The organism is Pseudonocardia sp. Ae331_Ps2 (assembly GCF_001932405.1).
In the GTDB taxonomy this organism is placed as follows: Bacteria; Actinomycetota; Actinomycetes; order Mycobacteriales; family Pseudonocardiaceae; genus Pseudonocardia.
The window spans coordinates 2,061,717-2,287,305 of the sequence record NZ_MCIM01000001.1 but is presented as its reverse complement, the minus strand read 5'-3'; the positions used below and the strand labels follow the sequence as shown (position 1 = coordinate 2,287,305).

The window sequence follows — 225,589 nt, the reverse complement described above, 5'->3', positions numbered from 1 at the left end:
GGGCGGCGCGGTGCCCGGGTGGGCAGCGCGGGCGCCGGGACGGCGATCGGGTCGGCCGGAGCCGGCTCGGACGCCGGGGCGGTGGGCTCGGGCTCGGCGACCGGCGCGGACGGGGCCGCGACGGGCCGGACGAGCGGCATGGCCGCGGTGCGCGCGTCGTCGGCCGGGTCCTGCTCCGCAGGTGTGGTGGGCGTCCAGCCCGACGTCGTGGCGACGGCGGGGCCCGCCGAGCGGCGGCGGACCACCGGCAGCGCCTCGGTCACCGGCGGCACGTCGCCGGGCTCGTCCCCGGCCACCGGCCGGCCCGGGACGACCGGCTGCTCCCCGGTGCGGGGCCGAGCGGCGACCTGCTGCTCCCCGGGGCCGGGCCGAGCGGCGACCTGCTGCTCTCCGGCGCCGGGCCGAGCGGCGACCGGCTGCGGCCGGGCGGGCTGCGGCACGGCGGGCTGCGACGAGGCGGGCCGCTGCACGGCGCCCTGCTCGGACGACGAGCTCTGCTGCGTCGGCACGTTCTGCGCTGCGCCCTGGTGCGTCGGCGTGCCCTGGTGCGTCGGCGTGCCCTGGTGCATCGGTGCGCCCTGTGAAGGGGCACCCTGCGTCGGCGCGCCCTGCGCAGGTGCGCCGTGCGTCGGCGCGAACGCCCGCGACGGGGCGGGTTCCGGCGCCGTCCGCCGGGTAGCTGCAGCCGGGGCGGGGTCCGCGGCCGGTCCGGCCGACACAACGGGCAGCACCGAGGTCACCGGCTCGTCGGTGACCACCGCCAGCACGGAGGTCTCCGGGTCACGGCGCGCCGCGTCGTTGTCCACGACGCGACGGGCGGCGGGGACCGGGTCGGGGGCGACGACCGCCTCGACCGCCTCGGGGGCGGGCCGGGTACGGCCCCGCATCCACCGGCGCGCGGGACGTTCGACGAGCGAGTACAGCAGGTGTGCCACGGGCAGAGTCCCCACGAAGACGGTGAGCGCGATCAGATGCCCCGTCTCCCCGCCGCGGGGGAGGACACCGGAGTCGCTCAGGAACCAGAAGATCTCGAACATCGGGATGTGGACCAGGTAGAGGGCGTAGGAGATCCGCCCTCCGTGCACCACCGGGCCACGGGTCAGCAGGTGGTGCACCGGTCCGCGGTCGGCGAGCGCGAGTGCCCCGACCAGGATCGGGAAGGCGACGACGGCCAGGCCGTGCAGCCCGCCGCCGAGGACCGACCCCGCCAGCAGGACGAACGGGACCGCGGCGACGGTGAACGTCGCCGTCGTCGAGGCTGCGGAGCGGGTCCGCTCGGTGGTGCGCAGCCGCCGCACGGCCAGCATCGCCAGGACGCCCGCGGAGAACCCGCCGAGGACCCGGACCAGCCAGCTGTACGGGTAGTACGGCGACCCGACCACGAGGAACGCGGCCGCCATCGGTGCGGTGCAGAGCAGCGACCCTGCCGCCAGCACCGCGAACGGCAGGTTCCGCAGCCGGAAGAAGCCGAGGGCCAGCAGCGGGAACAGCAGGTAGGCGAGCCACTCGGCGCTGATCGACCACGTCGGGCCGACCCAGGACGCGCCGTCGAGGTACTGCTCGTCCCACATCTGTACGCCGAACAGCTGCTCCAACCACGCGCCGACGGTGAACGACGGCTGCACCGACTGGTAGACGACGTCGGTCGTCGACCCGAACACCAGCCGCGCCACGAGCCACACGCCGAAGAGGTGGAGGACCACCACGTAGGCGGGCCACATCCGCGCCGCACGGGCCCACACGAACCCGCCGGCCTCGCGCAGCCGCAGCCGCGGGCCCAGCTGGTCGAGGTAGGTCCAGGCGATCACGAAACCGCTCAGGACGAAGAAGAGGTCGACGCCGAGCGCGCCCTGCGTGATCAGCGGTCCGAGCCAGTCGTTCACCGTCTCCACACCCGCCATCGGGGTGAAGTGGAAGTGGAACGCGACGCCCCAGAGCGCGGCGACGATCCGCAGACCGGTCAGCGCGAGCACCTCACCGCCGCCGTCTCCTCCACTTCGGACGGACGGAGCACCCTGTTCGGGCGCGGTGCCGCCGACGGCGGACGCGACGCCGGCCGGGTCGTCGGCCGTCGTGCGCGAATCGGTGCAGATGCTCACACCCGACCCAACGAGAGTCGATCACCACCGTCACCGGTGACACCCGAACAGTGCCCGATCGTCCGCAGTTCATCACGCTGCGTCATGGAAACAGGGTGCAGTCGACCTTGAGCACCCAGCCGAGTGGACTAGGCCGACCGGTCCAACGGTGACGGGTCACGGGGGTGTCACGGATGATCACGGGGTGGCGTCTAGCCTCGTCCGGGTGCTGACCGCCGCAACGGAGGCCGATCCCCGCCCGGGATCGGGCTCCACCGACCGCCGGTCGCGTCCGACCGACCGCCTCCTCGCCGCCGCGCTGGGCCTGCTGTCGGCGGTGCTGGCGCTGGCGATCCCGTTCCTGCCGGTCGTGCAGAACACGGCGACCGTCACCTGGCCGAACGCCACGACCGGCACCGCGCCGCTGAACGCCCCGCTGGTCGCGTACCGGCCGGAGAGCCTGACCGCGACGATCGGCTGCGACGCGATCCGCAGCCTCGACGACCGGTCCCCCGGCCGCGCGACCGTCCTGTCCACGACGCCCACCGACGCCCCGGACGGCGACACGGTCGGTCTGCGCGTCGCCGTCGCCGACGGGGTGGTCACCCTCGACAACCGCGGCCAGCGCATCGCCACCGCGCCGCTCCCCCTGCCGGGCGGGCCCTGCGCCCTCACGTTCACCTCGGACTTCGACGCGACGACGGCGACGCTGGGCGGCGCCACGCTGTACGAGTTCGCCGGTGACGGCCGCCCGCAGCTCACCGGGATCCACTCCGACCTCGACGCGGGCCGTGACCCGATGGGCGGCACGAGCGTCCGGTTCGACACCGACAACCGCTACGACTCCGACGCCTCGACGCTCAAGCTCGTCGCGGGGGGCGTCGCGATCGTCGCGCTGTTCGGCGCGCTGTTCTTCCTGCGCCGGATCGACGACGCCGACGCCCGCCGCGTCGTGCACGGCCGCCGGCTGGCCCGGCGGCTGCGCGGGCAGGACGACCTGCGGGACGCCGTCGTCGTCGGCGTCCTGGTCGTGTGGGCCCTCATCGGGTCGATGACCAGCGACGACGGGTACATCCTCGACATCTCCCGGGGCAACGACACCGCCGGCTACATCGGCAACTACCACCGCTGGTTCGACGTCCCCGAGGCGCCGTTCGGCTGGTTCTACCAGCTGTACTCGCTGTGGAGCGGGGTCTCGGAGTCGGTGCTGTGGCTGCGGGTCCCGGCGCTGGCGATGGGCGTCGCGTCCTGGTTCCTGATCAGCCGGGCACTGCTGCCCCGCCTCGGCGCCCAGGTCCGGCGCAGCCGGTCCGCGGGATGGGCCGCGGCCGGGGTGTTCCTCTGCTTCTGGCTGCCGTTCAACAACGGGCTGCGCCCGGAGACGGTCGTCGTGATCGCGGCGCTGGTGTCGTTCGTGATGCTGGAGCGCGCGCTGGCCACCCGGCGGCTGCTGCCGGTCGCGGGGGCGCTCGTCGCGGGGGCGTTCGCCGTCGCGGCGACGCCGACCGGCCTCATCGCGCTGGCCCCGTTCCTGGCCGCGGCCCGCCCCCTGCTGCGGCTGTTCACCGAACGGATCCGCACCACCGGCTGGGCGGCGACCTTCGGGCCGCTGCTCGCGGCCGGGCTGATCGTGCTCACCGCCGTGTTCGGCGACCAGACCCTCGCCACCGTCGCCGAGGCCACCCGGGTCCGACAGGACATCGGCCCGAACCTGCCCTGGTACCAGGAGCTCGCCCGCTACGACCTGCTGTTCAGCGACAGCCGCGACGGCTCGCTGCAGCGTCGCTTCCCGGTCCTGCTGCTGTGGCTGTGCATGACCGTCTCGACGGTCGTGCTGCTGCGCCGGGGCCGCATCCCCGGCGCCGCACTCGGGTTCTCGCGGCGGCTGCTCGCGAGCACCGCGCTGTCGTTCGCCGTGCTGGCCCTCACCCCGACGAAGTGGACCCACCACTTCGGCGCGTTCGCCGCGCTCGCCTCGGGTGTCGCGGCGCTGGCCGCGCTCGCGACGAGCACCGGGGTCCTGCGCTCGCGACGCAACCAGGCGCTGTTCCTGGCCGCGGTGCTCGCGGTGACGGCGCTGGCGTTCCGCGGTCCGAACACCTGGTGGTACGTCTCGAACTGGGGCGTGCCGTGGTTCGACAAGCCGGTGTCGGTGAGCGGGATCCAGGCGACGACGGTGCTGCTGGTCCTGGCGTTCCTGTCGCTCGTCGTCGCCGGGGTGGAGCATCTGCGCTCGACCTCCGGGGTGCCGCGCCCGGTGCGACGGACCCTCGGTCGCCGGCGCGGCCGCATCGGCACCGTCCAGGCCGTCCGCCTCGGGTCGGCGCCGCTCGCGGTGATCTGCGCGCTCATGGTCCTGTTCCAGGTCGCCTCGATGGCCAAGGGCATGGAGAAGCAGGCCGGTTCGTACTCCCTGGGTGCCGACGTGCTGACCGACCCCACCGGGTCGCGCTGCGGGCTCGCCGGGCGCATCCAGGTGGAGACCGACCCGGCCGCGAACGTGCTGCCGACCGCGCCGGAACCGGCGGGCGTCGCGGACCCGGGCCCGCTGGCCGAGGGCTTCACGCCCGAGGGTCTGCCGCCGACCGGACCGGGATCACTGCGCGACAACACCGGCGACGGCGACGACCGCCCCGGCGTCACCGGCACCGGCCCGCTGGGCGGACCGGTCATGGGCAGCTGGTCGCCGGACCCGGAGAACGTCGGCGACTACCGCTCGGCGTGGCACACGCTGCCCGCCGCGGCCCGCGACGGCTCCGCACCGCTGGTCCTCGGCGTCGCCGGGACGATCGGCGGCGGCAACACCGTGACCCTGCAGTTCGCCCGCGACGGCGCCGTCGTCGACGAGATCGAGCCCGGCGGGGCCGTCAGCAGCACCTCGGACTACTCCGGCGGCGCCTCGGGCGGCCAGGCGTGGCGGGACCTGCGCGTCGACCTCGCGGGCCGGCCGGCCGCCGACGCCGACCGGGTGCGGGTGATCGTGTCCGACCGCGGCATCGGCACCGGGGCGTGGGTCGCCGTCGCGCAGCCCCGGGTGCCGCGGCTGACCCCGCTGACGACGATCGCCGCCCGCGGCACCGCGTACCTGGACTGGGCGACGTCGTTCGTGCATCCCTGTGTGACGCGCTTCGGCGTGCACCGGGGCATCGCCGACGTGCCGGTGTTCCGGATGCTCGCCGACCCGCAGCAGCGCACCGTCGCCGACGAGTGGGGCCGCAGCCGGTTCGGCGGCCCGCAGGGCTGGCTGGTCCGGACCGCCGCCCAGCGCTACGTCCCGACCTACCTACCCGGCGCCTGGGACTTCGACTGGGGCCAGATCCGGCTCGTCGAGCCCTACGACCCGCGGGCGGTCCCCGCCCCGGTGCAGGACGGCGAGCGGACCCTGTGGGGCTGGCAGCAGGTCGGGCAGGCCGGGGCACCCTCGCCGGACCCGACGCCACTGCCGGACTGAGGCCCCGGCAGACTTCGTCCTGTCCGATCCGAGATGTGAGGCGAGAGCGAGAGCGAGAGCCATGCTGGACACCGCCCGGCCCCTCCGCGGGGGCGAGCCCGCCCCGGCCGACGACACCGCCGGTGGGGCCCGCCCCGGACGGCTGGTCGTACAGCGTGGCCCCTTCACCGGGCCGACGCACCTGGTGCCCGAGGACCTCTACGCCGAGGTCCTGCGCGGCGCCGCCCGCCGCGAGCGGGGCCTGATCGAGCTGGTCCCGGCCACCCACGTCACCACCAACACCTACTGGGGGCGGCTGCACGCCACCTACTGGCAGCGCTGGACCGCGGTACCCGAGGTGCGGGTGTCCCTGCGCGCCGCGGGTCGCGGCCGGGTGTGGCTGATGGCCTCGGACACGAACAAGGTCGCCCGCGCCGTCGCCACCACGGGCGTCGACGGCGGCGGCGTCGTCGAGCTGACCGGGGCGATCGACCGCTTCGTCGACGGCGGCGGGCTCTGGCTGGAGTTCGCGACCGACACCGGCACGCTGACCGTGTCCGACGTCGAGTGGACGGTCGCGGTGCCCCGCCCGCCGCGGCCCACCTCGATCACGATCTGCACCCACAACCGCGTCGAGGACTGCCTGAACACGCTGCAGGCGCTGCTCGACGACCCGGCTGCGCTGGCCCGCGTGGCGACCGTCCGGGTGGTCGACCAGGGCAGCGACCCGCTGGAGTCGCGCGACCGGTTCGCGCCGCTGGCCGCGGCGTTCGGCGACCGGCTCGCCTACCAGCGCCAGCCCAACCTGGGCGGCGCGGGCGGCTTCACCCGCGGGCTCTACGAGGCGACCGCAGGCGACCCGGCCGACGACCACGACGTCCTGCTCATGGACGACGACGTGCTGCTCGACCCGGAGATCGTCGTCCGGCTGACCGGGTTCGCCGCGTGCACCACCGCGCCGACGATCGTCGGCGGGCAGATGCTGAACCTGCTCCACCCGGGGCACGTCCACATCACCGCCGAGTACGCCGTGCCCGAGAAGCTGCGGGTGGGCATGCCCGTCCCCGGCGCCCTGGAGGAGGGCTTCCTCCTCGGCCGCGACGAGCGGCTGCTGCCGATCGTGCAGGAGCAGCGGGTCGACACCGAGTACAACGGCTGGTGGTCCTGCCTGATCCCCGCACCGGTCGTGCGGGCCATCGGCTACCCGCTGCCGCTGTTCTTCCAGTGGGACGACGTCGAGTTCGGCTACCGCGCCCGCGAGCGCGGCTTCGCCACGGTGTCGCTGCCCGGTGCCGCCGTGTGGCACGCCGACTTCGGCTGGAAGGACTGGGACGAGTGGCACCGCTACTTCAACCAGCGCAACGGCCTGATCACCGCCGCCCTGCGCACCGGCTTCGACCGGCGCACGGTGACCACGACGATCGTCGAGCTGCTGGCCCAGTACCTGGTCGCGATGCAGTACGGGCTGGCGGCGACGCTGCTGACCGCCGTCGACGACTTCCTGCGCGGCCCCTCGGTGCTCGACGACGGCTCCGCCGCCGCGGCGGCGGAGATCCGCCGGATCCGGGCCGCCTACCCCGAGACGACGGCGGTGCCGCTGGCCCAGGCCGGGCTCGACGTGCGCGAGTCCGTCGTGCACCTGGCCGGGCACAAGCCGTCGAAGGTCGTGCGGACCTGGGTGAAGCGCGCCGTGCTGCAGGCCACCGGGCGGGTGCCGTTCCGCTCCGGGATGGTCCCGGCCGGTGAGGCGCACTGGTGGCACGTGTCGCTGTTCGAGCGCGCGATCGTCACCGACATGGCCGAGACCGGTGTCCGGATCCGGACCCGCGACCGGGAGCGGCTGCGCGAACTCACCACGCGCGGGGTGCAGACGGTGCGCCGGCTCTGGAACGAGGGCCCGCAGGCCGCCAGGGAGTGGAAGGCCGCCGAGCCGCGGCTCACCTCGCGGGAGACCTGGGCGCGGCTCTACGACGCCGGCTGAGCCCACCAGGCTCCGCGGCATCCACACCCCTCCGCAGGTGTCCACACCGGTCGTGACCGGTGTGGACGCCGGAGAACGGGTGTGGACACCGGCGACGGACGGGCGTGCGCCGCTCAGCCCAGGAAGTCCCGGCCGGTGTAGTCGCGGGTGGCCAGGGTCGGCAGCCGCTCCCACCCCCACCGCCGCTGGGTGCCCACGGTGAGGTCGTAGCCGTCGGTCGGGTGCTCGTAGCGCACCCGCTCGACGTGCGCCGGCGCGAACATGGCGCGCCCGGCCGGCGGGTCGAGCCGCGAGGGCAGCTCGTCGAAGGTCGCGGTGCGGTCGATGCCGGCGAGCGTCCCGCCGTTCGCCGCGAAGAACGCGGTGGACTCGGTCGCGCCCTCCAGATTGTCGCCGGTGCGCAGCCGCCACTGCGGGGCCTGCGCGATGCCGTGGCGTACCGCGATCTGGTCCTGGCAGGGCCACAGCACCGCCGAGGCCTGGTCGGCGAACACCGGGGCGTCGCCGAGCACCGCGCGGGCGGGCAGCTCGCGGGCGGGCAGCGGGGCGCCGACGGCGAGCCAGGTGTCCGGACCGTCCGTCCGGTCGTCGACGACGAGCCGGACCCGGTCGGCCGGGCCGGGCAGGTCGACCGCCACGTCCCGCCAGTCGCCGAGCTTCTCCCCGGGCAGGTCGACCGTGACCGCGCCCGCGCCGGTGTCGATCCGGACGCTCTGGTCGCTCCGCAGGTCCCCGGTCAGCGGCAGGAGCAGCCGCGTGGTCCCGGCCGGGACGGCGAACCAGCCGGCGTCGAGGGTGCCGGTGCCGGCGTCCTCGGTGTGCCAGACGGGGCCGGGGATCGACGGCCGGTCGGGCGGCGGGCCCTCCCGCATCACCCCGGTGAGGCGGGGCGGCGCGCTCGGGGGCGGGGGCGGGGACGTCGCCTCGTCGGGGACGGTGACGGCCAGTGCGTCGGCCAGCCCGCAGCCGTCGCCGGTCAGCATGGCCAGGTTCATCGAGGCCACCGACGCGCCGGGGGCCTGTTGCACCGGAGCCACGCCGAACACGACGAGCATCAGCGCGACGCCGCCCGCCGTGGCGACGCGCAGCACCGCCCGGTCCGGCCGGGGAGTCCGCCCCCGCCGCCCGGCCCACCACAGCGCGGCGGCGGCCACGAGCAGCCACAGCAGCGGGCTGCGCAGGTACAGCGGCCCGAGGTGCGGGGCCAGGACCTGCTGGTTGATCGGCGCGTCGAGGACCGAGTGGTTGCCGAAGGGCTGGCCCCAGTCGGAGAACGGGCGCCACAGGTTCGGCCCGGCGTAGACCACCGCGGCGACGACGCCGAGCACGGCCGTCCCCACCGCGACGAGCCGGAGCGGGGCGTGGCGCGGCAGCGGGCCGCGGGCGAGCGCGATGCCGAGCAGCAGCGTCGCGGGTGCGGCGACGGCACCGAAGTGGTTCACCCACTTGGTCGGGCTGACCGCGACGGCGACGAGGCCGAGCGCGGTCGCCGCGAGCGCGAACCCGAGTGCCCGGCCGAGCGGGCCGCCGGTGCCGCGCCGCGTCGCGAGCCGCACCGCGCCCAGCGCGAGGACGGCGACGGTCAGCAGGACCGGCAGGCGTCGCCCCCAGGTGCCCTGGTCGTCGGGGCCGAGCAGGTTCGCGTAGTGGACGAACTCGGAGTACCACTGGTACTGGAAGTAGTACCAGCGGTGCACGGCGACGGACTCGCGCACGTCGGCGAGGCTCTGGTCGGCCAGCCCGAGCGGTACGACGGCGCTCGCGGCGGCGAACGCGACAGCGACCGTCGCGAGCCGGGTCGCCCACCGCGCGTGCACGAGGTGCCACCACACCAGCGGCAGCGCGAGCAGCAACGGCACCGCGGCGACCAGCGCGGTCGGCGCGGTCGTCATCCCCACCACCGCGACGACGACGGCCGGCGCCAGCAGCCCGACCGCCCCGGTGCGGCAGGCGGCGGCGACGAGCAGCAGCACCCCGGCGGCGGCCGCGGTCCCGGCGGGCTCGGGGCGCAGGGAGATGCCGTAGGGCAGGAACCAGGCCAGGTGCGCGACGGCGAGCGCGGCGACCACCCCGGGCCGGACCCCGACCCGACCCGCGAGCGCGGCGAGGGTGTACCGCAGCAGCACCCAGGTCAGCAGGCCCAGCACGACCGGCACCACGCGCAGCGGTCCGAGGCCCCAGCCGACCAGCGACCCCCACCACTGCAGCAGGTACTGGCTGGTCGTGAACGGTGCCTCGGTGACGTCGAACTGGTAGATCGCGTTGCCGATCGTCCCGGTCTCCGCACCCTGGCGGGCCATCAGCGCGTACCAGGAGTCGTCGATGTTGAGCGGCCCGAGCACCGCCCAGGCGCAGCTCACGACGAGCACGACGAGGTCGGCGACCCCCGGGCGGACCGGCGCGTCGAACACCCGGCGGGTGCCGGTCCAGGTCCGCACGGCGACGGCGAGGGTGGCGGCCAGGGCGAGCAGGTGCGCGACCAGCAGCGCCACCTTCAGCGGCGACGGCGACGACGCGTAGCGCGCATCGGTGTACAGGGTGACCGCGAGCCCGGCCGCGGCGGGCCCGGTGACGTCGGTGGCGAGCTCGGCGACCTGCGGCGGGGCGACGTCGAGGCGCTCGGCGAGGACCGCCCCGTCGCGGGTGACGACGGTGCCGCCGTCGGCGGAGGTCACCTCGAACACACAGCCCGACGCGGCGGGTGCGGTGGCGAGCACCCGGTCGCCGGTGCGCAGCGTGAGCGTCCCGCCGGACACGCTCGCGACGAAGCCCGGCGCCGTCACCGGGTTCTCCTGCGCGGCGGGCATCGTCCGCAGCACGTCGCCCTCGCCGAGAGCGGCCGCCGCGGCGCACGGGACGGTCGCGGAGAACTCCAGCGGCCGGTACGGCGCGAGCGGCAGCACCGTGCTCTCCGGTGCCTGGCCGGCCCGGGGCCAGGTGACGACCGGGTCCTCGGCGTCGACCGGGGCGAGCGCGGCGGCGAGGCCGAGCAGACAGGTGACGACGCCGAGCAGGAGCAGCAGCGGCCCCCGGCGGGCGGGGCTCACTCGAAGATCTGCTTCCAACCGTCCTTGCCGGTCAGCACGGGCGCCGCCGCCCGGTAACGGGCGCGCAGGCCCTCCCAGTCCGCGGCGACGGCGCGGTGCAGCCGGAACGACTCCGCGACCATCTCCTTGAACATCGCCGGGTCACGACGGCGGAAGGTGACCCCGCGGCCGTCCGGGGTGGACACCGTCGCGGAGTCCAGGCCGGCCAGCACGAACCACTGGGCGTTGCGCCACGGCACGTTGCGCTGCGGGCGCTCGCGCAGCGCCGGGTCCGGGGTGCGCAGGTTGCGCAGCACCCCGCGGGCGAGACCGACCGCGGCCTTCGCCCGGCCCACCGGGGGCTTCGGGAACAGCTGCGCGCCGAGCGCGTCGAGCTCGGCCGGCGGCACCTCGGTGGCGGACTCGAGCGGGCGGCCGTCGTCGTACTGCGCGCGCAGGGCCCGGATCTCGTCGAGCACCACGGGCAGCTTCGGGAACAGCGCCTCGGGGCCCGCGAGAAAGTCGGTGAAGCCCTTGATCTGCAGCGCGACCGCCGAGTACTCCATGAGCATCAGGTGGCGCAGGGTGCGCTTGAAGGTCTCCTTCAGCATCGCGCGCGGGTCGTCGGGGCCGTGCAGGGCCGCGGCGACGAGCCGGTTGCGGTAGTGGAAGTAGGCCTGCCAGTCCGAGGAGTCGTCCTTCTCGATGAAGGACATGTGCCAGATCGCGACGCCCGGGACGGTCGCGGTGCGGAAGCCGGCGGCGCGGGCGCGCAGGCCGTACTCGGCGTCGTCCCACTTGATGAACAGCGGCAGCGGCAGGCCCAGCTGCTCCGCGGCGCGGCGCGGGATCAGGCACATCCACCAGGCGTTGTAGTCGACGTCGACGCGGCGGTGCAGCCAGCGGGTCTGGCGCAGGGTGCGGGCGGCGAGGTCGTGGTGGGCCTCGGTCTCCGGGGCGGGGCGCCACAGGAACTGGTTGCGGTCGACGACCTCGCCCATCGTGGACAGCTGCGAGCGCGCCTGCAGCGACAGCATCTGCCCGCCGACGAGCATCGGCTCGCGGGCGAACCGGCTGAACGCGATCGCGCGCAGCACCGACTCGGGCTCCAGCAGGATGTCGTCGTCCATGTAGAGGATCTGCTCGCAGTCGATCCCGCCCGCGTGCGGGCCGGTGCCGTGCAGGACCTCGTACATGATCCGGGCGTAGCCGCCGGAGCCGCCCAGGTTGGGCTGGTCGATGATCCGCAGCCGGTCCCCGAGCGCGGCCGCGGCCTGCTCGTAGCCGGCCTCGTCGCGGACCTTGCGGGTGCCCTGGTCCGGGAGGATCACCGCGGTGATCGCGTCCCGCACCTGCGGGTCGGAACCGAGCGCGGTGAGGGTGGCGACGCAGTCGGCGGGCCGGTTGAACGTCGGCATCCCGACGACGACGGCCGCGCGCCCCGGCGCGTCGTGCGGGGCGTGCCAGCCGCCGCCGTGCAGGGTGAGGTCGGCGTCGTCGGTGGACAGGTCGAACCAGTACCAGCCGCCGTCCTCGAAGGGGCGCAGGTCCAGCTCGAGGGTGACCCGGCGACGGCCCTCGACGACCTCACCCGCGACGACGATCTGCGACCCGTCGGCCTTGGTCCGGTACACGTCGACGCGGCCCGAGCCCTCCAGGTCCAGCCGCAGCTCGATGCTGGTGAGCGTCGACCAGGCCCGCCAGTAGCCCGCGGCGAAGGCGTTGAAGTAGGCGCCGAAGGAGACCTCGGTGGCCGCGGGGACGGTGGCGCCGGTGCGGTCGAGGATGCGGGTGCGGCGGCCGCCGATGGTCGACACGGTCAGCGAGAGCGGACGCGCGCGCTCGTCGGCGAGCGGCTCGACCGGGGTGAGCGTGGTGCCGGGGCGCTCGTCGAGGTAGAGCGCGCGGACGGCGGTGGGGTCGGCGGGCCTGGGCAGGACCACCCGCTGCAGCAGCGTCTCGCCGCTGGTCGTGGCCGGGGTGGTGGGGGACACCTGACCTCGCTGGTCCGTCGTGGTCATCGCAGGAGCTGCCTCTGTCGTCGCGGGGGCGCTGGGGTCCCGGGCGGCGGCGCTGCCGGTCCGCCCGGGTCCGGGTGGAGTCGTGCGCGAGCGTAGCCGCGCACGGTGCGGGAGCCGGGAGGCGGGCGGGCGCGGCGGGTGAGCGGTGTGGATCGTCCGGGTCACCGACCGTGCCGGACCGGCGACATGGACGGACCGGCCCTGCGCGCGGAGGCCGCCGCCGTGCTGCGCTCCCGCGGTGCGCGGTTCGGGTTCGTCCACGGCAGCCGGGCGGTGGGCGGCCGGGCGCGGGTGGCCCGGTTGCTCCGGTCGGTGGCGGCGCGGCTCTGAGTCACCAGGCCGCGTCGAGGATCTCCCGCACGTCGTCCTCGGTCGGTGTCCGCGGCGCGTTGGCCGTCACCGGGTCCACGACGGCGGCGGCCGCCAGCACCGGCAGCAGCTCCCGGTCCACGCCGAGCTCGTGGAGCGGGCGCCGGACACCGATGCCCTCGACGAGCGCGGCGATCCCGGCCACGGCGTCGCCGGTCCCCAGCGCGGCTCCGGCCCGGGAGTACGCCTGCGCCGCGGCGTCGGCGCTCCAGCGCATGACCTGCTCGTTCACCGACGCGAGCGCGATCCCGTGCGGGGTGCCCGTGTGCGCGGTGACCGCGTGCGCGATGCCGTGGACCAGACCGAGCCCGGAGACGGTCAGCGCCTGGCCCGCCAGGTGCGCGCCGAGCAGCAGCTGCGCGCGGGCCTCCAAGTCGGTGCCGTCGTCGACGGCGACGGGCAGCCACCGGCCCACCAGCGCGACGGCCTGCGCCGCGGCGGCGTCGGAGACCGGGTTGGCGCCGCGGGAGGCGAGCGACTCGACGCCGTGGACGAGCGCGTCGAAGCCGGTCGCGGCCGTCGCCGCGGGTGGCAGGCCGACGGTCAGCTCCGGGTCGAGGACGACGACGCGGGGCCGGACCGAGGCGTGGCCCAGGTAGACCTTCCGCTTGGCGCAGGTGTCCTCGACGACGCCGAACCCGTTGGTCTCCGCGCCCGTCCCGGCCGTGGTGGGGACCGCGACCAGCGGCAGCCCGGAGGTCGGGGAGGACCACAGGTCGTCGGTGGCGCGGGCGCCGTGGTGGGTGGCGAGCAGCGCGATGCCCTTGGCCGCGTCGAGCACCGAGCCGCCGCCGATCGCGACGACCACGCAGGAGCCGAACGCGCGCAGCGTCGTCGCGCCGTGCTCGACGGCCGTCGTCGACGGGTTGGGGCCGATGCCGTCGAACACCTCGGTCCGCAGCCCGGCCGCGGTGAGGTCGCCGACGACCCGGTCGACGATGCCGGTGGCGCGCAGCCCCGCGTCGGTGACGACGAACGCCGCCGCTCCGCCGAGGCCGTCGACCAGCGCGGGGACCCGGGCGACCGCGCCGGGACCGAACTCCAGGGCGCAGGTCGCCTCGACCGTGAACCCGTTCACCGGACCCGCCACCGTGCGATCGCCTCCTCGTCGAGGGTGAACCCGAGGCCGGGGGTGCTCGGGACCGCCAGCATGCCGTCGTCGCCGACGGTCAGGGGCTGCGCCAGTGGGAAGTCGCGACGCGCCGGTGTCCAGTCCGGCGGGTCGTAGGGGAACTCGAAGTACGGTCCGCCGCCGACGCCGGCGCTGACGTGCAGGTTCGCGAGCACGCCGATCCCGTTGGTCCAGCTGTGCGGGGTGAACGCGCGGTGGCGCAGCAACGCGAGCTCGGCCAGCGTGCGGACCCGGCTCATCCCGGCCGCCAGGACGACGTCGGGCTGGTACACGTCGAGCGCGTCGCCGTCGAGCAGGCGCAGCAGCTCGCCGAACGAGCGCTGCATCTCCCCCGCCGCGATCCGCAGTCCCGGGTTGTCGGCGCGCAGGGTGCGCATGCCGTCGGCGTCGGCGTAGGGCAGGGGCTCCTCGACCCAGAACACGTCCAGCTCGGCGAGCCGCCGGACGAGGCGCCGGGTCGCGGCGAGGTCGGTGGCGGGGGCGACGTCGCCGGCCATCCGCCACGCCTGGTTGAGGTCCACCATGATCGCGAAATCCGTGCCGAGCGCCTCCCGCACCGCGGCGACGGCGGCGACGCCCTCGTCGGCGCGGTCCCGGTCGACCCGGATCTTGACCGCGCGGAATCCCTCCTCGGCGACCCGGTGCGCCACCTCGGCGCGCTCGGCGGGCGGGCGCAGCACGCAGAACGACGCGTAGGCGGGGACGGCCTCGTACGTGCCGCCGAACAGGGTCGCGACGGGCAGGCCCGCGACCTTGCCCGCGAGGTCCCACAGCGCCGCCTCCAGTGGCCAGTAGTGACCGCCGTGCAGCGCGCAGGTCTCGATCGCGCGGACGTGCCGGGCGATCGCGAGCGGGTCGGTGCCGACGAAGAGGTGCCGGTAGGCGTCGAAGCCGTCCATCGTGTCGCCGGAACCGATGCCGACGACGCCGTCGTCGGTGTGGACGCGGACGATCGTCGCGTCGAACACGGTGCGGGGATCGGGGTCCCAGGCGGCGCGCAGCGGCGGGTCCAGCGGGAGCCGAACCCGGTCCAGCGTGATGTCGGTGATCTTCATCAGGTTCGGGATCGTGTCGGGAGCTGGTTCCGGCTCGGGGCGCGATCGGGGGCGGTGCGCCCCGAGCCGGTTGAGCGCAGAATCTCCGACGGCCGCGCGGCCGCGCCAGGTCCGGCCGGGAATCGAGATCATCGTTGCGCTCAGGGCAACCGGTACTAGCGTGGCCGGGGTGCACAACGGCTACGGGCTCGGCCGCGACGTCGCGCTGCTGGAGGCACTGGCGTCGGACGAGGCCGTGCGCACCGACGGGCTGGGCGTCACCGCCGTCGCCCGGCTGACCGGGCGGGAGAAGAGCCAGGTCTCGCGCGCGCTGCGGGCCCTCGCCGACGCGGGACTGGTCGAGCGGGACGAGGACACGCTCGTCTACCGGCTGGGATGGCGGCTGTTCTCCCTGGCCGCGCGGGGGACGGACAGCCGGCTGACGGCCGTCGCCGAACCGGTGATGCACCGGCTGGCCGCCGCGACCGAGGAGACCGTGCACCTGTGCGTGCTGCGCGACGACGCGCTGCTGACGGCGCGGACGGTGTCCGGGCACTCGTTCCGCACGACCGGCTGGGAGGGCAGGCGCGCGCCGCTGCCGTGCACCTCGGCGGGCCGGGTGCTGCTCTCCGACGCCACCCCCGACGAGCTGTTCGTACGCTTCGGCGCCGTCGAGGACCTGGTGCCGGACTACCCGCGCTCGCGGGTGCGGACGGTCCCGCAGCTGTGGCGCGCGATCCGGGAGGCCGCCGAGCACGGCTGGGCCGAGTCGCACGAGGAGTTCGAGCCGGGCGTGGCCGGGGTGTCGGCACCGGTGCGCGACTTCCGCGGCCGGGTGGTCGCCGCACTCAACGTGTCCGGGCCGGTCACGCGCCTGGACGGCCGGTTCGACGAGGTGGGCCGGGCGACCGCGGCCGCCGCCGCGGCGGTGTCGGCGGAGCTGGGGTGGACACCGGGCTCCCGTCCCGGACACCACCGGTGAACGCTCAGGGCCGGCGGGGCCCGGTCGAGCCCCGGACCACCAGGTCGGTGGGCAGGACCACGGGGTCCTTCCGGACGGGGCCCGGCAGCAGCATCGACGCGGCCGCCCGGCCCTTCTCCCGGTGCGGCTGCCGGACGGTCGTCAGTGCCGGCCGCGCGAGGGCCGCGCCCGGGACGTCGTCGAAACCGACCACCGACAGGTCCCCCGGCACGTCCAGCCCGAGCGACAGGGCCGCGTCGAGCACTCCGAGGGCGAGCTCGTCGCTCATCGCCAGCACCGCGGTCGGCCGGGGGTCGCGCGCGAGCAGCGCGTGGGCGGCCCGCCGGCCCGCGTCCCGGCCGTAGGGGGCCCGCTCCTCCACGACCGCCGCGTCGTGACCGAGGCCGGCCTCGGCGAGCGCGTCCCGGTACCCGGCCAGCCGTCGACGGGTGCCCAGGAAGTGGGCGGTGGCCTCCCGCTCGGGCGACGGCCGACCCTCCCACCCGTCGGGGTGCATCGGCATGGCGACGACGCCGAACCGGCGGTGCCCGAGGTCAAGCAGGTGACGTGCGGCGGCCCGGGCCGCGGTCCGGTCGTCGATGCCCACGTGCCCGGCGCCGTCGTGCGTGGGGCCGTCCACGACGACGAACGGGAGCCTGCGTTCCCGGATCGTCTCCAGCGCGGCCCCGTCGGGCAGGTCGCAGTAGCAGATGACCCCGTCCACCAGGGCGACCCGCGCGATCGGCCCGCTCGGGCCGGGGATCAGGACCAGCGCGGAGTCCTGCTGCCCGCAGACCTCGCTGATGCCCTGCAGCAACAGGGAGGCCGCGGGGTCGGCGAAGGTGAACGACATCGGGTCCTCCAGGACGACGCCGATCGCCGCGATCCGCCCCCGCGCGAGGGTCGCCGCGACCGGGTCCGGCCCGGCGTAGCCCAGCTCGTGGGCGGTGCGGAGCACCTGTGCCCGCAGCTGGGCACTGAGCCTGTCCGGCCGGTTGTAGGCGTTCGACACCGTCGCCCGGGAGACACCGAGCGCCTCGGCGATCGTTGCCAGCGTGACCCGGCCGGCCCCCGTCTCGTTCCTGCCCACCCGACCAGTCTCCCGCGTGCGGTCCGCCCGACCCGGACGGGTCCCATGAGGTGAAGCGGTTCACTTCCCGATTCACCAGGAGGGCCGCGGCCTCTTGTGATCCGTAAGGTTAACCGGTTTAGTAGACGAATGCGATGGTGGCGACGGAGCACGACGACACCGACCGGGACCGCCGCGTCGGACGACGACCGGGAAGCCCGGATCCGGCGACGGCTGCACGCGGTCGAGACCGAGCGGCTCGAGATCCTGCTGGACGAACGGGTCCCGGGCCGCCGGCACCGGCTCGACGCGCTGGCCCTCGCCCGCGCCGACCTGCTCGACGACCTCACGGCACTGGGGGCCGACCCGCCCCCGGCGGCCGTCAGTCAGCGGACACCGTGCCCGGAGGCGGACAGCTGCCGATGACCCCCGGGCCACCCGGCCGGGCGATCAGTCCTCCGAGTCGGTGCCCGCCAGCGGGCGTCCCTCGGTGAAGTGCGGGACGAGCCGGTTCTCGTACATCGTCAGCGCCGATCCGATGGCCATGTGCATGTCGAGGTACTTGTAGGTCCCGAGCCGCCCGCCGAACAGCACGTTCCGGTTCGCGGTCTCCTTGCGCGCCAGCTCGCGGTAGCGCTCCAGCTTCGCCCGGTCGTCGGGGGTGTTGATCGGGTAGTACGGCTCGTCCCCGGACTCGGCGAAGCGCGAGTACTCGCGCACGATCACCGTCTTGTCCTTCGGGTAGTCCCGCTCCGGGTGCATGTGCCGGAACTCGAGGATGCGGGTGAAGGGGACCTCGGCGTCGTTGTAGTTGATCACCGAGGTGCCCTGGAAGTCGCCGGTCGGCTCGACCGACATCTCGAAGTCCAGGGTGCGCCAGCCGAGCTCGCCCTCGGCGTGGTCGAAGTAGCGGTCCAGCGGGCCGGTGTAGACGACCGGGACGTCGGCGGGCAGCTGCTCGCGCACCGCGAAGAAGTCGGTGTCGAGGACGACGTCGATGTTGTCGTGCGCCGCCATCCGCTCCAGCCACGCGGTGTAGCCGTCGGTCGGCAGTCCCTCGTGGGTGTCGTTGAAGTACCGGTTGTCGTAGGTGTAGCGGACCGGGAGCCGGGTGATGATCGAGGCGTCCAGCTCGGTGGGGTCGGTCTGCCACTGCTTGGCGGTGTACCCCTTGACGAAGGCCTCGTAGAGCGGGCGGCCGACCAGCGAGATCGCCTTCTCCTCCAGGTTCGTCGCCTGCCCGGTCTCGACCTCGGAGGACTGCTCGGCGATCAGCGCGCGCGCCTGGTCCGGGGTGTGCGCCTTCCCGAAGAACTGGTTGATCAGCGCGAGGTTCATCGGGAACGCGTAGACCTGCTCGCCGACCCGGGCGAACACGCGGTGCTGGTAGTTCGTGAAGCTCGTGAACCGGTTGACGTAGGCCCACACGCGCTCGTTCGAGGTGTGGAACAGGTGCGCGCCGTACCGGTGGATCTCGATGCCGGTCTCCGGCTCGGCCTCGGAGTAGGCGTTGCCCCCGATGTGGTTCCGGCGCTCCAGGACCAGGACGCGCTTGCCGAGGCCCTCGGCGACCCGCTCGGCCACCGTGAGTCCGAAGAACCCGGACCCGACGACGATCAGGTCGTAGCTGCTCAGGTCGTAACCGTTCAGGTCGGCACTGTCGACGCTCACGGCCATCAAGGGTAGGGCAGGCGTGATCCGGGGCACCCGGCGGCTTCGGTACCCTCGCAGGCAGGTCGGAGAAGCGGACGTATCCGGCACCGTCGTGGCCCGAGGAGAAGATGGCGTGAGCTGGTCGTCCGCCATCCCCCTGGTGGTCCTGGCCGCCGCCTGGGTCACGCTCCCGGGCCTGGTGGTCGGCCTCGCCGCCGGTCTGCGCGGGATCGCCGCCTGGGGCGCGGCCCCGATGCTGTCGGTCGGCGTGATCGCCGGTTCCGCGGTCGGCGCGAGCATGCTGGGCGTGCCCTGGAGCGGGGCCGCCCCGGCCATCGCGGCGGCGGCGTTCGCGCTGCTCGTGGTCGGTGTGCGACGGCTGGTGCTCGGCCTCCCGCTGCTGCCGCGACCCACCGTGGTGCGGGCCGCGGCGGCGGAGTCGGTCCGGACGCTGCTCCGCGGTGGACCCGACCGGCGCTGGACCGGGCTCGCGGCACTGACCGGGGTGGTGACCGCCGGCGCGCTGGGGTTCAGCGCGGCCGTCCGCGGGATGGCCCGGCCCGACGCGCTGTCGCAGACGTTCGACGCGAACTTCCACTACAACGCCGTCGCCCGGATCCTCGGGACGCACGACGCCTCGTCGCTCACCGTCGGCGGCCTGGTCAACTCCCCCGGCTTCTACCCCGCGGCCTGGCACGACGTCGTCTCGCTGGTGGCGCCGCTGGCCCCCGGCCCCGGCGAGATCGTCGTCGCGTCGAACGTGGTCGCGCTGGTCACCACGCTGCTGGTCTGGCCGCTGTCGATGCTGTTCCTCGTGCGGACGCTCGTCGGGCGCTCGGCCGGTGCGGCGCTCGCCGCCCCGGTGCTGGCGCTCGGCTTCGTCGCGTTCCCGTGGACGCTGGTCACCTACGGCGCGCTGTGGCCGAACCTGCTGGGCGTCTCGCTGGTCCCGGCCGCGCTGGCGGCGACGGCGCTCGCCGCGCGTCCGGGACTCGGGCCGGACCCAGTGTCCCCCGCCCGGCCGGGCCCGTTCCCCCCGGGGCGGGTGGCGCGCTGGTTCCCGGCGGTGGCCGCCATCGTCGCGCTGGGGTTCGCCCACCCGAACGCGTTGTTCGGCGCGGTGGTCGTCGCGGTGCCGCCGATCCTGTGGGGACTCGTGGGCGCGGTGCGCCGCGGGCTGCGCGGCGGCACGTGGCCGACCGTGCGCGCGGCCACGGCGGTGCCGGTCGTACTCGCCGCGCTCGGCGGCGTCGGCTGGTTCATGTTCGCCTCCCCCGCCCTCGACGGGATCCGCGGCTACTACTGGGAACCGGAGTTCTCGGTCACCGACGCCGTGTGGAACGCGGTGCTGCACAGCCCGGAGGACAACGCCCCGGCCTGGTCGATCGCGGTGCTCACGGTGGCCGGCGCGGTGTGGGCGCTGCGCCGGGCCCGGACGTCCTGGCTGGTCCCGGCGCACCTGATGGTCTGCACGCTCTACGTCGTCGGCGCCACCACGTGGTCCTCGGTGTGGACCGGGGTCTGGTACAACGACTCGCCCCGGATCGCGGCGCTCGTCCCGGTCACCGCGGCCCCGCTCGCCGCGCTCGGACTGGTCGCGCTGTGCTCGCTGGCCCGGAGCCTCGCCTGCCTGGTCCGCGACCGCCTCACCCGGGCCGCACCCGCCGTCGCCGGGCTGCCCCGGCCGCGGGCCGCGGTGCTCGTCGCGATCGGCGTGATCGCGGTCGTCGTCACCTCGGGTGGACTCTACCAGCGCTCGCACGTCGACTCGCTCGCCGCGATCTACCAGACGCCGGAGGAGGTACTGGTCGGCCCGGAGCAGGCGCAGTTCCTGCGCGAGGCGGGTGAGCTGCTGCCCTCGGACGCGGTGGTGGCGCAGAACCCGTGGGCCGGTACCGCGATGCTGTGGCCGCTCACCGACCGGCAGGTGCTGTTCCCGCACCTCACCGGGGTGTGGTCGCCGGACCAGCAGGTCATCGCCGAGCGGCTGCGCGACGCGTCGAACGACCCCGCGGTGTGCGCGGCCGTCGCCGAGACCGGGACCGGGTACGTGATCACGGCGCCGCCGACGTTCTGGCAGCCGGACCCGCTGGCGCTGCAGTGGCCCGGCCTCGACGACCTCGCCGACGCCGACGGGTTCGAGCTGCTCGCCCGCGACGGCGACAACGCGCTCTGGCGCATCACCGCCTGCGACGCCGGCCGGGTCGTCGGCTCCTGATCACCCGGTCGGGCACGGGACCGGCAGGGCCGCACGGCCGCCGGTAGTCTCCGAGACCGGCCAGCGCCGGGAATCGGGTCCGGTGGGTCGTCGACGGCTCCGGGACCGGCGCCGGGAGAGGAGCCGCGACCTCGATGGCCGGACCCACCTGGCTGTCCGCGCTGCCCACCGCGCTCGTCGCGGTGTTCTGGGTGGTCGGGCCCGGTCTGCTCGTGCTGCGGGCGTGCGGGGTCCGGGGCGTCACGGCATGGGGTCTCGCACCGGTCGTGTCGACCGCGGTGATCTCGTCCACGGCCGTGCTGGGCACCCTCGCCGGGGTGCGCTGGGGGCCGTGGGTGCCGCTGGGCGTCGCGGTCGTGCTCGCACTGCTCGGCGGTCTGTTCCGGGTCTTCGTCGCCCGGCGCCCGCCCGGCAGCGCGCTGCACCGTGGCTGGCGGACGGCGCTGCGGTCGTGGGCCCCGGGCCGGCGGCTCCGGGCCGCGCTGGACCGCGTCCGCACCCCGAGGGGCCGGTTCGCCAAGCGCCCCGAACCGATGACGGCCGCGATGCCCCAGGTGTGGCGGACCTCGGCCCAGCGGGCGGGCGCCGACGGCCGCCGGGCGGGGATCGCCGCCGCGGCGGGCGTCGTCGTCGCGGCCGGGCTGGCGTGGTGGACGGTGGTGCTCGGCTTCGGCCCGGTGGACGGCCTGTCCTCGACCTACGACGGCGTCTTCCACTACAACGCCGTCGCCCACATCCTGCAGTCCGGCGACGCGTCGTCGCTGACGCTGGGGTCGCTGACGAACCCGTCGTCGGCGGTGGCGCTGTACCCGGCGGGCTGGCACGACCTGGTGTCGCTGGTCGCGATGCTGTCCGGCAGCGGGGTCCCGGTCGCGACCAACCTGACGGCCTGGGTCGTGGCGGGGGTGGTGTTCCCGCTGTCCGTGGCGGCGCTGACCCGTCAGGTCATGGGCCCCTCGTCCGGTGCCGCGCTGGCCGCGCCGGTGCTCGCGACCGGGTTCACCGCGCTGCCGTGGGCGCTCATGTCGTTCGGGGTGCTGTGGCCGAACCTGCTCGGGGTGGCGCTGCTGCCCGGGTACCTGACGCTGCTGCTGGCCGTCGTCGGGGTGGCCGAGCGCAGCGTGATCGGCGCGGGCGGGGCGGCGTTCACCCTGGTCCTGACACTCCCCGCGCTCGGTCTCGCCCACCCGAACGCGTTGTTCAGCCTCGCGGTGCTCGGCCTCTTCCCGGTGCTGTGGGGCATCGGCGTGCTCGCCCGGCGACGGCTGCTCACCCGCCGGTTCTGGCAGCCGGTGCTGGCCGCGGTCGGCGTCGCCGGGATCGTCGCCGCCGTCCTGTGGTTCATGACGGCCTCGCCGCTGACCGCCGGGGTCCGCAGCTTCGACTGGCCCGCGTTCACCGACGTGCCGACGGCGATCGGGCAGGTGCTGTTCAACTCCCCCAACGGCCGTCCCGAGCTCGTCGTGCTGTCGGTGCTGGTCGTCGTCGGCGCGGTGGCCGCGCTGCGGCACGTCGCGACCTCGTGGCTGGTACCCGCGCACCTCGCCTCCGGCGCGCTCTACGTGCTGGCCGCGGCCGACGACGGGAAGACCTCCGCCGCCCTCACCGGTGCCTGGTACAACGACTCCTACCGGCTGGCGGCGATGGTGCCCGTCACCGGGGCCGTGCTGGCCGTGGTCGGGCTGTGCGCCCTCGCGTCGGTCCTGCGCCACGTGCTGCTGCGGATCCCGCGCACCGCGACCCTGGCGCGGCGCCGGGTGGTCGCGCCCGCGCTCGCGGCGGCGCTGCTCGCGGTCGTCGTCGCCACGACCGGCGGGATGTCGGTGGCGACGCACGCCGACGTCCTGGCCGGGCCGTACCAGCAGCCCTCCGACCCGCTCCTCGAACCGGGGCAGCGCGAGTTCCTCGACGAGGTCGGCCGGATCGTCGGCCCCGACGACGTCGTGGCCGCGGACCCGTTCACCGGCGACGCACTGCTGTTCCCGCTGACCGGCCGCCGGGTCCTGTTCCCGCACCTCATCGGCAACTGGACCCCGGAGCAGACACTGCTGGCGACGCGGTTCCGCGACGTCGGGACCGACCCGGCCGTCTGCACGGCGGCCGCCGACCTGGGCGTCGACTGGCTGTTGACGGGGCCGATCACGTTCTGGCCGAACCACGGCGGCGCCCGCTGGTACCCGGGTCTGCACGACATCGCACCGGTGCCCGGGTTCGAGCTCGTCGCGACGGGCGGAGGCCAGGAACTCTGGCGGCTGACGGCCTGCACACCGGGCGCGCCGGCCACCCCGCAGGCCCAGGCGTTCGCCCCGCCCGGTCCCGACGCCCCGTCCCCGTCCCCGTACGGTGGGTGACCCCCCGACGCCCTCGACGGAGCCCACGTGACCGAACTCCCCGAGTACGAACGCTCCCTGCGGATGGTCGAGCGCCGCAGGCTCGCGACCGGCTTCGCGAAGCAGATCGCCATCACCACCGAACCCGCTCTCGACGTGCCGTTCCGTGACGCACGGGTGGTCGATCTCGGCTGCGGGTACGGCTACACCGCACTCGAGCTCGCGGGCCTGTGCCGGGAGGTCGTCGGCATCGAGCCGAACGGTGCTCTGGCCGCCGAGGCGACCCGCCTGGCCGCCGAGGGCGGCCGCGAGAACTTCACGTTCCGTGTCCAGGGCATCGGCGACTTCGGCCACGGCGACGACGCCGGGGCCTTCGACGTGGCCGTGCTCGACAACGTCCTGGAGCACCTCGACGACCAGCCCGACGCGCTGGAGCGGATCGCGTCCTGCCTGCGGCCCGGCGGCGTCGCCTACATCCTGGTGCCGAACCGGTGGTGGCCGATCGAGGCGCACTACTCGCTGCCGTTCCTCGCGTGGCTGCCGCTGCCGCTGGCGACCCGCTACCTGCGCTGGTCGGGACGCGGCAGCGACTACACCGACGCCAGCTACGCCCCGAGCTACCTGCGGATGCGCCGGCTCCTCGCGCAGCGACCCGACCTCGACGCGCGGTTCACCGTGCCCGGCGACGTGAGCCTCGCCGAGGGCGGCGGATCCCGGCTGTACTCGCTCGGGGTGGCGGCGCTGCGCCGGTTCCCGCCGCTGTGGGCGATCTCGAAGGCGTTCCTCGTCGTCGCCGTGAAGAAGAAGCAGCACTGACCGTGGCGCGACGGCTCCTCGCCGCGGCCGACCTGGTCGTCGGCCCGGTCGTCGCCGTCGGGGTGGTGGCCGTCGGGCTGCTGGTCGCCGACCGGATCACCGTCCCGGCCGGGTCGAACGTGGGCCTGGCGCTCACCGCGACCGGCGGGGCGCTCGTCGCGGCGGTGCTCGCGGCCGCGGTGTGGGTCCGGTCCCCGCTGGTCGCCGCGCCGCTGGCGTGGGTGGGGCTGGCGGCACTGCCCACGGTGCCGCTGACGCTGTTCCTGGCGAACACCCCGCACTACCTGTTCGGGGTCGGCGGCGACCAGCAGTTCCGGGTCGCGTTCCTGACCCGGTTCGCGGACTCGGCGCGGCTCGCGGACTTCGCCTACGCGGACATGCCGCCGTACTACCCGGCCGCGTGGTTCTGGCTCGGGGGGCGGGCGGCGGCGCTGCTGGGCGTCGACGCCTGGGCGTTCCACAAGCCGTACTCGATCGCGACGCTGGCGGTCACCGCCGTGCTGACCTACGCGTTGTGGGCGCTGGTGACGTCCCGGCCGCGGGCGGTCGGGGCCGCCGTCGCCACCACCCTGGCCGGGTTCGTAACGCTGGCCGCGTACTCGCCGTACTCGTGGCTGACCGCGGCACTCGTCCCGCCGCTGGCCGTGCTCGGGCTGCGGCTGGTGCGGCGGCGCGGGGCCTGGGTCCGCACCGCACTCCTGGTCGGCCTCGTACTCGGCCTGGCCGCCGTCACCCACACCCAGATCCTGGCCTTCGCGGGATTCGTCCTGGCCGTGCTCGCGGTGGACGGCCTCGTCACCCGCACGACCGGCCCGGCCGGGCTCGGCACGACCGTGGCGGTGGTCCTCGCCGCGGCGCTGCCACCGGCCATGGTGCACTGGCTGCCCTACGTGCTCGCCTCGTCCGGGAGGCCCACCTACAGCGCGGGCCAGCACTTCCTCGCCGAGGCGGGCGCCCAGTGGCCGCTGCCGATGCTGGAGGCGACCCCCGTCGGCGCGCTGTGCCTGGTCGGGACGGTGTGGATCGTGGTCCGCGCCCGCACCTCGACGGTGGCCAGGGCGCTGGCGGTCACCGCGCTCTGCGGCTACGCCTGGTACCTGCTCTCGACGGTCGCGCTCGCCGCCGGGACGACGCTGCTGGCCTTCCGGATCCAGCCGATCCTGACCGCGGCGCTGGCCTGCGGAGCGGTGTGGGCCGTCGCCGAGGTGGTCGGGCGGCTGCGCGCGGGCGGGGCACGGGTGGGGGCCACGGCGACGGTCGTGACCGTGCTGGGCGCGGCGGTCGTCGTCGGGCAGGTGCAGTCGGTCCCGCAGGACTACGCGTGGACCGGGACGGCACAGGACTACCGCCCCGACGGGACGCGGCCCGACGGCTCGCGGGACCCGGCCGACGCGAACGCCTGGCTCGGGGACCTGCGCACCACGATCGACGGTCTCACCGGTCGCCCGCCGCGGGAGGTCGTCGTCGCGAGCGCGAACGCGACCCTGCTCAGCTACACGCCGTACTTCGCGTTCCAGGCCTCGCAGCCGCAGTACGCGAACCCGCTCGCCGACTACCCGGCCCGCACCGACGAGCTCCGCCGGTGGGCGGCCGCGACCGACCCGGGCCGACTGCTCGCCGCGCTGGACCGCGGCCCGGTGCGGGCGCCGTCGGTGTTCGTGCTGGAACGGGCCGCCGACGGGACGCTGCGGCTGCCGCTGGCGCAGGACCGCTTCCCCGACCCCCGCCAGGGTGCCGACCCCGCGGTGTTCGCACCGCAGCTGTTCGACGACCCGGCCTGGCAGCGGCGCGACGTCGGCCCGTACGCGGTGCTGGTGCGGGCCGGCGTCCCCGCGGTGCCCTGAGGCCGCGATCTCGTCGGTGCGCGAGAATCGCGCACATGTCGACCGCGACCGACGACCGCGACACCGCGGACACCCCGTCCGAGGGGTGGCCGACGGGGCGCCGCCGCGACCCGGCCGCGCGCGCCCGCCGGTGGCCGACCGACCGGCCGGTGCTGCTGGCCGCCGCGATCGTCGCGCTCGCGGTCGGGGTGTGGGCGTGCTGGTCGGTGACCGTCGACGACGCGTACATCACCTACCGCTACAGCGCGAAACTCGCGCACGGCTCCGGCCCGACCTGGAACCCCGGCCAGGACCCGGTGGAGGGGTTCACGAACTTCACCTGGATGGTGTGGCACGCACCGTGGGTGTGGCTCGGCGTGCCGCTGCCGGTGGTCTCGAAGCTGACCGCGGCCGCGTGTGCCGCGGCGATCGTGTGGGTACTAATCACCGAGCCGCGGACCCGCTCGGGTGCGGTGCTCGCGGCCGGCTCGTTCGTGCTGTTCCTGCCGACCTGGGTGCACGTCGACTCCGGCCTTGAGACCGCGCCGTTCGCACTGGTCGTGCTGCGCGCGACGGTGCTGGCGGCCCGGCTGCTGCGCGACCGGGACGCGGCGGTGCGGAGCTGGGAGATCCCGGCCCTGCTGCTGCTCGCGGGGACGCTGCGCCCGGACGGCGTGCTCGGCGTGCTGCCCGCCCTGTCGGTGCTCCTGTGGGTGCGGCGCACCGACCGGTCGGTGTGGGTCGCGACAGCGGGCGCCGCGGTGGTCGGCGGTGTCTACCTGGCCGCGCGATGGACGTACTTCGGGCACCTGCTGCCGAACACGTTCTACGTGAAGGTCGGGGTGGAGGCCGCCACCGACGGCCGCTGGATCCAGACGACGGCGGCCACCCTGCTCCCGCTGCTCGCGCTCGCCGTCGCGGCACTGCTGCGGCCGCGCACCGCGGCCCCGGCCGCGCTGGTGCTGGCGAGCTGCACCGCGCTGTGGATCATCCCGGCGCTGTCGGCGCCCGCGATGGACTACCTGTCCCGGTTCGCCTGGCACGGGTTCCCGATGCTCTGCCTGGCCGCGGCGTGGGCACTGGACACCGTCGAGGTCCGGCGGGTCGCGGCCGGTGCCGCCGCGGTCGGGGTCGTGTGGACGGCGGCGGCGGGCGTCCTCGCCCCGGACGCCCGGACCATGGTCAACTACGGCGACGACCTGCGTCGCTCCCACATCGCGATCGGGCTCGCCCTCGCCGACACCGACCTCCCGGCCGGCGAGCGGACCCTCGCGGTGTCCGACGCCGGCGCGATGCCGTACTTCTCCGGTTGGCGGACCACGGACTACATCGGACTCAACGACGAACGGATCGCGCACGGCGCGAACCCCACCGACGTGCTGCTGGCCGACGACCCGCAGGTCGTGGTGGTCACCAGCTCCTCGCCGGTGCCGCCGCCGGGGTCGTGGCGCACCGACCTCACACGGGTGCTCGCCGGCCGCGAGCTCGTCGGCGTCGCGCAGATGCGCCCCGAGTACTTCCAGCTCGTGTTCGCGAAGCCGGACGTCGCCCCGCAGGTGAGGGCGGCGCTGGACCGGCGCCTCGCCGAGGGTCGCGCGGTCACCGACGCCCGCCTCGACCCCGGCTACTCCCGCTGGCTGGAGCGGATCCTCGGCATCAGCTGAGGCCGAGGGTGTGCCCGGCCAGGGCACGCAGCGCGGCGGCGTCGCGGCGCAGCACCGCCCCGGGCAGCTGGACGGCGGCGTTGAGCCGCGACGACACGTGCGCGCGGGCGGCACGGGCGGCACGGGGCAGACCCCGGGCCTCCATCCGGTCCGCCTCCGCCGCGAAGTAGCGGCGCTCCTCGGCGAACCGGTTCCCGGCGACCGCACCCGATCCCGAGTCGCTGGAGCGGTGCCGCCGGTAGCGGAAGCAGACGTGGTCGTCGACGACCATCGTCCCGCCGTCGGCGATCACCGCGACCGGCAGCGCCAGGTCGAACACGTCCGCGGACTCCGGAAGCGCGACCTGCGCCACCGCGTCGGTCCGCCAGCACAGCGACGGGTTGTACAGCCAGTTCCCCCGCAGCAGGCTCACCAGAAGGTCCTCGCCGCCGACCGCCCGCGGGCCGGATCCGGACGGCGCGAGCAGCGCCTTGACCCGGTCGGCGAGCGGGCGAACCGGACGGTCGTCGGCGTCCATCACGGCCACGCCCGGCTGCACCACCGCGGCGTCCGGCCAGCGCTCGTGCAGCGCCAGGACGGTGTCGAGGTAGTCGGGCTCCATCAGGTCGTCGGCGCCCATCATCACGAAGTACGGCAGCTCGACCGCCTCGATGCAGTACCGGTTGTTCGGCTGCGCGCCGAGCCGCGTCGCGTTGCGGCGGTACCGGATCCGGTCGTCGCCCAGGCCCGCGAACCAGGGCCCGATCGAGTCGTCGGGGTAGCCGTCGTCGACGACGGTGAGCCGCCAGTCGGTGCGGCGCTGGGCCTGCACGCTGCGGACCGCGCGGCGCAGGAGCTCCGGGTCGCCGTAGAAGGGGAGCATCACGTCGACGGGCACGCGCCCGACGGTAGCGAGCCGCACCCTGGCTAGGATCACCCGGCCTCACCGGCCACGACACCAGCCACGACCCGGAGCACGGCGATGGACATCCAGAACCACTACTACGGCCACTCGGCCGTCCTCGCCGCCTACGCCGGACTGTCCCGGCCCCGGCACATCGCCGGTCTGCTGCAGCACGGCTGGACCGCGGTCTCCCCCGTCGCCGCGCACTTCGCGGACTTCCCGACGGTCGGCACCGACCCCCGCCGGCGACGGCTGCTGGTGTGGTCGCACGGCTGCCGCGGCTGGTCCCCCGCCGACGAGGACCGCGAGACCACGCCGATCGGTGCCCCGGTGCTCTACCTGGAGGCGCTGCTGCGCGCGCAGGGCTGGACGCCGTCGGACCGGCTCGGGCCGGTGTTCGTCCCGTTCCACGGCACCCGGCTCGTCCGCGTGACCGGCACGCACGCCGACCTCGCTCGTCAGGTCGCGAGGGTCGACGGCCCGTCGACGGTGTGCCTGCACCACGAGGACATGACCGACCCGGAGATCACCACCGCCTGGCGCGACGCCGGGCACACCCTGGTCACCGCCGGGCGGCGCGACGACCCGCACTTCCTGCTGCGGATCATGCACCTGGTCGGGAACGCGAGCCGGGTCTCGTCGAACCGGCTGTCGACGGCCGTGCTGTACGCGGCCGCCGTCGGCACCCCCGCCGGGGTGTGGGGTGACCCGCTGACGTTCGGGGCCCAGTCGTCGTCGGCGGTGGACGAGCTGCGCGCGACCTGGCCGGAGTTCCACACGGTCGATCCCACCGACGGGGCCCGCCCGGAGTCCGGCGCCGCGGAGGCCGACGCCGCCGCGACCGCGCTCGCCCGCCGCGAGCTCGGCGCCGAGCACCTGCTCGACCCGGACGCGCTGCGCACCGTGCTCGGCTGGGGCCGCACCCCGAGCGTCGGGCCCGGCCTGCAGTACTACGCGGCGTCGCCGCTGGCGAAGGCCGCGATGGTGCTCGGGCTGACCCAGCGCTCCGCGGCCAGCACGCAGGCCATGTCGGCGGGCAGCTCGAACCCGCTGCTGTGGCTGCGCCACCCGCTGGCCGCGCTGCCGAAGCCGCTGCCGCGCGGACTGCCCACGCCGATCGCGACCGAGGAGCCCCTCGACGCCTGACCATGATCGCCGGGAGCGGAGCGGAGGACGCAGCCGACTGCTCCCCGCGCTCCACTCCCGGCGATCATGACGGTCGGAAGATCCGGCGGACCAGCACCAGCAGGGCCACCCCGAGCAGCGCGGCCAGTACGAACCGCACCGACAGCCACAGCGCGCCGTCGGACGGCAGCAGCACCCCGGCCCCGCACACGACGACGCCGACGGCCAGCGGCCCGGCCAGCACCGCCTCCCGCCAGCGGGTCGGTGACACCCGCCGACGCAGCAGCGACGTCCCGGCCGCCAGGGCCAGATAGATCAGCGGGAACCCGGCGGCGACCGCGGTCAGCGACCCGGTCCGGGCGAGCAGCACCGCCGCGACCACCCCGAGCACCAGGCTGACCGGGCTCGCGATGGCGAGCCCGCCGCTGCGGCCGGACGCGAACACCAGGTGCACGTTGGCCAGGTAGACGACGCTCACCACGGCGCCGAGCGTCGCGACCGCGGTGACCGGCACCAGCTGCTCGGGGGCGAACGAGGCCGGGGCGAGGATCCGCAGCAGGAACGGGGCGAGCAGCGCGACCCCGCCGGCCAGTGCGGCGGTGACGACGCCGACGTCGCGGGCGGTGCATTCCAGCGCGGCGCCGCGGGCATCGGGGGCGGTCCGGTAGATGACCGGCGCCCAGGCGTTGTTCAGCGCGGAGACGATCATGGCGGGGGCGGAGCCGAGGAGCAGCGCGATCTGCATGCGGCCGCCGTCGGCGACCCCGAAGTAACGACTCACGATCAGCACGAGCGCGTTCTGCACGAGCAGCAGCGCGACCAGGTGCGGGACGGCGGGCAGCCCGATCCGCAGCGCCCGGCCGAAGTCGCCCCGCGCGGTGCGCGGGCGGCCGCCGCGCAGCGCGAGCACGAGCCCGATCACCGCGGCCGCGAGGTAGCCGAGCAGCAGGCCGAACAGGTAGTCGTCGGCGTCGCTCGCCCGCCACGCGACGAGCGCGAGCCCGGCGAGCGGTCCGCCGAGCGACGCCACCCCGGACATGACGACGAACGGCACCGGCCGGTCCTGCACCCGCAGGAACGCCTGGGCGTTGAGCACCACCACGAAACCGGCCGCGGCCAGCCCGGCGAAGACCAGGCCGGCCCGCCAGGGCACCGACAGCACCGGGAGGCTCCACCAGGGACCGGCCAGCACCGCGACGACGACCACCACCAGCGACAGCGCGCTGCCCTGCAGCACCAGGGCGCGTGCGCCGTCGGCGCCGGAGCTCTCCAGGATCCCGTGCCGGGTGATCGACGACGCCAGCCCGAACCCGACGACCATCGCGCCGACCTGCACGAGGATCAGCCCGACCGCGACGACGCCGTACTCGGCGTCGCCGAGCAGCCGGGTCACGAACGGGGTGACAACGACGTTGGCGAGGATCGGTGCGACGCTGCCGAGGGTGTAGAGCGAGCCGCGCCCCAGCACCTCGCGACTCGCGTCCACCGAGGTCACCCGCTGTGTCCGAAGAAGGTGCGCACCAGACCGGCGACCCGGTCGACGTCGGCGTCGGCGAGATCGGGGAACAACGGCAGCGAGATCTGCTGGGAGTAGTACTCCTCGGCGTTCGGGCACAGGCCGCGGCGATGGCCGAGGTCGGCGAAGACCGGGTGCCAGTAGGCGGGGATGTAGTTGACCTGCACCCCGATGCCGTGCTCGCGCAGGTACTCGAACAGCGCGCGGCGGCGGCCGTCGAGCACGCGCAGCGGGTAGAGGTGCCAGGCGGGCTCGGCGCCGTTGCGACGGACCGGGGTGCGGACCTCGGGCACGTCGGCGAGCGCGGCGTCGTAGCGGGCGTGGATCTCCCTGCGCCGCGCGGTGAACGCGGCCAGCCGGGTGAGCTGGGAGGATCCGAGCGCGGCGAGCAGGTCGGGCAGCCGGTAGTTCAGCCCGAACGCGTGCACCTCCTGGTGCCACGGGCCCTCGTCGGGGAAGCGCTGCGCGTCCTTGTCGCGGACGAGGCCGTGGTTGCGGAACGACCGGGCACCCGCCACGAGGTCCTCGCGCGGGGACACGACCGCGCCGCCCTCGGCGGTGGTGAGGTTCTTGGTCGGGAAGAAGCTCAGCGTGGTCAGGTCGGCCAGGTCACCGACCGGGCGGCCGTGCCAGGTGCCGCCCACGGAGTGCGCGGCGTCCTCCAGCAGCAGGGCGCCGGCGTCGTGTGCCAGCGACCGCAGCGGTCCCGTGTCGATCGGGTGGCCGGCGTAGTCGACCCCGGCCACGACGGTCGTGTTCGGTGTCAGCGCGGCCTTCGCCGCGTCCGGGTCGAGGTTCCCGGTGTCCGGGCTGACGTCGGCGAACACGACGTTCGCGCCGAGCAGGGCCGCGGCGCTCGCCGTCGCGACGAAGGTCAGCGGGGCGACCACCACGTCCTGGCCCGGGCCGACCCCGGCCGCGGCGTAGGCGACGTGCAGCGCCGCGGTCCCGCTGGTCACGGCCACCGCGGGGTTCCCGCAGACGGCCGCGAGGTCGTCCTCGAACCGGGTCACGGCCGGGCCGGTGGTCAACCAGTCGGTCCCGAGGACCGCCGTGACCGCCTCGACGTCCTCCGACGAGATCGACTGCCGGCCGTAGGGGAGCATCAGGCGCCGCCCATCAGTCGAGCGCCTCGACCATCGCGCGCAGCTGCTCGGGGGACAGCCACAGGTCGTTGGTGTCCGACCGGTACGCCTGCCCGTCCGGGACCGGTTCGCCGTCGGCCGGGGAGGTGTAGCCCCAGCCGGCGATGTAGGGCTCGACGACGTAGCGGTCGGCCAGCTTGAGGGTCCGCCGCGAGTCGTCCGCGGCGATCATCTCCTCGTGCAGCTTCTCGCCCGGTCGGATCCCGATCTCGTGGGTCGCGGCGCCGGGGGCGATGGCCTCGGCGAGGTCGGTCATCCGCATCGACGGGATGCGCGGCACGTACAGCTCGCCGCCCTGCATCGCGTCGAAGGAGTCGATGACGAACTGCACCGCGTCCGGCAGGGTGATCCAGAACCGGGTCATCCGCTTGTCGGTGATCGGCAGCGACTGGCCGTCGGCGGCGAGCTTCTTGAACAGCGGGACGACCGACCCGCGGCTGCCGAGCACGTTGCCGTAGCGGACCACGGCGAACCGGGTCTCGTAGGCGGCGGCGTAGTGGTTCGCGCTCACGAACAGCCGGTCCGCGCACAGCTTGGTGGCGCCGTAGAGGTTGATCGGGCTCGACGCCTTGTCCGTGGACAGCGCGACGACCTTCTTCACCCCGGCGTCGATCGCGGCCTCGACGACGTTCTGCGAGCCCTCGACGTTGGTCCGGATGAACTCGAACGGGTTGTACTCGGCCGTGTCCACCTGCTTGAGCGCGGCGGCGTGCACGACGTAGTCGACGCCGTGCATCGCGCGGCGCAGGCGCGGCTGGTCCCGGACGTCACCGAGGAACCAGCGCAGCCGCGGGTCGTTGTCGAACAGCGACCGGCACTCGTACTGCTTGAGCTCGTCGCGCGAGAGGATCACCAGCCGGCGCGGCTCGTAACGGTCGAGCAGGGTGCGGACGAAGGCCTTCCCGAAGGACCCCGTCCCGCCCGTGACCAGGACCGACGAGCCCTTGAGTACCGACATCACGCCTCCAGATCTGCGGAATTTCGTCCGCCCGGCATGATGGCACGCGATCGATCGGACGAATCGAAGCAGGTACGGGTGCGGGTCAACGCGGTCATCCAGGCGCGGACGGGGTCGACGCGGCTCCCGGGCAAGGTGCTCACCGATCTCGGCGGCACACCGGTGCTCGACCGGGTGGTAGCGGCCGCCCGCGCCGCCTCCGGCGTCGACCGGGTCGTGGTCGCGACCTCGACCGCCCCGGGCGACGACGCCGTGGCCGAGCGCGCCGCGACGATCGGCGTCCCGGCGGTGCGCGGCTCCGAGGACGACGTGCTGGCCCGCTTCGTGCAGGCCGTCGACGAGCACCCCTGCGACGCCGTGGTGCGCCTGACGGCGGACTGCCCGCTGCTCGACCCGGCGCTGGTGTCGCTGGTCGCCGCGGCCTGGCGGTCCGCGCCGGAGCAGGACTACGTCGCCACCACCCTGGTGCGCACCCTGCCGCGCGGCCTGGACGTCGAGCTCGCCCGCGTCGACGCGCTGCGCGCGCTGGCCGGCACCGCGACCGGGTACGACCGGATCCACGTGACCTCCGGCCTCTACGGAGACCCGGACCGGTTCCGCTGCCTCGGGCTCGTCGTCGCCCCGGCCGCCGACGACCTGCGCGTCACCCTGGACACCGTCGACGACCTGCACGCCCTGACCGGGCTGGTCGAGGCCCTGGACGGGCGCACCGGGTGGCGGACGGTCGTCGATGTGCTGCGGTCGCGGCCGGACCTGGTGGAGCGCAACGCGCACGTCCGTCAGAAGTCCCTCGCCGAGGGGTGAGCGGGATGCGTCTGCTGCTGCGCTGCGACGCCGGACCGTCGACGGGGGTGGGGCACGCGGTGCGGTGTGCCGCGGTCGCCGAGGCGGCGCTGCTGTCCGGGCACGAGGTGTTCTGGTCGGGCCGGCTCGACGGGCTGGGCTGGCTGTGGTCCGGGCTGGTCCGGGAGCCCGGCCCCGTCCTGCCCCCGGCCGACACCGCCGGCGGGCTCGCGGCGCTGGCCCGTGAGCACCGGATCGACGCCGTGCACGTCGACCACTACCTGCTCGGCGACGACCTGCGTCCGGCCCTGAACGACGCCGGGGTCGTGCTGTCCACCGTGGAGGACTTCGCGACCGGCCGGCGTCCCGGTGACGTGGTGGTCGACCCGAACATGGGAGCCGAGGACCACCCCCGCCCCGACGACGGCTCCCCCGTCCTGCTCCGCGGCCCCGGCTACGCCCCGCTGCGGCTGACCGCCCGCCGTGCCCGCACCCGGCGGGCCCTGCGCGCCGCCGACGCCCCCGGCGCCGGGCCGCCCCGCGTGCTGGTCGTCATGGGCGGGACCGACGCCGCCGGGCTGCTGCCCCGGGTGGTCGCCGCCCTCGCCGCCGCGGACGTCGCCGCCGAGGTCGACGTCGTCGTCCCCGGTGGGCGGCCCCTCGACCTGCCCGCCGACGGGCCGGCCACGTTCCGGGCGGTGCCGCCGCTGCCCGACCTGCCCGCCGCGATGGCCGAGGCCGACCTCGTCGTCAGCGCGGCCGGGACGACGGTGTGGGAGCTGTGCTGCGTGGGTGTCCCGATGGCGCTGGTCCGGGCCGCGGACAACCAGACCGAGGGCTACCGGACCGTCGTCGACGCCGGGGCCGCCGCCGGGCTGGGCGGGACCGCGGACCTCGTCGACCCGGCCGCCGCCGCGGCCGTGCTGCGTGCCCTGCTGACCAGCCCGGGCGACCGCGCCGCGCTCGCCGACCGGGCCGCGACCGTCGTCGACGGCGAGGGCACGGGCCGGGTCGTCGACGCCGTGGCCACCGCGGTGGGCACGTCCGGCGGCCGGGAGGCACGCGTCGCCGCCGAGGGCCGGGTGCTCGCCCGGGTGGTCCGGGCCCGCCCCGCCCGTCCCGGCGACGCCGAGCTGCTGCTGGCCTGGCGCAACGACCCCGACACCCGTCGCTGGTCACGCAGCCACGACGCGGTCGACCTCGCCACCCACCGCCGCTGGCTCGCCAGCTCGCTGGACCGCGACGACCGGCTGCTCCTGGTCGTCGCCGACGCCAGGGGGCCGGTCGGCACCGTCCGCTGGGACCGGGACGGGAGCGGCTGGGAGGTCTCGATCACCGTCGCCCCGGAGCGTCGTGGCGAGGGGCTGGCCCTGCCCATGCTGCGGGCCGGGGAGGACGCGCTGCGGGCCTGTACCGGCGCCGGGACCGCGGTGACCGCCGTCGTGCACACTGGCAACGACGCCTCGGCCCGGCTGTTCGCCCGCGCGGGCTACGGCGAGCCCGGCGCCCCCGACGCCGACGGATTCCGGACACTCCACCGCGTGCTCTGACAGGTCGGAGCCGTGATGCAACCCGCACGACGCACCTCCGGCACGCCGACGTGACCTACCCTTCGCGCGTGTCCGGATCCCGTCCTGCGCTCCCCGCGGCCGATCTCGCCCGCGTGGTCGTGTTCGCCGCGTTCATCGCCGTCCTCGGGCTGTTCCCCGGCTTCGCCGGAGTGGCCGGGGTGCCGATCGTCCTGCAGAACGTCGGCCCGATCCTGGCCGGCGTGATCCTCGGGTGGCGGCTCGGCACGGCGTCGGTCGCGCTGCTCCTGGTGCTCACCGCGGTCGGGCTCCCGCTGCTGTCGGGCGGCCGCAACGGCGCCGCGTTCTTCGGACCCAGCGGCGGGTTCCTCGTCGGCTGGCTGCTGTCCGCGCTGGTCGCGGGCCTGGTCGTGACGCGGTTCCGGTCGCGGTCGCTGCCCGTGCTGCTGCTGGCCTGCGTGGCCGGGCTGCTCGCCGACTACGTGATCGGCATGCCCTGGCTGGGCGTCTACATCGGGGACGTCACCGGCGGGATCGTGCAGTCCCTGGTCTTCGTGCCCGGTGACCTGGTCAAGATCGTGCTGGCCGCGCTGGTCGCGTCGCTGGTGCACCGGGCCCTGCCGGACCTGCTGCCGGTCCGGTCCGCGTCGTCCGAGCCCCGGGTCCGGTGAGCGGGACCGGCATCGACTCCCCCGGCGTCGACCCCCCCGACCACGACGACGGCTCCGCGCCCGTCGTCCCCGCTCCGTGGCTGCCCCGGGGGCTGGCCGACGCCGTCGCCGTCGCCGGGGAGCGCCTGGCCCGGCTCGGCGTGCGGGCCGGGGAACGCGTCGTGCTCGACACCCCCACCCGGGCCCGGTGGGCGGTCCTGCCCCACCTGCTCGCCGCGGACCGGCTGGGCGCGGCGTCGCTGCTGGCCGACACCGGCTGGACCGTCCGGGAACGCGCCGCGGTGCTGGCCGACGCCGCGCCGCACCACGTCGTCGGTACCGACGGCCGGGCCGCGACCGCCGAGGGGGGACCGCGGACACCGGGGCTGTTCCTGCTCCCGACGACCTCGGGGAGCACGGGTGTCCCCAGCGTGCTCGGCCGCGACCGGCGCTCCTGGCGGATCGGGTTCGACCTCCTCGGCGGGCTGCCGGGCCCGGTCCTCGTGCCGGGGCCACCGTCGTCGACGCTGTACCTGTTCGGGGCGCTGCACGCCCTGCACCACGGCCTGGGCCTGGTCACCCGCGGCCGGCTCGACCCGACCGACCTGCCCGACGGCGGTTCGGTCCACCTCGTCCCCGCCCAGCTCAGCGCGCTGCTCGACGAGCGGGAGCGCCGTCCGGGCGGTCCGGTGCCGCGGGTCGTGGTGTGCGGCGGCGCGCACGTCGCGCCCGGGGTCCGGGAGCGGTGCGCGCGGCTGCTGCCCACCACCACGCTGCTGGAGTACTACGGCTCGGCCGAGCACTCGCTGATCGCCACCCGCCGCGACGACGGCCCGCTGCGCCCGGTCGAGGGCGTGCGGCTCGCCGTGCACGACGGCGTGCTGTGGGTGGACAGCCCGCAGTCGGTGCGCGGCCGGTTCACCCGCGGCGTGCTCGAACCGGCCGCCCCCGGACCGACGACCGTCGCGGACCGTGCCGAGCTCACCGCCGACGGCGGTCTGACCGTCCTCGGCCGCGCCGCCACCACCATCTCCTCCGGCGGGACGCTGGTCGCCGCCGAGGAGGTCGAGCAGGTGCTGCGGGGAGTCCCGGGGGTGGACGACGTCGTCGTGGCCGGGACCCCGCACGCGTCCCTGGGCATGGTGGTCACCGCCGTGGTCGAGGCCCGCGACGACGTCCCGGACCGGCGCGCCCTGCGGGCCGCGGCCCGGACCGCCCTGTCCCCCGCGAAGCGCCCGCGTCGCTGGCTGGTCACCCGCGCACTGCCCCGGCTGGGATCGGGCAAGCCCGCCCGCGCCGCCGTCGACGCCGCCCTGCGCGACGGCAGCCTGGACGCCGTACCGCTCGGGGACCCGGAGTGAGCGGCCCCGACGACGCCACCCCGGTCGTCGTCGCCGCGCGACGCACCCCGATCGGCACCGCGGGCGGGTCGCTGCGGGCGGTGACCGTCGACGCGCTCGCGGCCCCCGTCCTCGCGGCGCTGGCCGGGACCCTCGGCGGCCACGTCGACGACGTGCTCCTCGGCAACGTCTTCGGCCCCGGCGGCAACCCGGCCCGGGTCGCGGCGCTGGCCGCCGGGCTCGGCGACGACGTGCCCGGCATGACCGTGGACCGGCAGTGCGCGAGCGGGCTGTCCGCGATCCTCGCCGCCGCCGCGGCCGTCCGCGCCGGCGACGGTGTCGGGTACCTGGCGGGCGGTGCCGAGTCCCCGTCGACCGCGCCCACCCGGACCCGGGCCGACGGCACCGTCTACACCCGTGCGCCGTTCGCCCCGGCAGGCGACCCGGACCCGGACATGGGTCCGGCCGCCGACGACGTCGCCGCCCGGGCGGGTCTGTCCCGCGCCCGGCTCGACGCGTTCGCCGCCCGCAGCCACGCCCGCGCCGTCGACGCGCAGCGGGCGGGCCGCTTCGACGACGAGCTCGTCCCGGTCGCGTCCCGCACCGCCGACGAGCGTCCCCGCGAGCGCTTCACCGCCGACCGCATGGCCCGGTTCCGGCCCGCGTTCACCCCCGGCGGCGCCCACACCGCCGCGAACTCCTGCGGGGTGAACGACGGGGCCGCCGCCGTCGCCCTGGTGCCCGAGTGGCGGCGGCGGGAGCTGGGCGTGCCCGGGCTCGCGCTGGTCTCGGCCGCCACCCGCGGCTGCCCGCCCGCCGACCTCGGCCTCGGCGCCGTCCCGGCGCTCGCCGCACTGCGCGACCGACCGGCCGCCCCGGACGCCGTCGAGTTCACCGAGGCCTTCGCCGGACAGGCCCTGGCCTGTCTCGACGCCGCCGGGATCGACGAGCACCGGGCGAGCCCGGACGGGGGCGCGATCGCCCTGGGCCATCCCTGGGGCGCCTCGGGCGCGGTGCTGGTCGTCCGGCTGTTCCACCGGCTCGTCGTGCAGGGCCGCGGCGAGACCGGGCTGGCCGCGCTGTCCTCGGGCGGCGGCCTCGGCGTCGCGACGAGCTGGCGGGTGGTCCGGTGATCGGGTTCTCGGGCGTCGGGCACCGCTACGGCGAGCGCACCGTGCTGCGGGAGGTGACCCTCGCCCTGCCCGAACGCCGGATCGGGCTGGTCGGCGCGAACGGCTCCGGCAAGTCCACCCTGGCCCGCACCGTCAACGGCCTGGTCACCCCGACCGAGGGCACCGTGACCGTCGACGGCCGCGACCCCGCCCGCGAGGGCGCCGCCGTCCGCCGCCGGGTCGGGTTCGTCTTCTCCGACCCGGACTCCCAGATCGTCATGCCGACCGCGGGCGAGGACGTCGCGTTCTCGCTGCGCCGTACCGTGCGCGACCGCGCCGAACGCGCCCGGCGGGCCGAGGCGACGCTCGCGGAGTTCGGGCTCGGCGACCACGTCGAGCACCCCGCCCACCAGCTCTCCGGCGGCCAGAAGCAGCTGCTCGCGCTGGCCGCGGTGCTGGTGCTCGACCCGGACGTACTGGTCTGCGACGAGCCGACCACCCTGCTCGACCTGCGCAACCAGCGGGCCTTCGCCGACCGCCTCGCCGGGCTGCGCCAGCAGGTCCTGCTCGCCACCCACGACCTGGACCTGCTGACGGGGTTCGACCGCGTCGTCGTCCTCGACGGGGGCCGGGTCGTCGCCGACGACGAGCCGGGCCCGGCCGTGGCGTACTACCGCAGGCTCTGCGGCTCGTGACCCCGCTCGGTCTCTACTCACCGGGCACCAGCCCGCTGCACCGGGCGCCGGCCGGGCCGTCACTGCTCGTGGTGCTGGCGCTCGCGGCCGGGACGGTGCTCACCGGCGACCCGCGGGTGCTCGGCGCGCTGTGCGCCCTCGTCGCCGCCGGGTACCTGCTCGCCCGCATCCCGTGGCACCGGGTCCGGCCGGTGCTGCGCACGCTGGCGCTGCTGGCACTGCTGCTCGGCGCGGTGCAGTGGTGGCTGATCGGCCCGGAACGGACGCTGGTGGTGGTCCTGCGTCTGGTCGCCGCGCTGGGTGCGGCGACCCTGTTCACCCTCACCACCCGGGTGGACGACCTGGTCGGCGCCGTGGAACGCGGGCTCGGGCCGCTGCGCCGGTTCGGGGTGGCGCCGGAGCGCCTCGGCCTTCTCGTCGGACTGACGCTCCAGTCGATCGCCACGCTGTCCGGCATCGCCGGGCAGGTCCGGGAGGCGGCGAGGGCCCGTGGGGCGGAGCGGTCGCCGACGGCGTTCGCGGTGCCCTTCCTGGTGCGCACGCTGCGGCACGCCGACGCACTCGGGGAGGCACTGGCCGCACGCGGGTGGGGCGACGAGGATGACGACCGATGACCGACCTGCGCGACCACGTGATCCCCCGTCCCGAGGGCGACCTGCACGTCCACCTCGCCGGCGACGCCGGCCCGCCGGTGCTGCTGCTCTCCGGCGCCGGCCTGGACAACGCGCTGCTCAGCTGGCGCCACCTGATCCCCGACCTCGCGCGCGAGCACCGCGTCGTCGCCCCCGACTGGCCGAAGCAGGGGCGCAGCCGACCGTGGCACGGCCGGGCGACCCACGAGGTGCTGCTGCGCACGCTCGTCGACGTGCTGGACGACCTCGGCATCGAGCGCGCCGCCGTCGTCGGGCTGTCCCAGGGCGGCGCCCTCGCGCTGGCGACCGCGATCGAGCACCCCGACCGGGTGGAACGGGTCGTCGCGCTGGCCCCGGCCGGGACGCTGAGCTTCCCGCCCGGGCTGCACCAGCTGCTGTGGCTGACCGCGCGGGTGCCCCTGCTGTCGCGGACCCTGCCGAACCTGGCCTTCCGCAGCCGGGCCGCGGTCACCGCGTTCGCCCGCCGTGCCCTGTTCGGCGACGCCGGCCGCGTGCCCGACCTGGACGAGATCGTCGACGCCGTCCTCGCCGAGGCCCGGTCCGGGAACGCGGGCAGCTCGGACTGGCAGAACGGCTCGATCGGGTTCCGCCGGATGCGGGTCGACCTGCGCCCCCGGCTGTCGGAGATCCGCTGCCCCGCGCTGTTCGTGCAGGGCGACCGGGACGCCGGCGTCCCCGTGGCGACCACGCGCGCGGCCGCCGAGGCCGTGCCCGGCGCCCGGTTCGTGCTGCTGCCCGGGCGGGGCCACTGGTCGAACCGGGAGTCCCCGGACGAGGTGAACGCCCTGGTCAGGGACTTTCTGGACGGTTAGCGCGGCACGCTTTCCAGATCCCGCATCTCGCGCAGCGCGTCGGCCAGCGTCCGCCCCTCCAGCGACGCCTGCACCGCCTGCTCCACGTCGGCGGTCAGCCCGGCGAAGTACGCCGCGGCGTGCGGCGTGACCGGGCAGACGTGCTCGGTCTCCGGGCTGCACGCCCAGAGCGGCTTCTCCCCGACCGCGCAGCGGTGGATCTCGGCGAGGGTGATCTCCCCGGCCGGCCGGGCCAGCCGGGCACCACCGCTGCGCCCCCTCGTCGACTCGACCAGGCCCGCGGCCCCGAGCGGTACGAGCAGCCTGCGTACGAGGCTCGGGTTCGTCCCGAGGGCCTCGGCGAGCCGCCCGGAGCTGACCGTCGACCCGTCGCCCTCCGCGGCCGCGGCGAGGTAGAGCATCGCCTGCAGGGCACGGGAGAACCGAATGTCCAGCACGACGTCACCTCCCCGGTCAGAGCCCCAGACTACCCGCCCGGACGAAAAGGCGATGGTCACTGTTGCAGTTCGCCGGCCCATCTGTATCTTTGACAGGAACCATTTGACGCCTCCGCCCGGACCCGCCGACGTGCCTGGACGGCTCATCCCCCTGGAGTGCCTCGTGTCCACCCGCGCCGCACGGCTGCTCGGCCGTCCGTACTCGCTCGGCTCCGCACAGCTGTCCAACCGCATCGTCATGGCCCCGATGACCCGGTACTTCTCCCCCGGTGGTGTCCCCGGCGACGACGTCGCGGCCTACTACGCCCGCCGGGCTGCCGCCGGGACCGGCCTGATCATCACCGAGGGGACCTACATCGACGACCCGTCCGCGGGCGACTCCGCCGACGTCCCGCGTTTCCACGGCGAGGCGTCGCTGGCCGGGTGGGCGACGGTCGTCGAGGCGGTGCACGGCGCGGGCGGCCGGATCATGCCGCAGCTCTGGCACGTCGGCATCACCCGCGAGGCCGGGAAGCCGCCGTTCCCCGAGGCCCCGTCCGTCGGCCCGTCGGGCGTCGCGCTCGACGGCACCGAGGGCGCGGGGCAGGCGCTGGACCTCGCCGGGATCGACCGAATCGTCGGCGCGTTCGCCGAGGCCGCGGCGCAGGCCGAGCGGATCGGCTTCGACGGCGTCGAGCTGCACGGCGCGCACGGCTACCTGATCGACGAGTTCCTCTGGGAGCGCACCAACCGCCGCGCCGACGGCTACGCGGGCGGCCGGGCCGAGCGCGCCCGCTTCGCCGCCGAGATCGTCGCCGCGGTCCGCGAACGCGTCGCGCCCGACTACCCGGTCGTGTTCCGCTTCTCCCAGTGGAAGGGCAACCACTACGACGCGCGTCTCGCCGCCACCCCCGACGAGCTGACCGAGGTGCTGACCCCGCTCGCCGACGCCGGGGTGACCGCGTTCCACGCGTCCGGGCGCCGCTACTGGGAGCCGGAGTTCCCCGACGCCGACGCCGAGCTCAACATCGCCGGGTGGGCCCGCAAGGTCACCGGGCTGCCGACGATCACCGTCGGCTCGGTCGGCCTGGACCAGGTCTTCGACCCGGCGATGTTCGCCGGCGCCGACGCCCGCGCCGACGTGAGCGGTGTCGAGAAGCTCCTCGACCGGCTGGAGGACGACGAGTTCGACCTCGTCGCCGTCGGCCGGGCGCTGCTCGCCGACCCCGAGTGGGGCAGCAAGGTCCTGGACGGCCGCGAGTCCGAGCTGGTGCCCTTCACCAAGGCGGCGCTGGGCACCCTGCACTGAGCGGTCGGCTCAGATCAGGTCCCAGGTCAGCGGGGTGCCGCGGGCGACGTCGCGGGTGAAGGTCCGGCCCAGGACGGTGCCGATCGTGTCGGTGTGCAGACCACCCGCCGGGCGGATCGACCGGACGTTGTCCGCGGTCACCTTCTCGCCCGCGGCGACGTCGGCGACCACCCACAGCGAGCGGCGCAGCGCGAGGGTGTCGCGCTCGGACTCGCGGGGGCCGAACCGGGCCGGGCCCATCGCGCGGCGCGCCATGTCGGTCTCGGTGACCAGCGACGCCAGCTCGGCGGGCTCCAGGGAGAAGTCGGAGTCGACGCCGCCGTCGTCACGCCGCAGCGTCACGTGCTTCTCGATCGCGACCGCGCCGAGCGCGACGGCGGCGACCGGCACCCCGATGCCCGGGGTGTGGTCGGACAGCCCGATCGGCACGCCGAACGCCTCGCGCAACGCGGGGATCGTCTGCAGGTTGGCGTCGACCGGGTCCGCCGGGTAGGAGGCGGTGCAGGCCAGCAGCACGATCTGCGTCGCACCGCCCTCGCGGGCGGCGGCGACGGCGGCGTCGATCTCGGCCAGCGTCGCCATCCCGGTGGAGATCACCATCGGCTTGCCGGTCGCGGCCATCGCCCGGATCAGCGGCAGGTCGACCAGCTCGGCCGAGGCCACCTTGTACGCCGGCGCGTCGAGGGACTCCAGCAGCTCGATCGCCGTCGGGTCGAACGGGCTGGAGAACGGCACCAGGCCGTGCTCCCGCGCACGGGCGAACAGCGGCTCGTGCCACTCCCAGGGCGTGTGCGCCTGCTCGTAGAGCTGGTAGAGGTTCCGCCCGCCCCACAGACCGTGGTCGTCACGGATCCGGAAGGCCGGGCCGTCGGCGTCGATGGTGATCGTGTCGGCCCGGTAGGTCTGGAGCTTCACCGCCTGCGCCCCGGTCCCGGCGATCGCGTCGACGATCTCCAGCGCCCGGTCCAGCGAGCCGTTGTGGTTGCCGGAGACCTCCGCGATGACGAACGGCCGTTCGCCGGGTCCCACGAGGTGGCCGCCGATCTCGATCGGGTCCGGGGTGCGCATGCGCGCCACCCTACGAGCGCCGCGCGAGCACCATCACCTCGGACACCGTGCCCTCGGAGTCCTGGCCGTAGAGCCCGGCGTCGGAGTCGACGAGCTCGAACCGGTCGAACATCTCCAGGTAGTGGCGCCGCAGCATGGGCTCGCGCACTCCTGGCTTGCCGGTCGGGGAGTTGCGCAGCAGCAGCCAGCGGGCGCCCAGGTCGGTGACCAGGTTCGCGTAGTTCGCCACCACCTCGGGCTCCATCTCCTGGAAGGAGATGAAGTTGGCGAACAGGTCGACGGTCCCGGTGAGCCGGGGCAGCTGCCAGGAGCACAGCACGGTCGCCGGGTGCTCCAGCTCGTCGATCACGATCTTCTCGCGCTCGCGGGTGGCCGCGTAGTCGCCGACCTTCTCCGGCCCGAGCGCCTCGCGCAGGTAGTGCGTGGCGACGGCGGCGACCGGCGGGATGTCGACGTCGATGTAGCGCAGTCCGGGGTTGCCCGACAGCAGGATCTCCCCGAGCGTGCCGAACCCGCCGCCGATCTCCAGGACCGTCGAGACGTCGAGGTCGGGCACGGCCCGCTTGAGCATGACCAGCCCGCGCAGGTAGTTCAGCGACGACCGGCTGAACCGGCGGCCGTCGAACTCGAGCTGCTCGGCGGGGGCGCCGGCGGTCGACTCGCTGAACCCGGCGAGCGACGGCGACCGGTCGGCGGGGTCGAGGGCGGTCACCGTGGCGTGGTGGGCCCGGGCGACGGGAACCTGGTCGATCCGCCCGCGCAGCAGCGTGCCGGGGCCGCCCAGCATCCCGAACGCTCGCGACAGCATCGCCGCCGGCCTGGACACCGGCGCGTACTGCGGGGCGTAGAAGAACGTGGCCGACGGGTGCCTGCGGAACTCCGTGAACCCGCGTTCCCGCAGGTCGGCGACCACCTTCTCGAGCCCGGTCCGCCAGAAGTCCGTCGGCCGGTACAGCTCCGGCGCGCTGTCCAGATCGGCCAGCATCACCTCGAGCAGGGTTCTCGGGTCCATGTCACGAACGGTACGGAACATCACCTTCGCCCCGATCGTGACCCACCGTCGCACGGCTCGGATACCCGGACCGATAGCCTCTGCGGTGCGGCCGTGAACGGCCGCCGGTCAGTGACGAGGGAGTGGGACGTGGTCGCCGACACCGGCACCTGGGTGGTGGTCCCCGTGTACAACGAGGACACCGTCATCGCCGAGGTCGTCGCGGAGATCCGCACGGCCTTCCCGAACGTCGTGTGTGTCGACGACGGCAGCCGGGACTCCTCCGCCGAACGCATCGCCGGCACCGAGGCGCACCTCGTGCGGCACCCGATCAACCTCGGGCAGGGCGCGTCGCTGCAGACCGGGATCGACTACGCCCTGCTCCGCGGGGCGGAGCGGATCGTCACCTTCGACGCCGACGGCCAGCACGACGTCGCCGACGCCGTCCGGATGGCCGCGATCCTGCGCGGCGGCGAGGCCGACGTCGTCCTCGGCTCGCGCTTCCTCGAGTCGACCGAGCCGGTCCCGCCGCTCAAGCGGCTGGTGCTGCGCACCGTCGCGGCGCTGTCGCCGGCCAGCCGCAAGCTCAAGCTCACCGACGCCCACAACGGGCTGCGGGCCATGAACCGGGCGGTCGCGGAGGACCTGCGGATCACCATGAACGGGATGGCGCACGCGTCGGAGATCGTCGCGTCGCTGGCCCGGTCGTCGTGGCGGATCCGCGAGGTCCCGGTCACGATCCGCTACACCGAGTACTCACGATCCAAGGGCCAGTCGCTGTTCAACGGGGTGAACATCCTGTTCGACCTGTCGGTACGGCAGCGATGACCCAGGAGGCGAACACCGTGATCCTGCAGATCCTGCTCCTGGCCGCCGCGGTCGGCGCGCTCGTCTACTTCGTGCGCAGCGGCCAGAGCGTCGGCGTGCGGGCGAGCAAGCGGATCGCCTTCGGCGCGTTCATCGTGCTGAACATCTACGCGGTCCTGCGCCCGAACGACCTGACCTACCTGGCCCGGGCGGTGGGCATCGGCCGCGGCACGGACCTGCTGGTCTACCTGCTCGTCGTCGCCTTCGTGTTCGGGATGCTGAACACCTACCTGCGGGACCGGGAGATCAGCCAGCACCTGACGAACCTGGCCCGCCAGATCGCCGTCCGGGACGCGGAGCTGACCCGGCGGGAGAGCGAGCTGGAGCAGCGGCTGACCGCCCTGGAGGAGCGCGCTGCGGGGACCAACGGGCACCGGGCGGCCGTCACCGAGCCCGCCGCCGACGAGGTGGGGACGGCCCGCTCCACCAGGAGCTGAGCGGCGATCCGCACGGGACACGATCCGGTCGCGGACGGTGACACGGCGACCGCGCGTCCCGCCGCGCGGCACGACGCTCGTAGGGTGCGCCGGATGCGGCTGCCGATCGACGACGCGCGGAGCCGGGGATGACGTGGGCACAGGCCGTCCCCGTGGCCCTGGTGACCGCGGCCTGGTGCGTCCTGCCCGGGGCGCTCGTCGCCCGCGCCGCGGGACTGCGCGGAGCGGTCTGCTGGGGCGCCGGGCCGCTGGTGTCGGTCGCGCTGATCGCGACCACCGCCGTGCTGGCCGGGCGGGCCGGGGTGCCGTGGGGACCGTGGCCGGTGCTGGGTGTCACCGCGGTGCTCGCGCTGCTGTGCGCCGCGGTGACCGCGGGGCTCCGGCGGCGGGCGGGCCGGTCCCGGTCCGGACCGGGTGACGACGCGGGCGATCCCGCCGGCCGTCCGCCGTTCCTGCTGCGCACGGGACCCGACGGCCCCCTCGGCGGGATCGCGCTGGCGGTCGGCGTGGCCGTCACCGTCGCGATCGGCTGGCTGACCGTGGTGCTCGCGTTCGGCCCCGTCGACGCGGTCTCCCCGACCTACGACGCGATCTACCACTACAGCGCGGTCGCCCGGATCCTGCAGACCGGCGACGCGTCGTCACTGACGCTGGGCGAGCTGAACAGCCCCGGCGTGCCGTCGGCCTACCCCGCCGCCTGGCACGACGTCGTCTCGCTCGTCGTGGCGAGCACCGGCGCGTCGATCCCGGCCGCGTCGAACCTCGCCGCGTTCGCCGCCGCGGCCGTCGTGTGGCCGCTGTCCTGCACGCTGCTCGTCCGCCAGATCGTCGGGCGCCGGGCCGGTGCCCTGCTGGTCACCCCGGTGCTCGCGACGGCGTTCACCGCGATGCCGTGGCTGCTGATGAACTGGGGCGTCCTGTGGCCCAACCTGCTCGGGCTGGCGCTGGTGCCCGCCGGGCTGGCCGCCGTGGTGACCGTGCTGGGTCTGACCCGGGACAGCGTGGTCGGCCGGGCCCGGGCGCTGCTGCTCGGTGCGACGACCGTCCCGGCGCTGGCGCTCGCCCATCCGAACGCCGCGGTCAGCCTGCTCGTGCTGGGCCTGTCCCCGGTGGCGGTCGCGGCCGGGGTCAGCGCGGTCCGGCACGTGCGCGAGCGCCGGTTCGCCACGGCGGCCCTCGGCCCGGCGGGTGCGCTCGCCGCGGTCGCCGCCGTGGTGTGGCTGCTGGCGTGGTCGCCCTTCCTCGCCAGCGTCCGGATGTTCGACTGGCAGGCCTCGATGGGGGCTCGCGAGGCGTTGACCGGTGTGCTGTGGAACGGGACGAACAAGCGGCCCGAGCTGGTCGTGGTGTCGGTGCTGGTCGTGGTCGGCGCCGTCCTGGCGCTGCGGCAGGCCCGCACCGCGTGGCTGGTGCCGGCCCACCTGACCTCGGCGCTGCTCTACACCCTCGCCGTCGCCCGGGAGGGCGACCTGGTCACCGCGCTGACCGGAGCCTGGTACAACGACTCGCACCGGCTCGCCGCGATGGTCCCGATCACCGGGGTGCCGCTGGCGACGCTGGGTGTGCTCGGCGCGGCGGGCCTGGTGGTCCGTGCGGTGACCGCGGTGCGGCAGGCGGAGACCACCCCGGAGCGACGACAGCTGACGGCCGTCCCGGTCGTCGCCGTCCTCGCCGCGGCGCTGGTCCTGCTCACCGACGGGTTCCGCATCGGCGTGCACGCCGCCGTGATCGCCGACGCCTACCGCTACGAGACCGGCCGGGTGCTGCAGCCCGGCCAGCGGGAGTTCCTGGAGGCGGCGGGCCGGGCGACCGAACCGGGCGCCATCGTCGCGGCGAACCCGTGGACCGGCAACGGCCTGCTCTACCCGCTGACCGGGCGCGGGGTGCTCTTCCCGCACCTATCCGGGACCTGGACGCCCGACCAGGAGCTGATCCGGCTGCGGCTGCACGACGCCGCCCGCGACCCCGTCGTCTGTCCCGCGGTGCGGGCCACCGGCGTCGGCTACGTCATCGACGGCCCGGTCACCTGGTGGCCGTGGGACGCGCGGGCCGACACCTATCCCGGGCTGTCCGAGATCGACCGTGCACCCGGGTTCGAGTCCGTCCTCTCCGGCGGCGGCAGCACGCTCTACCGGATCACCGCCTGCGGCACGGAGCCCGCCCGCTCCACCGGCTGAGGCGCCCGGGGCACCCGCGGTTACCGTGTGCCGCAGCCGGGTGCACACACCGTCCGCCCCGGAGGAAGGCAGGTATGCGCGCGCTCGTCACCGGCGGAGCCGGCTTCATCGGCTCCACCCTGGTCGAGTCCCTGCTCGCCCGCGGCGACGACGTCCTCGTCGTCGACGACCTCTCCGCCGGGACGCGGGACAACCTCGCCCCGGGCGTCACGGTGGCCGAGCTCGACATCCGCGACACCGCCGCGCTCACCGCGCTCGGCGCGCAGTACCGCCCGCACGCGGTGTTCCACCTGGCCGCCCAGATCGACGTGCGCCGCTCGATGGCGGACCCGGCGCACGACGCCTCGGTCAACGTCCTCGGCACCCTGAGCGTGCTGCAGGCCGCCCGCGACGCGGGTGCGGGCGCGGTCGTCGTGTGCTCCACCGGCGGAGCCATCTACGGCGACGGCGCCCCCCTGCCGACGACCGAGGCGGAGCCGGCCGAGCCGGAGTCGCCGTACGGCATGAGCAAGCTGGCCGCGGAGCGCTACACCCGGTTCTTCGTCCGGACGCACGGTCTGCCGGCACTGGTGCTGCGGTTCGCGAACGTCTACGGGCCGCGCCAGCACCCGGCCGGCGGCGCCGGTGTGGTCTCGCTGTTCTGCGACCGGGCCCGCACCGGGTCCCGGCCGACCGTGTTCGGCGACGGCGGTCAGACCCGCGACTTCCTCTACGTCGGCGACGTCGCGCGGGCGGCGCTCGCGTCGGCCGACCGGCTCGCGGCCGGGGAGCTGGCCGGTGAGGTGTTCAACGTCGGCACCGGCACCGAGTCCACGATCGTCGAGCTGGCCGCGACGATCGGGACGATCGCCGGCCTCACGCCGGAGGAGTTCGCCCCCGAGTTCCTGCCGGCCCGGCCCGGGGAGCTGCGCCGCAGCTGCCTCGACCCGTCGCGCGGGATCGCCGCGCTCGGCCTGCCCGCACCGACCCCGCTGGCCGAGGGCCTCGCGCACACCTGGTCCTGGCACACCGGGCGCCGACACCCCGCGTACTGACGCACCGCGGGCCCGGCCCCCGTGCGGGGAACCGGGCCCGGGAGGCGTCGGCGTCAGCTGTAGACGGCCAGGGTGAGCATCGCGATCCAGGCCAGCGCCAGGACCTGCAACGCCCGGTCCGCGAGCGCGATCTCCTCCGGCTCGCCGCCGGTCCCCCGGTCGACGTCCACGGAGTAGCGCAGCACCGCGACCACGAACGGCACGATCGACAGCACCGACCAGACCGAGTTGTGGTCCTCGCGGATCTCGAACGCCCACAGCCCGTACATCACGATCATGACGGTGGCCGAGAGCGACCAGATGTAGCGCAGGTAGGACGCCGTGTAGTTCTCCAGCGACTTGCGGATCTTCGCGCCGGTGCGCTCGGCGAGGTTGATCTCGGCGTAGCGCTTGCCGGCGACCATGAACAGCGACCCGAACCCGGTGACCAGCAGGAACCACTGCGACAGCGGGATCCCGGTGGCGACACCACCGGCGATGGACCGCATCAGGAAGCCGGAGGCCACGATGCAGATGTCGAGCACCGGCTGGTGCTTGAGCCACAGGCAGTACGACAGCTGCACCGCCACGTAGACGGCGAGCACGATGATCAGCTGCCAGGTCACCGCGAACGACAGCGCGATCGAGCCGGCGAACAGCACACCCGCCGCGACGAAGGCCAGCGGCACCGGGACGATGCCGGACGCGATCGGGCGGCGGCGCTTGGTCGGGTGCGCGCGGTCGGCCTCGACGTCGAGCGCGTCGTTGACCAGGTACACGCCGGACGCGGCCAGCGAGAACGCGACGAAGGCGATCAGGCAGTCGACGAGGACCGGCACGTCGAAGAGCTGGCCGCTGACGAACGGTGCGGCGAAGACCAGGACGTTCTTCACCCACTGGCGCGGGCGCATCGTCTTCAGCAGGCCGCGGGCGACCATCGCGGTGGTCCGCTCGGACGGGTCCATCGGCACGTGCGGGGCGTGCTCGGCGGCGACGGCGGTCGGGGCCGCCTCGTCCTCGTGACCCTCCGGCGCGCCCGCGTCGTCGGGGGCGTCCGGGACGACGGGGGTCTGCGGGTCGGCGGCCCGGGCGACCTTCTCCTTCTCGGAGTCGTCGTGGTCGACCTTCGTGGGGTCGGTGCTGGTCATGCGCTCACCCTCCGGTGGTGGGGTTGCGTGAGATCACGCGTCGCGCGGTACCGGCGACGGCCGCGCCGAGCGCGGTGCCGGTGGCGACGTCGGTCGGGTAGTGCACGCCGAGGACCAGGCGCGACAGCGCCATCAGGCCCACACCCGCCGCGGCCACCGGGCGGGAGCGCCTGCCCAGCAGGCCGCCGTAGAGCACGGCGGCGGCGGTGGTGGACGTGGCGTGCGAGGACGGGAAGCTCAGCCGGCTCGGGGTGCCCACCAGGACCCGGACCGCGGGGTGGTCGGGTCGGCGGCGCCGGACGACGCGCTTGATCCCGATCGAGGCGCCGTGGGCGAACGCGACGGCGGCGGCGGAGCCGAGCCACTCGCGACGGCGGGGACGGTCCAGCGCGGCACCCAGGACGCCGATCGCCAGCCAGCCGGCGGCGTGCTCGCCGAACAGCGACATCCCGCGGGCGACCCGCACGGTGGTGTCGTTCGCAAGAACGCCCTGCACGGACGCCAGCACGGCGACCTCGCCGGTGGGCGGGACGTCGGCGGGCGGTTGCGGACCGGACCGGTCCAGGGTGTCTGCCGTGTCAGCCACGGGTGGGGGCCTCCTGGCGCGGGCGCTGGCACCCGGCTCGCGGGCGATGACAGCCGGTGATGGTACGCGCGGGCGGGGTGGTGGGACGGGCCGGGGCGGGGTGGCGGACCGCGCATGACCGCTCGTCGACAGGCAGGTGAACGCCGCCGGGTGCGCTCAGAACCAGCGTTCCAGGATCTCGGCGAGCCCGTCGTGGGTGTGCGAGGCGGTCACCTCGTCGGCGAGGCCGGCCAGGTCGGGGTGGGCGTTGCCCATCGCGACGCCGAGCCCGGCCCAGCGCAGCATCTCCCGGTCGTTGGGCATGTCGCCGAACGCGACGGTGTCCGCCGCGGTCACGCCGAGCCGGCGGGCGACCTCGGCCAGGCCGGTCGCCTTGGTGACCCCGGGCGCGGAGGCCTCGATCAGCCCGGACGGGTGCGAGAACGTCAGGTCGGCCAGCCCGCCCGCCTTCGGCGCGAGTGCGGTCATCATCTGCTCGCTGGTCAGCTCCGGGGAGCGGATCAGCACCTTCGTCGCCGGGTGCCCGAGCAGGTCCTCGCGGCTGGTGGAGCCGCCGTCGTGCTCGCCCCAGGCGTGCACGTAGCCGGGGTCGGTGAGGAACTGGTCGACGACGCCCCGAACGCCGTCGTCACCCTCGGCGTTCGCGACGCGCTCGACGCCGAACCCGCATCCGGGGAACAGCTCCGCGGCGAGGGCGGCGAGCTCGCCGATCGCGGCCGGATCCAGGGTGTGCGTGCCGAGCACGACGTCGTCGACGGCGTCGTAGAGCACCGCGCCGTTCGCGCACACGCACAGCCGCACCAGGCCCTCGGGCAGCCGCGCGAGCACCGGCGGGATCCAGCGCGGCGGGCGGCCGGTCACCAGCACGAACCCGGCGCCGGCGGCGACCGCCCGCTCCAGCACGGCGACGGTGCGCGGGGTGACCACGCCGCCGTCGTCGAGGAGGGTCCCGTCGACGTCGGTGGCGACGAGCCGGGGCGCGTTCTCGACGATCACACCCAGAGCGTACGGAACCGCCCGGAGACGGCCCCCGGACGACCGCGTGGCGGTTACCCTCGGACGGTGCGTGTTCTGGTGGTGGCGGCCCCGCTGTCGGGGCATCTGACACCGCTGTTGCCGCTCGCCCACGCGCTCTGGGACTCCGGGCACGAGGTGCTGCTCGCCGGCGGCGGCGACGCGCACCCGCTCCCCGGGGCGGACCCGCTGCCGTTCATCGACGTCGCCCGCAGCCTGCGGGTGGGCAGGCTCGCCGCACGCTCGCTCGTCGCGCACCCGGTGACCGCGCGGGCCGAGCTGGCCGGGCGCGGCGGCGACGCCGGGGTGCGTTCGCTGTTCGGCCCGGTGAACGAGGAGCTGACCGACGCGCTGGTGACCGTCGCCGAGCAGTGGCGGCCCGACGTCGTGGTCTACGAGCCCCTCGCCGTCGCGGGGGCGCTCGCGGCCGCCCGGCACGACGTCCCCGCGGTGCTGCACGAGAACGGTCTGCTCGACGGGTTCGCGCTGGTCCGCACGCTGCTGGACTCCCGACCGCTGCAGCGGGCCCGGCTGCGGCACGGGCTGCGCGGGGTCCCGCCGCCGGCGATCGCCCTGACCATCGCCCCGTCGAGCCTGGTCGGCGCGCGCGACGCGCTGGCCGTGCGGCCGGGCCGGGCCCGCGGCTCGGCCCGGTCGGCGCTGCCGGCGTGGCTGAGCGGCCCCTCGGTGCGGCCGCGGGTGCTGGTGCTGCGCGGCGGCGGGCCGCTGCGGGGCGATCTGCAGGCCTCGGCGGTCCGCGCGCTGGACGACCTGCGCGACGACGGGCCGGACTGCGAGCTCGTGCTCGTCCGGCCCCCGGCGCGGCTGCTGCGCCACGGCCGACGCGGTGTGCGCACGGTCGGGCGGGTCCCGCTCGACGAGCTGCTGCCCGCCTGCGCCGCGGTGCTGCACGACGGCAGCGCCGCGCACGTGCTGGCCGCGCTGGCGGCGGGCGTCCCGCAGCTCGCGCTGCCCGGTCCGGGCGACCGACGGCACAACGCGGAGCTGGTCGCGGCCCGCGGCGCCGGGCTGGGCGGCCCGTTCACCGCCGACGCGCTGCGCAGGCTGCTGCACGACGGCGAGCTCGCCGCCGCCGCCCGCGACGTGCGCGCGGAGATCGCCGCGATGCCGCCGCCGCAGGCCAGGGTCGAAGTGCTGACCGCCCTGGCCTGAGCGGCGCCGGGACGCGGGCCCGGCCGGGACGGGCGTCTAGAAGACCGCGACCGCGACGATCAGGCCGAGCGCGACGTGCGCGGCCGCGACGACCTTCGCGACCGCCCGCGGCTCGTCGGACTGGATGACCTCGCCGATGTCGATGCCGGTCACCCACTCCAGCAGCCGCACCGCGGCGACCTGGGCGACGATCCCGATCAGGCCGAACACCAGTGACGACACGACACCCTGCAGCAGCGAGCCGTAGGAGCCGTAGATCGCGGTGACGATGATGAACGCCATCGACAGCATGCCGGCCGAGGTGATGGTCACCGCGTTCGGCAGGCCGCCGCGCACCATCGCCGGGAGCTTGCCGGGCGTGGTGAGGTCGATGGCCCAGAAGCCGATCAGCATGAGCAGGGTGCCGATCACGGCGTAGAGCAGGATCGCGCCGACACCGCGGCCGAGGAAGCCCCAGTACGTGGCGTCGAACGCCTGGGCGAGGATCACGGGAGGTACCTCCGGGAGCGGGGGTGTGCAGGGAGCGGAGCAGAGCGGAACGGTCAGGACTCGGGGATGCGGTGCGGCACGAAGGCCGCACCGTCGTCGGTGATCAGGCCGGCGGTCTCTCGGATGCCGAGCCCGGCGGCGGTGTCACCGACCAGCCAGGCGCCCAGGCAGGGCCGGAACCCGTCGAACTCGGGCAGCGGGTCGAACATCTGGTAGACGAAGCCCTCGTCGCCGTAGACGCCGCCGGTGGCGGTCTCGTAGCCGGGGGCGACGATCGCGATGTTGGCGCCCTCGCGCCCCAGCAGGGGCTTGCGGACGTACTCGGTGAGGATCCCGGGGTTGCCGAGCGAGGCGGGCAGCAGGTTCGGGTGCCCGGGGTACATCTCCCAGAGCACCGCGAGCAGCGCCTTGTTCGACAGCAGGGTCTTCCACAGCGGCTCGAGCCACAGTGTCTCGGGGAGGCTGCGGGTGACGTGCTTGCCGAACTCGTCGGTCAGCATCCACTCCCACGGGTAGAGCTTGAAGACCGTCGACATCGGAGCTTCCTCGAGGTCGACGAAGCGGTCCAGAGCGGAGTCCCAGCCGATGTCCTCGATGGACAGTCCGACGGTGTCCAGGCCCGCCTCGGCGGCGGTCTCCTGGAGGTAGCCGACGGTGATGTGGTCCTCGCCGGTGGACTCGGCGCCGGACCAGGTGACGTGCACCTCCGACGACGGCAGCAGCCCCTTCAGCTCGCCCCAGCGTTCGACGAGCTTCTCGTGCAGGGAGTTCCACTGGTCGTCGCCGGGGTGGACGTCCTGCAGCCAGTGCCACTGCAGGATCGAGGCCTCCAGCAGCGACGTGGGGGTGTCGGCGTTGTACTCCAGCAGCTTGGCCGGTCCGGAGCCGTCGTAGCGCAGGTCGAAGCGGCCGTAGAGGTGCGGGTCCGAGCGGCGCCAGGACTGCGCGACCTGCTCCCAGCACCACTCGGGCAGCGCGAAGTCCCGGAACCGCTCGGTGGTGACGACGTGGTCGACGGCCGACAGGCACATCGACTGGAGCACCTCGACGTCGGCCTCGAGGGACAGGATCTCGTCCATCTCGAAGACGTAGTGCACCGACTCGTCCCAGTAGGGCCGCTCGTTGCCCGAGCCGTCCCGGCCGGGGGTACCGAAGGCGAGCCCCTGCTCGGCGACGGTGCGCTGCCAGTCCGGGCGGGGGGTGCCGCGTTCGCGTCGCACGCCCTCAGCTCCCGCTGGACGAGCCGGACCCGCCCGAGGACGACGACGATCCGCCGCCCACGCCGAGACCGCCCCGGGAGATCGTGCCGCTGCGGGTCGCCGAGCCGATGGTCGAGCCGGTCGTGCCGCTGCGGACCGTGGTGCCACTGGGCGGCGGGGAGACGGTCCCTCCGGTCGCGACCTGCCCGACTCCGCCGGCGCCGCCGTAGTTGTAGTGGTACTGACGGCCGCCGCCCAGGAAGATCGGCACGAAGGCGAAACCGCCGCCACCGGTGGACACCTGCCCCTGGCTCTGGGTGCCAGAGCAGTTCTCGTCCGGCACGACGACGCCCTGGTCGTCGACGCAGCGCGCGTCGGCGACCCGCTCATCCTCCGAGGCCCCACCTGAGCCCGCGTAGACCGCTGCGATCAGGGCGACGACACCGACGGTCGCGCCGGCGCCGATCAGCACCCGCTTGGTGGTCTTGGAGCGGGCCTCCTTCAGCCGCACCGCCTCGCGGTCCGCGCGCAGCTTCTGCTCGCGGGCCCGCTTCTCGGCGAGCGTGGGCTCGCGGGGCGTGGTGCTGCCGTCCTGCTGCCGGATCCGGCCGCGCGGGGCCTCGGCGGGCTGCTCGGCGGGCGGGTTCGCCCACGGCGCCGGCGCCGATCCGTCGGTCTGCGGTGCCGGCGCCGGCTGCGAGCCCGACGGCTGCGCGCCGCCCGGTGTCGCACTCGGCGTACCGGCGGGCGGCGTGCTGTCGTCCGGGCCGCCGGCGGTGCGCGGTCCGTCGGTCATCGCTGGTCCCCCATCGTCACTCCTGTCCCCCCGCGCGCACCGTACCGGGACCGACCGACGACCACCGGTCGTTCCCGGATGACGATTCGGCGGCGGTTCGCCCACGACCACCCGGACGAGTGGTCGCGCCACCCCGTCGCACCGGACGGACCTGCTCGTTCACAGCATCCGGCCGACCGACCGCCGCGCCGGGGCACCGGCCGGGTGAAGCCGGACCGACCCCGGCTGCATGATGGGGACGTCATGGATTCCCGCTCCCCCGCCGGCTCCGACCGGCCCGACGCGACCGGCCGCACCGCCGTCCACGGCGGGCAGGGCACGACCTCGGTGCTGTCCCGGCCGTCGGCCACCCCGGTGGTCCCGACCCGTCGGCGACGGTCGTCGGACGCCTCCGGAGGGGCGGGCACCGGGCGGAGCGGGTTCCTCGGGGCCCGCCGGGTCGGGATCGGGATCCTCGTCGGCGCGCTGCTGATGCTGACCGTCGCGTCGGTCGACTCGCTGCTCGGCGCCGAGGTGCCGGTCCTGGGGTCGTTCGCGTCCTCCGGGGTCCCGAAGGTGGAGGAGCCGCCGCCGCTGCCGTCCCCACCGGACACCCCGGGCACCTGCCTCAACTGGACCCGGTCCGACGCGACCGACACCGCCGCCGTCGACTGTGCCCGGCCGCACCTGTTCGAGCAGGCGGGGCGGGTCGTGCTGACCGACCAGCCGACGTTCCCGGCCGACGGGGCCTGGCAGAAGCTCGTCGCCGACCGCTGCACCCCGGTGGTCACGAAGTACCTGAACGGCAAGTTCGACCCGGACGGGAAGTTCCGGGTGGGCGCGCTCAAGCCGTCGCAGCAGCGCTGGGACGGCGGCGACAAGGGCATGCGCTGCGGCCTGCAGATGGCCTCGCGCAGCGGGGAGATGTTCCCGATCACCGGGAAGGTCGCCGCGCAGGACCAGTCCGCGGTCCAGCCGGTGGGCACCTGCCTGGCCATCGACGGCCGCACCGTCGGGGACCCGACCGACTGCGCCGGTCCGCACGCCGCCGAGGCCGTCGGGCTGGTCGACCTGGGCACCCAGTTCCCGGACGCCTGGCCCACCGTCGAGGACCAGGACAAGTTCCTCCAGCCCGCCTGCACCACCGCCGCCAACACCTTCGCCGGAAACGACACCGTGATCGACGCCAAGGGGCTCATCGTCTACTGGGGCAACCTCTCCGAGGAGTCCTGGAAGGCGGGCAGCCGCAAGGTCAACTGCAACATCGGCACCCTGCTGCCGGACAAGAGCGGCTTCGCCTCGATCACCGGCTCGGTGAAGGGCAACCTGGTCGTGTCCGGGCAGCCCGCCGGCCCGGCGCCGTCCACGCCCGGCACCCCGGGGGGCGCACCCACCGACGGTGCGGCCACTCCGGCCCCCGGCTCGCAGGCCCCGGTCCAGCAGCCCGACGCCGAACAGCCCGCCGCGCCCGACAGCGGTGCCGGGCGGCCCGACCTCGACATCCCACCCGGCCTGCCCGGGCTGTCGGACAACTGACGTGCCGGTGGTGATGCCCGCCGACCGGTTCGACGAACTGGTCGGCGAGGCGCTGGACCTCGTGCCCGCCGAGCTCGCCGCGGCGATGGACAACGTCGTGGTGCTGGTGGAGCCGCGCCACCCCGACGAGCCGGACCTGCTCGGGCTCTACGAGGGCGTCGCGCTGACCGAGCGCACGGCGGACTACGCCGGCGAGCTCCCGGACCGGATCACCGTCTACCGCGACGCCGTCCTCGACTTCTGCGACGACGAGGAGCAGGTCGTCGACGAGGTCGCGATCACCGTCGTCCACGAGATCGCGCACCACTTCGGCATCTCCGAGGAGAAGCTGCACGAGCTCGGCTGGGGCTGAGCCGCCCGGCCGCTACCGGTGGGTGGCGCGCCGCCCGCCGGGCATCGCGTCCCACAGCTCCGGGACCCAGCCGTCGGGGTCGCGACGCAGCACGACCCGGCCGGTGTTGGGGACGGGGCGCTCGCGGCCGTAGGTGACGTCGGAGTGGCCGGGCCCGGAGCCGTCGTGCCCGCCGAGCAGCGCCAGCGACAGGACCCGGATCGCCGCCCCGTGGCTGACGACGACGACCGCGCCCTCCGACACGCCGGAGGTCACCGCGGCGAGGTCGGGCAGCGCCCGGTCCCACACGTCGCGGGCGGACTCGCCGCCGGGCATGGCGCGGTCGACGTCGCCGTCCCACCAGGCCTCGAAGACCTCGTCGAACGCGGCGCGGGCGTCGTCGTCCTCCCGGCCCTCGAGGTCTCCGACCGACACCTCGTGCAGGCCCTTCAGCAGGGTGACCCCGCGGCCGAGCGCGCGCCCGATCGGGGCGGCGGTCTCCTGCGCGCGGGTCGCCCGTGACGCGTACAGGCCCCGGACGGGCCAGCCGGCGAGCAGGCCGGCGACCTCCTCGGCCTGGGCGCGGCCCAGCTCGTCGAGCGAGGGGCCGGGCAGCGCGGTGTCGAGGCGGTGCCGCACGTTGGACGGGGTGCGGCCGTGCCGGACCAGCACCAGGCGCAGCGTGCCGTCGTCCGGCGGGACCTGTGCGGTCCGGCTGCCGGTGCCGACGGCGGCGAAGGAGGCGGCGCCGTCGTGCTCGTCGTCGGTCGGGTGGCTCACGTGTCGGCTCCCCGTCGGACCGCGGCGAGCCAGCGCTCGGACGCGGCGTAGTCGTCGGTGGTGGCGACGCCGAGCGCCGCCACGGGGCTCCCCACCCCGGCCGCGGGGGCGGCCGGTGCGGGATCGGATCGCGGGAACGACCCGAGGTAGATGAGCCGGTCGCAGCGACGGTGCAGCGCGGCCAGGGCCTCCCCCATCGCCGGGTCGGCGACGTGGCCCGAACAGTCGAGGTGGAACCAGTACTCGGCGTGGCGGTCCTTCACCGGGCGGGACTCGATCCGGGTCAGGTCGATCCCGCGGACCGCGATCTCGGTGAGCAGGCCGCGCAGGGTTCCGGGCCGGTTCGTGGTCGTCGCGGCGATGGTGGTGCGGTCCCAGCCGGTCGGCGGCGGCGGCGGGCCGGGGCGGGTGAGCAGCACGAACCGGGTGACGGCGCCCGCGTTGTCGGCGATGTCGTCGGCCAGCACCTCCAGCCCGTGCTGGGTGGCGGCGAGCGGGGCGGCGACGGCGGCGTCGACCTCGCCCCGGGCGGCCTGGGCCGCGGCCTCCGCCGTGGAGGAGCTGACCCGGACCTCGGCGCCGGGCAGGTGCTCGGCGAGCCAGCCGCGGGTCTGGGCGATGCCGTGGCCGTGGGAGGCGACCGAGCGGATCGCGTCCCGCGTGGTGCCCGTGCGGCCCATCAGGCAGAACCGGACCGCGATCCGGGCCTCGCGGGCGAGCACCAGCGGCGGGTCGGCCACGAGCCCGTCGAGCACCGGCGGGACGGCGCCCTCGACGGTGTTCTCGATCGGCACGCAGCCGGCGTCGACGGAGCCGTCGCGGACGGCCGCCAGCACCGCGGGGGCGCCGGGCAGCGGCACCAGCTCGGCGCCACGGGACTCGGGCAGCGTCAGCAGGGCCTGCTCGGTGAACGTGGCGTGCGGCCCCAGGAATCCGATCCGCATCCGATGCGTCCTGATCAGTCCAGCAGCCCGAGGGCGACGAGGTCGGCGATCGGGACCGGATCGGGGTCGACCCCGCAGCGCGGCAGGACGGTGCGGACCTGCTCGACGGCGGCCTCGGGCAGCTCGTCGAGCTCCCGGGCGAGCTTCTCGCCGTCGGTGCAGGACAGGGCGTCCTCGGCCGGGTCGGGCGAGGCGCTGACCCCGGTCATCCGCGCGACGGCGGCGATCAGGTTCAGCAGGCCGTGGCGGCCGCGGGGCGTCGAGGCGGACGGGTCCTCGCGGACGATCCGGTCGATGCCCTGCGCGGAGATCCCGCCGGTGCCGCTCTCCAGGCCCGCCAGCAGGAACTTGTGCACGTCGACGATCTCCGGCACGTCGGAGGCGCGCGGCCCGCCGAGGCGGATCTTCGGGGTGCAGCCGTGCTCGGCGACCTTGCGGACGGCGGCGAGCCAGGCGAGCGTGCCGTCGGCGTCGCCCTCGACGGGGCGGCGCGGCTCGACGACCGGGGTCACCTCGTCCGGCACGAACTCCGACACGCGCTCGAGCCAGACCCCGTCGACGTCCGGCGGCGCGACGCACTCGACGGTGCTCGGGGTGAGCAGGCTGGAGCGCGAGAACACCGTCGACAGTGCCTTCGGCACCGCGCCCAGCCCGGTGTCGACGACGAGGGCCATCTCCGCGGGCCGGCTCGGCGCGGAACGGGCGAGCTCGGTGACGACGGCGGGCAGCTGCGACGCGGGGCAGACCAGCCGTCCGACGAGGCCTCCGTAGTGGCCGTCGCGGGCGGCGAGATAGCGCGACACGACGGCGTCGACGCCCGGTGCGACGGTCCTCGGCTGCAGCAGGCTGGTGTCGTCGACCAGCGCGGCGAGCAGCGGACGGATCGGCCACGGGTCGGCTGAGGAACCCGAGGGCACGGTCATCACGTCGACAGACGCTAACGGTCGGGTCACGGAGCGCACGCAGAGGGGGTTGTCCCCCTGTGTCACGCGGCACTGGACAGGCGACACTTCCTCCTGCTTAGGTAAGGGTTACCTAATCGGAGGTGAGAGTGGGAACGACCCGAGTGCGCCGCCCCCCGACGCCCGCCGTCGCCGAGCGAGCCCGCAGCCTCGTCACCCGTGGTGGCCGCGCGGCACTCGTCGGCACCGGTGAGCCGGAACCGTGTGCGCCGCTGATGCACTACACCTGGCCGGACGGCACGACCGACCTGCTGCTGCCCGACGACCACGTGCTCCGCGAGCGCACCCGGCTCACCGCGGGCGGGCTCCCGGTGATGCTCGAGCTGACCGGCAGCACGCCGGTTCCGCTCGACGAGCCGGTCCGGGAGCTGCTGTGGCTGGTCGGGACGCTGCACGAGCCGGACCCGACGACCGGCCGGGAGCGGGCCCTGCGGCTCGCCGAGAAGGCTCCGCACCCCAACCTCCTCGACGCCGGGCGCGGCGCGACCCTGCTGCGGCTGCGCCCGTCATCGGCGGTGTACTCCGACGCCGAGGGCTGCGCACCGGTCTCGCCGGCCGAGCTCGCGGCGGCCGAGCCCGACCCGTTCTGCCGGGTCGAGCAGGCATGGCTGGAGCACCTGGACCGGGCCCACCCGGAGATGCTGTGCGCGCTGCGCCGTCACCTGCCCGACGGGCTGGGGTTCGTCGGCGGCCGGATCCGTCCGGTCGGCGTGGACCGATTCGGGCTCCGCGTGCGGGTGCCCACCGCGACCGGCACCCAGGACGTGCGGCTGGCGTTCTCCGCGCCCGCCGACACCCCCGAGGAGCTGCAACGCCGGTTCGCCGAGCTGGTGGGCTGCCCGGCCGGGGGCCGCTGAGCCGGACTCAGGGCCCGGCGGGTGCCAGGTGCTCGGCCTGCACCTTCCGGGTCACCTTGCGCTCGGCGACGAACGAGGCGACCGGGATCGTGCCCGCGGCCAGGATGACGACGGCGAACACCGGCTTCCAGCGGCAACGCTCGGCCAGGATCAGCGTGCACACGATGTAGATCATGTACAGGAACCCGTGCACCATCCCGATCAGCGCGACCGGGCGCGGATCGCCGAACAAGTACTTCGCCGGCATCGCGTAGAAGGTCAGCAGCAGCAGGCCGACGCCGGTGACCCAGGCGGAGATCCGGTAGGCCTTCAGGGCGGTCGCGACGGTCACGGGGTGGACTCCTCCCGGTGCCGGGCCGCCAGGCGGGCCAGCTCCTCGTTGTAGGCCCGCAGCTGCGGGTCGGTGCTGCGGGGCGGGACGGCGTTCGCCGGGCGGGACGTGAACGGCGACGGCCCGGCCGGGGCGGCCGTCGTCCCGGCCGGTTCGGCGGCGGCCGTCGTCCCGTCGGGGGTCGTCCCGTCGGGGGTCGTAGCCGTCGGCGCGGCGGGCGTGCTGGCCGGTGTGGTGGCTGTCGTCGCGGCCGGTGTCGTAGCCGTCGGCGCAGCGGGCGTCGTCCTGGCCGTCGTCCTGGCCGTCGTCGTGAGCGCGGAGGGGGTGGTCCCGGCGACCGGCGACGGGGCCGCGCCTGCGGCCTGCTGCGCCGGATCCGTGTCCGCCGCCCCCGCGGAGCCGCCGGAGGCCGCGCGCAGGTCGGCGATCTCCATGCTCAGGAAGCGCCACCACATGACGCCGAAGAAGACGGCGAACAGCGGCCACTGCAGGCCGTAGCCCACGTTGAGGGCCGAGCCCATCGCCGAACCCGCTCGTCCCCACTGCCAGATGGCCAGCCAGGTGCAGGTGACCATCGCGCCGAGTGTGAGGACGTGCCAGACCATCCACCTCGGGGACAGCAGCAGCCGCATCACGCGGACCAGGGTACGCACCCCGGCATGGCCACGGCCGGGCCCCGACGAGCGCCCGGTCACGCCGCCCGCCACCCGCCCGCGGTCCCCGGCCGCGCAGTGATCCGCAGCCCGCGGTGATCCGCGGGGCGCGCGCTGATCCGCAGGGCGCGCAGTGATCCGCAGCCCGCGCAGTGATCCGCAGGGCGCGCGCTGATTCGCGGCCCGCGCGCGTCCGGACACGCGCGAACAACGGATCACCGCGCGCGGAGTGGATCACGGGCCATCGATCACCGCGCGCACCGTGCGTCGCCGGGCTGCGGCACGCACCGACCGCCGCCCGACGGCTCGGCCCCCGGAGCCGTCCGGCACCCGGTGCGATGATCGGCCCATGACGAGCGGACCGGCCCCGGCACGACCGCGTGGGTCCCTGCGGGACTGGCTCAGCCCGGCGCCCCCGTCCTTCCCGGGCGTCGCCACCGACCCCCGCGAGCGACGGCTGATCGGCCTGGAGATCGCCGTCGTCCTGACCGTGACGCTGGGCCTTTCCGCGGTGCGCAGCGCGCTGTCGCTGCTCGAGGCCCTCCTGAACCCCGCCCCGCTCGCCGACCAGCAGGTCACCCTGAACGCGCCGGCGTCCACCGACGCGTGGATCGACCTCGCGTTCCAGCTGGTCCGCGCGCTGCAGCTGGCCGGATGGGGCGCGCTGGCCGCGTACCTGCTGCTGCGGGCGGGCATCGCGCTGGGCCGGGTCGGGCTCGACGGGCGGCGGCCGTGGCGCGACGCGGCGCACTCCGCGGGCCTCGCCGCGCTGATCGGCATCCCCGGGCTGGGGCTCTACCTGGTCGGACGGCTCGCCGGGATCACCCCGGACGTCGCGCCCAGCACGCTGACCGACCAGTGGTGGCGGATCCCGGTGCTGGTGCTGTCCGCGACGGCGAACTCCTGGGCGGAGGAGGTCGTCATGATCGGCTACCTGCTCACCCGGCTGCGGCGGCTCGGCTGGTCGGAGAACCGCTCGGCGTTCGCGGCCGCCGTCCTGCGCGGGTGCTACCACCTGTACCAGGGGATCGGCGCGTTCGTCGGCAACCTGGTCATGGGCCTGGTGTTCGCCCGCTACTGGCAGCGGACGAACCGGCTGTGGCCGCTCGTCGGCGCCCATCTGCTGATCGACGTCGTGGCGTTCGTGGGGTACGCGCTGCTGGGTGGCGTCCTCCCGTTCTGACTCAGGAAAGCGGCCCTCACCAGGGGAAAGGTGACCCTGTCCAACTGAGACGGACGCCCTTTCTGGAGCCGTTCCAGGAAACGCCGACGGTCGGTAACCTGGATGTCATGACCGACGAATCGAAGTTCCACGCCCTGCTGCGCGACCAGGTCCGCAGCGAGTTCACCGCGAGCCAGCAGTACCTGGCCATCGCCGTCTGGCTCGACGACGCCGACCTCCCGCAGCTCGCCGCGCACTTCTACGCGCAGTCGCTCGAGGAGCGCAACCACGCGCTGATGATGGTCCAGTACCAGATGGACAACGACCTCACCCCGACCATCCCACCGGTCGGTGAGGTGCAGAACGAGTTCTCCTCCGTCGAGGAGCTCGTCTCGCTCGCGCTGACCCAGGAGAAGCAGGTCACCGAGCAGATCACCACGCTGGCCCGTACCGCCCGCGACGAGGGCGACTACCTCGGCGAGCAGTTCCTGCAGTGGTTCCTCAAGGAGCAGGTCGAGGAGGTCGCCTCGATGACGACGCTGCTCACCATCGTCCGCCGCGCCGGGGACGACCTCTTCCACGTGGAGGACTTCGTCGCCCGCGAGATGACGAACGGCGGGGGCGGCGACCCGGCCACCCCGCCGGTCGCCGGCGGCGCCCTGTAAGCGCCCGTCCGTCGGTCCGCAGCGCCGCTCCGGCGCCCCCGAGCAGGGGGGCGCCGGAGCGTCCGCACGACTACCGCAGGGTGATCTGCTTGCCCGCGAGCACGTCGCGCGCCCGGTGCTCGGACTCGGTGAGCGGCGTGGCGTCCAGCCCGGCCACCGCCTCGTCGAGTCGCTTCGCGAACTCCGCGGCGGGACCCGCCCACTCCGAGGAGTGCATCTCCCGGTCGACGTCCCAGACCGGGACGAGCAGCCCGTGCGCCCGGAACGACCCGGCGTAGCGGGAACCCTCGCCCAGCTCCAGGCCGCCCTCGCCGGACAGCCGCGCCAGCGCCGCCATCAGGGTCGTCTCGTCCTCGGTCCGTACCCAGCGCACGTGCGCCTTCGAGCCGGTGTCGACCCAGTACGCCCCACGCACGCCGTCTGCGGTCACCGCCTCGGTCGGCATGATCACCGAGTTGGCGCGCTCCAGCATCGCCTGCGCCTCGGGGTCAGGGCTCTCCGACGGCAGCCACCACGCGAAGTCGGCGTGCACCGTCGGCTCCAGCGGCGTGCCGGGCTCCAGCACGTCCTGCAGCCGCTCACCGGTGTGGCGCCCGGCGCCGACGACCGGCAGCGACGATCCCGGCTCGGCCGAGCGCGCCCAGGCGAGCGCCCCGGCCAGGTCGGCCGAGAGGTCACCGGAGCGGGTCTGGACCTGCATGCCGAGCAGGACCTCGCCGTTGTCGCGCACGATCGCGGCGGACGCGCCCGGCAGCACCGAGGCCAGCGTGACCGGCCCGCCGGTACGGACCGGGAGGGGCGCCGTCGCCGACGGGAGGAACTCCCGCATGGCGACGAGGTCGGGCTCTGCCGCGAGGCCCTCGAACGGCCGGATGACGATCACGTCGTCACCGGCGCCGTGGCAGGCCTTGTACCGCTTGCCGGAGCCGCAGGGGCACGGCCGGCGGGGGTTGTCCCCCGCGTCGGCGGTGCTGGCACGGTTGCGCGTCTTCTTACCCATCGCCGGGCAAGGTAGCGGGTCGTGCATGCCTTCGATCCGGCCGACCCCGGTTTCCTCGCCGACCCCTACCCCACCTACGCGGCCCTGCGCGCCGCCGGACCGGTCCACGACCACCCCGGTCTGGGCGTTCCGGTCGCGGTGACGCACGCGGCCTGTTCGGCCGTGCTGCGCGACCGCGGGCTGGGCCGGATCTGGTCCGACGCCGAGCCCGCGGCCGAGCTGGCCGCGTTCAACCTGCTGCACCGCAACTCGCTGCTGGAGCGGGAGGGCGAGCCGCACACCCGGCTGCGGCGCCTGGTGGCCTCGGCGTTCGCCCGCGGCCACACCGAGCGGTTGGCCCCGCTGGTGCGGGCGCGGGCCGGCGCCCTGGTCGACGATCTGGTGGCCCGCGTCCGGGACGGCGCCCCCGCCGACCTGGTCGAGCTCGTCGCCGCCCCGCTGCCGGTGGCCGTGATCGCCGACCTGCTCGGTGTACCGGAGGACCGCCGGGCGCCGCTGCGGGACTGGTCCGACGCGATCGTGCGGATGTACGAGCCCGACCCCGGCGACGACGGCCGGCGCGCGGCCGAGCAGGCGTCGGCCGACTTCACGGCCCTGCTGCGGGAGCTGGTCGAGGAGCGCCGCTCCGGGCGGATCGCCACCGACCCGGCCGGTCGCCGCGACCTGCTCGCCGACCTGCTGGCGGTGCGCGACGACGAGACCGGCGAGCGGACCCGGCTCGACGAGGACGAACTGGTCGGCACCGCGGTGCTGCTCCTGATGGCCGGCCACGAGGCGACGGTCAACGTCGTCGGGAACGGCGTGCACGCCCTGCTCCGGCACCCGGACCAGTGGCGACGGCTGCTCGACGACCCAGGACTGGTCGGAACGGCCGTCGAGGAGCTGATCCGCTTCGACGCCCCGCTGCAGCTGTTCGAGCGGACCGCCGTCGTCGACACCACGATCGCCGGCCACGTGGTCCCCGCGGGCACCCGGATCGCGACGCTGCTCGGCGCGGCCGGGCGCGACCCGTCGGTCTTCGGCGACGACGCCGACCGCCTCGACGTCGGCCGTTCCCCCAACCCCCACCTGGGCTTCGGGGCCGGGGTGCACTACTGCCTGGGCGCCCCGCTGGCCCGGCTGGAGATCGCCGAGGTGCTGCGCGCGCTGCTGGAACGCCTGCCCGACGCCGCCGTCGACGGCGAGCCGGTCCGGCGCCCGCGGTTCGTCATGCGCGGCTGGGCGGAGCTGCGGCTGACCACGGGCAGCACCCGGTGAACCGAATGCCGTAACAATTCCAGAGCCGAACGGTCCATTCCTGGAAGCCGTCGGATCGTTGTCGACGGCGCCGCGCAATCACGGACGGGAAGGTGCATCGGAAAAGACGCGCACCGCCGTCGACGGCCACCCGCGGACGTGGTGGAATCGTCGGCAATGGAATCGTGGTCGGAACTTCTGCGCACCGTTCTCGGCGTGCCGGGGACGGGCTACGCCTGCGTCGCCGACCCCGCCACGGGGGAGCTCGTCGCGGCCGCGGGCGAGCGGGCCGTGCCCGGCCTCGCGGAGGTGCTCGACTGGGGCGCCGCGCAGGTCGGCGGACCGGGACCGGTGTTCGAGGACGCGGTGGTCACCACCCGGGAGGGCGATCACCACCTCCTGCGGGCGCTGCCCCGCGACGGCGCGGCCCCGCTGCTCGCCTACGCCCACCTCGACCGGTCCGGCAGCCCGGTCGCGCTGGCCCGCCGGGCCCTGCGTCCGGCCGGCGCGACACCGGCACGAACGCCGGAACCGACACCGACAGCGACATCGACTGATCAGCAGGTCAAAGCCACCATCGGGGCGCCGGTCGCGACCCGCCCGGTGATGCGGGTCCGGCCGGTCACCCCCGCCACGTCACCTCCCGGGCGGGTGGACACCCCACCGGCGACGATCGCGGTGCCGTCGCCCACGCCGGTGCCGGGCGCCGAGCGCACCCCGGCTCCGGCCGTCCCGCTCCCCCGGCGCGCGCCCGGACCCGCCGAGACCTCCGACGCGGCAGATCCCCCCGACACGGCCGACGGTGACGACGCGCACGCCGGAGCCACCCCCGAGGGCGGCAGGTGGGCCGACGACCTGGGCACCATGTCCCGGATCCTCGCCGCGCTGCGCCGGCTGGACCCGTCGTCGGCGTCGGGGTGTTGACGCTCCGGAATTGCGCGTTATCGTTGTCGGCCCCGGCGCCGGAAAGATCCGAGATCATTCTTCGTGAAATGCGGAACGGATCGCGGCGCAGACTCCCCCGAGATCGTCGCGGCGATTGCCGCGCGGAAGGCTCCTGACATGAACAACATCGATCGTTCCCTCGACATGGCCGCCAACATCAAGGGCGCGTTCGCGGTCGCGATCGTCGACTTCGAGAGCGGGATGACGCTGGGATCGCGCGGGGGAAGCCCCGAGTTCGACCTCGACGTCGCCGCGCCCGGGAACTCCGAGGTCGTCCGCACGAAGCTCGAGGTCATGCAGAAGCTGGGTCTGCGCGAGAACATCGAGGACATCCTGATCACCCTCGACACCCAGTACCACCTGATCCGGATCATCCGCGGCACCGACGAGCAGCTGTTCTTCTACCTCGTGCTCAACCGTGCCCAGGCCAATCTGGCGATGGCCCGCCGCGACCTGCGCGTCATCGAGCAGCAGTTCGCGATGACCTCGCCGCAGGCCGGGGCGCCGCAGCCGCAGGGCCAGGCGTTCTTCCCCGCCCAGCAGCGCTGAGGCCCCCGCGACCACGCCTCCCATGGGACGTCACCGGCACGCCGTCGCCGTGCGCACCGACGGGCTGGCCGCCGTGCTGGGTCCGCTGTTCTTCGACCCGCGGATCCGCTCGGCGGCCCTGCTCGACGTGGACAGCGGAATGGTGCTCGACGTCTGCGGGCCCGACACCGCCGTCGGGCGGACGGGCCGGGGTGTCCCCGCGGCTCACGACCACCGCGACGAGGTCCGCGGCGCGGCGCACGCCGAGCTCGTCAGGATCGCGCTGGCCCTCGCCCCCAACGCGGGCGGGCGGCTCGGGCTCGTCCTGGAGGCCGGCCCGGACCGGCACGTGCTGCGGACCGTCGCCGACCCGCACGGCGGGCGGCTGGCCCTGTCGGTGGTCGTGCGCGGCCCCGACCGGGCCGTGCGGCGGGTGCGCAAGCTGCTGGAGGAGGTCTCCGACGCGGCGCTGACCGCGGGCCCGTCGACGGCGGTCCGCCCCGGATCCGCGGGCTGGGCGGCCACGCCGACCACCTCCGCGCCCGCGCCGGACCACCCGGCACCGGTTCCGTCGCCCACTCCTGCGGTCCGGCCGGACGCCGCCCCGGCGTCGGGTCCGCCGGGGTTCGGCCCGCCGGGCCCGTCCGGGTTCGGTCCGCCGGGCCCGCCCGGGTTCAGCCCGCCGGGTCCGCCGCCCCGGTCGGGCCCGATGCCGCCGTCGGCGCTGCCTGCGGGGCCGCCGTCCCAATCGGGACCGCCGTCGCCGCGCCCGCCGTTCCCGCCGGCACCGACACCAGCAGCTGCCGGGGACCCTGCGGCCGCGTCTCCAGCAGAGCGGTGAGCATGCGGACGACCCGGATCGTGCGCCACGCCGTGACCGCGGCGAGCACGTCGGCCCAGGCGTGCAGGACGACCCCGTCGGCCAGCGCCTGCGTGCCGGTGCGGAACCGCCAGACCAGGACCACCGCGCCGAGCACGACGCACGCCGCCCACAGCGCCCACCAGACCAGCAGCTCCCGCGACGGCGACGGCCGCCGTTCCGGTGGCAGGTCCAGTGCGGCGTGCTCGGTCTCGGCCAGCAGCGAACCGGGCGCGACCAGGTTCCAGCCGGGCACCACCCAGCCCGCGACGACCCACCGGCGGCTCCGCCAGGCGCGCGTCCCCGCACGGTCCGCGGCCGCCCGGTAGGTCCACAGGCTCCACGAGATCATCAACACCCCGGCGGCGATCGTCGCCACCACCGAGGACCAGCCGCCGAACCACACCAGCGCGTCGGACACTCCGACGGCCTCCGGGGACAACGCGTCGGACCGGCTGAACAGCAGCAGCACGTACCGCCACACCTCGGCGACGGCGGCGATCCCCGACACGACGACCACCACCCACAGCACGGGTACCAGCTGCGCGGCCAGCGCGCGGGCCCGGTCGACCGGCCGGAGCGGGCCCTCACCGGGTACCGGCGCGATCCGCCAGGGCCCCACCGGGAGGCCCCAGCGCGGGACGGCGCGGTAGCGGGGCGGACCGGTGTAGCGGTCCCGACGGGCGGCGGGCTCGGCGGCCGGGCCACCGGGCGTCGTCGCGACCCAGTCGAGGGCGGCCAGGTAGCGACCGCACCACGGGCAGAACGCGCCCCCACCGGGGGGAGCCGTCCGGCCGCAGCGTGGGCACGGCGGGCCCGGCCGTCGGGGCGCCGGCGCGGACACGGGTCAGGCGATCCGGGGGGCGCTGCCGTCGTCGGTCACGATCGTGCGGCCCTGGGCGGCCCAGTCCTGCATGCCGCCCTCGACGTTCACCGCCGGGAAGCCCTGCTGGGTCAGGTAGGCGACGACCCGGGCCGACCGGCCGCCGGAGCGGCAGACGACGTAGAGCGGGTCGTCGGTGGGGACCTCGCCCATCCGGGCGGCCAGCTCGGACATCGGCAGGTGACGGGCGTGCGGGGCGTGCCCGGCGGTCCACTCGTCGAGCTCGCGGACGTCCAGCATCGGGGCGTCGGCGGGGAGAGCGGACACGCTCACGGCGGGAACCGGGTCGGACATGGCGCCATCCTGCCACGCCACCCCGTCAACCCGCCGTGAGCGGCGTGGCTCAGCGGCCGTCGTCGCGGTAGAGCGACCCGTGCGGGATCGTCACCTCGTTCGGGTCCAGCGGCGGCTGCGCGGCCCGGTACCCGCCGGTGGCCTGCGCGGGCCGGTACCCGCCGGTGCCCTGCGGTCCCGGCGGGCGGCCCGTCCCGTACCGGTCCGGACGTCCGTCGGCGCCGACCACGGGCTGGACACCGGTCAGACCGGTGTTGCCGAACAGCTCGCCGGCCTGGCGGCTGGTCTGCGGCCGTTGCCCCGGGTTCGGCCGGGGCTGCGGACGCGGCTGCGAGCGGTGCCGACCGGAGCCCTCGGTCTCGCGCCGCGGGATCCCGATGAGGTCCTCGGCGGGGACCGCGGTCGGCTTCGGCGCCTCCTTCGGCGCGGTGGTCGCGCGGACCGCACCGGCACCGGTGAGCGAGCGGACCTCCATCTCAGCGAAGCGGGCGGCGTTGAAGCGCTCGCGGCCGCCGAGGAAGGTGCCGATGATGCCCAGCGCGAACGACACCGGGATCGACACCAGGCCGGGGTTGGACAGCGGGAAGAACGCGAAGTCCACGTTCGGCACCATCGAGGTCGGGGACCCGGACACGGCCGGGGAGATCACGATGAGGCCGACGCAGACGATCACGCCGCCGTAGATGCTGCACAGCGCGCCGGTCGTGTTGAACCGCTTCCAGAACAGCGAGAACAGGATCGTCGGCAGGTTCGCCGACGCGGCGACGGCGAACGCCAGCGCCACCAGGAACGCGACGTTCTGCCCGTTGGCGACGATCCCGCCGCCGATCGCGACCAGGCCGATGACCAGCGCGGTCGTGCGGGCGACCTTCACCTCGGCGTCCGGCGTGGCGGTGCCACGGCGCAGCACGTTGGCGTAGACGTCGTGGGCGAACGAGGCCGATGCGGTGATCGTCAGACCGGCGACGACGGCGAGGATCGTCGCGAACGCCACCGCGGAGATCAGGCCGAGCATGATCTCGCCGCCGAGCGCGTAGGCCAGCAGCGGCGCGGCGTCGTTCTGGTTCGCGCGGGTGATCGTCCCCGGCGGCAGCAGCGCCGTCGCGCCGTAGCCGAGCACCAGCGTGAACAGGTAGAAGATGCCGATCAGCCAGATCGCCCAGACCACCGAGCGGCGGGCCTCCTTGGCCGAAGGCACGGTGTAGAAGCGCATCAGGATGTGCGGCAGGCCCGCCGTACCGAGCACCAGCGCGAGACCGAGCGAGATGAAGTCGATCTTGTTCGTGTACTGCAGGCCCGGGTTGAGGATGGCCTCGCCGCGCTCGGAGTTCCGGGTGGCCTGTTCCAGCACCGCGGACAGGTTGAACCCGTAGCGGCCGAGCACCCAGGTGGTCAGCACCGCGGCGCCGGTGAGCAGCAGGCCGGCCTTGATGATCTGCACCCAGGTGGTGCCCTTCATCCCGCCGAACAGCACGTAGACGACCATGAGGCCGCCGACGACGACGATCACCAGCGCCTGCGAGAGCTTGTCGGTCTTCGGGATCTGCAGCAGCAGCGAGATCAGCCCGCCGGCCCCGGCCATCTGCGCGATCAGGTAGAAGAGCGAGACGACCAGCGTCGAGGTCGCGGCGGCCGCGCGGACCGGGCGCTGACGCATCCGGAACGCCAGGACGTCGCCCATCGTGAAGCGGCCGGTGTTGCGCAGCAGCTCCGCGACGAGCAGGAGCGCCATCAGCCAGCCGACGAGGAAGCCGACGGAGTAGAGGAAGCCGTCGTAGCCGTAGAGGGCGATGGCCCCGGCGATGCCGAGGAATGAGGCCGCGGACAGGAAGTCACCGGCGATCGCGGTGCCGTTCTGCGGGCCGGTGAAGGCGTGCCCACCGGTGTAGTAGTCGGCGCGGGTGGCGTTGGTGCGGCTCACCCGCAGCACGATCATCAGCGTCACGATCACGAACAGCAGGAAGAACCCGAGGTTCGCGGTGACCGAGCCGACCGACTCGGCCTGGGCCAGTACGGACGTGGTCATGCGCGCACCTCCGCCTGCTCGACCCGAGCGCGCAGTTCGGCGCTCGGGCCGTCGATCTCACGCTCGGCGAACCGGACGTACAGGGTCGTGATCAGGAAGGTGGAGACGAACTGGCCGAGGCCGACGAGCAGCCCGACCGTGATCGTGCCGACGACCCGGATGGACATGAACTCGGGGGCGTAGCTGGCGAGACCGACGTAGGCGAGGTACCAGGCGAGGAAGATCGCGGTCATCGGGAACACGTAGCGCCGGAGGCGGCTGCGGTACGCCCGGAACTCGGGACTCGCCTGGACCTGCTGGTAGATCGTGCCGGCCGAGCGCTCTGCAGGGCTGCTCATGGCGCCGGTTCCTTTCGGGTCGTGCTGCGGGGAGCCGGGCCGCGTCGTGGCCGGGGGACCGCGGCGCGTCCCCGGGGGACACACTTCACCCGGAACAACGACCGGGTATCGCGTCGGGGAACGTCGTTGCGTGCCGATACCGACGAGAACCCCGGTCCGGACGAACCCACCCGTCCGAACGGTGACGCTGTGTAGACCCGTTCGGCGGAGACCCGTCAGGCCCTGTCGTCCAATCGGTCCCGCATGAGACCCAGCCGTTCGGGTGCGTGCAGGCGCAGGAGCACCTGGCCCGCGTCGACGGGGCGGCGCGCCCGGGTGAACCGGGACACCAGCGCCATCGTCGCGAACGCCAGCGGCACGCTGACGATCGCCGGCCGGTACAGCAGGACCCCGATCCAGTCGGCCTGCGGACCAAGCCCGGAGACGTCGACCCCGGCGAGCGCCGCGACGACCGCACCGGCCGACACCACCCCGCCGACGACCACCCCGGCGATCGCGCCGACATCGGTCAGCCCGCGCCACCAGATGCCCAGGACGAGCAGCGGACAGAACGTGGACGCGGCGACGGCGAACACCAGCGCGACGGCCTCGGCGAAGTTCAGGCCGGTCGGCACGAGTGCGACGATCGTCGGCGGCACCCCGGCGAGCACCGTCGCCAGCGGGAAGCGCCGGGTCATCCGGCCGTGCCGGGGCAGCACGTCGGTGGACACGACGCTGGCCAGGCTGACCAGCAGGCCCGACGCCGTCGACAGGAACGCGGCCCACGCCCCCGCCGCGACGAGGCCGCCCACCAGCGCGCCGAGCAGCCCGCTGCCCAGGATCGCGGTCGGGAGCAGCAGGACCGCCGCGTCGGTGCGGCCGGTGACCAGCAGCTGCGGGGTGTAGACCCGCGACAGCACGCCGAGCAGCGTCACCAGGACGTAGAAGCCGCCCAGCATCGCCAGGACGAGCACGGCGCTGCGACGCGCCGCCCGGCCGTCGGAGTTGGTGTAGAAGCGGCCGAGCACGTGCGGCAGGCCCATGGTCCCGAGGAACGTGGCGAGGATCAGCGAGTAGGTCGCGAGCAGCTGGTGCTGATCGGAGCCGGCGAACGGGCGCAGCCCGCTCTCGTCGTCGGTCGGGGCACCGCGTGTGACCGGCACCGGGGCGCCCGCGGCGAACCGCAGCTCGGTCCCGGCGGTGACCTCGTGGGTGGATCCGGCGACCCAGCGCAGCGGGCCGTCGACCGGCTGCCCGTCGACGGTGCCGCGGGCGACGACGTCGACGGCCAGCCGCGCCTCGAGCGTCACCGGGGTGGCGACCGAGACGGTCGTGGGCTCGCGGAACTCCGGCGGCTCGTCGCGGGCGAAGGTGTGGCCGTCGCCGAGCCAGACGGCCAGGCCGATCACGGCCGGCACGGCGAGCGCGGTCAGCTTGAACCAGTACTGGAACGCCTGCACGAACGTCACCGAGCGCATCCCGCCGAGCGCGACGGTGGCGACCACGATCACCCCGGCCGCGCCGGAGCCGATCCAGTCGGGCAGGCCGGTGACGATGCCGACGGTCAGCCCGGCGCCCTGCAGCTGCGGCAGCAGGTAGAGCCAGCAGATGACGATGACGACGGCCGCGCAGACCTTGCGCAGCATCGGCGAGGCGAGCCGGGCATCGGCGAAGTCGGGGACGGTGTAGGCGCCCGATCGGCGTAGCGGCGCGGCGACGAACAGGAGCAGGAACAGGTAACCGGCGGTGTAGCCGACGGCGTACCAGAGCGCGTCGACACCCTGGACGAGGATCAGCCCCGCGATGCCGAGGAACGAGGCCGCCGACAGGTACTCGCCGGAGATCGCGCCGGCGTTGAGCCGCGACGGCACCGACCGGGACGCGACGAGGAAGTCCGAGGTCAGCCTGGTCCGGTGGGCGATGGAGCCGATCACGGAGGACGCGACCGCCACCAGGACGATCGCGACCAGCGACAGGATCGCGGTCAGGCTCATCGATCGGCCACGTCGTCGGCGAAGTCCTGTTCCGCCGCCTCCGCGGAGCTCACGTACCACCAGCCCAGGCCCAGCAGGAACGGGTAGACGAGCACGCCGAGCAGCAGCCACGGCAGCCGGATGCCCAGCACCTCGATCTGGCCGAGGACCGGGACCGCGATGAACAGGGCGGGCAGTACACCCAGCCCGATCAGCGCGACGACGCTGACCCGCAGCGCGAGCAGCAGCTGGGTGCGGACCAGGGAGTTGCGCAGCAGGGTGCCGACGGCGCCCGGGTCCTGCACGTCGGACAGCCCGCGCGAGGACTGCGCGGGCGAGCGGCGCTCGGAGAGCACGATGCGGACGCGCCCGGCGCCGAGCTCGTCGTCGCCGGGCTCCTCGGCGGCCGCCGGCGGGTCGGTGGGCTCGGCGGAGAACGGGCGGGGGCGGGCGCCGGTGTAGGGCGCCGCGGCGACCGGGGCGAACGGCTGGGGACCGGGCTCGACCGACGGCTCGGGAGCCGGGGCGACGTCGACCTCGGGGGCGCGCCAGATGACCTCGGTGCGTTCGAGGGGGCCGCCGCGCAGCTCGTCGAGCTCCTCGTCGAGCTCGTCCTCGTCCGGGAGGTCGTCGTCGTCCAGCTCGTCGTCGGTGCGGTAGTCGGCGCGGTAGTCGGTGCCGTGGTCGCCGTGGTCGGTGCGGCCGGCCGCGGGGCCGAACCGGTCGGCGGGGTCCGGGCGGAACGGCGTCGGGGCGACGGGATCGCGTCGTCCCGCCGCGGACCAGCGGGTGGGGACCGGGCGGGTCTCGGTGGATCCCTCGGGACCCGGCCGGTCGGCCGGTGCGGCGACGGTCGTGTCCCCGGTCGCGTCCTCGGTCCCGTCTGCGCGCTCGTCCGCGCTGCCGGGGCGGGCCGGGAGCCCGGTGCCGTCCGTGCCGCGCGGGTCCGCCGTGTCCGTGTCCCGGGCCGTGTCGGCGACGGTCGCGCCGTCCGTTGCCCCGGTCGCGCCTGTCGCGCCGGTCGCGTCCGCCGTGTCGGCAGCACTCGCGGTGTCGGCAGCTCTCGCGGTGTCGGGGGTGCCCGCCAGGAGCGCGCTGCGGTCGGGGGACCAGGTGCTCGACCACGACGTCGCGCCCGGGACGCGCTGGGGAAGGCCGGAGCCGCCGCCGGTCGGGGGCCACTGCTTCCCGCTGTCGGTGACGTCCGGAGCCGGGGTCGGCGCACCGCTGTCGGCGACGTCCGGTGCCGGGGTCGCGGCGGGGGCCGGCGGCCAGCCGGGGCCGGGGCGCACACCCTCCGGGGCGTACGGGTCCGGCACGAGGTTGGCGCGCGGCCGAGCCGGGCGGGCGCGGGTGGGGTGGACCGGCGGGCCGTAGGTCTCGCGCGCGTCGAGGTCACGGTCCTCGGGGTCGCCGTCGTCCGGGGCGCCGTCGTCCGGGGCGTAGCCGCCGTCGCGCGGCGTCGCGTCATGCGGGGTCGCACCGCGCGGGCTCGGGGCTGGCGGAGTCGGGGCAGGCTGCGGCGCGGTGGGTACGGCAGGCGGCGTGGCGGTCCCGGCCCCGGTCGCGACGCCACGAGCGGCGGCGCCGCGGGGCGGGTCGTCGTGGTCGGGATAGGGCGCCGGCGCGTCGTCGGGGTCGGCCTGCCCACGGTCCCGGTGCGGCGTCGGGGACGGGTCGACGCGGGCGTGCCGGCCGGTCCCCCCGGCCCGGTCCGCGACACGACGGGCGATCTCGGCCTGGAGCCAGCCGGCGCCGCCGGCGTCGGCGGGTTCCTCCGCCGCGCGACGGGCACGGCGAGCGGCGCGGCCCCCGGTCGCGGCGGTCGCCTCCCGGTCGCGGGAGGTCCGGTCGCCGGATCCCGGGTTGCCGGGACCCGGGGTGACCGGGCCCCGGTGACTGGGGACGCGGTCGTCGGGAGCGGTGTCACGGGGCGCGCCGCCACTGGATGACGAGGCGCTGGACGTCGAGGCCGTGGGCGTCGAGGCGCCGGGCCTCGGAGCGCCGGGCCTCGGAGCGCCGGAGACCGGGCCGCCGGAGGTCGGACCGCCGGTGGGCCCGGGCGCGGCCGGAGCGGGACCGGCGGCACGCGGAACGGCCCCCTCGGATCCGGGGGTGGCGGTCGGTTCCGGGCGGGGGGTCGGCCGGGAGGCCGGACGCGGCCCGGGGCCACCATCGGGCCGGTACCCATCGGCCGGCCGCGGGTGCGGACCGGACGCGTACGAGCCGCGCGGCTGGGCCGGGATGGCGTTCCCGGCCGGCTCCGGTGCGAGGGCGACCCGGCGGTTGCGGTGTTCGAGCGCCGGGTTCCAGGCGTCGAGACCGGCGACGGCGCCGTCCGGGTACGGGCGCGACCGAGCGGGATCCGGCCGGGCCTCGGGCGCGGGGGCGGGGGCGCCCTGGTCCGCGCGGGGGCCGGCGACCGTCGCGTCGGGTCCGGTGCCGGGCCGGTCGGACCCGTCGCGATCGTCCGCGGCCCGGTCGGACTGCGGACGCACCGACGGCGAGACGCCGCCGGTGGACCTGTTCACCTCTGGCTCCACGCCTGCTTGGTCGCGCGGACGAGGCGGTCCTTCAGTTCACGGGTGTGCCGACGGCTGACCGGCAGCTCCGCGGTCTCCGGGCCGGAGCCGATGCGCACGACGTAGCCGGACCCGGCCAGCCGCAGCTCGGTGACCAGCGGCAGCGCCACCAGGAACGAGCGGTGGATGCGCACGAAGCCGGCGTCGCGCCAGCGGTCCTCGAGCACCGACAGCGGGATCCGGACGAGGTGGCTGCCCTCGGTGGTGTGCAGCCGGGCGTAGTCGCCCTGGGCCTCGACGTAGCGCACGGCGGACCGCGGTACCAGCTTCGTGGTGCCGGCCAGCTCGACGGGGATGACCTCGTCGTCGCCACCGCTCTCCTCGCGGACGGTCTCGACCGGTCCGCTGCGACGGGTCGACAGGATCCGGTCGAGTGCGGCGGAGAGGCGCTCGGTGCGCAGCGGCTTGAGCAGGTAGTCGATGGCACCCACGTCGTAGGCGTCGACCGCACGGTCGTCGTGCGCGGTGACGAAGACGATCGCCGGCTGCACGGCCATGTTCTGCAGCACCCGGGCCAGCTCCAGGCCGTCGAGGCCGGGCATGCGGATGTCGAGGAACACCGCGTCGATGTCGGTCTGCTCGGCGACGTCCGCGCCGCCCCCCGCACCGGGACCCGCGGCCGCCCCGGCCCGGCGGCCGTTCAGGATGCGCAGTGCCTCGGTGGACTCGCCGGCCTTGAGGACCGTCGCGACGCGCGGGTCCTCGTCGAGCAGGAAGGCCATCTCCTCGAGCGCGGGCTGCTCGTCGTCCACCGCGAGAACGACCAGTCCGCGAGTGGTGTCGTTGCTGTCCACGATCTCCTCATCCTGCTTCCTCAGCCTGCGCCGGGAAGCCCATCCGCTCGATGATCGCCCGGCGCCGCGACCATGGTGACGTGCCGACGCGCGTGATGCCAGGGCACGAACCGGATCGGTGACCGTCCGGACACGGGGTGCAGCTCGGCCGTGGTACACACGGTCACCGGTGTCACAGCCCGTAACGGGCCCACGCCGCCCGTGTCTCGAGGGCGGAGAGCAGCTCGTGCCCGGCCTCCGCGACACCGCCGGCGAGGCCTGCCCGGGCCGCGGATCCGCCCGCACCGAGGCGGGCGAGCAACGGCCTGCGCTGCTCCACCGGGCGCTGCTCGGCGTCGGGGAAGCGTTCGGTCAGGACCTCGTGGGCGCTGCCGATGCCGTCCACCAGGCCCAACGCGCGGGCCCGCTCGCCCAGCCACACCTCGCCGTCGAACAGCTCGGTGTCGGTCGCGAGCCGGTCGCCGCGCCGCTCGCGCACCCATCCGGTGAACCGCTCGTGCAGCTGTTCCTGCAGGCCGGTGAGCCAGGCGACGTCCTCGGGCCGCTCGGGCAGGAACGGGTCCAGCCGCGACTTCGACCCGCCCGCGGTGTGCAGCCGCCGGGTCACGCCCCACCGCTCGATCAGGCCGTCGAGCCCGAAACCGGCGCTGATCACGCCGATCGAGCCGACGACCGAGGTGGAGCAGGCGTAGATCTCGTCGGCAGCGCAGGCCAGCCAGTAGCCGCCGGACGCGGCGACGTCCTCGCAGAACGCCAGCACCGGCACGTCCTTCTCCGCCGCCAGTGCGCGGATGCGGTTCCCGATCAGCTCGGACTGGGTGGGCGAGCCGCCCGGGGAGTTGATCACCAGCGCGACGGCGGCGAGCCGCTCGGGCGCGAAGGCCCGCTCCAGCACCTTCTCCAGCGAGGAGATGCTGAGCACCTGGCGCGGCACCGGCGCGGCCTGGGCACTGATGACGCCCTGCAGCCGCACGACCGACACCACAGGGGGGCCGACCGACTCCCCCAGCCTGCCGGGCAGACGCGAGGTCACCGCCGCGGGAATGCGCAGGACGTCCATGCCGTCCCACCGTACGCGCGCGCACAGGGTGACGTGGTGTGACCGGATCGGCACATCTCGCTCTCGCCTGGTTCACCCGTACGGCCCAGCAGGGCGCCGGAGGGCGCCCACGGACGCCCCCGGGTCAGGCCCGGATGCCCGCCCGGAACTTCGGCACCCGCAGCGTGATCTTCATTCCGGCGCCGATGTTGGTGTCGACGACGAGGCCGAAGTTGTCGCCGAAGGCCAAGCGCATGCGGTCGTCGACGTTGCCGAGGCCGACGTGCGCGCCGGAGAGATGGGCGTCGTCGAGGTCCTCGTTGAGCCGGGCCGGGTCCATGCCGACGCCGTCGTCCTCGACGACGATCACGCACTCCGAGCCGGCGTTCTCCGCGCGGATGGTGACGGTGCCGCCGTTGGGCTTGCCGGACAGCCCGTGCCGGACAGCGTTCTCCACCAGGGGCTGCAGCGCGAGGAAGGGCAGGACGACGTTCTGCACCTCCTGGTCGATCTGGAGCTTGATGTTGAGCCGGTTGCCGAAGCGGGCCTTCTCCAGCCGCACGTAGCGCTCGATGTTGTTCAGCTCGTCGAGCAGCGTCGTGTACTCGCCTGCCGAGCGGAACGAGTAGCGGGTGAAGTCCGCGAACTCGATGAGCAGCTCGCGGGCCCGGGCCGGATCGGTGCGGATGAACGAGGCGATCGTGGTCAGTGCGTTGTAGACGAAGTGCGGCGAGATCTGGGCGCGCAGGGCGCGGACCTCGGCCCGGTTGAGCCGGGCGCGGGAGTCGTCGAGCTCGGCGAGCTCCAGCTGGCTGGAGACGTAGCGCGCGACCTCGCCGGTGGCCCGCAGAACCGGGGGGCCGGCCGTCGAGGGGGTGAGCGCGGCCAGCGTGCCGATGATGTTCCCGTCGCTCTCCAGCGGGACGACGACGATCCCGCGCACCTCGCAGCCCGGCTGGTTGCACTTGATGGCGGTGTGGCTCATCAGCTCCATGCGGCCGGTCCGGACGACCGTGTCCGCGAGCGTCTGCACGTCCTGCTGGTGCTGGTCGGCGCTGCCGTCCCAGCCCAGGACCGTGCCGCGCGAGTCGGTCATGGCCATCGCCGTGGTCTCCAGCAGCTGGCGCAGGTAGGGCAGGGCCTGCGACGCCGAGCGCGACGACAGCCCCTCCCGCAGCACCGGCGCGGCCAGCGCGACCGTGTGCAGCGCGGAGAACGTGGCCTTGGCCAGCGGCGACACCATCGTGTTGCGCCGGTTGCGCTGCCACAGAAAGAAGAACACCGCGACGACGGCGACGACGACCGCCACCACGAGCAGCAGCGCCATGGAGGGGGTGAGCGTGGTGGATCCGTCCACGACTGCGAGTACCCCCGTTCCCGCGCCCGCCACTAGCGCACCAACCGGGACAGGCGGCGGTCGGCGAGCGGTTTCCCCCCGGTCTGGCAGGTCGGACAGTACTGGAATGATCTCTCCGCGAACGACACCTCGCGCACGGTGTCGCCGCAGACCGGGCAGGGCAGCCCGGTGCGGGCGTGCACGCGCAGCCCGGAGCGCTTCTCCCCCTTGAGCTCGGCGGCGCCCTGGCCGACCGAGCGGGACACCGCGTCGGACAGCACGGCGTGCAGCGACTCGAACAGGGAGTCCCGAGCGGCGGCGTCGAGCCGGGACGCGGTGGCGTAGGGCGACAGGCGCGCGCTGCGCAGGATCTCGTCGGAGTAGGCGTTGCCGATGCCGGCGAGCGTCGACTGGTCGGTCAGCAGGGTCTTGAGCCTGCGGTTGTCGCCGTCGAGCAGCTCGTCGAGGCCCGGCCGGCTCAGCTCCAGTGCGTCCGGGCCCAGCTTCGCGATGCCAGGGACCTGCGCCGGGTCGCCCACCAGGTACACGGCGAGCCGCTTCTGGGTGCCCTGCTCGGTGAGGTCGAAGCCCGGCCCGCCGACCTGGTCGAGGTGCACCCGCAGCTGCAACGGGCCGCGACCCGGCCTGGGCGGAGTGACGCCCGCGGTGGTGTGCCAGCGCAGCCAGCCGGCCCGGGACAGGTGCGTGACCAGGTGCAACGGGCCGGCGTCGGGCCGGTCGGCGAAGTCGAGCGACAGGAACTTCCCGAACCGCGACGCCCCGGTCACCACCCGGCCCACCAGCGCCGACACCGGCGGGTCGAACGTCTTCAGCGCGCTCATCGAGGCCAGGTCCACCCTGGCCACCGGGCGGTACACGGCGTGCTCACGCAGGTGGTGGGCCAGGGCCTCCACCTCGGGCAGTTCGGGCACCGCGACTCCTAGTTGATCGGCTGCAGCGGGCTGTCCGCGTGGCCGGGCGTCGAGCGGTTCTTCAGGCTGCGCACGACCACCTTGGTCTCCTCGCGCGCGGTGGCGAGCCCGCGCACCATGCCCGTCCACTTCTCCGGGGGCAGGTCGTAGCCGCCCTGGGTCTTCGCGGTGATCGTGAACGGCCTGCGCAGCAGCCAGCGGAACGGGAAGAAGCCCAGTCCGACGATGACGACGAGCCAGTAGAACCAGGGGAAGACCACCCCGTCGGGCACCCAGACGATGAGGACCAGCCAGAAGAACGCCAGCGTGCCGAGGATCAGCACGACCGCGCCGTTGCCCGCGTCGACGTCGTGCTCGAACTCGTCACCGACCGCCGGCGTGGTCCACTCGATCCGCCGGCTCACCTGCCATTCACGGTAGTCCGCCGCGATGACCGTCTTCGTCGTCAAGGTGTCCGCTCCCCTGCCCCCGTACCACCGACGATGTTCCCACAGGGCACCGACAGATCCGAGCCCTCACGCGCCCGCCACTCCGAGATGGTGGGAGTCAGCAGGCGGGCCGGACGGGCTCGCGTTCGGGGGCGCCGGGGGCGAGCAGGCCCGAGCGCAGGAGCTGGACGGTGACGCCACCGTCGTTGCGGACCACCGACGGCTCGCCGTCCCCCAGGAAGAACGCCTCGCCGGTCCCGAAGGTCTGGGGCTCGCACCGGCCCGCCCGCACGACCGTGACCGTCCCGCCGCGGACCGCCGTCAGCATCGTCCCGGGGTGGCGGATCCAGCCGGTGGACTCGCCGGGGAGCAGGCTCTCCTCGCGGACGAGCATGTCCGCGGGGCCCGGGGTCGAGATCTCCACGGGCCGTTCGATCCGCCCCTGGGGATCGGTCGCACCGGTGATCGGACGCGCCGGCCACTCGCCGTTCCCCGGTACGGCCACCGCGGTGGTCGGTGGCGGTCCCGGGTCGACGGGGACGATCTCCACCCTCGTCCCGTCGTCGGAGTGGGCGGCGTCGGACCCGTGGCCGAGCTGCCCCGGCTGGGCGCACCCCGCGAGCAGGGCGGCGGCCGCGACCAGCAGGGCCGGTCCGGCGAGGTGACGGGCGAGCGGCACGGGCGGTGTCCCTCCGGGCGCGATGCGTGAGTGCACCGCACGGTAGTGGCACGTCACCACGTCAGCGGCAGCCGGGTCGTCCCGTCGATGACGTTCGAGGTGGGACAGCGCACCTCTACAGAGGAGTGCGCCACCCCTTCGCGTGAACCGCTCGGATCCGCTGTGGAGTGATCGCGATCCGCTCCGTGGTCAGGTGGCGGACCAGGTGGCGCAGCTCACGGCCAATTACTTTGCATTGCGCAACGCATCGGCGCATGCTTGCGCGAGTCAACTAGTTGCGTGGTACACGCACTACCGAGAGGGGGTCCGCGATGAGCACCGCACAGGCTGCCGCCGCCGAACCCGCCGATGCCGACCTGGAACTCGCCGACTCGATCGTCCGGGAGCTGTTCCTGCTGGTCCGCCAGGTGAAGCGGTCCGCCGAGCGGCACCGGCCGGAGATGATCGTCGACATGGCCGGCTACCACGTGCTGACCCACCTGCACTTCGTCGGCCCGCAACGAGCCGGCGAGGTCGCCGCCACCTTCCACTCCGATCCCTCCACGATCAGCCGCCAGGTGTCGTCGTTGGTCAAGTCCGGGCTCGTCGAGCGCCGTGCCGACCCCGGCGACGGTCGCGCCTCGCTGCTCGCCGCGACCCCGGAGGGCATCCGGGTGATCGAGACCGAGCGACGTCGTCGCGCCGAGGTCATCGCCACCGTCCTGGCCGCGTGGAGCCCCGACGACCGCCAGGCCCTCACCGTCCTGCTCGGCCGTTTCCTCGACGACTACCAGACCTTCGAAGCACAGGAGTCCTGAGAATGTCCACCGCTGCCGCCAGTGCGCAGCGCCCCGCCACCACCACCGGCGACGGCGAGCTGACGCACCGGCAGATCCTGACCGTCCTGGGTGGACTGATGCTGGGCATGTTCCTGGCCGCCCTGGACCAGACGGTCGTCTCGACCGCGATCCGCACCATCGCCGACGACCTGTCGGGTCTCAACCTGCAGGCGTGGGCGACGACGGCCTTCCTCATCACCAGCACGATCACCACCCCGCTCTACGGCAAGCTCTCCGACATCTTCGGCCGCAAGCCGCTGTTCATGACCGCGATCTCGATCTTCCTGATCGGCTCGATCGCCTGCACCTTCGCCTGGTCGATGTACTCCCTGGCCGCGTTCCGCGCGCTGCAGGGTCTCGGCGCGGGCGGTCTGATGTCGCTGGCGCTGACCATCCTGGGCGACATCGTCCCGCCGCGTGAGCGGGCCCGCTACCAGGGCTTCTTCCTCGCCGTGTTCGGCACCTCGAGCGTGATCGGCCCGGTCATCGGCGGCCTGCTGTCCGGTGTGGACTCGATCGCGGGGCTCGACGGGTGGCGCTGGATCTTCCTGGTCAACGTGCCCATCGGACTCGTCGCGCTGGTCGTCGTGCAGCGGGTGCTGAACATCCCGCACGTCCCGCGGCCGGCCCGGATCGACTGGCCCGGCGCCCTGGCGCTGACCCTGTGCCTGGTGCCGGTGCTGATCGTCGCCGAGCAGGGGCGCGAGTGGGGCTGGGACTCCACCTCGTCGATCGTCTGCTACGTCATCGGTGTCGTCGGCCTGCTGCTGTTCCTGCTGGCCGAACGGGCCTACGGCGACGCCGCGCTGATCCCGCTGCGCCTGTTCCGCACCGGCATCTTCTCGCTGTCCGCGGTGCTGAACCTGCTCATCGGCATGGCGATGTTCGGCGGCATCGCACTGCTGCCGCAGTTCCTGCAGATCGTGCACGGCGCGACGCCGATCGAGGCCGGGTTCATGATGCTGCCGCTGGTCGGCGGGATCATGGTCGCGTCGATCCTCTCCGGTCAGCTCACCTCGCGCACCGGCCGCTACAAGATCTTCCCGGTGATCGGCACCGCGTTCATCACGATCGCGATGGTGCTGCTGTGGCAGACCGTCACGCCGTCGATCCCGATCTGGCAGCTCGACCTGACCATGGCACTGCTGGGCCTCGGCCTCGGTCTGTGCATGCAGACCCTGGTGCTGGCCGTGCAGAACGCGATGCCCGCCCGCGACATGGGCGTCACGACCTCGTCGGTGACGTTCTTCCGGCAGATGGGCGGCACGCTCGGCACCGCGATCTTCCTGTCGGTGGTGTTCTCCACCGCCGGCGACAAGATCGCCGACGCCCTCCGGTCCGCGCTCGGCACGAGCTCGTTCCGGGCCGCGCTGACCGACCCCGCCGTCGCGGCCGACCCGGCCAACGCGCAGGTCGTCGGGGCGCTCCAGTCCGGCCAGGCCGGCGGCCTGTCCAGCTCGGTGCTCGCCGACTCCTCGTTCCTGCAGCGGATCGACCCGCGGCTGGCGGCGCCGTTCCAGGAGGGCTTCACCAGCGCGATGACGCTGGCGTTCCTCATCGCGGCCTGCGTGATCGCGGTGGCCTTCGTGCTGGTGCTGTTCATCAGGGAGCTGCCGCTGCGCACCATGTCCGGTGCCCAGGCCGCCCTGGCCGAGGCCGCCGGTGAGGGTGGTGCCGCCGCGTCGGTCCCGACCGAGGCACTCGCGACGGTCGCGCCGGCACCCGCTCCCGCCACCCGGGGCGACGGCGGCGGGCGCGGAGCGGACGTCGCGCCGCCCACCACGCCGATGCCCGTCGTCGCCCGGCAGGAGCCGCCGCACCCGGCACCCCAGGCCCGGCCGAGGCCGCACAACGGCACCGTCGGTGACGCCGCCGCGGCCGCGGGCCTGGACCACCTGCACTCCACCGGTGGCGACGGCCCGGCCGTCACCGGACGGGTCCAGGGCAGCACCGGCGCGCCGGTCCCCGGGGCGGTCTCACCGTCACCCGGCTGTCCGGCGACCAGGTCGGTCGCACCACCACCGACGGCGATGGCCACTACCGCGTCGTCGTCGACGAGCCCGGGCGCTTCCTGGTCGTGGCGGCCTCCGCGGCGCTGCCGCCGCACGCCGCCACGGTCTCGGTCGGCACCGAACCGGTCCGCCACGACGTGCGGCTGTCGGTCAGCAGCGGCATCCGCGGCACCGTGCTCGACGCCGCGGGCACCCCGCTGCCCGGGGTCACCGTCTCGCTGATCGACCACGGCGGCGACGTCGCCGCGGCCGGCCGGTCCGGTGAGGGCGGACGCTGGGCTCTCGACGGCGTCCCGGCCGGGCGCTACACGCTCACCGCGGCCGGCGAGGGCGTCGACCCGGTGGCGGTCGGCGTCGAGGTGCCGAGCTCCGGCACGGCGGTCCAGGACCTGCGGCTGCCGCAGCGCTCCCGGCTCACCGGCCGGGTCACCGCGGCGCCCGACGGGCACCCGGTGGCGCACGCGCTGGCCACGCTGATCGACGCCGAGGGCGCCGTCGTGGGGTCGCGGCTGTCCGGCCCGGACGGGACCTTCGCCTTCGAGGGCCTGCCCGCGGGCAGCTACACCCTCGCGACCAGCGGCTACGCCCCGGTCGCGACGGTGGTCGCGCTGGAGCCGGACCGGGTGACCCACTCCGACGTCCGGTTCCCGCTGCCGCTGGACACCGGGCGTGGTGACGAGGACGCCCTGGCGAACGGACGGCACGGCAGGCAGATCGGGATGGCCGGGCGCTCCGAGCCGCGTCACTGACCCGACCGCCGGCGTTCCACGTGGAACGACGTCCCGGTCCTCCCTGTGGAGGGCCGGGACGTCGCGTGGGTCAGGGGGAGACCTCCTCCAGCTGCCGGTTGCGGGTCTCCGGACCGAACAGCGCCAGCACCGCTCCGACCGCGGCCACCCCACCCAGCACCGCGAACGCGGTGGTGAGGCTTCCGCCGACGACCGCGGCCGCCACGACGATCGGACCGAGGATCACCCCGATCCGGTTGAACGCGGCCCCGATGCTGGTCCCCAGTGCCCGCGACCGGGTCGGGAACAGCTCCGGCGAGTACAGGTAGAGGGTGATGTTGGCGGCGAAGCTGAACAGCGCGGCGACGGTGGTGAGCAGGGCCACCTGACCGACGTCGGTGGCGCCGAGCACCGCGAGCAGCACGAGCGCGGCCGAGGCGAGCAGCATCCCCGTGAACAGCACCGCGCGACGGCCGATCCGGTCGACGCCCAGCGCGGCGAGCACGCATCCGCAGAACCCGGCCGCGGTGGCCAGCAGCGACAGTTGCAGGGCCGTGCCGAGCGGGACGCCGTAGGTACCGGTGTAGATCGTCGGCAGCCAGGACGTCAGCCCGTAGTTGACGAAGAACGCGGTGAACCAGAGCCCGCAGACCAGCACGAGCCGGCCGCGGTAGCGGCCCAGGACCAGCTCCCGGAGCCGCTCGGAGGTGCCGGCCGGTGCCTCGCTCACCGTGACCGCCGCCGCGGCCGGCGCGGGCAGCGGCGACCGGGTGGAGCGCTCGACCGCCTGCTCGATCCGGACCAGCTCGACGTCGGCCTCGGCGTAGCGGCCGCGGGCGGCGAGCCAGCGCGGCGACTCCGGGACGTTCCGGCGGATCAGGATCAGCATCACCACCGGGATCGCGCCGACCAGGTAGACCGAGCGCCAGCCCAGCGAGGGGACCATCCAGGTCGCCAGCAGCGCCGCGAACAGCGTCCCGGCCGGGAAGACCAGCTCGTAGAGGAGCACGAACCGGCCACGGCCGTGGGCGCGGGCGAGTTCGCCGATGTAGGCCGCCGCGACCGGGACCTCACCGCCGATGCCGAGACCCTGCACGAAGCGCAGCAGCACGAACACGCCGAACGACGGGCTCAGGAAGAGCCCGATGCTGGCCACCACGGTCAGCAGCAGCGCGATCCGGATCGTGCGGACCCGGCCGAGTGTGTCGGCCGACCAGCCCGACACCAGTGCGCCGACGAGCATGCCGACCGATCCGGCGGTCACCGCCAGGGTCATCTGCCCGGTGCCGAGCGCCCATTCCTGGCGGATCGACGGCAGAGTGTAGGCCACCAGCAGCTGGTCGAACGCCTCGAAGAAGGTCACCACCCCGATGATCAGGCGGACCTTGACGTGCCAGCGGGAGTGCGGGATCCGCTCCAACCGGGCCATCAGCGTCGTCGCTGTGGGCTCGGCTCCGATCGAGTGCCTTGCAGAGGTCATCGGAGTGTCCTTGTCTGATCCGCGTGGTGGGGACGGTCGAGCGGGAGGGGGTCGGGCAGGCCGAGCCGGTGGGCCGCGCGGGCCGCACCCGGGCGTCCACCGCCGGTGGCGGCGAGCCGGAGCGCGGACCGGTCGAAACCGAGCCGGCCGGTGAGGTGGTCGACGGCGCCGTCGACGTCGGCGTCGACGTCCGTCGGGTCGAGCCGGGCGAACGCCGCCTCGGCGAGGTCGTACTGCGGGTAGTCCGGGCCGCCGTCACGGAAGTACAGGTACGGCACGACGACCAGGCGCCCGCCGGCGGCGAGCGTGCGGATGTCGGCCTCCAGCCCGGCGTCGATGCCGGGTTCGCCGTGCACGACCACGACCGCCTCGGGTGCGGTGTCCTCACCGGTCACGAACAACGGTGCGGAGGTGGTGTGCACGACGCGCCCGCGGTTGGCCGGACCGTGTGCGTGGTGGTGCCCGGGGCCGTGGTCACTCATCGTCGCCCCCGGGCACGTGCACCGGCGGCACGAACGGCACCGTCATCGGCCCGATCGCGGTGAGATCCACCTCGACGACCGACGGCTCGTGGGTGGCCAGCGCCTTCGCGAGCGCCTCGTCGAACGCCGCGACGTCGGTGACCAGCCGGTGCTCCAGCCCGACCGAGCGGGCCACGGTGGCGAAGTCGGGCGTGTAGAGGTCCACTCCCGCCCGCGGCGACCCCGTCGCGTCCTGCATGGACCGCAGCACGCCGTAGCCGCCGTCGTTGAACACGAGCAGCACCAGCCAGGGTCGTGTCTGGGCGAGCGTGGCGATCTCGCCCAGGTGCACCGAGAGTCCGCCGTCCCCGGCCATGACCAGGGTCGGGACGTCCGGTCGGGCCAGTGCCGCCCCGATCCCCATCGCCAGACCCTGCCCGATGCCACCGCCGAGTGGGAAGACGTTCGTGGCCGGGTCGACAACGGACAGCAGCCGGTTGCCCCACGTGCTGGAGGGGACGGTGACGTCGCGGGCGATGACCGACCGGTCCGGCAGCCGCTCCCGGACGGCGTCGCAGAGCACGTCGTACGGCGCGACCGCGGCACGGTGGGCGGCGCGCACCGCGTCGCGGGTGGCCCGGGCGCGGTCGGACCACCCCGGTTCGGCGGTGTGCGCGCCGAGACGCTCCAGCAGGCCCTCGAGCACCTGGGCCGCGTCGCCGACGACCCCGGCAGTCGCCGGGTAACTGCGTCCGATCGCCCGCGGGTCGACGTCGATCTGCACCGCGGTGGCGGGCAGCGGCAGGGTGAACTGGGCGGTCTCGTTGGACCGGTAGTGCGAGCCGATGCCGATGAGCAGGTCGGCCCCGGTCACCAGGTCGCGGGCGGCCGGCGCGGTCCCGTAGTTGCCGACGACGAGCTCGTGGGTCTCGGGGACGGTGCCGCGACCGGCGTTGCTGGTCAGCAGCGGTGCGCCGAGTCGTTCGACGAGCGCCTGCAGCTGCGGTCCGGCGTCGCGGGCACCGCCACCGGCCCAGATCAGCGGCCGTCGGGAGCGGCGCACCAACTCGACGGCGTGGTCGAGCGAGACCGGGTCCGCGGGCGCCGGGCGGGCCGGACGGACCACGACGGGCCGGGTGTCGCGCTGGGTGGCGTACTGCAGGTCGATCGGCCACTCCACACTGGACGGTCCCTGCGGTGGGCTGAGCGTGCGCGCGACGGCGTCGCGCAGCACCGGGCCGGCGGAGTCGGCGGTGCGGATGGTGGCGGCGGGCGCGGAAACCGCGGCCAGCATGCCCGCCTGGTCGGGGGTCTCGTGGATGACACCACGCCCCTGGCCCAGGTACCCGCTGTCGATCTGGCCGGTGATGTGCAGGACCCGGCTGCCTGCGGCGAGGGCCTCGATCAGCGAGCCGGCGGCGTTCCCGGCCCCGGTCCCGGTGCTGGTGATGGCGACGCCGAGGCCGCCGCCGGCGCGGGCGTGGCCGTCGGCGGCGTTCACCGCGGCGGCCTCGTGCCGGACGGGCACGAACATCCCGGCGGCGTCGAGGGCCTCGACGAGGGGCAGGTTGTGCACGCTGATGACGCCGAAGGCGCAGGACACGCCGTGGTCGCGCAGCAGGGCGACGAGCAGGTCGCCGCCGTTCGGGCGGGCCATGGTTCCTCCAGGAGGCGGTGGTGGGAGACGCGGTGGTGAGCGACCGGTCAGACGTAACGTGCGACGCCGCCGCCGACGTCGAGCGTCGCGCCGGTGACGTAGGAGCTGCGAGGGGACAGCAGGGAGACGATCGGGAAGGCGACCTCCTCGGCGGTGCCCAGCCGGCCGAGCGGGATGCCGCGGTCCGCGGCCAGCTCGCCGGCCCAGGTGTCGAAGTCCAGGTCCGATCCGGAGCCGTCGTACCGGCGGCGCCACTGGCCGGTGTCGATCAGCCCCAGACAGACCGAGTTGACCCGGATCCGGTCGGGTGCCAGCTCGGTCGCCAGCGTGGTCGCGAGGTTGAGCAGGGCAGCCCGGGCGGCCGAGGTCGCCGCCAGCCGTGGTTCGGGCTGGCGGGCCAGGATCGCGTTGACCGCGACGACCGAGCCGGCGTCGCTGCGCCGCAGCCACGGCAGCGCCGCACGGACGGGATGGAGCAGGCCGGCGAGCTTGAGCCGGACCTCCTCGTCCCACTGGGTGCCGGTGACGTCGAGGACGCGGGCCATCAGCGAGCGGCCGGCGTTCGCGACGACGGCGTCGACGCCTCCCAGGTCGGCGGCCGCGGCGGCGACGAAGTCGTGCACCGCGCCGGCGTCGAGGACGTCCGCGGGGGCCGCGTACACCCGGCCCGGTCCGGGCAGCGCCGCGAGCGCGGCGTGCAGCCGGTCGGCGTCGCGGGCGCAGGCCGCGACGTGCGCGCCCTCGGCCCGCAGCAGTGCGGCGACGGCCAACCCGACGCCGGAGCTCGCCCCGGTGACGATCACCGTGCGGCCCTTCAGCCCGAGGTCCATGATCACTCCTTCGGCGTCGTCGCGGTTCAGCGACAGATGAACCCGCCGTCGACGAGCAGGGTCTGCCCGGTGACGTAGGCGGCGGAGTCGGAGAGCAGGAACCGCACGGCGCCGGTGACGTCGTCGGGCTGCTGGGTGCGGGTGAGCGCCCGGTTGATCCGGAACAGCTCGTGGCGTTCGGCCGGGACGGCCCGGGTCGCCTCGGTCTCGGTGATCCCGGGTGCGACGGCGTTGACGGTGATCCCGTCCGGGCCGGCGTCGCGGGCCATCGCCCTGGTCATCCCGACGACGGCGTTCTTCGACGCCACGTAGTGCAGCAGCCGTGGCGGGCCGTAGAACGCGACGTCGGAGGCGATGTGCACGATCCGGCCGCCGCCGGCCGCCCGCATCGCCGGATACAGCGCGCGGGACACCAGGTAGGGGCCGCGCACGTTGACCCGCAGCACCCGGTCGAAGTCCTCAGCGGGCAGGTCCGCGAAGTGCCTGCCGCCGACGCCGTCGGCGAGTGCGGCGTTGTTGACCAGGCCCCACGCCCCGCCGAGCCCGTCGACGGCGGCGGCGAGCCCGGCCACCGAGGTCTCGTCGGCGACGTCGGTGTCGTGGCGCAGCACCCGGGCCCCGGCTGCGGTGAGCTGCGCGGTCGCCTCGGCGGCCAGCCGGGCGTCCCGCTCGGCCAGGACCAGGTGCGCCCCGGCGTCCGCGAGCTCACCGGCGATGGCCAGGCCGAGCCCGCGCCCGCCGCCGGTGACGACGACGACCCGGCCGCTCAGGTCCCCGAACGGGGCGTTCACCGGGCCACCGCCGTGGCCGGTCGCACCCCGGCGAGGAACCCGCCGAGGATCCGGTCGAACGCGGCCGGTCGTTCCTGGTTCGCGGCGTGTCCCGCCCCGGCGACGACGGCGAACCCGGCGCCGGTGATGCCCTCGGCCAGGGCCCGGCTCTCCGCGACACCGGTCACGACGTCGTGCTCGCCGACGACGACGAGTGCCGGCAGGTCGATCCGGGACAGCTGCGCCGAGTGGTCGGTGGCGGCCATCGCGGCCGCGGCCAGCGTGTAGCCGGCGGTGCGCACCCCGGACATGATCCCGGTGACCCGAGCGAGGACCTGCGGATCGGCGTCCGGTCCGACCAGGCGCGGGGCACGCAGCGCGGCGAACGCGCGGGCCCCGAACGTCGCGAGCTCCTCGACCCGGCGCGTCATCCCCGACCGGCCGGCGGCCGTGCGGCCGGAGCCGCGGGTCGAGTCGGCGAGGGTGAGCGAGCGGAGCAGCTCCGGGCGGCGCAGCGCCATCCGGGTGGCGATCACCCCGCCCCAGGACACCCCGACGACGTGCGCCGGGCCCCCGGCCCGCTCCAGCACGGCGAGGGCGCTGTCGGCCAGCAGGTCCATCGGGTCCGGCCCGGGCAGGACCACCGGGTCGGGCGAGTCGCCGTAGCCCGGGGCGTCCCAGGCGAGCAGCCGGTACCGGTCCGCGAGCGGGCCGGCCAGCTGCGGGTCGAACGACGCCGCCGCTCCCCCGATCCCGTGCAGGAGCAGCACCGGGTCCCCGGAGCCCGCGGAGCGGACGGCGGTCGGCAGCGGTCCGGTCATCGGAGCACCGCCGGGGAACCGGCGAGGTCGGCGACGGCACGCAGCACCGCGTAGGGGGTGATCGCGCTGGTGGTGGGGGTGCGCTCGGAGGGCCGGTTGGCGATCTCGATCCGGTAGTCCCCGGACGGGCCGGACGCGGTGATCTCGTGCCGGGTGCGGGTCGCGGCGGGGTCGGCGACGACCGACGCGGTGACCCGGTCCCAGGAGCCGACGGCCAGCGCGACCGCGGCGACGACGTTGGTCGAGCGCGGGAACCGGGCCGCCACCTCGCGGGCGGTCCCGCGGAACAGCTCGACCGGGCCGTCCGGGGTCGGCCGGTCGGGCAGCAGTGCGGAGCTGGACTTCGTCGTCGTGACGACGACGCGCTCCGGGCCGCCCTCCATCAGCGCGGCGGCGCGCAGCAGGTCCAGCCCGCCGATCGCGCCGCTGCACAGGTGGACCCGGCCGGGGCCTGCGGACAGGACCGCCAGCAGCCCGTCGTCGGTGAGGGCGCCCACCGACACGACCAGCAGGTCGGTGCCGGATCCGATGACCCGGGGACCGGTCGCGGCGAGGGCACCGTGTCCGGCGCACTCCACGACGAGGTCCGCGGCGTCGAGCCCGTCGGCGTCGAGCACCGGCAGTCCGGGCGGGTCGGTCGGGTCCTGGTGCACGACCCCGAGCAGGTCGGCGCCGGCGACGGCGCCCGCGGCGAGCTCACGGGCCACGACCTCGCCGATCGCACCGCAGCCGAGCACGGCGACCTTCACGACCGCACCCCCGCGGACGCGTTGCGGGCGATCCAGCCCGGGTCGGGGGTTCCCGCCATCCTGGTGCGGACGTCGACCGACGGGGGACCCGCGGTGCCCCACAGGTCCGACAGCTCCGGGGTGCGCCGCCAGACCCGGCAGAGCCAGGCGTCCTCCACGACCTGGTCGACCTCCGAGGTGTACTCGCACACCAGCCCGGCCGGGTCGGCGAAGTAGGAGAACGTGTTGTTGCCCGGTCCGTGCCGGCCGGGGCCCCACAGCGGCAGCAGCTCGTGGTGGCGCAACCGGCCGACCCCGCGCATGAAGTGGTCGATCGACCCCATCTCGTAGGCGACGTGGTTGATCGAGGTCCACGCGGCCTGGTTGAACGCGATGACGTGATGGTCGGCGGTCGGCCCGACACCGCACCGCAGGAACGCCATCTGGTGCTCCGACCAGTCGGAGATCCGCATGCCGAGCACGCCGGTGTAGAAGGAACAGGCCGCGTCGATGTCGACCGTGTTGAGCACCACGTGGGCGAGCTTGCGCGGCCGGGCCGCGCGGCCCTCGGGATCACCGGGAACGACGGCGTGGGTGTCGCAGGACAGTTCCACCAGCCGCCCCTCGGGGTCGACCAGCCGCAGACCGTAGCCGCCGCCCGCCTGGTCGAGGGGTCCCGGCCCGGCGACGACGGGGATCCCGCGCCGTTCCAGCTCCCGGGCCGCGGCGTCGACCTCGGCCGAGGTCCCGACCGCGAACGCGATCTTGTCCAGGCCGGCGGAGTCGCCGTCGACGAGCTGCAGGATGTGGTGCTCCGGTCCGGTGCCGCGCAGCCACACCGCGCCGGTGTCGGTGTCGGTGGTCTCCAGACCCCACACCTGGGCGTAGAAGTCCGCGGACTCGCGCAGGGCGGGTGTGCGCAGCGTCGCCGAGCGCAGCGACCGCAGCTGCACGACCGCTCCCGGGGCGGCGGTGGCGCCGGTCATCGGGTGGCTCCCGCGGTCGCGGCCGGACGGGACGCCGCGGCGGCACCGCGCTCGCGCAGCACCCGCTCGGCACGGTTGCGCAGCAGGCGCCGCACCCGGACCAGGGCGATGTCGTGCTGGTAGAGGCCCTCGCGCTCGGTGGCGTCGGCGGGCATGTCCTCCAGCATGATCCGGTCCTGCTCGAGCACCGCCCAGTGCCGCTCCTCCAGCACGGTGCGGTAGAGGAAGCGCCAGGAGTCCCGCTCCCAGCCCTGCACCCGCCGGCAACGCCAGAAGAACCCGGCGTGCCGGTCGGCGTCGATCGGGGTGACCATCCCGATGATCGCGAACGGGCCGCCGGGACCCGCCGACGGCGGGTAGGGGATGTCGAGCCGCACGGCCTGGTAGCCGTCCTCGATCCACTCCGACCAGTCGAAGTTCACCGACTTCTGGTCGGTCTTGGCGAAGACGAACCCGGTCGGGGTGTCCCGGACCTGGAACACCGCCTCCCGCCGCCCGCCGAACATCGAGTGCGACTCCCGGTGCAGGAAGGCGCCGTGCATCGGGTCCATCAGGTTGTCCAGCGAGAGCCCGTAGGGCGCGTCCCACTCGACGTAGCAGCAGAAGCTCGACCACTCCGCGGAGTCGATCTGCTCGGGCAGCCGCAGCGGGGTGGGCGGGGTGTCGTCGTCGGTGATCCAGGCGAACACCGCGCCGGCCCGCTCCTGCGCCGGGAACGTCGCGACCGCGCGCCGGCCCTCCAAGGCGCAGCCGGGGCTGCCCGGCACCGAGACCACGGTGCCGCCGGTGTCGATCTGCACGCCGTGGTAGTTGCAGGCGATCCGATCGCCGAGGTGCACCCCGCGCGAGAGCGGCGCGTTGCGGTGCGGGCACCGGTCCTGCTGGACGTGCACCTCGCCCCCGGCGTCGCGCCAGAGCAGCAGGTCGACCCCGGCCCGGTGCAGGCGGACCAGCTCTCCGGCCGGGACCGCCGACGACGGGCACAGTGCGTACCACTGGTCGGGCAGGCCGCGAGCCACGAGCTCGGCGGCCGAGGAGACCGGGGCGCGGCCGGCCCCGCTGGGGTCGAGGGCAGGCGGCGTGGCCGGGCCGTCGTCGGCGCCGAGGCGGGCCAGTTCGGCGACGACCGACACCGCGGTCCAGTCCCCGCCGCCCGGGGGCCGGGTGCCGCCGGTGTTCAGGCCCGCGGCGACGGCGCCGGGCTCGGTCGCACCGGCGGTGTAGACCCGTTCCAGCTCTGCGGCGAACGCGGTCTCGTAGCTCGTCGGCGGGCGGTGGCGGGACTGGTGGATCTGCAGGTACGACACGGTCGCCTCCGGTGGTGGTGGTGGTGGTGAGGGGTGCGTGTGGACGGGCCGGGTGCGTTCGGCTCCGGGTCCGCGGGTGCTCGCGGGGCGCTCAGAGGTCGAGGACGAGCCGGGCGCTGCGCGCGCGGGAGACGCAGACGAGCATCGAGCCCCCGACTGCGCGTTCGTCGTCGGAGAGAACGAGGTCGCGGTGCTCCGGCTCGCCGGCGAGGACCTTGACCTCGCAGGTGCCGCAGATGCCCTCCTCGCAGGAGGACGGGACCGTGATCCCGGCGCCCGTGAGCGCGGCGAGCACCGATGTGCCCGGCTCGACGCGCAGGCGGACGTCACTGGTCTCGCAGTGCACGTCGAACCCGGCGTCGGCCACGGTGTCGCGTGGGTCGGGCGGCGGGGCCCGGAACCGTTCGACGTGGGCTCGGCCAGGTGCGGCGGCCAGGACGGCGTCGAGCATCGGGCCCGGGCCGCAGCAGTGCACCACCGCGGTGGGCCGCGCCGCCAGTGCGGTGACGAGGTCGGCCGGGCCGCCGTGCTCGTCGTCGAGGTGGACCCGGACCCTGGTGCCGTCCGGGTCGAGCGCGGTGAGCTCGTCGAGGTAGGCGAGCGCGGCGGCGGTGCGGCCGCAGTAGAGCAGGGACCAGTCCGCGCCCCGGGCCTGCAACGCCCGGGCCATCGACAGGATCGGGGTGATCCCGATACCGCCTGCGACCAGCAGGTGCTCGGACCCGTCGACGAGCGGGAACTCCTGGTGCGGACCGCTGACGGTGAGCAGGTCGCCGGGCCGCAGCGAGCCGTGGACCCAGGCGCTGCCCCCGCGGCTGTCCGGTGCCCGGTGCACGGCGACCGTCCAGCTCCGCCGGTCGGTGGGCGACCCGCACAGCGAATACTGGCGGGTGAGCCCGGCCGGGAGGTCGAGCGCGAGGTGGGAGCCGGGCTCCCACGACGGCAGCTCCGCTCCGGACGGATCGACGAGCCGCACCTCGACGACGTCGTCGGCGAGCCGGGTCAGCTGTTCGGCACGCAGCGTCCTGGTCTCGGGCATGGCGGTCTCCTCGCGGCGGGCGGAGCGGTCAGCGACGGACGCCGTGCATCGGCGAGGTCGGGGGGTAGGTCGGCAGCTGCGGCTTCGGCGAGCCGATGACGACGCAGAACAGCGCGTCCTCGGAGCCGATGTTGCGCAGGCTGCGGGGGACCGCGGCCGGGACCCGGATCAGGTCGCGGTAGCCGAGGACACGGCTGGCGGTGCGGGTGCCGTCCTCGACGTCGTGCACGGTGACCTCGAGCTCGCCCTCCAGGACGTAGAAGACCTCCTCGACGTCGTGGTGGGTGTGCTCCGGCCCGATCGCCCCGGCGGGCAGCCGCATGTTGGAGAAGGTGAAGTGCTCGGCGGGCAGGATCCGCGAGTCGGTCTCGTGGTTGCCGGTGGCGCCGGAGCCGATGTAGCGGATCTGGGCCCGGCGGAACTCGTCACCGCCGGCGGCGGCCTGAAAGCCCAGGGTGTCCCAGTCCTCGTGCCGGGACGCGGCGCCGGCGATGCAGCTGTCGAGCAGCTGCTCGAGGTCGGTGGTGGTGGAGGGGGCGGTCATGACGGCCTCACTTTCTTTAGCCCTAAAAGGTGTGCCGGGGAAATTGTTAGCGCGGCGTGGGTCGCACCACAAGGGGAAGACTGCAAGTTTCTTGCTCGTAACGTGCGTCGAGCCAGGTCAGAAGCTCTCTATTGTTCAGGGCTTAACAATCAGGCATGCTCCGACGATGACCTCGACATCGCTCCGGACCCCACCACCGAGCATCGCGGTGCCCCCCGACGAGCTCCTCGCGGCCGGTCGGTGGCGCGTCGGCTCGGGCCCGGTGCGCGAGTGCGTCGATCCGGCCACCGGCCGGGCCGTCGCCCTGCTGCACACCGCAACCCGGTCCGATGTGGACGACGCGGTGCGGGCCGCGCGGACCGCCGCCGACGACCCGTCCTGGCGGGACCTGCTCCCCCATCTGCGGGCCCGGCTGCTGCACCGCATCGCCGACGGGATCGAGGCCGAGGCCGAGGCGCTCGCCCGGCTGCAGACCCTCGACACCGGCAAGACCCTCGCCGAGACCCGTGCGCTGGTCGCGAGCGCCGTCGGGACCTGGCGCTACGTCGCCGCGACCTGCGAGACCGCCGACGGCGAGCTGCCCACCCCCCGTGGCGAGCACGTCACCATGACGCTGCACGAACCCGTCGGCGTCGTCGCGGCGATCACGCCGTGGAACTCACCGGTCGCCAGCGACGCCCAGAAGCTGGCGCCCGCCCTGGCCGCGGGCAACGCCGTCCTGCTCAAGCCCGCACTGTGGGCACCCCTGGTGTCGCTCGCCGTGGGCCGGATCGTGCACCGCGTCCTGCTCGAGCAGCGCCTGCCCACCGCGCTGGTGTCGGTGCTGCCCGGCAGCGGCACCGAGGCCGGGAACGCCCTCGTCCAGCACCCGGACGTGCGCATGGTCTCGTTCACCGGAGGCACCGACACCGGCCGTCGGATCGCCGCGACCGCCGGGCACCGGCTGGTCCCGGTGTCGCTGGAGCTGGGGGGCAAGTCCCCCACCATCGTCTGCCCGGACGCCGACCTCGACCACGCCGTCGCCGGCGTGCTGTACGGCATCTTCTCCTCGAGCGGACAGAGCTGCGTCGCCGGTTCCCGGGTGTTCGTCCCGCGCGACCGCCACCGGGAGATCGTCGACCGGCTCGCCGCCGCCACCCGGGCCCTGCGGGTCGGCCCCGGCACCGACCCGCGCAGCCACCTCGGCCCGCTCGTGCACCACGACCACCGCGACCGGGTGGCCGCGATGGTCGACCGCGCCGTCGCCGGAGGGGCCCGGGTGGTCACCGGCGGCCGGGTGCCCGACGACCCCGGGCTCGCCGACGGCGCCTACTACCTGCCGACCATCCTCGACCGGGTCGACCCGGACTCCGAGATCTGCCGCGACGAGGTGTTCGGCCCGGTCGCGGTCGTCCTGCCCTACGACGACGAGGACGACCTCGTCCGCCGGGCCGAGGACACCGTGTACGGCCTGGCCTGCGGCATCTGGACGGCCGACGCCCGCCGGGCGTGGCGGATCGCCCGACGGGTCCGCGCCGGAACCGTGTGGATCAACACCTACAAGCAGTTCAGCATCGCGACGCCGTTCGCCGGAATCAAGGACAGCGGCCTCGGGGTGGAGAAGGGCCGGCTGGGGTGGCGCAGCTACACCACCACCAAGAGCGTCTACTGGAGCACCGCCGAGGACCCGATCGGCTGGGCCGCCCCGCGCTGACCGAGGTCACCCGGTCCGCGTCGCGGCTCATTCCGAGGCGCGGACCGCGGCCTCGTCGAGCGACTGCTCCAGCCTGCGCAGCAACCGGGCGAGCCTGCGCTGCTCGGCCTCGTCGAGCCCGGCCAGCATCTCCCGCTCGTTGGCGAAGTGCGCCCTGGTGACCTGGTCCACCAGGTCCAGGCCGCTCGGGGTGAGCTGCGCGTGCACGACCCGGCCGTCGACGGCGTCGCGTTCACGCCGCACCAGCCCCGACGCCTCGAGTCGGTCGACCCGCTGGGTCAACCCGCCCGCGGTCACCAGGGTGACCCCGCCCAGGTCACGCATGGTCTGACGGTACGGCTCGCCGGACCGGCGCAGGGCGGCCAGCACGTCGAACGCGGCCATCGAGATCCCGTACCGCTCGAAGACCGGCGTGAGCTGGGACTGGTAGCGCAGGAAGCAGCGGTGCAGCCGCCCGAACACCGCCATCGCCGACGGGTCCAGCTCCGGATCGTGCCGCGCCCACTGATCGAGGATCAGGTCGACGGCGTCCGGTCGGGCAGTGCCCCTGCGCGACGCCATCGGCTCTCCTCTCCGCCCCGGGCGGCCAGCCTAGTGCGGTGCCCGGCACTCCTCGTGCGGTACCCGTCTCACAACGCGATCGCCGCGCCCACCCCCGACCGCGGGTCGACCGCGGCGTGCAGTGTCCCGGGCCCGCCGCCCCCGGGGACTGCGGCTCCGGTCCCGACCGCGCACATCCGGCCCAGGGACCAGGCGCCCGCGTCGTCCACGGCGTGCCCGCGGCGGGTCAGCCCGGCGAGGGTGTCGGGCCCCAGCCGGGACTCGACGACGAGCCCGTGCGGCTCCCAACCGCGGGGCGCGAAGGACGCGGGGAACGCCGTCGAGTGCCAGGTCGGCGCGTCGATCGCGGCCTGCAGGTCCAGCCCGCCGTGCACGAGCGCGAGCAGGAACGCGAGCTGCCACTGGTCCTGCTGGTCCCCGCCGGGCGTCCCGAAGGCCAGCGCGGGCTCGCCGTCGCGCAGCGCCAGCGACGGCGACAGCGTCGTGCGCGGCATCCGCCCGGGCGCGAGCGTGCTGGCGAGCCCCTCCTCCAGCCAGAACATCTGGCCGCGGGTGCCGAGGCAGAACCCGAGCTCCGGGATCGTCGGCGACGACTGCAGCCAGCCCCCCGACGGCGTCACCGAGATCATGTTCCCGGCGGCGTCGACGACGTCGACGTGCACCGTGTCCCCGCGGGCGACGCCGTCCCGCGACACCGTCGGCTCGCCGGTGCCCGGACCCTCCGTCCCGGAACCGCGCCCGGCGCCCGGGATCGCCGCGTAGTCGCCGATCCGAGGGGTGCGCCCACCCGGCGAGCCGGGCCGCAGCCCGCCGTCCGACGCCGGTCCGATCAGGCCCCGCCGGGCGTCGGTGTAGTCGTCGGAGAGCAGGTCGGCGAGCAGGTCGGGGGGCACGCCGTCGCCGTACCAGGCCTCCCGGTCGGCGAAGGCGAGCTTCGCGGCCTCGGCGGCGGCGTGCACCGTGTCGAGGGTCGCGACACCACCGGGCAGTTCGAGGTCCAGCCCGGCGAGCAGCCGCAGCTGCTGCAGCAGGACCGGCCCCTGCGACCACGGGCCGCACTTCGCGACCGACCAGCCGGACCCGGCGTCGGCGACGAGCGCGTCCTCGTAGTGCGCCGACCAGCCGGCCAGGTCGTCGGCGGTGAGCAGACCGGTGTGGTCGCGCCCGGTCTCGTCCCGGACCGGGGTCGCGGCGAACCGGCCGATCTCCTCGGCGACGAACCCGCGGTACCACGCGTCACGGGCGGCGTCGATGCGTGCCTCCCGGCTCGGGCCGACGGCCTCGTCGAGCAGCCGGCGCCAGGTCGCGGCCAGCACGGGCAACCGCACCCGCTCGCCCACGGCGGGGACCCGACCGTCGGGCAGCCAGGTCGCCGCCGACGACGGCCAGTGCGCCCTGAAGTGGTCTGCGACCGTGCCGATGGCCGCGGGCACCCGCGGGACCAGCGGGAACCCACCCGCGGCGTAGTCCAGCGCCGGGGCGAGGACGTCCGCGAGCTCCCAGGTGCCGTGGTCGCGGAGCAGGGTCAGCCAGCCGTCCCAGGCCCCGGGGACCGTCGCCGGGAGCAGGCCGGTGCCGGGGACGATCGCGCAGCCCAGATCGCGCACCCGCTGCGCGGTCGCGGCGGCCGGGGCGACGCCCTGGGCGCACAGCACCCGCGGGACCGGGTCGGTCGCGGTGACGAACACGGCGGGCAGCTCACCACCCGGCCCGCACAGGTGCGGCTCGACCACCTGCAGCACGAACCCGCAGGCGACGGCGGCGTCGAAGGCGTTCCCGCCCCGCGCCAGCACCGTGGCCGCGGCGGCCGTGCCGAGATGGTGGGTGCTGCTGACCGCGCCGTGCGGCCCGATCCGGTCGTATCCACGAGGCGCCACGCCTCGCATCCTCACACGGACGCGCTCACCCGGTGGCGTCGCGCAGCTCGCTCACCAGTGGGACCTCCAGCACCCGGTCCGAGGACATCCACTCCCGCAGCGCGTGGGTGGCCAGCACGTCGTCGGTGTTGTAGCCGAGCAGCCGCTCCCGCTGGACCGGGTCGGGCTCCCCGCCGTCGAGCGCGACGGCGGCGCGGTACCAGCGCATGGAGTTCTCCCCGCCCGCCTCCGGGTCCCGCCACGAGAACCCGGCGGCGGGGGCGATCTTCTTCAGCCCCTTGCCCTGCGCGCACAGGAACCAGGTGGAGACCACGCCGTAGAGGTCCACCCAGCACGGGTCCGCGACGAACGCGCGCACCTCGGCCTCGGTCGGCACCCCGGGCATCCCGGCGAACCGCTGCGCCGAGGCGAACATCCAGCGGTTCTCGGCCTGCTCGTTGTAGCAGTACGCGGCGAACGTGCGCCCGGACGCGAGCGCGGTCGCACGCACACCGGTGAACCAGGTCCAGAACTCGCCGAACGAGCGGCCCTCGTCGCGGGTGGGGAGCGGGTCCCAGGTCGCGAACGCCCGGTAGCCGGGCTCCGGGTCGCCGTCGCGGGCACCGCCGGGCAGCGTCAGCAGCGCACCCCACAGGTAGGCGCCGGACTCGCCGAAGCTCTCCATGTCGACGTCGACCTCGACGTCGGCGCGGGTGACCGGCACCCGCGGCACCCGGCGGGCGACGGCGAGACCCCGCCGGCGCGCGCGGGCCAGCGCGACGAGGTCGGAGAACGGCGGCCCGGGCAGCGGACCGGTCAGCTCGGCGGGCGGGGCCGCCGGGTCCAGCGCGGCCAGCCCCGCGACGGTCGCGACGCCCGACTCCCGCAGCAGCCGCGCCGTCTCGCCGTGGGCGACCAGGCTGACGTCGTCGACCTCCTCCAGCTCGGCCTCGCACGTCGGCCACCAGGGGCAGCGGCGGCACTCGGTGATCCGCGACGGCGCCGCGAGCGCGGGGCCGCCGGTCGCGGCGGACCGGGCGACGGCGGCGCGGTCGGCGAACCGGGCGTCGTACTCCTCCAGCGTGGACCGGCCGCCGGGCCAGTGCCCGGCCCGCAGGTCGTGCCAGACGACCACGTCCGCGTCGAGCCCGATCACGCCGCCGAGCCGCGGGGCCGACTCCGGCGGCGCCCAGCCCGCGGCCTCCAGCAGCCGGGTCAGCTGGGCCAGGGCCAGCAGGTCGCGCGGCTGGGAGCGGACCTTGCGGTCCGGGTCGTGCCGGGCGCGCTGCGGCCACGGGTCGGTGACGGCGGTGGTGCGCGCCCCCTCCCCCGGATCGGTGATCTGGCGGCGCACGACGAGCAGCGGTACGTAGCCCCCGGTGGGCGCGCGCACGAGCAGCTCCGCGGTGCCGCGCCGGTCGCCGTCGACGGGCAGGACCGCGCCCCAGACCAGCGGCGCACCGGCCGCGACGAGTTCGGCCGTGCGCTCCGCGCGGGCCGCCCGCGGTCCAGCGCCTGCCCCGGCGGGCCCGGCCGCGCCGTCCGGCCAGGTGCTCGCCCAGTCCGCACCCCAGGTGCGCGCGAGCAGCTCGCCGATCCGCTCCCGGTGCGCCGCCGCGTCGGCCCGGCGCTGCTCGATCGCCGGATCCGGCAGCGCCCGCGGCCGCTCCGACGCCGACGGGTCGTGGTCCAGGTGCACCCGACGACGGCACCCGCTCAGCGCCGCCGCGTCCAGCAGGACACGGGGCGCGGTACGGGGTCCGGTCGAAGTGCTCACGGCTCCCGAGGGTAGAGACCACCCCCGACAGGACCGGATCCGCGTGACGCGCCGTTCCCCCGGCCGGGTGGTGTCGGTCCTGCGCGGGCGGTGGGCGGGGCCCTAGGCTGCGTCGACACGGCGATCATCTGCCGAGCCGACCCGGGAGGACACGACATGGGACTGCTGCGCAGGAAGCCGAGCGCGGGCGAGCGCGCCGCGGCGGCGACCAGGGAGGCGGCGGTCGACGCGTCGGAACGGGTGCAGTCGGCCACGGTCCAGACCCTCGAGTACACCCGCGAGACCGCCGACAAGGCCGCCGAGAAGCTGCACCGGCGCGCGGTGAAGGCCCGCAAGAAGGCCGAGGCGGCGTCACGACGGGCGGAGAAGGCCGGCCGCAGGGCCGCGCGCAGCACGCGTCGCGCCGTCGGCGAGGGCACCGCCACCGCGAACAGCCTGCTGAGCTCGGCCGACCTCAAGGCCCGCTCGGCCGACCGGAAGGTCGCCAAGGCGGCCGCGAAGGCCGACGCGAGCGCCCGCAAGGCCGAGGCCAAGGCCTCGCACGCCGCGGAGAAGGGCAGGCTCAAGAGCGAGACGCTGGCCGCGAAGCAGGCCGAGCGCGAGCGCAGGGCCCGCGAGTGGAACGCCAAGAAGGTCCAGCGCTACCTGGGCATGGCCAAGGTCCTCGCGCCGCTGCTGGCGCCGTACGCGATGGCCGCGGCCGGGTCGCTGCGTCACCGCCTCGACGACCACCGCTCCCGGCGCCTCGGCGTGTCCCCGGACGAGCTGGGCGGCTACTCCGGCCCCGGCGGCCGGCTGCACGCGCGGCTGTCCCGGATCGCGCGCACCATCACCGAGCTGCGCGAGGACGGGACCGTCGACCGCGACCAGGCCGCGAAGCGGTTCGCCGACGAGACCGAGCCGCGGCTGCACGACCTCGCCGCCGCCGTCCGGGCCGCGGAGAACATGCCCGCCGCCCGCCGCAAGGCCGCCTTCCGCACGGTGTCGGCCGACCTGGACCGCCTCGAGGTCCGTCTGCTCGACCACCTGGGCGTGCGCTCCTGAACCCGCTCCTGCGGGCCCGGTCGACACCGGGCCCGCGGGTCGAGCGCGCTACGCGCGGTAGTTCTCCAGCAGCCGCAGCCACACCTCGCTGATCGTGGGGAACGCGGGCACGGCGTGCCACAGCCGGGACAGCGGCACCTCGCCGACCACCGCGATCGTCGCCGCGTGCAGCAGCTCGGCGACCCCGGGCCCGACGAAGGTGACCCCGAGCAGCACCTCGCGCTGCGGGTCGACGACGGCGATCACCCGGCCGGACCAGTCGTCCGCGGTGAGCGAGGACCCGGCGACGGCGATGTCCATGTCGACCACCCGCACGTCGAGTCCCTCGGCGCGGGCGACCGCCGCCGTCCGGCCGACCCAGGCGACCTCGGGGTCGGTGAACACGACCTGGGGCACCGCGTGGTGGTCGGCGGTCGCCGCGTCCTCGCCCCAGGCGGCGTCGTCGAGCGGACGGCCCGCGGCGCGCGCGGCGATCGCGTGCGCGGCGATCCGGGCCTGGTACTTGCCCTGGTGGGTGAGCGGGGCCCGCCCGTTGACGTCGCCGACGGCGTAGAGCCAGTCCCCGGCGGCCAGCCCCGAGTCGTCGACGACGATCTCGCCGCGCCGCCCGAGGCCCACCCCGACCGAGTCCAGGTCCAGCCCGTCGGTCGCCGGACGGCGCCCGGTCGCGACGAGCAGCCGGTCCACCTCGACCTCGTCCCCGCCGCCGCGCAGCACCGTCGCGTCCCCGGCCCGGCGCACCTCGTCCAGGCCGGTGCCCAGCCGCAGGTCGACGCCTGCCTCCCGCAGCCCGGCCGCGACCCGTTCGGAGGCCTGCGGCTCGGCGCCGGGCAGCACCCGGTCGCCGTGGTTGAACAGCGTGACCCGGGCGCCCAGCCGGGCGTGGGCCAATGCCATCTCGCAGCCGACGACACCGCCGCCGAGCACCCCGAGCCGGCGCGGGACCTCCTTCACCGAGGTCGCCTCGCGCGAGCCCCAGTACTCGACCGTGTCCAGCCCCGCGACGTGCGGGACGACCGGCACGCTGCCGGTCGCGACGACGACGGCGTGGCGCGCGGTCACCTCGGTCTCGGTGCCGTCGGCCGCGGTCACGAGGACGCGCCTGGTCCCGGCCAGCCGCCCCCGGCCACGCAGCACGGTGACCCCGGCTCCCTCGGCCCACTGCACCTGGCCGGCGTCGTCCCAGTCGGAGGTGAAGCTCGTGCGGCGTTCGAGGACCTTCGCCGGGTCGAACTCGGCCCGCACCCCGGGCAGCCGCCGGGCGTCGGCGACGGCCTGCGGGGTGCGCAGCAGTGCCTTCGACGGGATGCAGGCCCAGTACGAGCACTCCCCGCCGACCAGCTCGGCCTCCACCAGCGCCGCGGACAGGCCGGCGTCCACCGCGTAGCCCGCGGCGTTCTCACCGACCGGGCCCGCTCCGATCACGACGACGTCGTAGCTGTGCTCGCTCATGGCACCGACCTTCCCGCAGGAGGCCGGTCCCATGTCACCCCAGAGCGGTGACGGCGTCGACGAGTTCGGTGTCGCCGCCGCGCAGCTCCAGGGTGAGCCCCGCCGTCCACGGTGCGGCAAGCAGCGCGGCGACGGCCGCGGCGGAGTCGTCGCGGGTCACCTCGCCGTACTCGACCGGCGGCGGGGCGAGGGTGACCCGCCCGGTGCCCGGGTCGTTCGTGAGCTTCCCGGGGCGCAGGATCGTCGCGTCGAGGCGCCCGTCGCCGCGGATCGCGTCCTCGGCGGCCTTCTTCGCCCGGATGTAGGCGGCCCAGACCTCGCCGCGCTCGGGGTCGGGCTCGGTGTCCACCCCGGACGAGGAGATCAGCAGGTAACGGCGGACGCCCGCCCCGGCAGCCGCGTCGGCGAGCAGGGTGGCCCCGTCGCGGTCCACGGTCTCCTTGCGCTCGACACCGCTGTTCGGCCCGGCCCCCGCCGCGAAGACGACGGCGTCGGCGCCGGTCAGGTGCCCCGCGAGGTCCGCGGCGGAGACCTTCTCCAGGTCCGCCACGACCGGGCTCGCCCCGGTGGCCGCCACCTCGTCGGTGTGGTCGGGGTTGCGCACGATCGAGCGCACCGTGTGCCCCTGCCCGGCGAGCAGGGTGGACAGTCGCAGCGCGATCTGTCCGTGTCCTCCGGCGATGACCACGTCCATGCGGGCCACGCTAGGCCGGACGGGCGCTCACCGCCTGTTCGGCTTGAGCGTCCAGACGATCGTCATGGCACCGGTCTGCACGCCCTGGGCGTCGGTGATGGTGACATCGACGGTGAACTCCGGGCGGGTCCCGGCGTCGAGCTCGGCGAGCACCTCACCGGCCGGGCGGGTCAGCACGGCCTCGGCCCGCAGGTCGCCCTTGGCGAGCTTGAGGTAGCGGATCTCCGAGCGCACGACCAGCGGTACGGCGCGGTCCCCGGCCGAGGCGAACGCGGCCAGGCCGACCGCGCCGGAGGCGGTCTCGCCCAGTCCGAACATCACCGCGGCGTGCGGCCCGCCGACGTGGTTGTGCTGGTCGGAGCGGTCGGGGAGGAACGCCTCGACCCGGTCGGTGGTGATCGCCCCGAAGGTGATCCCGGCGGTGGTCACCCACGGCACCGCCGGCGTCATCGCACCGGCGACCCAGCTCGCGTCATCAGCCATGAGCCGACCCTACTCGTCGGTAACCTCCAGGGAAAGCGACGCCCGTTTCCTCATGGTTCTCGCTGTGCGAGAACGAACCCCCTTGTCCGTCGTGCACAACGGGGTTGAGATCGATGTGACAGCAGGCACACCTAGTCCCACCACCACGACGCGCAACGCCGCGCGTCCGAGGCTCGGAGGTACCGCCAGTGAAGGCCGTGCGGGTGCACGCGTACAAGCAGGACCCCCAGATCGACGAGATCGAGGAACCGACGATCCAGGGTCCGCTCGACGTCATCGTCAAGATCGGCGGTGCCGGCGTGTGCCGCACCGACCTCCACATCATCGACGGGGACTGGGCCGACATCCAGAACCCCGACCTGCCCTACGTGATCGGCCACGAGAACGCGGGTTGGGTGCACGCGGTCGGCGACGGCGTCACCAACGTCAAGGTCGGCGACACCGTCATCCTGCACCCGCAGCCGTCGTGCGGGCTGTGCACCATGTGCCGCTACGGGCGCGACATGCAGTGCACCGGGGACGCGTTCTTCCCCGGCCTGTCCAACAACGACGGCGGCATGGCCGAGTACCTGCGCACCACCGCGCGGTCCTGCGTGAAGCTGAACCCGGAGACGAACCCGGCCGACGTCGCCGCGCTCGCCGACGCGGGCATCACCGCCTACCACGCGGTCCGCAAGGCGGTGCCGTTCCTCTACCCGGGCACCACCGCGGTCGTGCAGGGTGCGGGCGGGCTGGGCCACATCGGCATCCAGGCACTCGCCGCGCTGACCGCCACCAAGATCATCGTCGTGGACCGGAACCCGGACGCGCTGGAGCTGGCGAAGCAGATCGGCGCCGAGGAGACCGTCGTCGCCGACGGCAACCAGGTCGAGGCCGTCCAGGAGCTCACCGGCGGCGGCGCCACGGTGGTCTTCGACTTCGTCGCCGAGCAGGGCGCGGAGAACGACGCCTGGGCGATGACCGGCCCGGCCGGCTACAACTTCGTCCTCGGCTACGGCGGCACCCTGTCCGCCCCCACGCTGGACTTCGTCGCCGGCGAGAAGAACGTCATCGGCAACATCGTCGGCACCTACAACGACCTGGCCGAGCTCATGGTCCTGGCCCAGGCCGGGAAGGTCACCCTGCACACCGTCCAGTACAAGCTCGACCAGGCACTGGAGTCGCTGCACGACCTGGACGCGGGCAAGGTCCGCGGCCGGGCGATCCTCGTTCCCTGACTGGTCAGTCATACGTACGTACAAGACGAACGTTCTTTCCCTGACCCACCACCGATCAGCAGAGCTGCTGACGCAGGAGGAACCACATGTACGAAAAGGACGGCGAGAAGTACTTCATCGTCGACTCCCACAGCCACTTCTGGGACGCCTCCCGGGAGAACTGGGTCGAGGGTCGCGAGCAGTACGCCAAGGGCTGGATCGACTGCTTCTACGGCTACCACCAGCTCGGCCCGCCCGAGACCCACTGGGACTGGGAGCACTACCTCAAGGTCTCGCAGGACGACTTCGAGCGCGACGTCTTCATCGAAGGCCACGTCGACCACTCGATCTTCCAGTCGACGTACCTCAAGGAGTGGTACAAGAACGGCTTCAACACCGCCGACCAGAACGCGGCGCTGCTGGAGAAGTGGGGCGACCGGATCATCGTCAACGGGCGTTTCGACCCGCGTGACGGCGACGAGGGCATGAAGGAGTTCGAGGCGGACTGCGCGAAGTACCGGCACAAGGGCGTGAAGCTCTACACCGCGGAGTGGAACGGCAGCTCCCGCGGCTACAAGCTCACCGACCCGGAGTGCTACCGCTTCCTGGAGCGGGCCCAGGAGCTGGGCATCAAGAACATCCACGTCCACAAGGGCCCGACGATCTGGCCGCTGGACAAGGACGCGTTCGACGTCGCCGACGTCGACCACGCGGCCACCGACTTCCAGGGCCTGAACTTCATCGTCGAGCACGTCGGCCTGCCGCGCATCGAGGACTTCTGCTTCATGGCGGTGCAGGAGCCCAACGTCTACGCCGGCCTGTCGGTCGTCGTCGGCGGCCTGATGCACGCCCGCCCGAAGTTCTTCGCCAAGGTGATGGGCGAGCTGCTGTTCTGGGTCGGCGAGGACAAGATGACCTTCGGCAGCGACTACAACATCTGGACGCCGAAGTGGCAGGTCGAGGGCCTGGTCGACTGGCAGATGCCCGACGACGACCAGTTCGCCGACTACCCGCGCCTCACCACCGCGTCGAAGAAGAAGATCCTCGGCCTCAACGCGGCGAAGCTCTACGACATCGAGGTCCCGGCCGACTGCCGGCTGCCCGACACCACCGCCGACGAACCCATGGCGCCGGGCGAGGAGCTCGTCGACAACACGGCGGGGGCGCAGGCGTGACCCCGCGGCCTGCTGAGAGCCCGCTCCGGCAGGCCGTGTGGTCCGCGCTGGGGACGGTGCTCGACCCGGAGCTGGACGAGCCGATCACCGAGCTCGACTTCGTCGAGTCGTGGACCGTCTCGCCCGCCGGTGAGGTCACCGTCGGGCTCCGGCTGCCGACGTTCTTCTGCGCTCCGAACTTCTCGTTCCTGATGGTCGCCGACGCCTACGACGCGGTGACCGCGGTACCGGGAGTGACGAGGGCGGAGGTGACGCTGGCCGACCACCACGCCTCCGACGAGATCAACGGTGGGGTCGCGGCGCACGCCGGGTTCGTCAAGTCCTTCGAGGGCTCGATCAACGGGGAGGCCGCGGCCGAGCTGGACGAGCTGCGGCACACGTTCCTGGCCAAGGCCGCGCTGGCCGGCCAGGACCGGGTGGCCCGCCCGCTCGTCGACGCCGGCCGGAGTCCCGACGAGCTGGCCGGGCTGACGCTCGGCGAGCTGGCCGGGACCGAGGCCGACACCGAGGAGCTGACCCGGATGCGGACCCGCCGGCGGACGATCGGCCTGCCCGCCGGCGACGACGCACCGCTGCTGATCCACTCCGACGGCACCGCCGTGACCGTCGAGCAGGTCCCGCTGCACCTGCGCCGCGCGCGGTTGCAGCGGGTCGGGATCGAGACCAACGGGGAGTACTGCAAGGGCCTGCTGAAGATCCGCTACGAGACCGGCCGGACGGCGGCGACCGCCGGCCGCTGACCACCGCACGCGACCTCCGGGCCGCGCCCCTCCCCGAGGGACGCGGCCCGGACGTGCGCACGCCCCCGGGTCCGCGCACTGAGCCGGAGTTCGCGCGCATCGCCGCAGTTCGCGCGCTGATCCGCAGTCCGCGCGCGTCACGGCACGCGCGGGGAACGGATCAGCGCGCGAACCGTGGATCATCCCGCGGGCGGGCCGGCGTCCAGGACGCGCACGGTGTCGGTGAGGCGGTAGCCCGCGCCGTGCGTGAACGGGGCCAGGGCGTCGAGCAGGGCCGCGCGGACGGCGGCGGGGCCGGCATGGCGCGCCGCGTGGCGCCCCGGACCGGACGCGAGCACGCCGGCGACGAGGTCGTCGGCGTCGTCGTGCACCACCGGGACCCGCACGACGGCGATCTCCCGGACCGCCAGCCCGGCGAGGCCGGCCAGCCGTTCCAGCCGGGAGGGGTCGGTCAGCGGGGGCGCGCCGACGCCGCTGCGATCCGGTCCGGGGTTGTTCTGCGGCGGCGGGGGCGCGGCCCCGGTGAGCGGGGCGAGCGCCGCCCCGATGACCGCGGCGTCGCACTCGTCGGGCGTGCCCCAGACCGTGGCCCGCACCGCACCGCCCGGCGCGCACACCCGGCCCGCCTCGCGCAGCGCGAGCACCGGGTTCGTGAGGTGCTCCAGCACCTGCACCAGAGCGACCAGGTCGAACGCGTCCTCGGCGAAGGGCAGCTCGTGGGCGTCGGCGACCTGCAGCATCGCCCCGGGAACGGCTCGCTCGGCGGCGGCGAGCGCGCGGGGTTCGGTGTCGACGCCGGTGACGGCCAGCCCGGCCGCCGCCGCGTCGACGAGCAGCCGTCCGGCCCCGCAGCCGACGTCGAGCAGCCGCGAGCCCGGCGCCGTTCCCGCCAGGACACGGTCGGACAGCGGGGACGCGGCAGCGGTGCTCACCCCACGGACGCTAGCCCCGCCGGCGCCCCGGTGGGGATGTCCCCGCGGCTCGACGCTCCGATCGGACGGGCTTCGAGCGGACGCGCTTCGGTGGCAGGGTCTCCACGACCGCGACCGCCTCGGCGACCCAGCCGGCGAGTTCCGGGCCGTCGAGGTCGTCGACGTCGGGCTCGCCGGTCACCCACAGCCAGCCGGCCATCTCGCGACCGCCCATCACCATGCGTGCGGTCCGCGGGCGCTCCAGCAGCTCCGCGGAGCGGTCCGCGGCCACCCGTACGAGCAGGCCGCCGCGCCCGCTCGCGGCCACGGTCAGGTGCCCGTCGAGCAGGAAGGCGTACCCGCCGAACATCCTCTTCTCGGTCACCGACCGCCCCGCGAGCAGGGCGCGGAGGCGGGCGGCGAGACCCTCGTCGTAGGCCACCGGGCGAGTATGGCCCTCAGCGGCCCCAGACGTCCTCGGCCACCGAGACGATCAGCTCCAGCTTGCGCTTCTGGTCGTCGACGGTCAGCTCGTTGCCCTCGACGGTGGAGGAGAACCCGCACTGCGGCGACAGACACAGCTGGTCCAGCGGCACGTACCGCGCCGCCTCGTCGATCCGGCGCTTGAGCGCGTCCGGGTCCTCCAATGCCCCGGACTTGGTCGTGACCAGCCCGAGCACCACCTGCTTGCCCTTCGGGACGAACCGCAGCGGGGCGAAACCACCGGAGCGCTCGTCGTCGAACTCGCAGAAGAAGCCGTCGACGCCGAGGGTGCCGAACAGCGCCTCGGCGACGTGGTCGTAGCCGCCCTCCGCGGCCCACGAGGACCGGTAGTTGCCCCGGCACATGTGGGTGGTGACGTACATGTCCGAGGGCCGGTCGGCGATGGCGGCGTTGATCTGGCGGATGTAGCGCAGGTGCTGGGTGTCCGGGTCGTCGCCCTTCGCGGCGAGCTCCTCACGGTGCGCCGGGTCGTTCAGGTAGGCCAGCGCGGTGTCGTCGAGCTGCAGGTAGCGGCACCCGCGTTCGTACATCGCCCGGAGCTGGTCGGCGTAGGCGCCGGACAGGTCGGACCAGAACTCCTCGATGTCGGGGTAGACGTCGGTGGAGATGACCGCCCGGCCGCCGCGGGCGTAGACCATGCTCGGCGAGGGGATCGTCAGCTTGGGGGTCGCCGTGGTGACCTGCGTGGCGAGGTAGTCGAACGCCGAGGCGAAGACGGGTTCGTCGAGGTGCACCCGGCCGTCGACCGTCATCCCGGCGGAGGTGAAGTTGTTCCGGCCCGCCGCGTTGCGCATCGCGACCTCGACCCGGCCGGAGGTCTTCGTGATGCCGCCGAGGGCGTAGATGAAGTCCATGTGCCAGGAGGTGCGGCGGAACTCGCCGTCGGTGGCCGACCGCAGGCCGACCGACTCCTGCAGCGCGACGACGTCGGTGATCGCCGCGTCCTCGGCCGCACGCAGGCCCGCGGCGTCGAGCTCACCCGCGGCGTGCCGCTCCCGGGCCGCGAGCAGGGCGGGCGGCCGCAGCAGTGAGCCGACGTGGTCGGCCCGGAAGGGCGGGGCGGTGCGGACGAGCGACTCCACTGTCTTCTCCGGCATCCGGCGAACGTATCGCCGTGTCCGCATGTCCGCCGACATCACTTCCGGATGATGGAAGGTCCATCGCACCCCGTCGCCCATCGGGCCACCCTGGCGGGCTCAGCCGGACGCGGCGACCCCCGGCGCGGCGGACAGGTGCCGGGCCAGCGGCACCGCGGCCTCGCGCACCGCGCGTTCGAGCTCCCAGCGGCGCCCGGTGAAGTCAGCCCGGCTGACGACGACCGACAGCGCGGCCCGGCCGCCCGGGTGCGGCACCGCCACCGCGAGCCCGGCCCGGCCGCGGGCGTGCTCCTCCACCTCCACCGCGACCCCCGCCGAGCGGACCCTCAGCAGGTCGCGGTCGAGCAGCCGCCGGTCGGTGAGCGTGTGCGGGGTCAGCGGCGCCAGCGGCCCGTGCCCGAGACCGAGGACGTCGGCCAGCCGGCCGCCGTCGAGCCCGGCGAGCAGGGCCTTGCCCGGTGCCGTCGCGTGCGCGGGCAGCGGCTCCCCGGTCACCGCGCCCGGTCCGGGGTGCGCCGCGCAGGTCTCGGTGTGGGCGACGACGACGTCGTCGGACCGCAGCACGGCCAGCACCACCGCCGCGCGGGCCGTGGTGTGCAGCTCGGCGAGCACCTCACGGGCCGGGGCGGGCGGCACGATCGGGTCGGTCATCCCCCGGTAGAGCCCGACGACGCGATAGCCCAGCCCGTACCCGCGCTCGGCGTGCAGGCGGACCAGGTAGCCCTCCTCGACGAGCGTCCCGAGCAGCCGGTAGGTCGTCGGCAACGGCAGCTCCAGCCGACGGGCGAGGGCCTTGGCGCTGACCCCGTCGCCCGCCTCGGCGACCGCCTCGAGGACCCGCAGCGCTCGGCGCAGCACCGCTCCAGCGCCGTCGCCGACCATCCGCCTAGTGTCGCTGCGGGACCGAGGGCACGCCAGGACCGGGAGGACGACATGGCAGGGGCGTTCCGGCCCGTCGACCGGGCGGGACTCGCGGCGCACCTGGCCGAGCGCGCCACGGAGCTGCCCGGCCGGGTGCGCGTGCTCGTCGACGGCGCCCCGCCAGCGGCCCCGCTGGAGCTGGCCGGGGCGGTGGCGGAGCGGCTGCGCGCCGGCGGCCGCCCCGCCCTGGCGGTGGACGCCGACGACTTCCTGCGCCCGGCCTCGGTCCGCCTGGAGCTCGGCCGTACCGACCCGGACATGTTCCTCGACGGCTGGCTCGACGAGCCCGCGCTGCGCCGCGAGGTCCTCGCCCCGATGGAACCCGAGGGCAGCGGCCTGGTGCTGCCCCGGCTGCGCGACACGGTGCGAGACCGCGCCTACCGCGACGAGCCGGTGCCCCTCGGGCCGGACGGGGTGGTGCTGCTCGCCGGCGGGCGGCTGCTGGGCCGGGGCCTGGCGGCCGAGCTGACCGTGCACCTGCGCGTCGGCGGGGCGGCGCTGCGGCGCCTGCTGGCCCCCGACGACGCGTGGACGGCCGCCGCGTACACCCGCTACGAGAGCGAGGGCGACCCCGGTTCGCACGCCGATGTCCTCGTGATGGCCGACCATCCCGACCGCCCGGCGCTGCGGGACGCCTGATCGGCGCACAGCGTCCGAGCACGGAGCGTGGCCGGAACCCGGAAAAGAGAAAAGCGAGACCGGAACGGGTGACACCCGGAACCGATCTCGCGATGGCGGTGGTGACCGCCGGAGGGGGAGAATCCCCGATGAGGGGAGGTGGTGGGCGAGGAGGGAGTTGAACCCTCACGTCCTTTCGGACACACGGACCTGAACCGTGCGCGTCTGCCATTCCGCCACTCGCCCGAGCGACACGAGAAAGTTAGCACCCTGCTCGGCGGTCGTTCGCAGGGGGGTCCCCTGCACGTCGACCACCGGCCGGAGGGGGTCGCGACGGGCGGGACACGGGATGCGCGGCGGCGCCGGGCCGGGTACATCGGAGGGCAGCACGCCGGTGGCACGGCGGGGCCGATCACCCGCTCGTGCCGGGCCCCGCCGGGCCCGGCGGATAACACAGATACGATCGGTCGCACATCACCGACACGCCGATGCGGATGGAGGAGATCTTTTGGGCCGCGTGGACCGCTTCGAGCGCCGACTTCAGGGGTTCGTGGGCGACGCCTTCGCGCGGGTCTTCGGAGGCAGTGTCGTCCCACAGGAAGTCGCACAGGCACTGCTGAGGGAAGCCGAGGACAACGTCGAGCAGCTCGCCGGAGGTCGCCAGCTGGCGCCCAACCGGTACACCGTTCTGCTCAGCCCCAGCGATCTCGACCGGATGGCGGGCGACGAGGACGGGGTCGTCCGATCCCTCTCGTCGCACGTGGCGAAAGAACTCACCGACCAGGGCTGGGACACCTACGGTGAGGTCGTAGTCTTTCTGGAGCGCTCCGAGGCGCTGCACACGGGACAATTCCGCACCCGCTCCGCTGTCGACCCCGACGCTTCCCGTCGGGCCGCCAACCGAGCACGCACCGCAGGAGAAGCACCCATGAGCCAGCAACCGGGCCACCCCGAGGAGAACGGGCAGTACGGATACGACCGGGGCGCACCCGGCGGGTACGGCCAGCAGACCTACGCTCCTCAGGGGTACGACCAGGAGCAGCAGGGCGGCTACGGCCAGCAGCAGCAGGGCGGGTACGACCAGTACGGGCAGCAGCAGGGCGGCTACGGCCAGCCCGGCTACGACCAGTACGGGCAGCAGCAGGGCGGCTACCCCCAGCAGGGCTACGGCCAGCCCCAGCAGGGCGGGTACGACCAGTACGGCCAGCAGGGCTACGGCCAGCCCCAGCAGGGCGGCTACCCCCAGCAGGGCTACGAGCAGGGCTACGACGGCTACGGCCAGCCCCAGCAGGGTGGCTACGGTCAGCCGCAGGGCTACGCCCAGCCCGGCTACCCGCAGCAGGGTGGCTACGACCAGGGCTACGACGGCGGCTACGGCCAGCAGCAGGGCTACGCCCAGCCCGGCTACCCGCAGCAGGGTGGCTACGACCAGGGCTACGACGGCCAGGGTTACGGCGGCCAGGGCGGCTGGGGCGCTCCCGCGCAGCTGACCGCCATGCTGATCCTGGACGACGGCTCGAACCGCAACTACCAGCTGGCCGAGGGCACCCACGTCATCGGCCGCGGTCAGGACTCCCAGTTCCGGCTCCCGGACACCGGCGTGTCCCGCCGGCACCTGGAGGTCACCTGGGACGGCCAGGTCGCGACCCTGAACGACCTGGGCTCGACCAACGGCACCACGGTGAACAACTCGCCGGTGCAGTCCTGCCAGCTGACCGACGGCGACGTGATCCGCGTGGGTCACTCCAGCCTGGTGTTCCGCACCCAGGGCTGAGCCACCCGCGGAGCGGAACCCGCGCAGCGACAGCGGTGCGTCCCCGCCCGCCCGGTGATCCACCGGGCGGGCGGAACGTGCAGAAACACGAGAAGGGCGAGTAGGACGACGTGCCGGAACTGGTACTGCAACTGACCCGGGGCGGCTTCCTGGCCCTCCTGTGGCTGTTCGTCCTGCTCGCGCTCCAGGTCGTCCGCTCCGACCTCTACGCGGCGTCCGGTCTCCGGGCGGCCGCACCCGGCCGTGCCGGCGGGGGCCGGGCCACCCGGGTCCGCGGCGGTGGCCGCGGCAAGGTGGCCCGCCAGCTGCTCGTCACCCAGGGTCCGCTGGCCGGCAGCCGCATCACGCTCGACTCCCGGCCGATCCTGATCGGCCGCGCCGACGACTCGACCCTCAAGCTCGACGACGACTACGCCTCCACCCGGCACGCGCGCATCTCGCAGCAGGGTGACGACTGGTACGTCGAGGATCTCGGGTCGACGAACGGCACCTATCTGGAACGTAATAAGGTCACCGGGCCCACCCGGGTCCCGCTGGGGACACCGGTCCGCATCGGCAAGACGGTGATCGAGCTGCGATCGTGACGGACACGGACCGACCATGAGGTACCGACCGTGAGCCCGACGCGACCGACCGCTCCCCCGGTGCCGCGGCCGTCCGACCGGTCCCGCGGCGCGGGATCCGACCGACGTGCCCCGACCGAAGCCGGAGCCGCCCCGTGACACTGGTGCTGCGCTACTCGGCCCGCAGTGACCGCGGACTGGTCCGGCAGAACAACCAGGACGCCGTCTACGCGGGCCCCCGCCTGCTCGCCCTCGCCGACGGCATGGGCGGCCACGCCGCGGGCGAGGTCGCCTCGTCCCTGGTGATCTCCGCACTGGCGCCGCTCGACGACGACGTGCCCGGCGACGACCTGCTCGCCGAGCTGCGGGACGCGACCCACGACGGCAACGAGGCGATCTCCCGCCACGTCGCCGAGGCCCCCGACCTCGAGGGCATGGGCACCACGCTGACCGCGATCCTGTTCGCGGGCTCGCGCCTGGGCATGGTCCACGTCGGCGACTCGCGCTGCTACCTCCTGCGTGACGGCGAGTTCACCCAGATCACCAAGGACGACACGTTCGTCCAGTCGCTGATCGACGAGGGCCGGATCACCGAGGAGGAGGCGCACACGCACCCGCAGCGGTCGCTGCTGCTGCGCGCCATCACCGGGCAGGACGTCGACCCGTCGCTGTCCATCCGCGAGGCCCGCGCCGGTGACCGCTTCCTGCTGTGCTCCGACGGCCTGTCCGGCCCGGTCAGCGACGAGACGCTGCACGACACGCTGACCGACTACGCCGACCCGCGCGAGTGCGCCGACCGACTGATCGAGCTGGCGCTGCGCGGCGGCGGGCCGGACAACATCACCTGCATCGTCGCCGACGTGGTGGACGTCGACTACGCCGACGACGCCCCGATCATCGGGGGCTCCGCCGGCCGCAACCCGCGCGCCGGCGACGGCGACTACCGCCACGACGAGCGGACCCCGCACTCCTCGGCGCAGCGCGCCGCCGCCACCACGCTGCCCCGCACCGAGCCGGTGCGCCTGGAGCCCGCCGCCGCGGAGCAGCCGCGGCGCCGGCGCGGCCTGCGTCCGGCGCTCGCCCTGCTGGGCGTGCTCGTGGTACTGGTGGCGGGCGTGTTCGTCGCCCGGGCCCTGGTGCTGCAGCAGTACTACGTCGCCGTCGACCAGAACCAGGTCGCGATCTACCAGGGCGTGCGCGGCAACGTGCTCGGGGTCCCGTTGCAGCGGGTGGTCGAGTCCACCGACATCGGCCTCGACGACCTGCCGCAGGCGGTCCGCAGCCAGGTCACCGACGGCATCGTCTCCGACGACGGCGAGACCGGTGCCCGGCAGACCGTCGACCGGCTCCGGGATCGCATGCTCCCGCTCTGCTCGACACTGAACCCGCCGCAGCCGCCCCCGGTCGTCCAGGTGCCCGGCGCCCCGCCGGTGACCACGACCCCGCTGCCGACCGCGACCCCGGAACCGGGCCGGAACTGCCGGCTCGACGGCTGATGGCCACGGGCAGCTCCGCCACGGAGCCGACCACGCCCACCGGCCGCGGCATCGAGCTGTTGATGCTGGGCCTGGCCGCCGTCCTCACCACCGGCGCGCTGGTCCTGGTCGAGGCGAACCAGGAGCAGTCGCTCACGACCGACCTGTTGTGGGTGGGCCTGGCGTACCTCGTGCTGTTCGCGGGGGCGCACGTGGCGGTGCGCTTCCTGGCGCCCTACGCCGATCCGCTGATCCTTCCGTCGGTCGCGCTGCTCAACGGCATCGGCCTGGTGATGATCCACCGGCTCGACCTGGCGAAGGCCGCCCGCGCCGAGGCCACCGGGAGCCCGGTGCCGAGTGGGCTGATCAGCGCCCAGATCACCTGGACCGTCGCCGGCCTGGCGTTGTTCGCGCTGGTGCTGTTCTTCGTCCGGGACCACCGCACCCTGGCCCGCTACGGCTACACCGCGGGCTTCGTCGGCCTGGTCTTCCTGGCGATCCCGGCGCTGCTGCCGTCGTCGATCTCCGAGGTCAACGGCGCCAAGCTGTGGATCCGCATCCCGGGCGGCCCCGGCATCCAGCCCGGCGAGTTCTCCAAGATCCTGCTGATCATCTTCTTCGCGGCCTACCTGGTCCAGAAGCGCAACCTGCTCTCCACCGCAGGCCGTCGCTTCCTGGGCATGGAGCTGCCCCGTGCCCGTGACCTGGCGCCGCTGCTCGTCGCCTGGGGGCTGTCGGTCGGCGTGCTCGTGCTGCAGCGCGACCTCGGCAGCTCGCTGTTGATCTTCGGCCTGGTGCTGGTGCTGCTCTACACCGCGACCGAACGCGTGTCGTGGATGGTGATCGGGCTGCTGGCGTTCTCCGGCGGCGCCGTCGTCGCCTACAACCTGTTCGGCCACGTGCAGACCCGCGTGCGGATCTGGCTGGACCCGTTCGCCGAATTCAGCGGCGGTGGCTACCAGCTCGCGCAGGCGCTGTTCGGGCTCGGCACCGGCGGCGTCGGCGGGACCGGGCTGGGTGCCGGCCGGCCGGACATCGTGCCCTTCGCCGAGTCCGACTTCATCTTCTCCTCGCTCGGCGAGGAGCTCGGGCTGATCGGGCTGGCCGCGATCATGCTCGTCTACCTGGTGCTCATCACCCGCGGACTGCGCTCGGCACTGGCCGTGCGCGACTCCTACGGGAAGCTGCTCGCGACCGGGCTGTCGTTCTCGGTCGCGCTGCAGATCTTCGTCGTCATCGGCGGGGTGACGAAGCTGATCCCGCTGACCGGCCTGACGCTGCCGTTCCTGTCCTACGGTGGCTCGTCGCTGCTGGCGAACTACGTGCTGGTGGCGATCCTGCTGCGGATCTCGCACGTGGCCAGGGCACCGCTGCCCGTCCGGCCCGCGAAGCCGCGGGCGCCGATCGCCGAGGCCAGCACCGAACTGGTCCAGCGTCCCGGTGCGGGCCGGTCCGACACCCGTGACGACAACCGCGCCGACGGTGCCGCCAACGCCGCCAACGCCGCCCAGAGGAGCGAGACGTGAACCGCCCGGTCCGCCGCGTGGCCCTCGCCGTGATGGTGATGATCGTGGTCCTGCTCGGCAACATCACCTACGTGCAGGTCGTCATGGCCGGCCAGTACCGGGACGACCCCCGCAACCAGCGCTCGCAGATCGACGAGTACTCGCGTCAGCGCGGGCAGATCGTCGCCGGCGGGCAGGTCCTCGCGCAGAGCGTCGAGGGGAACGGGCGGCTGCGCTTCGCGCGCCAGTACCCGCAGGGCGAGATGTTCGCGCCGGTCACCGGCTTCCTGTCGACCGTGTACGGCAAGACCGCGCTCGAGCGGTCCGCCGACGAGGTGCTCAACGGCACCGACGACCGGCTGTTCGTGCGCAGGCTGTCGGACCTCATCACCGGCCGGGACCCGGCGGGCGGCAACGTGGTGACCACCATCGACCCCGAGGTGCAGCGCGCCGCCTACGACGGGCTGGCCTCCCGCGGGTACACCGGCGCCGTCGTCGCGCTGGTGCCGCAGACCGGCGAGATCCTGGCGATGGCCTCGACTCCGTCGTTCGACCCGAACACGCTGGCCTCGCCCGACCCCGCCGAGCAGCAGCGGGCCTGGCAGCGCTACGGCGCCGAGGACCCGGACCCGAGGACCAACCGGGCGATCAACGAGATCGAGCCGCCCGGCTCGACGTTCAAGCTCGTCACCACCGCGGCCGCCCTGCAGAACGGTTACACCCCGGACAGCCAGCTCACGGCCGCCCGCAGCATCCAGCTGGCCGACTCCACGACGACCCTGGAGAACTACAACGGCTCGGCCTGCGGCGGCGGGGCGACGGCGTCGCTGCGCGAGGCGCTGGCGCGCTCCTGCAACACCGCGTTCGCCCAGCTCGGCGGCGAGCTCGGCGCGGACAAGCTCCGTGCCCAGGCCGAGGCGTTCGGCATCGGCCGCACCGACCTGCAGATCCCGATGCCGGTCACCGCGTCGCAGGTCGGCCCGATGTCCGACACCCCCTCCACCCAGCAGTCCGCGATCGGGCAGCGCGACGTCCGGCTGACCCCGATGCAGCTGGCGATGATCGGCGCCTCGATCGCCAACGGCGGCCAGACGATGGCCCCGCACCTGGTCAAGGAGATCCAGAGCCAGACCCTGGATGTCGTCGACACCACCGAGCCCGACCGGATGTCGCGGTCGATGCCGGCCGACGTGGCCCGCACCATGACCGACCTGATGGTCGGCTCGGAGGACCGGACCTCGGGCGGCGGCAAGATCACCGGCGTCCAGATCGCGTCGAAGACCGGTACCGCCGAGCACGGCACCGACCCGAAGAACACCCCGCCGCACGCCTGGTACGTGGCGTTCGCCCCGGCGGAGAACCCCAAGGTCGCGGTAGCGGTGCTCGTCGAGAACGGCGGCGACCGGGCGCTGGAGGCGACCGGTGGCTCCGTCGCGGCCCCGATCGGGCGGGCCGTGATCGCCGAGGCGCTGCGGGACGCCCAGTGAGCCCGCGGGACCCGGCCCGGCGCAGGTCCCCGGCGGTCCCGTGAGCGCCCTGTCGGCCGGGCAGCTGATCTCCGAGCGCTACCAGCTGGACCGGCGGATCGCGGTCGGCGGGATGGGCGAGGTCTGGGAGGCCTCCGACACCCGGCTCGGGCGCAGCGTCGCGGTGAAGGTCCTCAAGGCGGAGCTCTCCGACGACCCCGAGTTCCTGCACCGGTTCCGCATCGAGGCCCGTACCGTCGCCTCGCTGGACCACGCCGGGATCGCCGCCGTGCACGACTACGGCGAGGACGACAGCCCCACCGGCGGCGGGCGCACCGCCTACCTGGTGATGGAGCTCGTCCGGGGCGAGCCGCTGTCGTCGCGGATCGGGCGCGGGCCCATCCCCGCCGACGAGGCGCTCGACATCCTCGAGCAGGCGGGCCGGGCACTGTTCGCCGCGCACGAGCGCGGGTTCGTCCACCGCGACGTCAAGCCCGGCAACATCCTGCTGCGCACCGACGGCGTCGTGAAGCTGACCGACTTCGGCATCGCCAAGGCCGCCGACGCCGTCCCGGTGACCCGCTCCGGGATGGTGATGGGCACCGCCCACTACATCGCACCGGAGCAGGCCTCCGGCGAGGAGGCCGGGCCGTCCGGCGACGTGTACTCCCTGGGCATCGTCGGCTACGAGTGCCTGGCCGGAGTCCGGCCGTTCCGCGCCGAGAGCGCCGTCGCGGTGGCGATGATGCAGGTCCGCGACGACCCGCCGCCGCTGCCGGACGAGATCCCCGAGCGGGTCCGCGAGCTGATCTCCTCGGTGCTGGTCAAGGACCCCGAGCAGCGCTACACCGACGGCGCCGAGTTCGCCGACGCCGTCGCCGCGGTCCGGCGTGGGCACCGGCCGCCGCCGCCCGGCATCCCCGCCCCCGGCGGGTACGCGCCCGACTTCCGCGGCGACGACGGCAGCGGCGCGCGCCACTCCCTGCAGGAGAGCGGACCGGGGACCGGCGACGGCCCGTCCGCCGGCGGCCCCGACACCGCCGACCGCGGCCCGCGCACCGGCGACCCCGGCCCCGACGGCGCCCGCCGCAGCGGGCCGGACCAGGGCGTGTCCCGCCCGGTCACCGGCCCCTACCCCGGCGCCGGGCCGGGCCGGCCGCAGGGACCGCGCACCCCGGGCGGCACGCCGTCCGGATCCGGGCCGGTCCCGGTGCCCCCCGGCTCGCCGCCCTACGGCGCCCCGCTGCGTCCGCCGCACACCGGGCCGCACGCCGGCGGTCCGGCCGCCGGCCGTCGTCCGGGCGGGCCACCCACCGGGCCCGGGTTCCCGGGGCAGCAGCGCTCGGCGCCGACGCGTCCACCGGTGCGCCGCAACGCCTCCGCCGACCGGATGCCCGAGCTGCACCCGTCCGGCCCGCTCGATCTGGGCCCGCAACGGTCCGGCCGGGCGAAGGCGTGGCTGGCCGTGCTGTTCGTGGTCCTGACGCTCGCCGCCGTACTGCTCGCAGTGATGATCTTGAGGGGTGTCTCGCCCGACGACATGCGGCCCGGGTCACTGGGGGTCGCGCCCGGTACCGTGGCGACCGCGGCCGGCCCCCCGGCCGGGTCCACGGGACCGGCGGTCCCGGCAGAGCCGTTCGCCGTCCCCCGTGCCCAAGATCGACCGGAGGTGCCCGGTGATGTCCCGGTGATCCCACCGAACGGTCGCTCCGGCGCAGATGCCGCCCGTACGGGACCGGCAGTGGGCGCCGACCGGCATGATGAGCACGCCTCCGACGGACTCGATGAGTACGGGAACCTGAACCGATGACGACACCACGACTGCTCTCCGAGCGCTACGAGCTGGGCGACCCGCTCGGCTACGGCGGCATGTCCGAGGTCCACCGCGGCCTCGACACCCGGCTCGGCCGGGACGTGGCGGTCAAGGTCCTGCGGGCCGACCTGGCCCGCGACCCCCAGTTCCAGCTCCGCTTCCGCCGTGAGGCGCAGAACTCGGCGTCGCTGAACCACCCGGCGATCGTCGCGGTGTACGACACCGGCGAGGTCGAGTCCGAGTTCGGGACGCTGCCCTACATCGTCATGGAGTTCGTCGACGGGCAGACGCTGCGCGAGATCGTCAAGACCTCCGGCCCGATGACCCAGCAGCGGGTCGTCGAGGTGATGGCCGACGTCTGCGCCGCGCTCGACTTCTCGCACCGGCACAACATCATCCACCGCGACGTGAAGCCCGCGAACGTGATGATCAACGGCGTCGGCGCGGTCAAGGTCATGGACTTCGGCATCGCCCGTGCACTGGGCGAGGGCCAGAACGTCACCCAGACCGCGGCCGTCATCGGCACGGCGCAGTACCTGTCCCCCGAGCAGGCCCGCGGCGAGGCCGTGGACGCCCGGTCGGACGTCTACGCCGCCGGCTGTGTGCTGTTCGAGCTCCTGACCGGCGAGCCGCCGTTCACCGGGGACACCCCGGTCGCGGTGGCCTACCAGCACGTGCGGGAGGACCCTCGGGCCCCGTCCCAGCTGAACCCGTCGGTGCCCCCGGCACTCGACGCGGTGGTGCTCAAGGCGCTCAGCAAGAACCCGGCCAACCGCTACCAGTCGGCCGCCGAGATGCGGGCGGACCTGATCCGCGTGCGCAACGGCGAGCCGGTGCACGCGCCGCTGGTCATGAGCGAGCACGAGCGCACGCACATGATGGCCCACGACGGCGCGACCCAGGCCATGGCGACGCGCCGGCTCGACGCGGGCGGCCCGGCCACCGGCCGGCACACGATGCCGCCGCACCACCCCGACTACGGCGACGACGAGCGTCGCGGAGGGGGCCGCAAGGCACTCCTGTGGGTCGTCGCGCTCGCGGTGATCGGGCTGCTCGGCTTCGTCGGCTTCCAGTTGTTCTCCTCCTCGGGCCCGGACCAGGTCTCGGTGCCCGACGTACTCGGCCAGTCCCCGGACCAGGCCCGGCAGACCATCACCCAGGCCGGACTGCTGTTCTCCCAGCAGGACCAGCCGTCGGACGTCGCGCAGGTCGGCAAGGTCGTCCGGACCGACCCCGGCGGCGGCAACCAGGTCCCCGAGAACAGCCGGGTGACGGTCTACGTCGGCAGCGGGCCCGCGCAGGTCACGGTGCCGAGCGTCGAGGGCCTGTCCCCGGACGAGGCCGAGGCCAAGCTCCGGGCGGCCGGCCTGCAGGTCGGCGGCCGTACCGAGCGCGACACCAGTGACTCCAGCCAGGTCGGCAAGGTGATCACCTCCGACCCGGGGCCGGGCCAGCAGGTCTCGGGCAACACCGCGGTGTCGCTGGTGGTGGGTCGCAGGCAGCAGACGGTCGCCGTGCCCGACGTCGCGGGCCAGTCGGCCGACGCCGCCCGGACGACACTGCAGAACGCCGGTTTCCAGTCGATCTCCACGACCGAGGTCGACAGCAGCAGTTCGGCCGGCCAGGCGGTCGGCACGAACCCGTCGGCCGGGACCCGGGTCGCACCCGACCAGACCATCACCATCCAGATCAGCCGCGGGAACCAGAACCAGGTGCCCAACGTCGTCGGCCAGCGTGTCGACAGCGCGATCAGCACGCTGCAGGAGGCGGGGCTGAGCCCGTCGATCCGTCAGGTCGACGTCTCGGACTCCTCCCAGAACGGCGTCGTGCTGCAGCAGAGCCCGTCCGGCGGATCCGAGGCCTCCAGCGGCCAGACCGTTACCCTCACCGTGGGCCGCTACTCCGGTGGCAGCAGCAGCGACGGGGACAACAGCGGCAACAGCGGGTTCCCGTTCAACTGACCATCCTTCCGGGAGGAACCGTGCGCGTCCTCGTCGTCGACAACTACGACAGCTTCGTCTACAACCTGGTCCACTACCTGGCCCAGCTCGGCGCCGACCCGGTGGTCCGGCGCAACGACGAGGTCGAGCTGGACGAGCTCGACGACGTCGGCGCCGTCCTGCTCAGCCCCGGTCCGGGCACCCCGGAACGGGCCGGTCGCAGCGTCGAGGTCATCCACCGTGCCGCGGAGCGCGGCACCCCGCTGCTGGGGGTGTGCCTCGGCCACCAGGCACTGGCCACCGCCTGGGGCGGGGTCGTGGAGCGGGCGCCCGAGCTGCTGCACGGCAAGACCTCGGAGGTCTTCCACGACGGCACCGGTGTGCTCGCCGGGCTGCCCTCGCCGTTCACCGCCACCCGCTACCACTCGCTGACGATCCCGCCCGACGGTCTGCCGTCGGAGCTGGAGGCGACCGGGCACACCGAGACCGGCCTGATCATGGCCGTCCGGCACCGGGAGCTCCCGATCTCCGGCGTGCAGTTCCACCCGGAGTCCGTGCTGACCGAGGGCGGACACCGGATGTTGGCGAACTGGCTGCGCCAGGCCGGCTACTCCGTACCGGAGGACCTGGTCGTTCGGCTCTCCGCCGAGATGGCCGGGCTGGTCGCCGGGGTCTGACGGCCGCTCCGCACCGCCCGACGTCCCCGTGACGTGTGACGCCTGTGCCCCCGGGATGCCCCGGACGGCGACGCGGCCGCGCTACCGTGGTGGCGGATCTGTCCGGGTCGCCCCGTCCCCGACCACGGCGCCCCGTCGCAGGTCCCGCCCCCGGCCGGCGCACCGGCCGGACCCGTGTCCGACTCCGACAGGCGATGAGGTCAGATGCCGAAGTCGAAGGTCCGCAAGAAGGCGGCCTACACCCCTCCCCCGGTCAGCCGCACCCCGCAGAAGGTCGCGGGGCCGACGCACCCCGCCTACATCGCCGTCATGGTCGCGATGTGGATCCTCGGTCTCGCCTGGCTGGTGATCAACTATCTGGCGGGTCCGTCCATCCCGTTCATGCTCGCGCTGGGGAACTGGAACTTCATCATCGGTTTCTCACTCATCGTGATCGGCCTTCTCATGACCATGCGGTGGCGTTGACCAGCGGAAATACACGGATGTGAGTTGTCCACCATGTGGATGGAGCCTGTGGACAACGTCGCATGACCACGCAGGGTGATCGACTTCGGTGGTCGACGCCGGTGGGCACGGTCGTCGCACTCTGGGTGCTGGCGGTCGCCGCGACCGGCTGGTCGGTCGCGGTGATCGTCTCCGGGGCGGAGGCGGCCGGCGCGCTCGTCGCGGGTGTCGCGGCGCTCGGTCTCGCCCTGGCCGCGGCCTCGGGGACCCGTGCCCGGCCCCGGCTGGAAGCCGGTCCCGAGGGGCTGACGGTCCGCAGGCTGACCTGGACCCGGCACGTGCCCTGGAGCCGGGTGGACGACCTGCGCCTGCTGCGGACCCGCAGGCTGGGCCGCGAGTCGGTGCTGCTGGAGCTGGAGCTGCGCGACGTCGACGACCACGAGCGGCTCGTCATCCTCGGCCGGGCCGAGCTGGGCGCGGACCCGGTCGACGTGTTCGACGACCTGTCCGCCCTGCGTCCGGGACACCGCCCCGGCGACGCCGGCCCGACCGTTCCCTGACCCGCGCCCGGCGCCTCCACGGACACCGCGGCTCGCCCGGTGCACCGCCGCGGCGGGGGACGACTCGCGACGGTGCCGCTCGCCGCGTGCGGACCGCGCCGGCAGCTCGGGGCCCCACCCCTGGCGACGGCGGGTCGGGGTCAGACGCCGGCGACCGCGAGCAGCCCCGCGGCGCGCACCACGATCAGCACGACCGCGAGTGCGGTCAGCCCGGAGACCGCCAGCACCTGGGTCCGCCTGCGCTGCGGGGACCCCGTCCCGAGGTGGACCAGCGCCGCGGTGACCGCGGCGCCGAAGACCAGCCCGCCGAGGTGCCCCTGCCAGGAGATGCCCTGGATGCTGAAGCTGATCACGGCGTTGATCGCGATGAGGGCGACGACCTGCCCGGTCGGCAGCTTCAACCGCCGCAGCAGGACGAACAGTGCCCCCATCAGCCCGAAGACCGCACCGGAGGCACCCGCGGTCAGCCCGTTGGGAGCGCTGAACAGCATGACCGAGGCCGCGCCGCCGAGCATGGACACGCCGTAGACGGCGACGAACCGGGCCCGCCCCAGCACCGTCTCGACCTCACGGCCGATGATCCACAGGGCGTACATGTTGAACGCCAGGTGCAGCGGGCCGATGTGCAGGAAGCCCGAGGTGATGATCCGCCAGTACTCGCCGTCGGCGACCAGGAGCGGAACGAGCCCGCCGGCCTCGAACAGCGGCGACCGGAAGTTGGACATCACGCTGCCCGCCGTGACCGCGGTGATCACGTAGACCACCACGTTCGCGACGATCAGCCCGGGGACGACCACCGGCTTCCCGGTACGGCTCGCCCCGGCGACGGTGCGTCGTCGCGGGGTCGTCCGTGCGGCCTCGGCGAGGCAGTCCACGCAGTGCTGACCGACCGGGGCCGGCTGCAGGCAGGCGGGGCAGGCGGGCCGGTCGCAGCGCGAGCAGGCCAGCCCGGTGGGGCGGTCGGGGTGCCGGACGCACACCGTCGCGCCGCCGGGGCCGGGCGGGGCGCCGGGCCCACCGCCCGGGCCGGTCTCCCCGGATCCGTACGGCGCAGGTCCGTACGGCGCGGACCCGTAGGGCGTCTGCCCGTGCGGCGCCGGCCCGGGACCGCCCGGCGGCGGCCACTGGGGCTGCGGGTAGCCGGGCGGCGCCGGGTAGTACGGCGTGCCCGCGGGGCCGGGGGATCCCGGCCCGCCCTTGGGCTCGCCGGATGCCCCGGATCCGCTGCTGTCGGGTCGTCCGTTCACCACGGCCGGTCCACTCGGTGGTCGGAGACCTGCGGGGTCAGGACCGCTCGATCTCGATCTTCTCGATGACCACGTCGGTCAGCGGCCGGTCGGCCTGGCCGGTGGTGGTCTGGGCGATGGCGTCCACGACGGCCCGCGACTCGGCGTCGGCGACCTCACCGAAGATGGTGTGGCGCCGGTTCAGGTGCGGGGTGTTGCCCACCGTGATGAAGAACTGCGAGCCGTTGGTGCCCGGCCCGGCGTTGGCCATGGCCAGCAGGTAGGGCCGGTCGAACTTGAGGTCCGGGTGGAACTCGTCGCCGAACTGGTAGCCCGGGCCACCGCGACCGGTACCGGTCGGGTCGCCGCCCTGGATCATGAAGCCGCTGATCACCCGGTGGAAGATCGAACCGTCGTAGAACGGCCCGGAGTCTCCGCCGCTGGCGTTCGGGCCCGTGTAGTCCTTGCTGCCCTCCGCGAGGCCGACGAAGTTCGCGACCGTCTTCGGCGCGTGGTCGCCGAACAGCACGACGCGGATGTCGCCCTCGGAGGTGTGCAGGGCGGCCGTCGTCTTGGCGTTCTCTGGTTCCGTCACGACTACCATCGTGCCAGTAAGCAGCCGCATCCGTGGGAAGCAGGTCCGGAACATGAGTGCCGAGAGGAAGCGGGCCCGTGCCCGCAAGGACGCGACCGAGGCCGTACGCACCTTCGCCGACGCCGGCCGGATCACCGGTGGCGCGGTCACCGACGCCGTGGCCGGAGGGGTCTCGACGCGTCTGTCCGACCTGTCCGACGTGGTGTCCGGCTCGGTGCACGACGCCCGCCACGCGCTGGCCGAGATCGTCGAGCCGACCCCGGTGCGGGTGCGCCGGGCCCCGTGGATCGTGGCCGTCCTGCTGCTGACCGCGGCCGCGGTGTGGGGCTGGGCGACGGTCCTGAAGCGCGAGCGCGAGGTGGACCCCGGGACCCCGGTCCCGACGACCCCGCCGGCCGACGACCAGATCCACGGCAAGCCGATCGGTCAGGGCAGGTCGCAGACGAACGGCCACTGACCGCAGGGCCCGTCCCGGAACGGGCGGGTCAGGACGGGCGCAGCGTCCGCAGGAAGCCGGTCACGGCGGCCTCGTAGCCGTCGGGATCGGCGTTCCAGCTGCCGGTGTGCTCGGTGCCGGAGAACTCCCGGTAGGTGACCGGCCAGCCGTGCTCCGGGGCGGTCGCGGCGAGGTCCCGGCTCAACGAGACCGGGACGGCGGTGTCGGCGTCGCTGTGCAGGACGAGCGTCGGGGGGCGGATCGCGGGCGGACGCCGGACCAGGTCGAACCGGTCGAGGTCGATCCCGATCCGGCGTGCGGTGAACCGGGCCGCGACCCCGGCCAGGGTCGGGGGGAGACCGCGGTTGCGGGCCTGCCGGCGCAGCGTGCGACGCCAGTCGAGCAGCGGCGCGTCCCAGACCACGGCGTCGACGAGGTCGGCGTGCGGGGACCGGTCGAGGAACGCCCCGCCCACCGCGGCCCCCATCGACCAGCCGACCAGCACCAGCCGGCGCGCGCCGTGGACCAGGGCGTAGGCCGCGGCGGCGTCGACGTCGCGCCACTCGGTGTCGCCGAGGTGCGAGCGCCCGTCCGGTGACTCCGGGGCGGTCCCGTCCCCGCGGTAGCTGACGACGAGCTGGGTCAGGCCGGCCGCGTGCAGCGCGGGCAGGATCCGCAGTGCCTCGCGTCGGGTCCCGCCACGGCCGTGCACGCACAGCGCCCAGGTGTGCGGGTGCCCTCCGGCCGGGGCGGGGATGCGCCAGGCCGGGGCCGGCCCGAGGTCGGTGGGCACATCGACCTCGTCGAAGGGCAGCCCTCGTGCGGACGGGTCCGGGTCGAACGGGCCGGCGTCGAGCACGGCGGGGCCGATCGCGGGGACCGGGCCCGCGCGGAGCTCACGGACGACCGTGCGGCGCCCGCGGTCGAGGACCGGACCGACGACGGCCAGCCCGGCCGGGCCGCGCAGTCCCCACACACCCGGCTGCGCGGACAGCCGGGTCCGTGCCAGCTCGACGGTGCCGTCCCCGGTGGCGACGACCCGCTCGGGCAGCCCCGGGCGCGGCGACGGGTGCAGCAGGATCGTCGAGTAGTGCCAGCCGATCACGGCCGCGGCGGCGCCTCCCGCACCGCCCAGGACCCCGGCCAGCGCGCCCGCGACGGGCACCGAAGGACGAACGGAGTGGCGGACGGAGGGGCTCGGCGCGCGCACGCACTCATCCTGCTCCCCCGCGTACGAGCGCCGCGAGTGGACCACCGGAGGCATTCAGGAGCGACGAGCACTCGCCCGTACGTGCGAGACCCCTCTCAGGTTGCCACTCGTACGGGTGAAGATCAGCGTCGATCGACTGCGCACCGCAACCGCTTGATGTGGATCTCGTTGTCCCCCGGCGAGGGTCGTCCGTCGACCCTCCGCTCCCCCGATCCCCCTTGGAAGGACGTGCGCATGAACTCGCTCGCCCGTACCGCCCTGCGGCTGTCCCTCACCGGCGCCGGCATCGCCGCGCTCGGCGCCGGTCTCGTCGGCCAGGCCTCGGCCGCCGAACTTCCCGAGCTGCCCGAGCTCCCGGCCGCCCCGGACACCTCCGCCCTGACCGACGCCGCGGACAGCCTCCCCTTCGGCGAGCTGCAGGTCCCGGACGCCGATGCCCTCGGTCTGCCGGAGCTGCCCTCGACCGACTCGCTGCCGAGCGCGCCGTCGCTGCCCGGCACCGACGACCTGCCCACCGCCACGCCGCAGGCCGCGGACGTCGCGTCGGAGCTGCCCTCGGCCGAGGACGCCCCCGAGCTGCCGTCCACGGACGACCTGCCCGAGCTCCCCTCGGTGGGCGACGCCGGCCTCCCGTCGGTCGACGACGCGGGCGCGCTGCCCCTGTTCGAGGTCCCGGCCGTCATGCACATCGAGGCGCCGACCGGCTCCTGACGTCGGTCCGCGGGTGCCGGACCCCCGACCGGCACCCGCGACCACGCCCGTCCGGTGTCCCCGACGACCGGGGCACCGGGCGGGCGCTCGTGTGCGGACTCAGGGGCGGCTGTGCCGCGGCCGCGGCGGCGGCGCCGGGACCACCGGCGCGCGGACGAGGAGCTCGTAGCGGTCGAAGGATCCCTCGTCGTCGACGACGTGGCGCAGGAACCGGAACCCGGCCCGCCGCGCGACCCCGACCGATGCGGTGTTCTGCGGGTCGACGTCGATCGAGATCCACCGCACGTCACCACGTTCGCCCAGGTAGCGGGCCGCGAGCCGGACCGCGCGGGTCGCGAGGCCGCGACGGCGGTACGCCGCGTAGACGCCGTAGGACAGACCGGCCCGGCCCCCCGCGGGGTCGAGGTCGACGTCGATGGTCCCGGCGAGGACGGCGCCGCCGTCCACCCGGATCCCGAAGCTCAGCTTCGGCCCGTCGTCGGCCCAGCGTTCGATCGCACGACGGACGTGGGCGCGGGCGGTCGCCGGGGTCGCGGGTGCGCCACCGAGCCAGCGGACGATCTCGGCGTCCTCACCCGCGAGGTGGGCCGTCACGTCGTCCCAGCCGAGCGGGCTGAGGACGACGACGCCGTCCGCCAGCATGTTGGAGGGACGCGACACGGGACCATCCTGCCCCAGACGTCGCCGTGCGTGATCGGGTACTCCCCTCCGGGGTTCCCCGTCAGGACGACGGCGCCTCGCGTACCCGGTAGCGCATGAGGAGCGTGTCGTCCCCGGTGACGATGCTGACCAGCTCCAGGCGCGCCGGATCCATGCCGGCGCCGCGGGCGATCCGCCCGGCCTCCCCGGAGACGAGGAACGGAGCGAGGGTCAGCCGCAGCTCGTCGACCAGGCCCGCCTCGGCCAGGCTGCCGAACAGCGCGGGGCCGCCCATGCAGTTGATCCGGCGCAGCCCGCGCTCCCCCAGCGCGGCGACCGCGACGGCGAGGTCGACCGACTCGTCGCCGGTGAGCACGACCTCGGCGCCGGCGTCGGTCCACCGGCCGCGCAGGTCCGCGGGGACCGCCTCGCAGGTCAGCACGATCGTGGGGACCACGGTGTCGGTCAGCACCGGCGCCGACGGATCGAGGGACTTCCCCGACGAGGTGACGACCGCCGTCGACGGCAGCTCCGACAGCCCGAAGCGGCGGCGCCGGTCGTCCATCCGGTCGTTGTGCTTGACGCCCGTGAACCCCTCGGCGGTGGCCGTCCCGGCCGCGACGAGCACGACGTCGGCCAGGTCGGTCCCGAGGTCGAGCACCGCGCGGTCGGGCGGGGTGGACAGCCCGGCCGAGCTGCCCCGGACCTCGACGGCCCCGTCCGCGCTGGACACGAAGTTGACCGACAGCCGGAGCCGGTCGTCCGGGTAGGCGTAGAGCCGTTCGAGCTGCTCGGTCGACAGCGGCCCGGCGTCGGCCACCGGGAAGATCTGGTGGATCGTGCTCACGCGAGCAGTCTCACCGCCCGCGAGGGATTCCGCTCGCCACGAACGGTGGCGACCATCTCGCAGGTCTCCCGGGTGGCCCGGGCCTGGTGGGCACGCACCATGGCGACGCCGCGGTCGGCGGCCAGCGCCGTCGCGGCGAGGGTGCCGGTCAGCCGCTCCTCGAGCGGCACGGCCAGGGACTCGCCGACGACGGTCTTGTTCGACATCGCCAGCAGCACCGGCCAGCCGGTCGCGACCATCTCGTCGATGCCGCGCAGGACCTGCAGGCTGTGCAGGGTGTTCTTGGAGAAGTCGATCGCCGGGTCGATGAGGATCCCGCCGGCGGGCACGCCCGCGGCGACGGCCTTCTCCGCGAGCGCGACGGTCTGGTCGATGACCGTGCGCAGGACGTCGGTGTAGCGCGGCCGGTGCGGCTCGGTGCGCGGGTCGACGTGGTCGGTGTGCGCGCTGACGTAGCCCGCGCCGTACCGGGCGGCGACGTCGAGGATCCCGGTGTCGGCGGCCGCCCAGTTGTCGTTGACCAGGTCGGCGCCCGCCGCGCAGACCGCATCGGCGGGTCCGGCGCGGAAGGTGTCGACCGAGATCGCGACGTCGGGGAACGTGTGGCGTGCCCACTCCACGGTCGGCACGACCCGGTCGATCTCCTCCTGCTCGGTCACCTCGGCACCCGGGCTGGCCGGCACACCGCCGATGTCGATGACGTCGGCACCCTCCCGGACCACCGCCGTGATGCGGTCCCGGGCGGCCTGCTCGGCGAAGGTGACCCCGTGGTCGTAGAACGAGTCGGGGGTCCGGTTGACGATCGCCATGACCATCGCCCGGTCCCGGTTCCAGGTACGTCCACGGAACGTCACGCTCGGCACGTGGTCTCCTCACAGCACGGACGGGCCCGCTGCAGGACCCGGTTGGATCTCCATCCTGCCCCGGGGCCCGGCGTGCGTGCCCACCCCGACGGTCATCGGTCGCGCGCGTGGTCCCGCAGCGGCGGCTCGGTGGCCCCCGCGGCCCGGTCGCGATGCCGGTCGCGACCTGTCCCGGCAGCCGTGCCTCGAGCCCGTCACCTTCTCGTCGATGAGGCGAAAAGCACGATGCGCGCGACGGAGCCACGTACCGCACGGCCGTCCGGTCCGGTCCGCCGATCGTCTGGGCGGACCGGACCGCCGAGGTCACGACAGGTGCTTCCCGGAGATCGCGCGGGCGATGACGAGCTGCTGGATCTGCTCGGTGCCCTCGAAGATGTCGTAAATCTTCGCGTCGCGGTGCATCCGCTCCACCGGGTGCTCGCGCGAGTAGCCCGCGCCGCCGAGGATCTGGATGGCCCGCTCGGTGGCCCACACCGCGACCCGGCCGGCCTTGAGCTTGGACATCGACCCCTCGCCCGCGGTGAACGGGACGTTGTTGCGCCCCATCCACGCGGCCCGGTGCACGAGCAGCCGGGCGGCGTCGATCTCGGTCTTCATGTCCGCGAGGGTGAAGGAGATCGCCTGGTTCTCGATGATCGGGCGGCCGAAGGCGACCCGGTCCTTGGCGTACTCCAGGGCGTACTCGTAGGCGGCGCGGGCGATGCCGATCGCCTGCGAGCCGACCGTCGGACGGGACAGCTCGAAGGTCTGCATCGCGGCGGAGCCCGTCGACTTCTCCCCCGACCGGGCGCGGGCGAGCCGCTCGTCCAGCTTCTCCTTGCCGCCGAGCAGGCACGAGCCGGGGAGCTTCACGTCGTCGAGGAAGACGTCCGCGGTGTGCGACGCGCGCAGACCCATCTTCTTGATCTTGCGGGTGGACTCCAGGCCGGGGGTCTTCGGCGGGACGACGAACGCGGCCTGCCCCTTGCTCCCCAGCGCGGGGTCGACGACGGCCTGCACCACGTGGATGTTCGCGATGCCGCCGTTGGTGGCCCAGGCCTTCTGGCCGGTGAGGGTCCACTCGTCCTTCGCCTCGTCGTAGACGGCGCGGGTACGCATCGCCGAGACGTCGGAGCCGGCTTCGGGCTCGGACGAGCAGAACGCTCCGACCTGCGGCTCGGAGGCGTCGCCGTAGCACTGCGGGATGAACTCGACCATCTGCTCGGGCGTGCCCGAGGCGAAGATGCCGGCCACCGCGAGGGTGGTGCCGAAGATCGCCATGCCGATGCCGCCGTCGCCCCAGAAGAGCTCCTCGTTGACCAGCGGCATGGACAGGCCGGTCTCGTCACCCCAGAAGGAGGCGAGGGTCTCGAAGTTGTAGAGCTCGATCTTCGCGGCCTCCTGCAGGATCGGCCACGGGGTCTCCTCGCGCTCGTCCCACTCGGCGGCGGCCGGGCGCACGACGTCGGCGGCGAAGCCGTGCACCCACTCCTGCAGCTCGCGGTGCTCCTCGGACAGTTCGAAGGAAGTCATCTCAGCTCTCCGCTGGTCGGTCGCGGTTCTCGTCAGGCAGACGGGATCTGGAACATCTTCTGCAGGGCGGTCGCGAAGCCGACGTCGCCGGAGACCTTGAGCTTGCGCGTCATGAACAGGGTCACCGGGTTGGCGTTGTTCGTCGCGACCTTGAGGAACTCGGTGCCGGGCATGGTCAGCGCGGTGCGGGGGTCCTCGTCGGTGCCCTCGGTGACCGTGCAGGTGCCGTTCTGCATCACGGTCTGGAAGCTGTCGACCGTCGAGCCGTCCTTGATGTGCCAGTGCACGACCTGCCGGTTCCCGGTCGCGCCCTTGGACGAGTAGAACTCGCTCATCCGGCCGAAGATCGCCTCGAGCACCGGTCGGCGGACCTCGGACGACATCACGGTCGCCAGCTGCTGCTTCGACGCGGTCTTGACCAGGCGGGCGAACAGCGACGGGTCGACGTTCTTCGCGTTCCCGTCGCGCAGAGCCGTCCCGAGCGTCGCGATCAGCTGCTCGTCGGACAGGGACTTCGGGTCGACGCTGCGACCCAGCTCGTTGATGTCGACCGTGTCGGCCATCGCTCGTTCCACCTCGCCGTGGTTCACACAAGTGTCCGGTACTCGCCGTACCGGCTCGGGACGAGGCGTACTTTACGCAGCAGTAGCTAAGCTGTCGAGATGGCATCTGCACCCCGTCGCAGGCTCCCGCCCGCGCAGCGCGAGAAGCAGGTCCTCGACGCGGCGGTGCGCGTGTTCTCCCGGGACGGGTTCCACGACGCGTCGATGGACGGCGTCGCCGACGAGGCGGGGCTGTCGAAGCCGATGGTCTACACGCACGGCGGGGGCTCGAAGGAGGAGCTGCTGCGGCGGTGCATCCGCCGCGAGGCCGACCGACTGCTGGAGTCGGTCTCCGGAGCCGCGGCCGGGGCGCCGGTCGACGCCGAGGTGCGCCTGCACCGCGGTCTCCGGGCGTTCTTCGCCAGCGTGACCACCCACCGCGACGGCTGGTCGGTGCTCTACCGCCAGGCCCGCACCGGCGCGCTCGCGGACGAGGTGCACGCGGCACGCACCCGGATCGTCGACCGGGTGGCGCGGCTGCTGGCGGCCGAGCTGGCCGTCCCCGCGGGCGTGGACCCGGCGACGGTCACCGCCCCGCTCGCGGCGGCGCTGGCGGGCGCGGCCGAGGGACTGGCCGACTGGGCGGGCGACGGCGCGGACCCCGACGACCTCGCCTCGACGTTGATGACCCTGGTCTGGCCGGGACTGGAACGCCTGCGCGGGTGAGCCGCCGGCGCCACCGTGCGGTCAGCCCTCCGTCGCCGGCCGCGTCACGAGTCGCCGGGTGCGGTCCGGCAGCCGGTCGACGATGCGGCCGATCCGCTCGGTGGTGCCCTGCAGCGGCGCGAGCGCGTCGGCCAGCACGCCGATCTGCCGGTCGAGCGCGTCGATGCGGGCCGCGACCGAGCGCAGGTCCGGGGCGACGGCGGTCAGCTGGCTCGCGGCCTGCGCGAGGTTGACGTCCAGGGCGGCCAGCCGCGGGGTCCCGTCGGCAGCGGCGTCGGCGACGGCCGCCGCGATCCGCCGGACGGCGCCCTGGTCTCCGGTGGCCGCGGCCAGTGTCGCGAGGTCCTCGCGTACCGTCGCCAGCGCCCGCAGCGGCTCGACCGCCCCGGCGAGGGCCGCGAGGTCACCGGGGGTGCGGGCGAGCTCCTGCAACGGTCCGACCGCCTCGGCCAGACGTGCGAGGTCGGCCCGGGTCGCCGCCAGCTCGTGCACCGCGGGGACGGCGCCGGTGAGGCTCTCCAGGTGCTCGCGCGCCGCGGCCAGCTCCCGCAGCGGCTCCACCGCGCCGGCCAGCTGCGCCAGGTCGGCGCGGGTGGCGGCGAGCTCCTGGAGCGGGGCGACGGCGTCGGCGAGGCGCTGCAGCGACGTGACGGCCCCGGCGAGCGCGGCGAGGTCACCCGCGGCCGGTGCCAGCTCCCGCAGCGGTGCCGCGGCGCCGGCCAGCTCGTGCAGATCCTCGCGGACCGCGGCCAGCTCGGTCAGCGGTCCGACCGCCGCGCTCAGCTCGCGCAGCGACTCCACCGCCGTGCCCAGCTCGGCCAGCGGCCCGACGGCAGTGGCGAGCTCACGCAGCGCGTCGACCGCGCCCGCCAGCTCCGACAGCGGCCCGACGGCCCCCGCCAGCTCCCGCAGCGAGGCCACCGCCGCGCCGAGCTCGCGCAGCGGCCCGACCGCGGCGGCCAGCTCGTGCAGGTCGCTGCGGACGGCGGCGAGCTCCCGCAGGTCCTCCCGCACGCTCGCCAGGTGGTGCAGGTCCTCCCGCAGCCCGGCGAGCTGGTGCAGGTCGTCGCGGGCGCCGGCCAGCTCGCGCAGCGGTCCGGCGGCTCCGGCCAGCTCGACCACGGCCGCGGTCAGCCGGTCGATCCGCTCGACGGTCACCGGGTCATCCCACAGTGTCACGACCCGGCCGAGCACGTCGTCGAGCACCGGGGCCAGACCGGTCAGCGCGGCGTCGACACCGGCGATGCGCCGCGGGAGCGCGGCGACCTCGGCCGCCACCGACGGCATGGCCTCGACCGCACGCGGGGCCTCGGCCAGCCAGCCGGGCAGCCGTCGACCGATCTCCACGGCGGCGCCGACCGTGCCGAGGGCGGCGCCGATCAGCGTCCCGGTGACGCCCGCGGGCGACCAGGAGCTCGGGAGGGGCTGCTTCGCCATGGGTCTCCTCCGGCTCACGGGAACGTGCTCGGACCAGCTTCGCAGATCCGGCGACCCGGGGTGCCGCGCGGCAGCCCTCTCAGTAGGACGCGTCGTCCACCCGGGCCGCCGCGTCGCCGCCGGCGTCGCGGGCCGCCGCGTCGTCGAGGATCGTGGCGGTGCCGCTGGTACCGAAGCGGGTGACGCCCGCGGCGTGGAAGGCGAGCACGGTGTCGAGGTCGCGGACCCCGCCGGAGGCCTTGACCTGCACCTGCGGTCCGACGGTGGCGCGCATGAGCGCGAGGTGCTCGGGCGTGGCACCCCCGCCGGCGAAACCGGTGGAGGTCTTCACGAAGGCGGCGCCCGCCGACTCGGCGGCCCGGCAGCCGGCGACCACCTCGTCGTCGGACAGCAGGGCGGTCTCCAGGATCACCTTCACGACGCGGCCGTCGGCGGCCTCGACGACGGCCCGGATGTCGGCCTCGACGTCGTCGGTCAGGCCGCTGCGCAGCCGGCCGATGTTCAGCACCATGTCGAGCTCGACGGCACCGTCGGCGATCGCCTGCCGCGCCTCGGCGACCTTGGCCGCGGTGCTGGTCGTGCCGTGCGGGAACCCGATCACGGTGCCGACGGCGACGCCGGTCCCCGCGAGCCGGGCGACGGCGTGCGCGACGTCGGACGGGCGCACGCAGACGGAGAAGATGCGGTAGCGGGCGGCGACGTCGAGCTGGGCGTCGACCTCGGTGCGGGTCAGCTCGGGCTTGAGGATCGCGTGGTCGATCATCCCGGCGATCGCGGCGGCGGAGAGGGTCGTAGCGCTCACGGTGGTCCTTCGGGTCCCGGCGGGAGGATCGCCCCCGCGGGTGGTCGGCGGTCGGATGCGAAGGCTACGCGCCCGGGCCGCCCCCGATCAGCACATGCGGCGACGGCCACCCGCTGCGATGCTGGTCGGACGCCCCGGAGATCCCGGGGGCGGAAAGGGGCCGACCATGGCGGACGACGACCGCTCCGCTCCGGATGCCGCGCACGCCGCCGTTCCCGGGCCGACGTTGCGGTTCGAGCAGTCCAGCCACCCGGCGGGCGCCACCGTGCTGCACGCGATCGGCGCCATCGACGACGACACCTCGCCCGATCTCTGAGTCGAGATGGGCATCTGGTCCGAGGCGGGCCCCGAACTGATCCTCGACCTGTCCCGCGTGGACTTCCTGGGGACGGCGGGGCTGAACTCGCTGCTCCAGTCGCGCGACATGATGGGTGCCGAGGGCAAGCGACTGCGGGTGCACTGCGGGTCGAGCCGGCCCGCGCGGCGCGCCCTCCAGGTGACCGGCGCGATGGACCTGTTCGACGTCGTCGACCGGATCCCCGAGGAGCCGGTCCCGTCCCGGAACATGCTGTTCGGCGTACCGGAGCCGGACGTGCGGCTGAACGGTCAGCGCCGCTCGAACGAGGGGTAGCCCGCGACGCCCTCGTCGTCGCAGGCCCGCAGCACGCCCGCGACCCCGCCGGGCACCGCGTACGGCGCGACCGGCTCCGCCGGGCACGACAGCGCCTCGATCGTCGACAGGCCGCCGGCGTCGAGGTCGCCGATCGCCCGGTCCACCCACTCGACCTGTCTCTGCAGGCAGGCCGCGTCGTTGCCGTACCCGAGGGTCGGCGCCAGCGGCGCGAACAGGTTCGGGAAGCCGGGGTGCGCGAGACCGAGCAGGCCCGGCCCGGTGCCGAGCAGCCGCCCGTCGCGTCCGACGACGTCGATCCCGGCGCGGGTCGCGGTCGGGTCGAACCCGGTGGCCAGCACGATCGCGTCCAGCCCGACGACGGTCCCGTCGGCCAGCTCGACCCCCTCCGGCCGGATCCGTACGACCGGGTTCCGCCCGACGGGGACCACCTCGACGTCGTCGCGGTGGAAGGTCTCCAGCCAGCCCTGGTCGGTGGCGACGGGGCGCAGGCCGTAGTCGTCGCCGTCCGGGACCAGCGCCGCCGCGAGACGGTCGTCGCCCAGTCGCGCCCGCATCCGGTCGCGGACGACGGCGGCCGCCGCGGCCCGCAGCGCCGGGTCCGACGCGAACCCGGCGAGCCGGGTCGGGTGCAGCGACAGCGGGTCCTCGTCGTAGGCGGTCCCCAGGCTGTGTAGTCCTCTGTGGACAGATGGGTGCACGGTGCCCGACACCGTGGACCGGACCGCCTCGCGCATCGCGGGCAGGCGGTCGCGGTAGGCCGCGCGCTCCGGCCAGCCGTACATCGGGTTGGCCGCGGGCAGCACGAAACGCGGGGTCCGGGCCAGGACGGTGACCCCGCCGACCCGGCCGGCCAGCGCCGGGACCAGCTGGACCGCGCTCGGCCCGCAGCCGACGACACCCACCCGCAGCCCGTCGAACTCGGGCCCGCGGGCGGGCCACGCTCCGGTGTGGACGACCGGCCCGGCGAAGTCCGACCGGCCGGGGACGGCGTCGGTGCGGGGCGCGGTGAACGCGCCCGTGCAGCGGACCAGGAACCGTGCCGACAGCTCGCCGTCGCCGGTGCGCACCCGCCAGCGCCCGCCGTCCCAGCGGGCGGCGGTGACCGGTGTGGACAGTCGCAGGTCGCGGTGCAGATCGAGCCGGTCGGCGACGAACCGCAGCCAGCGCAGCACCTCGTACCCGGCCGGGAAGCGCTCGCTCCAGCCCCAGTCGCGGTACAGGTCGTCGGAGAACAGGTACTGGTACGCCGCGCCCTCGGTGTCGATGCGGGCACCCGGGAACCGCTGGTGGTGCCAGACGCCGCCGAGCTCGGGGGCGGCGTCGACACAGGTGACCCGCAGACCACGCCGGCGCAGCAGGTGCAGCGCGTACAGCCCCGCGACCCCGGCGCCGACGACCACGACGTCGTGCTCGTCCTCCACAGGCCCAGCGTGGCCGATCCCCGACGCCGCCGGACCGACCTGTCTCAGATCGACACGCGATGCCCGAGGAGAGAACGCCTCCGGGGACGGGGTCAGCGCGTGGGGAGCTCGGCCCACACCCGCTTGCCGCCGCCGCGGGTGTCGCAGCCCCACGACTGCGCGACGGCGTCGACGAGCTGCAGGCCGCGCCCGCGCGCCGCCCGCACGTCGAGCGGCTGGAGCAGCGGGCTGCCGGAGTCCTCGTCCTCGACCTCGATCCGCAGGGCGTCCCCGGTCCGGACCAGGGTCAGGCGGAACGGGGTGCGGGCGTGGTCGACGACGATCGCGACCAGCTCCTCGACGACCAGCATTGCGTCGGCGAGGCTGCCCGGGGCGAGGTCCCAGCCGGTCAGGACGCGTTCCGCGGAACGCCGCGTCTCCCGGCCGACCCCGGCGTGCGGGACGTGCTCGGTGACGACCCGGTCGGCGTCGACGGCGGCGGGCTCCTCGACCTGCACGACGACGACACCGGCGTCGTCGCTGAGGTGGCCGCCGCAGTGTGCGAGGGCGGCGCCGGTGAGGGCGCGCGCGATCGTGTCGGCGTCGGCGCCCGGGACGAGCGAGGCCAGCGTGCGCCGGGCACCCTCCTCCTCCAGCTGTTCCCAGTGCCCGCGCACGTGCGCCTCGGTGATGCCGTCGGTGTAGAGCACGAGGCTGTCGCCCGGCGCGAGGGTGACCGTCTCGTGGGCCACCATCGGCGTGGTGCCGATACCGAGCACCAGCCCGCCGCCGCCGTGGAACTCGGCGGTGCCGTCGGCCCGTCGGACGAGGACGGGTGGGTGGCCGGCCGAGGCGAGGTCGGCGTGCCAGGTGCCGGAGGGACCGCGACGCAGCGACGCGAGCGCGGCGGTGACGAAGCTGATGCGGCCGTCGAACCAGACGTGCAGGACGTCGTTGACGGTGCGGAGCACGGCGACCGGGTCGTCCTCGACGTGTGCGGCGGTACGCGTGGCCGAGCGGGCCAGCGCGGTCGTCCGGGCGGCGGCGGAGCCCTTGCCCTGGACGTCGCCGATCACCACGGCGACGCCGTCCGGGGTGGGGACCGCGTCGTAGAAGTCGCCCATGACCTCCACACCGGAACCGCCCGGCAGGAAACGGGCCGCGATGTCGATCCCGGGCAGCCGCGGGGGCCGTGCGGGCAGCAGCGACTCCTGCAGCGTCCGGGCCAGCGTCTCGGCCTCGGCGGCGTGGCGGGCGGCCGCGAGCGCCTGCCGCTCGGTCTCGCGCAGGGCCAGGCGCAGCGCGATCTCGCCCTCGACGGCGTCGGCCAGGGTCCGGATGGTCTCGCGGTGCAGCGGGGTCCACTCCCGGGCGACGACGTCCATCGCGCAGAGATTGCCCACGACCTGGCCCGCGGGGTCGCGCACCGGTACCCCGAGCCAGGCGGCCGCCCCGAACTCGGTGATCAGGCTCAGGTCGCGCAGCCGCGGCTCGGCCTGCACGTCTCCGGCGCAGATCTCCCCGTCGGACTCGACGACGACCTTGCACCCACTGTCCTCGACGGGCGCCGACCAGACTCCGTCCGGCCCGACGATCCGTGCCGGTTCGGGCGTGCCCTTGAGGAAGGTCCGGACCTCGTCGACGACGGTCAGCATGACCGCCGGGGTCCCGAGGACCACCGAGACCAGCCTGGTCAGCCGGTTGAACGCCTCCTCCGGCCCGGTGTCGAGCAGCCGGGTGGCGCGGACCGCGGCCAGCCGGGCAGGCGATTCCAGCGGCGACGGTGCCGCGACCGTGACCGCGACGGGATCCGACACCAGGCTCATTCACGTGATCCTCGCACCGCATCGCGTCGGCGTCCCGTCGGTGTGCCGAGGAATCCAGGCGATCGTCAGTTGTGACGATGCGGTTCAGCTCGCCGATCCGGAGTGGAGCCGGGCGGCACACCGGGTCAGGTGGTCCCGTTCGGCGGTGGAGGACGCCAGCGCCGCGGCCTCGGCGTAGAGACGTGCGGCCGTGGCCCGCTCCCCCGCGCGTTCGTGGAGGTGGGCGCTGACCGCGGTCCAGCGGGGCAGCGTCGGGTCGAGGTCGGCGAGTGCCGCCAGGCCTGCCCGTGGCCCGTCGGCCTCCCCGACCGCGACGGCGCGGTTCAGCCGGGCGACCGGGCTGCCGGTGAGCCGGACCAGCTCGTCGTACCACTCGACGATCTGGGGCCAGTCGGTCTCCTCGGCCGCCGGCGCGTCGGCGTGCAGGGCGGCGACGGCCGCCTGGGCCTGGAACTCCCCCAGCCGGTCACGGGCCAGCGCGGCCTGCAGCACCGCCACGCCCTCGGTGATCAGCGCGGTGTCCCAGCGGCCACGGTCCTGCTCGGCCAGCGGCACCAGCTCGCCGGCCGGACCGGTCCGGGCGGCGCGGCGGGCGTGGTGCAGCAGCATCAGCGCGAGCAGGCCGGCGACCTCGGGATGGTCGACCGACGCCGCGAGACGCCGGGGCAGCCGGATCGCCTCCGCGGCGAGGTCGACGTCGCCGGAGTAGCCCTCGTTGAACACCAGGTAGAGCGTCCTGAGGACGGTCGCGACGTCGCCGGGTCGGTCGAGCCGCTCCCCCGCGACGGTGCGCTTGGCGCGGCTGATCCGCTGCGCCATCGTCGCCTCGGGCACCAGGTAGGCCGCGGCGATCTGGCGGGTGGTGAGCCCGCCGACGGCCCGCAGGGTGAGCGCGACCGCCGACGACGGCGACAGCGACGGGTGCGCGCAGAGGAAGTACAGCTCGAGCGCGTCGTCGTGGTCCGACGCCGGACCCGGCACCGGCTCGGCCTCGGCCCGCTCCTCCCGGCCACGACGCGCGGTCTCCGACCGGGTGGCGTCGAGGAAGCGGCGCCAGGCCACCGCCACCAGCCAGCCCTTCGGGTCCCGGGGCGGGTCGGCCGGCCAGGTCCGCAGGGCCTCGACCAGGGCGTCCTGCACGGCGTCCTCGGCCGCCGCGAAGCCCACCCCGCGACGGCCGAGGATCCCGAGGACCTCCGGTACGAGACCGCGCAGCAGCGCGGCGTCCATGCTCACTCCGTGACGGTCGGCGGGGCCTCGAGGAACGGGCGCAGCTCGATCCACTCGTGGATCGGCTCCCCACCGGCACCGGGCGCCGCCGACAGCACACCGGTCACCTCGACGGCCCGCTCGTAGCTGTCGACGTCGATGATCATCCAGCCGGCGACGAGGTCCTTGGTCTCGGCGAACGGACCGTCGGTGACGGGCGGGCGGCCCTCGCCGTCGTAGCGGACGAAGGTGCCCTCGGGAGCGAGCGCCTGGGCGTCGACGAACTCCCCGGAGCGCTTCAGGTCCTCCGCGAGGTCCTGCATGAAGCGGATGTGCGCGGTGACCTCCTCGGGCGCCCAGCGGTCCATCGGCACGTCGTTCTTCGGGGCCGGGGCTCCGCGGTAGTGCTTGAGCAGCAGGTACTTGGCCATGGTGGATCTCCTCGGTGCTCGTCGCGGCCCATCCTGGCCGCGTTCACCCCGGGGACGGAACCGGACGCACGTTCTCGACACCGCCGCTCGATTTTTCTTCTACCCGTCAGTAAGTTCCGCACATGATCAGAGCGACGTCCGTCCGCACCGTGTCCGCGACGCCCGAGGCGGTGTGGTCGGTGCTGTCCGACCACGAGGGCATGTCGACCTGGGCGCCGGGCCTGAAGGTGGAGATCACCCGGGCGGGCGAGCCGGAGCCGAACGGGGTCGGGACGGTGCGCAAGGTCGGGATCGGGTCACCGGGGCCGATCGTCGAGGAGGTCACCGCGTTCGAGCCGGGGCGACGGCTGGGCTACCGCGCGATCGCCGGGGTGCCGCTGAAGAACTACCGGGGCGAGGTCACGCTGCGACCGGTCGGCGCCGGCACCGAGATCACCTACGCCGTGGAGGCCGACAAGCGGCTGCCCGTCGGGGAGGCGTTGCTGGCCAAGGGACTGTCGAAGGTGTTGCTGTCCGGGCTGGTGCGCGGGATCGGCGCCGGGCCGCGCTGACCACCCTGGCGTCGCGGGTCACGGCCCGGCCGGCTCACCGTGCCAGGCGGGGGACGGTGCGCCGATGACCGAGAGGAGCTGCAGCTTCTCGTGCGTCTCGCTGCCCGGTACGGCGGTGTAGACCAGCAGCAGGTGGGACTGCTCGGGATCGAGCAACGTCTGGCAGTGCAGTTCCAGCGCGCCGACCTCGGGGTGGACGAGCCGTTTGAGGTCGTCGGACCGGACGCCGATCTCGTGGGCGTCCCACAGCGTGCGGAACTCCTCGTTGTGCGGGTGGAGGAGCTCGGCGAGCCGGGCCGCGCGGGAGTCCGGTCCGCGCCGGGCCGCGACCGCGCGCAGGCCCGAGACGTAGCGCCGCGACAGCAGCGCGTGGTCCTCCGGTGGGTGGCGCCTGCGGGCTGCGGGCTCGGTGAACCAGCGGTAGCCGACGCTCCGCCTCGGCCCGGTGAACCCGGTCGTGTCGCCGGTGAGCGCGACCCCCAGTGACGTCTGGCGCAGCGTCTCCCCGAGCTCGGTGACGATCTCGGCGGGGGTGTCGACGAGCCGGTCGAGGATGCGCAGCAGCCCGGGTCCGATGTGGTCGCCGCCCGTTCCGCGGGCTGGTGGGTGCTGGCCGGCGAGCCGGAACAGGTGGTCGCGCTCGTCGAGCGACAGGTGCAGGCCCTGGGCGATCGCGGCGATCATCTGCTCCGACGGCCGCGGGCCGCGCTCCCGTTCGAGGCGCGCGTAGTAGTCGGTCGACATGTGGCACAGGGCCGCGGCTTCCTCCCGGCGCAGCCCGCTGGTGCGGCGCCGCTGCCCCCGCGGCAGTCCGACGTCCTCCGGTTGGAGCACCTCACGACGCCGGCGCAGGAACTGCGCCAGGCCCGTCCGGTCGATCATCCGCGCCGCCTCTCGGTCGCTCACCGATTCGTTCCTACCGCGACGCGCGGGGCGTAGCCACGGACTGCCGATCCTCCCCACCGGCTCCGGGTCGGACCGCTCAGCCACGGATCGTCAGGCCGTGGCTACCGACCTGCACAGCGACGAACGTGGTCGGCCCCCCCCGCCGAGCCGAGGAGCCCACCGTGCCGAACGAACTCGTGTCGCTCGACCCGACCGCGACCGTCCCATCGGATCGCCCGGAGGACCGCCGCTCGGACGGGCAGGCCCCGGCCGCGACGCTCGGCGCCGCGATGCGCACCAGCCTGGAGCGATCCGGTGGCGGGCTCGGCATCCTCCTCGCCGCCGTACCGACCGTCGCCTTCGTGGTCGCCGACGCGGTGGGCGGTCTGACCTGGGCCTTCGTCGCACTCGCCGTGGCGGCGCCGGTGACGTTCGGGGTGCGCCTGGCCCGCCGGGAATCACTGCGGGCGGCCGTCGTCGGTCTGGCGGTCGCCGCGGTGTGCGCAGCCGTCGCCGGATTCTCCGGGGAGGCACGGGCGTTCTTCCTGCTGCCCACCCTGATCCCCGCCGCGCTCGGCGTGCTGTTCCTCGGCTCGGTCCTCGTCCGTCGGCCGGTGACCGGGACGTTGTTCAACCGCCTGGTCGGCGGCCCCGACGACTGGCGCGACCACTCCCGGCTGATGCGCATCTACACCGTCACCACGCTGGTCGGCGTCGTGCTCCACGCGCTCAACCTCACCCTGCGCGCCCTGGCCTACCTGGCGGACCAGCCCGCCGTCCTCACCGCGCTCAGCGTCGGGGCCGCTCCGGTCTTCGCAGCGCTCGCCGCGGTCACGCTCGTCGCCGCACGTCGCGCGGTCAGCTCCCGCGGTGCCGATGGGACCTGACCCGCCACGCATCCGGCTCGTCCCTCGCAGGCCTCACCCATCAGGGAGACATCGTGTCTCGCACCCGCGACATCGCCGGCGTCATGTCCCCTCCCCGGCGGACCACGACCGTCGACGGGTTCGAGCGGCAGTTCGGCACCAACTACCTCGGCCACGTCGCTCTCGTGGTGTACCTGATGCCGCTGCGCCGCGCCGGTCGGGCCCGGGTGACCTCACAGCTCAGCGTCGCCGCCCGACGCGGACACCGCCTTGCAAACGCGAACCAAGCTCGCCGCCTGCCTGTGCGTCCTGCTCGGCGGCCCCGATCACCAGCCCACCCGCTGCCACGTCGTGTCAGCGGGTATCGGGCCGTTCCGGGGCGGATGTGCCCCCGATGTGCCCCGGCGCCAGCCGCTCCCCCTGTGCTTGCTGAGTGCCATTCCGGAGACTTGCCCGCCCGGCGAGGGCTGCTCGGGATCAAGCAATGCGGCCACCCGTCAGTTGAGCCTAGACGGACTGGCGGTGCCGGGAGTCCACCTGGAGCTGCTTTAGTGCAACGCCATATGCCTACGGGCGCACCACGTTCCTGGGGTGATCAGGACTCGCCCGACCACCCCAGGAACCAGGACCGTCAAGCCGCGCTGCGCCGCCAGTGCTCGATGTAGCCCAACGCCTCCGACTCAATCCACGCGTCGAGAGCCCGGATCTTCTTGATCGGCGTCGGCTTCCACAGCTTGCCGCGCCGAACGTCCAGAACAGCCACCGCCGCATGCGGACGAGTCTGGTCGACGGTGAGCTGGAGTGTGCGCCAGATGACCTTGGTCGCGCCCTGTGCCGTCAGAGGCGTCTGCTTGAGGTAGAGGTGCACGACGGTCTCCACCCCGCTGAGGCGCATCCCGACATGCTGGTTGACGTTGATCGGCAGGGTTGCCCACGTCCAGGTGGCGTTGTTCGTCGAGACCCACTCGGGACGCGACCTGGCCAGGAAACCCTGCATCCCCGCAGCCAACTCCTCGTAGGAGCGGACCATCGTCCGGCTGGCTCGGAAGATCATCCGGCGCAGCTCCAGGTCGTCACCGCTTCGGACCGCGTGGCGGAGCCCGGCCAGCGCCGGACCGTACGCCTGCTTGGCCCCGCTGTCAGGGTCGTTGAACCGCTTCCACTGGTCCTCGATGATCTTCATCCGGCCAGAACCGACAGAGTTGACGTAGTCGGCGAAAACGCCCAGGCCCCTAGCCTGCATGGTGTCGTCAGTGGACACGGTTACTCCAAATGCGCGCACAGACACGTCCGCCCCACTGTCGCGCGGTTCAGCGTGAGGAGTTACCGTGTCCTTGCCACAGGTACACAGACAACGCCTCGGGCGGCCGCCGCGGAGCGGTTCCCCGAGGCGTTCTCTAACTGTAGCGGGCACCTCCGACGACACCAGCGCGCTCCGCGTCCATCACGTCCCCCGTCTTGGGGATGCATCTGTGGATACTTCTGTGGACAGGTCCTGGTTTTCCCGCTCAGAGCCTTGCGCTGGTTCGGAGTCCCCACCCCCAGAGTCACAACAACTTCACCCGTATGGCCCTGAGTCACACCATTGGTTTTCATGTATCGGGAACCGCCCGCCGCGCGGTGACCGGCCGGAGGCCGCATGCTCCGCGCGGCGCCGGAGGCGCCGCTTGATACCGAACGGAAGGTCTAGACACGGCGAGCGCTGGCGGCGCTTGTCGTGTCCCGGCTGATGCTTGACGTTCCGGTCTCACCTGATGCTTGACGTTCGGGCCTGATCGGCTTTCCTGTCCGCTGTCCGTGCTGGTCAGCGGGTGGTGGGAGGCCGGGATTGGCCCTGGTGGACATGACCGTGGTCGAGCAGCGCTACCGCGCCGTGCTGGCCGTCGAGCAAGGCGAACCGCGCTACCAGGTCGCGGCTCAGTTCGGCGTCTCCCGACAGACCCTGCACACCTGGATCACCCGCTACCGCGCCGAAGGCCTGGCCGGCCTCGCCTCGCGCTCACACCGCCCGGACTCCTGCCCTCACCAGGCATCCGAGCAGGTGGAGGTCGCGGTCTGCGAGATGCGCCGCGGCAACCCCCGCTGGGGGCCCCGACGCATCGCCCATGAACTCGGCCCCCGCTTCGGCGCCCAGGCCCCCTCGCGCAGCACGGTGGCGAGGATCCTGCACCGCAACGGCCTGGTCGAACCCCGCCGCCGACGCAGACGCCGCTCGGACTATCGCCGCTGGGAACGCCCCGCCCCGATGCAGCTGTGGCAGCTCGACATCGTCGGCGGCATCCACCTCCGCCAGCCCGACGGCACCGTGACCGAGGCCAAGATTGTGACCGGGGTCGATGACCATTCCCGCTTCGCCGTCATCGCCACCGTCATGGTCCGGGCCACCGGCCGCGCGGTCTGTCTGGCCTTCGCCGACGCGCTGCGCCGCTACGGCATCCCCGACGAGGTCCTGACCGACAACGGCAAACAGTTCACCGCCCGCTTCGGCCGCGGCGGCGAGGTCCTGTTCGACCGGATCTGCCGTGACAACGCCATCACCCACCGCCTCACCCAGCCCGCGACCCCGACCACGACCGGGAAGGTCGAGCGGTTCCACCAGACCCTGCGCCGGGAGCTGCTCGACCACACCGATCCCTTCGACACCCTGACCGCGGCGCAGGCGGCGTTGGACTCCTGGATCACCACCTACAACTGCACCCGCCCGCACCAGGCCATCGACATGGCCTGCCCGGTCGACCGCTTCGCTCCCAGCCAGCACCAGCGCGGCGACGAGGACCTGCTCCCGCTGCGGCTGCCCGCCCGACTCACCACCGCGCCCGCCCCGACCCCACATTCCGAGCACCCCGCCCCGGCCCCGGACGACGAGCCGAGCACCGAGATCGAGGTCTATCGGGGCGGACCGGTGGAGTTCGAACGGGTCGTCCCCGCCTCGGGAAACCTCGCCGTTCTCGGCAAACAGTTCTGGCTCGGTCCGCTCCGGGCCGGGGTCACCGTCACGTTCTGGGCCGACACCCAGGTCATCCACCTCACCGCCGGCGGGGCCCGGATCAAGACCGTCCGTTCCCCCTACACCGAGGACCAGCTCGCCACCCTCGCCGCGACCGGAGGCCGGCCCGCCGGCCCGCCACCGCTACCACCGGTCGAGCCCGACGGGACCGCGATCGAGGTCGACCGCACCGTCTCCGCCCAGGGCCTGATCAGCTTCGGTGGACGCTGGAACCTCGCCGCGGAGATCCTCGGCGGCCGCCGGGTCACCATCCGCATCGAGGACCACGTCCTGCTGATCTTCGACCCCGAAACCCGTGAACTTCTCCGGACCAGGCCGAACCCGCTGACCTACGACCAGGCCCGCCACCTGCGCGGCGCCCGCCCCGCCGGACCACCACCACGCCCGTCGGTCGAACCGGTGACTGTCACCCGCCGGGTCTCGACCACCGGCACCATCATGATCGCCCGCCAACTCATCGCGCTCGGACGTGATCAGGCCCGGACCCTGGTCACCGCCCACGTCGCCGAACACACCATCACCGTCGACCTCGCCGACGGCGCCCACCGCACCGTCACCCGCACCAGCACCGGCGCGATCCGTAATCTCAAGGCCCAGACAGACCGCACAGTTTCCTAGCCCGAACGTCAACCATCACCCGGGACAGGAACGTCAAGCATCAGGTGAGACCCGACAGAGCGCTGGCGGCGCTGTCGTGTCCCGGCTGATGCTTGACGTTGGTCATCGGCCAGGTAGGTAGGCTCAGGAGCATGTGGCTCCCGCTCGCGAAGCGCCCCCGCACCGCCTGAGGCGGTGCACCCCGCCGTCCGACCCTGCTAGGTCCGACGGCCTCTCACCCGTGCCGACATGGGCTCGTCGTGTAGACGTGCCACCGCCGCGTTCCCGCTTCCACGTACAGGGACCACGCGACTGTGGAGACCACTCCGGCCGTCGGCTGCCACGCTGACGGCGCTTCCTCATACCCGACCCCGCTGGACGCCGTGCTCGGACGGCTGCGGTGCCCGTTGTGCCATGCCGCCGTGCTGTGCCGAGACGGCAGGACGGTCCGTTGCCGGGCGGGCCATTCCTTCGACATCGCCCGGCCTGGCTACCTCACGTTGCTGTCCGGCCGGCGCCGCCACCGTGGAGACACCGCGGACATGGTGACGGCCCGAGAATCGTTCCTGGGCAAAGGCCACTTCGAGGCGGTGCGCTCGACGATCACAGCATTCGCCGTCGAGCACGCCCCACGACAGACCGGGCTCGTCGCCGACCTCGCCGGAGGTACCGGCTTCTACCTCGCCTCAACCCTCGACGCACTTCCTGCAGCGTGGGGCGCGACCCTGGATCTGTCAGCCGCAGCACTGCGGCGTGCGAGCCGCGCTCATCCCAGAGCTGCCGCTGTCGGAGCAGACATGTGGCAACCACTGCCACTCGCGTCGCGGTCAGCCGATGTCGTGCTGAACGTCTTCGGCCCGCGGACACCGGGCGAGATCGACCGTGTGCTGAGCAGCGACGGGGTCCTGATCATGGCGACGGCGGGCGCGGAGCATCTGCGCGAGCTGCGCAGCCGCCTCGGCACGATCGGCGTCGACCCCCGCAAGGCGGACCGGCTCCGGCACGCCTTCGAGGGCTTCACCGAGGTTGCTCGGCAAGCGGTGAGGTGGCGGCTCGCCCTGAGCCGCGACCAGGTGCGCGCGCTCGTCGACATGGGGCCCAGCGCCCATCACATCGACTCAGACCACCGTGACCGCGTCCTGCAAGAGCTGCCGGACACCCTGGGACTGACCGCTGCTGTGGACGTCGTCGTTCTCCGTCGCGATACGACCCGCAGTTAGGCGGTCGAAGCGTCGGCGACGACAGCCCACGCCGCGGGGCGGTCGGGGTCGTCTCCGTTGCCCAGGACGATGCTGGCAGCGCGGGCAGTGTCGAGGTCGTCGCAGTTCAGCTCGAGTGCAGGTACGGCGATGTCGTACGCGGTTTCACCGTTCATCTCGCGGGGGTCGACGAGCACCAGTCGTCGGCCCCCGTGCAGGACATTCGGGGCAACATCGCCGAGGCAGTGACCTAAGCGCAGGTCTCCGGCGAGCCGGCGCCGCTCGCTGGAGACCGGGCGCCCGATGTGCTGCTGTTGAGTCCCCGCACGAGTGCGTCCTGCAGGTGAGCGGTCTTCGACCCTGCCGTCGACCGCGTCGGGCCGGACGGCTTCCACCCGCACGAGCTGCGGCACACCGCGGCGTCGCTGGCGATCGCGTCGGGAGCGGACGTCAAGGTCGTCCAGATGATGCTGGGGCACAAGACGGCGACGATGACGCTCGACCTCTACGGGCACCTGTTCCCGGACCGGCTCGACGACCTCGCCGACCGGATGGACTCGGCGGCATGTGCCCCGGATGTGCCCCACGAGGGGGACGAGGAGACCTGAGAAGGTGTGTTTCTGCTGGTGGAGACAAGGGGAATCGAACCCCTAACCCCCGCCTTGCAAAGGCGGTGCTCTGCCAATTGAGCTATGTCCCCTGGTGGGTCCCGACCACGGTACCCCGGGAGGCGGAGTCAGCGGGTGGTGGCCTCGTGCCACAGGTCGTCGGACCCGACACCGCGGAGGCGGGACCAGCCGAAGTACGCGGCACCGGCAGCGACGGCCAGCACGAACAGCTTCTTCATCGCAGGTCTCCTCGCGAGTGACTGTCGGAGGGGGAAGGTGTGGGCCTAGCTGGATTTGAACCAGCGACCTCATCGTTATCAGCGATGCGCTCTAACCAACTGAGCTATAGGCCCGTGCAACAGGAGAAACACTACCGCACGGGGTCGAGCGGGTTACGAGGGGGTCCCCCGCCGCTCGGCCCCGTGCGGTGTGCGCGACGACGCTCCGGTCAGTCCCGCTCGGAGAGCGTGACCTCGATGCCGCCGACCAGGTCAGCGGCCACGTTGTAGACGAACGCGACCACGGTGATGGCCACCGCGAACAGCAGGCTGTTGACCGCACCGACGACGGCCGCGAGCCCGAAGACCCGGCCGACGCTGATCAGCGACCCCCCGGTCTCCTGCTGCGAGGTGACGAGGTCGGCGTAGGTGCCGTTGAGCCGGTCCCAGACGCCCATCCCGCCGAGTACGCCGTACAGGACGCCCGCGGCGACCATCCAGACCAGCCACAGCACGACGGCCAGCGCCAGGGCCATCTTGAGCACCGACCACGGGTCGAGCCGCTTGAGCTGCAGCAGCGCCTGGCGCGGGGGCCGGTTGCGGACCGACGCGCGCGGCGGGTCCGCCGGGCCCGTGCCGTTCTCGTGCAGCTCCGGATCGCGGACGGCGGTCGTCGCACCGGTGGCCGCACTCGGTCCGGGTGCGGTCATGAACGCGGTCGGGGCCTCGCTGAGCAGCGAGTCCGCGACGGTGCCGCCGTCGCGGTCGTCATGGATGTCGGGTACCCGCCGCCACGGGGGCGGCGAGGCCGCGGCCGGCTCGGCCGCGGCGTCGTCGCGCGGGCCGGGGACGTGGTCGGCCGCCGCCGTCGACGGGTCGTGGTCGGCGTCGGTGGCGACGGTGCGGGCCTCGTCCTGCGACGGGGTGCGGTCGTCGGTGCTCACGAGTGGGAGCTCTCCTCGCTGGTCGTCGCTCGGTACTACCCCGGCCCCACGGCGTGTGCCGGGTGGCCGGCCCTCACGGGCCGGCCACCCGACGTGGCACTACGCCTGCTGGCCCGGGTCCTCCTCGGTCTCCTCCGCGTTGCGGGCGACGGCCAGCAGCGTGGAGGTCTCGCCCAGGTTCATCAGGCGGACTCCCTTCGTCTGCCGGCCGGCCTTCCGCACCTCGCGGGCGGAGGTCCGGATGACCCCGCCGGTGGAGGTGATCGCGTACAGCTCGTCGTCGATGCCGACGATGAGCGCACCGACCAGCGTGCCACGCCGACGGTCGTACTGGAGGGTCAACACTCCCTTCCCGCCACGGCCCTGAACGGGGTAGTCCTCGATCGGGGTGCGCTTCGCGTAGCCACCGGTGGTGGCGACGAGCAGGTAGGTGTCGGGGCGGATCACGCCGAGGGCCAGCAGCTTGTCGCCCTCGTTGAACCGCATCCCCAGCACGCCGGAGGTCGCGCGGCCCATCGGGCGCAGCGCGTCGTCGGACGCGGTGAACCGGATGGACTGGCCTTCGGCGGACACGAGGAGCAGATCGTCATCACCCGAACAGAGGACGGCGCCGACCAGCTCGTCGTCGTCGCGCAGGTTGATGCCGATGAGGCCGCCGGCCCGGTTGGAGTCGAAGTCGGTCAGGCGCGACTTCTTCACCAGGCCGTTGCGGGTGGCCAGCACCAGGTACGGCCGCGCCGAGTAGTCCTTGATCTGCATGACCTGGGCGATCTCCTCCTCCGGCTGCAGGGCCAGGAGGTTCGCCAGGTGCTGGCCGCGCGCGGTGCGGTTCGCCTCGGGCAGCTCGTAGGCCTTGAGCCGGTAGACCCGCCCGCGATTGGTGAAGAACAGCATCCAGTCGTGCGTGGAGCAGACGAAGAAGTGGTTGACGATGTCGTCCTGCTTCAGCTGCGCCCCCTGCACGCCCTTCCCGCCGCGCTTCTGGGCGCGGTACAGGTCGGTCTTCGTGCGCTTGGCGTAGCCGGTGCGGGTGATCGTGACGACGACGTCCTCGACCGCGATCAGGTCCTCGTCGGTGACGTCGCCGTCGAAGCCGACGATCCGGGTGCGGCGGTCGTCGCCGTGGGCCTCGACGAGCTCGGCGAGCTCGTCGCGGACGATCTGCCGCTGCCGCTCGGGCCGGGCCAGGATGTCCTGGTAGTCGGCGATCTCGCGCTCGATCTCGGCCAGCTCGTCGACGATCTTCTGGCGCTCCAGCGCGGCGAGCCGTCGCAGCTGCATGTCCAGGATCGCCTGGGCCTGGATGTCGTCGACGTCGAGCAGGTCGATCAGGCCGGCCCTGGCGACGTCGACCGTGGCCGACGCCCGGATCAGCGCGATGACCTCGTCGAGCGCGTCGAGCGCCTTGACCAGACCACGCAGGATGTGGGCCCGCTCCTCGGCCTTGCGCAGCCGGTAGCGGGTCCGCCGGACGATGACCTCGATCTGGTGCCGGACGTAGTGCCGGATCATCTGGTCGAGGCGCAGGGTGCGCGGCACGCCGTCGACGATCGACAGCATGTTCACACCGAAGCTGTGCTGCAGCTGGGTGTGCTTGTACAGGTTGTTCAGCACGACCTTGGCGACGGCGTCGCGCTTGAGCGTGACGACGATCCGCATGCCGATGCGGTCGGAGGACTCGTCGACGATCTCGGAGATCCCGGCGATCTTGCCGTCGCGGACCATGGCCGCGATCGACTCGATGAGGTTGTCCGGGTTCACCAGGTAGGGCAGCTCGGTGACCACCAGGGTGGTGCGGCCCTTGGTGTCCTCCTCGACCTCGACGACGGCGCGCATCCGCACCGAGCCGCGCCCGGTCCGGTAGGCCGACTCGATGCCGTCGCGACCGACGATGAGGCCGTAGGTCGGGAAGTCCGGCCCCTTGATCCGCTCCATCGCCGCTTCGAGGAGCTCGTCGTCGGTGGCGTCCGGGTTCTCCAGGCACCAGGCGACGCCGGCGCCGACCTCGCGCAGGTTGTGCGGCGGGATGTTGGTCGCCATGCCGACCGCGATGCCGGAGCTGCCGTTGATGAGCAGGTTCGGCACCCGCGACGGCAGGACGACCGGCTCCTGGGTCTTGCCGTCGTAGTTGTCCAGGAAGTCGACGGTCTCCTCGTCGATGTCCTGGAGCATCGCCATCGCCAGCGGCGAGAGCCGGCACTCGGTGTACCGCATGGCCGCGGCCGGGTCGTTGCCGCGCGAGCCGAAGTTGCCCTGCCCCTGGATCAGCGGGTAGCGCATCGACCAGGGCTGGGCCAGCCGCACGAGGGCGTCGTAGATCGCCGAGTCGCCGTGCGGGTGGTAGTTGCCCATCACGTCGCCGACGACGCGGGCGCACTTGACCGGGGCACGGTCGGGCCGGAAGCCGTTCTCCCCCATCGAGTAGAGGACTCGGCGGTGGACCGGCTTGAGCCCGTCCTCCACCAGCGGCAGCGCCCGCCCGACGATCACGCTCATCGCGTAGTCGATGTACGAGCGCTGCATCTCCTGCTGGATGTCGACCGGTTCGACCCGGCCCCCACCCTCTCCGCCGCCGCCCGTGGGCGCGGCGGGGTCGATCGTGTCCGTCACGAAGTCTCCTCGTGCGTGTTCATACGTTCGTCTGGATCAGATGTGTGGATCAGACGTCCAGGAAGCGCACGTCCTTGGCGTTGCGGGTGATGAAGGAGCGGCGGGACTCGACGTCCTCACCCATCAGCACCGAGAACAGCTCGGCGGCGGTGGCGGCGTCGTCCAGGCTCACCTGGAGCAGCAGCCGGTTCGTCGGGTCCATGGTGGTCTCCCACAGCTCCTTGGCGTCCATCTCGCCGAGACCCTTGTAGCGCTGCACGCCCTGGTCCTTGGGGAGCTTCTTGCCCGCGGCACGGCCGGCCTCGATCAGGCCGTCGCGCTCGCGGTCGGTGTAGGCGTACTCCGGCTCGGCCCCGCGACCGGCCCACTTGAGCTTGTACAGCGGCGGCTGCGCCAGGAACACGTGCCCGTTCTCGATCAGCGGGCGCATGAAGCGGAACAGCAGCGTGAGCAGCAGCGTGCGGATGTGCTGGCCGTCGACGTCGGCGTCGGCCATCAGCACGAGCTTGTGGTAGCGCAGCTTCGACAGGTCGAAGTCGTCGTGGATGCCGGTGCCCATCGCGGTGATGATCGACTGGACCTCGGTGTTCTTGAGGACGCGGTCGATCCGGGCCTTCTCGACGTTGATGATCTTGCCGCGGATCGGCAGGATCGCCTGGTGCATCGAGTCGCGGCCGGCCTTCGCCGAGCCGCCGGCGGAGTCACCCTCCACGATGTAGAGCTCGCAGCTCTCCGGGTCGCGGGAGCGGCAGTCCGACAGCTTGCCGGGCAGGCCGCCGATGTCACCGGCGCTCTTGCGGCGCACGAGCTCGCGTGCACGACGCGCGGCCAGGCGGGCCTGGGCCGAGGAGACCGCCTTGGTGACGATCGTCTTGGCCTCGGTGGGGTTGCGCTCGAACCAGTCGGCGAGCCACTCGTTCGACACGCGCTGGACGAACGACTTGACCTCGGTGTTGCCGAGCTTGGTCTTGGTCTGGCCCTCGAACTGCGGCTCGGAGACCTTGACCGAGACGATCGCGGCGAGGCCCTCGCGGATGTCGTCGCCGGACAGCGCCGGGTCCTTCTCCTTGATGAGCTTCTTGTCGCGCGCGTACTTGTTGACCGTGGCGGTCAGCGCGTGGCGGAAGCCCTCCTCGTGGGTGCCGCCCTCGTGCGTGTTGATCGTGTTCGCGAAGGTGTAGACCGACTCGGAGTAGCCCGAGTTCCACTGCATCGCGACCTCGACCTGGTGGCCGGGGCCCTCGCCGGTGTAGCTGACGATCTTGCGGTGGATCGGGTCCTTGGACTTGTTCAGGTGCGCGACGAAGTCCTCCAGCCCGTTCGGGTAGTGGAAGACGTACTCCTTGGGCTTGGCGACGTAGCCCTCGGCGTCGGGCTCGGAGTCCGTGTCGATCTCCGTGACCGGTGCCTCGACCGGGTTCCCGTCCTCGTCGACCGCGTCCGACGACGGCACGCCCGCCGGCTTCTCCGGCCTGCGCTCGTCACGCAGGACCATGGTGAGGCCCTTGTTCAGGAACGTCTGCTCCTGCAGCCGGCGACGGATCGTCTCCAGCGTGTAGGTGGTCGTCTCGAAGATCTTCGGGTCGGCCCAGTAGGTGATCGTGGTGCCGGTGTCGGACTTCTTCGTGGTGCCTGCCTCGACGAGCTCGCCGGGCACGGCGTACTCGTAGTGCTGGCGCCAGATCTTGCCGTCCCGGCGGACCTCGACGTCGAGCGCGGTGGACAGCGCGTTCACGACCGAGACGCCGACGCCGTGCAGACCACCGGACACGGCGTAGGACTTGTCGTCGAACTTGCCGCCGGCGTGCAGGCTGGTGAGGACGACCTCGAGGGTCGGCTTCTTCTCCACCGGGTGCATCTCGACGGGAATGCCACGACCGTCGTCCTCGACGCGGATGCCGCCGTCGGCCTGCAGGGTCACGACGACCTTCGTGGCGTGACCGGCCATCGCCTCGTCGACCGAGTTGTCCACCACCTCCCAGATCAGGTGGTGCAGACCCCGCTCACCGGTCGAGCCGATGTACATGCCGGGCCGCTTGCGGACCGCCTCCAGGCCCTTGAGGACCGTGATGGACGACGCGCCGTAGGCGTTGTTCGCTGCCTTGTCGGAAGCCACGGGTAGCTGCTTCTCCTCGCCACGTGAACCACCCGCGCGACGCGCGCACCACCGGTGCGACGACGACGGAGCGGTTCCACCGACCGGGCGCTCTGGTCATGTCATTGGGGAGCCACCCGGGGAACACCTGTCGATCCTACCCGGCGGAACGCCCGGGAAGGCGGATAGGACCCGCCCAGAAGCGCCACAGACGGGCGAACGGCGTCCGGTACGGGGTCGAACGTGCCCCTGCCGGGCCGAGCGGACCGGCGGCCGTGTCATCCCGCGCTCACCGCCGACGAGAGCGGCCCGTGCACTCCGGTGCAGCTCCCCACCCGATCCGGGCCCCCGTACGCGCCCCTGGCGTCGTGACGCGTCCGCAACGTGAGCGACCGGGCTCGCACCACCCGGTCGGCGGTCCGTGTGCGGGTGGAGCGGGGCTCAGCCGTAGGTGTCGCGAGGGCCGCGACCGCGGACGTGCCGCGGACCGTGCCGCCAGCTCGGGCCGCTCGGCCCGACCACCCGGATCCGGCGCACGACGTCCGGCCCGACCGCGGCCGCGAGCCGGGTCAGCAGCTGACGCTGCAGCGTCCGCAGCTGGGTGGCCCACGCCGTCGACTCGGCCTGCAGGGTCAGCTCGCCGTCGCGCAGCGAGACCGGTGTGCAGTGGTCGGCGACGTCCGGTCCGACCAGCTGCGGCCACCGGCCGAGCACGGTCGCGTCGGTCAGCCGGTTCGACCAGCCGCGGTCCACCGACACCCGCGACACCAGGCGTCCGAACGGCTGCGGGTCCCGGTCGTCGGGCCCAGCCCCCGACCAGCGACGGCGACGCCCCCGCCCGGAGACCACGCGCAGCTTGGGCCGGTCGGCCTGGGCCCGCTCCTCGGCCTTGCGGGCCGACGCCTCACGGGCCGCGCGCAACGCCTCGCGGGCGAGGTCGGCACCGCGCAGGTTCGCGCGGTCGCCGGAGAGCAGGTCCCCCTGCTCTCCCGGGACCCCCGCGCCCGGGACGTCCGCGCCCGTGACCGCGTCGTGACCCGGTCCGGTGTCGCGTCCGTCCCCAGGGGCGGTGCCGTCGGTGCCCGTTCCCCGACGCCCTGTCCTCCGGTTTCCGGTTCCGGAACGGCGTCCGTCCCCCGGTTCGCCTGAGTTATCCACAGTATCCACAGCCTTGTCCCCAGAATGCCGTGACGCGTTCGAGACCTGTCGGGGCGATCATGCGGGCACCTCGCCGTCGCGGCTCACCCTCCGGTCGCCGACGGCGAACCGGGCCCCGTCGAGCTCCGCGGGCACGTCCTCGGCCACCGCGGCGGTCACCAGTACCTGCTCCGCGTCGGCCACGAGATCGGCCAGCGCGCGGCGCCGGGCCGAGTCCAGCTCGGCGAAGACGTCGTCCAACACGAGGACCGGCTCGACGTCGTCGGCGTGCAGCAGGCGGTAGGACGCCAGCCGCAGCGCCAGCGCGAACGCCCAGGACTCGCCGTGGCTGGCGTAGCCCTTCGCCGGTCCCTCGCCCAGGGCGAGGTCCAGCTCGTCGCGGTGCGGGCCGACCAGGCAGACCCCGCGTTCGATCTCCTGGGACCGCACCTGCGCCAGCCGGTCGAGCAGCAGCGTCTCCAGTTCCCCGGTCGAGGACGGCAGCTCCGCCACCCCCGCCGTCCCGAGGCTGGACCGGTAGTCCAGGCCGATCGGGTCCGACGACGGCGCGATCGCCGCGAACGCCTCCCGGGCGTAGGGCGCCAGCGCGACGACGAGCTCGCGCCGCCCGGCCAGCAGTGCCGCGCCGGTACGGGCGAGGTGCCCGTCCCAGACCTCCAGCGTCGCCAGGTCGTCGGGAAGGTCCGGGTCCGCGGCGACCGGCGACCGGGACCGGCCGCGGGCCCCGCGCAGCGCGGGTTTCGCGGACTTCAGCAGGGCCGAGCGCTGGCGCAGGACCTTGTCGTAGTCGGCGCGGACGCCGGCGTAGCGCGGGAACCGCGCGACGAGCAGCTCGTCGAGGAAGCGCCTGCGCTCCGACGGGTCGCCCCGCACGAGCGCCAGGTCCTCCGGCGCGAACAGCACGCTGCGCAGGATCCCCAGGACCTCGCGCGGCCGCGAGACCGGTGAGCGGTTGACCCGTGCCCGGTTCTGCTTCCCGTTGTTGATCTCCAGCTCGACGCCGAGCTTCCGGCCGTGGTGGTGCACCTCGCCGCGGACGACGGCCTGCTCGGCCCCGCGCCGGATCAGCGGCGCGTCGGAGGACACCCGGTGCGAGCCGAGGGTGGCGAGGTAGCCGATCCCCTCGACCAGGTTGGTCTTGCCGACGCCGTTGGCCCCGACCAGCACGGTCACACCGGGGTCGAGCTCCAGCTCGGCCTCCGGCCAGGACCGGAAGTCGGTGACCGAGAACCGCCTGAGGTACACCGCCTGGTCACCCTTCCCGTCCGGCTCGGCGCCGGGTCACTGCTGCGTCGAACCGCCGCCGGACGACGGTCCCGCCTTGTCCCCCGGGGACCCGGCGGGCCCGGACTTCTTCACCGCGTGCCCGCCGAACTGCTGGCGCAGCGCGGCGACGGCCTTCATCGCCGGCGACTCGGCCTGCCGGGAGGAGAACCGGGCGAACAGGGCCGCGGAGATGACCGGCAACGGCACCGCGTGCGCGATGGCCTCCTCGATCGTCCAACGACCCTCCCCGGAGTCGTCCACGTACCCCTCGAGCTGCTCGAGGCGCGGGTCGTCCTTGAGCGCGTCGACCAGCAGGTCGAGCAGCCAGGAGCGGACGACCGTGCCACGCGACCAGGCCTGGATCACCCCGGGTACGTCGGTGATCAGCTCGCTGGCCTCCATGAGCTCGAAGCCCTCGGCGTAGGCCTGCATCAGGCCGTACTCGATCCCGTTGTGGACCATCTTCGCGAAGTGGCCCGCGCCGACCGGACCGGCGTGCGCGAAGCCCTCCTCGCGCACACCCTCCGGACGCAGCGCGTCGAAGATCGGCATGGCGCGCGCGATGTGCTCCGGCTCGCCACCGGCCATCAGGCCGTAGCCGTTGTCCTTGCCCCAGATCCCGCCGGAGACGCCGCAGTCGATGTAGCCGATGCCGTGCGCGTCGAGCAGGGCGGCGTTGGGCTGGTCGTCGGTGTAGCGGGAGTTGCCGCCGTCGATGACCAGGTCACCGGCCTCGAGCGTGGTCGCCAGCGTGGCGACGGTGTTCCGGGTCGGCTCACCGGAGGGAACCATGACCCACACGACGCGCGGTGCGGCCAGCGCACCCGCGAGTTCGGCGAGCGAGGCCACGTCGCTGACCTCCGGGCGGGGGTCGTAGCCGACCACCTCGTGCCCGGCGGCCCGCAGCCGCTCCCGCATGTTGCCGCCCATGCGGCCGAGTCCGATCATGCCGATCTGCACGGCAGAGGCCCCCTTCACGTCCGTGCCGCCGGCATGCCCCACAGGGCACCGGTGGCCCTCGTCGATCACACCGGGGAGGAGTCTTCCCCCTCGCCGGGACGTCCGCCCGGCGGGGGTCGGCACCGGCGGGCCGACCCGGTCGGGGTCAGCCCGGCAGCCGCACCGGCATCAGCAGGTGCAGGTAGCCCGACTTCTCCGGCGACGGCGCCTCGCCCGCGTCGTCGGTGGCGGGCTTGGGCACCGGGCGGACCAGTGCGGGCCGGTTCGGTGTGGTGAACGTCAGCTGCGCGCGGTCGGTGTGCAGCGCGCCGAGCGCGTCGAGCAGGTAGCCCGGGTTGAACGCGATCGTCAGCGGGCTGCCGTCGAGCGCGCAGGGCAGCTCCTCCTCGGCGGACCCGACGTCGTCGCCGCCGGCGGCCAGCCGCAGGCCGTCCTCGCCGAACTCCATCCGGATCTGGGCGACCCGGTCCGCGACGAGCGAGACACGCTTGATCGCCTCGACCAGCAGCGCGACGTCGAGCTCGACGGCGGTGGTGTGCTCGGCCGGGATCAGCTGGCGGAAGCGCGGGAACTCGGCGTCGAGCAGCCGGCTGGTGGAGCGACGGCCGCCACCGGTGAGGCCGAGCATCCCGTCCCCGGCCGACAGCGCGATCTCCACGGTGCCGGACCCGGCAAGGGTCTTGGCGACCTCGGCGAGGGTCTTGGCCGGGATCAGCACCGCGGTCGAGATCGAGGCGTCCTCCGGGGACCACTCGAGCTCGCGGACGGCGAGCCGGAACCGGTCGGTGGCCGCGAGCGTCAGCTGCGAGCCCTCGATCTCGAGCCGGATGCCGGTCAGCATCGGCAGCGTGTCGTCCCGGCCGGACGCGACGGCGACCTGGGCGACGGCGGCAGCCAGCGCGTCGGCGGCGACCGACCCGGCGCGCTGCGGCATGTCGGGCAGCTGCGGGTAGTCCTCGACCGGCATCGTCGGGAGGCTGAACCGGGAGTTGCCGCAGTTGATCGTGGCGCGGGAGCCGTCGACGGTCAGGTCGACCGGCTTGGACGGCAGCGCGCGGGTGATGTCGGCCAGCAGCCGCCCGGAGACGAGCGTGCGGCCCGGCTCCCCGACCGTCGCGTCGAGCTCGACGCGGGCCGAGGTCTCGTAGTCGAAGCCGGAGACCGTCAGCTTCTCGCCGGACTCGCCGTCGGACTGGATGAGGACCCCGCCGAGCACGGGCACCGGCGGACGAGCCGGGAGGCTGCGCGCCACCCAGGCAGCCGCATCCGCGAGGACGTCGCGTTCGACCCGGAACTTCATCTGGAGACCTTCCCCGGTAGCGCCCGACTCCGACCACGGCGCGGGGCCGGGTCGTCGACGGGACGACGGTGCTGCGGCGGACCGGTTCGGCCTCCGGGTCCGGCCGGCCCCGTGGCCCGGAGGGGCTGCGGAGCGGAGTGGCCGGGACGGATCGGAAGCCGGGGTTCGCCGGGACGCTCACGGTAGAGCCTCGCCCCGACAGTTTCCACGCCACCCCGGTGCCCGTCGGGTGTCCCCGTCCGTGACCCCCGTCCGGGGGTCGGTCCACACAGGTGTTCTTGGGAAGAAGAGATAGAGAGAGAACAACCGCAGTAGTACTAAGTCCTGTGCACAGTGTGGATGGAGCGCATCCGTGCTGGTCAGCAGGCCGCGTCGGCTGGGGACGCGGGGGTGGGGGCACCCGTTGACAGGTCCGTGGAGCGGTGGACCGACCGCGTCGACGCCCATCCGTCCCCGGTTCATCCCGGGTTCACCACAGAGTTGTCCACGGATCCCGGGCCATCCGTCCACGGGCCGGAGACGATCCAACCACAGAGTTGTCCCCAGATGTGGGTGAAAACGTGGTGGATCGTGGACCCTGGGTGACCGGGGGCACAGACAGTTCGGCCCTCCCGCGTTGCGCGAAGAACCCACAGACGTCTCACTCGTCACAGGGTTGTCGACGCAGCGTGACCGGCGGGTGGGCGCAAGCGATCACCGGGGCGAGTGACGAAGCGCCGAGTGCCCTCTACCGGACGACGAACGGGAGGAGTGGGACCGACACGCGGGTGGCGCCACGCCGGACCCGATCGGTATCGCGTCGACCGGGCCGGGCGCCCCGGACGTCCGCGACGGCGGGGGTGCCGATCGCCCCGGGAGGGCGCCGAACGCGCCGCAGCGGCGATCTGGGGGGCTGTGGCCCCTGTGGGTTGCACGGGATCGGTCCCGGTGCGCGCGGTGACCGCCGCGAACGCGTCCTGCCAGGTCACGGCGGAGCCGGTCGGGCTGTGGAGAAGCAGTGCGACCGGTGGACAACCCGCCTCGGCGGGCCCCGGCGGAGGTCAGTGCCGAGCGCGCAGCTTGATCCGCGCGGTCAGCTCCTGCACCTGCTCGAAGGTCTTCCGCCGGAGCGAGATCTCGTTACGGATCTTCTTGTCGGCGTGCATGACGGTGGTGTGGTCCCGTCCGCCGAAGGTCTGCCCGATACGCGGCAGCGACAGGTCGGTCAGCTCGCGGCACAGGTACATGGCGATCTGACGGGCCTGGGCGAGCGCCTTCGTCTTGCCCGGCCCGGACAGCTCGTCCAGCGTGAGGCCGAAGAACTCGGCGGTGACCGCCATGATCGTCGGGGCGGTGATCTCGGAGGCCGCGGAGTCCGGGATGAGGTCGCGCAGCACGATCTCGGCGAGCTGGGTGTCGACGGCCTGCCGGTTCAGCGACGCGAACGCCGTCACCCGGATCAGCGCGCCCTCGAGCTCGCGGATGTTGCGCTCGATCCGCTCCGCGATGAACTCCAGGACCTCACCGGGGACGGCGAGCCGGTCCTGGGCGGCCTTCTTCCGCAGGATCGCGATCCGCGTCTCCAGCTCGGGCGGCTGGATGTCGGTGATCAGCCCCCACTCGAACCGCGTCCGCATCCGGTCCTCGAGGGTCTCGAGGCGCTTGGGCGGACGGTCGGAGGAGACGACGATCTGCTTGTTCGCGTTGTGGAGGGTGTTGAAGGTGTGGAAGAACTCCTCCTGCGTCCCCTCCTTGCCCTCCAGGAACTGGATGTCGTCGACCAGCAGCACGTCGACATCGCGGTAGCGGCGCTGGAAGGCGACCTTGCGGTCGTCGCGCAGGGAGTTGATGAAGTCGTTCGTGAACTCCTCGGTACTGACGTACCGGACCCGCATCCCGGGGAACAGCCGCTGGGCGTAGTGCCCGACGGCGTGCAGCAGGTGGGTCTTGCCCAGCCCGGACTCGCCCCAGATGAACAGTGGGTTGTACGCCCGCGCCGGCGCCTCGGCCACAGCGACCGCGGCGGCGTGGCTGAACCGGTTCGACGCACCGATGACGAAGGTGTCGAAGGTGTAGCGCTCGTTGAGCCGGGTCTGCGACCGCGGCGCGACCGGGTCGCCCGCCTGCGGCGCGGTGTAGGCAGGCCACGAGGTCTGCCCGTCGCGCGAGCCCGGCTCGGGGCGACCTCCGGGCTGCGGCGCCCACCCCCCGGACGACGACGGCGGCTGCTCGGCCGACCAGCCGCGGTCCGTGCCGGAGGGGCCGGCGTCGTCGCGGCGGGACCCGCCGGCGAAGCCGTTGCCGTACCCGCCGTCGACGGCGGGCTGCGGCCCGGTGTCCGGGCCCGCGCCGTCGACGTGCTCGTGCGCGACGTGCTCGGGTGCGGGACCGGCGCCGTGGTCCCCGGTGGTCACCGCAGCCGGGGCGCCGCCCGCGCGGTCGCCGGTGCCGGTGTCACGGACGCTGTCCCCGGCGGTGACGCCGCGGTGCATGCCGAACCCGGGCGGGTCGGGGACCTCGGTGCCGCCGGACGCCGCGGAGGCGTCGACGACGACCGCGAGGTTGACCGCCACGCCGAGGTGGCGGCCGAGGGCGTCGCTGATCGGTCTGCGCAGGATCCGCTCGATGGCGTCCTTCGCGAACTCGCTCGGCGCGGCGAGCAGCGCCGTGCCGTCGAGCAGGCCGAGGGGGCGGGTCAGGCGCAGGAACGCGCGCTGCTGCGGGGAGAGGGTGGGCGTACCGGACTCGGCCGACGCGCCGGAGAGATCGGCGATGACCCGGTTCCAGACCGCGCCGAGGTCGCCCGGCTGGTCGGTCATCCGCGTTTCCCCCTCCCGATCGGCCGCTGTCGGCGGTCTGCTCCCCCCGGAGCACTGGCGGTGAGCCGTCCGGACGCGCGGACTCGACCTCTGGGGCGATGTATCCCCAGAGTTGTCCACACTTGTGCGTAAAGGTACGCAGCAGGCCTCGGCCGGCGCGCATCGGGGCGTCGGTCGTCGGCCGTGTGGAGGTCTCGGTCGGGGTGCGCGAGGTCGTTGGTCCCGCGCCGGTCCCGGGCGGGGGCGGCGACGCTAGCAGCAGCCGTCGCGGCGGCCGGCCGGCGGGGTCACGGCGCCCGGTGGGGGCGGTTTGACCCCCTCGAAACGCGCTGCGTACCCTTGACGACCGGACACCTGGTCGGATGGGCGTGTCGCGCCCGTCGAACGCGACGTCCCGCATTCCTGCGGTGTGTCGTGTGGCCGGTGGCCCGCGAACCCGAGCCAGTGACCGTAGACATCTCGGCGTCGCAGGACGCCTGCGAACCGCCGACCAGGAGCCGACCGTGAGCAAGCGTACTTTCCAGCCGAACAACCGCCGCCGGTCCAAGACGCACGGCTTCCGGCTGCGCATGCGCACCCGCGCCGGCCGCGCGATCCTCGCCGCGCGCCGTCGCAAGGGGCGCGGCAACCTCTCGGCCTGACGGCCGGCGCCCCCACAGGCCCGCGCCGTGCTGCCGGCACACGCCCGGCTCACCCGCCGGCCCGAGTTCGCCTCGACGATCAGGCGCGGACGACGCGCCGGCCGGTCGAGGCTGGTGGTGCACCTCGACCTGACCCGCCCCGGCGGCGTGCCCGAGCACGCCTCGCCGAGGGCGGGTTTCGTCGTGAGCAAGGCCGTCGGCAACGCCGTGGTCCGGCACCGGGTCGCCCGGCGTCTGCGGCACCTGGTCGCGGACCGGCTGGAGGCGCTGCCCGCAGGTGCCGCGCTCGTCGTCCGTGCGTTGCCGCCCGCCGGTGACGCCTCGTCCGCCGAGCTGGCGGCCGACCTCGACTCCGCACTGCGGGCGGCGCAGCGACCGCGCCGTCCGCGCCCGGCCACGGACGACGCGCGATGAGTCCGGCACACGACGCGGCTCCGACGGGTGAGGAGGCTCCGATGGACGACGGAGGGCTCCCCGGCGCCCGTCCCGGCGTCGGCGCGCGGGCCGCGATGGCCGCGGTGCGCTGGTACCAGGTGTGGATCTCCCCGAACCTGATGCCGAGCTGCCGGTTCCACCCGAGCTGCAGCGCCTACTCGGTCGAGGCGTTCCGCGAGCACGGCTTCGTGCGCGGTCTCGGCCTCACCGTGTGGCGGTTGCTGAGGTGTGCCCCGTGGCACCCTGGCGGGTGGGACCCGGTCCCGCCGCGCCGGCGGCGCAGCGACGGGGTCCCGCGCAGCGGCACCGAACCCGATCCCGGGCCGGAGCAGACGTCCACCGACCCGCCCCGGACCGAAGGCCTCTCACGCGGTACGGACCGCTGACCCGCGGGCCCCGCCCGAGACCACGAGGAGCAACGCAGCAGTGCTGGACTTCATCTACTACCCCGTCAGCTGGATCATGTGGGTCTGGCACAAGGTCTTCGGCTTCGTCCTCGGTGACGACAACGGGTTCGCCTGGGCGCTGTCGGTCGTCTTCCTCGTCTTCACGCTGCGCGTGCTGCTCTACAAGCCGTTCGTGGTCCAGGTCCGCTCCATGCGCAAGATGCAGGAGATGGCCCCGGAGATGCAGAAGCTCCGGAAGAAGTACGCGAACGACCGCCAGAAGCTCGCCACGGAGATGCAGAAGCTCCAGCAGCAGAACGGCGCCAACCCGCTGATGGGCTGCCTGCCCATCCTGGTGCAGATCCCGGTCTTCATCGGCCTGTTCCACGTGCTCCGCGAGTTCAAGCCGGGCAAGACCGAGAACTACGTCTTCAACGCGGCGGAGAACGCCTCGTTCGTCGACTCCAGCCTGTTCGGCGCCAAGCTGGGCTCGGCCGTGTGGCCGCTGCAGAACACCGCGTCGGTCGCCGAGCTCGGCGGCAACCTCGTCTCGCAGTGGATCGTGATGATCCCGCTGATGATCGCGGCCGGCATCTTCACCCACATCACCGCGCGCCACTCGGTCGCCCGCCAGCAGGCGCAGATCGCCGCCGGCACCGTCGCGGCGAACCCGCAGGCCGAGATCATGCAGAAGCTGATGCTCTACGTGTTCCCGATCGGTGTCGTCGTCGGTGCGCCGTTCCTGCCGCTCGCGGTCCTCTTCTACTGGGTCGCCAACAACCTGTGGACCCTCGGCCAGCAGTACGTCGTCTACCGCAAGATCGACGCCGAGGAGTCGGACAAGGCCGAGAAGGCCACCGAGTCCGCGAAGGCCCGCGCCCCGCGCCCCGGCCAGAAGCCGATCCGCGACGCCCGTCGCGGCACCGCGGAGGAGGTCCGCGAGATCGCCGACGAGCCGATCGGCCCCGCCGAGGAGAAGGCCGCCGAGGCGGCGTCGCAGGCCCGCGCCACCGGGTCCGACGGTGCCTCCGCCGACACCGGCACCACCTCCGACGGGCAGCGCAACGGCGCGGCCCGCAACGGGAACGGGAACGGGAACGGCCAGAAGAAGCCCGGGGCCAAGCCGGTGCAGAAGCGCCCGGGGGCCAAGGCCCGGCGCGGCAAGCGTCGCTGACGACCCCACCGCACGACCCCTGCACGACCCCACAGGCACGACCCCACAGACCCCGGCGCGCCCCGCCGGCCCCGGCGGACCCCACCGCCGCGCGGGCCCGGACGCGACGGACCGCGAACCGTTGACGAGAGGAGTAGCGCGTGCCCACCACCGCCAAGGAGCCCGCCGAGGGTCCGGACGTGCAGGACAAGCCGTCCGGCGAGAGCCTGCTGATCCAGGAGGGCGACGTCGCAGGTGACTACCTGGAGCGCCTGCTGGACATCCTGGACTACGACGGCGACATCGACCTCGACGTCGAGGGCGGCCGCGCCATCGTCAGCATCGAGGGCGCCGAGGACGACCCCGACCTGCAGAAGCTCGTCGGTGACAAGGGCTCGGTGCTGGAGAGCCTGCAGGAGCTGGCCCGCCTCGCCGTCCAGCAGCAGCTGGGCAGCCGCAGCCGGCTGATGCTCGACATCGCGGGCTGGCGACGGCACCGCCGCGACGAGCTCACCGCACTCGGTCTGGAGACCGCCCAGGAGGTCAAGGCCAGCGGCGAGTCCGCGCGGCTGCGGCCGATGACGCCGTTCGAGCGCAAGGTCGTGCACGACGCCGTCGCCACCGTGAAGGGTGTCGTCTCCGAGAGCGAGGGCGAGGAGCCGCGTCGCCAGGTCGTGGTCCACAAGAAGTGACCACCTCCCCCATCCCGACCCCGGAGGTCGCGGAGAAGGTCTTCGGCGACCGGACCGGGCTGGCCGTCCGCTACGTCGAGCACCTCGCGACCTCCGGGATCGAGCGCGGCCTGATCGGCCCGCGCGAGCGGGACCGGTTGTGGGACCGGCACGTGCTGAACTGCGCGGTCCTCGGTGAGGTCGTGCCCGCCGACGCCCGGGTCGCCGACGTCGGCTCCGGGGCCGGGCTCCCCGGGATCCCGCTCGCCCTGGCCCGCCCGGACCTGCGGATCGTGCTGATCGAGCCGCTCGCCCGACGGGTGGAGTGGCTCGGCGAGGTGCTGACCGATCTCGGCCTGGACATCGCCGTCGAACGGGGGCGTGCCGAGAAGCGGCCCGTTCTGCGACGATGGGAGGGGGCCGACGTCGTCACCGCCCGGGCCGTCGGACCGCTGGCCCGGCTCGCGGGCATCTGCCTGCCCCTGCTGCGGCAGGGGGGTGCGATGCTGGTGCTGAAGGGGGCCTCCGCCCCGGACGAGATCGCCCGCGACGCCGCGGCGGTCCGTGCGCTCGGAGGGGGCGAGCCCCGGATCCACGAGACCGGAGCCGGTGTGGTCGATCCGCTGACCACGGTGGTCGAGATCCCGCGGACCGGCGCGCCCCGCCGCATCCCGAGGAAGGAACGGCGATGATGGGTGCCGGAGCGCCGTTTCACGTGAAACACCGACCGGGCACGAACCGTCCAGGAAGCGAGGGTCGCGCATGAGTGCCGGATGGACCCCCATCGCGGACGAGGCCGAGCGGGCCGCACGCGTCCTGCACCCCGACCGGCACGGCATGCCCCGCCCGGCCGCGCGCCGCATCATGAGCGTCGCGAACCAGAAGGGCGGGGTCGGGAAGACCACGAGCACGGTCAACCTGGCCGCGGGGCTGGCCCTGCACGGCATCCGGGTGCTGGTGATCGATCTCGACCCGCAGGGCAACGCGTCCACCGCGCTCGGCGTCGAGCACCGCACCGGCACGCCGTCGGTGTACGAGGTGATGCTCGGCGAGATCCCGCTCGAGGAAGCCGTCGCGGTCAGCACCGCGTCGCCGAACCTGCTCTGCCTGCCCGCCACGATCGACCTGGCCGGCGCCGAGATCGAGCTCGTCAGCATGGTCGCCCGGGAGTCCCGGCTGGCCCAGGCGCTCAACGACGAGACGCTGTCCCGGCTCGACGTCGACTACGTGCTCATCGACTGCCCGCCGTCGCTGGGGCTGCTGACGGTCAACGCGTTGGTCGCGGCGTCCGAGGTGCTCATCCCGATCCAGTGCGAGTACTACGCGCTGGAGGGGCTCGGGCAGCTGCTGTCCAACATCGACCTCGTCCGCTCGCACCTGAACACCTCGCTGCACGTGTCGACCATCCTGCTGACCATGTACGACGGCCGCACCAAGCTCGCCGACCAGGTGACCTCCGAGGTCCGCCAGCACTTCGGCCCGACGGCCCTGCGCACGGTCATCCCGCGCAGCGTGAAGGTCTCCGAGGCCCCCGGCTACAGCCAGACCGTGCTCGCCTACGACCCCGGCTCGCGCGGCGCGATGAGCTACATCGACGCGGCCCGTGAGATCGCCGAGCACGGGGCGAGTGGCGCCTACCGCCAGGACGGTCGCTGAGATGGCCGAGCGCAAGGGTGGGCTGGGCCGCGGCCTCGCCGCGCTCATTCCCACCGGCCCGACGGAGGCCGGTGACCGGCCCGGGGGCAACGGACCCGGTGCGCCGCTGCACCGCCCGGGCCCGGCCGTCCGACGCGACGACCACGATCCCGAGACCCCGGTCGTCGACGGCGGGGCGGAATACCGCGAGATCCCGCTGCCGCGGATCGTCCCCAACCCCAAGCAGCCGCGGACCCAGTTCGACGAGGACCAGCTCGCCGAGCTGGAGCACTCGATCCGTGAGTTCGGGCTGCTGCAGCCGATCGTCGTCCGGCGCGCCGGTGTCGACTACGAGCTGATCATGGGTGAGCGCCGGTGGCGCGCCGCCCAGCGTGCCGGGCTGGAGACCTTGCCCGCGATCGTCCGGCACACCGCCGACGACGTGATGCTCCGCGACGCGCTCCTGGAGAACATCCACCGCGTCCAGCTCAACCCTCTCGAGGAGGCGGCCGCCTACGAGCAGCTGCTCGCCGAGTTCGGCGTGACGCACTCCGAGCTCGCCGACCGGCTCGGTCGCAGCCGGCCCGTCGTCACCAACATGATCCGGCTGCTGAAGCTGCCGGTGTCGGTGCAGCGCCGGGTCGCCGCCGGGGTGCTGTCGGCCGGGCACGCGCGCGCCCTGCTCGGCCTCGAGGACGCCGGGCAGCAGGAGGACCTCGCCACCCGGATCGTCGCCGAGGGCATGTCGGTCCGCGCGACCGAGGAGGCCGTCGTGCTCGCGCGGCAGGAGGGGCCCCCACGGGAACGCCGGGCCCGTCGTCGCGGCGAGCAGCGTCCGGAGTTCGTCGAGCGTGCCGACCGGCTGGCCGACATGTTCGACACCCGGGTGAAGGTCGAGATGGGTCAGCGCAAGGGCCGCATCGTCGTCGAGTTCGGGTCGGTCGAGGATCTGGACCGGATCACCGGGCTGATGGGCATCAGCGACCGCGACTGATAGGCACACCTGTCCCCTGCCCCGACGGCCGTCGTCCCCGTGGACGGCGGCCGTCGGCGTTTCCGGGTTCCTGTTCGGACGTGAGGTATCGAGCCGTGGAGCGGATCTGAGGGCGCCCTGAGACGGTCTCTGAGATGTCGTTCGGACATCCTGCTTGTGGGGAGGCCGAGGGGGGTTTCAGGAGGCGCAGGGGGTCGCTGAGGCACGGATGATGCCCGATTCGTCCGCTGTCTGGTCATCTCGCTGTCGGCTGGGGCGAAAGGCCCGCAGTGCGACCCGATCTGTCGTACGTACGTCTACATCTGGCCGTGTCGACGGTCGCTGGAGGCGGATCGGTGCTTCACGGGGCGGCGGTGACGGGTTCGGGTGGTGCCGGGACGGGATGGTGGTCGGGGCGGCGCCTGCCGTGGGCGTGCGTGACCGGAGTGGGGTGGGGTCGCTGCTCCCGGTGGCGGTGTCGACCGTCGGTTCGGGGCGTGACCCGGACCGCGGGTGGAGCGATGCGGCAGTTTCCCGTGGAGCGGTTGTTTCACGTGGAACATCGACGGGGGCGGGGCCGTGTGTCGGTCTGCGCGGGGCCAGCGGTGGGACCTCGTGCGAGTCGTCGGCAGTGCGGTGCTCAGGACGGCGCCTCACACCACGGGCCCGTCATCGACTTCGGGCCGTGCGGTGGGCAGGCGCGACACCGACGCGTGGTCCCGCGGTCCGGGCTGTGCCTCGGAGGAAGCTTCTGGTGGGGCGTCGGCACTGCTGCGTCACCGGGTTCGTGCCGATGATCGGCGACGGTGTCGGACACGGCCGCCCTGTGTCCGTCGGCCCGGGGTGTGGTGTTCCGGGGTGGTTCTGCACTGCGCCCTCGCGCAGCTCGACCGCCGGCCTGGCGCGGGATGCGGGACTGGTCGGCGCGGTCTCGATTGCTTCTGGACCGGGTGGCGCTCAGGGGTCAGGTGACGTGAGTGGAACCGGGTGCTGTGGGACCGGGTGCTGTGGGGCTGGAGTTGAAGGGATGGGGTGGCACTGCGGGATCGAGTGGGCTGCGTGAGCGGATCCGGCTAGCCCGGGCAGTGCGGAACCTGGCGGTGCCGAACTCCGGAGGTGCCGAACCCCAGGGTGTCGACCCCCGGGGCGCCGAACCCCGGTGCCACCGAGCCGCGGGGCGCTGAACCCCCCGGTGTGCCGAGCCGCGGAGCGCTGAACCGGGGAGCGCTGAGGCACGGGTCGCTGGACCCCAGGGCCGCCGAACCCAGGGCCGCCGGAACCAGGGCGCTGAACCGCGGGGACACCGAACCTACCGACACCGTGGGCGGCGACAGCGCGGGCCGCGCCGTCATGCCCGAACCCCGGCGCCACCGAACCTGGCAGCGCGGATCCCCGGCGATACAGAACCCGGCGATGTAGAACCTGGCGAGGCCGGGCCAGCCTGCGTGTGCACGGGCCCTACGGGGCGGGACGGGGTGGCGCGGTGGGAACGAGCCGGTACGCCGCCGCAGAAGCCCAGCCGCGCCCCGAGTGAGGCAGATCAGATCGACCGGCACCCGGCTCCGTGCGCGCGTGTTTCACGTGGAACACCGTGCGGACGGTCGGGTGCCCACCGGCGCCGAACCGCCCGCCCGCGGCGCGCATGCCGTCGCCCCGCGGTGCCGGCTGAGCGTGACCTCGGCGACCGCCGGACGCGCCCACGTCCCACGAAGCCGGTTCTCGGTCGTCGTCCTGCTGGAGCGGAACCGGTCGTGGTGCGCATCCGACCGGTCCTCCCCCGGCCTCGACGCGCCGGCACAGAAAGTGCAGCAGCGGTGCGAGATCGCGGTCTGCCGGTGGGCGTCGGACACCGGCACTCGGTGGTGCGCGCCGTGCGTCCCGGCGTCGCCCGAGACCCGTCCTCCTCCGGGATCGCTCGGCGGTCCTCCGGGGATGCCCGCCCGACACCGATGCGACGGCCCCTGCTGCACGCCGGCTTCGGCCGTGCCCGGGTGGGCGGGACGGATCCACCCGCTGGGCGACTCCGTCACGGTGATGCGTGCTGCCTGGCAGCTCGACGCCACCCACGGCTCCCCCGGTGAGCGCGATCGAACCCCGCGGCGAGTGGACGACGATCCCTCCGGTGCACGGCGCGAAGGGCATCGGGCCGGTGGAGCCCCGAGCGTCGACGCGACCGTGACCGACGCCGCCGTCTTGCGGGTCCCGCTCCGGGCGACCGGTCCTGTCGCCGGCGTGCTCGGCCGATGTTCCACGGGAAACCACACGGCTGTGGTTCCACGTGGAACATCGCTCAGCCCTGTCGGGCCGCCGCGCGCTCGACGAGCGCCAGGTAGACCGTCGCGAGATCGGAACCGTCCGCGGCCACCGCGGTCGGGAGGAGCGAGGTGTCGGTCAGGCCCGGCGACACGTTCATCTCCAGGACGTGCACATGACCGTCGGCGTCGACGATCGCATCGGTGCGCGACACGTCACGCATGCCCAGCAGTCGATGTGCGGCCAGGGCAGTGTCGGCCAGCGTGTCGAGGATGTCCGACTGCAGCCGTGCCGGGCAGTGGAACGTGGCCGCACCGGGCGTGTAGCGGGACGTGTAGTCGTAGAACCCGGACTGCACCTCCACCTCCACCGCGGGCAGCGCGCGGGGTTCCTCGCGGTCGTGGACGACCGACACCGCGACCTCGGTCCCGGCGACGAACTGCTCCACGAGCACCGTCTCCGCGTAGGCGAAGCAGCTGACCATCGCGGCCGGGAGGTCCGCCGCGTTCCGGACCACCTGCACGCCGAGCGCCGAGCCGCCCTGGTCCGGCTTCAGCACCAGCGGTAGCCCCAGCCGGTCGACGATCGCGCCGAGCACACCCTGGGCGCCCAGCTCCCGGAAGGTCGAGTGCGGCAGGGCGACCCAGTCGGGCGTGGACAGGCCCGCTCGGACGAGCTCGGCCTTCACGCTCGGCTTGTCCCACGCCCGCCGGCACGCCCCGGACGGAGTCCCGACGAACGGGATGCCCAGCAGCTCCAGCACCTGCTGCACCGCGCCGTTCTCCCCCTCGCCGCCGTGCAGTGCGACGGCGACCGCGTCCGGCCGGTCGGTCGACAACCGCTCCAGCAGGCGCGCGTCGACGTCCCACTCGCGGACGTCGACACCGTTCGCGCGCAGCGCGCCCGCCAGTCGACGACCGGATCGCAGGGACACCTCACGCTCGTGGGACAGGCCTCCGGCCAGCACGGCCACCGTTCGATCGCTCACGCGGGCATTCTGCGCCATCAACGGGAACGCCCCGGACCGGGAGCCGGTCCGGGGCGTTCCACGTGAAACATCGCCGTCGTGGGACGGCGTCAGGTGGTGTCCGGCGACGGGCTCTGGGTGCCCCGGCTCAGCTCGGGGCGGACCGGCGTCCCGAAGGTCCGCACGACCTCCATCTCGGCCTCCAGGACCGCCGCGAGCCGCCGCACTCCCTCGGTGATGCGCTCGGGCGTCGGGAAGCAGAACGACAGCCGCAGCTGCCGGCTGCCGAACCCGTCGGCGTAGAAGCCGGTGCCGGACGCGTACGCGACCCGCGCGGTCACCGCGCGGGGCAGCATCGCCTTCGTGTCGACGCCCTCCGGCACGGTCAGCCACACGAAGAACCCGCCGTCGGGGACGTTCCAGGTGCAGCCCTCGGGCAGGTACGTCTCCAGCGCGGCCAACATCGCGTCGCGGCGCTCGCGGTAGTTCTCGCTGAACGTCTTGATCTGGCTGCGCCAGTCGTGGTGCGACAGGTAGCGCGACACCAGCATCTGCGTGAACGACGGCGGGCACAGCGTCGCCGACTCCGCGGCCAGCACCAGCCGGTCCCGCACCAGCGGCGGCACCAGCGCCCAGCCGACCCGCAGCCCGGACGCGAACGTCTTCGAGAACGACCCCAGGTACAGCACGTCCGGGTCGTAGGAACGCAGCGCCGGGTGCACCTCGCCGTCGAAGCCGAGCATCCCGTACGGGTTGTCCTCGACGACCATGACGCCGTAGCGGCGGCACAGCTCCAGGATCCGCGGCCTGCGCTCGTGCGCGAGCGTCACGCCGGCCGGGTTGTGGAAGTTCGGGATCGTGTAGAGGAACTTCGGGACGACGCCCTGCCGGGCCAGGGACTCCAGCGCCTCGTGCAGCAGCTCCGGGACCAGCCCGTGCTCGTCCATCGCGACGTGCACGACCCGCGCCTGGTAGGCGGCGAAGCTGCCCAGCGCGCCGACGTAGGACGGCCCCTCGGCCAGGACGACGTCACCCGGGTCGACGAAGATCCGGGTCAGCAGGTCGAGGGCCATCTGCGAGCCGACGGTGACGACGACGTCGTTCGGGTCGGCCTCGATGCCCTCCTCGCGCATGACCTCGCAGATCTGCTCGCGCAGCTGCGGGACGCCCTGGGCGGAGCCGTACTGCAGCGCGGACATGCCGTCCACGTCGACCAGCTCGGCCACCTCGCGGGCGAGGGACTGCAGGGGCAGCGCCGCCAGGTTCGGCATGCCGCCGGCCAGCGAGACGACCTCGGGGCGGCTCGCGACGGCGAACAGCGCCCGGATCTCCGACGCCGTCATCCCGGCGGTGCGGGTCGCGAAACGCTCGGTGGGGGCGAGCGGGACCACGGCCCCCTCCCCTGCCGCCGCTGCTGCCGCGGCCGCGGGACGGCGGACGTCGGGCTGCTGCGGGCGGTCGGGCAGGGTCATCGCGTGCTCCTCTGCGAAGGGAAGGACCCGCCGAGTGTAACCGCGACGGGTGATCGGCCCGCCCTTCGTCGTGACGTTCGTACCGGTGAGCACTCTCGGGGTGACGGGATCGCGGAAATCCACCTACTCTCGGGCTGCGCGGGTCACCGGACCCGGGGGTGGCCAGGGGGGACGGCCGCTCCGGCGCCGGGGTCGGGACCACGCCCCGGACGGGCCGGACCGCGCAGCAGCGCGTGCAGCGCGTGACGACGACATCCGGAGGTCGGTTTCCGTGTCCTGGCATGTTGCCGCGCTCAACCTCGACAACCTCGGCGATCTGCCGAAGCGGTGTCGGAACTGCGTCTACTGGGAGCTCTCGCCCCAGCTGGCGGAGCAGGCCGAGGGGTACGGCACGACCGACCTGGAGAAGGAGGCCTGGCTGTCCGAGGTGCTCCTCGAGTGGGGTTCCTGCGGCCGGGTCGTCTACGTCGGCGGTGCCCCGGCGGGGTACGTGCTGTTCGCGCCGCCGGCGTCGGTCCCCCGCGCCACCGAGATGCCGACCGGCCCGGTCAGCGCCGACGCCGTCCTGCTGACCACGATGCAGGTGGCTCCGGAGTTCTCCGGCGAGGGGCTGGGCCGGGCGCTCGCCCAGGCCGTCGTGAAGGACCTGACCCGGCGCGGGGTGAAGGCCGTGGAGGCGTTCGGCGACGCCCGCCCCGGCACCGAGTCCGACTGCGTCGTCCCCGCGGACTTCCTGCGCTCGGTCGGTTTCAAGACCGTCCGCCCGCACCACCGCTGGCCGCGGCTGCGGATGGAGCTGCGCTCGGGGCTGGAGTGGAAGTCCGACGTCGAGGCCGCGCTTGAACAGCTGTTCAACACGGTGACCATCCCGATGCAGAGCGCGGCGCCGCGTCCGACGGCGACACCGGCCCGTGCGGGGTCCTGCCGACTGTCGTTCACGCCACCCACAGGGACGATCTGAGGGCGCTCTGAGCGGGCCGTGAGCGGCCTGCCGGGCTCGGCCCCGAGTGGACGGGGCCGAGCCGGGTTCTGCAGGTCGTGGCGGGCCTCAGACGGCCCGGATCTCGTCCCGGGTGTACTCACGGGCCAGCACGTCGTTGAAGGTGAACGTGCCGGTGGGCTGGTCGTCCTGCCCGAGCAGGTAGAGCCGCTTGACGGCGACGAGGATGCCCTCGGCGACGACGTCACGGAAGCCGGGGTCGAGCAGCTTGCGGCGGTCCCCGAGATGCGTCAGGTACCCGACCTCGACGCGGACGGCCGGCATCCGGGTCCGGCGCACCAGCTCCCAGGTGCACGTCTGGCTACGGCAGTCGAGCATCGAGGTCCGGGTGAGCAGCTCGCGCTGGATCAGCCCGGCGAGCGCCTCGCCGACATTGGACGTGGTGCCCGACCCGTTGCCGAAGTAGTAGGTCGCCAGACCCTGCGCGTGCGGGCTGAAGCTCGCGTCGGTGTGCAGCGACACGACCAGGTCCGCGCCGACGTCGTTGGCGAACTGCGCGCGCTCGCTGTCCGGCGGGTTGCCGTTCTCCGGGCGGGAGAGCAGGGCCTCCATCCCGGTGGCCGACATGCGGCCGACGACCCGGCGGGCGAGGTCCCACATCAGGTCGGCCTCGGTGACCCCGCCGACGTCGACGCCGCGGTCGTGTCCGCCGTGGCCCGGGTCGATGACGATCCGCTTGCCACGCATCCGCGGCCCGGCACGGCGCAGCAGCTCCTGCTCACGCAGCAGGTGCGGACGACCGCCGGTGACCTTGCGGCCGAGCTGGCGCAGTGCGCGCAGCGTCTCCGGCCCGCAGACACCGTCGGGGGTCATGCCGTAGTCCCGCTGGAAGCGGATCAGGGCCTGCTCGGTCTGCTGGTCGAACAGCCCGCTCGGCCGGCCCGGGTTGTACCCGAGCTCGAGCAGGCGTTCCTGCAGGTGAGCGACGTCGTCGCCGGTGGTGGGGGTGGAGAGCGTGAACGACAGCATCCGGTCGCCCAGGCTCCATCCCGCCTCCCGCAGCGCGCGGGCGGTGTCCGGGCCGACGATGCCGTCGGTGATCAGGCCACGGCCCTGCTGGAACATGCGGACGGCGCGGTCCACGCCGTCGTCGAACATGTCCTGGGCGCGCGAGCCCGGCGGCACCGCCGGGAGCAGACCGAGCTGTCCCAGCGTCGTCCGGATCTCGCGTACGGCCGGACCGCAGTCCCCGCGCCGGAGCAGCTGCATGCACCCCTCGCTCGCAGTCGTGAGGCGCCGTGCGACGCCCGTGATGGGTCGGTTTCGCCCGGTGACCGGACGCGTGCCGGACTCATTGTGCCCTGCCCGACCCCCGGAGGAGTGCAGCGGGGCGGATACGCGCGTGTCCCGGTTGTGATCAACCGGGACACGCAGCGTGATGTCTGTGCGCTATACGGCGCACGGAGTGTGATCAGATGTGGTCGGCGAGATCGGCGAGCAGCGCCGCCTTCGGCTTCGCGCCCACGATCTGCTTCACCGGCTTGCCGCCGGAGAACAGGATCATCGTCGGGACCGACATGACCTGGTAGTCGCGAGCGACCTCCGGGTTGGCGTCGATGTCGAGCTTGGCGACGGTCAGCTTCTCGGAGTTCTCGCCGGCGATCTCGTCCAGCACCGGGGCGACCATCTTGCACGGGCCGCACCAGGTGGCCCAGAAGTCGACCAGGACGGGCTTGTCGCTCTTCAGGACGTCCTGGTCGAACGAGCTGCTGGTGACGTCGACGGTGTTGTTGCCCATGGGGTTCTCCTTCGGTCGCGGATGCGGGTCTGGTGGGTGCCGGTGGGCGGTCAGTGCGCGGCGTCGGCGACGGCGGCCGCCGGGGCGGTCTCCTCCGAGCCGTAGCTGCCACCGACCAGCTCGGAGCTGACCTCGTGGCCGGCCAGCCAGCGCTCGGCGTCGATCGCGGCCGAGCAGCCGGAGCCGGCGGCGGTGATCGCCTGGCGGTAGGTGTGGTCGACGAGGTCGCCACAGGCGAAGACGCCCGGGACGTTCGTGTAGGTGGTACGTCCGTCCACCTTCACGTACCCCTCGTCGTCGACGTCGACCTGGCCCGCGACCAGCGCGCTGCGCGGGTCGTGGCCGATCGCGACGAACATGCCGGTGACGTCGAGCGTGCTGGTCTCACCGGTCACGGTGTCGCGCAGCTGCAGCTGCTTGACCGAGCCCTCGCCGGTCACCGCGGTGACCTCGGAGTTGGTACGCCAGCGCATCTTCGGGTCGTTCTTCGCGCGCTCGTACATGATCTTCGAGGCACGGAACTCGTCGCGACGGTGGATGACCGTGACGGTCTCGGCGAAGCGGGTGAGGAAGGTGGCCTCCTCCATCGCCGAGTCGCCACCGCCGATGACGGCGATGTTCTGGTCGCGGAAGAAGAAGCCGTCGCAGGTGGCGCACGAGCTGACACCGCGGCCGAGGAGCTCCTGCTCGCCGGGGACGTGCAGGTAGCGGGGGGCGGCACCCATCGCGAAGATCACCGCACGGGCCCGGAAGGTCTCCTTCCCGACCCGCACCTCCTTGACGTCGCCGTCGAGGCGGACCTCGTCGACGTCCTGCGGGCGCAGGTCGGCGCCGAAGCGCTCCGCCTGGCCGCGCATCTGCTGCATGAGCTCGGGGCCCATGATCCCCTCGGTGAAGCCCGGGTAGTTCTCCACCTCGGTCGTGGTCATCAGGGCGCCGCCGAACTGGCTGCCCTCGAACACGAGCGGGGCGAGCTGGGCCCGCGCGGCGTACACCGCGGCGGTGTAGCCGGCCGGCCCGGACCCGATGATGATCAGGTTGTGCACCGTGTCGTCGGTGGTCACCGGTACCGATCCCTCCTGGCGCGCCCGCGAGACGGGCGCGATGACGGGGCCTGCGGGTGCCGGCCCTGCTGGCCGGCTCCTGCGTCGTGGCTGCCGTATGGCTCGAACGCGATCCTAGACAGGGGCATTCCCGCCCGTCGGTCCCGCCGAACGTGGCCAGGGTGACGCGGGCGTCGCCGGTGCCCTGCCGGGTCAGCCGGTGGTGGTCTCGGCGAGCACCCGTGCGGAGCCCGGCCCGCAGTCCGGTGGTACGACGACGAGCCGGTAGCGGCCCCGTTCCGGTGCGCCGAGGACCAGCAGGACCGCCGGACGGCCGTCCACGGCGTGCGGGCGGGCCGCCAGGAACGGCGCGTCCGGCCGGGCGGCGCCGGCAGCGGTGAGGCAGGCGCGGACCCGGGCGGGGTCGTCGAGCGCACCGACGGGTGCCGCCGCGCCCGCGGCGGCGGACCGGAGCTCCTCCGGCGCGGTCCCGGCGACCGGGACGACCTCCGGGACCGTGGGGGCGAGCGCGGCCGCACCGGCGACGGAGACGACGACCGCCGCCGCGGCGACGGCGAGCGCCCGCCAGGGGGTGCCCCGGAGGCTGTGGGCGGCGCTGCGTCCGGCGGTCCTCAGCGGGCCGCTCCCGCCTACCGGGAGCGCGTGGGAGTGCGGTCCGGTGGCGCTCCCCGACGCCTCCGCGACGAGCCGTGCCCGCATCCGCGCCGCCACGTCGTCCGGCATCGCCACCGGGCCGAGCTCCCGGGCCACCCGGGCTCCGACCTCGACGAGGTCTTCCTCGTCGACATGACACGAAGCAGGTGCTGCGTGGTTGTCGTCGTTCTGACGATTGGCGCGGCCCTCATTGTCGTCGAACCGGTGAGAACTACTCATCCCTCGTCCTCCCGCAACACAGGGGCCAGCCGGGCCCGTGCGCGGGCCCGGCGGCTCTTCACCGTCCCGGGCGCCACGGCCAGCATCTCCGCCGCCTCCGCGACGCCGTAGCCGAGGCCGTCCACGAGCACCAGGGCCGCCCGCTGGTCCGCCGGCAGCAGGGCCAGCGCGTCGGAGACGGCGAGCCGCACCACGAGCCCGCCCGCGTGGTCCCGGGCCGCGACGACGGCCTCCAGCGTCCGCAGCCGGTCCCTCCGCCGTCCGGCCGCGCGGAGCCGGTCGACGCAGTCGTTCACGAGGATCCGGTGCAGCCACGTCCCCGTCGCCGCATCACCACGGAACCCGGGCGAGCGGAGCGCGGACAGGAACGCCTCCTGCACCGCGTCCTCGGCCTCGGCCCGGTCGCCGAGCATCCGCAGGGCCACCGACCAGAGCCGGTCGGCATACCTCCGGAACATCTCGTCCAGATCGGGCTGGGCCCGGTCCGGGATCCGGTCGACGGTCGTCACCCGCGCACGGTAGGCAGCGCGACGGAGTGCCCACGGGCGTTGCCGGGCCGGTCCGTCGCGATCGCGAACGGGTCGGCTCAGGGGGCGGTGCGGCGGAAGGTGACGTCGTCGATCTGGGTCTGGTTGTTCGGACCCAGGTTCGTGATCCACAGCAGCACGTGCTGGGTGGGGCGGCTCGGGTCGAGCTCCACCGTCGTCCGTCCCGTGGACAGGGTGACGGTGTCGAGCAGCGTCGTGTCCGCCAGCGTCGGCGCGGCGGACGGGGCCGAGCGGACCTGCACGACCGCGCCCGCGGTCGGCGAGTCGATGGTGAGCCCGGTGAGCGGTTCGGCGGCGCCGAACGAGGCCAGCACACCGATCCCGGGCTTGAGCGCCGGGAAGGGCTGGAAGTAGCGGCTCGTGCTCCACACGGTGGAGGGGTCGCCGTCGACGACGTTGCCGACGGTGCCGGCGTTGTCCGCGTCGCCGACCGGGTCGAACACCGTCGCCGACACGCCCTGCACCGCGACGCCCGTCCCCGACGTCGCGGCCGGGCCCTGCGGGGCGGGCACCTGCTGCTGCACCGGTGCGCTCGCCGCGGGCGGGATCACGACCGGCGGGGTGCCACCGCCACCGAACAACATGCCCAGCTGCACGGCCACCCACCCGAGCAGGGCCAGCACACCGACGGCGAGCACTCCGAGACCGATCCGCAGGTTGCGGCGGCGCCGGGGGTCGTTGCGGGTGTCGGGCAGCCGGTCGGAGTCCTGCCACACGTCGTCCGGCTCGGCGGGGGCGCCGTCGTGCACCGGCGGGAAGAACGCCTGGTCGGCGTCCTCCGCGACGACGTCCGCCAGCATCCGGTGCATCGCCGCGGCGGTGTGCACCCGGCTGACGCCGTCGCCCTGGCCGAGCGCTCCGCTGCACAGCGTGTCCAGCTCCAGCGGCACCCCGGGGCGCAGCTGCGACGCCGGGCGCAGCCGGCCCGCGGGCGTGCGGTCGGCGGCGACGAGCCCGGCCCGGGCGGCGTCGGACACCGACAGCGGCCAGCGCCGGGTGAGCAGGCAGTAGAGGATCCCGCCGAGCCCGCGGACGTCGTCGGCGGCGGACACCGACGGGCGGGGGAGCAGGAAGGCCAGCATGGCGCGGCCGTCCGGGGTGATCCGGACCCGCTGCGGGTGGTCGCAGCCGAGGACCAGGCCCTGCTGGTGGGCCTCGGTGGCGGCGGCCGACAGGGTCTCGACGGCCTTCGCGGCCCGCTGCGCGCGGACCGGGCCCTCGGCCACGGTCTCGGCCAGCGACCGCCCGGGCACCCACTCGGCGACGGCGGCGCCCAGGACGTCGGCCGGCAGGCCGTGCGTGCCCGGGGCCAGGACGTCGAGCAGCCGGGCACTGCCGGAGTGCTCGAAGCAGCCCGAGCGCAGGGCGCGCACGATCATCTCGCCGGCGCGGGCGGTGCCCTCGGGGTCGTCGGAACGGTCGTCTGCGGGCAGCCTGCGCAGCAGCGTGACGCCGACGGGACGGCGCAGCACGGTGTCCTCGGCGCGCCAGAACTCCGCCCCGGCGGCCGGGTCGGACCCGATCCGCTGGCGGAGCACGTAGCGCTCGGTGAGCGGCGAACCCGCCGTCGTGCTCGCGGTCTCGCGGACGGCCGGGATGCGCTCGGTGGGCCGGGCCTGGGCCGGAACGGCGGGAACGGCGGCCGTCGGCTGTTCGTCCGCGGGCGCCCCGGCGGTCCCGGGCGCGTCGGCGGTCGCCGCGGCGTCGACGGGGTCGAGCGACGGGTGCGGACGAGGTGCCACGTCGTCCTCGACGGGGTGGGGGCCGGTCCGGGCAGTGCGCTCGCCGATCTGCCCGCTCAACGGCCTCGCCCTCCCCTGGCGCTCGGTGTCGTGTCCGGCGTCAGCCTACGGCACTCGGTCGGATGCGGACGAGCCGAGAACACGCCCCCGGACCCGTCTCCCCTGTCTTCGGCGGCGGGTGCCGATCGGTTTGCCCACCCATCCTCGCGATTCGCCCGGAAGCAGGGGTGATGCGACGAGCGGTCAATACCGTACGGCGAACGACGTCGGTGTTCCTTGTCTCCCCCGATCCCTCCCCCGATGTCTCCCCGACGTCCGTCCCGGGCTCAGGAGCGGTGGGCGCGTCCGGACGGCGCAGGCCCCGGTGGCACGGGGGCGTCGGGGGGCGGGCCCGGTCCGGGGCCGGGTCCCGGGCCACCGGACGGACCGGGTGCGGCGGCCGGACGCAGCCTGCGCAGCACCCGTCGGACCACCAGGACCACGAGGACGCCGCCCGCGATCGCGGTCAGCCAGACGGTGACCGTCCCGTAGACGGTCGACCGGACCCGCAGCCGGGTGTCCGGCCCGAGCGCGACGCCGTCCGGGGTGAGCAGACCGGCGTCCACGCTGAACACCCCGGAGCGGGTGACCTGGGCGCTGACCCGCACCTGGACGCGGCCGCGCGGCGGTACCGCCTGCACCTCGATCGGGGCGACCCGCAGACCGGTGGTGCTCGACAGCACCACCCGCACGTTCATCGTCACCGGCAGCCCGTTGGCGACGGTGATCAGCAGCGGTGCGTCGCTGGTCCCGAGCGAGTACGGGCTGGGCGGCTCGACCACCCGCACCGAGGCACGGATCTGGGCCACCCGGTCGGCGACGACGGTCTGCTCCTGCTCGGCGCGCGCCGGGTCGCCCCGCCACCACGACGACACCGCCCGCAGGGTGCCGGTCACCAGCGGGTCGAACACGTCGGCGGGGCTCGCCCCGACCCCGGTGCGGGCCTCGGCCGCGGCGCGCAGCGCCTCGATCGTCCTGACCTGGTCGGCCACCCCGGACACGACGCTCCCCGGGATCTCCGCGCCGCCGGCCTGCGGTGGGTAGAACAGCTGTGTCCCGCCGGTCCGGATCTCGCCCCCGGTGAGGGTGGGCAGGCCGGTCGGGGCGATCCGGCCGTCCTCGATCAGCGAGGTCAGGGCGGTCAGCACTCCGGCGGCGGCCGGTCCGTCCGCGGCCCAGCGGTGCGGCGGCGCGACGACCAGCGGCCCGTCGGCCTCCCCGGCGCGCAGCGCGAGCGCCCCGGCGAGGTCCTGGCCGGCGAGCCCGCCCGCGGCCCCCTGCTGCACCTCGACACCGGCGGGTCCGGTCGCGGCCTCGGTGAGCAGCGGGTCGGTGAGCAGCGCGGACTCGTCGCCGTCCCGGCCGGCGCCGCCGGAGCCGCCCACCCGCACCCGGCCCGACGCCGTCGCGCCGGTGACCCCGTCGGCGGTGAGCAGCAGCCGGGTCCCACCGCCGAGCGCGTCCAGCGTCGCCTCGTCGACGACGCCGTCGACGGGCCACACGACGCCGTCGAGGACCGTGGTCCCGAGCTCGGCGGACAGGGTCCGGCGGCCGCTGTCCAGCGCGGTCCGGGCGAGGTCGGCCTGACCGCCGCGGACCAGGGCGACCAGGTCGGCGTCCGACGGCGGCAGGGCGATCACGCAGGTCCCGCGCGCGGCCGCGGTCAGCGCCGCGAGCCACTGGCCCGCCGCCTCCGCGCCGCGCCCCGGCTCGGACTCGTCGGGGCCGGTGACGACGTCGTAGCCGTCGCGCATGGCCGCCGCGGTGGCGACGAGCTCGGGGTCGATCGCCAGGCAGAGCGCGGACCGGGTCGGGGACCCGGCGGGCGCCGCGGAGCCCAGCGCCTCGACCAGGCCGCGCAGCCGCCCGCCCTCGGCGAAGGAGACCGCGAGGTCGTCGTCGGTCAGCAGCGGCGGTTCGCCGGGCAGCGGCGGGACCCGGCGCGGGGGGTCGGTGATCGGGTACAGCATCGTCACCGGCGCGGCGGCCCCCGGCGCCGGCGGCGACGCGGCCCCCGGGAGCGACGACACCGGCAGCAACGTGCGGACCCCGGCCAGCCGCGACGGCGCGCCGTCGACGGTCCCGTTGAGGTTCACCAGCAGCGGGTAGGTGCCCGGGCCGGGCAGCGCCAGCGTCGACTGCGGGGGCCCGGTGAGCGGGACGGCGTAGCGGAACGGGACCGACGCACCCGACGGGAGCGGGCCGAGGTCGGCGAACAGCGGCGTCGCGTCGTCGACCGCGGCCTCCCCGGCCAGCGCGGTCCGCAGCGCCGCCTCACCGGTGAGCGCCGGCCCGCGCTGCACCCGGACGGACAGGTCGTCGACGGTCCCCGGGCCGGTGTTGGTGACGGTGCCGGTGACGACGAGCTCGCCCGGCCCCGCCGACGTCACCACCCGCGGGGTCATCGTGGCGACGTCGAGCCGGACCGGGGCGGCGGGCTGCTGGGCCGGTTGCCGCAGCGGTTGCTGCACCGGACTGTCCCGGGCGGCCGCCTGCGGGGCGCCCGCCGGGAACGCCGCGGGGAGGAACAGCGCCACCACCGCGGTGAGCACGATCGCGACCAGGGCCGCGACCCGGCTCACGCCGTCTCCTCCAGCAGGTCGGCCGCATGCCGGATCAGCCGGCGCTCGTCGGCGTAGGCGAGACGGCCCTCGAGCTCGTCGAGCGGAACCCAGGCCACCTCGGAGACCTCGACGTCCTCGTCGCAGAGCTCGCCGCCGCGGGCGCGCATCAGGTAGTGGTGGACCGTCTTGTGGACGCGCCGGTCCTCGGCGACGAACCAGAAGTCGATGGTGCCCAGGGGAGCCAGCACCTCACCGATGATGCCGGTCTCCTCCTGCACCTCGCGCACCGCGGCCTGCTCCGCGGTCTCACCGGCCTCGATGTGGCCCTTGGGCAGCGACCACAGCAACCGGCCCCGGCGGTCCAGCCGGCCGATCAGCGCGGCGGCGCCGGTCTCGGGGTGCACGACGAGCCCACCGGCGGACGTCTCGTCCACCGTGCGCAGCCGGCGACGACCGTCCGGGGACCGGTCGGAGCGCCCGGCACGGCCGGCGCGTGCGCTCCGGCTCTCACGGCCGGGTTCCGCGCCGCGCCCTGCCGAGGAGCGGCCGCGGGAGGGGGACATGTGGCGATGGTAACGAGGAGGTGGCCCGAAGGGGGGTCGACGAGCCGCCCGCGGCCGCGGCGTCACCCGGTCGCCCCGTCGTCGATCACCGGTCGGACGGTGCGGGACGACCGGAGGACCCGTGCCCGGCGGCCGGGCGCGTTGCCTAGACTGGCCCGTCGTGTCCTCGTCGTCCCCGTCCTCCACCGCCCGACAGGTGACCCGGCCCCCGGCCGGATCCGCCCCGGACCCGGACGAGCTGCAGCGAGCACAGGAGAACGCCGTGGTCGCACTGCTCGACGTCCCGGCCGTCGCCGACGAGCTGGCCGCCCGGTTCGCCGCCCGCGGGCACCTGCTCTACCTCGTCGGCGGCAGCGTCCGCGACGCGGTGCTGCGCGGCACCGGCGCGTCGACCCGGGACTCCGGCGACCTCGACTTCACCACCGACGCCCGCCCCGAGCAGATCCTCGCGATCGTCCGCGGCTGGGCCGAGGCGGTCTGGGACACCGGGATCGCGTTCGGGACCGTCGGACTGCGTCGCGACGGGCAGACCCTCGAGGTGACGACCTTCCGCGCCGACACCTACGACGGCACCTCCCGCAACCCCGAGGTCCGCTTCGGCGACACCGTCGAGGGCGACCTCGTGCGCCGCGACTTCACGGTCAACGCCATGGCGGTCGAGCTGACCGGGCCGCAGCGCCGCTTCGTCGACCCGCACGGCGGGTTCGCCGCGCTCGCCCAGGGGGTCCTGGACACCCCGGACACCCCGGAGCGCTCCTTCTCCGACGACCCGCTGCGGATGCTGCGCGCCGCCCGGTTCGTCTCCCAGCTCGGCTTCTCCCCCGCCGCGCGGGTCACCACCGCGATGACGGCGATGGCCGACGAGCTGACCCGGATCACCGCCGAGCGGGTGCAGGCCGAGTTCACCAAGCTGATGCTCGGCGAGCACCCCCGGCGGGGTCTGGAGCTGCTCTGCGACACCGGTCTGGCCCGGCACGTCGTCCCCGAGGTCCCGGCGATGCAGCTGGAGACCGACGAGCACATGCAGCACAAGGACGTCTACACCCACTCGCTCGTCGTGATGGAGCAGGCGATCGAGCGCGAGACCGACGGGCCGGACCTCACGCTGCGCCTGGCCGCGCTGCTGCACGACATCGGCAAGCCGGCGACCCGGCGCAAGGAGCCGGACGGGCGGGTCTCGTTCCACCACCACGAGGTGGTGGGGGCGAAGATGGCCCGCAAGCGACTGCGGGCGCTCAGGTACCCGAAGGCCCTGGTCGACGACGTGTGTCAGCTCGTCTACCTGCACCTGCGGTTCCACGGCTACGGCAAGGGCGAGTGGACCGACTCGGCCGTGCGCCGCTACGTCGCCGACGCCGGGCCGCTGCTGGAGCGGCTGCACCAGCTGGTCCGCTCGGACTGCACGACGCGGAACCGGCGCCGGGCCGCGGCCCTGCAGCGCAACTACGACGGCCTGGAGAACCGGATCGCCGAGCTGCGCAAGCAGGAGGAGCTCGACGCGATCCGCCCCGACCTGGACGGCAACCGGATCATGGAGCTGCTGGGCATCCCGCCGGGGCCGGCGGTCGGGAAGGCCTACCGGCACATGCTGGCGCGGCGGATGGAGCAGGGCCCGATGGACGCCGAGCAGGCCGAGGCCGCGCTGCGGGCCTGGGCGGCCGAGAACCTCTGACCCGGACGTACGTCCTGTACGGACGTACACATCGGTGGACGTACGTCCTACACGAACGTATGAACTATCATGTCTGGAGTACGACGCTACGGCGAACGGGTGGCAGAACCGCGTCCGCGTCTTAGGTGCGAACATGGACCTGTGCGGGAACACCGCGCCACGCGAGGCGCCGCTCTTCCCCCGGTCACGCCGGGGAGTCTGCTCGTCGCCGCCCCCGGTCTGGGCGACCCGAACTTCTCCCGGACGGTCGTCTACATGATCGAGCACCGTCCGCAGGGCAGCCTCGGGGTCGTGCTCAACCGGCCGGGCCAGGCCGCCGTGCGGGACGTGCTCCCGCGCTGGGCCGGGCTCACCAGCGACCCCGGGACCATGTTCGTCGGCGGGCCGGTGGAGGCCCGCACCGCGCTCTGCCTGGCCGCCCTTCGGACCGGGGAGACCGGCAGCGGGATCGGCGGGCTGATGCCGGTCCGGCCGCCGGTGCAGCTGGTCGACCTCGACTCCGACCCGGCCCCGCTCGCGCGGCGGCTGCGCGGCCTGCGGATCTTCGCCGGCTACTCCGGCTGGGACGCGGGTCAGTTGGGTGGCGAGATCGCCCGGGGTGACTGGTACGTCGTCCCCGGCCTGCCCGACGACCTGCTGACCACCGTCTACGACCAGCTGTGGGAACGGGTGCTGCGCCGTCAGGGCGTCCCGCTGGCGCTGCTCGCCACGTTCCCGCGGGATCCGGCCTGGAACTGACGCGGCCGACCGCGTCGCGGTGCACGTGGCGCCGTTCGAGCGGATCACCCTCGACGGGGAGACGGTTCGCCCGCAGCCCGGCGGGTTCTACGGGGGCCGGGTCACCGACGAGCTCGTCGGCCCGTTCACCGGCGGGCCGGGTTTCCGCGGCCGGTGGGCCCGGTCAGGCCTCGTGGGACAGGCCGGTGCGGGCCCCGGGCTCGGAGCCCGGCTCGGTGCCGGTCGCGTCGCGGCAGCCGGCCACCAGGTCGCAGCCGGCGCAGACCCCGCCGCAGCTCGGGGCCGCGGCCTGCGCGGCGATCGCCGCGGCGGCGGCCCGCGCCCCGACCGCGCCACCGAGTCCGGCGAGCACGACCGTCCCGACCAGCGCGATCGCGCCGAGCACCCACGGGGCGGCGCCGGGGCGGTCCAGGGCCAGCAGCACCGTCCCGCCGACCAGGGCGATCACCCCGGCGGCCCCGACCGGCGGCGCGGCCACCCGGTTGGCGACCGCGAACGCGTCGGCGGTCCGCAGGCTGTCCGCGGTGCGGACACCGACGAAGCGGTTGCGCGGCAGCCGGCCGGTCGCTCCCAGCACGGCGAGGACGACGAGGACCACCCCGGCCAGCAGGAGCAGGGCGGCGAGGAGCAGGCGGAGCGTCGTGGGCACGTGACCAGGGTAGAACCCGGAGGAACGGGGGCGCCCGCCCCGGCTACCCTGGTCACATGTGCACGGCCCGCCGACTTCCCGGCGCGGCGTCGTAGCCACAACACGGCGCCGCGACGGCCCCTCCTGCGTGATGCGCACGAGGGGCCGCGACGTGTTCCGGGCCCCGAGTCGGGCCGTCACGACAGGCATCCCCGAGGTGAGACGGACATGAGCACCGAGACCACGACCGCGTCCGAGCAGTGTGCGGACCGACCGGCGTACCGCTACGACGCCGAGATGGCCGCCCGCATCGAGCGGAAGTGGCAGGACTTCTGGGAGACCGAGCAGACCTTCCACGCCCCCGACCCGGGGCAGCCCGGCTCGGAGAAGCCGAAGGTCTACCTGATGGACATGTTCCCCTACCCCTCCGGGGCGGGGTTGCACGTCGGGCACCCGCTGGGCTTCATCGGCACCGACGTGCTGGGCCGCTACCTGCGGATGAACGGCCACAACGTGCTGCACCCGATGGGCTTCGACGCCTTCGGGCTGCCCGCCGAGCAGTACGCCGTGCAGACCGGGACGCACCCGCGGACGACGACCGAGACCAACATCGCCCGCTACCGGCAGCAGCTGCGCCAGCTGGGCCTGGGCCACGACCCGCGCCGCTCGGTGTCCACCACCGACGTCGAGTTCTACCGCTGGACCCAGTGGATCTTCCGCGAGATCTTCGAGTCCTGGTACGACACCGACGCCGACCGCGCCCGCCCGATCTCCGAGCTGCGTGCCGAGTTCGAGGCCGGTACCCGCCCGACCCCGGACGGCCGTCCGTGGGCCGAGCTGTCCGAGGGCGAGCGGCGCGCGGCGATCGACGGCCACCGGCTGGCCTACATCTCCGAGGCCCCGGTCAACTGGTGCCCCGGCCTGGGCACCGTGCTGGCGAACGAGGAGGTCACCCCCGACGGCCGCTCCGAGCGTGGCAACTTCCCCGTCTTCCGCCGCAACCTGAAGCAGTGGATGATGCGGATCACCGCCTACGCCGACCGGCTGGCCGACGACCTCGACCGGGTCGACTGGCCGGAGTCGGTCAAGGCGATGCAGCGCAACTGGATCGGCCGCTCCGAGGGGGCCCGCGTCCGGTTCCCCGTGGTCGGTTCCGACGACGCCGTCGAGGTCTTCACGACCCGCCCGGACACCCTGTTCGGCGCCACCTACATGGTGCTGGCGCCCGAGCACCCGCTGGTGTCCTCGCTGGTCCCGGCGCAGTGGCCGGACGGCACCGATCCCCGCTGGACCGGTGGCGCCGCGACGCCCGCCGAGGCCGTCGCCGCGTACCGCGCCGAGGCCGCGCGCAAGTCGGAGCTGGACCGGCAGGAGAACAAGGACAAGACCGGTGTGTTCACCGGCGCGTACGCCACCAACCCGGTGAACGGCGCGGCCGTCCCGGTGTTCGTCGCCGACTACGTGCTGATGGGCTACGGCACCGGCGCGATCATGGCGGTGCCCGCCGAGGACACCCGCGACTGGGACTTCGCCGCCGCGTTCGGGCTGCCGCACGTGCGCACGGTGGCGCCGCCGTCGGATTGGGACGGTGGCGCCTACACCGGCGACGGCCCGACCATCAACTCCGCGAACGACGAGATCAGCCTGAACGGGCTGGGCGTCGACGAGGCCAAGCGCACGATCATCGACTGGCTGGCCGCGAAGGGGGCGGGCGAGGGCGTCGTGCAGTACAAGCTGCGCGACTGGCTGTTCTCCCGGCAGCGCTACTGGGGCGAGCCGTTCCCGGTCGTCTGGGACGAGCACGGTCCGATCGCGCTGCCCGAGGACCAGCTGCCCGTCGTCCTGCCCGACGTCGACGACTACTCGCCCAAGACCTATGCCCCGGACGACGCGAACTCCGAGCCGGAGCCGCCGCTGTCCCGGGCGCACGAGTGGGTGGCCGTCGAGCTGGACCTGGGCGACGGCCCGAAGCAGTACCGCCGCGAGACGAACACGATGCCGCAGTGGGCCGGGTCGTGCTGGTACTACCTGCGCTACCTGGACCCGGAGAACACCGAGCGGTTCGTCTCCGCCGAGGCCGAGAAGTACTGGATCGGCAAGGACACGGCGCGGTCGGTCGCCGACCCGGGCGGCGTCGACCTGTACGTCGGCGGGGTCGAGCACGCCGTGCTGCACCTGCTGTACTCGCGGTTCTGGCACAAGGTCCTGTTCGACCTGGGCCACGTGAGCAGCGAGGAGCCGTTCCGGAAGCTGTTCAACCAGGGCTACATCCAGGCCTGGGCCTACACCGACGCCCGCGGCACCTACGTGCCGGCCGAGGAGGTCGTCGAGGTCGTGGGGGCGGACGGCACCGCCGGTTTCACGTGGAACGGGCAGCCCGTCACCCGGGAGTACGGGAAGATGGGCAAGTCGCTGAAGAACGTCGTGACGCCCGACGACATGTGCGACCGCTACGGCGCGGACACCTTCCGGCTGTACGAGATGTACACCGGTCCGATGGACGCCTCCCGCCCGTGGTCGACGCGCGACGTCGTCGGCCCGCAGCGGTTCCTGCAGCGGGTGTGGCGCAACCTGGTCGACGAGACGACCGGTGAGGTCACCGTCGTCGACACGGCGCCGTCGGAGGAGATCCTGCGGTCCGTGCACAAGGCGATCGCCGGCGTCCGCGCCGACTACCCCGCGCTGCACTACAACACCGCCGCCGCGAAGCTGATCGAGCTGAACAACGCCCTGACCAAGCGGGGCACGCCGGTCGAGCGCGAGGTCGCGGAGGCGCTGGTGCTGATGCTGGCACCGCTGGCCCCGCACATCGCCGAGGAGCTGTGGCAGAAGCTGGGCCACGACGACACGCTGGCCTACGCGCCGTTCCCGGTCGCCGACGAGCGCTACCTGGTCGCGGACACCGTCGAGTACCCGATCCAGGTCAACGGCAAGGTCCGTTCCCGGGTCGTCGTCGCCGCCGACGCCGGCCAGGACGACATCCGGGCGGCCGCGCTGGCCGACGAGAAGGTCGTCGCCGCGCTGGACGGGGCCGAGCCGAAGAAGGTCATCGTCGTCCCGGGGCGCCTGGTCAACGTCGTCCGGTAGGGAACGCGGGCGACCTCCTGCCCGTTGAGGCGGGCAGGAGGTCCGTCATGAGCACAGTCCTGACCCTGATCGTGGTGCTGGCCGTCGTCGCGGCCGTCGTCTGGCTGGTGCGGCGGCACAACGCGGACTCCGCCGCCGCCCTGGCCGACGCCCAGGCCGAGTCCCGGCGCTGGGTGGAACGGCTCGGCGGCCAGGTCCTGGCCCTGACCGGGACCGACGAGGCGAGCCGTCAGGCGCTCGCCGACGCGGCCGAGCGCTACACCGCGGCCGGCTCGCAGATGGAGCAGGCGCGGACCCCCGCCCAGTGCCGGCAGGTCACCGAGACCGCCTACGAGGGCCTCTACTACGTCCGTGCAGCACGCACAGCGATGGGCATGGACCCCGGACCCGAGCTGCCGCCGTTGCCCGGCCAGTCCCGCGCCGGTGAGGTCACCGAGGACCGCGAGGTCGAGGTGGAGGGACGCAGCCTGGGCGCGTCGCCGCGACCGACCGACCGCAACAGCCACTACTACCCCGGCGGGACCGTCGCCGGGCGCCCGGTGCCGCGCGGCTGGTACTCCGAGCCCTGGTGGAAGCCCGCACTCGTCGCCGGGGCCTGGGGCGTCGGCTCGGCGCTGCTGTTCACCTCGCTGTTCAGCGGGATGGCCGGCGCCGACCAGGCCGCCTACGCCGACGGGTTCGCCGACGGCGCCGCCCTCGACGACCCGGGCTTCGACGGCGGGGTCGACGAAGCCGACCCGGGCTCCGACGGTGGCTTCGACGGCGGGGGCCTGTTCGACAACGACTCCGACTTCGGCGGGGACTTCTTCTGACCCGCGTGATGCCGGCCGCTGCTGCGGACGGTCAGGCCCGGGACCCGCGCCGGACCGGCTTCTCCGGCCGCCGGGTCGCCCCGTTCTCCGGTGCCGGGGGCGTGGACAGGGCAGGCTCGGCGAGCCAGGCCTCCACGGCGTCGAGGACGAACGCGGCGTCGTCGAGAGCGGCGCGCGCCTCGGCGGCGGGGGCGGTCGCGTCGGAGTGGTCGGCCAGCGCCCGCCGGTTGTAGAGCGACCGCAGCAGCCGACCGGCGCGCGGGTCCAGCGACCGTTCCCGCACGACCCGGCGCACGAACGCGCTGACCACCTCGGAGTGCTCGGCGCGGGTCTCCCCCAGCACCAGCAGCGCGATCTCGGCGGCCCGGAACGCGGCGTGGAACGCGCGGGAGACCGCGGCGTCGCCGAAGCCGTTCTCCGCCAGCACCCGGGCCCCGCCCAGCTCGACCCGGGCCCGGGCGAGCCCGCCGTGCACCCGCCGGGTCACCGGACCCGCACCGCCTCGGCGCGGGCCCGCACGACCGTCGGGTCGGCGGCACGGACGAGCTCGCCCTGCCCGACCGGCAGCACGCTGATCGTCAGCCCGGTCCGCCGGGTGTGCTGCCACAGCACGTCGTCCATCGCGCGGACCTCCTCCCAGGGCAGGATCGGGACCCCGTCGTCGTCGAGCACCACGAGCAGGTCGATCGCGGACTCGACCGAGCCCTCCCCGCTGGCCCAGGACCCGAACAGCAGCACCTGGCGCAGCCGGGGGCCGTAGGGCAGGGCCAGGTCGTCGGCGACGGCGGCGGGCACGTCGTCGTTGGACGGGTCCGGATCGGGGTGGCGGGCCTTGATCCGCTCGCCGTCCTCGGCACCGATCAGGCCGGCTGCGACCAGCCAGTCCGCCGCCCGGCGCCGGGCACGGGCGTCGCGGAAGCGGTACCACTGGTCACGGACCTCGGGGAACTCGAACAGCGTGTTCTTGAACCGGCGGAACGAGCCCCGGCCGTCGATCGCGCGGTCCAGCAGCGCCGCGGCCCGGCGGTGCTGCACGCCCGCGGTGAAGTCGGACATGTCCCGATAGGACTCCCGGCTGGTCACCGGCCGGATCTCCACCCAGTCCGGATCGGGCCGGGTGCCGCCGGACACGCCGTGCACCTCGGCGTCGGCCGGGTCGAGGTACCAGGTGACCTCCGGCGTGCGGTCCTCGAGCGCGTCCGCGAGCGCGGACAGATCGAGGCGGGCGGGGTCGAGCACGGGGGCGACTCTATGCCCGGTCCGGGGCGCGTGGCAGCCGTCGCGGGGCCTCGGTCCTCGCGTCGGTCCTCGTCGTCAGTCCTTGTCGTCAGTCCTTGTCGTCCTCGTCGTCGTCCTCGTCGTCGTCGTCATCGGAGCCGAAGAAGAACTGTGCGACGAGGACCGCGGCCCAGATCCCCATCGGCACCATCGGCCAGAAGAACGGGGGTCCTTCCCCGTCGGAGACCGACGAGATCGCGGTCACCACCCAGATGCCGGTCAGGATGACCGCGGTGCCGGCCCACGACCGCCACTCGGTGAGGTGCTCACGCCTCGCCTCGGCCTTCTCCACCTCCGCGGTCTCGGCGCGCACCGACGGCAGGGCCGTGCGCTCCACCGCGGGCAGGTCGGCGACCAGCCGGTCGAGATCCGCGCGGACGGTCGCCGCGTAGGCCTGCTGCAACCGCTCGTCGTACTCGGTCAGGGACAGCCGGCCTTCGTCGTGCGCCAGCGTCAGCCGTTCCGCGACCTCATTCCGTTCGGCGTCCGACACCCGCAGCACGGACCGCTCGTCGTCCCTGGACTCCCCCATGCCCGTCGAGCGTAGTGACCGAGCCGGTCACCGGGGTCGGTCGTTCGGAGGATCCCCGACCCCGGGACCCGGCCGGACGGGTGGCGACGGCGACGCCGACCAGGCAGAGGAGGCCGCCGGCGAGCGCGGCCGGTGCGGGCACCTCCCCGAGCAGCGCCCAGGACAGTCCGACCACCAGCGGCGGGATCGCGTACGTGGTCGCGGCCAGCTTGCCCGCTGTGGTGCGGGTGAGGGCGTACCCCCAGGTCAGGAACGCGACGCCGGTCGGGAACACCCCCAGGTAGACGACGCCGGCGACGGCCGTCGCCGGTGCGGTGGCGAGCTCGGCGACCAGCGACGGCAGGAACGGCAGCAGCGCGACGGCACCGGCGACCGCGCCGGTCCAGGTCATCGTCAGGGCGTCCACCCGGGGCAGCAGCCGCTTCTGCGCGACGGCCGCACCCGCGTAGACCAGCGCGGCGAGCAGCCCCAGCAGCACCCCGGACAGGTCGACGCCCCCGGCGGAGGAGGCGGCCGCGATCAGCACCACCCCGGCGAACGCGACGCCCATCCCGGCCAGCAGCCGCGCGGGGAAGCCCTCCCCGAGCAGCAGCCCGGCCAGGACGGCGACGACCACCGGCGCCACGTTCACCAGCAGCGCGGTGGTGCCGGCGTCGAGGTGCCGCTCGGCCGCGTTCAGCGCGAGGTTGTAGACGCCGAACCAGGCCGCACCCCAGATTGCCACCGCGGCCAGCAGGCGTCCGCGGGGCAGCGGTGGGCCGGAGGTGCGTCTCCGGGCGCGGACGACGCTCAGGATCGCGGTCAGGGTCAGGGCCCCGAGCAGCATCCGCCCCAGGGCCAGCGCACCCGGGGACAGGTCGTGACCGACGGCGCGGATGGCCACGAACGCCGACGCCCACAGCACGACGGTGGTGGCCGCGGCGGCGAGCGGCAGCAGGCGGGACCGGGTCGCGGGGCTCACAGGGTGGGCCGGCGGGTGTCGTAGCCGGTGCGGACGGGCAACCGTCGCGGTCGGTCCCGGAACGACCGGTACAGCGCGGCGAGGACGGCGGGCGTGGTGAGGGCGAGCAGCCCCAGGTGCGCGGTGGTCATGAGGACATCGTCGGACCGCCCACGGTTCAGCACCAGCGACATGTTCTGTTCTTGGATTCAGTTCTGCTGTACGGTCGGGTGGTGCTCGACACCCATCGCCTGATGATCTTCCGGTCGGTCGTGGCCGGTGGGTCGGTGCAGTCCGCCGCCGCCAACCTGGGGTACACGCCGTCGGCGGTGAGCCAGCACGTCACCGCGCTCGCCCGCGAGACCGGTCTGGTGCTGTTCGAGCGGGTGGGCCGCGGGCTGCGGCCGACCGCGGCCGGGCTGCTGCTGGCCGAACAGGCCGACGCGGTGCTGGCCCGGCTCGGGGAGGCCCAGGTGCTCGTCGAGGACCTGCGCACCGGGCGCACCGGGTCGCTGTCCGTGGCCTACTTCGCCTCCGTCGGGTCCGCCTGGATGCCGCGGGTCGTGCGCAGGCTGACCGGTGGCTTCCCGGGCGTCCGACTCGACCTGGCCCTGCGCGAGTGGCTGCCCGACGACCCGGCCGACCGCTCGGACCTGCAGATCGCCGTCGAGCGACCGGATTACGAGGCCTGGCCCGGGTTCTCGGTACACCACCTGCTCGACGACCCCTACGTCGTGGTGCTGCCCGACGATCACCCGCTGGCCGGGGCGGAGCAGGTCGACCTGGCAGACCTGGCCGGGCAGCGATGGGTGGACAACGACTTCGCCCGCGGGTGGTGCCGGCGCAACCTGGTCGAGGCCTGCGCCGCCGCCGGGTTCCGCCCGCCGTTCCACGTCGAGGCCCACGACTACCGCACGGCGCTGGCCTTCGTCGCCGCCGGCATCGGAGTCACCGTGCTCCCCCGGCTCGGGGCCGTCGACCTGCCGGCCGGGACCTGCGCGGTGCCGGTCGTGCGCCCCACGCCGGTGCGGACGATCCTCGCGGTGGTCCGGGACGCCGCCGCTGCCGCGCCACCGCTGCTGGCGGCGCTCGACGAGCTGCGCGCGCAGTCCGCCCTCAGCCCTGCGGGCGCACCATGATCTCGGTGAGGTGGGCGTCGCGGGTCGCGGTCAGCGCGGCCAGGATCGCGGCGCCGACCGACTCGGGGCGCAGGAACTTCGAGCCGTCGTACCCGCCGTCCGCCGTCCCGGCTGCGGCCGCCTCCTGGGCCACGACCCGCTCCTGCATCGCGGTGTCCACCCGGCCCGGGTGCACGGAGGTGACCCGGATGCCGTTGCCGGCCTCCTCGGCGCGCAGCGCCTCGCCGAAGGCGCGCAGCGCGAACTTGCTGGCCGCGTAGGAACCCCAGCCCGGGCGGGCGGTGAGCCCGGCGCCGGAGTTGACGAGCACGACGTCGGCCCCGGTGTCCGTCCCGGCCGCGCGCAGCGCGGGCAGCAGCAGCCGGGTCGTCTCGGCGACCGCGACGACGTTGACGTCGAACTGGTGGCGCCAGGTCTGCGCGGTGGTCTCCTGGACGGTGCCCAGCTCCCCGACCCCGGCCGAGTGGACCAGCGCGTCGAGCCGGTCGATGCCGTCGAGGGCGGTGGCCAGCGCGTCGTCGTCGGTGAGCTCGACGGCCATGGTGCGGACCGCGACCGGGCCCGCCTCGGTCAGCTCATCGGCGAGGGCCTCCAGCCGCTTCTCGTCCCGGCCGCCGAGGACCAGGTCGTAGCGCGGCGCGAGCAGCCGGGCGGTGGCGGCGCCGATGCCCTGGGAGGCACCGGTGATCAGGGCGAGCGGGCGGCGGGGAGCGGTCACCCGGTGAACCTACGACGACCGGCCCCGTCCTGCGCGCGGACGGGGCCGGTCGTACCGGGGAGCGGGTGCGTTCAGAGCTGAGCTTCGTTCCGCACGCTTCTCTCAGACGCTGAGCTTCGTTCCGCACGCTTCTCTCAGACCCGGCGGGCCGAGTTGAACGGCATCCGGTCGACGTCGGAGATCTTCACCGGCTGACCGCTCGTGGAGGCGTGCACGATCTGGCCGCCGCCGATGTAGATGCCGACGTGGCTGACCGGGCTGTAGAAGAAGACCAGGTCACCGGGCTTGAGGTTCGACTTCGACACCGGGGTGCCCACCTGGGCCTGGGCACGGCTCGTGCGGGGCAGGTCCTTGCCCGCCTTGGCGAAGGCGTAGCGGACCAGGCCGGAGCAGTCGAACGCGCTCGGGCCGGTGGCGCCCCAGCGGTAGGGCTTGCCGAGCTGGGCCAGCGCGGTCGACATCGCGCCGCTGCGTGCGGCGGCGGCCTGCGCGGCCGGGGCCGCGGCCTGCGCCGCGGAGGAGACCGAGAGCGCGGCCGGGTTCGCGCCGCGCGTCGGCAGCACGTTCGCGGCCGGGGCGACGGCACGGGTCACGGTCTCCGCGGTGGGTGCCGCGGAAGCGGTGGTGCCCGTGGGTGCCGCGGTGGCGGTGGGGAGCACGGACAGAACTGCGGCCGCGGCGGCAGTGGTGGCCACGACGGCGACGCGGAGCGCCGGAGCGGAATGACGCTGGGGCACGGTGGGGTCCTCGGGATGTTGCACCACCGGAGGAGCGGTCGGGGCGGGACCCGTGGACGCCGGTACGAAGGGGGAGTTCCGGTGGGGAGACCGGACAGCGCTCACGACCCGCCCGCGTCGTCGCCCGGCGGTGACCCTGCACCCCTCACCCCGGATGGGCGGTGGTCGCGCAAGGCCGGACCGCACATTACGAACAGATATCGCTCGATTAAATGACGCAGAACACATTCATTGCATGACTGCGATCACGACGAATAACGAGAACATTCCGGATCGGTAATTTCAGATTCCGGAACGTCTCCGGTACGGGAACGGCCCGGGGATGACCTGCGCGGTCGTCCCCGGGCCGTTGTACCGAGAAACCGATCAGTTGTCGATCTCGCCCCGGATGAACGCCTCGACCTTGTCGCGTGCCTCGGAGTCGCGGTACTGCTCCGGCGGCGACTTCATGAAGTAGCTCGACGCCGACAGGATCGGTCCGCCGATGCCGCGGTCCTTGGCGATCTTGGCCGCCCGCACCGCGTCGATGATGATGCCCGCGGAGTTCGGGGAGTCCCAGACCTCGAGCTTGTACTCCAGGTTCAGCGGGACGTCACCGAACGCGCGGCCCTCGAGCCGGACGTAGGCCCACTTGCGGTCGTCCAGCCAGGACACGTAGTCCGACGGGCCGATGTGCACGTTGCCCTTGCCCATGTCCCGGTCCACCTGCGAGGTGACGGCCTGGGTCTTGGAGACCTTCTTGGACTCCAGCCGCTCGAGCTCCTTCATGTTCAGGAAGTCCATGTTCCCGCCCACGTTGAGCTGCATCGTGCGGTCCAGCTGCACGCCGCGGTCCTCGAACAGCTTCGCCAGCACCCGGTGGGTGATGGTCGCCCCGACCTGGGACTTGATGTCGTCGCCGACGATCGGGACGCCGGCCGCGCGGAACTTCTCCGCCCACTCCGGGTCCGAGGCGATGAACACCGGCAGCGCGTTGACGAAGGCGACACCCGCGTCCAGCGCGGCCTGTGCGTAGAACCGGTCGGCGTCCTCGCTGCCCACCGGCAGGTAGGACACCAGCACGTCGGCCTCGGTGTCGCGCAGCACCGCCGCGACGTCGACGGGCTCGCCGTCGGCCTCGGTGATGGTCTCCCGGTAGAAGCGGCCGAGACCGTCGAGGGTCGGCCCGCGCTGCACGGTCACCCCGAGCGGCGGCACGTCCGCGATCTTGACCGTGTTGTTCTCACTGGCCGAGATCGCGTCGGCGAGATCCTGACCGACCTTCTTCGCGTCGACGTCGAACGCGGCCACGAAGGTCACGTCCCGGACGTGGTACCCGCCGAAGTCGACGTGCATCAGGCCGGGGACCTGGGTCGACGGATCGGCGTCCGCGTAGTAGTGAACCCCCTGGACCAGCGATGCCGCGCAGTTGCCCACGCCGACGACCGCCACCCGAACCTGGCTCATGTCAGGCTCCTCCTGTTGTCTCGTCCTGTCGTACCCCGCCGGTCGCGGGCCGGGATGGCCCGCCGCCGGGGAAGGTCCTCTCGTCACGGCCGTCCGTGGCATCCTGCTCGGCCCGTTCGGTCGCGATCAGCTCGTTCAGCCAGCACACCTCGCGCTCGGAGCACTCCAGCCCGAGCCGGTGCAGCTCGCGGGTGTAGCGGTCGACGCCCTCGCAGGGTCTGCCGAGCGCGGTGCGCAGGCCGTCCCGGCGTTCCTCGACGGCCCGTCTGCGGCCCTCCAGGATCCGGATCCTGGTCTCCGCCGGTGTCCGCGCGAAGAACGCCAGGTGCACGTCGAAGCTTCCGTCCTCCCAGGCCTGGGGGCCGGCCTCGGCGAGCATGGCAGCGAACCGGTCCCGGCCCGCCGGGGTGATGCGGTAGACCCGCCTGCCCCGTCGCAGCCGTCCCGGAGTGCGTCCGTACTGATCACCCGCCTCGTCGGTGGTCTCCGCGATCGACCCGGCCCGGAGCAGCCGGCGCAGGGCCGGGTACAACGAGCCGTAGGAGAACGCGCGGAAGCCGCCGAGCCGGCGACCGAGCTGCTTGCGCAGCTCGTACCCGTGCAGCGGACCGTCCTGGAGCAGGCCGAGGACCGCGAAGTCCAGCATCGCGACCTCCTCCGTGCGGACCGCCGACCGGTCACCCTATCGGTCCGATACATCGATCCGCCCGTGTGATGATCGTGATCACAGGCGACCGCGGACCGGACGAGTCCCCCGACCAGGTACGGAACGGTCGTGCCCGCAGGGCCCCGTGCGGGACGGCGATGGGTCCGCGGGTCCGTCCCGCGTACCCTGGACGGGTGCTCAGCCCGCGACAGGTGGTGGACTACGCCCTGCAGCGCCGTGCTCTGCTGGCCGACGTCCGGGCCGGTCGGGTCGGCCGTGAGGAGGTGTGTGATGCGGGTGCCTACCTGCTCCGCGCCGCGCGCTTCCACGGCGCCCCCGCCGACCGGGCCTGTCCGGTCTGCCGGCACGACGAGCTCGCCCAGGTCTCCTGGGTGTTCGGCGAGAGTCTGCGTCACGTCTCCGGCTCGGCCCGCTCCGCGGCGGACCTCGAGCAGCTCGCGGCGCAGGTGCCCGACTTCTCGGTGCACGTCGTCGAGGTGTGCACCGAGTGCCGCTGGAACCACCTGGTCCGCTCGTTCGTCCTCGGCACCGGCCGCCCCCGCCGTGGCCGGCGGAGTGCGGGTGGCTGAGTCCGATGGCGCCCTGCCCGACGAGCACGACCACCCGGACCGCGTGCACCGCGCCGGTCCGACGCCGGATCCCCTCGGCCCCGGGCACCCCCGGCCCGGGTTGCTGCGGATCCGGTCCACCGCATCCCACGGAGCCGCCCGGTGAACGACGAGCGTGACCCCCGGCGCACCCCGCCGCCGCCCCCGCCCCCCGGTCCCCCGCGGTCCCGCCCCCCGATGCCCCCGCCGCCACCCCGGCCGGGCGCGGGCGCCCGTCCCCCGATGCCCCCGCCGCCCCCCGGCCGTCCGCCGGTGGGTGGCCGTCCCGCGCCCGCGGGACCGCCGCCGCGCCCGGTCCCCCAGCCCCCTCCGCCGCTGCTGACCCATGACGACTCGGGGGTCGGCCACTTCGACCCGGTCGTCCGGCCGGCCCAGGCCGGCCCGCGCACGGCCGCCCCGCAGCGCACCGGCCGTCCGCCGGCCGGTGCGGCGGCGGCCGCGGCGGCACCGGCCACGGCCCCCCGTCGTGGGGCCGGGGGCGGCCGGCCGCCCGGCCCGCCCGGTCGTTCCGACGGTCGCGGTCCCGGCGACGGCGGCGACGGGAAGAAGAAGCCCGGCCGTCGTCGCCGGCTCCGGCGCTGGCTGATCGGGCTCGCCGCGGTCGCGGTGATCGGCCCGCTGGTCGCCTTCGCGATCGGCTGGCTGGTCTTCCCGGTCCCCGCCGCCGACGACATCGCCGTCACCCAGGTCGCGACCTTCACCTACGCCGACGGCGCCCCGCTGGCCACCGTGCGGCCGGACAACGTCAACCGGACCAGCGTCGACCTGTCCCAGGTGCCGGTGCCGGTCCAGCAGGCCGTGCTGTCCGCCGAGGACCGCACGTTCTTCTCCAACCCCGGTTTCGACATCACCGGCATCGCGCGGGCGGTGATCAACCAGCTCTCCGGCGGGATCGGCGGCGGCTCGACGATCACCCAGCAGTACATCAAGGTGACCACCGGCAACGACCAGTACTCGCTGTTCCGCAAGTTCCGCGAGGTCGTGCTGGCCGCGAAGATGTCCAAGGAGATGACCAAGGAGCAGATCCTCGGCAACTACCTGAACGCGATCTACCTGGGTCGCGGCGCCTACGGCATCCAGGCCGCCAGCCAGGCGTACTTCGGGAAGAACGTCCAGGACCTGAACGCCTCCGAGGGTGCGATGATCGCCGGGCTGATCCAGTCGCCGTCGCGCTGGGACCCGGCGAAGAACCTCGAGATGTCCCAGCAGCGGTGGAACTTCGTGCTCGACGGCATGGTCGCCCAGGGCTGGATGAGCCCGGCCGACCGGGCGCAGCAGAGGTTCCCGCAGTGGCGCGAGGCCTCCGCGGCCGAGGGCGGGGGCATCCCCGGTGACGACAAGGGCCACATCTACAACGCGGCCCGCGCCGAGCTGGAGAAGCTCGGGATCTCCGAGACCGAGATCAACACCCAGGGCCTGACGGTCACCACGACGATCGACCCGAAGGCCCAGGAGGACGCGGCGAAGGCCGTCCAGAAGGTGATGGAGGGCCAGCCCGCCAACCTGCGGTCCTCGCTGGTGTCGGTGAACCCGAAGACCGGCGCGGTCATCGCCTACTTCGGCGGGGAGAACGGCGTCGGTCTCGACTACGCCTCGGTGCTCAAGCAGCCCGGCTCGTCGTTCAAGCCGTTCGTGCTCGCGGCGGCGCTGCAGGCGAACCCGCCGGTCGGCCTCGGCACGATCTACGACGGCTCCTCCCCCCAGGAGCTCGCCGGCACCACGGTCACCAACTCCGAGGGCGTGAGCTGCGGCCAGTGCTCGGTGAAGGAGGCCATGACCAAGTCGATCAACACGGTCTTCTATCGGATGGGCCTCGACGTCGGCCCGCAGCGCGTGGCCGACGCCGCGCACCAGGCGGGCATCCCCGCCGACCTGCTGCCGAACCCCACCGGCGGCATCTCGCTGGGTGACCGCGAGGTCCACCCCGAGGACATGGCCGCGGCCTACGCCACGTTCGCGGCCGACGGCATGCGGCGCGACCCGTTCCTGGTCGCGAAGGTCACCGCCAGCGACGGCCGGGTCATCTACGACCGCGGCAGCACCGACAACGGTCAGCAGGTCATGCCGGCCGAGGTCGCCCGCAACGTCACCGAGTCCATGACCGACGTCGCGAGCTCGTCGCGGATCGGGCTGGACGGGCGTCCGGTCGCCGCGAAGACCGGCACCGTGCAGAGCAGCGTCGAGGGTCAGAACAACGACGCCTGGACCGTCGGCTACACCCCGTCGGTGTCCACCGCGGTGTGGGTCGGCACCGACGACAACTCCCCGATCAAGAACTCCGCGGGACGTCCGGTCTACGGGCGGATGCTGCCCGGCTCGATCTGGCAGTCGTTCATGACCGACGTGCTGCGGGGGACCCCGGTGGAGCAGTTCTCCGACTTCGAGCCGATCGGTCAGGCCCCGGCGCGTGCCGTCTCGAACGACTCGGGGCAGGGCGACGCGCAGCAGACCACCACCACCCAGGAGCCCGGCGACGGCCGTGACAACGGCGACAACGGCGACCGGGGTGACCGCGCGGACCGGGGTGACTCCTCGGGCGACGGCTCGGGCGACGCGTCCGGCGACGGCAACAGCGGCGACGGCGGCAACGGCGACGGGGGCGATGGGGGCGGCGGCGACGGTCAGCCGGGCTCCGACGCGGGCCGGGACCGTCCGGGCCGCGGGGGCGACAACTGACCGCAGGCGCCCGGCCCGGAGCCGCACCGCCCGCCCCCCGCGAGGCGCCGGGGGCGGGCGTCCGGGACCGGGACATCCCGACCTGGACCGAGCCGTTGGCGCGCGCCGCCAGTCGGGTCGTCGGCGGCCCGATGGGCCGGCACGCACTCGTCGGACGGTCCCGGTGGTGGACGCCGCTGCGGGTGGTGCTGCTGTTCGCCGTCGTCGTGCTGGTGCTGGGCTGGCTGGGCAAGGCGGCCTGCCTGCAGGAGTACCGCACCCCGGACGGTGCGCTCGCGCTGGACTGGCGCAACGACCGCCAGTACGTCGCGATGTGCTACTCCGACACCGTCCCGCTCTACGGGCTGGAGGGTCTCGCCGACGACGCCGTGCCCTACCGCGACGCCTGGTTCGAGACCGCCGCCGACGGCTCCCGCACCGCCCGGTACATGGAGTACCCGGTCGTCACCGGGATGTTCCAGTACCTCAACGCGCAGCTGACCGACGGCTGGCAGTGGCTGGCGGAGCGGCTGCCGCTGCCGTCCGCGCTCGACGTCGTCGTCTACTTCGACGTCACCGCGATCTGGCTGGCCATGGCCTGGCTGGTGGTCGTGTGGGCGGTGCTGATGCTCCGCCCGGAACGCCCGTGGGACGCCGCGCTGGTCGCGCTGTCGCCGCTGGTGGTGGTGCACGCGTTCACCAACTTCGACACGCTCACCGTCGCGCTCGCGACCGGCGCGCTGCTCGCGCTGCGCCGGGACCGGCCGGTCTGGGCCGGGGTGCTGCTCGGGATCGGCGGCGCGGCGAAGCTCTACCCGCTGCTGCTCCTGCTGCCGGTGCTGCTCGTCGGCTGGCGACGCCGCGACGACGGCGGTCTCCCGCGTGCCGCCTGGACGATCGGGGCGGCGGTCCTCGCCTGGGTGGCGGTGAACCTCCCGGTCGCGCTGGCCTGGCCCCGCGGCTGGGCCGAGTTCTTCCTGCTCAACCGCACGCGCCCGGCCGACCCGGACTCGGTCTGGTACTCGCTGTACTGGTTCACCGGCTGGTCCGGCTTCGACGGCCCGCTCGGTGACGGGCAGTCCCCCACCGTGCTCAACACCGTCACCGCGGTGCTCATGGCGCTGGCGTTCGTCGCGATCGCCGCTCTGGCGCTGCGCGCTCCGCGGCCGCCCGCGGTCGCCGAGCTGGCCTTCCTGACGGTCGCGGCGTTCCTGCTCCTGAACAAGGTGTGGAGCCCGCAGTACTCGCTCTGGCTGGTCCCGCTCGCGGTGCTCGCCCTGCCGCGCTGGCGGCTGCTGCTGGCGTGGATGACCGTCGACGCGCTGGTGTGGGTGCCGCGGATGTACCAGTACCTCGGCGTCGCGAACAAGGGGCTGCCCCCCGAGCCCTTCCTGGTGACGGTGCTGGTCCGCGACGCCGTGGTCGTCGCCCTGTGCGTGCTCGTCGTCCGGCAGATCCTGCGGCCCGGCACCGACCCGGGCCGGGACCCGGAGCCGGTGTGGCCGGTCGGCCCACGTTCCTCCCGGGCTGCAGCGCCCCCAGTGCCCGCCGCCGCGTCCGCCGGGGCCGTGCCCGCACGGAGCGGGCGGCGCCGGAGCGGGGACGGCGGCGGACCCGGCGCCACCGGTCCGGACGGCGCGACCCGGTCCACCGGCTCCGGCCGGGCAACTCGCGCGGCCGCACCCCAGCCGTGGCCGTCCCGGGCGGCCCGCCCCCGGCGCGATCCCGTGGACTGACCCGCGGCTCCGTCCGGCCGGCTGCGCGGCCGGGCGGGCGGTTCGGCACCGGGCCGCGTGCGGCACTGGGCCCGGCATCGTGCGCGACGTCCTCGATCGGTCGCGGCCGCGTGCGGACCACCAGCGACGCAGCCGCAGCGGCCACCGACCGGCGAGAGCGCCGATGGCCCGGCACGGCGCGGGGTGGCGCCGCACGGGGTGTGACGTGTGCGGCGGCGACGGGGACCGGTGCGGCGCCCGGCCGGGTGCGACCATCGGGACATGGCCGACGACGTGGTGGTCCCGGAACCGGTGCAGCAGCGGCTGCGGGAGCGTGTCGAGGCAGCGCTGACGACGCTCCCCCCGGCCGAGCGCCGGGCCGCGTCGGAGGCGGACCGGGCGGGGAAGCGGGCCGCCGCCGTCACCCTGACGCTGCTGCCGGTCCCCGGTGCCACCGGCGACGGCCGCCTCGCCGACGAGGTCGCGTTCGTCCTGACCCGGCGCGCCCGGTCGCTGCGGGCGCACTCCGGGCAGTGGGCCCTACCGGGCGGGCGGCTCGACCCGGGTGAGACCGCCGAGGAGGCGGGGCGCCGCGAGGTGTCCGAGGAGATCGGACTCGAGCTCGGTCCGGACCGCGTGCTCGGCCTGCTCGACGACTACCCGACCCGATCCGGCTACGTCATCACCCCGGTCGTGCTGTGGGCCGGCGGTGCGGGCGAGCCGACGCCGAACCCGGACGAGGTGGCCGAGCTGTACCGCCCGCCGCTGGCCGAGATCGACCACGAGCCGCGGTTCCTCACGATCCCCGAGTCCGACGCCCCGGCGATCCAGGTGCCGCTGTTCGGCCGCTTCGTCCACGCCCCCACCGGCGCGGTGCTCCACCAGTTCCGCGAGGTCGTCCTGCACGGGCGCCCCACCCGGGTCGCACACCTGGAGCAGCCGGTCTTCGCCTGGCGCTGAGGCGCCCCGGGGCTCACGCCGGCTCGCGGGTACCGCCCGAGCCCGCCTCAGGTGTGCTCCCGCAGGAACGCGATGTCGCGGGCCTGCCCCTCGGCCGGGGTCTCCACCACGACCGGCGCCCCCGCCGCCGCGACGACGGCGGCCAGCTCGTCCGGCGGGATCGTGCCGTCGTCGATGTTGGCGTGCCGGTCGCGGGCCGAGTCGAACGCGTCGCGCGAGTTGTTCAGGTGGATCAGGTCGATCCGCCCGGTGATCCCCCGGACCCGGTCGACGATCCCGGCCAGCTCCTCGCCGCCGGCGAAGGCGTGGCAGGTGTCCAGGCAGAATCCGACGCCGAACTCGCCCACGGCGTCCCACAGCCGGCCCAGCGCGTCGAACCGGCGGGCCATCGCGTTGTCCCCGCCCGCGGTGTTCTCGATCAGGACGGGCACGTCGAAGCCGTGCTCACCGGCCTGGCGCTCGACGAACTTGCGCCAGTTGTCGACGCCGACCGCCGGGTCGTCGTCCTTCGTGACGTGGCCGCCGTGCACGACCAGCCCGAACGCGCCGACCTCGGCGGCCCCGGCCAGGTGGTGCTGGACGATCGTGCGGCTGGGGATGCGGATCCGGTTGTTCGTGGACGCGACGTTCGCGGTGTAGGGCGCGTGCACCACCACCGCGACGTCCGAGGCGGCCAGCTCCGCGGCCCGCGGGTGCGGCGGCGGCTTCTTCCAGCCCTGCGGGTCGGACAGGAAGAGCTGGATCACCTCGGCCCCGACCTCGGCGGCCGCGGCCAGGGGGTCCTCGGCGTCGCGGACGTGTGCTCCGATCTGCATGCGGGCACGGTAGCGAGGACCCCCGACGGTCCTCGGCCGCCGGTGGGGTCCGCCGCGGCGCTCCCCCGCGGGAGGCCGCGGACCGGGCACCCGTACGGCGACCGGCGCCCCCGCGGGCACGACCCGGACCCGCCACGGCGATCCCCGTACCCGCAGGTCGGGGCCGGACCGGCCGTTGCTAGCCTGTACCGGCATCCCCGCAGGTCCCGTGCATTCCGCCGGAAACTGTCGGGGTGCACTGAGAACCTCCTGTCACGGCCGTCCGGGCCGTGACCGTTTCGAGTCCATAGGAGGTGAGTGGTTCTCATGCGTCACTACGAGGTCATGGTCATCCTCGACGGCGGCCTGGACGAGCGCACTGTGCAGCCGTCCCTGGAGCAGTTCCTCACCGTCGTGAAGAACGACGGCGGATCGGTCGAGAAGATCGAGGTCTGGGGCAAGCGCCGCCTGGCCTACGAGATCAAGAAGCAGGGCGAGGCCATCTACGCGGTCCTCGACATCACCGCGGAGCCCGCCACCGTCGCCGAGCTGGACCGCCAGCTGGGTCTGAACGAGTCCGTGCTGCGCACCAAGGTCCTGCGCAAGGACGTCACCCGCACGCCGGCGCCCGCCGCCGGCTGATTGGAGCCGTCATGGCCGGCGAGACCGTCATCACCGTCGTGGGCAACCTGACGGCGGATCCCGAGCTGCGGTTCACCCCGTCCGGCGCCGCGGTCGCCAACTTCACCGTGGCGTCCACCCCGCGCACCTTCGACCGCCAGTCCGGAGAGTGGAAGGACGGCGAGGCGCTCTTCCTGCGCTGCAACATCTGGCGCCAGGCGGCGGAGAACGTCGCCGAGTCCCTGACCCGCGGCGCGCGCGTCGTGGTCCAGGGTCGTCTGCGCCAGCGGTCGTTCGAGACCAAGGAAGGCGAGAAGCGGACCGTCGTGGAGATGGAGGTCGACGAGGTCGGCCCGTCCCTGCGCTACGCGACCGCCAAGGTCAACAAGGTCAACCGGGGCGGAGGCTCCGGTGGCTTCGGTGGCGGCGGCGGTGGCTACGACGGCGGTGGCGCCCGACAGGGTGGCGGTTCCGGCGGCGGAGGCAACTCCGGCGGCGGCTATGACGACCCCTGGGGTTCGGCCCCGCCCGCGGGCAGTGGCGCCGCGTCCGACGACGAGCCCCCCTTCTGATCCACGTACCTCTCCGCCCGTGACGGGCGGAGGACGATCTCCAGGAGCACCACCATGGCCAAGGCCATCGTGCGCAAGCCGAAGAAGAAGGTCTGCGCTTTCTGCAAGGACAAGGCCCAGCTGATCGACTACAAGGACACCGGTCTGCTGCGGAAGTTCATCTCCGACCGCGGGAAGATCCGTGCCCGTCGGGTCTCCGGCAACTGCCGGCAGCACCAGCGGGACGTCGCCGTCGCGGTCAAGAACTCCCGCGAGGTGGCCCTGCTGCCGTACACCTCGACCGCTCGCTGAGGAAGGGGAGACACATGAAGCTCATCCTCAACGCCGACGTCCCGAACCTGGGTGCCCCGGGTGACATCGTCGAGGTCAAGGACGGCTACGGCCGCAACTACCTGCTGCCGCGCAAGCTCGCGGTCGTCGCCACCCGTGGCGCCGAGAAGCAGGTCGAGCAGATCCGCCGGGCCCAGAAGTCCCGCGAGATCCGCGACCTGGGCCACGCCCAGCAGGTCGACTCGCAGCTGCGCAACATCAACGTGACCGTCGCGGCCAAGGCCGGCGACACGGGCCGCCTGTTCGGCTCGATCACCCCGGCCCAGGTCGTCGACGCCGTCAAGGCGGCCGGCGGTCCGCTGCTGGACAAGCGCAGCATCGACGTCCCGGGTCACCTCAAGACCCTGGGCAAGCACCAGGTGCAGGTCCGCCTGCACCCGGAGGTCACCACCGAGCTGCCGATCGCGGTCGTCGCGAGCTGAGCGGCTCGGTGGTCGTACGACCACCGAGCGTGATCAGGGCGGGGTTCGGAGCCATGTGCTCCGGACCCCGCCCTTTCGCGTGTCCGGAGTCGGCCGTACGGGCGCCACGGACACGGTGCGCAGTCCCGGGTGGACGATCGACACCGATCGAATGACCCCGCACCGGGATGCCTTGTCACGCAGCCGACACGCCGCCCGGTGACGATCCACTCGTCGGGCGGGCCTGTGGACGCGCCGGGCGGTGAACGGCCCGCCGGGCGCTCCGACACGCCCGTACGCGGCGTGCGACGACACGCCAGAGCAAAGTTGTCCACAGCTGTGAGTATGCCTCTGACCTGCGGATACGGCCCGTTCCGGGATGCTGTCCCCAGGTTGTCCCCAGCACGGTCCCGGGACGGGCGGCATCCGTGCACAGTTCATCCCCAATTCGATCACCAGGCCGGTTCGCCACGGGCCCTGCGGCCGACCTACTGTCGGTCGTGCCGGTACGCGAGCGCCGTGCTCCCCGGGTCGCGCCCGCCGCGGTCCGTCGGGCACCACGCCGGCCGGCAGATCACCGACGACGGTCGCGAGTGGGCGGTAAGCACCACTCGCGCGTCGAACGTGCGTTCGGTACTGTGTCCACCGGGGGTGACGCTGCGTATGGCTCTGACGGACGATCGTCCCGGCAACAAGCCCCGTGCGGTCCGTGACGGCGAGAAGGCGTCCGGATCCGGCGAGAGCGCGACGTTCGACCGTCAGCCGCCGCAGGACCTCACGGCCGAACAGTCGGTGCTCGGCGGCATGCTGCTGAGCAAGGACGCGATCGCCGACGTCGTGGAGGTGCTGCAGCCGGAGGACTTCTACCGGCCGGCCCACCAGACCGTCTACGAGACGATCCTGGACCTCTACAGCCGTGGCGAGCCCGCGGACGCGGTGACCGTCTCGGCGGAGCTGCAGCGGCGCGGTGAGCTGGTCCGCCTCGGCGGCGCGCCCTACCTGCACACCCTCATCGCCACCGTGCCCACCGCGGCGAACGCGGCGTACTACGCCGAGATCGTCGGCGAGAAGGCGGTCCTGCGTCGGCTGGTCGAGGCGGGCACCCGGATCGTGCAGCTCGGCTACCACGGCGCCGACGGCGGCGACGTCGACGACGCGGTGGACCGGGCCCAGGCCGCGGTCTACGAGGTCACCGAGCGCACCACCACCGAGGACTACACGGTGCTGGAGGAGCTGCTCCAGCCCACCATGGACGAGATCGACGCGATCGCCTCCCGGGGCGGCCAGTCCACGGGCGTGCCGACCGGCTTCGCCGACCTCGACCAGGTCACCAACGGTCTGCACCCGGGCCAGATGGTCGTCGTCGCGGCCCGGCCGGGTCTGGGCAAGTCGACCCTGGGGCTGGACTTCGCCCGCTCCTGCTCCATCAAGAACGGCATGACCAGCGCGTTCTTCTCGCTGGAGATGAGCAAGTCCGAGATCGTCATGCGTCTGCTGTCGGCGGAGGCCCGGATCCGGCTGGCCGACATGCGCGCCGGCCGGATGTCGGACGAGGACTGGACGCGGATGGCGCGGCGGATGTCGGAGATCTCCGAGGCGCCGCTGTTCATCGACGACTCCCCGAACCTGACCCTGATGGAGATCCGCGCCAAAGCCCGCCGGCTCAAGCAACGCCACGACCTGAAGCTGATCATCCTGGACTACCTGCAACTGATGACCTCGGGCCGCAAGGTCGAGTCCCGCCAGCAGGAGGTGTCCGAGTTCTCCCGGCAGATCAAGCTACTGGCCAAAGAGCTCGAAGTCCCGGTGGTGGCGATGAGCCAGCTGAACCGTGGTCCCGAGCAGCGCACCGACAAGCGACCGATGCTGTCGGACCTGCGTGAGTCCGGCTCGATCGAGCAGGACGCGGACATGGTGGTGCTGCTGCACCGTCCCGACGCGTTCGAACAGGACGACCCGCGTGCCGGTGAGGCCGACCTGATCCTGGCCAAGCACCGTAACGGCCCCACCACGACGATCACCGTCGCCCACCAGCTGCACTACAGCCGGTTCTCCGACCTCGCCCACGGCTGAGGCCGGGCCGGACGCGCCGTGCGTCCCGGGCCCGGTGCGTGCCGGCGTGCGGGTGGGCCGGTGTACGGATGGCCGGTCAGGCGGTGCCGGGCCGCGCCTGCGGACCGGTGGTGGCCGCGACGGCCAGCGCGAGGGCGGCCACGACGATCCCCGCGACGACGACCGGCACGCTCACCAGCACGGCGCCGAGCAGCAGCACGACCAGCGCGATCCCCAGCAGCATCGTCGGGAACGGCCCCGAGCCGTGCACGGTGCGCCGGTCGCGGGCGAACCCGGCGAGCAGCCGTCCGCCGTGCCGGGCCGGGGCGTGCAGCGCGGTGTTCAGCGCGGAGATCCGGCGGACCAGTTGCGGGTCGGTCCGGCGCAGCTGCACCTCGATCTCGTGCAGCCGACGGTTCTCACGCTCGCTCAGCACCGCGGCAACCCCTCGCGTCCGTGTCCCGGCAGACACGGTCGTGCCGCCGTCCGGCACGGGGCGTCGTCGATCCGGCCTGGTACCGACGTTACGTGACCGATTCGTGATCTCGGCGACCGGGCCGACCGGCTCACATGCGCCCGTCCTCACACCGGGGGGCGGCGCCCGGGGTCACCAGAGGGAGACGCGGTCCCGGCGGGGGCCTGCGGGGGCGCCGAGGCGGGCGATCAGGGCGGCCCAGGACCGTGCGGTTCCCGGTGTCCGGGACGGTCGGGGGCGCAGCCAGCGGACCGCGAGGTCCGGGTCGTCCGGGTCGACGTCGAAGCGCTCCCGCCGCGGGAGACGGGTGACACTGCGGAGCTCGACGACGGTCCCGCTCGCGACGGACTGGACGCCGTAGAGGCAGCCCGGCGGGACGAGCAGCCGCTGCGGGCCCTCGAGCAGGGCGACGGCGAGCCTGCCGAAGGTGCCGCCGTCCGGCCGGGCGTCGATGACGACGGCGTAGCCGCTGCCACGGGGGACGCCGAGCAGCATCGCGTCGCCGGGGTGGCCGAACAGGCCGAGCACGGCGTCCTGGGCGGGGCGGCGCCGTCGTCGCACGGTGAAGGGGGCGAGGTCCGGTCCGGAGGCGCCGGTCGCGGTCGGGTCGAGCAGCAGCGCGCCGGGCACCACGGTCCGTACGACGTCCACTCGACCTCCCTCGGGTCCGGTCACCGCGTGCGACGGGCGCGCGGTGGGCTGCGGTTGCGGTACCGGAGGTGACAACGAGCGGCCCCGGTCCCGGTGACGCAGCGCGAGTCCGCGTTGCTCCGATCGAGTGCACAGCGGGCAGTCGGGCGCCGTACCTGTTACCGCTACCGGTACGCCCGCGACGAGCGAATGTGCCGGGCGAGTACCCGCCGCGGGGTACGTGGTGCCGAGACCGTTGCGCTGCGTGGGCACGGTCGTGCTCGGCCCGGGGCCGCGCCGTGTACGCGTTGGTGGACCCGTGTACACAGCGTCCGACCGCCGAGGCGCGGTCACCGATCGGGGGAGCATGGGGGGTTGCGGTTACCCTCGGACCGGGGAGGGGACATGCGTGGTCGACTCGGCGAGCTCGAGGCCGCCGTGATGGACGTGTTGTGGAGCGGTGTGGGCCCGTGCCGGGTGCGCGACGTCCGCGCCCGTCTGGCCCCGGCCCGTCCGCTGGCGTACACGACCGTCATGACGGTGCTCGACAACCTGCACCGCAAGGGCTGGGTGCGACGTGAGCTGGAGGGTCGCGCCTACCTCTACACGCCGGCCGCGAGCCGCGAGGAGGAGACCGCGCGTGCCCTGCGCGACCTGCTCGACGGTCCGGGCGACACCGAGGCGGTCCTCCTGCACTTCGCGCGCTCGGTGACCGAGCGCGAGTCCGCCGTGCTGCGCGCCGCCCTCCAGAGCCCCGACCGCGGCTGACACCGCCCCCGGCCCCCGATCGCGGCCGACATCGCCCTGCGGAGCGAGTGCGGCCGACACCGCCCTCCCGGGGCCGAACCGGTCCGGTCCGGACCGGGGCCGGCGGCGTCGGGGTCCCGGACCGGAGCGGGTCAGGCCGCCCGGTCGCGCTGCGGGCGGGACCGCAGCCAGGCCGGACGGCGGCTCGCCGGGGCGGGGCCGTCGTCGTCGCGCTCGGCGGTGCGGGTGATGTTGCGGACCATCCCGCCGAACACGATCCCGTGGAACGGCGCGACCGACCACCAGTACAGGTAACCGGCCAGGCCGTGCGGGATGAACACCGCGCGCTGGTGGTAGACCGACCCGCCCGGACGCGGGCGCACCGACATCTCCAGCCAGGCCCGGCCGGGCACCTTCATCTCCGCGCGCAGCCGCAGCAGCCCCTCCTCGGGGCCGCAGTCGCTGCCGGCCGGGCGGGGCCCGCCGGGCTCGATCATCCGTTCCACCCGCCACCAGTCCAGTGCGTCGCCGGTGCGCAGGTCGTGTGGGTCGCGACGGCCGCGGGACAGCCCGACACCGCCGACCGCGCGGTCCATCCAGCCGCGCACCGACCAGGCCAGCGGGAACGAGTACCAGCCGCGCTCGCCGCCGATGCCCTCGATGACCGTCCACAGCCGTTCCGGGGTCGCGTTGCAGGGTTGCTCGCGCTCGTCGAGGTAGACGTCGCCGCCGGCCCAGTCCGGATCGCTCGGCAGCGGGTCGGACGGCACGTTCTCCACGGTCGCGCCGGACCAGCGGGTCTCCACCTCGCCGTCGGTGATGCGGGACAGAGCCAGCTCGACGGCCCGGTCGTAGCCGATCAGGCCCTCCGGCGGGTCCGGCACCCAGCGCTTGAGGTCGTCCTCGGTGCAGACGACCTCGTGCACCAGCGACTCGATGAGCGGCGTGGCGATCGACTTCGGCACGGGGGTGACGACGTTGATCCAGTGCGCCGACAGCGACGGCGTCAGCACCGGCACCGGGACCACCCGGCGTCGCGGCAACCCGGCGACGCGGGCGTAGCGCTGCATCATGTCGTAGTAGGTGAGGATCTCCGGGCCGCCGATGTCGAACGTGCGGTTCAGCTCGGCGTCCGGGGCGTCGATCTCGGCGACCCGGATGAGGTACCGCAACACGTCGCGCACCGCGATCGGCTGGACCCGGTTCCGCACCCAGCGCGGCGTGATCATCAGCGGCAGTCGTTCGGTGAGGTAGCGCAGCATCTCGAAGCTGGCCGACCCGGAGCCGAGGATCACCGCGGCCTGCAGCACGACCGTCGGCACCCCGGAGCGCAGCAGCGTCTCGCCGACCTCCACCCGCGACGCCAGGTGCGCCGACAGCCCGCCGGGCGGCGTGTCCGGGTGCAGTCCGCCCAGGTAGACGATCCGTCGCACGCCGGCCGCCCGCGCCGCCTCACCGAGGATGAGCGCGGCGCGCCGGTCGGTCGCCGCGAAGTCGGAGTCCGACAGCGAGTGCACGAGGAAGTAGACGACGTCGACGTCCTCGCAGGCCGCGCGGACGCTGTCCGGGTCGAGCAGGTCGCCCTGCACGATCTCCGCGTCGGCGGCCCACGGCACGTCGGCGAGCTTGTCCGGGTTGCGGACCAGGCAGCGCACGTGGACCGGGCCCGCGGACGGGTCCGGGACGAGGTCGGGCTCGGGACCGCGGCCCAGCAGCCGGGGCGCGAGCCGCCCACCGATGTAGCCGGTCGCACCCGGCACGAGATAGCGCACGTCGCGATCATCCCACCGCAGGCCCTGTGCGGCAGGGCGTGCCGCTCAGCCGGGCAGGGCGGGCGGTGGGTTCGCCTCGCGGGGGCGCAACGGGTCCACCGCCCGCGGCGCGACCTCGCGCGACGCGACCAGGGACCGCACCGCGGCGGTGAGCACGGCCAGCAGCGGGACGGCGAGCAGCGCGCCGGCGATCCCGGCGACGACCACCCCGACCGCGACGCCGAGCGCCACCGCCAGCGGGTGCAGACGGACCGCCCGGCCCATCAGCAGCGGCTGCAGCACATGGCTCTCCAGCTGCTGCACGGCCAGCACGACACCGAGCACGATCAGTGCGGTCACCGGCCCCTCGGTCGCCAGCGCGACCAGCACGGCGACGGCGCCGGTCAGCACCGCCCCGATGACCGGCACGAACGCGCCGAGGAACACCAGCGCGGCCAGCGGCAGCACGAACGGCACCCCCGTCGCCCACAGGCCCAGGCCGATCCCGAGGGCGTCGACGACGGCGACCAGCACCGTCGCCCGCACGTAGCCGACGAGCGAGGCGAACCCCCGCCGGGCCGCGACGTCGACCCGCGACCGGCGGGCCCGCGGGGCGAGCAGCCGGACGAAGCCCCAGATGCGGCGGCCGTCGTAGAGCATGAAGATCAGCGCGAACAGGCAGAGCGCGAACCCGGCGAGGATCTCCCCGACGGTCGCGGCGGTCGTCACCGCGCCGGAGGTCAGCGTCTGCTGGTTGTCGCGCACCGCCTGCAGCACCTGGTCGCCGAGCACGCCGACGTCGATCCGGAACGGCGTCGCGTCGGCGAGCCCCTGCAGGGAGCCGACGTTGTCGGTGACCTCCGCGACGACCTGCGCGGTGCCGTCGACCAGGGTGCTGACGACGGCGGTCAGCAGCCCGCCGAGCGCGGCCAGGCCGCCGACCATGACCAGCGCCGTCGCGATGCCGCGGGGCACCCGCCGTTCGTGCAGCCACCGGACCAGCGGGGCGAGCAGCGCGGTCAGCAGCACCGCTATCGCCATCGGGACGACGATCACCCGCAGCTCGATCACCAGGAACACCAGCAGCGCGAGCCCGGCGGCGATGACGAGCATCCGGGCGACGGCCTCGGAGGCGATCCGCAGCGGGCGCGGGATCTCCGCCGGCGGCGTGGGGCGGTGGCGTGGTCCGGCGGCCCGCGCCACCGGGTCCGCGAGGTGCGACCCGGCCCCGGAGTCGGGGAGGGCGGCGCGGTGGTGCTCGGCGGTGTCGTCGGGGTGCGTGTCGTCGGAGTGGGCCGTGGCGTCGTGGGTCCGGGACGCACCGGGACCCTGGAGGTCCACGGTGTCGTCGTGAGGTGTGCGATGGGCAGGGTCGTCGTCGTGCCGTGGGCGCGGGATGCCGCCCCCGGCAGGAGCGGCGGGCCGCCCGGTCCGCTCCGTCATGGCACGGACGGTACGGCGGACCGGCCGGTGCGGCTCGGTGCACGCACCGGTGACGGCCCGGCCCTCCGCGCACCCCACCCCGGTCGGTCCAGCATCGGATCGGACGGAGCAGCGCGCTCGCCGCTCTGTCACTCTCCGTCGAACTACATCCGTGTAGTCGACACACCGCGGACCGGACTCGGCACGACGGAGTGGTGAGATGGTCACTCACCGCCGCGTGGTGGCCGCGACGTGCCGAATCGTGGCCACCGGGCCTATTGCGAGAGTCCGTCGCCGACATCCGCCGACGCCCCGAAACCTGGACCGTGGCTACCGACTGCTCCAGGAGGAGTCCGGATGAACACTCTCCGTAGACAACACGGAGAGTCTCCGACGGGTCGCGCCACTCGTACGAGGGGACATCGCCACGAGAACTGTCACCCCTGTTTCCCCACTCAGGTGTCACCCGTTGACCGGGTGAGTGGGCTGAACGGCGGTACGAGATGTACGCGATACGGACCAGGCCGTGGGTCCTCACATCTCAGGCGAGCAGGAGGTACGGCGGGTGTACGAGTTCGACAACGCTGCGGGTGGCCTCGAGTCGTCGATCCGGGCGCGACGCGCCGCGCAGGAGAGCTGGCCGTTCCCCGGCCGGCACGAGTCGCACGAGGAGATCCAGGAGGAGACCCCGATCTTCCACGCCCTCACGGTCGGGGGCTGGCGGGACGGCCGGCGGAGCGGGGACGCCGGCAACGCCGTGCGTCGCGTGCACCGCGACACCGTCCGCACGACCCGCCGCGGTGGCGCGGTCCGGCCGACCGGCGACACGGTCGCCGCGTTCCACTCCGAGCCCGCACCGGTCCCGGCGCAGCCGGCCGGCCACGCGGCCCGGGAGCAGGGCGACGGCGCCTGGAACGCACCGGGTGACGCCGCCATGGCGATGCTGCGCCGCCGTCGCGACATCGAGCGTGCCGCGGACCGGGCGGCGATCGCCGACCTGCTGGGCGGTGCCGGGCGGCACCGGCTGACCCGCTCGGCCTGAGCAGCCCGAGCGGCGGACCGCGGGCCGTCCGGCCCGGCCGTTCCGCCGGTACGGGCAGCGCGGTACGGCCGTTCGGCACCGGATCGGGGTCGGATCGGCACGCGAGGCAACCACGACACCCCCGGCGCGTCCCGGGGAGTAGTCGCACGCCACGGGCGTGCGGCCGCACGGCAGGACCGGTGGGGACCGGGAGCGCCGAGGACGCACCAGAACATTCCGCGGACGCACCTTGGGACCGCGGGATGAGGTGACGACCGGCTGGGGAGCTGGGTCGTCAGCACGCAAGGCGAGGGCCGGGGCGATGGTCGGAGGGAGCCGACCACCGACCCGGCCCTCGCGCGTGCGGAGGCCACCGGCGCGGCGCGCGCGACACCGGTGACGCCGTCGAGCCGACCGGAGCCGTGGGGAGCGCGGTTCCGGGCAGGACGACGGGGCCGAGCGCAGGACACCCTCGTCCCGGACTCGCGTGGCGAAATGATCACCACGGAGTGTGACCGTATCGGGCGGCCGTCCGGGTCACAAGAGGGCATTCGCCGCAGCTTCCATCGTCCCATCCGGCACACCCGTCACCACGTTCACCATCGCCCCACCGGACGGTCGTACGACGCACCGCGACGCGTGCACGAATCGTTCCGCACGGTGACCCCCCGGCGTTCTACCCTGCGAAGGATGAGCACCGATCCCGCCGCGACCGGCCCCCGGCGCACCGACCGCCCGCTCGACGAGGCCGGCGTCGTGACGGCCGTGCGACGGGCCGCGGAACGAGGCGCCACCGTCCGGCCCACCGGGGCCGGTGGGCGCGCCCCGGGCCCCCTCGTCCGCACCGAGGACGTGCTGCTCGACGTGTCCGCGCTGACCGGCGTCGTCGAGATCGGCGAGGACACCGTGCGGGTGCGGGCCGGGGAGACCGTCGCGGACCTCTGCGTCGCCCTCGCCGCCGCCGGCCGGGCACTGGCCACCGTGCCCGACGCGCCCCGCGCCACCATCGGCGGCGCCACCGGGCTGGGCATGTACGGCGGCGCCCACGCCGAGGGCTCGCTGTCCGACCAGGTCCGCGCCGTCCGCCTGGTCGACGGCCGCGGCATCGTCCGCGACGTCACCGGGCCCGACCTCGACGCCGCCCGCTGCGGGCTCGGTGCGCTCGGCATCGCGACCGCGGTGGAGCTCCGCACCGTCCCGCTCACCCGGCTGCAGGTGCACGAGCGCGCCGTCGGCATCGACGAGGTGCTCGGCGAGGACCTGCTCGTCGAGCACGCCTGGACCGAGTGCGACATCGCGATCGGCCCGTCGGCGCACGCCGGGTCCACGGTGCTGCGCTGGGCCGAGCCGGAGCCCGAGGCGACCGGTCCGGTCGAGCGCGCCGGCTGGGGACAGGCGGTGTCGCGGCTGGCGTCGTCGTGGTGGTCCTCCGGGGTGGGGCTGCGGTCCGGGTGGCCGCCGCCGCAGCGCTGGGCGCCCGGTACGGCGGGGCCGCCGCACGAGGTCCTGCCGGACCCGCAGCCGTGGGACCCGGACCTGTCCGAGTGGGCCGTGCCGCGTGCCGCCCTCGGGACCGTCCTGCGCGAGCTGGGGGCCGCCGTCGCCGCGCGGGGGCGGGAGCTGCGGCCGGTGCGGGTGCGCACCGGCCGGGCCGAGACCGGCCTGCTGCACCCGGCGTCCGGCCGGGACACCGCCTACCTGCGGCTGCGGACCCGCGGACCCGCGGAGGAGCCGGTCCGCCGGCTCGCCGGTGCGGTCTGCGAGGACGCCGACGGGCGGCCGTGCTGGACCACCCGGCACGCCTGGGGACCGGACGAGCTCGCCGTCGCCTACCCGGGGTGGGAGGCGTTCCGGGCCGTCCGCGACCGGTTCGACCCCGACCGCCGGTTCACCGACCCGCACCTCGCGGCGGTACTCGGCCGCTGACGGCGGCGGTACCGCTCAGAGTTGCTCGCGCAGCCGCGCCGAGATCGACCGCACCGCGGCGAGCGACGCGCGGCGGTCGGCCAGGGTCGGCTCGCCCGCGTCGACGACCTGCTCGCCGCCCACCCACACGTCGCGGACGAGGCGGGAGCCGCCCGCCCACACCAGGTTCGACACGAGCTGGGCGTCGTCGGTGGGCGCGACGAACGCGGAGTCGTCGGTGTCGATGTGGACCACGTCCGCCCACCGCCCGGCCTCCAGCGCGCCGAGGTCGTCGCGGCCGATCGCGTGCGCGGCGTCCGCGGTGCCCATGAGCAGCACGTCGGCGGCGGTGAGGGCGGCGGCGTCGTCGGCCCCGACCCGCGCTAGCAGCCCGGCCAGCCGCGCCTGGTGCCAGAGGTCCAGGTCGTCGCAGGAGGCGGGGCCGTCGGTGCCCAGCCCCACCCGGACCCCGGCCCGGCGCAGGTCCAGCAGCCGGGCGGTGCCCGCCGCGAGCTTCGCGTTCGAGCCGGGACAGTGCGCGACGGCGACGCCGTGCCGGGCGTAGACGGCGATGTCGTCGTCGGACAGGTGCACCGAGTGCGCGGCCAGCACCCGCCCGCCGAGCGCGCCGCCGGCGTCGAGCATCGCCGGCACCGAGCCGTGGGCCTCGCGGACGTGGGCGTCCTCGCCGCGGGACTCCGCGACGTGGGTGTGCAGCAGCGCCCCGCGCTCGCGGGCGGCCGCGGCGACCGACTCCAGGGCGCCGGGCGGCAGCGTGTACGCCGAGTGCGGGCCGTAGCCGAGCTCGATCCGGCCGTCGTCGTCGGGGACGAGGCCGTGCGCGTCGATCCGGGCGGAGACGTCGTCGCGCATCTGCTCCCAGGTCCCGAGCCGGTCCCAGCCGGGCGCGGCGATGATCCCCGGGGTGAGCACCGCCCGCGACCCCGCGGTGCGGACGGCGTCGGCCAGCGCGTCGGTGAAGAAGTACATCTCGACGCTGGTGGTGCAGCCGGTCCGCAGCAGGTCCAGGCAGCCCGCGAGCATCCCGGCGTGCACGTCGTCCTCGGTCAGCAGGCCCTCCGCGGGCCACATGACCTCGGTCAGCCACCGCATCAGCGGTAGGTCGCCGCCCATCCCGCGCAGCAGCGACATCGGGGTGTGGCAGTGCGTGTTGACCAGGCCGGGCAGCAGCAGCCCGGGCAGCGGCCGAACGACGGCGTCGGTCGCCGGCGCGTCCGCGGCCGCGCCGAAGAACGCGATCCGGCCGGTGTCGTCGACGTCGAGGACGGCGTCCCGGACGACCGGGAAGCCGGGCGTGCAGGGCAGCGCGACCGGCGCGGTGAGCCGCTGGAGGACCGTCATGTCGTCGTGCCGGGTCAGCGGCGGTCGAGCAGCGAGCGCAGCGACCGGAACGGCGGCAGCCAGGCGCCCTCGTCGGGCAGGGTCTCCAGCGAGACGCGCGGCAGCGGCTCGCGGAACACGCCGTCGATGTCCTCGAGGTCGAGGAACGACAGCGTCTCCGAGGCCAGCGCGAACCCGGCGTACTCGCGGAAGCCGATCACCGTGACGTCGGTGCCGCCCTCGATGAGCTTCTCCAGCGGCTCCCGGAACGCCCGCCCGTCCCCCGAGGCGACGACGACGTGGCGCAGCCTGCCCTCGGCCGAGCGCATGCCGATGTGGGCGAGCATGTCGTCGTCGACGTCGGAGTCGTCGCTGGTCTTCGGCTTGGCGAAGACGGCGAAACCCACGTTGCGCAGGGCCTCGACCCAGGGCCGGACGATGTCGATGCTGCCCGGGGCGACGTTGGTGAACACGCACGCCTCGGCCTCGGCCTCGGGGCCGGCGAGGTCCAGGAGCCAGCGTCCGACGGCGTCGAAACGGGGGCGGTAGGCCGAGGTGGGGCGGGCACCGAGCAGCGAACCGAGGCTCATGTCCATGTTCGGCGCGTCCCACACCAGCAGCACGCGCTCCTGCGGACCCGTCGGAACGCCGCGTCCGTGTTGCCCCGTCCCGCTGCTCATGCCGGGGAGCCTAGCCGTCGCCGCCCCGCCGGCCCGGCCCGGCGCCCACGCGGGTGAGACTGTCCCCATGGAGAACCCACCGGCCGAGCCGGAGCAGGTCGCCGCCCGGACCGCCGCGATCATGCGCGACGGCGACCGGGCGAGCCGTTCGGCGGGCGTCGACGTCGTCGCGGTCGCTCCCGGGCGGGCGACGGCGCGAATGACCGTCCGCCCCGACCAGGTCAACGGGCACGGCGTCTGCCACGGCGGCTACCTGTTCCTGCTCGCCGACACCGCGATGGCCTACGCCAGCAACTCCCACGGCGTTTCCGCGCTGGCCAGCGGCGCCGACATCGCGTTCCTGCGCCCGGCGCGCGAGGGTGACGCCCTCACCGCCGAGGCCGTCGAGCGCGCCGCGAGCGGCCGGTCCGGGCTCTACGACGTCACCGTCCGCACCGCCGACGGGACGGTCGTCGCCGAGTTCCGGGGCCGCACCCGGCAGGTACCGGGTCTGAGCCCGGTCACCGCCCGGCCCGATCAGCCCTGACCAGCCTGGATCAGCCCTGGTCGTCGCGGGGCCGCAGGCCGTGCGGCTCCAGGAACGCCGGCCGCAGCTCCGGGTCGGGCTCGTCGTAGTAGCGGTGGAAGACCGGGGTCTGCGAGCCCGACATCGGCGGCACGATCCAGCTCCAGTCGGCCGGGCAGCGCCGTCCCGCGGCCTCCTCCTTCGCCAGAAAGGTCATGAAGCGCTCGGCCTCGCTGTGGTGGTCGGCCATGGTGACGCCGTCGGCGTCGAAGGAGTGGGTGACCGCGCGGACCAGCTCGACCATCGCCCGGTCCCGCCACATCGTGCGCACCGACCGGGTGTCGAGCCCGAGCCGCTTCGCGATCTCGGGCAGCAGGTCGTACCGGTCGGTGTCGGCGAGGTTGCGGGCGCCGACCTCGGTGTCGAGGTACCAGCCGTTGAACGGGGCGGCCGGGTACACGACCCCGCCGATCTCCAGCGGCATGTTGCTGATGGCGGGCACCGAGTGCCAGCGCAGCCCGAGCCGGGCGAACCACGGGTGCTCCGGGTGGCGCAGCGGGACCTCGTGCACGGCGTCCGGCGGCACGTCGAACAGCCGGGACCGCCCGTCCGGGCCGGTGATCAGCAGCGGCAGCACGTCGAACCGGCCCGCCGGCTGCGGCTGCGGCCACCCCATCCCGACGACGTGGTCGGTGAAGTCGGCCTGGCCGGGGTCCCCGGTGACGGTGCCGTCGGGGTTGCGGTGCCCGGCGTAGCGGACGAGCTGGTCGTTGCGGATCCGCGGGCCGGGACGCCCCGGGGCGTCCGGCGCGAACACCGTCATCGTCGAGCGGATCTTCCCGCCGCGGGTGGCGGCGCGCAGGTGCCCGACGCTCTCCTGCGCGACGTCGGCCGGGTCGTGCAGGTGGCGCAGGTCGCGGACCTGCAGCGACTGCCAGTACAGGCGCCCGATGCAGCGCGCGGAGTTCCGCCACGCCACCCGGGCGCCGAACACCAGCTCGTGCATGGTGTGGGTGTAGGTGCCGGACCGGTCGATCTCGGCACGGACCTGGCGCAGCCGGTCCGCCAGCGGGACACCCGGCTCGGTCTCCGCGTACACCTGGCGCAGGAACTCCTCGGCCGCGGCCGGGTCGACCGGGGCGGGATCCCGCTCGTCGGCGACGCCGGGGGGCGGCGGATGGCCGCCGGAGCGGCCGTGCCCGGTGACCGGGCAGCCGCCGGTGGCCTCCGCCGGGGATGCGACCCGGTTCTCCGCCGGCGGCGTGACACGGACGACCGTGGTCGCGGCGCCCGGGCCGTCGACCCGGGTGAGGAGGTGCTCGCGGCCTCCCGCGGTCGGGCGCTGCGCGGACTCGGGCGGCCCCTGCTCACGGGCCGGACCCCGTTCCCACGGCGCCGTCGGGGGCATCCAGGGCCGGTCGACGACCGTCGTCGCCTCCACCCCCGTCCGCGCCAGCGCGGTGGTCGCCTGCACGGGACCCTCGACCGGCCCGACCAGCGGGACCATCGACACCGACCGTCCGGACCGCTCCACGGCGGACTCCTCCGGCGCCTGGCCGGGGCCCTGACCCGGACCCGACGGAGCGCCCGACGGCGGGCCCGTCATCGGGCGGGGCGTCGGGCTCGGCCGGAACCCGGCCGGTCGGTCGACCGGCCGCTTCGGTGCCGCGGGAGCGGGGTGCGAGTTCTTGCCGTGCTCCACCGTCGTCACGGGCGTCCTTCGGGGGTCACTCGGGTGGGGATCCGGGTCGGGGGTGCTCCTGACCGTAGTCGGTCACTCTCCGTGTGTCACCGGCACCATGGGTGTGGTCGGCGATGTACAGCAGGTCACGAACCGGTCGTCCGTCCAGCCGGGCCCGGTCCTCGAACTTCGTGACCGGACGCCACGACGGGCGGTCCTGCCAGCCGTCCGACCGGAGCGGGAAGCGGTCGTCCGGGCGCAGCGACGGCTCCGCGGAGACCACCCGGCGCATCTGCTCGGCGTAGTGCGGCCAGTCGGTCGCCAGGTGCAGCAGGCCGCCGGGGCGCAGCCGCGACGCGGCCAGCGCGGCGAAGTCCGGCTGGATCAACCGGCGCTTGTGGTGTCGCCGCTTGGGCCACGGGTCGGGGAAGAAGATGCGCAGTCCGTCCAGCGAGGCCGGCGGCACGACCCGGGTGAGCAGCTCCACGGCGTCGCCGCGCAGCAGCCGCTGGTTGGTCAGGCCGCCCTGCTCGATCCGCATGAGCAGCTGGGCCAGGCCCGGCTCGAAGACCTCGACGGCGACGTGGTCGATCTCCGGCTCGGCCGTCGCGAGCGCCGCGGTCGTCTCGCCCATGCCGGACCCGATCTCCAGCACGACCGGAGCGGTCCGGCCGAACATCGCGGCCGGGTCCCAGACCCCGGCGGCCACGACGTCGTCGACCTCGGCGCCCCACGTCGACCACAGCCGGTCCCAGGCGGACTGCTGACCCTCGGAGAGCCGGACGCGCTGGTGGACGTAGGAGCGGATCCGGGTGTCGTGCGGGTGCGGGGCCTCCGGGGCGGTGGCCCGGTCAGGCACCGGTGTTCCGGCCCGCGGGCAGCCGCACGTGGGCGGTGGCGCCGGGCAGCCGGCCGCGGACGTAGCCCGCGGTGGTGACGCCGAGGCAGGCGACGATCGCGACGGCGGAGGCGGCGTTGCGCTCCTTCGCCTCGCGGATCACGCCCGCGGGCAGCACCTTCATCGTGTAGCTGCTCTCGGCGGACAGCGAGTCCCCGGTCCCGACGACCTTGGAGACGGCGGCCTTGGAGATGCCCTCGGCCCAGCCGCGGCGCAGCAGGTAGCGCCAGGAGACCCGGTCGTCGGACACCCGGTGGTCGACGGCGGCGCGCGGCTCGAACAGGATGCGCGGGTTCCGGCCGTCGGCGACGTAGGCCTGCCGGGCCCGGATGCAGAGCTCGGTCTCCTCGCAGCCCAGCGGGTTCTTGCCGATCCGGCCCATGTCCTCGGCGAACCCGCCGACGCGGGTGAACACCTCGGCGCGCAGGGACATGTTGCAGCCCATGAGGTTGCGCATCTCCGCGCGCTCGGTGGGCTGGCCGGTGTAGGTGCAGCCGACGACCCAGTCGAGCTCGCCGGTGGCGTTCGGGTCCCCGGGGGCGGCACCGGGCAGGGTCCGCGGTCGCCCGTCGGGCCACTTCGGGTGGGCGATCCCGCCGACGCCGATGACGTCCGGGTCCTCGTACGGGGCGAGGAGCGCGCGCAGCCAGCCGGGGCGGGCCGCGGCGTCGTCGTCGAGGAAGACGACGACCTCGCCGGAGGCCAGCTCGACCGCGGTGTTGCGGGCGCCGGACAGGCCCTGCTTCTTCTCGTTCGCGACGACCACCACCCCGAGCGGCCCGAACTCGCGCTCGGCCCGCTCCCGCAGGCGCTCGTTGTGGTCGACGACGACGATCGTCTCCAGCGGGGTCACGTCCTGGTCGAGAACCGAGTCGACGGCGGCCTTGATGTCGAACCAGCGCTTCTCGGTGTAGACGCAGACGACCACGGTGGCGGTCGGCAGGGCGCTCACGTGCAATCGCTCCTCATGGTGCTGCGGACCGGCGGGGGCGGCCGGTACGAGCAGCGTCAGCGGGCGTAGCCGGACGCCTTGCGGCGCTGCTCCATGCGACGGTGCTCGGCCATCAGGGTACGCAGCACCCGGGTGCCGTCGGCGAAGGTCCGCAGGTTGGTCTCGCCGAACATGCGCTCCCGCTCGACCGACGGCACCTCGGTGATCGTCAGGTCGGCCGCGGCGACGCGGCAGTTCAGCACGGTCTCGATCTCGAAACCGTCGCCCCAGAGCATCGAGCCGTCCTCGGGCTGCGGCGCCGCCGGGTCCGGGAGCTCGAGCTGCGGCAGCAGGTCGGCCCAGAAGGCGTTGTAGCCGTAGCAGAGGTCGGAGTACTTGGTGCCGAACAGCCGGTTCGCGACGGTGTTCAGCCCGGCGTTGCCGGACTTGCGCAGCAGCGTGATGTCGTCCGAGCCGCCGCCCTTGCAGAACCGGCTGCCCTTGGCGAAGTCGGCGCCCTTGACCAGCGCGTTCACGAAGGCCGGGATCTCGTTCGGGTCGGCCGAGCCGTCGGCGTCGAACATGACGATGACGTCACCGGTCGCGGCGGTGAAACCGCAGGCCATCGCGTTGCCCTTGCCCTTGCGGGTCTGGGTGATGACGCGCGCCCAGGGCAGCGTGCGCCGCGCGACGGCGACCGTGTTGTCGGTCGAGTTGCCGTCGACGACGATGACCTCGTGCACGGCCGGCCGCACCGCGGCGATGGCCGGCAGCACGATCTCCAGGTTCCGGGCCTCGTTGCGGGTCGGCACGATCACCGACACCGCCGGGTTCGCGCTGCGGCGCGGAGCCGGGCGGGGCCGCGGGCGACGGAAGCCCTCGGGTCCCTCCGGCTGCGACGCCAGCGGAGCGCGCCCGCCGGGTCGGGCAGGGCTCGCCGGGAACGGCGACTGTCCGGCACCGGCACCGTTCTGACGCCCGGGGCGCGCGGGGGCGCTCGCATCGGGCGTGACGGTCTGGCGGGCGGGCGTAACGGCGCTCACACTTCCTCCATACAGGTCCGCTTACTCGTCCAACGACGCGATCACGGTCCGGTTGCGGTTCTGGTGTCGGGCGTCTTGGGTATTGCCCGATCAGTGGACGTCCCTCGGGCCCGTGGGGTTGCCCCGGTCGGCTGATTCGTCCGTGTCCACGCTGCGGTTCACCCTTGCCCATGAAAGGGGACGGCGATCACCCGGGTCCGCTGCGCAGTCCTACGGATCCGCCCCGGAGCGGTCCACCCGACACTGGCGGGCATGGACCGGGAACCACCCTCGGGCAGCATCGGGCCGCCGCTGCGCACCGCGCTCGACCAGGCCCGTGTCGATCTTCTCGCGACACTGTCGGTGCAGGTCGACGGCCTGGCGGCGCACGCGGTCCGGCGCGCGGGCCGGGCCGGCGACCTCCGGTGGTGGACGGTCGCGCTCGACGGTCCTGCCCGCACCCTCGACGACGCCTGGGCGCGCCGCAGCGGACCGGTCCTGCGCCGCCGTGCAGTCGCAACCGCGCTACGACATCAGGGCGTTGGAGTGATTCACATCACTCACGGTGCGTCACTGTCGGGTGGTCGGGCTCTCACCGCCGCGGCGGCCCGGGCGCTCGCCGTCGCACCGGGCCGGGAGCGCGGGGCATGGTCCGGGGCGGTCCTGTCCGGGTCGGCGGTGTCGGTGCTCTCGATCCTCCTGGCGGTCGGGCGCCTGCTCCCGGTCGCGGGCCCCGGCGCGCCGCTCGCCCTGGCCGGGTTCGTCCTGCTGGCGGGAGCACTCGTCGCGGCCCGGGTGCGGGCGGTGCGCTCGGCCCGCGACCGCGCGCTGGCCCGGCGGGTGCGCGACGCGGTGCTGACCGCCGCGGACCGCGAGCTGGCGGCGTGGATCGCGGCCGCGGAGTGGGCGTCGACGGGCCCGGCCGTGTCGCGGCGGGCGTCGTGCCGCCCCGGGGAGCCGGCCCGTGCGCACTGAGCTGCCGGTGCCGGTCGGGAACACGGCGCGGGTCGGGAGTACGGCGCGGGTCGGGAGTACGGCGCCGGTCGGGAGCAGGACGCCGGTCGGGAGCACGGTGCTGGCGGGCGCGGTTGTCGCGGCATCGCTGCCCGTCCCCTGGTGGGTGCGGGTGCCCCGGGCCCGGTCCGGTGTCGCGGGGTCGGTCCCGGTGTCCGGGCCGGCCGCCCGGGACGGCGACGGCGACGGCGTCGCGGAGACCCTCGTCGTCGAGACGGAGCGGGGCCCGGAGTTCTGGACCGACCTCGACGGCGACGGTCTCGCCGACGTGGTGACCGGTCTGCCCGGCTCCCCCGGTTGAGTCCCGGGGGCCCGGGGTCAGTCCTCGGGCTGCTCGGCCGGGGTGCGGCCCTCGCTGTCGGTGTTCGCGTCGCGCCGGAACCGGCCGACGCCGCGGCGCTGCTCGGCGATCGAGCGGTCGATGTCGGCCGACACCTTCTGCTGGCGCCGCCGCTCGCGGATGCGGAGCAGGACGAGCATCGAGATGCCGTAGGCGATCCCGACGACCAGCAGCACGACGCCGATCTTGAACACGATCTGCTGGACGCCGGTGATGCTGTCGATGTCGATGACCGAGATCATCCCCAGCACGCCGAGAGTCAGCAGATGGAACAGCACCACGAGCAGCCGGTTGATGGAGTGCGACGTCTCCTTGCTCTGGAAGACGTCCTCCAGGAACGGCTGCCCGGTGCGCAGCAGGATCTGACCGACCCCGACCGTGATCGCGACACCGACCACGACCAGCGCGAGATAGCCGCCGGTTCCCTCCACAGTGAGGTGTTCTCAGTAGCGGGGTGGCAGGTCGTGGCGACACGCCGAGGGTGGTGAGATGAGCGGGAACGGGGCAGGACCCCGGTAGATCGGTTCGGTCCAGCACAGATCGACACCGTCACCGAGGTCCTGCATGTCTGATCCTGTCACCTACACCGCTGTCCTCCCGATCGGGGAGCGCACCGTGGCCTATCTGGCGCGGCTCCTA

Annotated in this window: 208 protein-coding genes, 3 tRNA genes and 2 pseudogenes (1 of these 213 running past the window's edge); 93 read left to right on the top strand and 120 right to left on the bottom strand. The window is 74.2% G+C overall.

Going from position 1 to position 225,589, the window contains the following annotated elements:
* Positions 1-2,099, bottom strand: partial view of an acyltransferase gene (locus Ae331Ps2_RS10890; RefSeq protein ID WP_075309126.1) — the 5' portion only. The gene continues 493 nt to the left of window position 1, outside the view; 2,099 of the gene's 2,592 nt are visible here — the first part of the coding sequence; it begins with the start codon at positions 2,097-2,099; its stop codon lies beyond the left edge, outside the window.
* A gap of 205 nt (positions 2,100-2,304) precedes the next feature.
* Between Ae331Ps2_RS10890 and Ae331Ps2_RS10885 the strand changes: the two genes are divergently transcribed.
* Both Ae331Ps2_RS10885 and Ae331Ps2_RS10880 read left to right on the top strand, forming a co-directional pair.
* Entirely contained in the window at positions 2,305-5,529 is a 3,225-nt protein-coding gene (locus tag Ae331Ps2_RS10885) for an arabinosyltransferase domain-containing protein (RefSeq protein WP_158071554.1), read from the top strand.
* Between the two features lie 61 nt (positions 5,530-5,590).
* A complete protein-coding gene (locus tag Ae331Ps2_RS10880) occupies positions 5,591-7,489 on the top strand; it encodes a glycosyltransferase (RefSeq protein ID WP_020624287.1) in 1,899 nt (632 codons plus the stop codon).
* 113 nt (positions 7,490-7,602) lie between these two features.
* On the opposite strand, the gene Ae331Ps2_RS10875 is transcribed toward Ae331Ps2_RS10880, so the two are convergent.
* Together Ae331Ps2_RS10875 and Ae331Ps2_RS10870 are read right to left on the bottom strand one after the other, a co-directional pair.
* Positions 7,603-10,536 (bottom strand): arabinosyltransferase domain-containing protein, encoded by a 2,934-nt coding sequence (locus Ae331Ps2_RS10875; protein WP_075309128.1) that lies wholly within the window; start codon positions 10,534-10,536, stop codon positions 7,603-7,605.
* Positions 10,533-12,536, bottom strand: a complete 2,004-nt coding sequence (locus Ae331Ps2_RS10870; protein WP_075309131.1) for a glycosyltransferase — start codon at positions 12,534-12,536, stop codon at positions 10,533-10,535. The genes Ae331Ps2_RS10875 and Ae331Ps2_RS10870 overlap by 4 nt, the downstream gene beginning before the upstream one ends.
* Before the next feature lie 186 nt (positions 12,537-12,722).
* On the opposite strand from Ae331Ps2_RS10870, the gene Ae331Ps2_RS31930 reads away from it, so the two are divergent.
* Positions 12,723-12,866 carry a hypothetical protein gene (locus Ae331Ps2_RS31930; RefSeq protein ID WP_158071553.1) on the top strand — a complete coding sequence of 48 codons (144 nt, stop codon included), beginning with the start codon at positions 12,723-12,725 and terminating at the stop codon, positions 12,864-12,866.
* 1 nt (position 12,867) lies between these two features.
* Here the strand turns inward: Ae331Ps2_RS31930 and Ae331Ps2_RS10865 are convergent, their stop codons facing one another.
* Together Ae331Ps2_RS10865 and Ae331Ps2_RS10860 are read right to left on the bottom strand one after the other, a co-directional pair.
* Positions 12,868-13,983 (bottom strand): iron-containing alcohol dehydrogenase family protein, encoded by a 1,116-nt coding sequence (locus tag Ae331Ps2_RS10865; RefSeq protein WP_075312565.1) that lies wholly within the window; start codon positions 13,981-13,983, stop codon positions 12,868-12,870.
* A complete protein-coding gene (locus Ae331Ps2_RS10860; protein ID WP_075309133.1) occupies positions 13,980-15,092 on the bottom strand; it encodes a mandelate racemase/muconate lactonizing enzyme family protein in 1,113 nt (370 codons plus the stop codon). The genes Ae331Ps2_RS10865 and Ae331Ps2_RS10860 overlap by 4 nt, the downstream gene beginning before the upstream one ends.
* A gap of 169 nt (positions 15,093-15,261) precedes the next feature.
* On the opposite strand from Ae331Ps2_RS10860, the gene Ae331Ps2_RS10855 reads away from it, so the two are divergent.
* Positions 15,262-16,053 (top strand): IclR family transcriptional regulator, encoded by a 792-nt coding sequence (locus Ae331Ps2_RS10855; protein WP_233147697.1) that lies wholly within the window; start codon positions 15,262-15,264, stop codon positions 16,051-16,053.
* A gap of 4 nt (positions 16,054-16,057) precedes the next feature.
* Here Ae331Ps2_RS10855 and Ae331Ps2_RS10850 read toward each other — a convergent pair whose 3' ends face one another.
* Positions 16,058-17,122, bottom strand: a complete 1,065-nt coding sequence (locus Ae331Ps2_RS10850) for a LacI family DNA-binding transcriptional regulator (protein WP_075309137.1) — start codon at positions 17,120-17,122, stop codon at positions 16,058-16,060.
* A 129-nt stretch (positions 17,123-17,251) separates the two neighbouring features.
* Between Ae331Ps2_RS10850 and Ae331Ps2_RS10845 the strand changes: the two genes are divergently transcribed.
* Positions 17,252-17,527: a hypothetical protein gene (locus Ae331Ps2_RS10845; RefSeq protein ID WP_075309139.1), complete on the top strand. Its 276-nt coding sequence runs from the start codon at positions 17,252-17,254 to the stop codon at positions 17,525-17,527.
* Between the two features lie 24 nt (positions 17,528-17,551).
* Here Ae331Ps2_RS10845 and glf read toward each other — a convergent pair whose 3' ends face one another.
* Positions 17,552-18,778 (bottom strand): UDP-galactopyranose mutase, encoded by a 1,227-nt coding sequence (glf, locus tag Ae331Ps2_RS10840; protein ID WP_020624452.1) that lies wholly within the window; start codon positions 18,776-18,778, stop codon positions 17,552-17,554.
* Between the two features lie 109 nt (positions 18,779-18,887).
* Between glf and Ae331Ps2_RS10835 the strand changes: the two genes are divergently transcribed.
* From Ae331Ps2_RS10835 to Ae331Ps2_RS10815, 5 genes are all read left to right on the top strand, one after another.
* Positions 18,888-20,972 carry a DUF6541 family protein gene (locus Ae331Ps2_RS10835; protein WP_075309141.1) on the top strand — a complete coding sequence of 695 codons (2,085 nt, stop codon included), beginning with the start codon at positions 18,888-18,890 and terminating at the stop codon, positions 20,970-20,972.
* 134 nt (positions 20,973-21,106) lie between these two features.
* Complete coding sequence (locus Ae331Ps2_RS10830; protein ID WP_075309143.1) at positions 21,107-23,323, top strand: DUF6541 family protein; 2,217 nt, start codon at positions 21,107-21,109, stop codon at positions 23,321-23,323.
* 27 nt (positions 23,324-23,350) lie between these two features.
* A complete protein-coding gene (locus Ae331Ps2_RS31925) occupies positions 23,351-24,118 on the top strand; it encodes a class I SAM-dependent methyltransferase (protein WP_075309145.1) in 768 nt (255 codons plus the stop codon).
* A 2-nt stretch (positions 24,119-24,120) separates the two neighbouring features.
* Positions 24,121-25,962 carry an arabinofuranosyltransferase gene (locus Ae331Ps2_RS31145; RefSeq protein ID WP_170918300.1) on the top strand — a complete coding sequence of 614 codons (1,842 nt, stop codon included), beginning with the start codon at positions 24,121-24,123 and terminating at the stop codon, positions 25,960-25,962.
* A 35-nt stretch (positions 25,963-25,997) separates the two neighbouring features.
* On the top strand, positions 25,998-27,605 hold the full coding sequence (locus tag Ae331Ps2_RS10815) for a hypothetical protein (protein WP_075309147.1): 1,608 nt from the start codon (positions 25,998-26,000) through the stop codon (positions 27,603-27,605).
* On the opposite strand, the gene Ae331Ps2_RS10810 is transcribed toward Ae331Ps2_RS10815, so the two are convergent.
* Positions 27,598-28,482, bottom strand: coding sequence for a glycosyltransferase family 2 protein (locus Ae331Ps2_RS10810; protein WP_075309149.1), 885 nt, complete (start codon positions 28,480-28,482; stop codon positions 27,598-27,600). The genes Ae331Ps2_RS10815 and Ae331Ps2_RS10810 overlap by 8 nt on opposite strands.
* Positions 28,483-28,566: 84 nt before the next feature.
* Here Ae331Ps2_RS10810 and Ae331Ps2_RS10805 point away from each other — a divergent pair, with 84 nt between their 5' ends.
* Positions 28,567-29,634 (top strand): hypothetical protein, encoded by a 1,068-nt coding sequence (locus tag Ae331Ps2_RS10805; protein ID WP_075309151.1) that lies wholly within the window; start codon positions 28,567-28,569, stop codon positions 29,632-29,634.
* A 64-nt stretch (positions 29,635-29,698) separates the two neighbouring features.
* On the opposite strand, the gene Ae331Ps2_RS10800 is transcribed toward Ae331Ps2_RS10805, so the two are convergent.
* From Ae331Ps2_RS10800 to pseB, 3 genes are read right to left on the bottom strand one after another with little or no spacing between them, the layout of a single operon-like run.
* Positions 29,699-31,099 (bottom strand): lipopolysaccharide biosynthesis protein, encoded by a 1,401-nt coding sequence (locus Ae331Ps2_RS10800; RefSeq protein ID WP_170918301.1) that lies wholly within the window; start codon positions 31,097-31,099, stop codon positions 29,699-29,701.
* A 5-nt stretch (positions 31,100-31,104) separates the two neighbouring features.
* Positions 31,105-32,235, bottom strand: a complete 1,131-nt coding sequence (locus Ae331Ps2_RS10795; protein WP_075309155.1) for a DegT/DnrJ/EryC1/StrS aminotransferase family protein — start codon at positions 32,233-32,235, stop codon at positions 31,105-31,107.
* Positions 32,236-32,248: 13 nt separating this feature from the next.
* A complete protein-coding gene (gene pseB, locus Ae331Ps2_RS10790; protein WP_075309157.1) occupies positions 32,249-33,232 on the bottom strand; it encodes a UDP-N-acetylglucosamine 4,6-dehydratase (inverting) in 984 nt (327 codons plus the stop codon).
* Positions 33,233-33,310: 78 nt separating this feature from the next.
* Between pseB and Ae331Ps2_RS10785 the strand changes: the two genes are divergently transcribed.
* From Ae331Ps2_RS10785 to Ae331Ps2_RS10750, 8 genes are all read left to right on the top strand, one after another.
* Positions 33,311-34,036 carry a cytidylyltransferase domain-containing protein gene (locus tag Ae331Ps2_RS10785; protein ID WP_233147696.1) on the top strand — a complete coding sequence of 242 codons (726 nt, stop codon included), beginning with the start codon at positions 33,311-33,313 and terminating at the stop codon, positions 34,034-34,036.
* Between the two features lie 5 nt (positions 34,037-34,041).
* Positions 34,042-35,565: a bifunctional UDP-2,4-diacetamido-2,4,6-trideoxy-beta-L-altropyranose hydrolase/GNAT family N-acetyltransferase gene (locus tag Ae331Ps2_RS10780; RefSeq protein WP_075309159.1), complete on the top strand. Its 1,524-nt coding sequence runs from the start codon at positions 34,042-34,044 to the stop codon at positions 35,563-35,565.
* 68 nt (positions 35,566-35,633) lie between these two features.
* Entirely contained in the window at positions 35,634-36,215 is a 582-nt protein-coding gene (locus Ae331Ps2_RS10775; RefSeq protein ID WP_075309161.1) for a biotin transporter BioY, read from the top strand.
* Complete coding sequence (locus Ae331Ps2_RS10770; RefSeq protein WP_249265618.1) at positions 36,212-37,555, top strand: hypothetical protein; 1,344 nt, start codon at positions 36,212-36,214, stop codon at positions 37,553-37,555. Before Ae331Ps2_RS10775 ends, Ae331Ps2_RS10770 begins: the two co-directional genes overlap by 4 nt.
* A complete protein-coding gene (locus Ae331Ps2_RS10765; RefSeq protein WP_075309163.1) occupies positions 37,552-38,667 on the top strand; it encodes a thiolase family protein in 1,116 nt (371 codons plus the stop codon). Before Ae331Ps2_RS10770 ends, Ae331Ps2_RS10765 begins: the two co-directional genes overlap by 4 nt.
* Positions 38,664-39,341 (top strand): energy-coupling factor ABC transporter ATP-binding protein, encoded by a 678-nt coding sequence (locus Ae331Ps2_RS10760; protein WP_075309165.1) that lies wholly within the window; start codon positions 38,664-38,666, stop codon positions 39,339-39,341. The genes Ae331Ps2_RS10765 and Ae331Ps2_RS10760 overlap by 4 nt, the downstream gene beginning before the upstream one ends.
* Positions 39,338-39,955 carry an energy-coupling factor transporter transmembrane protein EcfT gene (locus Ae331Ps2_RS10755; RefSeq protein ID WP_075309167.1) on the top strand — a complete coding sequence of 206 codons (618 nt, stop codon included), beginning with the start codon at positions 39,338-39,340 and terminating at the stop codon, positions 39,953-39,955. Before Ae331Ps2_RS10760 ends, Ae331Ps2_RS10755 begins: the two co-directional genes overlap by 4 nt.
* Entirely contained in the window at positions 39,952-40,806 is an 855-nt protein-coding gene (locus Ae331Ps2_RS10750; protein ID WP_075309169.1) for an alpha/beta fold hydrolase, read from the top strand. Before Ae331Ps2_RS10755 ends, Ae331Ps2_RS10750 begins: the two co-directional genes overlap by 4 nt.
* Here Ae331Ps2_RS10750 and Ae331Ps2_RS10745 read toward each other — a convergent pair.
* The gene (locus tag Ae331Ps2_RS10745) at positions 40,803-41,243 is read right to left on the bottom strand and encodes an Rrf2 family transcriptional regulator (RefSeq protein WP_020626834.1); all 441 of its coding nucleotides are present in this window, start codon (positions 41,241-41,243) and stop codon (positions 40,803-40,805) included. The genes Ae331Ps2_RS10750 and Ae331Ps2_RS10745 overlap by 4 nt on opposite strands.
* Positions 41,244-41,406: 163 nt before the next feature.
* Between Ae331Ps2_RS10745 and Ae331Ps2_RS10740 the strand changes: the two genes are divergently transcribed.
* Positions 41,407-42,531, top strand: a complete 1,125-nt coding sequence (locus Ae331Ps2_RS10740) for an NADH:flavin oxidoreductase (RefSeq protein ID WP_075309171.1) — start codon at positions 41,407-41,409, stop codon at positions 42,529-42,531.
* A 9-nt stretch (positions 42,532-42,540) separates the two neighbouring features.
* On the opposite strand, the gene pseI is transcribed toward Ae331Ps2_RS10740, so the two are convergent.
* Both pseI and Ae331Ps2_RS10730 read right to left on the bottom strand, forming a co-directional pair.
* Entirely contained in the window at positions 42,541-43,599 is a 1,059-nt protein-coding gene (gene pseI / locus Ae331Ps2_RS10735; protein ID WP_075312573.1) for a pseudaminic acid synthase, read from the bottom strand.
* Positions 43,600-43,609: 10 nt separating this feature from the next.
* Positions 43,610-44,611 (bottom strand): putative sugar O-methyltransferase, encoded by a 1,002-nt coding sequence (locus tag Ae331Ps2_RS10730; protein ID WP_075309173.1) that lies wholly within the window; start codon positions 44,609-44,611, stop codon positions 43,610-43,612.
* A gap of 129 nt (positions 44,612-44,740) precedes the next feature.
* Between Ae331Ps2_RS10730 and Ae331Ps2_RS10725 the strand changes: the two genes are divergently transcribed.
* The 4 genes from Ae331Ps2_RS10725 (at position 44,741) to Ae331Ps2_RS10710 (ending at position 49,105) form a co-directional block, all read left to right on the top strand.
* Entirely contained in the window at positions 44,741-45,418 is a 678-nt protein-coding gene (locus tag Ae331Ps2_RS10725; protein WP_020626830.1) for a glycosyltransferase family 2 protein, read from the top strand.
* 17 nt (positions 45,419-45,435) lie between these two features.
* A complete protein-coding gene (locus Ae331Ps2_RS10720; RefSeq protein ID WP_226361410.1) occupies positions 45,436-45,894 on the top strand; it encodes a DUF2304 domain-containing protein in 459 nt (152 codons plus the stop codon).
* Positions 45,895-46,022: 128 nt separating this feature from the next.
* Positions 46,023-48,071, top strand: coding sequence for a DUF6541 family protein (locus tag Ae331Ps2_RS10715; RefSeq protein WP_075309177.1), 2,049 nt, complete (start codon positions 46,023-46,025; stop codon positions 48,069-48,071).
* Between the two features lie 74 nt (positions 48,072-48,145).
* Positions 48,146-49,105, top strand: a complete 960-nt coding sequence (locus Ae331Ps2_RS10710; protein ID WP_075309179.1) for an NAD-dependent epimerase/dehydratase family protein — start codon at positions 48,146-48,148, stop codon at positions 49,103-49,105.
* Between the two features lie 53 nt (positions 49,106-49,158).
* Here the strand turns inward: Ae331Ps2_RS10710 and Ae331Ps2_RS10705 are convergent, their stop codons facing one another.
* From Ae331Ps2_RS10705 to Ae331Ps2_RS10695, 3 genes are all read right to left on the bottom strand, one after another.
* Positions 49,159-50,232 carry a decaprenyl-phosphate phosphoribosyltransferase gene (locus Ae331Ps2_RS10705; RefSeq protein ID WP_020626827.1) on the bottom strand — a complete coding sequence of 358 codons (1,074 nt, stop codon included), beginning with the start codon at positions 50,230-50,232 and terminating at the stop codon, positions 49,159-49,161.
* 4 nt (positions 50,233-50,236) lie between these two features.
* Positions 50,237-50,818 carry a phosphatase PAP2 family protein gene (locus Ae331Ps2_RS10700; protein ID WP_139318874.1) on the bottom strand — a complete coding sequence of 194 codons (582 nt, stop codon included), beginning with the start codon at positions 50,816-50,818 and terminating at the stop codon, positions 50,237-50,239.
* Positions 50,819-50,974: 156 nt separating this feature from the next.
* Complete coding sequence (locus Ae331Ps2_RS10695) at positions 50,975-51,814, bottom strand: HAD family hydrolase (RefSeq protein ID WP_075309181.1); 840 nt, start codon at positions 51,812-51,814, stop codon at positions 50,975-50,977.
* Positions 51,815-51,880: 66 nt separating this feature from the next.
* Here Ae331Ps2_RS10695 and Ae331Ps2_RS10690 point away from each other — a divergent pair, with 66 nt between their 5' ends.
* Positions 51,881-53,005 carry a nucleotide disphospho-sugar-binding domain-containing protein gene (locus tag Ae331Ps2_RS10690; RefSeq protein ID WP_075309183.1) on the top strand — a complete coding sequence of 375 codons (1,125 nt, stop codon included), beginning with the start codon at positions 51,881-51,883 and terminating at the stop codon, positions 53,003-53,005.
* A gap of 36 nt (positions 53,006-53,041) precedes the next feature.
* On the opposite strand, the gene Ae331Ps2_RS10685 is transcribed toward Ae331Ps2_RS10690, so the two are convergent.
* Genes Ae331Ps2_RS10685 through Ae331Ps2_RS10675 form a run of 3 tightly spaced genes read right to left on the bottom strand, consistent with a single transcriptional unit; the run spans position 53,042 to position 55,489 of the window.
* Complete coding sequence (locus Ae331Ps2_RS10685) at positions 53,042-53,494, bottom strand: DUF350 domain-containing protein (protein WP_020625029.1); 453 nt, start codon at positions 53,492-53,494, stop codon at positions 53,042-53,044.
* A gap of 53 nt (positions 53,495-53,547) precedes the next feature.
* Complete coding sequence (locus Ae331Ps2_RS10680; protein ID WP_060713818.1) at positions 53,548-54,714, bottom strand: glutathionylspermidine synthase family protein; 1,167 nt, start codon at positions 54,712-54,714, stop codon at positions 53,548-53,550.
* Positions 54,715-54,718: 4 nt separating this feature from the next.
* On the bottom strand, positions 54,719-55,489 hold the full coding sequence (locus tag Ae331Ps2_RS10675; RefSeq protein ID WP_249265619.1) for a hypothetical protein: 771 nt from the start codon (positions 55,487-55,489) through the stop codon (positions 54,719-54,721).
* 243 nt (positions 55,490-55,732) lie between these two features.
* Between Ae331Ps2_RS10675 and Ae331Ps2_RS10670 the strand changes: the two genes are divergently transcribed.
* Positions 55,733-57,004, top strand: coding sequence for a septum formation family protein (locus tag Ae331Ps2_RS10670; protein WP_075309185.1), 1,272 nt, complete (start codon positions 55,733-55,735; stop codon positions 57,002-57,004).
* A gap of 1 nt (position 57,005) precedes the next feature.
* Positions 57,006-57,356, top strand: coding sequence for a metallopeptidase family protein (locus Ae331Ps2_RS10665; RefSeq protein WP_198932241.1), 351 nt, complete (start codon positions 57,006-57,008; stop codon positions 57,354-57,356).
* Between the two features lie 12 nt (positions 57,357-57,368).
* Here Ae331Ps2_RS10665 and Ae331Ps2_RS10660 read toward each other — a convergent pair whose 3' ends face one another.
* From Ae331Ps2_RS10660 to Ae331Ps2_RS10650, 3 genes are read right to left on the bottom strand one after another with little or no spacing between them, the layout of a single operon-like run.
* Positions 57,369-58,115 (bottom strand): histidine phosphatase family protein, encoded by a 747-nt coding sequence (locus tag Ae331Ps2_RS10660; protein ID WP_249265231.1) that lies wholly within the window; start codon positions 58,113-58,115, stop codon positions 57,369-57,371.
* Positions 58,112-59,059, bottom strand: a complete 948-nt coding sequence (pheA, locus tag Ae331Ps2_RS10655; protein WP_075309187.1) for a prephenate dehydratase — start codon at positions 59,057-59,059, stop codon at positions 58,112-58,114. The genes Ae331Ps2_RS10660 and pheA overlap by 4 nt, the downstream gene beginning before the upstream one ends.
* Before the next feature lie 14 nt (positions 59,060-59,073).
* The gene (locus tag Ae331Ps2_RS10650; RefSeq protein WP_020625022.1) at positions 59,074-59,982 is read right to left on the bottom strand and encodes a hypothetical protein; all 909 of its coding nucleotides are present in this window, start codon (positions 59,980-59,982) and stop codon (positions 59,074-59,076) included.
* Positions 59,983-60,110: 128 nt separating this feature from the next.
* On the opposite strand from Ae331Ps2_RS10650, the gene Ae331Ps2_RS10645 reads away from it, so the two are divergent.
* The gene (locus Ae331Ps2_RS10645) at positions 60,111-60,878 is read left to right on the top strand and encodes a DUF2470 domain-containing protein (protein ID WP_060713812.1); all 768 of its coding nucleotides are present in this window, start codon (positions 60,111-60,113) and stop codon (positions 60,876-60,878) included.
* Positions 60,879-60,885: 7 nt separating this feature from the next.
* Here the strand turns inward: Ae331Ps2_RS10645 and Ae331Ps2_RS10640 are convergent, their stop codons facing one another.
* Entirely contained in the window at positions 60,886-61,209 is a 324-nt protein-coding gene (locus Ae331Ps2_RS10640) for a DUF3817 domain-containing protein (protein WP_020625020.1), read from the bottom strand.
* Positions 61,206-61,841, bottom strand: coding sequence for a hypothetical protein (locus Ae331Ps2_RS33170; protein WP_020625019.1), 636 nt, complete (start codon positions 61,839-61,841; stop codon positions 61,206-61,208). Before Ae331Ps2_RS33170 ends, Ae331Ps2_RS10640 begins: the two co-directional genes overlap by 4 nt.
* Before the next feature lie 370 nt (positions 61,842-62,211).
* Here Ae331Ps2_RS33170 and Ae331Ps2_RS10630 point away from each other — a divergent pair, with 370 nt between their 5' ends.
* Together Ae331Ps2_RS10630 and Ae331Ps2_RS10625 are read left to right on the top strand one after the other, a co-directional pair.
* On the top strand, positions 62,212-63,045 hold the full coding sequence (locus Ae331Ps2_RS10630) for a CPBP family intramembrane glutamic endopeptidase (protein ID WP_075309191.1): 834 nt from the start codon (positions 62,212-62,214) through the stop codon (positions 63,043-63,045).
* A 107-nt stretch (positions 63,046-63,152) separates the two neighbouring features.
* Positions 63,153-63,689 (top strand): ferritin, encoded by a 537-nt coding sequence (locus Ae331Ps2_RS10625; RefSeq protein ID WP_020625017.1) that lies wholly within the window; start codon positions 63,153-63,155, stop codon positions 63,687-63,689.
* A gap of 70 nt (positions 63,690-63,759) precedes the next feature.
* On the opposite strand, the gene Ae331Ps2_RS10620 is transcribed toward Ae331Ps2_RS10625, so the two are convergent.
* Complete coding sequence (locus Ae331Ps2_RS10620) at positions 63,760-64,689, bottom strand: DUF5926 family protein (RefSeq protein ID WP_020625016.1); 930 nt, start codon at positions 64,687-64,689, stop codon at positions 63,760-63,762.
* Between the two features lie 21 nt (positions 64,690-64,710).
* Here Ae331Ps2_RS10620 and Ae331Ps2_RS10615 point away from each other — a divergent pair, with 21 nt between their 5' ends.
* The 3 genes from Ae331Ps2_RS10615 (at position 64,711) to Ae331Ps2_RS10605 (ending at position 67,419) form a co-directional block, all read left to right on the top strand.
* Complete coding sequence (locus Ae331Ps2_RS10615) at positions 64,711-65,946, top strand: cytochrome P450 (RefSeq protein ID WP_020625015.1); 1,236 nt, start codon at positions 64,711-64,713, stop codon at positions 65,944-65,946.
* Between the two features lie 195 nt (positions 65,947-66,141).
* Complete coding sequence (locus Ae331Ps2_RS10610; protein ID WP_075309193.1) at positions 66,142-66,849, top strand: hypothetical protein; 708 nt, start codon at positions 66,142-66,144, stop codon at positions 66,847-66,849.
* A 138-nt stretch (positions 66,850-66,987) separates the two neighbouring features.
* Positions 66,988-67,419, top strand: coding sequence for a hypothetical protein (locus tag Ae331Ps2_RS10605; RefSeq protein ID WP_020625014.1), 432 nt, complete (start codon positions 66,988-66,990; stop codon positions 67,417-67,419).
* A gap of 653 nt (positions 67,420-68,072) precedes the next feature.
* Here Ae331Ps2_RS10605 and Ae331Ps2_RS10595 read toward each other — a convergent pair.
* From Ae331Ps2_RS10595 to Ae331Ps2_RS10540, 12 genes and pseudogenes are all read right to left on the bottom strand, one after another.
* Positions 68,073-69,101 carry a DUF4328 domain-containing protein gene (locus Ae331Ps2_RS10595; RefSeq protein ID WP_075309195.1) on the bottom strand — a complete coding sequence of 343 codons (1,029 nt, stop codon included), beginning with the start codon at positions 69,099-69,101 and terminating at the stop codon, positions 68,073-68,075.
* Positions 69,102-69,104: 3 nt separating this feature from the next.
* On the bottom strand, positions 69,105-69,434 hold the full coding sequence (locus Ae331Ps2_RS10590) for a rhodanese-like domain-containing protein (protein WP_020627288.1): 330 nt from the start codon (positions 69,432-69,434) through the stop codon (positions 69,105-69,107).
* A gap of 433 nt (positions 69,435-69,867) precedes the next feature.
* A pseudogene (locus Ae331Ps2_RS10585) lies at positions 69,868-71,460 on the bottom strand (cation acetate symporter); the annotation flags it as partial.
* On the bottom strand, positions 71,457-71,798 hold the full coding sequence (locus Ae331Ps2_RS10580; protein WP_020627290.1) for a DUF485 domain-containing protein: 342 nt from the start codon (positions 71,796-71,798) through the stop codon (positions 71,457-71,459). The pseudogene Ae331Ps2_RS10585 and the gene Ae331Ps2_RS10580, both read right to left, overlap by 4 nt.
* A 215-nt stretch (positions 71,799-72,013) precedes the next feature.
* Positions 72,014-73,771 carry a cation acetate symporter gene (locus tag Ae331Ps2_RS10575; protein WP_075309197.1) on the bottom strand — a complete coding sequence of 586 codons (1,758 nt, stop codon included), beginning with the start codon at positions 73,769-73,771 and terminating at the stop codon, positions 72,014-72,016.
* Complete coding sequence (locus Ae331Ps2_RS32510) at positions 73,768-76,281, bottom strand: hypothetical protein (protein WP_075309199.1); 2,514 nt, start codon at positions 76,279-76,281, stop codon at positions 73,768-73,770. The genes Ae331Ps2_RS10575 and Ae331Ps2_RS32510 overlap by 4 nt, the downstream gene beginning before the upstream one ends.
* On the bottom strand, positions 76,278-77,126 hold the full coding sequence (locus tag Ae331Ps2_RS10565) for a LytTR family DNA-binding domain-containing protein (RefSeq protein WP_020627059.1): 849 nt from the start codon (positions 77,124-77,126) through the stop codon (positions 76,278-76,280). The genes Ae331Ps2_RS32510 and Ae331Ps2_RS10565 overlap by 4 nt, the downstream gene beginning before the upstream one ends.
* 172 nt (positions 77,127-77,298) lie before the next feature.
* Positions 77,299-78,186, bottom strand: coding sequence for a S49 family peptidase (locus Ae331Ps2_RS10560; protein ID WP_075309201.1), 888 nt, complete (start codon positions 78,184-78,186; stop codon positions 77,299-77,301).
* A gap of 124 nt (positions 78,187-78,310) precedes the next feature.
* Positions 78,311-79,522 (bottom strand): sensor histidine kinase, encoded by a 1,212-nt coding sequence (locus Ae331Ps2_RS10555; protein WP_233147693.1) that lies wholly within the window; start codon positions 79,520-79,522, stop codon positions 78,311-78,313.
* Positions 79,523-79,554: 32 nt separating this feature from the next.
* A complete protein-coding gene (locus Ae331Ps2_RS10550) occupies positions 79,555-80,433 on the bottom strand; it encodes a DNA-formamidopyrimidine glycosylase family protein (RefSeq protein ID WP_075309205.1) in 879 nt (292 codons plus the stop codon).
* Between the two features lie 8 nt (positions 80,434-80,441).
* Complete coding sequence (locus Ae331Ps2_RS10545; protein WP_020627063.1) at positions 80,442-80,882, bottom strand: hypothetical protein; 441 nt, start codon at positions 80,880-80,882, stop codon at positions 80,442-80,444.
* 97 nt (positions 80,883-80,979) lie between these two features.
* On the bottom strand, positions 80,980-81,540 hold the full coding sequence (locus Ae331Ps2_RS10540) for a cupin domain-containing protein (protein ID WP_075309207.1): 561 nt from the start codon (positions 81,538-81,540) through the stop codon (positions 80,980-80,982).
* A 311-nt stretch (positions 81,541-81,851) separates the two neighbouring features.
* Between Ae331Ps2_RS10540 and Ae331Ps2_RS10535 the strand changes: the two genes are divergently transcribed.
* The 3 genes from Ae331Ps2_RS10535 to Ae331Ps2_RS31920 are packed head-to-tail and all read left to right on the top strand — an operon-like array spanning position 81,852 to position 85,119.
* Positions 81,852-82,337, top strand: coding sequence for a MarR family winged helix-turn-helix transcriptional regulator (locus Ae331Ps2_RS10535; RefSeq protein ID WP_020627065.1), 486 nt, complete (start codon positions 81,852-81,854; stop codon positions 82,335-82,337).
* Positions 82,338-82,339: 2 nt separating this feature from the next.
* On the top strand, positions 82,340-84,592 hold the full coding sequence (locus tag Ae331Ps2_RS10530; RefSeq protein WP_075309209.1) for an MDR family MFS transporter: 2,253 nt from the start codon (positions 82,340-82,342) through the stop codon (positions 84,590-84,592).
* Positions 84,508-85,119, top strand: a complete 612-nt coding sequence (locus Ae331Ps2_RS31920; protein WP_170918302.1) for a collagen binding domain-containing protein — start codon at positions 84,508-84,510, stop codon at positions 85,117-85,119. The genes Ae331Ps2_RS10530 and Ae331Ps2_RS31920 overlap by 85 nt, the downstream gene beginning before the upstream one ends.
* A 70-nt stretch (positions 85,120-85,189) precedes the next feature.
* On the opposite strand, the gene Ae331Ps2_RS10520 is transcribed toward Ae331Ps2_RS31920, so the two are convergent.
* The 11 genes from Ae331Ps2_RS10520 to Ae331Ps2_RS10470 form a co-directional block, all read right to left on the bottom strand.
* Positions 85,190-86,578 carry an MFS transporter gene (locus Ae331Ps2_RS10520; RefSeq protein ID WP_083695435.1) on the bottom strand — a complete coding sequence of 463 codons (1,389 nt, stop codon included), beginning with the start codon at positions 86,576-86,578 and terminating at the stop codon, positions 85,190-85,192.
* Positions 86,575-87,060: a hypothetical protein gene (locus tag Ae331Ps2_RS10515; RefSeq protein ID WP_020627068.1), complete on the bottom strand. Its 486-nt coding sequence runs from the start codon at positions 87,058-87,060 to the stop codon at positions 86,575-86,577. The genes Ae331Ps2_RS10520 and Ae331Ps2_RS10515 overlap by 4 nt, the downstream gene beginning before the upstream one ends.
* On the bottom strand, positions 87,053-88,696 hold the full coding sequence (locus Ae331Ps2_RS10510; protein WP_075309213.1) for a thiamine pyrophosphate-binding protein: 1,644 nt from the start codon (positions 88,694-88,696) through the stop codon (positions 87,053-87,055). The genes Ae331Ps2_RS10515 and Ae331Ps2_RS10510 overlap by 8 nt, the downstream gene beginning before the upstream one ends.
* Positions 88,697-88,743: 47 nt before the next feature.
* The gene (locus Ae331Ps2_RS10505; RefSeq protein WP_075309215.1) at positions 88,744-89,526 is read right to left on the bottom strand and encodes an SDR family oxidoreductase; all 783 of its coding nucleotides are present in this window, start codon (positions 89,524-89,526) and stop codon (positions 88,744-88,746) included.
* 26 nt (positions 89,527-89,552) lie between these two features.
* Positions 89,553-90,317 (bottom strand): SDR family oxidoreductase, encoded by a 765-nt coding sequence (locus Ae331Ps2_RS10500; protein WP_233147692.1) that lies wholly within the window; start codon positions 90,315-90,317, stop codon positions 89,553-89,555.
* On the bottom strand, positions 90,314-91,117 hold the full coding sequence (locus Ae331Ps2_RS10495) for an alpha/beta fold hydrolase (protein ID WP_075309217.1): 804 nt from the start codon (positions 91,115-91,117) through the stop codon (positions 90,314-90,316). The genes Ae331Ps2_RS10500 and Ae331Ps2_RS10495 overlap by 4 nt, the downstream gene beginning before the upstream one ends.
* On the bottom strand, positions 91,114-91,866 hold the full coding sequence (locus Ae331Ps2_RS10490; RefSeq protein ID WP_233147691.1) for an aspartate dehydrogenase domain-containing protein: 753 nt from the start codon (positions 91,864-91,866) through the stop codon (positions 91,114-91,116). Before Ae331Ps2_RS10490 ends, Ae331Ps2_RS10495 begins: the two co-directional genes overlap by 4 nt.
* Positions 91,863-92,831 carry a VOC family protein gene (locus tag Ae331Ps2_RS10485; protein ID WP_075309219.1) on the bottom strand — a complete coding sequence of 323 codons (969 nt, stop codon included), beginning with the start codon at positions 92,829-92,831 and terminating at the stop codon, positions 91,863-91,865. Before Ae331Ps2_RS10485 ends, Ae331Ps2_RS10490 begins: the two co-directional genes overlap by 4 nt.
* Positions 92,828-94,138 carry a recombinase-like helix-turn-helix domain-containing protein gene (locus tag Ae331Ps2_RS10480; protein WP_020622108.1) on the bottom strand — a complete coding sequence of 437 codons (1,311 nt, stop codon included), beginning with the start codon at positions 94,136-94,138 and terminating at the stop codon, positions 92,828-92,830. The genes Ae331Ps2_RS10485 and Ae331Ps2_RS10480 overlap by 4 nt, the downstream gene beginning before the upstream one ends.
* A gap of 91 nt (positions 94,139-94,229) precedes the next feature.
* The gene (locus Ae331Ps2_RS10475; protein WP_020622107.1) at positions 94,230-95,177 is read right to left on the bottom strand and encodes a PDR/VanB family oxidoreductase; all 948 of its coding nucleotides are present in this window, start codon (positions 95,175-95,177) and stop codon (positions 94,230-94,232) included.
* A 28-nt stretch (positions 95,178-95,205) separates the two neighbouring features.
* Positions 95,206-95,721, bottom strand: coding sequence for a cupin domain-containing protein (locus tag Ae331Ps2_RS10470; RefSeq protein WP_075309221.1), 516 nt, complete (start codon positions 95,719-95,721; stop codon positions 95,206-95,208).
* A 166-nt stretch (positions 95,722-95,887) separates the two neighbouring features.
* Here Ae331Ps2_RS10470 and Ae331Ps2_RS10465 point away from each other — a divergent pair, with 166 nt between their 5' ends.
* Entirely contained in the window at positions 95,888-97,414 is a 1,527-nt protein-coding gene (locus Ae331Ps2_RS10465) for an aldehyde dehydrogenase family protein (RefSeq protein WP_075309223.1), read from the top strand.
* A gap of 27 nt (positions 97,415-97,441) precedes the next feature.
* Here the strand turns inward: Ae331Ps2_RS10465 and Ae331Ps2_RS10460 are convergent, their stop codons facing one another.
* From Ae331Ps2_RS10460 to Ae331Ps2_RS10450, 3 genes are all read right to left on the bottom strand, one after another.
* Positions 97,442-97,975 carry a MarR family winged helix-turn-helix transcriptional regulator gene (locus Ae331Ps2_RS10460; RefSeq protein ID WP_020622104.1) on the bottom strand — a complete coding sequence of 178 codons (534 nt, stop codon included), beginning with the start codon at positions 97,973-97,975 and terminating at the stop codon, positions 97,442-97,444.
* A gap of 68 nt (positions 97,976-98,043) precedes the next feature.
* Entirely contained in the window at positions 98,044-99,852 is a 1,809-nt protein-coding gene (locus Ae331Ps2_RS10455) for a gamma-glutamyltransferase family protein (RefSeq protein WP_233147690.1), read from the bottom strand.
* A gap of 25 nt (positions 99,853-99,877) precedes the next feature.
* The gene (locus tag Ae331Ps2_RS10450; protein ID WP_075309227.1) at positions 99,878-101,608 is read right to left on the bottom strand and encodes a TM0106 family RecB-like putative nuclease; all 1,731 of its coding nucleotides are present in this window, start codon (positions 101,606-101,608) and stop codon (positions 99,878-99,880) included.
* 156 nt (positions 101,609-101,764) lie between these two features.
* Between Ae331Ps2_RS10450 and Ae331Ps2_RS33165 the strand changes: the two genes are divergently transcribed.
* Positions 101,765-102,652: a DUF6474 family protein gene (locus Ae331Ps2_RS33165; RefSeq protein ID WP_083695433.1), complete on the top strand. Its 888-nt coding sequence runs from the start codon at positions 101,765-101,767 to the stop codon at positions 102,650-102,652.
* Between the two features lie 48 nt (positions 102,653-102,700).
* On the opposite strand, the gene Ae331Ps2_RS10440 is transcribed toward Ae331Ps2_RS33165, so the two are convergent.
* Genes Ae331Ps2_RS10440 through Ae331Ps2_RS10430 form a run of 3 tightly spaced genes read right to left on the bottom strand, consistent with a single transcriptional unit; the run spans position 102,701 to position 105,281 of the window.
* Positions 102,701-104,104: an NAD(P)/FAD-dependent oxidoreductase gene (locus Ae331Ps2_RS10440; protein WP_075312589.1), complete on the bottom strand. Its 1,404-nt coding sequence runs from the start codon at positions 104,102-104,104 to the stop codon at positions 102,701-102,703.
* A 34-nt stretch (positions 104,105-104,138) separates the two neighbouring features.
* Entirely contained in the window at positions 104,139-104,798 is a 660-nt protein-coding gene (locus Ae331Ps2_RS10435; RefSeq protein WP_075309229.1) for an NAD(P)H-binding protein, read from the bottom strand.
* A 27-nt stretch (positions 104,799-104,825) separates the two neighbouring features.
* Entirely contained in the window at positions 104,826-105,281 is a 456-nt protein-coding gene (locus Ae331Ps2_RS10430) for a DUF4442 domain-containing protein (protein ID WP_075309230.1), read from the bottom strand.
* A 188-nt stretch (positions 105,282-105,469) separates the two neighbouring features.
* Between Ae331Ps2_RS10430 and Ae331Ps2_RS10425 the strand changes: the two genes are divergently transcribed.
* The 3 genes from Ae331Ps2_RS10425 to Ae331Ps2_RS10415 all read left to right on the top strand — a co-directional run bounded on the left by Ae331Ps2_RS10425 (position 105,470) and on the right by Ae331Ps2_RS10415 (position 108,392).
* Positions 105,470-106,498 carry an NAD(P)-dependent alcohol dehydrogenase gene (locus Ae331Ps2_RS10425; RefSeq protein WP_075309231.1) on the top strand — a complete coding sequence of 343 codons (1,029 nt, stop codon included), beginning with the start codon at positions 105,470-105,472 and terminating at the stop codon, positions 106,496-106,498.
* Between the two features lie 86 nt (positions 106,499-106,584).
* The gene (locus Ae331Ps2_RS10420; RefSeq protein WP_020625500.1) at positions 106,585-107,652 is read left to right on the top strand and encodes an amidohydrolase family protein; all 1,068 of its coding nucleotides are present in this window, start codon (positions 106,585-106,587) and stop codon (positions 107,650-107,652) included.
* Positions 107,649-108,392 carry an iron-sulfur cluster assembly protein gene (locus tag Ae331Ps2_RS10415; protein WP_075309232.1) on the top strand — a complete coding sequence of 248 codons (744 nt, stop codon included), beginning with the start codon at positions 107,649-107,651 and terminating at the stop codon, positions 108,390-108,392. Before Ae331Ps2_RS10420 ends, Ae331Ps2_RS10415 begins: the two co-directional genes overlap by 4 nt.
* Before the next feature lie 179 nt (positions 108,393-108,571).
* Here Ae331Ps2_RS10415 and Ae331Ps2_RS10410 read toward each other — a convergent pair whose 3' ends face one another.
* From Ae331Ps2_RS10410 to Ae331Ps2_RS10395, 4 genes are all read right to left on the bottom strand, one after another.
* Positions 108,572-109,324 carry a class I SAM-dependent methyltransferase gene (locus Ae331Ps2_RS10410; RefSeq protein ID WP_075309233.1) on the bottom strand — a complete coding sequence of 251 codons (753 nt, stop codon included), beginning with the start codon at positions 109,322-109,324 and terminating at the stop codon, positions 108,572-108,574.
* Between the two features lie 10 nt (positions 109,325-109,334).
* Entirely contained in the window at positions 109,335-109,745 is a 411-nt protein-coding gene (locus Ae331Ps2_RS10405; RefSeq protein WP_083695432.1) for a TfoX/Sxy family protein, read from the bottom strand.
* A gap of 16 nt (positions 109,746-109,761) precedes the next feature.
* Positions 109,762-110,904, bottom strand: coding sequence for a 5-methyltetrahydropteroyltriglutamate--homocysteine S-methyltransferase (locus Ae331Ps2_RS10400; protein ID WP_075309234.1), 1,143 nt, complete (start codon positions 110,902-110,904; stop codon positions 109,762-109,764).
* A gap of 99 nt (positions 110,905-111,003) precedes the next feature.
* Positions 111,004-111,786 carry an IclR family transcriptional regulator gene (locus tag Ae331Ps2_RS10395; RefSeq protein ID WP_060713788.1) on the bottom strand — a complete coding sequence of 261 codons (783 nt, stop codon included), beginning with the start codon at positions 111,784-111,786 and terminating at the stop codon, positions 111,004-111,006.
* 51 nt (positions 111,787-111,837) lie between these two features.
* Here Ae331Ps2_RS10395 and Ae331Ps2_RS10390 point away from each other — a divergent pair, with 51 nt between their 5' ends.
* The gene (locus tag Ae331Ps2_RS10390) at positions 111,838-112,464 is read left to right on the top strand and encodes a uridine kinase (protein ID WP_075309235.1); all 627 of its coding nucleotides are present in this window, start codon (positions 111,838-111,840) and stop codon (positions 112,462-112,464) included.
* 139 nt (positions 112,465-112,603) lie between these two features.
* Here the strand turns inward: Ae331Ps2_RS10390 and Ae331Ps2_RS10385 are convergent.
* Positions 112,604-112,689, bottom strand: a tRNA-Leu gene (locus tag Ae331Ps2_RS10385).
* 262 nt (positions 112,690-112,951) lie between these two features.
* On the opposite strand from Ae331Ps2_RS10385, the gene Ae331Ps2_RS10380 reads away from it, so the two are divergent.
* The 10 genes from Ae331Ps2_RS10380 (at position 112,952) to Ae331Ps2_RS10335 (ending at position 124,660) form a co-directional block, all read left to right on the top strand.
* Positions 112,952-114,217: a DUF3662 and FHA domain-containing protein gene (locus Ae331Ps2_RS10380; protein ID WP_075309236.1), complete on the top strand. Its 1,266-nt coding sequence runs from the start codon at positions 112,952-112,954 to the stop codon at positions 114,215-114,217.
* A 110-nt stretch (positions 114,218-114,327) separates the two neighbouring features.
* Positions 114,328-114,801 carry an FHA domain-containing protein gene (locus tag Ae331Ps2_RS10375; RefSeq protein ID WP_075309237.1) on the top strand — a complete coding sequence of 158 codons (474 nt, stop codon included), beginning with the start codon at positions 114,328-114,330 and terminating at the stop codon, positions 114,799-114,801.
* Positions 114,802-114,935: 134 nt separating this feature from the next.
* The gene (locus Ae331Ps2_RS10370) at positions 114,936-116,276 is read left to right on the top strand and encodes a PP2C family serine/threonine-protein phosphatase (RefSeq protein ID WP_075309238.1); all 1,341 of its coding nucleotides are present in this window, start codon (positions 114,936-114,938) and stop codon (positions 116,274-116,276) included.
* Positions 116,276-117,781 (top strand): FtsW/RodA/SpoVE family cell cycle protein, encoded by a 1,506-nt coding sequence (locus tag Ae331Ps2_RS10365; RefSeq protein ID WP_083695430.1) that lies wholly within the window; start codon positions 116,276-116,278, stop codon positions 117,779-117,781. Before Ae331Ps2_RS10370 ends, Ae331Ps2_RS10365 begins: the two co-directional genes overlap by 1 nt.
* Positions 117,778-119,247 carry a penicillin-binding protein 2 gene (locus Ae331Ps2_RS10360; protein ID WP_075309239.1) on the top strand — a complete coding sequence of 490 codons (1,470 nt, stop codon included), beginning with the start codon at positions 117,778-117,780 and terminating at the stop codon, positions 119,245-119,247. Before Ae331Ps2_RS10365 ends, Ae331Ps2_RS10360 begins: the two co-directional genes overlap by 4 nt.
* Positions 119,248-119,287: 40 nt before the next feature.
* The gene (locus Ae331Ps2_RS34205; protein WP_369804860.1) at positions 119,288-121,036 is read left to right on the top strand and encodes a serine/threonine-protein kinase; all 1,749 of its coding nucleotides are present in this window, start codon (positions 119,288-119,290) and stop codon (positions 121,034-121,036) included.
* On the top strand, positions 121,033-123,000 hold the full coding sequence (gene pknB, locus Ae331Ps2_RS10350; protein ID WP_075309241.1) for a Stk1 family PASTA domain-containing Ser/Thr kinase: 1,968 nt from the start codon (positions 121,033-121,035) through the stop codon (positions 122,998-123,000). Before Ae331Ps2_RS34205 ends, pknB begins: the two co-directional genes overlap by 4 nt.
* A 20-nt stretch (positions 123,001-123,020) precedes the next feature.
* A complete protein-coding gene (locus Ae331Ps2_RS10345) occupies positions 123,021-123,656 on the top strand; it encodes an aminodeoxychorismate/anthranilate synthase component II (protein WP_075309243.1) in 636 nt (211 codons plus the stop codon).
* Positions 123,657-123,860: 204 nt separating this feature from the next.
* Positions 123,861-124,121, top strand: a complete 261-nt coding sequence (crgA, locus tag Ae331Ps2_RS10340; RefSeq protein WP_020626195.1) for a cell division protein CrgA — start codon at positions 123,861-123,863, stop codon at positions 124,119-124,121.
* Between the two features lie 101 nt (positions 124,122-124,222).
* A complete protein-coding gene (locus Ae331Ps2_RS10335; protein ID WP_084786224.1) occupies positions 124,223-124,660 on the top strand; it encodes a PH domain-containing protein in 438 nt (145 codons plus the stop codon).
* 140 nt (positions 124,661-124,800) lie between these two features.
* Here the strand turns inward: Ae331Ps2_RS10335 and Ae331Ps2_RS10330 are convergent, their stop codons facing one another.
* Both Ae331Ps2_RS10330 and Ae331Ps2_RS10325 read right to left on the bottom strand, forming a co-directional pair.
* Entirely contained in the window at positions 124,801-125,907 is a 1,107-nt protein-coding gene (locus tag Ae331Ps2_RS10330; RefSeq protein ID WP_249265620.1) for a rhomboid family intramembrane serine protease, read from the bottom strand.
* A gap of 37 nt (positions 125,908-125,944) precedes the next feature.
* Positions 125,945-126,490, bottom strand: a complete 546-nt coding sequence (locus Ae331Ps2_RS10325; protein WP_075309249.1) for a peptidylprolyl isomerase — start codon at positions 126,488-126,490, stop codon at positions 125,945-125,947.
* A 43-nt stretch (positions 126,491-126,533) separates the two neighbouring features.
* Between Ae331Ps2_RS10325 and Ae331Ps2_RS10320 the strand changes: the two genes are divergently transcribed.
* On the top strand, positions 126,534-126,938 hold the full coding sequence (locus Ae331Ps2_RS10320; RefSeq protein ID WP_075309251.1) for a hypothetical protein: 405 nt from the start codon (positions 126,534-126,536) through the stop codon (positions 126,936-126,938).
* Between the two features lie 28 nt (positions 126,939-126,966).
* Here Ae331Ps2_RS10320 and Ae331Ps2_RS10315 read toward each other — a convergent pair whose 3' ends face one another.
* A complete protein-coding gene (locus tag Ae331Ps2_RS10315; protein WP_249265227.1) occupies positions 126,967-128,082 on the bottom strand; it encodes a S9 family peptidase in 1,116 nt (371 codons plus the stop codon).
* Between the two features lie 279 nt (positions 128,083-128,361).
* Between Ae331Ps2_RS10315 and Ae331Ps2_RS10310 the strand changes: the two genes are divergently transcribed.
* The gene (locus Ae331Ps2_RS10310; RefSeq protein ID WP_020625150.1) at positions 128,362-128,838 is read left to right on the top strand and encodes a hypothetical protein; all 477 of its coding nucleotides are present in this window, start codon (positions 128,362-128,364) and stop codon (positions 128,836-128,838) included.
* Between the two features lie 99 nt (positions 128,839-128,937).
* Here the strand turns inward: Ae331Ps2_RS10310 and Ae331Ps2_RS10305 are convergent, their stop codons facing one another.
* From Ae331Ps2_RS10305 to Ae331Ps2_RS10285, 5 genes are all read right to left on the bottom strand, one after another.
* The gene (locus tag Ae331Ps2_RS10305) at positions 128,938-129,498 is read right to left on the bottom strand and encodes a GNAT family N-acetyltransferase (protein ID WP_083702511.1); all 561 of its coding nucleotides are present in this window, start codon (positions 129,496-129,498) and stop codon (positions 128,938-128,940) included.
* A gap of 61 nt (positions 129,499-129,559) precedes the next feature.
* Positions 129,560-130,324: a dihydrofolate reductase family protein gene (locus Ae331Ps2_RS10300; protein WP_083695427.1), complete on the bottom strand. Its 765-nt coding sequence runs from the start codon at positions 130,322-130,324 to the stop codon at positions 129,560-129,562.
* Positions 130,321-131,187, bottom strand: a complete 867-nt coding sequence (gene folP, locus Ae331Ps2_RS10295; RefSeq protein ID WP_139318875.1) for a dihydropteroate synthase — start codon at positions 131,185-131,187, stop codon at positions 130,321-130,323. The genes Ae331Ps2_RS10300 and folP overlap by 4 nt, the downstream gene beginning before the upstream one ends.
* A 303-nt stretch (positions 131,188-131,490) precedes the next feature.
* Positions 131,491-132,699: an acyl-CoA dehydrogenase family protein gene (locus Ae331Ps2_RS10290; protein WP_075309255.1), complete on the bottom strand. Its 1,209-nt coding sequence runs from the start codon at positions 132,697-132,699 to the stop codon at positions 131,491-131,493.
* A gap of 32 nt (positions 132,700-132,731) precedes the next feature.
* The gene (locus tag Ae331Ps2_RS10285; RefSeq protein WP_060713774.1) at positions 132,732-133,262 is read right to left on the bottom strand and encodes an SCP2 sterol-binding domain-containing protein; all 531 of its coding nucleotides are present in this window, start codon (positions 133,260-133,262) and stop codon (positions 132,732-132,734) included.
* A gap of 99 nt (positions 133,263-133,361) precedes the next feature.
* Between Ae331Ps2_RS10285 and Ae331Ps2_RS10280 the strand changes: the two genes are divergently transcribed.
* The gene (locus Ae331Ps2_RS10280) at positions 133,362-133,967 is read left to right on the top strand and encodes a TetR/AcrR family transcriptional regulator (protein ID WP_043279680.1); all 606 of its coding nucleotides are present in this window, start codon (positions 133,362-133,364) and stop codon (positions 133,965-133,967) included.
* 21 nt (positions 133,968-133,988) lie between these two features.
* Here Ae331Ps2_RS10280 and Ae331Ps2_RS10275 read toward each other — a convergent pair whose 3' ends face one another.
* Together Ae331Ps2_RS10275 and deoC are read right to left on the bottom strand one after the other, a co-directional pair.
* Entirely contained in the window at positions 133,989-135,404 is a 1,416-nt protein-coding gene (locus Ae331Ps2_RS10275; protein ID WP_075309257.1) for a hypothetical protein, read from the bottom strand.
* 79 nt (positions 135,405-135,483) lie between these two features.
* Entirely contained in the window at positions 135,484-136,206 is a 723-nt protein-coding gene (gene deoC / locus Ae331Ps2_RS10270; RefSeq protein ID WP_020625415.1) for a deoxyribose-phosphate aldolase, read from the bottom strand.
* Between the two features lie 166 nt (positions 136,207-136,372).
* Here deoC and Ae331Ps2_RS31915 point away from each other — a divergent pair, with 166 nt between their 5' ends.
* Both Ae331Ps2_RS31915 and Ae331Ps2_RS10265 read left to right on the top strand, forming a co-directional pair.
* Positions 136,373-136,522, top strand: a complete 150-nt coding sequence (locus Ae331Ps2_RS31915) for a hypothetical protein (RefSeq protein WP_170918303.1) — start codon at positions 136,373-136,375, stop codon at positions 136,520-136,522.
* Positions 136,523-136,528: 6 nt separating this feature from the next.
* Complete coding sequence (locus tag Ae331Ps2_RS10265; RefSeq protein WP_075309259.1) at positions 136,529-136,837, top strand: STAS domain-containing protein; 309 nt, start codon at positions 136,529-136,531, stop codon at positions 136,835-136,837.
* Here the strand turns inward: Ae331Ps2_RS10265 and Ae331Ps2_RS31910 are convergent.
* The 4 genes from Ae331Ps2_RS31910 to Ae331Ps2_RS10245 all read right to left on the bottom strand — a co-directional run bounded on the left by Ae331Ps2_RS31910 (position 136,813) and on the right by Ae331Ps2_RS10245 (position 141,706).
* Positions 136,813-138,261, bottom strand: a complete 1,449-nt coding sequence (locus Ae331Ps2_RS31910) for an NAD(P)/FAD-dependent oxidoreductase (protein ID WP_158071550.1) — start codon at positions 138,259-138,261, stop codon at positions 136,813-136,815. The genes Ae331Ps2_RS10265 and Ae331Ps2_RS31910 overlap by 25 nt on opposite strands.
* Before the next feature lie 92 nt (positions 138,262-138,353).
* Complete coding sequence (locus tag Ae331Ps2_RS10255) at positions 138,354-140,066, bottom strand: SpoIIE family protein phosphatase (RefSeq protein ID WP_075309261.1); 1,713 nt, start codon at positions 140,064-140,066, stop codon at positions 138,354-138,356.
* 84 nt (positions 140,067-140,150) lie between these two features.
* Positions 140,151-141,296: an RNA polymerase sigma factor gene (locus Ae331Ps2_RS10250; protein ID WP_075309263.1), complete on the bottom strand. Its 1,146-nt coding sequence runs from the start codon at positions 141,294-141,296 to the stop codon at positions 140,151-140,153.
* A 2-nt stretch (positions 141,297-141,298) separates the two neighbouring features.
* A complete protein-coding gene (locus Ae331Ps2_RS10245) occupies positions 141,299-141,706 on the bottom strand; it encodes a YciI family protein (protein WP_075309265.1) in 408 nt (135 codons plus the stop codon).
* Positions 141,707-141,828: 122 nt separating this feature from the next.
* Here Ae331Ps2_RS10245 and Ae331Ps2_RS10240 point away from each other — a divergent pair, with 122 nt between their 5' ends.
* Positions 141,829-142,257: an SRPBCC family protein gene (locus tag Ae331Ps2_RS10240; protein WP_198932239.1), complete on the top strand. Its 429-nt coding sequence runs from the start codon at positions 141,829-141,831 to the stop codon at positions 142,255-142,257.
* Between the two features lie 18 nt (positions 142,258-142,275).
* Here Ae331Ps2_RS10240 and Ae331Ps2_RS10235 read toward each other — a convergent pair whose 3' ends face one another.
* Positions 142,276-143,139: a helix-turn-helix transcriptional regulator gene (locus tag Ae331Ps2_RS10235; RefSeq protein ID WP_075309267.1), complete on the bottom strand. Its 864-nt coding sequence runs from the start codon at positions 143,137-143,139 to the stop codon at positions 142,276-142,278.
* Positions 143,140-143,324: 185 nt separating this feature from the next.
* Between Ae331Ps2_RS10235 and Ae331Ps2_RS10230 the strand changes: the two genes are divergently transcribed.
* Entirely contained in the window at positions 143,325-144,029 is a 705-nt protein-coding gene (locus Ae331Ps2_RS10230; protein WP_084797533.1) for a DUF3159 domain-containing protein, read from the top strand.
* Between the two features lie 610 nt (positions 144,030-144,639).
* Here Ae331Ps2_RS10230 and Ae331Ps2_RS10220 read toward each other — a convergent pair.
* On the bottom strand, positions 144,640-145,269 hold the full coding sequence (locus tag Ae331Ps2_RS10220; protein WP_075309269.1) for a hypothetical protein: 630 nt from the start codon (positions 145,267-145,269) through the stop codon (positions 144,640-144,642).
* A gap of 582 nt (positions 145,270-145,851) precedes the next feature.
* Here Ae331Ps2_RS10220 and Ae331Ps2_RS10215 point away from each other — a divergent pair.
* Positions 145,852-147,633, top strand: coding sequence for an IS481 family transposase (locus Ae331Ps2_RS10215; RefSeq protein WP_217695641.1), 1,782 nt, complete (start codon positions 145,852-145,854; stop codon positions 147,631-147,633).
* A 362-nt stretch (positions 147,634-147,995) separates the two neighbouring features.
* Complete coding sequence (locus Ae331Ps2_RS31125; protein ID WP_139319221.1) at positions 147,996-148,832, top strand: putative RNA methyltransferase; 837 nt, start codon at positions 147,996-147,998, stop codon at positions 148,830-148,832.
* Here the strand turns inward: Ae331Ps2_RS31125 and Ae331Ps2_RS31120 are convergent.
* On the bottom strand, positions 148,829-149,224 hold the full coding sequence (locus tag Ae331Ps2_RS31120; RefSeq protein WP_139318878.1) for a hypothetical protein: 396 nt from the start codon (positions 149,222-149,224) through the stop codon (positions 148,829-148,831). The genes Ae331Ps2_RS31125 and Ae331Ps2_RS31120 overlap by 4 nt on opposite strands.
* Between Ae331Ps2_RS31120 and Ae331Ps2_RS33150 the strand changes: the two are divergent.
* A pseudogene (locus Ae331Ps2_RS33150) lies at positions 149,216-149,272 on the top strand (integrase); the annotation flags it as partial. The gene Ae331Ps2_RS31120 and the pseudogene Ae331Ps2_RS33150 overlap by 9 nt on opposite strands.
* 3 nt (positions 149,273-149,275) lie before the next feature.
* Entirely contained in the window at positions 149,276-149,419 is a 144-nt protein-coding gene (locus Ae331Ps2_RS10200) for a hypothetical protein (protein ID WP_233147688.1), read from the top strand.
* Between the two features lie 16 nt (positions 149,420-149,435).
* Here Ae331Ps2_RS10200 and Ae331Ps2_RS10195 read toward each other — a convergent pair.
* The 11 genes from Ae331Ps2_RS10195 to dnaA form a co-directional block, all read right to left on the bottom strand.
* A tRNA-Ala gene (locus Ae331Ps2_RS10195) sits at positions 149,436-149,511 on the bottom strand.
* A 36-nt stretch (positions 149,512-149,547) separates the two neighbouring features.
* Positions 149,548-149,658: a DLW-39 family protein gene (locus Ae331Ps2_RS32500; protein ID WP_020628481.1), complete on the bottom strand. Its 111-nt coding sequence runs from the start codon at positions 149,656-149,658 to the stop codon at positions 149,548-149,550.
* A gap of 40 nt (positions 149,659-149,698) precedes the next feature.
* A tRNA-Ile gene (locus Ae331Ps2_RS10190) sits at positions 149,699-149,772 on the bottom strand.
* Between the two features lie 95 nt (positions 149,773-149,867).
* Complete coding sequence (locus tag Ae331Ps2_RS10185) at positions 149,868-150,581, bottom strand: DUF3566 domain-containing protein (protein ID WP_083695422.1); 714 nt, start codon at positions 150,579-150,581, stop codon at positions 149,868-149,870.
* Between the two features lie 99 nt (positions 150,582-150,680).
* The gene (gyrA, locus tag Ae331Ps2_RS10180) at positions 150,681-153,191 is read right to left on the bottom strand and encodes a DNA gyrase subunit A (RefSeq protein ID WP_075309275.1); all 2,511 of its coding nucleotides are present in this window, start codon (positions 153,189-153,191) and stop codon (positions 150,681-150,683) included.
* A 49-nt stretch (positions 153,192-153,240) separates the two neighbouring features.
* Entirely contained in the window at positions 153,241-155,307 is a 2,067-nt protein-coding gene (gene gyrB, locus Ae331Ps2_RS10175) for a DNA topoisomerase (ATP-hydrolyzing) subunit B (protein ID WP_075309277.1), read from the bottom strand.
* A gap of 420 nt (positions 155,308-155,727) precedes the next feature.
* Positions 155,728-156,444: a DUF721 domain-containing protein gene (locus Ae331Ps2_RS10170; protein ID WP_337819621.1), complete on the bottom strand. Its 717-nt coding sequence runs from the start codon at positions 156,442-156,444 to the stop codon at positions 155,728-155,730.
* 57 nt (positions 156,445-156,501) lie between these two features.
* Entirely contained in the window at positions 156,502-157,689 is a 1,188-nt protein-coding gene (recF, locus tag Ae331Ps2_RS10165; RefSeq protein ID WP_060713932.1) for a DNA replication/repair protein RecF, read from the bottom strand.
* 36 nt (positions 157,690-157,725) lie between these two features.
* A complete protein-coding gene (gene gnd, locus Ae331Ps2_RS10160; RefSeq protein ID WP_051050530.1) occupies positions 157,726-158,670 on the bottom strand; it encodes a phosphogluconate dehydrogenase (NAD(+)-dependent, decarboxylating) in 945 nt (314 codons plus the stop codon).
* Positions 158,671-158,815: 145 nt separating this feature from the next.
* Positions 158,816-159,970 (bottom strand): DNA polymerase III subunit beta, encoded by a 1,155-nt coding sequence (gene dnaN / locus Ae331Ps2_RS10155; RefSeq protein ID WP_020628488.1) that lies wholly within the window; start codon positions 159,968-159,970, stop codon positions 158,816-158,818.
* A gap of 1,040 nt (positions 159,971-161,010) precedes the next feature.
* Positions 161,011-162,768, bottom strand: a complete 1,758-nt coding sequence (gene dnaA / locus Ae331Ps2_RS10150) for a chromosomal replication initiator protein DnaA (RefSeq protein ID WP_075309279.1) — start codon at positions 162,766-162,768, stop codon at positions 161,011-161,013.
* 503 nt (positions 162,769-163,271) lie between these two features.
* On the opposite strand from dnaA, the gene rpmH reads away from it, so the two are divergent.
* The 8 genes from rpmH (at position 163,272) to Ae331Ps2_RS10110 (ending at position 168,683) form a co-directional block, all read left to right on the top strand.
* Positions 163,272-163,409, top strand: coding sequence for a 50S ribosomal protein L34 (gene rpmH, locus Ae331Ps2_RS10145; protein WP_075309281.1), 138 nt, complete (start codon positions 163,272-163,274; stop codon positions 163,407-163,409).
* Between the two features lie 27 nt (positions 163,410-163,436).
* Positions 163,437-163,823 carry a ribonuclease P protein component gene (gene rnpA, locus Ae331Ps2_RS10140; RefSeq protein ID WP_075309283.1) on the top strand — a complete coding sequence of 129 codons (387 nt, stop codon included), beginning with the start codon at positions 163,437-163,439 and terminating at the stop codon, positions 163,821-163,823.
* Positions 163,824-163,864: 41 nt separating this feature from the next.
* Positions 163,865-164,230 carry a membrane protein insertion efficiency factor YidD gene (gene yidD / locus Ae331Ps2_RS10135; protein ID WP_020622602.1) on the top strand — a complete coding sequence of 122 codons (366 nt, stop codon included), beginning with the start codon at positions 163,865-163,867 and terminating at the stop codon, positions 164,228-164,230.
* A 40-nt stretch (positions 164,231-164,270) separates the two neighbouring features.
* Positions 164,271-165,404, top strand: coding sequence for a membrane protein insertase YidC (gene yidC, locus Ae331Ps2_RS10130; RefSeq protein ID WP_075309285.1), 1,134 nt, complete (start codon positions 164,271-164,273; stop codon positions 165,402-165,404).
* Positions 165,405-165,583: 179 nt separating this feature from the next.
* Positions 165,584-166,075, top strand: a complete 492-nt coding sequence (locus tag Ae331Ps2_RS10125; RefSeq protein WP_139319064.1) for a R3H domain-containing nucleic acid-binding protein — start codon at positions 165,584-165,586, stop codon at positions 166,073-166,075.
* On the top strand, positions 166,072-166,746 hold the full coding sequence (rsmG, locus tag Ae331Ps2_RS10120) for a 16S rRNA (guanine(527)-N(7))-methyltransferase RsmG (RefSeq protein WP_075309287.1): 675 nt from the start codon (positions 166,072-166,074) through the stop codon (positions 166,744-166,746). Before Ae331Ps2_RS10125 ends, rsmG begins: the two co-directional genes overlap by 4 nt.
* A gap of 70 nt (positions 166,747-166,816) precedes the next feature.
* Positions 166,817-167,710, top strand: a complete 894-nt coding sequence (locus tag Ae331Ps2_RS10115; RefSeq protein WP_075309289.1) for a ParA family protein — start codon at positions 166,817-166,819, stop codon at positions 167,708-167,710.
* Position 167,711: 1 nt separating this feature from the next.
* Complete coding sequence (locus Ae331Ps2_RS10110) at positions 167,712-168,683, top strand: ParB/RepB/Spo0J family partition protein (RefSeq protein WP_075309291.1); 972 nt, start codon at positions 167,712-167,714, stop codon at positions 168,681-168,683.
* 2,269 nt (positions 168,684-170,952) lie between these two features.
* On the opposite strand, the gene Ae331Ps2_RS10105 is transcribed toward Ae331Ps2_RS10110, so the two are convergent.
* Complete coding sequence (locus Ae331Ps2_RS10105; RefSeq protein ID WP_075309293.1) at positions 170,953-171,903, bottom strand: D-alanine--D-alanine ligase; 951 nt, start codon at positions 171,901-171,903, stop codon at positions 170,953-170,955.
* Between the two features lie 89 nt (positions 171,904-171,992).
* Positions 171,993-173,354, bottom strand: a complete 1,362-nt coding sequence (locus Ae331Ps2_RS10100) for a PLP-dependent aminotransferase family protein (protein WP_233147687.1) — start codon at positions 173,352-173,354, stop codon at positions 171,993-171,995.
* A 271-nt stretch (positions 173,355-173,625) separates the two neighbouring features.
* Between Ae331Ps2_RS10100 and Ae331Ps2_RS10095 the strand changes: the two genes are divergently transcribed.
* Positions 173,626-174,315 (top strand): GNAT family N-acetyltransferase, encoded by a 690-nt coding sequence (locus tag Ae331Ps2_RS10095; protein ID WP_075309295.1) that lies wholly within the window; start codon positions 173,626-173,628, stop codon positions 174,313-174,315.
* An 87-nt stretch (positions 174,316-174,402) separates the two neighbouring features.
* Here Ae331Ps2_RS10095 and Ae331Ps2_RS10090 read toward each other — a convergent pair whose 3' ends face one another.
* The 8 genes from Ae331Ps2_RS10090 to Ae331Ps2_RS10055 all read right to left on the bottom strand — a co-directional run bounded on the left by Ae331Ps2_RS10090 (position 174,403) and on the right by Ae331Ps2_RS10055 (position 183,485).
* Positions 174,403-175,563: an N-acetylmuramoyl-L-alanine amidase gene (locus Ae331Ps2_RS10090; protein ID WP_075309297.1), complete on the bottom strand. Its 1,161-nt coding sequence runs from the start codon at positions 175,561-175,563 to the stop codon at positions 174,403-174,405.
* A 202-nt stretch (positions 175,564-175,765) separates the two neighbouring features.
* Positions 175,766-176,092, bottom strand: a complete 327-nt coding sequence (trxA, locus tag Ae331Ps2_RS10085; protein WP_020622767.1) for a thioredoxin — start codon at positions 176,090-176,092, stop codon at positions 175,766-175,768.
* Between the two features lie 50 nt (positions 176,093-176,142).
* Positions 176,143-177,156 carry a thioredoxin-disulfide reductase gene (gene trxB / locus Ae331Ps2_RS10080; RefSeq protein ID WP_075309299.1) on the bottom strand — a complete coding sequence of 338 codons (1,014 nt, stop codon included), beginning with the start codon at positions 177,154-177,156 and terminating at the stop codon, positions 176,143-176,145.
* 192 nt (positions 177,157-177,348) lie between these two features.
* Positions 177,349-178,029 (bottom strand): hypothetical protein, encoded by a 681-nt coding sequence (locus Ae331Ps2_RS10075; RefSeq protein ID WP_139318880.1) that lies wholly within the window; start codon positions 178,027-178,029, stop codon positions 177,349-177,351.
* A complete protein-coding gene (locus tag Ae331Ps2_RS10070) occupies positions 178,026-178,538 on the bottom strand; it encodes a sigma-70 family RNA polymerase sigma factor (RefSeq protein ID WP_020622546.1) in 513 nt (170 codons plus the stop codon). The genes Ae331Ps2_RS10075 and Ae331Ps2_RS10070 overlap by 4 nt, the downstream gene beginning before the upstream one ends.
* Positions 178,539-178,615: 77 nt before the next feature.
* Positions 178,616-180,379, bottom strand: a complete 1,764-nt coding sequence (locus Ae331Ps2_RS10065; protein ID WP_075309303.1) for a protein kinase family protein — start codon at positions 180,377-180,379, stop codon at positions 178,616-178,618.
* 266 nt (positions 180,380-180,645) lie between these two features.
* Positions 180,646-182,940: a DUF6049 family protein gene (locus Ae331Ps2_RS31905; protein ID WP_075309305.1), complete on the bottom strand. Its 2,295-nt coding sequence runs from the start codon at positions 182,938-182,940 to the stop codon at positions 180,646-180,648.
* Complete coding sequence (locus Ae331Ps2_RS10055; protein ID WP_212611744.1) at positions 182,937-183,485, bottom strand: NUDIX hydrolase; 549 nt, start codon at positions 183,483-183,485, stop codon at positions 182,937-182,939. Before Ae331Ps2_RS10055 ends, Ae331Ps2_RS31905 begins: the two co-directional genes overlap by 4 nt.
* Before the next feature lie 196 nt (positions 183,486-183,681).
* Here Ae331Ps2_RS10055 and Ae331Ps2_RS10050 point away from each other — a divergent pair, with 196 nt between their 5' ends.
* Together Ae331Ps2_RS10050 and Ae331Ps2_RS10045 are read left to right on the top strand one after the other, a co-directional pair.
* The gene (locus Ae331Ps2_RS10050) at positions 183,682-185,157 is read left to right on the top strand and encodes a CCA tRNA nucleotidyltransferase (RefSeq protein ID WP_075309307.1); all 1,476 of its coding nucleotides are present in this window, start codon (positions 183,682-183,684) and stop codon (positions 185,155-185,157) included.
* Between the two features lie 141 nt (positions 185,158-185,298).
* Positions 185,299-185,895, top strand: a complete 597-nt coding sequence (locus tag Ae331Ps2_RS10045; RefSeq protein ID WP_020621932.1) for a YqgE/AlgH family protein — start codon at positions 185,299-185,301, stop codon at positions 185,893-185,895.
* A gap of 163 nt (positions 185,896-186,058) precedes the next feature.
* On the opposite strand, the gene Ae331Ps2_RS31110 is transcribed toward Ae331Ps2_RS10045, so the two are convergent.
* Complete coding sequence (locus Ae331Ps2_RS31110) at positions 186,059-186,544, bottom strand: SdpI family protein (RefSeq protein WP_020621930.1); 486 nt, start codon at positions 186,542-186,544, stop codon at positions 186,059-186,061.
* 207 nt (positions 186,545-186,751) lie between these two features.
* On the opposite strand from Ae331Ps2_RS31110, the gene leuS reads away from it, so the two are divergent.
* Together leuS and Ae331Ps2_RS10030 are read left to right on the top strand one after the other, a co-directional pair.
* A complete protein-coding gene (leuS, locus tag Ae331Ps2_RS10035) occupies positions 186,752-189,610 on the top strand; it encodes a leucine--tRNA ligase (RefSeq protein ID WP_075309309.1) in 2,859 nt (952 codons plus the stop codon).
* Between the two features lie 47 nt (positions 189,611-189,657).
* Positions 189,658-190,422 carry a hypothetical protein gene (locus Ae331Ps2_RS10030; RefSeq protein ID WP_075309311.1) on the top strand — a complete coding sequence of 255 codons (765 nt, stop codon included), beginning with the start codon at positions 189,658-189,660 and terminating at the stop codon, positions 190,420-190,422.
* Positions 190,423-190,453: 31 nt separating this feature from the next.
* Here Ae331Ps2_RS10030 and Ae331Ps2_RS10025 read toward each other — a convergent pair whose 3' ends face one another.
* The 5 genes from Ae331Ps2_RS10025 to Ae331Ps2_RS33835 form a co-directional block, all read right to left on the bottom strand.
* A complete protein-coding gene (locus Ae331Ps2_RS10025) occupies positions 190,454-190,909 on the bottom strand; it encodes a HEPN domain-containing protein (protein ID WP_075309313.1) in 456 nt (151 codons plus the stop codon).
* Positions 190,906-191,661 carry a UPF0158 family protein gene (locus Ae331Ps2_RS10020; protein WP_075309315.1) on the bottom strand — a complete coding sequence of 252 codons (756 nt, stop codon included), beginning with the start codon at positions 191,659-191,661 and terminating at the stop codon, positions 190,906-190,908. Before Ae331Ps2_RS10020 ends, Ae331Ps2_RS10025 begins: the two co-directional genes overlap by 4 nt.
* 88 nt (positions 191,662-191,749) lie before the next feature.
* Positions 191,750-192,232 carry a DUF1707 domain-containing protein gene (locus Ae331Ps2_RS10015; protein WP_075309317.1) on the bottom strand — a complete coding sequence of 161 codons (483 nt, stop codon included), beginning with the start codon at positions 192,230-192,232 and terminating at the stop codon, positions 191,750-191,752.
* Positions 192,171-193,193, bottom strand: coding sequence for a DMT family transporter (locus Ae331Ps2_RS10010; RefSeq protein WP_083695419.1), 1,023 nt, complete (start codon positions 193,191-193,193; stop codon positions 192,171-192,173). Before Ae331Ps2_RS10010 ends, Ae331Ps2_RS10015 begins: the two co-directional genes overlap by 62 nt.
* Positions 193,190-193,324 (bottom strand): hypothetical protein, encoded by a 135-nt coding sequence (locus Ae331Ps2_RS33835; RefSeq protein WP_255407963.1) that lies wholly within the window; start codon positions 193,322-193,324, stop codon positions 193,190-193,192. Before Ae331Ps2_RS33835 ends, Ae331Ps2_RS10010 begins: the two co-directional genes overlap by 4 nt.
* Positions 193,325-193,405: 81 nt before the next feature.
* Between Ae331Ps2_RS33835 and Ae331Ps2_RS10005 the strand changes: the two genes are divergently transcribed.
* Positions 193,406-194,311 (top strand): LysR family transcriptional regulator, encoded by a 906-nt coding sequence (locus tag Ae331Ps2_RS10005; RefSeq protein ID WP_075312602.1) that lies wholly within the window; start codon positions 193,406-193,408, stop codon positions 194,309-194,311.
* Here the strand turns inward: Ae331Ps2_RS10005 and Ae331Ps2_RS10000 are convergent.
* The 4 genes from Ae331Ps2_RS10000 to Ae331Ps2_RS09985 all read right to left on the bottom strand — a co-directional run bounded on the left by Ae331Ps2_RS10000 (position 194,289) and on the right by Ae331Ps2_RS09985 (position 197,858).
* A complete protein-coding gene (locus Ae331Ps2_RS10000) occupies positions 194,289-195,029 on the bottom strand; it encodes an SDR family oxidoreductase (RefSeq protein WP_075309319.1) in 741 nt (246 codons plus the stop codon). The genes Ae331Ps2_RS10005 and Ae331Ps2_RS10000 overlap by 23 nt on opposite strands.
* Before the next feature lie 134 nt (positions 195,030-195,163).
* The gene (locus Ae331Ps2_RS34200) at positions 195,164-195,766 is read right to left on the bottom strand and encodes a C40 family peptidase (protein WP_020621922.1); all 603 of its coding nucleotides are present in this window, start codon (positions 195,764-195,766) and stop codon (positions 195,164-195,166) included.
* 366 nt (positions 195,767-196,132) lie between these two features.
* Positions 196,133-197,212, bottom strand: coding sequence for an inositol-3-phosphate synthase (locus tag Ae331Ps2_RS09990; protein WP_043276188.1), 1,080 nt, complete (start codon positions 197,210-197,212; stop codon positions 196,133-196,135).
* 1 nt (position 197,213) lies between these two features.
* Positions 197,214-197,858 carry a PadR family transcriptional regulator gene (locus Ae331Ps2_RS09985; protein WP_060714214.1) on the bottom strand — a complete coding sequence of 215 codons (645 nt, stop codon included), beginning with the start codon at positions 197,856-197,858 and terminating at the stop codon, positions 197,214-197,216.
* A 194-nt stretch (positions 197,859-198,052) separates the two neighbouring features.
* Here Ae331Ps2_RS09985 and Ae331Ps2_RS09980 point away from each other — a divergent pair, with 194 nt between their 5' ends.
* The 5 genes from Ae331Ps2_RS09980 to Ae331Ps2_RS09965 all read left to right on the top strand — a co-directional run bounded on the left by Ae331Ps2_RS09980 (position 198,053) and on the right by Ae331Ps2_RS09965 (position 203,817).
* A complete protein-coding gene (locus tag Ae331Ps2_RS09980) occupies positions 198,053-198,448 on the top strand; it encodes a DUF5318 family protein (RefSeq protein WP_075312604.1) in 396 nt (131 codons plus the stop codon).
* The gene (locus tag Ae331Ps2_RS31895) at positions 198,441-198,593 is read left to right on the top strand and encodes a hypothetical protein (protein ID WP_158071549.1); all 153 of its coding nucleotides are present in this window, start codon (positions 198,441-198,443) and stop codon (positions 198,591-198,593) included. The genes Ae331Ps2_RS09980 and Ae331Ps2_RS31895 overlap by 8 nt, the downstream gene beginning before the upstream one ends.
* Positions 198,594-198,709: 116 nt before the next feature.
* On the top strand, positions 198,710-201,163 hold the full coding sequence (locus Ae331Ps2_RS09975) for a transglycosylase domain-containing protein (protein ID WP_084786219.1): 2,454 nt from the start codon (positions 198,710-198,712) through the stop codon (positions 201,161-201,163).
* Between the two features lie 131 nt (positions 201,164-201,294).
* Entirely contained in the window at positions 201,295-202,878 is a 1,584-nt protein-coding gene (locus Ae331Ps2_RS09970; protein WP_075309321.1) for a glycosyltransferase family 87 protein, read from the top strand.
* 261 nt (positions 202,879-203,139) lie between these two features.
* Positions 203,140-203,817 carry a CoA pyrophosphatase gene (locus Ae331Ps2_RS09965; protein WP_083695416.1) on the top strand — a complete coding sequence of 226 codons (678 nt, stop codon included), beginning with the start codon at positions 203,140-203,142 and terminating at the stop codon, positions 203,815-203,817.
* Positions 203,818-203,864: 47 nt separating this feature from the next.
* Here Ae331Ps2_RS09965 and Ae331Ps2_RS09960 read toward each other — a convergent pair whose 3' ends face one another.
* Positions 203,865-204,632 (bottom strand): deoxyribonuclease IV, encoded by a 768-nt coding sequence (locus tag Ae331Ps2_RS09960; RefSeq protein WP_075309323.1) that lies wholly within the window; start codon positions 204,630-204,632, stop codon positions 203,865-203,867.
* A 306-nt stretch (positions 204,633-204,938) separates the two neighbouring features.
* On the opposite strand from Ae331Ps2_RS09960, the gene rpsF reads away from it, so the two are divergent.
* The 5 genes from rpsF to dnaB all read left to right on the top strand — a co-directional run bounded on the left by rpsF (position 204,939) and on the right by dnaB (position 208,608).
* Positions 204,939-205,253: a 30S ribosomal protein S6 gene (rpsF, locus tag Ae331Ps2_RS09955; protein ID WP_043277749.1), complete on the top strand. Its 315-nt coding sequence runs from the start codon at positions 204,939-204,941 to the stop codon at positions 205,251-205,253.
* Between the two features lie 11 nt (positions 205,254-205,264).
* Complete coding sequence (locus tag Ae331Ps2_RS09950) at positions 205,265-205,804, top strand: single-stranded DNA-binding protein (protein ID WP_020623470.1); 540 nt, start codon at positions 205,265-205,267, stop codon at positions 205,802-205,804.
* 54 nt (positions 205,805-205,858) lie between these two features.
* The gene (gene rpsR / locus Ae331Ps2_RS09945) at positions 205,859-206,095 is read left to right on the top strand and encodes a 30S ribosomal protein S18 (protein WP_020623471.1); all 237 of its coding nucleotides are present in this window, start codon (positions 205,859-205,861) and stop codon (positions 206,093-206,095) included.
* A 14-nt stretch (positions 206,096-206,109) separates the two neighbouring features.
* Positions 206,110-206,556 carry a 50S ribosomal protein L9 gene (rplI, locus tag Ae331Ps2_RS09940; RefSeq protein ID WP_020623472.1) on the top strand — a complete coding sequence of 149 codons (447 nt, stop codon included), beginning with the start codon at positions 206,110-206,112 and terminating at the stop codon, positions 206,554-206,556.
* Positions 206,557-207,198: 642 nt separating this feature from the next.
* Positions 207,199-208,608 (top strand): replicative DNA helicase, encoded by a 1,410-nt coding sequence (gene dnaB / locus Ae331Ps2_RS09935; protein ID WP_075312610.1) that lies wholly within the window; start codon positions 207,199-207,201, stop codon positions 208,606-208,608.
* 76 nt (positions 208,609-208,684) lie between these two features.
* Here the strand turns inward: dnaB and Ae331Ps2_RS09930 are convergent, their stop codons facing one another.
* Positions 208,685-209,023, bottom strand: a complete 339-nt coding sequence (locus Ae331Ps2_RS09930; protein ID WP_075309325.1) for a DUF3040 domain-containing protein — start codon at positions 209,021-209,023, stop codon at positions 208,685-208,687.
* A 171-nt stretch (positions 209,024-209,194) separates the two neighbouring features.
* On the bottom strand, positions 209,195-209,713 hold the full coding sequence (locus tag Ae331Ps2_RS31890) for a dTDP-4-dehydrorhamnose 3,5-epimerase family protein (RefSeq protein ID WP_075309327.1): 519 nt from the start codon (positions 209,711-209,713) through the stop codon (positions 209,195-209,197).
* Positions 209,714-210,097: 384 nt separating this feature from the next.
* Between Ae331Ps2_RS31890 and Ae331Ps2_RS09920 the strand changes: the two genes are divergently transcribed.
* The gene (locus Ae331Ps2_RS09920; RefSeq protein WP_020625059.1) at positions 210,098-210,460 is read left to right on the top strand and encodes a BlaI/MecI/CopY family transcriptional regulator; all 363 of its coding nucleotides are present in this window, start codon (positions 210,098-210,100) and stop codon (positions 210,458-210,460) included.
* Between the two features lie 131 nt (positions 210,461-210,591).
* Here Ae331Ps2_RS09920 and Ae331Ps2_RS09915 read toward each other — a convergent pair whose 3' ends face one another.
* Both Ae331Ps2_RS09915 and Ae331Ps2_RS09910 read right to left on the bottom strand, forming a co-directional pair.
* Positions 210,592-212,211, bottom strand: coding sequence for an SDR family oxidoreductase (locus Ae331Ps2_RS09915; RefSeq protein ID WP_075309329.1), 1,620 nt, complete (start codon positions 212,209-212,211; stop codon positions 210,592-210,594).
* A gap of 45 nt (positions 212,212-212,256) precedes the next feature.
* Positions 212,257-213,633: an AI-2E family transporter gene (locus tag Ae331Ps2_RS09910; protein WP_175581818.1), complete on the bottom strand. Its 1,377-nt coding sequence runs from the start codon at positions 213,631-213,633 to the stop codon at positions 212,257-212,259.
* 544 nt (positions 213,634-214,177) lie between these two features.
* Here Ae331Ps2_RS09910 and Ae331Ps2_RS09905 point away from each other — a divergent pair.
* Positions 214,178-214,654, top strand: coding sequence for a hypothetical protein (locus Ae331Ps2_RS09905; protein ID WP_075309331.1), 477 nt, complete (start codon positions 214,178-214,180; stop codon positions 214,652-214,654).
* Positions 214,655-215,323: 669 nt separating this feature from the next.
* On the top strand, positions 215,324-216,559 hold the full coding sequence (locus tag Ae331Ps2_RS09900; RefSeq protein WP_075309332.1) for a D-arabinono-1,4-lactone oxidase: 1,236 nt from the start codon (positions 215,324-215,326) through the stop codon (positions 216,557-216,559).
* A 15-nt stretch (positions 216,560-216,574) separates the two neighbouring features.
* Here the strand turns inward: Ae331Ps2_RS09900 and Ae331Ps2_RS09895 are convergent, their stop codons facing one another.
* Both Ae331Ps2_RS09895 and Ae331Ps2_RS09890 read right to left on the bottom strand, forming a co-directional pair.
* Positions 216,575-217,900 (bottom strand): amidohydrolase family protein, encoded by a 1,326-nt coding sequence (locus tag Ae331Ps2_RS09895; protein WP_075309333.1) that lies wholly within the window; start codon positions 217,898-217,900, stop codon positions 216,575-216,577.
* A gap of 14 nt (positions 217,901-217,914) precedes the next feature.
* Positions 217,915-218,559 (bottom strand): NYN domain-containing protein, encoded by a 645-nt coding sequence (locus Ae331Ps2_RS09890; RefSeq protein WP_043277127.1) that lies wholly within the window; start codon positions 218,557-218,559, stop codon positions 217,915-217,917.
* Between the two features lie 67 nt (positions 218,560-218,626).
* On the opposite strand from Ae331Ps2_RS09890, the gene paaI reads away from it, so the two are divergent.
* Complete coding sequence (gene paaI / locus Ae331Ps2_RS09885; RefSeq protein ID WP_020622865.1) at positions 218,627-219,085, top strand: hydroxyphenylacetyl-CoA thioesterase PaaI; 459 nt, start codon at positions 218,627-218,629, stop codon at positions 219,083-219,085.
* A gap of 10 nt (positions 219,086-219,095) precedes the next feature.
* Here paaI and Ae331Ps2_RS09880 read toward each other — a convergent pair whose 3' ends face one another.
* From Ae331Ps2_RS09880 to Ae331Ps2_RS09865, 4 genes are read right to left on the bottom strand one after another with little or no spacing between them, the layout of a single operon-like run.
* A complete protein-coding gene (locus Ae331Ps2_RS09880; RefSeq protein ID WP_369804858.1) occupies positions 219,096-220,775 on the bottom strand; it encodes a nitric oxide synthase oxygenase in 1,680 nt (559 codons plus the stop codon).
* A 16-nt stretch (positions 220,776-220,791) separates the two neighbouring features.
* Positions 220,792-221,604, bottom strand: coding sequence for a tRNA (guanosine(46)-N7)-methyltransferase TrmB (gene trmB, locus Ae331Ps2_RS09875; RefSeq protein WP_075309334.1), 813 nt, complete (start codon positions 221,602-221,604; stop codon positions 220,792-220,794).
* A complete protein-coding gene (locus Ae331Ps2_RS09870) occupies positions 221,597-222,595 on the bottom strand; it encodes a glycosyltransferase family 2 protein (protein ID WP_020622862.1) in 999 nt (332 codons plus the stop codon). The genes trmB and Ae331Ps2_RS09870 overlap by 8 nt, the downstream gene beginning before the upstream one ends.
* A 56-nt stretch (positions 222,596-222,651) precedes the next feature.
* A complete protein-coding gene (locus Ae331Ps2_RS09865; RefSeq protein ID WP_226361483.1) occupies positions 222,652-223,617 on the bottom strand; it encodes a glycosyltransferase family 2 protein in 966 nt (321 codons plus the stop codon).
* A 252-nt stretch (positions 223,618-223,869) separates the two neighbouring features.
* Between Ae331Ps2_RS09865 and Ae331Ps2_RS31095 the strand changes: the two genes are divergently transcribed.
* Both Ae331Ps2_RS31095 and Ae331Ps2_RS09855 read left to right on the top strand, forming a co-directional pair.
* Positions 223,870-224,571, top strand: a complete 702-nt coding sequence (locus Ae331Ps2_RS31095; protein WP_075309335.1) for a hypothetical protein — start codon at positions 223,870-223,872, stop codon at positions 224,569-224,571.
* Positions 224,561-224,911 carry a DUF6802 family protein gene (locus tag Ae331Ps2_RS09855; RefSeq protein ID WP_075334022.1) on the top strand — a complete coding sequence of 117 codons (351 nt, stop codon included), beginning with the start codon at positions 224,561-224,563 and terminating at the stop codon, positions 224,909-224,911. The genes Ae331Ps2_RS31095 and Ae331Ps2_RS09855 overlap by 11 nt, the downstream gene beginning before the upstream one ends.
* A 17-nt stretch (positions 224,912-224,928) precedes the next feature.
* Here the strand turns inward: Ae331Ps2_RS09855 and Ae331Ps2_RS09850 are convergent, their stop codons facing one another.
* On the bottom strand, positions 224,929-225,381 hold the full coding sequence (locus tag Ae331Ps2_RS09850) for a hypothetical protein (RefSeq protein ID WP_075309337.1): 453 nt from the start codon (positions 225,379-225,381) through the stop codon (positions 224,929-224,931).
* Positions 225,382-225,589 lie beyond the last annotated feature (208 nt).

Coding starts and splice junctions, on each gene's coding strand:
- Ae331Ps2_RS10620 (WP_020625016.1), bottom strand. CDS start 64,689: ATGGGTAAGAAGACGCGCAACCGTGCCAGCACCGCCGACGCGGGGGAC.
- Ae331Ps2_RS10505 (WP_075309215.1), bottom strand. CDS start 89,526: ATGGACCTCGGGCTGAAGGGCCGCACGGTGATCGTCACCGGGGCGAGC.
- pseB (WP_075309157.1), bottom strand. CDS start 33,232: ATGTCGGTACTCAAGGGCTCGTCGGTCCTGGTCACGGGCGGGACGGGG.
- Ae331Ps2_RS10285 (WP_060713774.1), bottom strand. CDS start 133,262: ATGGCCGACACGGTCGACATCAACGAGCTGGGTCGCAGCGTCGACCCG.
- Ae331Ps2_RS10235 (WP_075309267.1), bottom strand. CDS start 143,139: ATGATCGACCGGACGGGCCTGGCGCAGTTCCTGCGCCGGCGTCGTGAG.
- Ae331Ps2_RS10245 (WP_075309265.1), bottom strand. CDS start 141,706: ATGGCCAAGTACCTGCTGCTCAAGCACTACCGCGGAGCCCCGGCCCCG.
- Ae331Ps2_RS09950 (WP_020623470.1), top strand. CDS start 205,265: ATGGCCGGCGAGACCGTCATCACCGTCGTGGGCAACCTGACGGCGGAT.
- pseI (WP_075312573.1), bottom strand. CDS start 43,599: ATGCGCACCCCGGACCCGATCGAGATCGGCGGCCACCTCGTGGGACCC.
- Ae331Ps2_RS10625 (WP_020625017.1), top strand. CDS start 63,153: ATGACCGACGAATCGAAGTTCCACGCCCTGCTGCGCGACCAGGTCCGC.
- Ae331Ps2_RS09965 (WP_083695416.1), top strand. CDS start 203,140: ATGGCCGACGACGTGGTGGTCCCGGAACCGGTGCAGCAGCGGCTGCGG.
- Ae331Ps2_RS10275 (WP_075309257.1), bottom strand. CDS start 135,404: ATGGCGAAGCAGCCCCTCCCGAGCTCCTGGTCGCCCGCGGGCGTCACC.
- Ae331Ps2_RS10575 (WP_075309197.1), bottom strand. CDS start 73,771: ATGAGCCTGACCGCGATCCTGTCGCTGGTCGCGATCGTCCTGGTGGCG.
- Ae331Ps2_RS10830 (WP_075309143.1), top strand. CDS start 21,107: ATGGCCGGACCCACCTGGCTGTCCGCGCTGCCCACCGCGCTCGTCGCG.
- Ae331Ps2_RS10240 (WP_198932239.1), top strand. CDS start 141,829: ATGATCAGAGCGACGTCCGTCCGCACCGTGTCCGCGACGCCCGAGGCG.
- Ae331Ps2_RS10780 (WP_075309159.1), top strand. CDS start 34,042: ATGCGTCTGCTGCTGCGCTGCGACGCCGGACCGTCGACGGGGGTGGGG.
- Ae331Ps2_RS10510 (WP_075309213.1), bottom strand. CDS start 88,696: ATGGCCCGCCCGAACGGCGGCGACCTGCTCGTCGCCCTGCTGCGCGAC.
- rpsF (WP_043277749.1), top strand. CDS start 204,939: ATGCGTCACTACGAGGTCATGGTCATCCTCGACGGCGGCCTGGACGAG.
- Ae331Ps2_RS10795 (WP_075309155.1), bottom strand. CDS start 32,235: ATGCTCCCCTACGGCCGGCAGTCGATCTCGTCGGAGGACGTCGAGGCG.
- Ae331Ps2_RS09910 (WP_175581818.1), bottom strand. CDS start 213,633: ATGACGGAGCGGACCGGGCGGCCCGCCGCTCCTGCCGGGGGCGGCATC.
- Ae331Ps2_RS10030 (WP_075309311.1), top strand. CDS start 189,658: ATGAGCACAGTCCTGACCCTGATCGTGGTGCTGGCCGTCGTCGCGGCC.
- Ae331Ps2_RS10320 (WP_075309251.1), top strand. CDS start 126,534: ATGAGTGCCGAGAGGAAGCGGGCCCGTGCCCGCAAGGACGCGACCGAG.
- Ae331Ps2_RS10430 (WP_075309230.1), bottom strand. CDS start 105,281: ATGGCTGATGACGCGAGCTGGGTCGCCGGTGCGATGACGCCGGCGGTG.
- Ae331Ps2_RS10325 (WP_075309249.1), bottom strand. CDS start 126,490: ATGGTAGTCGTGACGGAACCAGAGAACGCCAAGACGACGGCCGCCCTG.
- Ae331Ps2_RS33165 (WP_083695433.1), top strand. CDS start 101,765: ATGGGACTGCTGCGCAGGAAGCCGAGCGCGGGCGAGCGCGCCGCGGCG.
- Ae331Ps2_RS10805 (WP_075309151.1), top strand. CDS start 28,567: ATGGACATCCAGAACCACTACTACGGCCACTCGGCCGTCCTCGCCGCC.
- dnaB (WP_075312610.1), top strand. CDS start 207,199: ATGGCTCTGACGGACGATCGTCCCGGCAACAAGCCCCGTGCGGTCCGT.
- Ae331Ps2_RS09890 (WP_043277127.1), bottom strand. CDS start 218,559: ATGAGCAGCGGGACGGGGCAACACGGACGCGGCGTTCCGACGGGTCCG.
- Ae331Ps2_RS10100 (WP_233147687.1), bottom strand. CDS start 173,354: ATGACCCTGCCCGACCGCCCGCAGCAGCCCGACGTCCGCCGTCCCGCG.
- Ae331Ps2_RS10485 (WP_075309219.1), bottom strand. CDS start 92,831: ATGACCGGCGCCACCGCCGCCCCGGGAGCGGTCGTGCAGCTGCGGTCG.
- Ae331Ps2_RS10715 (WP_075309177.1), top strand. CDS start 46,023: ATGACGTGGGCACAGGCCGTCCCCGTGGCCCTGGTGACCGCGGCCTGG.
- Ae331Ps2_RS09960 (WP_075309323.1), bottom strand. CDS start 204,632: ATGCAGATCGGAGCACACGTCCGCGACGCCGAGGACCCCCTGGCCGCG.
- Ae331Ps2_RS10280 (WP_043279680.1), top strand. CDS start 133,362: ATGGCATCTGCACCCCGTCGCAGGCTCCCGCCCGCGCAGCGCGAGAAG.
- Ae331Ps2_RS33170 (WP_020625019.1), bottom strand. CDS start 61,841: ATGCGGCTGCTGCTGTCCCCGAGGTGGATGGTCTGGCACGTCCTCACA.
- Ae331Ps2_RS31915 (WP_170918303.1), top strand. CDS start 136,373: ATGGCGGACGACGACCGCTCCGCTCCGGATGCCGCGCACGCCGCCGTT.
- Ae331Ps2_RS09895 (WP_075309333.1), bottom strand. CDS start 217,900: ATGACGGTCCTCCAGCGGCTCACCGCGCCGGTCGCGCTGCCCTGCACG.
- Ae331Ps2_RS10015 (WP_075309317.1), bottom strand. CDS start 192,232: ATGGGGGAGTCCAGGGACGACGAGCGGTCCGTGCTGCGGGTGTCGGAC.
- Ae331Ps2_RS09970 (WP_075309321.1), top strand. CDS start 201,295: ATGGGCCGGCACGCACTCGTCGGACGGTCCCGGTGGTGGACGCCGCTG.
- Ae331Ps2_RS10860 (WP_075309133.1), bottom strand. CDS start 15,092: ATGAAGATCACCGACATCACGCTGGACCGGGTTCGGCTCCCGCTGGAC.
- dnaN (WP_020628488.1), bottom strand. CDS start 159,970: ATGAAGTTCCGGGTCGAACGCGACGTCCTCGCGGATGCGGCTGCCTGG.
- Ae331Ps2_RS10530 (WP_075309209.1), top strand. CDS start 82,340: ATGTCCACCGCTGCCGCCAGTGCGCAGCGCCCCGCCACCACCACCGGC.
- glf (WP_020624452.1), bottom strand. CDS start 18,778: ATGGCCGTGAGCGTCGACAGTGCCGACCTGAACGGTTACGACCTGAGC.
- Ae331Ps2_RS31095 (WP_075309335.1), top strand. CDS start 223,870: ATGGACCGGGAACCACCCTCGGGCAGCATCGGGCCGCCGCTGCGCACC.
- Ae331Ps2_RS10560 (WP_075309201.1), bottom strand. CDS start 78,186: ATGGACGTCCTGCGCATTCCCGCGGCGGTGACCTCGCGTCTGCCCGGC.
- trxA (WP_020622767.1), bottom strand. CDS start 176,092: ATGGGCAACAACACCGTCGACGTCACCAGCAGCTCGTTCGACCAGGAC.
- Ae331Ps2_RS10110 (WP_075309291.1), top strand. CDS start 167,712: ATGGCCGAGCGCAAGGGTGGGCTGGGCCGCGGCCTCGCCGCGCTCATT.
- Ae331Ps2_RS10535 (WP_020627065.1), top strand. CDS start 81,852: ATGAGCACCGCACAGGCTGCCGCCGCCGAACCCGCCGATGCCGACCTG.
- Ae331Ps2_RS10310 (WP_020625150.1), top strand. CDS start 128,362: ATGAACTCGCTCGCCCGTACCGCCCTGCGGCTGTCCCTCACCGGCGCC.
- Ae331Ps2_RS10440 (WP_075312589.1), bottom strand. CDS start 104,104: ATGAGCGAGCACAGCTACGACGTCGTCGTGATCGGAGCGGGCCCGGTC.
- yidD (WP_020622602.1), top strand. CDS start 163,865: ATGGACGACGGAGGGCTCCCCGGCGCCCGTCCCGGCGTCGGCGCGCGG.
- Ae331Ps2_RS10390 (WP_075309235.1), top strand. CDS start 111,838: ATGGCAGGGGCGTTCCGGCCCGTCGACCGGGCGGGACTCGCGGCGCAC.
- Ae331Ps2_RS10670 (WP_075309185.1), top strand. CDS start 55,733: ATGGATTCCCGCTCCCCCGCCGGCTCCGACCGGCCCGACGCGACCGGC.
- Ae331Ps2_RS10090 (WP_075309297.1), bottom strand. CDS start 175,563: ATGCAGCTGCTCCGGCGCGGGGACTGCGGTCCGGCCGTACGCGAGATC.
- leuS (WP_075309309.1), top strand. CDS start 186,752: ATGAGCACCGAGACCACGACCGCGTCCGAGCAGTGTGCGGACCGACCG.
- Ae331Ps2_RS09900 (WP_075309332.1), top strand. CDS start 215,324: ATGAGCACCGATCCCGCCGCGACCGGCCCCCGGCGCACCGACCGCCCG.
- Ae331Ps2_RS10475 (WP_020622107.1), bottom strand. CDS start 95,177: ATGCCCGAGACCAGGACGCTGCGTGCCGAACAGCTGACCCGGCTCGCC.
- Ae331Ps2_RS32500 (WP_020628481.1), bottom strand. CDS start 149,658: ATGAAGAAGCTGTTCGTGCTGGCCGTCGCTGCCGGTGCCGCGTACTTC.
- Ae331Ps2_RS31930 (WP_158071553.1), top strand. CDS start 12,723: ATGGACGGACCGGCCCTGCGCGCGGAGGCCGCCGCCGTGCTGCGCTCC.
- Ae331Ps2_RS10495 (WP_075309217.1), bottom strand. CDS start 91,117: ATGACCGGACCGCTGCCGACCGCCGTCCGCTCCGCGGGCTCCGGGGAC.
- crgA (WP_020626195.1), top strand. CDS start 123,861: ATGCCGAAGTCGAAGGTCCGCAAGAAGGCGGCCTACACCCCTCCCCCG.
- Ae331Ps2_RS09920 (WP_020625059.1), top strand. CDS start 210,098: ATGCGTGGTCGACTCGGCGAGCTCGAGGCCGCCGTGATGGACGTGTTG.
- Ae331Ps2_RS10055 (WP_212611744.1), bottom strand. CDS start 183,485: ATGTCCCCCTCCCGCGGCCGCTCCTCGGCAGGGCGCGGCGCGGAACCC.
- Ae331Ps2_RS10630 (WP_075309191.1), top strand. CDS start 62,212: ATGACGAGCGGACCGGCCCCGGCACGACCGCGTGGGTCCCTGCGGGAC.
- Ae331Ps2_RS10395 (WP_060713788.1), bottom strand. CDS start 111,786: ATGGTCGGCGACGGCGCTGGAGCGGTGCTGCGCCGAGCGCTGCGGGTC.
- Ae331Ps2_RS10710 (WP_075309179.1), top strand. CDS start 48,146: ATGCGCGCGCTCGTCACCGGCGGAGCCGGCTTCATCGGCTCCACCCTG.
- Ae331Ps2_RS10470 (WP_075309221.1), bottom strand. CDS start 95,721: ATGACCGCCCCCTCCACCACCACCGACCTCGAGCAGCTGCTCGACAGC.
- Ae331Ps2_RS10845 (WP_075309139.1), top strand. CDS start 17,252: ATGCGATGGTGGCGACGGAGCACGACGACACCGACCGGGACCGCCGCG.
- Ae331Ps2_RS10650 (WP_020625022.1), bottom strand. CDS start 59,982: ATGACCGTGCCCTCGGGTTCCTCAGCCGACCCGTGGCCGATCCGTCCG.
- Ae331Ps2_RS09975 (WP_084786219.1), top strand. CDS start 198,710: ATGCCCCCGCCGCCCCCCGGCCGTCCGCCGGTGGGTGGCCGTCCCGCG.
- pknB (WP_075309241.1), top strand. CDS start 121,033: ATGACGACACCACGACTGCTCTCCGAGCGCTACGAGCTGGGCGACCCG.
- dnaA (WP_075309279.1), bottom strand. CDS start 162,768: ATGACCGACCAGCCGGGCGACCTCGGCGCGGTCTGGAACCGGGTCATC.
- Ae331Ps2_RS10400 (WP_075309234.1), bottom strand. CDS start 110,904: ATGCCGGAGAAGACAGTGGAGTCGCTCGTCCGCACCGCCCCGCCCTTC.
- Ae331Ps2_RS10580 (WP_020627290.1), bottom strand. CDS start 71,798: ATGAGCAGCCCTGCAGAGCGCTCGGCCGGCACGATCTACCAGCAGGTC.
- Ae331Ps2_RS10590 (WP_020627288.1), bottom strand. CDS start 69,434: ATGTCCGACCCGGTTCCCGCCGTGAGCGTGTCCGCTCTCCCCGCCGAC.
- Ae331Ps2_RS10265 (WP_075309259.1), top strand. CDS start 136,529: ATGGGCATCTGGTCCGAGGCGGGCCCCGAACTGATCCTCGACCTGTCC.
- rpsR (WP_020623471.1), top strand. CDS start 205,859: ATGGCCAAGGCCATCGTGCGCAAGCCGAAGAAGAAGGTCTGCGCTTTC.
- Ae331Ps2_RS10075 (WP_139318880.1), bottom strand. CDS start 178,029: ATGAGTAGTTCTCACCGGTTCGACGACAATGAGGGCCGCGCCAATCGT.
- Ae331Ps2_RS10435 (WP_075309229.1), bottom strand. CDS start 104,798: ATGGACGTGGTCATCGCCGGAGGACACGGACAGATCGCGCTGCGACTG.
- Ae331Ps2_RS33835 (WP_255407963.1), bottom strand. CDS start 193,324: ATGACCACCGCGCACCTGGGGCTGCTCGCCCTCACCACGCCCGCCGTC.
- Ae331Ps2_RS10465 (WP_075309223.1), top strand. CDS start 95,888: ATGACCTCGACATCGCTCCGGACCCCACCACCGAGCATCGCGGTGCCC.
- Ae331Ps2_RS09985 (WP_060714214.1), bottom strand. CDS start 197,858: ATGCTGGACTTCGCGGTCCTCGGCCTGCTCCAGGACGGTCCGCTGCAC.
- Ae331Ps2_RS10605 (WP_020625014.1), top strand. CDS start 66,988: ATGAACAACATCGATCGTTCCCTCGACATGGCCGCCAACATCAAGGGC.
- Ae331Ps2_RS10520 (WP_083695435.1), bottom strand. CDS start 86,578: ATGACCTCTGCAAGGCACTCGATCGGAGCCGAGCCCACAGCGACGACG.
- Ae331Ps2_RS10750 (WP_075309169.1), top strand. CDS start 39,952: ATGACCGACCTGCGCGACCACGTGATCCCCCGTCCCGAGGGCGACCTG.
- Ae331Ps2_RS10200 (WP_233147688.1), top strand. CDS start 149,276: ATGATGCTGGGGCACAAGACGGCGACGATGACGCTCGACCTCTACGGG.
- Ae331Ps2_RS10870 (WP_075309131.1), bottom strand. CDS start 12,536: ATGACCACGACGGACCAGCGAGGTCAGGTGTCCCCCACCACCCCGGCC.
- Ae331Ps2_RS10880 (WP_020624287.1), top strand. CDS start 5,591: ATGCTGGACACCGCCCGGCCCCTCCGCGGGGGCGAGCCCGCCCCGGCC.
- Ae331Ps2_RS10215 (WP_217695641.1), top strand. CDS start 145,852: ATGACCGTGGTCGAGCAGCGCTACCGCGCCGTGCTGGCCGTCGAGCAA.
- paaI (WP_020622865.1), top strand. CDS start 218,627: ATGGAGAACCCACCGGCCGAGCCGGAGCAGGTCGCCGCCCGGACCGCC.
- Ae331Ps2_RS10365 (WP_083695430.1), top strand. CDS start 116,276: ATGGCCACGGGCAGCTCCGCCACGGAGCCGACCACGCCCACCGGCCGC.
- Ae331Ps2_RS10515 (WP_020627068.1), bottom strand. CDS start 87,060: ATGAGTGACCACGGCCCCGGGCACCACCACGCACACGGTCCGGCCAAC.
- Ae331Ps2_RS10290 (WP_075309255.1), bottom strand. CDS start 132,699: ATGACTTCCTTCGAACTGTCCGAGGAGCACCGCGAGCTGCAGGAGTGG.
- Ae331Ps2_RS10250 (WP_075309263.1), bottom strand. CDS start 141,296: ATGGACGCCGCGCTGCTGCGCGGTCTCGTACCGGAGGTCCTCGGGATC.
- Ae331Ps2_RS10420 (WP_020625500.1), top strand. CDS start 106,585: ATGTACGAAAAGGACGGCGAGAAGTACTTCATCGTCGACTCCCACAGC.
- Ae331Ps2_RS09990 (WP_043276188.1), bottom strand. CDS start 197,212: ATGAGCCAGGTTCGGGTGGCGGTCGTCGGCGTGGGCAACTGCGCGGCA.
- Ae331Ps2_RS10815 (WP_075309147.1), top strand. CDS start 25,998: ATGTCGACCGCGACCGACGACCGCGACACCGCGGACACCCCGTCCGAG.
- Ae331Ps2_RS10115 (WP_075309289.1), top strand. CDS start 166,817: ATGAGTGCCGGATGGACCCCCATCGCGGACGAGGCCGAGCGGGCCGCA.
- Ae331Ps2_RS10705 (WP_020626827.1), bottom strand. CDS start 50,232: ATGACCAGCACCGACCCCACGAAGGTCGACCACGACGACTCCGAGAAG.
- Ae331Ps2_RS10675 (WP_249265619.1), bottom strand. CDS start 55,489: ATGACCGACGGACCGCGCACCGCCGGCGGCCCGGACGACAGCACGCCG.
- Ae331Ps2_RS10730 (WP_075309173.1), bottom strand. CDS start 44,611: ATGGACCCGAGAACCCTGCTCGAGGTGATGCTGGCCGATCTGGACAGC.
- Ae331Ps2_RS10460 (WP_020622104.1), bottom strand. CDS start 97,975: ATGGCGTCGCGCAGGGGCACTGCCCGACCGGACGCCGTCGACCTGATC.
- pheA (WP_075309187.1), bottom strand. CDS start 59,059: ATGCGGATCGGATTCCTGGGGCCGCACGCCACGTTCACCGAGCAGGCC.
- Ae331Ps2_RS10255 (WP_075309261.1), bottom strand. CDS start 140,066: ATGAGCCTGGTGTCGGATCCCGTCGCGGTCACGGTCGCGGCACCGTCG.
- rplI (WP_020623472.1), top strand. CDS start 206,110: ATGAAGCTCATCCTCAACGCCGACGTCCCGAACCTGGGTGCCCCGGGT.